Genomic DNA, 179,112 nt, shown 5'->3' on the forward strand with positions numbered 1-179,112 from the left:
ACAGGAATAAATTAGAAATCAAATATCTTAAAACAGCAGAAAAACTTTTAAAATTTAATTAGATTCTGCTATTTTTAATACTCCAAAACTAAATCAACAGTTATGAAATTCGGACAAGTAGACGATCCCTCAAACATAGATTTTACATTACCTAAAGATCATCCGAGAACCCAGGAAATTCTCGCGGAACATAAACAAGGCATCGATACAATTTCTGTCGGATGCGCCAAATGGAACAAAACCGATCTGAAAGGATTTTACCCAAAAGGCACAAAAGACGAGCTCACGTATTACGCAACCCAGTTCAATTCGATTGAACTTAATGCCACATTTTACGGTATGCCAACGCCTGAACAGGTAGAAACCTGGAAAGAAAAAACACCTGAAGATTTTAAGTTTTTCCCGAAAATTACCAATACGGTTTCCCATTTCCGACGGCTTCTGAATATTGATGATGTCGTGACGCAGTTTGCCTCGGCCGTATTACATTTCGACAAAAAACTGGGAATGGTTTTCCTGCAGCTGCATGATAATTTCAAACCCAAAGATTACGAAAGGCTGGAGCAGTTCGTCAATAAATGGCCAAAAGAAGTTCCGCTTGCGATCGAACTGCGCAATACCGAATGGTTTACCGATGACGAAATTTTAGACAAAACCTGCGAACTTTTTGAGAAAAACAACATTACCAACATTATTGTAGATACGGCCGGCCGCCGAGACATGCTGCATATGCGGTTGACGACGACTTCTGCGTTTATCCGATACGTCGGAGCCAATCATGAAAGCGATTATGACCGCCTGAACGACTGGGTGGAAAGGCTTACAAAATGGAAAAAAGAGGGTCTGGAAAATCTCTACTTCTTTGTGCATCAGAATCTTGAAAAAGCATCGCCTCTGTTGTCTGCTCATTTTATTCAGGAATTAAATAAATCCTGGAAAACCGATCTGAAAATCCCACAAATGGCGCAGGATAAACCCGGAACGCTGTTTTAAGATCTAATCAACATTCCATTCTTTATAAAACTGGTCGAGGAAATTCAGCATAAACTGATGTCTTTCTTCGGCCATTTCTTTTGCTTCAAAAGTATGCATCATATCTTTTAAAAGCAGTAATTTCTCATAAAAATGATTGATCGTTGTGCCGTCAGATTTTTTATATTCTTCTTTTGACATCCCAATTTTCGGCGGCATTTCCGGGTGGTACATCAGATTGTTTTTGAATCCGCCAAAGTTGAAAGTCCGGGCAATTCCCATGGCACCAATCGCGTCCAAACGGTCGGCATCCTGCACAATTTTTAATTCTATTGGTGAATTTTGCGGTGCCTCTGCTCTGTTTTTAAATGAAATATGCTGAATGACAAACAGAACTTTTTCAACAGTTTCTTCAGGAACATGTATTTTATGCAGAAAATCGTAAGAAATTCTTAAAGCAAGCGTTTCGTCGCCGTTGTGAAATTTAGGATCGGCAATATCGTGAAGTAAAGCGGCCAGTTCTACCACTAATAAATCAGCGTTTTCTTTCCCGGCAATTTTTTTGGAAAGTTTCCACACTCTTTCTATGTGAAACCAATCGTGGCCGGCTTCGGCGCCGTGCAGTTTTTCTTTTACAAAATCAACCGTCTGCTGAATAAAATGATTCATCTGAAATTATTTAAAATCTGAAAGCTTTGGAAGTGCTGTCTGCGCACCTTTTCCTAAAGACACGCGCGAGGACACTTCATTTCCGAACTTCACACAGTCTTCGATCGTATTTTTGTGGCACAAAGCAATGGCAAAGCCTGCTGTAAAAGCGTCGCCCATTCCCATTTTATGGACCATGCTGGAATTTTCATTTCTGAAATATTTCATTTCCGTTCCGTCAAAATAAACGGTAGAATTGGTCTCGTCACGGATAAAAACTTTATTAAAATATTTTTTCAACACTTTCTCACGCTGGTCATCACCAAAAATGATTTCCAATTCGCCACTTTTAGCAACGATAAAATCGACCAAATCAATGATTTCCGCTTTCAAAGCCAAACCTGGAGAAGCATAGAGTCCGACAATCTTTCCATATGCCTTGGCCTTTTTTACCGTATATTCTACTACATCCAAAGGAATTTCAAGCTGTAAAAGTACAAGATCTGCGGCGTGAATGTATTTTGAAGCTGCTTCAATGTGTTCGATTTTTAAACTGCGGTTGGCAGCAGGAACGACAACAATTGCGGATTCGCCGCCGCTCATCGTCACATACGCAGTTCCTGTCGGTTCGCGGTCGCATTCGCCTACAAATCCAACATTTACATTTTCATTCACCAAATTCCGCATGATCTGCTGGCCCAGGGGATCCATCCCGACGCAACCAATAAAATGTACCGAGGCGCCCAGCCGCGAAGCTGCCACCGCCTGATTGGCACCTTTTCCGCCAAAATAACTTTCAGAATTTTTTGCCAAAACCGTTTCGTTAGGCGCAGGAATTTTGTCGGTATACATTATCAGATCGAGTGAGCAACTGCCTACGACGATGATTTTTGGTGATTCAGAAGTAATGTTGATTTGCATTCGAAAAATATTATTTAAACTTCTATAAATACCTCAATTAGCTTACCAAAATTTCGATAAACTCGGTAATCAGTTTCACAGGCTGTCCGTCTGCCGACAAACCGATGTAGCTGGCGTAAAATCCTTCCCCGTAGCCGGCTTCAAAAGCGAAAATAGTTCCCGGATTTTCTTCCGAAGGTTTCAAAAAAGCAAACTGATCGATCGCACCTTTTTCATCAAAAAAATGCTGATGAAAAAACTCTTCATAAATTCCTGTAAAATCTACGCCTTTGCTGTGATACAGTTTCTGTTCGAGCTCATTCAGGTCGGCCTGCGTACGCACATCCATCAGGCAGCCCATTCCGCTTTCGACAGGATAGCCAAAAACTTCACCTTCCGAAAGATCTTTCAGATTCTGATTTTCAGTCACGGCAAGTTCCCAGCCTACAATTTTTTTATCACTGAAAACGACCTCAACATACGCCACACAATTGCTTTCGCGCTCTTTGTGCACCGTTACAGGAAAATTTCCCTGCGGAAAAACCATTGTAAAAGGCAGCATATCGTTAGTAATCAACGGATCGCAGGCTACCAGATTTCCGGTCGCCAGGTAGATTTTTCCCACATCAAAACTTTCCAGCAACGGACTTTCTACAAAGTCTTTTGAGAAGAGTTTCTGTATATTTTCAAGGTGTGTCATTTTAGTTTTTTTTGAGTGTCAGGCTGAGCGGAGTCAAAGTCTTTATCTATCTTAATATTATCTGAGTGACTTTTATTTTGACAGACGGATAATTCTTTCAGTTTTCCCAGTTGTCGTTAATAATCGCTTCTTTCTTTTTCCTGCTCCAACCCTTTACTTGTTTTTCAAAGGCTATTGCCTGATTTACATCGTTAAACTCACAGCAAAAAACCATCTCAACAGGTCTTCTTTTATGCGTATAATTACTCGGATGGTTGCAAGACTGATGTTGTACGAGCCTTGTCTCAGGATCATTTGTAACTCCTGTGTAATAAGAGTCGTCTGAACATTTTAATATGTAAACAAAATAATTTTTCATATTAATAATAAGGCTTCGACTCCGCTCAGCCTGACAGATCTTACATTACCAGTTTACATTATTTATCTGTCACGCTGAGCGAAGTCGAAGCGTTATAAACTTTTCAGTTTCTCTTCTAAAAGTGCAATCTTATCAATAGCATCTTTCTGCTTTTTGCGCTCTACTTCTACCACTTCAGGTTTAGCGTTGGCAACAAATTTTTCATTGGAAAGCTTTTTGTCTACTGAAATCAGGAAGCCTTTTAAATATTTTAATTCTTCTTCGGTTTTCTCTTTTTCTTCTCCTAAATCTAAGTTTTCACTTAAAGGGATTGAGATTTCTATTGAACCAACCAGGAATGTAAAACTCGGTACCTCTGTTTTTGTTCCGAAATGAATTTCAGCAACATTAGCCAGTTTTTTGATGACAGGCTCATTCGCAAGTTCTGAAGCATTCGTGTAGACTTCCACAATCTCTTTCGGAGAAATTCCTTTGGTCTGGCGGTAATTTCTGATTCCGGAAATAATTTCAGATGCCGTTTCGAAGTTTTTAATGATTGCTTCGTCGAAACTTTCTGATTTCTTCTGCTGGGCAATCATCAAAGCATCTTCAATCTTTCTTTCTGAAATCGTCTGCCACAATTCTTCTGTAAGGAAAGGCATAAACGGATGTAGCAGCTTCATCAGTTCTTCAAATAACGCAATCGTCTTCGTGTAAACTTCTTTTGAAATTCCTTCTCCGAAATTGGGTTTGATAGCCTCAAGATACCAACCGCAGAAATCATCTTTAATTAATTTCTGAATTAAATTTAATGCATCAGAAATCCTGAATTTATCAAACTGATCATTGATATCTGCAGTTGATTTATTTAATTGATTTTCAAACCATTCTATAGTCTGAATTTCTGTGGAGTTGGCAGATTTATCTTCATGTTTCCACATATTGATCAGTCGGAATGCATTCCAGATTTTAGTTCCGAAATTTCTTCCCAAATCACAAAGTGGAGAGGTGTAAATTGAATCTTTTCCTTCTTCCATCCTCTGTTTTACCTGCTTTTCAGTCAAAACATTTCCTGCTTCATCAATCTGCTCAGAATCGAATTTCAAATCATTTCCGGCTGCAGAACTCATCATAATTCCTACTCTCACTGCATCAGCTCCGTAACGCTCGATCAAATCCAGGGGATCGGGAGAATTTCCAAGAGATTTAGACATTTTTCTGCCAATTTTATCTCTTACAATTCCTGTAAAATAAACATTTTTAAATGGAATTTCCTTTCTGTATTCTAATCCCGCCATGATCATTCTGGCAACCCAGAAAAAAATAATGTCCGGACCTGTAACAAGATCGGAAGTTGGATAATAATAGTTAATTTCCTGGTTTTCCGGATTATTGAGTCCGTCAAAAACCGACATGGGCCACAACCATGATGAGAACCATGTGTCGAGAGCGTCTTCATCCTGACGGAGATCTGAAATTTGAAGGTTTGAAACTTGAGATTTTTCCTTCGCAAGTTCTAATGCATCTTCAATATTTTCGGCAACTACGAAATCATTTTCACCGTCGCCATAATAGAATGCAGGAATCTGCTGTCCCCACCAAAGCTGGCGGGAAATATTCCAGTCGCGGATGTTTTCCATCCAGTGTCTGTAAGTGTTTTTGAATTTTTCGGGATAAAATTTCACCTCATCATCCATTACAACATCCAAAGCCGGCTTCCCTAATTCAGACATTTTAAGGAACCACTGAACAGAAACTTTAGGCTCAATGACGGCTCCTGTTCTTTCAGATGTTCCTACTTTATTGTTGTAATCTTCTGCTTTCAGCAAAAGATTATTTTCTTCAAGTTCTTTTGCGATCTGCTTCCTTACAACAAATCTGTTTTTTCCTGCATAATGCAAGCCATGCTCATTTAGATTGGCGTCGTCATCAAGAGAATCAATCATTTGAAGATTGTGTTTCTTACCGATTTCGTAATCGTTGATGTCGTGAGCAGGCGTGATTTTCAATGCTCCGGTTCCAAATTCAATATCAACATATTCATCTTCAATAATAGGAATAACTCTGTTGACGATAGGCACAATCACGTTTTTTCCTTTCAGATGGGCATATCTGTCATCATTTGGATTAATACAGACAGCTGTGTCTCCAAAAATGGTTTCCGGACGTGTGGTTGCTACCGAAAGAAACTCTTCTGTTCCTTCAATTTTGTATTTAAGGAAATATAATTTCCCGTTTTGTTCTTTAAAAATTACTTCCTCATCAGAAATATTTGTTTTTGCCTCGGGATCCCAGTTTACCATTCTGTAACCCCTGTAAATCAATCCTTTATTATACAAATCAACAAAAGCTTTGATTACCTGACCCGAAAGCTTTGGCTCCATCGTGAAACTCGTTCTGTCCCAGTCACAAGAGCAACCCAGTTTTTTCAGCTGTTCAAGGATGGTTCCGCCATATTTGTCTGTCCATTCCCATGCGTGTTTTAAAAATTCTTCACGCGTAAGATCAGATTTATTAATTCCTTCAGATTTCAGTTTGGCAACCACTTTCGCTTCTGTAGCAATTGAAGCGTGATCAGTACCAGGAACCCAGCAGGCATTGAAGCCCTGCATTCTTGCACGGCGAACCAGAATATCCTGAATGGTATTATTCAGCATATGCCCCATGTGGAGAATTCCGGTGACGTTTGGAGGTGGTATCACAATCGTGTACGGTGGCTTATCGTTTGGTTCTGAGTGGAAATATTTGTTTTCCAGCCAGTATTTGTACCATTTCTGTTCGGTTTCCTGTGGATTATATTTCTCTGAAATCTGCATAAATTCTAGTTTCTTTCGCTTATAATCTGCAAAAATAGTTTAAAGAAAAAAAATTATGATTATTAATTAAAATAATTTTTAACTTTGTTCTTTAATCTTATCTAATTACATATTAACAATCAAGAATATGAAAAATTTATTTGCAGGAATTGCACTTTTCGGAACTTTCGCTTTGGCATCTGCACAAACCATCACTTTTGATACAACCACGTACGATTACGGAACCATTAAGCCAAGCGCTGACGGAACAAGGTTTTTTACCGTAAAAAATACCGGTGACAAGCCATTGATTCTTTCAAATGTGAAGCCTGCCTGCGGATGTACCACTCCGGAATTCAGCCAGGATCCTATTATGCCTGGAAAAACTGCAAAAATCAAAGTTGGATACAATACTGCATTGCAGGGAGAATTCAACAAGATGATCGAGGTTTTTTCTAATGACCCTGTAAACAGCAGAAGCGTAATCTACATCAAAGGAAAAGTAGACCCGAATGCTCCAGAACCTAAACCATTAACTGCTGCAGAAATGAAAGCTAAAGAAAAAGCGGACAAAAAAGCTGCAAAAATGGCAAAGAGAGTTGCTAAAAAATAATTTTTACCTTTTGGTGAAATTGAAATCCGTCTTTTTACAGGGCGGATTTTTTTGTGAATTGTGGCATGCTTTAGGCTTTAGGCTTTAGGCTTTAGGCTTTAGGCTTTAGGCTTTAGGCTTTAGGCTTTAGGCAAAATTAATTCTTAACGAATATCTAAATTCCTACTATTCTAATTTTTTTAACCTTTAATTTTTTAAATAACAAACCATGACAGACTTCTCCGGAGAATTTAAAGTAAAAGATCATTTTTCAATTGAAAAGGCCGAAACCAGACACAGTGGAAATCTAAGCAAAGAAGAAGGCCTGCTGATGCTCGAAGCAGAAAAAAAGAAACTGCGGAAGCTTCAGGAAAAACTTTATGCCGACGGAAGTCAGTCTTTGCTTGTTGTGCTTCAGGCGATGGATGCTGCCGGAAAAGATTCGCTGATTGAGCATGTTTTTGGAGGCGTCAATCCGCAGGGCTGTCACGTGACTAGTTTTAAAACACCCTCCGAAAAAGAATACAGCCAGGATTTTCTTTGGCGGCATTACGTCGCGCTTCCGCAAAAAGGAATGATCGGAATTTTCAACCGGTCGCATTATGAAAGTGTTTTGGTGTGTAAAGTTCACCCTGAATATAATTTAAAAGAAAAAGTCTGGAAATCGGTAAAAGATTTTGATCAGGAATTTTGGGATAAACGGTACGAAAGCATCCGGAATTTCGAAAAACATCTTTGCCAAAACGGCACAACAATAATTAAGATTTTCTTACATATTTCTGAAAAAGAACAGAAAGAAAGACTGATTGACCGCATTGACGAAACCGACAAAAACTGGAAATTTTCTCTGAGTGATCTTCCTGAGCGTGCTCTTTTCCCGGAATATATGAAATGCTACGAGAAGGCAATTAACGAGACTTCAAAAAGCGAGGCGAGATGGCATGTGATTCCGGCAGATCAGAAATGGTTTGCACGGCTCTCGGCGATTCAAATTATTAATGAAACTTTAGAAAAAATGAATCTGCAGTTTCCGGAAGTTTCTGATGAAGAAAAACAAAAACTGCAGGAGGCAAAAAAGCAGCTTGAAAGCGAATAATATCTTAGAATTAGGGAGTTCGAAAATGGAAATACTAAAGTTATATTTTAAAATTCCTGTTTCGAACATCACACTTTAAAAACCACGAGAAAATCTGTAAGCCGGATTCTGTCTCCCGATACATCGGGACGTCTGTTATTTATCTGCGCTTTACATTGCTGCAAAACTTGAGCTGATTACCCCTCGGCTTTCAGAGCGAGCCGCTCCTGATTTTCATTTCTGAAAAAAACCGATATACTTATCATTGCACCGCAAAGAGTTTACCTGGTTTCACTACAGCCGTACTGTACCTGCTTTCTGTTGCACTTGTCCTACCCTCGCGGGCGACGGATGTTATCCGCTTTGCTGCTCTATGGTGTCCGGACTTTCCTACCCTTACCGAAATAAGAATCAACAGACCAATTTTCTCGTGGGCGCAAAGATAGTGATTTGAAAATTTGGCAATGTGATAATATGTAAAATTTTAATTCACCCGATGACTGTTATTGTTATTAGAAAAGAGACTTTACACGTTCATCTTCAAATTGCTAAATTTTCAGATTTTCAAATTAAACCATATCTTCGCCGCATTATTACTGTATTTTGATTTCCAAAGAGAAAGAATTTGCCAAGCTTGTGAAAGATAATCAGGGACTGATTATTAAGGTTTCGCGGCTATATACCAATTCTCCCGAAGATGAAGAAGATCTTTTTCAGGAGATTGTTCTGCAGCTCTGGCGCAGCTACGATTCTTTTAAAGGAAACTCTAAAATATCAACCTGGATGTACCGCGTGGCGCTGAATACAGCCATTACCCTTTTCAGAAAAAAAACAAAAAGCCTTCAGACGAATGAACTCGACATCAATCACCGCGATTTTGTGGAAGATGACGACGACAAACAGCAGCAGATTTCGCTTCTTTACACGGTGATCAAAACGCTTCCAAATGTAGAACGCGCGATTGTAATGATGTATCTGGATGATCTTCCGTATCGGGATATTGCCGAAAATCTCGGAATCACTGAAGTAAATGCGCGTGTGAAAATGAACAGACTGAAAAAAATCCTTAAAGAAAAGATGGAAAAACATGCCTGATTTCGATTTAGACAGCTTAAAAAAAACCTGGCAGCAGCAGCCTGTACAGCCGAAATATAATGACAGCGAGATTCTCAGAATGCTTAATAAAAGATCGCGCAACTATATGAAGTATATCTTCTGGATCAGCGCTGCAGAGTTTTTATTTTTCACGATTCTTGGGTTGTACTATATCGTTCAGAGCAAAGAATCTGATTCTTTCCTGAGCATTTTGAAACGCCTCGGTGTGGAAAAAGACCAGCGTCTGGAAGACACGCTCGATATGATTTATTTATGTATAAAAATCATCAGCCTTCTTGTAACCGGATATTTCGTGGTGAAATTTTACCAGAATTACAGGAAAATAAAAGTGCAGGAAGACCTCAAACTTTTCATCACGAGAATTATTCAGTTTAAAAAAACCGTCAATGCGTTTATCATTATTAATCTGGCGTTACTTGTTATTTTTTCGCTGGCGCTGACGGCTTTTGTCATCTACACTCTTCAGTATCAGAATATCGAACTCAGCAGCGAAACAACGCTTGGTTTTGTTTTAGGTTTAATGATCAGCACCGTACTTTGTATATTGCTTTTGTGGCTTTATTACAGACTCGTCTATGGAATCATTATGAAAAGGCTCGACAAAAATCTTTCTCAATTAAAAAGTATCGACGCCAATGAGGCATAAATAAAAAAGCATTTCAGGAAATTCTGAAATGCTTTTTTATTTATTTAAATTGATCTAAATTTTACAATTCTTTACGAAGCCTCGCTACAGGAATATTCAACTGTTCACGGTATTTAGCAATCGTTCTTCGGGCAATATTGTAACCCTGTTCTTTCAAAATCACTACCAAAGCGTCATCTGTTAAAGGTTTTCGCTTATTTTCTTTGCTGATGACTTCCATAAGATGCATTTTGATTTCTTTCGTCGAAACCTCTTCGCCATCGTCATTCGTCAGACTATCAGAGAACAGATCTTTCAGATATAAAATTCCGTTGGCGGTATCGGCGTATTTACTTTTTACCACCCTTGAAATCGTTGAAATATCAAAACCGGTAATATCTGCAATATCTTTCAGAATCATCGGACGAAGTGATTTTTCATCACCTGTAATAAAATACTGCTTCTGGAATTTTACAATCGCATTAATGGTTTGCAAAAGCGTATTCTGGCGCTGATTAATTGCGTCGATGTACCATTTGGCAGCATCGAGTTTCTGCTTAATGAAAAGTGCAGCCTGCTTATGCTCCACCGATTTTTTATCGTGAGAATAGGTCGAAAGAATATCTTTATACTCCTCAGAAACGCGCAAAGTCGGTGCATTCTTGCTGTTCAGCATCGGGATTACTTCGCCGTCTTTCACTGTGATAACAAAATCCGGAATGATTTCCTGATTGATCGTAATCGTCTGCGTATCGAAATTTCCGCCAACTTTTGGAGAAAGCTTTGAGATTTCTTCCAAAGCATCTTTCAGATCTTCCTCTTCAATATCGTATTTCTGAATAATTTTGTTGTAATGCTTATTTGTAAGCGCATCAAACTGATAACGCAGAATATTTGCAGCAAGTGAAACTGCTTTATCTGAACTTACCTTTTTTTCGATCTGAAGCAAAAGACATTCCTGCAAACCTCTTGCGCCAACGCCAGGCGGATCCAGCTTCTGAACATAATTTTCAAGAATATCCTCAATTTTTTCTTTTGTAGTGTATACTCCCAATGAGAATGCCAGATCATCCACAATAGATTTTACATCTCTCCGCAGATATCCATCCGTATCAAGATTACCGATGATGTATTCTGCGATTTTCAGATCTTCTTCGTTGATGCTGCTCAGGTTGATCTGTTCTCTCAGATAATCATAAAGCGACTGACCCTCTGTAAGAAGGCTTTCATTATCAAACTCTTCGTCGTCTGCACTGTAGTTGCTGGATGAAGTTTTATAGCTTGGCTCGTCGTCGTATAAGTAATCGTTTACATCAAAATCTGTATCAATGGTTTCGGTACCTTCAGCCTCATAGGTTTCCTCTAAAGCGGTAGTAGTGTATTCTTCTTCAGGCGTTTCCTCTTTGGCGATTTCCAGAGCCGGGTTTTCTTCTAATTCTCTTTCCAACTCTTCTTCAAATTCCAGCGTGTGCAGCTGTATCAGCTTCATCAACTGTATCTGCTGCGGCGCCAATTTTTGTCCGAGTCTGAGTTGTAAATTTTGTTTTAACATATAAAGTGCTGTGTTTGGCTAATGGTAAGGTACGAATTTAATACTTTTTTTTTACAATATCGATAAGTAGCACGATTTTTGATGAGATCGAGACAATAATGTTAGTTAGTTATTAAATATAAGGTCAGTCTGGAATTTTTTCAGGCTGATTTTTATTTCTAAGGTATGCAAATTCCTTCATACTTTAGTAAAAAATAAAAATGGTCAGACTTTGCATTATTTACCTTTTACCGTTCCTGATAATTTATGTATCATTTGCAAAACTCTCAGAAAGATTCGGGCAGACAAAATCTGCATTTTGGAAAATATTTTTCGCGATGCTCATTTTCTTTGGTACTCAGTTTTTGGTTTCCAACATGACGGTTTTTTTGGTTCTCAGCTCTGATGATATCAACATTAAAAACAGCTTAGTTTTACACATCTTTTCAGCGCAAATTATTTTCTCTTTAACTGCTGCTGCAGCTTGCCATGCTTATTATAAATTTTTAAAAGGAAAATTCATGAAAGAAGATCTTCTCAGGAAAGATTCTATCAACGAAATCGGGCAATAAAAAATGCGCTGAGAAAATTCAGCGCATTTGTATTTTATTTTTAAAACTCCGCATTTTTCGGCGTTCGTGGGAAAGGAATCACATCGCGGATGTTCGTCATTCCGGTTACAAAAAGTACCAGTCTTTCCAAACCAAGCCCGAAACCTGCATGCGGCACCGAACCGAATTTCCGTGTATCAAGATACCACCAGAGTTCGTGCGGATCTACACCGAAATCTTTCATTTTTTCCAAAAGCACATCGTGTCTTGCTTCTCTTTCCGAGCCGCCGATGATCTCGCCAATTCCCGGGAAAAGTACATCCATCGCCGCAACGGTTTTATTATCATCATTCAGCTTCATATAAAAAGCCTTGATTTCTTTAGGATAATCAAACAATACTACAGGACATTCAAAATGCTTTTCAACCAAAAATCTTTCGTGCTCAGATTGAAGATCTGCACCCCACTCTTCGATTGGATAAGCGAACTTTCCTTTTTTATTTTCTTTTGAATTTAATAAAATCTCAATTGCTTCTGTATAAGAAACTCTTTTGAAACGTTTAGCAATAACATTTTCAAGCTTTTCGATCAAACCTTCTTTGGCTCTTTCTTTTTCCGGTTTCGATTTCTGCTCTTCCGCAAAACGTTTATCTAAGAAATCCAAATCACCCTTGCAGTGATCTAAAACATACTGAATAACATATTTAAGGAAATCTTCTGCCAGATCAATATTGTCTTCCAGATTATTAAAAGCCACTTCCGGCTCGATCATCCAGAATTCTGCCAAATGTCGCGTCGTATTCGAATTTTCTGCTCTGAAAGTCGGTCCGAAAGTATAAATTCTTCCCAATCCCATCGCCGCAGTTTCGCCTTCCAGCTGACCGGAAACCGTCAGATTAGTCTTCTTTCCGAAGAAATCCTGGGCAAAATCGATCTCGCCCTGCTCATCTCTTGGGATATTGTTTAAGTCAAAATTAGTCACACCAAACATTTCGCCAGCGCCTTCAGCATCGGCTCCGGTGACGATCGGCGTGTTGATGTAGAAAAACTGATTCTGATTAAAAAATGAATGAATCGCAAAACTCACTGCGTGACGCACCCTGAAAACTGCTCCGAAAAGATTGGTTCTGAATCTCAGATGCGCCTGATCTCTTAAAACTTCCAGCGAGTGTTTTTTTGGTTGAAGAATCGTCTTGTCACGGTCTTCGGTAAAATTATCACCCAAAACGATGATTTTTTTCGCAACGATTTCCACAGTTTGCCCGGCACCCTGACTTTCCACGACTTCGCCGGTAATTTTCAATGAAGAAGCGGTACTGATCTTAGCGATGATTTCTTCATCAAAATTCTCAAAATCAACGACAACCTGCAGATTATTAATGGTAGATCCATCATTCAGGGCGATAAAACGGTTTGAGCGGAATGCGCGTACCCAGCCGTAAACCGTGATGTCGTGATGTAAGATTTTTTTATAATTCTGTAAAACGTCTTTTACCGTCTGCTTTTTCATGTGTTGATTGCTAATTTCTATGTGAAAATTAATGTCTGCAAAGTTACAAAAATCAGGGTAATAAAGATTTACTGAATTGCCGTAAATAATCTTGATTTATATAAAAGCGCATGAAATTTTAATTAATCAAAACTGATTTTTTGATTTTTTTGCCTTTTCTGATTTTTAAAGCATGATAAAAACTCGGAACATCATACTGCCATTTCGGAAGAATTAAAATGATCAGCATAACATCGAGGTGAGAAATTATACCTAAAACAATCGCGAGATCAAACGCCCAACCCACTTTCTGAAAACCAATCAAATACGTAAAGGCCAACAGCAAACTGATTCCCCACAATTTTGAAAGCCACGCATGTGTGCAGGTTTCTTTTTTAAATTTTATCCAGCTGATCAGGTAACAGAGTGCTTCGAGGAAAAAAACCAGTGCGATGCTGAACCATTCATTTTTTATTAAAACAGAATTTAGAAAATACGCTGCAAAACCAAGTGAAAGCCAGAAAGCCAAATCTACCTGACTGTCGAGTCTTCGTAGTTTTTCGGTTGAAACATTGAGTTTTCTAGCGATAATTCCGTCGAAAATATCGGTGAATAATCCGATGTACATTAATGTTAAAATGATAAAGCGTGATTCTGAACCTTTAAAATAAGCGAGAGACAGAATGACAGGCGCAAGCAGAAAACGGGTGGTTATTAAGATGTACGGTATTGTCTTCATGATTCTTGATTTTAGATTGATTAATCTGATATAATATTATTTTCCAATTATTCGGCTCTTCTAAATTCCGCACTTCTGCTTGTTGTTGACCATCCCATAGGAATAAAGAACAGACCACCAGAACGATGTTCGTAGATCAGAACATTTAAGTTTCCACTTTTATCTATATTTAACTTCAATTTGGTAATATCTAACGCTCCGGCAAGATATGGGACCAACAGAGCTTTAGTATTTTGATTTTTTAAAATCAGAATGTTTTTCTTCTGTTTGAATTTATAAGTTTTTTTATGCAAAATTTTATCGAACTCGTCTATTGTGGAAATGGCTACATGCCATCTATCGACCATCTCAAGTTTTATTTTGTATTTATCAATGGGCTTTCCCTGCAAAGTATCTCTGATAAGCTTTCTGTTTAGCAATGAAACTAAGTTGTATCTTAAACTACCATTTAAACATTTCGCTTCGAATATTCCATTAATATTCAAAACTTCATTCTTTGCTTTCCGGGGCATAGTGCATGAATAAAAGTTTAAGAGTAAGCTCAAACCGAACAAGAAACTTATGAACTTATTGCCTCTTTTTAAACCATCAAAATCAGTAGATTTTTCCTTTGCCGTAACCTCAAAATTTTCAGTTTTCATATCATTCATTTTTAAATTATACATCAAAGCTAATTTTGAAAGTCAACTTTCTGAATGCGAAAAAAAATTAAAATAAAATGATACATTTGTGAAAATCGCAAAAACGTGAATCAGGAAGTTCTTCTCAGACAAATCCGTAAAAAAATCGGCGACAAATCGCTGAATGACGAGATTGCCAATATTCTCAACATCAGCTACGACGCAGCTCACAGACGAACGTCGATGAAAGCTAAATTCAGTTTTGAGGAAGCAATTGAGCTTGCGAAATATTATCAAATTTCATTAGATCAGTTTTTGGGAACTGAAAATCAGCTGGTCGTGAAGCGCACAAAACCTGTAAAAACGAAGGAAGATTTACTGCATTTCTTTGAAAGCTCGCTGCAGATTCTTCATGTTTTTCAGAATGAAAAACAGTCGAAAGTATATTATTCGGCGAAAGATATTCCGTTTTTTTATACGATTTCTGACACCAAACTGTCGAGATTCAAGTTTTATGTTTGGATGAATCTTCTGAATGAAGATAAATATCTCTGCTCTTTCGAAGATTTTGATCTTCCGTATCATTCGCTGAGAAACGAAAAACTGAAAGATCTGTATGAAAGTCAGGATGTGACCGAAGTCTGGAACGACACGACGGTCATGAGCATTCTGATGCAGATTTCTTTTTATTCTGAAATGGGGCTTTTGAAATACTCTGATATTGTGGAAATTCTGGGTGAAGTACGAACAGTGATTCAGCATATCGAATACAAAATTCAGCACAACCCGGATTTTCATTTTTACGTCAACGATCTGGTGATTTTAAGCAATAATATTCTCTTTAAAAACGAGTATCAGTCGTCATTTTTCATTCCTTTTAATATGTTTGGATACATGATGACCAGTGACGAAAAAACATGCAGCGATACTTTGATTTATTTTGAACATGAAATAAAAAATTCGAAATCGCTCAATTCATCCGGAAACCGGGAGCGGAAAATGTTTTTCAATAAAATATACCGCCAGATTGATGATTTGCATGAAAAACTAAAACCTTAAAGTAATTGTATTTTAATCGGGAGAAATAAATTTTGCAGCGATGTTTTTTGTAGATTTGACTTGTTACAAAATACAGTATATGAATATCACTTTAAAACAGGCGCAGAAAGCCATTGAAGCTGCCATCGTAAAATCGAACGAGCTGGGCGTAAAAATGAATATTGCCGTTGTAGACAGCGGAACCAATCTTGTCGCTTTCGCGAAAATGGATGATGCGTGGCTTGGTTCGATCGACATTGCACAAAAGAAAGCAAGAACTGCACGCTTTTTCAATATGAATACAGGAGAAATTGGAAAACTGTCACAGCCCGGACAACCGTTATACAACATCGAGCATTCGAATAACGGCTTGATTTCTTTTCCCGGCGGTGTTTTAATTAAAGATCACGAAGGCAACATCATCGGTGCGATCGGTGTGAGCGGAAGTTCTGTGGAAGACGATCACGAAGTGGCGAGCGCAGGTTCTTTAGCCATTTTTTAGGGTAATATGCAAGCAAAATAAAAGTCGGCATTTTTACGTGCCGACTTTTTTATTTTTTATCTATTCATCTTTTTTAGACGTCACCAGAAAAACATCGATGAGCCCTTCTGGCAGCTGCATTTTGATGAATCGTTCTTCACGGTCAACTTCGAGAATCCAGTCTTTTATTAACGGAATCACTACTTCTTTTCCATCGAGATTTGTCACAAAATAATTCTGGGCAGTCTGGTCATTTACCGAGCGAATCACGCCACAGTTATTGTCATCCTGATCAAAAATCTCAAATCCGATGATCTCATGATAGTAAAACTGCTTCCCCGAAAGTTTAGGAAGTGATGATAAAGGCAGATAAACATTTTTGCCTAAAGACTGATCTACAAGTGCTTCAGACGAGTTTTTGAAAGCAATATTCAGCGCATCCTGTTTGCTGAACGCTGTTTTTTCAACAAAGAAAGGCACCAACAAACCATTGATTTCTACAAAAATAGAATCCAGATTTTTATATTGCGAAGGCTGATCGGTATCGAGTTTCAAAATCACGTTTCCAGCAAGGCCGTGTCTGCGGGTAATTTTCCCTAAAAAATAGCAGTCTTCTTTTTTCATATGGTCATGGGAGCGTTTATCGTAATATTATACAGTCTAAAATAGCAAAATAAAATTTTTGGCGCAACAAAAACTTTGGTTTTTAAAAACAGCAAAGACACGAAAAAATCGTGTCTTTACCAGATATTCTTGAGGAGAATTAAGCCTGAGTTTCTTCAGTACCTTCTTCTGTAGTCTCAGCAGCAGTTTCTTTAGCAACTGGTGCGTTAGCCGCATCTTCAGCAGCCTGAGCGTCAGCTTTCGCCTGAGCAGCAGCAGAGATTCTTGCTTCGTTTACTTTAGTTTCAGCATCGAATGCTGCTTTCTTAGCATCAGATTTAGCAGTTGCTAAGTTTTCTTTTTTGCCTTCAACTTTAGAATCTTTAGACTCTAACCAAGAAGCAAATCTTTTTTCAGCTTCAGCTTCATCAAAAGCTCCTTTAGCAACACCACCTTGCAAGTGTTTTTTGTAAAGAGCACCTTTATAAGAAAGGATAGCTCTGGCGGTATCAGTTGGCTGAGCACCGTTGTTTAGCCACTTTACAGCAGAATCTACATTTAAATCGATCGTTGCAGGATTAGTGATTGGGTTATACGTTCCCAATTTCTCGATAAATTTACCATCTCTTCTTGATCTTGAATCGGCAACTACGATGTGGAAAAAAGGTTTTCCTTTTGAACCGTGTCTCTGTAATCTGATTTTTACTGACATAATGTTTGAATGTTTAGGGAACTCGTCCCGGTTAAATATTTAAGTGTGCAAAGATAGGAAAAAAGTTTAAAGAAAAAACTTTCTGGTTAATAGTCGACATTAACTTTAAAATAATTTCTAAATCTCCTAATCAAAAAGTTGTAATCCTTAAATTTTCAATCTTTCAATCTTTCAATCTTTCAATCTAATTTTCCCATATAGAAAAGCCCCAGACACTGCTGGTTTTCTTCAATCGTAAGTGATTCCTTCAGGTTATTTACTATTTTAGGCGAACTCCAGTAGCAGCCGATTTCATTTGCCGTACAGGTGAGATACATATTCTGAACTGCCATCGAGACGGCGGCAATTTCTTCCCATTCCGGAACCATTCCACTGAAATTGACTACAATCGAAATGACAGCATCCGCTTTATTAATCTTAAAACCAATATCATTATATTTTTTCTCCAGAAACTGCTGTTCGGATTGCATAGACTTGTAAATCTCCTGCATCTCCGAAGCCAATTTTTCTTTTTCTGTGCCCTGAAACAGCTTAAATCGCCACGGTTTTGTTCTCTTATGGTTCGGAGCAAAAGTCCCCGAATTCAGAACCGATTCAATGATATCTTCCGGAATCTTTTCTCCTGTATAATCTTTCGGAAAAATACTTTTCCTTTTTTCTATAATGTCTTTTAAAATTTCTGCTTGGTTCATATTTTTGTTGATGATGAATTATAAATGATAGATAATATTTTAAAATCTTTAATCAAGACTAAAGCACTTCCACCACTTTCTGATAAATTTTATTGAGCGTAAAATCATCGCCGGGCGACATGCCCATCATTTTTTTTGCCATCGGACTTTCAGGGGAAATCGCATAAAAACGATCCCCTTCGAAGAAAAATTCTCCCAGAGAAACACTGATGTAAAAACGCGCCTTATTGGTGATAACCAGCGATCCCAGCTGCACTCTTTTTGTGGCTGCGGGGAGCACTTTCAGCATATTTCTTTTTAAGTCGTTAAGTGCTGCGAGCTGTTTCTGCATCTGATAAATTTCTTCCTGCATTTCCTCGCGCATGCTATCGTATTTCGGGGTCTTTTTTATATCTCTGCTTGCTTCCAGCGTGAATTCTATGAAGTTTTTAAGTTTTTCTATTTTGCCTGCGATCACGGTTTTTACGTAATTCCGGATGCGATCTTTCTCAAATACAATCTTCTCCATTGATCGGTTCTTTAGATAAAGATATGATTTTTTTCCAAAAAAAAGTTCTGCGTGTGGCAGAACTTGGGACTTTACTTCTCAGCGATATTTTTCAGATTCTGAAGACCTTTCTCAAACATTTTTTTCATATTCATATCCATAAAAGGCTTCATAGGCTTCATTAACGGTTCCATTTCAAAATCCATCGCCCAGGTCATTTTTGTTTTTCCGTTTTCCGGTGTGAGTGAGAATCTGCTTTTAGCGTTGCTTTCAAAAGGTTTAATGAAATGAAGATCGGTTTCCATTAGCTGATTCGGCACAAGTTTGCTCACCGTCTGTGTTCCCTCGCCAGATTCTTTTCCTGTCCAGTGATAAGAATCGCCGATTTCACCGCTGTTTCCGCTGTACTCTATTTTCATTTCTCTGTCTTCTTTCGAAAACGGATCCCAGGCATTATAAGCGCGCAGCGAGTTGCTGTGTTGCCATACTTTTTCGACGGGCGCGTCGATCACTACTGATTTTTCGTAGTGATACGCTTTATCGAAAGCGAGAATCGCGATGCCACAATACAGCAGAACGAGCAAGAGAATTACTCCCAGAAATTTCAGGATTTTTTTCATGGTTATTGGTTTAAAGTTTCTGATTTAAAGTTAAAAAAAATCAAGTGATCTTCATTCATAAAAATTACAATAGCGTTTTTTGGGAAAATTTAATGCTAAAACTTTTAATCCGTTTTACAATTCGCTAAATTTACCTTTACAAAAACATTTCAATGAATATTTTAACAGAAAAATTCAATACACCATATCACGCGGCACCTTTCGATAAAATCAAAAACGAAGATTTTTTGCCCGCTTTTACATCATTAATAGAGCAGTCTGAAAAGGAAATCGATGACATCACTCAAAATTCTGATGCAGCCACTTTTGAAAATACAATTGAAGCGCTGGCTTTTTCCGGTGAACAGCTAGACAGAGTTTCCAATATATTCTTTAATTTAAATTCAGCAGAAACCAGTGACGAACTGCAGCAGATCGCGCAGGAAGTTTCTCCGATCTTAACGGAATATTCATCTAAAATTTCGCAAAACGAAACCCTTTTTAAAAGAATCAAAAAGGTTTTTGAAGAAAAGAATGAATACAACCTCAACGAAGAACAACAAATGCTTTTAAATGAAACCTACAAAGGTTTTGTAAGAAGCGGCGCACTTTTGAATGATGCCGAAAAAGAAAAACTGAGAAATATCAATAAAGATTTAAGCTTAAAATCGCTGCAGTTTGGGCAAAATGTGCTGGCATCGACCAATAATTATTTTAAACATATCACCAATAAAGAAGATTTGTCAGGAATTCCGGACGCAATTCTGGAGCAATACGCAGAAGAAGCTAAGGAAAGAAATCTGGAAGGATGGGTCGTAACATTGCAGTATCCAAGCTATATTCCGTTTATGACTTACGCTGAAAACCGTGATTTGAGAAAAGAACTGGCGCTGGCAAACGGTAAAAAATCGTTCGGTGGCGGCGAGCACGACAATCAGAATCTGATCAAAGAAATCGTTGATCTGAAACAGAAGAAAGCAGAACTTTTAGGGTATAAAAATTATGCAGATTATGTTTTGGAAGAACGCATGGCAAAGTCTCCGGATAAAGTATTTGATTTCCTAAATGAACTACTCACGAAAGCAAAACCGTACGCCGAAAAAGAAATTGAAGAATTAAAATCTTTAGCAAAAGCTGACGGAACAGAGGATCTACAGTCGTACGATCATGCTTTTTATGCTGAAAAACTCCGCAAAGCGAAATATGATCTGAACGATGAAGAACTGAAACCTTATTTCCCTTTAGAGCAGGTTCAGAAAGCCGTTTTCGGATTGGCAAACCAACTTTTCGGACTTAGTTTTAAAGAAAATAATGAGCTGCCGAAATATCACGAAGAAGTAAAAGTATATGAAGTTTTTGAGAACGAAGTGCCGGGATCAGCGAATCAGGAGCCAACCACCGACAACATAAAGCCAACAAACGATTTTAAAGCTTTGCTCTACGTAGATTATTTTCCGCGAAAAGGCAAAAGAGCCGGCGCGTGGATGACGAGTTATAAAAATCAGTACAAAAAAGACGGTGAAAATTCTCGGCCGCACATCTCGATCGTCTGCAACTTCAGCAAGCCAACGAAAGATGCCCCGAGTTTGCTGACGTTTCAGGAAGTGACAACGCTTTTTCACGAGTTTGGTCATGCACTGCACGGAATGATGGCCGATACGCAATATCCAAATTTATCAGGAACGTCTGTGAAATGGGATTTTGTGGAACTGCCTTCGCAGTTTCTGGAAAATTTCTGCTACGAACCTGAATTCCTGAAGACTTTTGCCCGACATTACAAAACCGGTGAAGTTTTGCCCGACGAGAAAATCGAGAAAATTGCTCAGTCTAAAAACTTTATGGAAGGTTACCAGACGATGCGCCAGATCGGATTCGGACTTTTGGATATGAATTACCATTCGAAAACCGGCGATCTTCAGAATGTGAGCGTAAAAGAGTTTGAAGACACGTACACCAAAGAAACGCAGCTCTACCCTGCCAACCCGGAAATCGCAATGAGTCCGAGCTTTTCGCATATTTTCCAGGGCGGATATTCGGCGGGATATTATTCTTACAAATGGGCCGAAGTTTTGGATGCCGATGCTTTCCAGTACTTTAAAGAAACCGGAATCTTCAACCCGGAAACCGCGGCGAAATTCAAGGTTTTGCTTTCTTCCGGTGGCACCAAAGATCCGATGGAACTGTATAAAAACTTCCGGGGCAGCGAGCCAAAAGTGGAGAGTCTGCTGAAAAGAGCGTTTGGGTAATAGAATTAATTTAAAGTCCTCTAAACTCTCCTGTTTGGAGGACTTTAAATTTTTTTTGCTGTTTTTATTCTAAAAGAATAACATTAATCTGCAATTGAACAGTTCGTAGAATAATGAAAGATAAAAAATATGGGACTTAATATTCAATAGAAGCATTTGTCTGAAAAGCGAAATGCTTTTAACTGATGTAGTAGATTGCATGAGGTTACTTTATAAAAAGCACAGATCATAAATCCGTGCTTCCTATAATACCTTACTTAATAATCTCGCCCTTATAATATTTTTCCAGAAAGAATCCAAGATCAGCTCGGTAGCCGATGCCTGAAGCCTCAAATTTCCAGCTGCCGTTTTTCCTGTACAGCCTGCCGAATTCGATGCCGGTTTCGATGGAGAAATCTTCATCGAGTTCGTACTTGGCAATTTCCTGATTGGTATTCTGATCGACAATCCGGATATATGAATTTCTTACCTGCCCGAAATTCTGGCGGCGGCGCTCATAGTCTTCAATAGTCACCACGAACAGAATTTCTTCCACTCGCTGATCCACTTTCTCAAGATCGATCATAATGGCTTCGTCATCGTCACCATCGCTGTTTTTTCCGCTTGGGTCGTCGCCGGTATGCGTGAGGGCACCGTCAGGAGACTTGAGGTTGTTGTAGAAAACAAAGTATTCTTCACTCACGAGTTTGCGCTGCGCATCAATCATTATGGCAGACGCATCGAGATCAAAATCATAGCCTGTTCCCTCATTCGGATCCCAGCCGAGACCGATGGTGAGTTTGGTGAGTCCGATATCTATCCGCTGTCCTTTCTGTAAATTGATCGCCATAGGTTTTATACTTTCTGTCTAAGATAGCGCCGATTCTTCGGTTTTCCAAATATTTAAACCAAAAAAAATCCGGTCTTCGAAAAACAAACCGGATCTTAATGATGTATTTTAATTGGCTTAAACTTTCTCTGCTACACCATTTTACTTTTCGCTTTCGCCAAGACCGGAATGGAAATTAATCCCGTAACGAGTGTTAAGAAAAACTGCAGCGGAAGTGAAATGAAAGAATAAGTAAGTCCCATTTCGGCACCGAATTCGGCTGATTTTCCTGCGCCGATAAACAAGGCCATAAAACCATATTTCATCGCGAGATTAAAAGCCCCAAGTCCGCCACTTGCCGGGACAATCATCGCAAGCGTTCCAACCGTGATGATGAAAAATCCGTCTGCAAAAGTAAAATCAGACGTTTCAGGAAGTGCAAAGCAAACGAGATACGCGGCAAAAAAATAGGAAATCCAGATGCCCAGCGTGTAAAGGATGAACCTGACTTTCTGTTTTAATTTAAAAATGGAAGTCAAACCCTGAAAAATTCCGCGGGCAAAACTGATAAATTTTTCTTTTTTTAATCTGTAAAGAGCGACTAAACCTGCGATGATAAGAACGAAAATAAATATCTTAAGATAGAAATAGAAAGCATTTAGGTCTGAAATTCCGGTCTGAAGAATAAATTTTTCGAAAGAATTGGGCTTAGAAACGTGTGCGGTTTTCTTTGTCTCAGTCACGAAATGGTAAAAAGCCAAAATCGCTTCATATTTAAAGATCAAAGTAAGCAGAAGAAATCCCATCATACAGATCAGATCCACTACCCTTTCCAGAATAATCGTTCCGAAAGATTTGTCGACAGGCACTTTTTCTACGCCGTAAAGCGCCGTCGCGCGGGCTACTTCGCCGCTCCGTGGAATGGTGAGATTCATGAGATAACCGAAAGAAATCGTCCAGAATGCGTTGGCGTCAGAAATTTTGTGACCCATGGGTTCCAGGAGAAGATTCCACCGCACGGCACGAAGCCAGTACGCTAAAAGTCCGAAAACCCCGGCGAACGCTACCCAAAGATAATTGGCTTTTGCCAAAGATTTTTTCACGATAGAAAAATCGAAGCCACGGAGAGCAATCCACAGAAAAAAGCCCGCAAAAGCGAGCGACACGACGAGCGTGATGATTGATTTTAAATGGTTTTTAGACGTTCCCTCCATATATTAAGTCAGAAGATTGGTCTTTTCATCCGGAAAAACAATTTTTGGCTGAAAATCTTTAGCTTCCTCGGGCGTCATCTGCGCATACGCGATGACGATAATAATATCGTCGCGCTGTACTTTTCTTGCGGCAGGACCGTTCAGACACACTTCACCGGACTTTCTTTTTCCTTTTATAATATAGGTATCGAAACGCTCACCGTTATTCACGTTTACGATATAAACACGCTCGCCCACGACCAATCCGGCTGCATCAATAAGATCTTCATCAATAGTAATACTGCCGATATAATTAAGATCCGAGGCAGTAACCCGCACTCTGTGTATTTTAGATTTGAAAACTTCTATTAACATGCTGCAAATTTACTATTTAAATTTTAGAAACTTTAAAAAACACAGGTTTGAAGTATACCACAGCCACCTGACTTTAATCAGAAATATCCATTCATAATACACTGACCGATATTAAAAAAGCAAAAATTCTAAGGGAAAATAGCTGAAATGATTAAATTAAGAAATATGCAATTTGAAATTCGACATTTTCAAATTTTATAAATCGTTTGTTAGCCGAGCATTGGCATGATTTTAGATCGCAGGATGATAGATTTCAGGCAGGTTGAAAGATTATGAATTTTAAAACGTTTGTAACCTTTCATTAATATTATAATTACTTTTTCGTAAAAAATCTGCAAAAATCGAAAATAGTTTTATATTTGTTACTTAAATCAACTCAACTTAATACTAAAATTATGAACAAATCTGAATTAATTGAAGCTATGGCAAAAGATGCCGGCATTACAAAGGTAGCGGCAAAGTCTGCATTAGAATCTTTCATGATGCACGTTACAGAAACCCTTAAGAAGAAAGAAGGAAAAATTTCGTTAGTCGGTTTCGGTACATTTTCTGTATCTGAAAGAGCTGCAAGACAGGGAATCAATCCTGCAACGAAGGAGCCGATCAAAATTGCTGCTAAAACGGTAGCTAAATTCAAAGCGGGAGCAGAACTTGCTGATGCGGTAAACACGACTGCGAAGAAGAAGAAGAAATAATTTAAATATATTTTATATATAAAGCCATCTTTCTGAAAGGTGGCTTTTTTATTATCTCTCGATAACAGATGACGCATAATTTTTGATTTAAGTATTTATAAACTACATATTTGTTGTAAAAATTTTAGTGAAGTATTGTCTATATAAAAAATATTGCGTTATTTTGCAACCTCAAATATTATACAAATAAGAACATCGAGATATGTCAAGAATTTGCCAGATAACAGGAAAGCGTGCAATGGTTGGTAACAACGTTTCCCACGCTAATAACAAAACGAAGCGTCGTTTTGAAATTAACTTATTGGAAAAGAAATTTTACCTTCCAGAGCAAGATAAGCACGTTACTTTGAAAGTTTCTGCTCACGGATTGAGAGTAATTAACAAGATTGGAATCGAGGAAGCGATCGAAAGAGCGACCAGAAACGGATTGATTAAAAAGAACTAAATCATGGCAAAAAAAGGAAACAGAGTTCAAGTAATTCTTGAATGTACAGAGCACAAAGAAAGCGGTATGCCGGGAATGTCTAGATACATCACGACAAAAAATAAGAAGAACACTACAGAGAGATTGGAATTGAAAAAATACAATCCTGTTCTTAAGAGATCTACCCTTCACAAAGAAATCAAGTAATTTATAAATATAATTTACCATGGCAAAGAAAGTAGTAGCAACCCTACAAAGCGGACAGTCTAAAAAAATGACTAAAGTGGTGAAAATGGTGAAGTCATCAAAATCTGATGCTTACGTTTTCGAAGAAAAAGTAATGAACGCAGACGAAGTAGATTCTTATTTGAAAAAATAATTTTCTGCACCCGTACACAATAAAGGAACTACTCATTTTTGGGTAGTTTTTTTGTTATCTTTGTTTCTGTAAGTGGGAAATCTAAAGTTGAAAGCACGACATTTTTAAATCTAAATTAATGTCAGGATTTTAAATTTATATTGTCATTAAACAGATTCCTTCATTAATAAATTCTGTAATTCATAAGATGAGTTGGTTTAAAAAAATATTTAAAAAAGAAGAAAAAGAAACGCTGGATAAAGGTCTTGAGAAATCGAGCCAGGGATTCTTCGAGAAAATGACAAAAGCCGTTGTCGGGAAAAGCAAAGTCGACGATGAAGTTTTGGATAATCTGGAAGAAATTCTTATTGCATCTGACGTGGGCGCTTCTACCACCATCAAAATCATACAAAGAATTGAAGAACGTGTTGCCCAGGACAAATACGTAAGCGTAAGTGAACTCGACACCATTCTCCGCGAAGAAATTTCCGGACTTTTATTAGAAAATCCCCATGCGCAATCCGGGAATATTGACACTTCAAAAAAACCTTATGTGATCATGGTGGTTGGTGTAAACGGCGTTGGAAAGACAACAACAATTGGAAAACTGGCACATCAGTTTAAATCTGAAGGTAAAAAAGTAGTGCTTGGCGCTGCCGATACTTTCAGAGCTGCAGCCGTTGATCAGCTGGTGATCTGGAGCGAGCGTGTAGGAGTGCCGATCGTAAAACAGGAAATGGGATCAGATCCTGCGTCTGTTGCTTTCGATACGGTTCAAAGTGCCGTGGCACAGGATGCTGATGTTGCGATTATTGATACCGCGGGTAGGCTTCACAATAAAGTTAATCTGATGAACGAGCTTTCAAAGATTAAAAGAGTAATGCAGAAAGTTATTCCGGATGCGCCACATGAAATTTTATTGGTTTTGGATGGCTCGACCGGACAGAATGCTTTCGAGCAGGCTAAACAGTTCACCGCAGCTACGGAAGTGAATGCGCTGGCAGTCACAAAATTAGACGGAACCGCGAAAGGCGGCGTTGTCATTGGTATTTCAGATCAGTTTCAAATCCCCGTTAAATATATCGGCGTCGGCGAAAAGATGCAGGACCTGCAGTTGTTTAATGGTACAGAGTTTGTAGATTCGTTCTTCAAGAAGCGGTAAGTCGCTTCAGAATCATCAAATCATTAACTATTAATTTTAAAACTATGGGAATTTTAACTTGGATTTTATTCGGACTCATTGCAGGAGCTATTGCTAAAGCTATCCATCCTGGGAATGATCCAGGAGGCTGGATTGTAACAATCATTATCGGAATTTTGGGAGCAATGCTCGGAGGCTGGTTAGGATCAATGATCTTCGGTTTAGATGTTACAGGCTTCAACATTTCAAGCTTTTTAGTTGCCGTAGGTGGTGCAGTTTTATTACTGGCGATCTACAGGATGGTAACAAAAAAATAGGTTATCAATAAAAGAAAAAAAATCCGGATTTGAAATTTTCAAATCCGGATTTTCTGTTTTAAATGCAACCGGTTTTAATTGATATTGATCTGATAAGGCATTTCCATTTTCACTTCATTGCGTAGTTTCTTGCTTGTAATCTGCTCGAAAAGTTCGTAGTTGGCTTTTCCCAGCTTACTCTTAATAACTCTCGCAGAAATATCATCTTCATTTAAATCTTCAAAAATCTGCTCAAATGCGGTCTTCCTTTTTGGATAAGAACTCACGTGATATGTTTTTAAACCAGCTTTAGAAGCAGCATATTTTACGGCATCATTCAAAGAACCAAGTTCGTCTACCAACCCAATTTCTTTCGCACGGGTTCCGCTCCAGACTCTTCCACCGCCGATATTATCGATTTGCTCGAACGTTTTTTTACGGTTTTGAGTCACGAAATAAACGAATCTCTTGTACGTGCTTTCTACACTTTTCTGCATCATCATCTGGCCGTGCGGCGTAAGACCGTTTAAAGCAGAATAATACGCTGAGTTGGCATTCGTAGCAACAATATCTGAGCGGATTCCGTTTCGGTTGGCAAGATCTTTAAAATAAGGCATCACACCAAAAACACCGATAGAACCAGTAAGTGTATTAGGCTCAGAATAAATTTTATCGGCTGCCATCGCGATATAATAACCCCCAGAAGCTGCATAATCTCCGAAAGAAACGATGAGCGGTTTAGATTTTTTAAGCTGCTGAAGTTCAAACAAAATTTCGTCTGAAGCATTTGCACTTCCGCCCGGTGAGTTGATTCTCAAAACCACGGCTTTCACTTTTTTATCTTCCTGAAGATTTTTAATGTACTTAATATATCTTTCTGAATGAATATCGCCGTATTCATCGCCACCATTGATCGAACCTGAAGCGTATAAAACCGCTACTTTTCCGCCTGAAGTATCTTCTTTTTCGCTCGCTTCAACGTATTTATTTAAAGAGATCTTATTCAGTTTATCATCATTTTTCAGCTTAAGTTTTGCGCGGATGATCTGATCGTATTCAGATTTCTGCACCAAACGGTCAGCAAGACGATACTGTAAAGTTTGGTTTGGTATAATTCCGTAGAGACTGTCAACAATCGTTTTAAACTGCGAATTTTCCATTTTTCTGGAAGCGGCAATTCTTGATGAAGTGTTGCCCCAGATGTCGTTCAGCAAAGTGCTCAGCTGCTCACGGTTTTCCGGTGATATGTCGTTTCGCAGGAAAGGCTCTACCGCAGATTTGTATTTCCCGTGACGGATTACTTCGATGCCTACACCGTATTTTTCAGCAAAATCTTTGTAAAATGTAACTTCAGTCGCTAAACCTTTCAATTCAATTCCGCCGGCAGGATTCAAATAATACTGATCTGCCACCGAGCCTAAATAGTAGGAAGCCTGAGAAACAACGTTTCCGTAAGCGTAAACAAATTTCCCGCTTTTTTTAAAATCAATAATCGCTGCACGAAGGTCATCAATCTGCGTAATGCCGGCATTTAGAAAATCTGCCTCAATGCTGATACCTTTGATTTTTTTATCATCTTTCGCCTTTCTAATCGCTTCAACAGCGTCATAAATCAAAACATGGGTGTCATTTTTTTTCACCTCGAAAATGCTGCTTTGATCTTCTGTCGGGCTGTCTATGATATTGGTTTTAAGATTAATGGTAAGTACCGAATTGTCTTTCACAGATACATTTTTCTCTCCGCTCATCGCCCCAAACATCAACATAATAACGAAAAAGAAGAAAAATACGCCCAGCAGAAGTATGATAGCTACTATATTTGCCAGAACATTTTTAAAGAAACTCTTCATAAAAACTAAATTTCCTGATATGTCGCAACAAACTGCCGTTTTGTTACTGGGAACTAATCTTGGTGACCGAAAAAAAAATCTGGAAAATGCTGTGAACAAAATAGCTGAGGCAGGCAACGTTATATTAACAAAAAGTAATATAATCACATCAGAACCTGTCGAATTTGTAAGTTCCAATTATTTTTGTAATATTGCACTTATTATAGGTACACCGTTTTCACCTGTCGGCCTTTTAGATTTAGCTAAAAATATAGAAGCCGATCTTGGGAGAACCCACGATTCTACAAAGACTGGCGGATACACAGACCGCCTGATAGACATAGATATCGTAAAATACGGCAGTTTGAATTTTATATCAGAAAGACTATTACTCCCTCACAAGAAACATCTTTTTGAAAGAGCATTTTCCAAGCTTGTATTGGATAATTTATTTGAAATCAAAACATAAAACATATTGTATGAAATTAGGTCTATTATTATTGGCGATGTTGCCTGTTGCTGCTTACGCTCAAGACAGTATTTCTGTAAGTTCTTACAACCAGTATCCCAACACGTTCTCCTCTGGTTCTGCAGATGTACAGCAGTTTGACAATAAAGCCAGAAAATTCAATGACTGGTCGATCACTGTAGGCGGCGGTCCGGCATTCATGACTTTTGCCGATCTTAAATCTTTCTACGACGGAAAAACAAACTGGGGCTGGAATGCTTACGGTAGTTTAGATAAGCAAATCACACATACTTTCGGGATGAGCGCCCAGTTTACCATTGGTGAAACAAAGCAGCAAGCGCAGTTGCCGACAAATCCTGCAGCAGGAATTGCCAATGCATATACAAAGTTTCGCTCTGTAGCGCTTATGGGAGACATCAATTTCAGCAACCTCATGAGAAGAGTTGACAATAATTCTCCTTTCAGATGGGCGTTACACGGTTATCTTGGTGCCGGTTTTATGGGATTCAAAACGGAACTTATTGATAATGATGCTTCAAGATACAGCGTTTCTCCACCGAGAATTCCTATCAGAAATGATCAGAAACTTGACATCAACTCATTTTTCATGCAGGCCGGTATTGGTTTAAAATACAATGTTTCAAGATTACTGGATGTTGAAGCCCGTGTAATGTACATCAACTCATTTGATGAAGAATTTGACGGTGGTGGCGAAGGAAGATCTCTTGATACTCCACTTGGTGACAGAATTAATTATAATCTTATTGATGATTCTTATTCAGACGCCATGATGACTTTCAACATCGGACTTACTTTCAAATTAGGAAAACATCCTTCACATCTTTCTTGGCACGACCCGCTACAGGAAGCTTACGGAAGAATTTATACACTTGAAAACACCACACAGGAACTTGTGGTTTGTGAAAAAGGTGATTTAGATAATGACGGTGTTTGCGACGACTGGGACAGACAGCTTGATACACCTGCTGGTGCAAGAGTTGACGGTGCAGGTGTCGCATTGGACATCGATTTGGATGGTGTGATCGATCACATCGACAAATGTGTTACCGTTCCTGGCCCTGCGTCTAACGAAGGTTGCCCAGTTACCCAATAAAAAACTCAGGGCAGATATTTTCTTATCTGCCCATTTTTACATAAGACTAATAACTAAATAAATAACACTATGAAATTAAGTTTAGCAATTGCTGCACTGGCGTTGGCTGTACCTACAGCAATGTCTGCGCAAGACTCAACAGCTGTTTCTAATGCAGAACGTTCTTCAACTTTTTCCTCAGGTTCTTCGAACGTTGCTCCATTCACTCAAGAATCAAAAAGATTTAATGACTGGGCAATATCAGTAGGTGCAGGCGTACCGATGATACAGTCTGCAGATCTTACTTCCATCAAAAACGGTAACGGAAAAAACCTTTTCGGTTATTCTGTTTACGCAAGTATTGACAAAGCAATTACCCACGCTTTCGGTATTAATATTCAGTACGACAGAGGAGAAACCAGACAGGGATGGTTTAATGCAAAAGACTTAGCGCCAACAAACGCTCCTGCTTTTCAACAGGTTGCAGGAAGAACTCAATATGATGCAATATCTGTTTTAGGAGACTTGAATTTTTCAAATCTTTTGAGAAGAGTTGATAACAAATCTCCATTCAGATGGGCCCTTCACGGATATGCGGGTGTAGGAACTCTTGCTTATAGAGCTTATCAGAAAGACGCGTCCTCACCTTACCAAAGACTGATGACAGAAATCAAGCCTTTCAGACTGAATTCATTATTTGGTCAGGCTGGTGCAGGTTTAAAATACAAAATTAACAACAGATTAAATGTTGAAGGCCGTATCATGTATGTTGTAACCACAGACGATGAGTTTGACGGTGGCGGAAGACAGTACAGCGATATCAACAAGCGTGAAGATCAGATTTCTGATAACTTTATTAATGCTACGTTGGGTCTCTCTTTACAGCTTGGCAAACATGAATCTCACTTAATGTGGCATGATCCATTGCAGGAACTTTATTATAAATTAGATGTATTGGCTGAAAGAAATCAGGATATCGAAGTTTGTAAAAAAGGTGATGTAGACAACGACGGCGTTTGCGACGACTGGGACAGACAGCTTGATACACCTGCCGGTGCAAGAGTTGACGGTGCTGGTGTAGCTTTGGATGCTGATCTAGACGGTGTGATTGATCTTTACGACAAATGTGTTACCGTTCCTGGTCCTGCTGAGAACAACGGTTGTCCTATGACTCCGGCTCCAACACCTGGAGGAGTTGTAGATGAAGTGGTGACAAACCTTGAAGGGATTGAGTTTGATTTTAATTCAGATAGAATCTTATCTTCAAACACACCAATTTTGAATAATGCAGTTGGTTATATCAATAAATCTGACGGCTCTGTGTACACGGTTATCGGTGCAACAGATACAAAAGGTTCTGACGAATACAACCAGAAACTTTCTGAAAGAAGAGCAAACAGCGTGAAAAACTATTTGATTCAAAACGGTGTTAATGCTTCTAAACTTAACGCAGTAGGAAGAGGTGAAAAAGACCTTAAATATCCCGAGTGCGACCCGGCAGAGAAATGTGAAGAGTGGAAAAACAGAGCCAACAGAAGAGTTTACTTCGAGGTTAAGTAAAAAAACATTTTCAGATAAACTAAAGTCACGCATTGCGTGGCTTTTTTTATTGCCTTTTTCTTACATTTACTGTATGATTTCTCTTCAGGATTTTCAGAAACTAAAATACGATACCCTAAAACATTTTTGGGGCTACGATAGTTTCCGCGACGATCAGGAAGAAATTATCGACTCTACTTTATCTGCTAAAGATACACTTGTTCTTTTACCGACAGGTGCCGGAAAATCGCTCTGCTACCAGCTTCCGGCATTACTAAAAGAAGGAGTTTGCCTTGTAATTTCTCCGCTTTTAGCGTTAATGAAAGATCAGGTTTTTCAGCTCAAATCAAGAGGTATTGAAGCAGAATATCTAAGCAGCGAACTCGATGATTATGATGCTGAAGTTATTTATAACCGCTGCAAAGACGGTCTCACTAAACTTTTATATGTTTCACCCGAAAGACTTACAAACCGTTCTTTCATCGTTCAGATGGAAGAAATTCAGCTTTCTTTTATCGCGGTAGACGAAGCGCACTGTATTTCAGAATGGGGACAGGATTTTCGTCCGAGTTATCAGAATATAAAAGACTTCAGAAAAAATCATCCACAAATTGCCTGCCTCGCGCTAACGGCAACTGCGACTCCAAAAGTTTTAGAAGAAATAAAATCAAAACTTGATCTGAAAAATCCTGCAGTATTTCAGAAGAGTTTTAAGCGAAGCAACATTAAAATTTTTAGTGAAAAAGTCAGCGATAAATACCAGCGGATTTTTAATATTTTAAAATACACCAAAGATTCGGGGATCATCTACGTGAGATCACGGAAAGATGCTGAGCAGCTTACTGCATTTCTGCACAAAAATAATCTTTCGCACGTCGATTATTTCCACGCCGGACTTACCGTAAAAGAGAAAAACTTCCGTCAGAATACCTGGAAAAACAGCGACAGTCATGTTCTTATTTCGACAAACGCTTTTGGGATGGGCATTGACAAAGAAAATGTGCGTTTTGTGATTCACTTTTCGCCTTCGCCTTCGATTGAAAACTATTATCAGGAAATTGGCCGTGGCGGTCGTGATGGACTTCCCAGTTTTGCGTTTCTGCTCTGGAATGAACAGGAACTTTCTGATTTTGAACAGATTTTAAAAAATCAGATCCCGAATAAAAAAGAATATCAGAAAATCATCTCCTACATCTACTCTGCATTTCAGGTTGCCGATTTTGAACTTCCGGAAAAAACTTTTCAGATCAACCTCACCAGCGTTCAGAATTTTACAAAACTTTCTTTAGCGAAGATCAAAAATGTGATGAATTTTCTTCACACACAAGAAATTATTTATCTGAACAGCAACAAAAGTCTTTCGTCGGTTCAATTGATGATGCAGCCAGAAGAAATCGATCAACTTCCCGCAAAAGATGCGCATTTTCTTGAATTTCTGCTGCGTACGATTTCAGGATTGTCGACACATCGTGTCTCATTCAGTGAACAATATGTAAGCGGAAAAACCGGGATCAGCGCTCATCTGATCAAAGAAAAGATCAAAGAAATGCAGAAGAAAAACTATGTGGAATATATCGACGGCGCACTGACAAGCATTAAGTTTCTGAAACCGCGTGACGAAAGAACTTTGCATAATTTCTACTGGAATGTCTTCGAGCAGATTCAAAAAAATAAAATACAAAAGTGGGAAGAAATGAGATTCTACACCGAAGACACGCAGTACTGCAAAATGCGTTTGATTCTGGCGTATTTTGGTGAAAAGAAATCTAAGAACTGCGGAAAATGTACCGTCTGCGAAAAAAACAAACAGTCACTTTTCGGCAATAATGTAAGCGATGAGATTTTAAAAGTCTTATCTAAAAATGCGGCTACAATCGAAGAAATTTCTATTTTGCTGCATTTTCATTCCAAAGAAAACATTTTAGAAAACCTTATTTTCCTGCTCGATTCCGGTAAGGTAAAAATGCTGAATTTCCGTACGTACGCTTTGACGTAAATTGCTATAACCTTCTTTTAAAATTAAAAACTTAGCGGTAAAGGTTCATAAAAACAAAATCCTGTTTTTTATCTTTGCGGTATGAAATCTTTAAAAGTCGTTTTCTTCGGTACGCCGGAGTTTGCCAAAACTTCGCTGCAGGCCATTCATGAATCTTTACACAACGTCGTTGGTGTCGTTACGGTTGCTGATAAAGCAAGCGGTCGTGGTCAAAAAGTGAATCAGTCACCCGTAAAAATATACGCTGCTGAAAATAATCTTACTGTTTTTCAGCCCGAAAAACTGAGAAATCCTGAATTTTTAGAAGAAATAAAAAATCTCAAGGCAGATGTTTTTGTCGTTGTTGCATTTCGAATGATGCCAAAAATTTTATTTGAAATGCCAAAAATGGGAACTTTCAATCTTCATGCTTCACTTTTACCTGATTATCGCGGTGCGGCGCCGATCAATTTCGCAGTTATTAACGGAGAGAAAAAGACAGGCGCAACAACGTTTTTTATCAACGAAAAGATTGACGAAGGAAACATTTTGCTGCAGGAAGAAATCGAGATTTTACCTGACGAAAACGCGGGACATCTGCACGACAGACTCATGGAAATGGGCGCAGAACTCGTTGTAAAAACACTGGACGGATTATCGGAAAATTCAATTACAGAAAAACCTCAGCCGGAAGTTGCTGAGCCAAAAAATGCTTTTAAAATCTTTAAAGAAGATACAAAAATCGATTGGCAAAAATCAGGAAAAGCCGTTCATCAGTTTATTCTCGGCATGTCGCCTTATCCGGCTGCATTTACTGTTTTAAAAATCGGTGAAGACGAAAAAACGCTGAAAATCTTTAACGGAAAGTTTGAGGAATCTTCGCATCAAAAAACGTTAGGAAGTCTTGAGATTTCAAAAAACGGTTTTAAAATATTTACGAAAGACGGTTTTTACTCGCCAACCGAACTTCAGCTGGAAGGCAAAAAAAGAATGAATATCAAAGATTTCCTGAACGGTTTCAGAAATTTTGACGAAATAAAAATGGCCTGAGTAAATCAAGCCATTTTTTATTTTTTAAGTCAACTGTAAATTTTCTAAAAAGTCAATTCAAGACTTTATCAATTTAAAAAATTTAAAAATTCACTTTCAAGCAAAATTGATAATTTACAATTGATTTTTAAAGCTGAACCATTTCAACAACTTCTACATCGTAGCCGCCAACCTGCGGTTTCACATCCGGATTCTGCGTGATGACTTTAAATTTATTGATTCCTAAATTCTTTAAAATCTGCGTTCCAATTCCATAATCTCTGTAATTGAAAGATGCCGTCGGATGTTTTTGCTGTCCGTCCTGGAAATTCAGAAATTGCTGAAGTTTTCTTAAAGTATTTTCAGAATTCGAAACATTATTAATGAAGATAATCGCACCTTTTCCCGCTTCGTTGATCATGTTTGTCACTTTTTCAAGCTGTGGTTTTTCACCATTGCTCAGTCTCGTTAAAACATCAAAATAAGAATCTGAAGACTGTACACGAACCAAAACCGGTTCATCGGTCGTCCACGAACCTTTCGTCAAAGCAAAATGAACCTGATCATTTGAAGTTTCTCTAAAAGCCAGGAAATCGAATTCACCAAAAGCAGTTTTTACTTTTCTCTCTTCAATACGGTCGATCAGATTTCCTTTTTTCAGCTGGTAATGAATCAAATCTTCGATAGAAATAATTTTCATATCATGTTTCTGCGCAAGAATCATCAGTTCCGGCAAACGTGACATGCTGCCGTCTTCGTTCATGATTTCGCAGATTACACCGCCTTCTTTTAAACCTGCCAAACACGTCAGATCAATCGCAGCTTCTGTGTGGCCGGCTCTTTTCAAAACACCACCTTTCTTCGCACGAAGCGGAAAAATGTGTCCCGGACGCATAAAATCTGAAGGTTTTGAATTTTCATCCATCAAAGCTAAAATCGTTTTTGCTCGGTCGCTGGCAGAAATTCCGGTAGAAGTTCCGTTGCCCAAAAGGTCTACAGAAACCGTAAACGCAGTTTCTTTCGGATCGCTGCTTCGGCTTACCATAATTTCTAGGCCAAGCTCGTCACATCTCTTCTCGGGAAGCGGCAGACAGATCAAACCTCTGCCGTGATATGCCATAAAGTTGATCAGTTCCGGCGTTACAAGTTCTGCAGCACAAAGAAAGTCACCTTCATTCTCACGGTCTTCGTCATCAACTACGATGATCATTTTCCCGTTTTTCAGGTCTTCAATGGCTTCCGGAATGGTATTTAACTTTATATCTGACATATTAAATTTAATTTTCGCAAAGATAATTATAATAAAAGCATTCAGCAATTATCTCTATACTTTATTGCTTTCGAAAGCGCGCTGCGCCGCCTGTTTCATTATTTTGTAGGAATTTAATCTTTTCTGATGATCGTAAACGTGGGATGTTATCATCAATTCGTCAGCCTGATACAGCTCCTGAAAATCTGAAAGTTTCTCTGCGATCTCATTTTCGTCACCGATAAAACTGAATTTCAGCATTTTTAAAACCATGGCTTTTTCCATTGGATTCCAGATGTCATCCATATCTTCAACAGGTTTTGGGAAAGGCTTTCTATCGTTTCTGATGATGTTGATAAATGCCTGAAATAAAGTCGTAGCAAGAAAATGTGCTTCCTCAGAAGTTTCAGCAGCTATAGCATTGACACAGGCAATAATGTGCGGTTTTGTCAAATATTTTGAAGGCTCAAAATGCTGACGGTAAATCTGAAAAGCCATTTCCATCTGTTCGGGTGCAAAATGTCCTGCAAAAGCATACGGCAGGCCTAATTCAGCAGCAAGCCACGCGCTGTCGGTACTTGAACCTAAAATATATAATGGAATATCTAAACCTTCACCAGGAATCGCACGAACCGGCGCACTCGAATTTTCTTTAGAAAAATACTGCTGCAATTCTGAAATCTGTTTTGGAAACTGTGAATTAATGGACATAATATTTCTGCCAAGCGCTTTCGCCGTCAAACCGTCAGTTCCAGGCGCGCGGCCAATTCCCAAATCAATCCGTCCCGGAAAAAGCGACTCCAGTGTTCCAAACTGCTCGGCAATCGTCAGCGAACTGTGATTTGGAAGCATAATTCCCCCAGATCCCACTCTGATTTTTTTTGTTCCGTTGGCAATAAAACCAATCAAAACTGAAGTGGCAGAACTGGCGATGCTTTCCATATTATGATGCTCGGCGAGCCAGAATCTTTTATAATCTAAATTTTCTGCAAAATTCGCCAGCGAAAGACTGTCTTGAAATGTATCGTGAATGGTTTTTCCAGCCTTCACAGGCGCAAGATCAAGCACAGATAAATTAAAATTTTTCATACTGCAAATTTAAACCAACCAATTTAGAATAATTGTAAATTGCCATTGATCTGATGTATAGTCTGGCTTCGGCAAACTCTATCAAGCTAAATTCATTTAAAACATTAATACATTATGAAAAAAATTTATTCTCTTTTATTTTTATTACTTCTTTTAAATGCCTGCTCCTTTAATCAAAGCTTTGTAAACAGGGAAGCAGATAAAGACGAAGCAAAAAATGTCTCTGACAAATACTACTGGAAATGGTTTACGGAAGTAACAAAGACAATCTTCACAATCTTTTCAGTAAAAAGTTTTTTGAGTGACCGGCAAAGAAGAACTGGATATATTATTAACAAAGTACAGCAGGAAAAAGGTGTAATTAAAGGTTACGAGTTGGCTAGTTGGGAAACTCTGGTCGTGAAAGGTACAAATCCCAAAAACGAATATGTATTGAAATATGACGTTCAACGCGAACTTGGTGTTACCCATGAAACAGTTTCAATGACCAAAGAAAACGTAGAAATAAAAATTGTCGGCTATAACATTAATATACCAGAAAAATAAACGTCAATTTTCTTTCTCCTTCAAAAAAGTAAAATGATTCACCAAAATTCTTATTTCATTAAAATCAAAATCATTGGGAAGCACCGTTTTCCAGTCGGTTAATGTTTCTTTCGGATCTTTTTTAAACTGATTTTCAAAAGCTGAAATTTTCTCTCTCGTCACAATTCTCGAAATATCGACCATGCCACGCTCAGCAAATTTCGCCAGGTGACCAATCACCGTTTCCTTTACCAAACCACGGTCACGAGCGATTTCAGCAATGGTTTTTCCTTCCTCGAAAAGCTGATATGTAAGAACCTGCGACGGAACTTTCGCAATTTTCATGCTGATTTCCTGGTTGTTTTTTTCTTCCAGAAGTTTGGTTTCCAAAAGATGAATTTCCTTCATGCTGTTCAGATAATCTTCAATATCTTCCAGCAGCGACTTCAGATCTTCGTTGTACTGTTTCAGACCTTTCACAGCTTTTACTTCAGAATAAAAATCTTTCAGCGGACTGAAAATCTTATCTCTAATTTCGGTAAAAAAGAAATTCACAGCACCTTTAGATTTACTTTCAATCTCGTTCCAATTTTCCTTTTTTTCCACGAAAAGCTGGACTTTCTGAAAGATCACACGTTCCAGTTTCTCAAATATTTTACCGAGATTCAGCGCATCATGTTTCAGTTTTAAATATAGCGCTCCGGATTTTGAGTGATCGATATTTTTTGCAACAATCGACTGATTATTCCACTGCTCTATTTCCTTTAAAAGCCATTGGCAATCGATACTGCGCAACATTTTCCGGATGCTGTAATCGTATTTTTCGCCGTTTAAAATATTTTCAACCTGATCATTCGCCTGCGTATCACCCTGAAATTTCAAAATCCGTATATCTTTAAAAATAACTTCAGGCGTAATTTTCGATTTTAAAACAATTCCTTCCAGCGTGCGGCAACGCGAAAGCGCGACATAAACCTGTCCGGCAGTGAAACTTTTTCCGGCATCAATAATCACTTTATCAAACGTGAGTCCCTGACTTTTGTGAATTGTAACCGCCCACGCCAGCTTGATCGGAAACTGCTCAAAACTGCCTAAAACTTCCTCTTTTATGTTTTTTTCGTTGTCTAAAGAATATTTTTTCTGCTCCCAAACCTCACGTTTTACGGTAATTTCGCGACCGCTTCCTTCGAGAACGACTTTTATCTCTTTTTCGTCTAACGCAGAAATCTCGCCAAGTTTTCCGTTGAAATATTTTTTTTCGCCGGTAATGTCATTTCTTATAAACATTACCTGAGCACCGATTTTCAGTTCGAGAAACTGCTCATTCGGGAACTGATTTTCTTTGAAATCTCCAAACAGTTTTGCCTCAAAAACCGACGGAGAAACTTTAAGCTCTGCCAGTTTTTGCTGATTGATATCATCCGCAATTTTGTTGTGCGAACACAGATATACGTAAGAATCTTCTCCTGCGTTAAAATTCGGATCGTAGCGTTCATTAAGCTGATCAAAATCAATACTGGCAACATCACCGTCACGGATTGCATTTAAAATTTCAAGAAAATACTCGTCGTTTTGGCGGTAGACTTTGGTAAGTTCGATCGTTAATAAAGGAATATTTTTAATAGCCAAACTGTCGAAGAAAAAAGGCGAACCGTAAAACATTTTCAGAATATGCTCATCGCGAACGACCGGCGGAAGCTGATAAAGATCGCCGATGAAAAGCATCTGCACGCCACCGAACGGCTGATTATTTCTCCTGATAAACCGCAGCGAAAAATCCATCATATCCAAAACATCAGCACGCAGCATAGAAACCTCATCGATGATAATGACCTCCACTTCGCGAAGCAGTTTCAGTTTGTCTTTCCTGTATTTAAAATGAGACATCAGATCGGAAATATTATTTCCCAAACTGCTGTCGATACGGTCGGTCGTCGGCAAAAAAGTACGCAGAGGCAGGCCAAACATCGAGTGAATGGTAACGCCGCCTGCGTTGATCGCCGCAATTCCTGTCGGTGCCACTACGATATGTTTCTTCTTGGTTTTTTTTACAAAATCGTTAAGAAATGTAGTTTTACCGGTTCCTGCTTTTCCGGTGAGAAAAACGCTTCGGCTGGTGTGTTCTATTAAATCAAAAAAGTGATGGTTCATCCTTTGCAAAATTAAAGAAATGAAGGGAAGGAACGAAATTTGATGAAAGGTTTCAAAAAAGAAATTATGAAAAACGCACTGATAAAAATTCCCGTTGCTGCATTGGCATTAAGTATTTGGGCTGTTTCGTGCAAATCTTCAGCACCAGATCCGGCCACTTTGCCAAAAGATATTGCAGAACGACCTGTAGACGAAGCTTCCCAAAAATATGACGGCGCTCAGCTTGATAAAATGCGCGTGGCGATCGAAATGATGGCTTCAAAAGAAAAATGCAGCGATGCTTCCCAATGGACTTTTGCTCCGATTGGGATAAAAGCGTGTGGAGGCCCCGTTTCGTATCTTACTTTTCCAAAAAAATCGGAAAAAGAAATTCGCTCTAGAATTGAAGATTACAACAGACGAATGTCTGAGTTTAATAAAAAATACAGCATCGTATCTGACTGTATGCTTGCTGCAGAACCAACCGGCGTGAAGTGCCAAAATGAAAAAGCGGTTTTGATCTATTAATCAAAGCCGCTTTTTTTTATTAATTTTCTTCTTTGTACCACGAAGAATATTTCACGTAATTATCAGCAATTCTATTAACCTCGCCCTCCAGTAGAGCCGGCGAAATATCTTTGATTTTCCTAGCGGGAATTCCTCCCCAAACTTCACCTGATTTTATATGGGAACCCTGCGTAACGACCGAACCTGCGCCGACGATAGAATTTTCTTCAACCAGACAGTCATCCATCACAATTGAGCCCATTCCGATCAGCACATTGTCTTTTATCCTGCAGCCATGCACAATTGCATTATGTCCGATAGAAACATTATTGCCTATCTCAAGCGGAAATTTTTCGTAGGTACAGTGAAGCATCGCATTATCCTGCACATTCACTTTATCGCCCATTCTGATGAAATTTACATCACCACGAATCACTGCATTATACCAAATGCTACAGTCATTTCCCATCACCACATCGCCGATGATTGTTGCTGTTTCTGCGAGAAAAACATTTTCTCCGATCTGCGGAGTTTTGCCTAAAAGTTCTTTGATGAGCGCCATATCTATTTTAAAATTTGGTTTAAATAAAATTAAAGTGGAAAACTTACAGGTGCAAATAGCGCCGATAGCAAAAATCTAACTGCCTGAACGATTCTTCTGACTTGTAATCCGTATTTTTGTACTCTCAAATCTAATTAAAAAAATGCACAACATACTTATAGAACCCACAGAAAATCCGAAGGTGATGAAATTTGTCGCTGACTACAACCTCATTCCCGGATCTCTGGAACTCGACCGGAATTCTGACATCACAGAAATTCCGATGGCGCAGGAACTTTTCAATTATCCTTTCGTGGAAAGAGTTTTTATCACGGCAAACTTTGTGGCAGTAGCCAAACAGGATACCGTAGAGTGGGAATTTGTGGCGGAAAGTCTGAAAAATGTAATCGAAGACGAGCTTTTGGCCAATCCGAGAATTTATCTTCAGAAGAAAAAAGAAATGTATCAGATTTATGCTGAGATGACACCAAATCCGAATGTGATGAAGTTTGTTTCAAACATGCTTCTTCTCGATGGGTTTGTAGAAGTGAAATCCCGGGATGCTGCATCAGAAGTTCCTTTGGCACAAGCAATTTTCAATGAATTTGATTTTGCTAAAGAAGTATTTATCTCAGACAATTTTGTGGCGGTAACGAGAGATAATTCTGTAGAATGGCACCAGATTATGATGGCCGTTCGCGGTTATATTGCAGAATATCTTCAGAACGGCGGAAAAGTAAGCAACGCTACAGCACAAAAACATGAAAATCCGGTTGAAAATATTATCAAAAGAGATTATACCGACAACGAGCAGAAAATTTCTGATATTTTAAATGAATACGTCGCACCTGCTGTAGAAAATGACGGCGGAAAGATTTCTTTAATGGAATATGATGAAGCAAGCAAAACTGCGAAAATGCTTCTTCAGGGAGCTTGTTCGGGCTGCCCAAGTTCGACAGCAACTTTGAAAGGTGGAATCGAAAATATCCTGAAACAGTTCGTTCCGGATCTTGTAGAAAAAGTAGAAGCCGTAAACGGATAAAATATTAGTATTTGATGATGAGCAATGATTGCTTGTTACCAATTACACATTACCTATAAGTATGAAGGGAATATTACTGGTCAACCTCGGATCTCCGCGCTCGACTTCTGTGCCGGATGTGCGCGAGTATCTTGATGAATTTTTGATGGACGAAAAAGTGATCGATTACCGCTGGTTTTTCCGGTCGCTTCTCGTACAGGGAATTATTTTGAATACAAGACCTGCAAAATCTGCCGAAGCATACAAAACAGTTTGGACCGAAGACGGTTCGCCGTTGATTGTCATCACGCAGAAAATTAAAAACAAGCTTGAAAAACTCGTAGATGTTCCTGTAGAAATTGGAATGCGGTATGCTGAACCCAGCATAGAAAGAGGAATGCAGAAACTTGCCGACCTCGGCGTAGACGAGATTGTTCTTTTTCCACTCTATCCGCAATATGCAATGAGCACGACGGAAACGGTGATTGATAAAGCGGAGGAAGTGCGCAAAAAGAAATTTCCAGGCGTGAAAATCCAGTATATTCAGCCGTTCTATGACCGCGATATTTACATCAACTGTCTTTCCGAAAGCATCCGAGAAAAACTTCCGCAAAATTTTGATGCGCTGCAGTTTTCTTATCACGGCGTTCCTGAGCGGCACATTTACAAAACCGATCCTACAAAAACCTGCAATCTGAACGACTGCTGCACGCGCGAATCAAATCCGAGTCATCAGTTTTGCTACAGACATCAGTGTTTTAAAACGACCGAAAGCGTCATCGAAAAACTGAATTTACCGAAAGAGAAAGTAATCGTTTCCTTCCAGTCACGGCTTGGAAAAGACAAGTGGATGGAGCCTTACACCGACGAAACTTTGGAAACCATACCGAAAAAAGGCGTGAAAAATCTTGCGATTGTTTGTCCGGCTTTTGTGTCTGACTGCCTCGAAACTTTAGAGGAAATCTCAGTGGAAGGCAAGCATCAGTTTACTGAAAACGGCGGCGAGAGTTTTCATTATATTCCATGTCTTAATGATGAAGACCGATGGATTGAGGTGGTAAAAACACTTTGCGAAGAAAAACTGAACGAGTTTTATCTGGTTTAAAAATAAAAAATCTGCAGAATATGTCTCTGCAGATTTTTTTTGCTTAAATAACAAAAGAACTTACTGTACCGGCGTCCGGAACTCTCCGTAACCAATCAGTCCGTCGAAATTTCTGCCGAAAGGCTTGTAATATAAAAACGCCTGATATAAATTTTCAGTCTGCCAGAAATTTCCGTTGATTTCACCGTAATTAAGTTTTCCGCTGGCTTCTTTTGTGGCTAAAATATAATTGTAAAAACCCTGTTTCAGGAAAATTTTGGCAACATATTTCTTTGTCGCGGCATCATAAGTCATCTGTGAAAGTTTATCGGCTTTAAAATCATTAAAACCACCGAGAACATACATTTCTTTGTCAATCGGCTCCGAATCAATCGAAAAATGCACCCAGGAATAATCTGCTTCACGCTCTGCATTTCTTTCTAAACCAAGATCATTTCTGCGGTAATACCAAGCACCATTTACATCCGGCTGATACTGATAGTCGAGTGGATACGCCCATACAGAATGCAGAAAAGTATTCGGCACACCATCTACCAATCCGGCCTCGCGCACCATGTCGGCGGCCATATTTAAATTTTTGTTGTCAAAATAATAAAACTCATTGTTTCCGGGAAAAGCCAGATTCAGCTGCTGATATAAAATCTGATTTCCAAGCGTCGAACTCGGACGAAGATTTGAAATACTGAAAGCGCGGTTATTATTCTGCTGCACCGTAAGCGTCATCGAATTCACATTCGAGGCCAGATCGGCACCTTTTGTCACTGCTTTCACCTCAACTCTCTGGTTAATATCAGGTCGTTTGGCATCAGCGATACGCTCCATATTTACAAAAACAGTGACCATATCTTCTACCAGAGAAAATCTTCTTTTGAAAAGCGGTTTGTCAGCAGAATCTTTATACACGATAATTTCAAAATTACCCGAAATTTTAGGCTGAATTTTTTCATTCGGAAACTTCAGTATATAATGCGTGTACGGCTGTAGTGTGTTGAAAGAATACTGAAACTGATCGATCAGTCCGTTCATGCTGCCGTTGGCAATTTCGGTAAAAAAAAGATTGTCGTCTTCCCAGTTTCTGTCGTAATGTTTCAGCGTGTAGCGGTAAATCTGACTGCCGTTGGTAAGATCGTCAAAACTCAGCACAAACTGCTGATTCATTTTAAAAACCGGCGTTTCGTCGTTTGTATACGGATTGAAGAGCTGAACACTCTGGATGTTTTGGGAAAAAACCAGGCTGCTGAGCGCGAGAAAAAAAATCTGCAATGTTTTCATTACCACGAATATACTTAAAAATCTTTATTTTGAACCAGATTATCGTATTTTTGAGTATCAAAAAAATCTTCAGATAATGCTTCATATACAGTCTTTTACTTTAAACTTTGCTGCCGAAAATACCTATATTATTTACAGCGATAATAAATCTTCATGGCTCATCGATCCCGGAAACAGAAGCAGCGGAGAGACAGAATACATCAGCAATTTTATCAGAGAAAAAGATTTAAAAATCGAAAAAATTCTGCTCACACATGCGCATATCGATCATGTTTTGGGTTTGCAGTGGGCGTATGATACGTTTAAACTACCCGTTTTGATGCACAGAGAAGAACAGCCGATTTTGGATATGTTTCAGATGAGCGGAATGCGCTTTGGTCTCCAGCTGCCGTCAATTAATGTCGAAGTAAAATATATAAAGGAAGGCGACACGCTTACGTTGGATGGTGAAGAATTCAAAGTCTATCACGTTCCGGGGCATTCGCCGGGAAGTGTGGTGTATCATAATGAAAAATCAAAATTCATGATTTCCGGTGATGTACTTTTTGAAGGAAGTATCGGCCGCACCGATCTGTACAAAGGAAATTACGATCAGCTGATTGAAAATATTAAAACAAAACTTTTTATTTTAGATCCTGAAACCGGCGTTCATTCAGGGCACGGAAATTCTACAAAGATCGGCTTTGAAAAAGATCACAATCCTTTTTTTACCTAAACAAAAACTACCTTTTTCAAGGTAGTTTTTGTTTATTTCTAAATACTTATTTCCATTTGATATTGCAACCAATGCTTGGTCTCTGCAATTCTTCCTGAGGCGCGCCGATCAGGAGATTTTCAAAGGCAATGATCAGATCCTCGCCGGTCACTTCTTTATGATTTCCAGGTCGCGAATCATCCATTTGCCCGCGGTAGATCAAATCCATTTTTTCATCAAAAAAGAAAAAATCCGGTGTGCAGGCAGCGTTAAAAGCTTTTGCCACAGCCTGACTCTCGTCAAATAAATATGCGAAATCAAACTTTTTCTCCATCTGAAATTCAATCATTTTTTCCGGAGAATCGGCAGGATATTTTTCTGAATCGTTGGCATTAATAGCGATAAATTCGATTCCAGCTTCGTTGTAATCTTCGTAAAGCTCATTCAGTTTATCGATCACATGAAGCACAAACGGACAGTGATTGCACATAAAAATCACCAGCGTTCCCTTCTCTCCTTTCAGATCGTCGAGCGACTGCACTTCGCTGCTTTTTGACGGATTCGGAAGTTCAAAATAAGGAATTTTCGTTCCCAAAGGAAGCATATTGGAAGGTGTATTTGACATTATAAATAATTTTTGAACGTGAAAAATTTCGGTTTAAAGTAAATCTTTAAGCAAAGATAAAGATTCCGCGAAAGGATTTGCGTAGTTTACCCAAAGAATATTTTCCTCTTTCCGGTACCACGTTAGCTGTCTCTTTGCAAAACGGCGCGAGTTTTTTTTGATTTCAGACACTGCAAAATCAAGACTCCATTCGTCTTCAAAATATTTAAACAGTTCAGAATAGCCAACGGTATTGAGTGAAGCCAAATCGGGATGTTCTTTTTTAATTTTAAATAGATACTCAGCTTCGTTTAGAAGTCCGTTTTCCAGCATTTGATCAACACGAAGGTTGATTCTTTCATAAATTATCTCACGCGGCGCTTCAATCCCGATTCTTACGGTTCTGAAATTTCTAGCATCTTGTGGTGCAGAAATATTTTCGGTGTACGTTTTTCCCGTTTGCCAGATGATGTCGATTGCGCGTAAAAGCCTTCTGGGATTGTGAATATCAACATTCTGATAATATTCAGGATCGAGATTTCTTAATATTTCCTGAAGTTTTTCGATGCCATCCTTTTTAAAAATATCAGCGAGTTTCTGCTGATTTTCGATATGAGCTTCCGGTAGTTCATTCAAACCTTCAATTACCGCTTTTTCGTACATCATGCTACCACCCACCATGATTACAAAATCTTTTTCATTAAATAAATCCTGTAAGAGCTGAAGCGCATCATGCTCAAACTGTCCTATTGAATAATAGTCGGTAACCGAAAGATTGCCAACAAAATAATGTTTTGCCGCAGCGAGTTCTTCATCAGAAGGAGCTGCAGTTCCGATTTTCATTTCGCGGAAAAACTGACGCGAATCGCAGGAGATAATTTCGGTGGAAAAATGCCTGGCAAGATCAATGGCAAGTTTGGTTTTGCCGATTCCGGTTGTTCCCACGACGGAAATCAAAGTTTTCATGAATGTTGAAATTTAAGAAAATCATTACGTCTGAATTTCATAAAAAATAAGCAGTAATGCGCGTTTTACTTTGCTAATTTAAATGTTTATCTTTGTACAACAATAGAAAAGTATGATTTTATCAATGACCGGATTCGGGAGAGCCGAAGGTGTTTTTGAAGGGAAAAAAATTGCAATCGACATAAAATCGCTCAATTCCAAAAGTTTTGATTTGAATGTAAAGGTGCCGATGCGCTACAAAGAAAAAGAGTTTGAAATCCGTAAAATGCTCAACGACCGCATCATCCGCGGGAAGGTAGACTGCTACGTTTCGCTCGAAAATCTGCAGGAAAGCAACGATGTAAAGATCAACCGTACGCTGATCGATTCTTATATGAATGAGCTGCGTTCTGTGGCCGGCGACGGACCCGATTTTGAGTATCTGAAAATGGCGGTGCGACTTCCGGATGCGATCTCTACAAAACAGGACGAACTGAATGAAGGTGAATGGAAAACCATCATTGAAATTCTGCTTTCTGCGCTTGAAAAATTTGAAGAATTCAGAAAAACGGAAGGCAATATTCTGCATGAAGAACTGAAGCGAAACCTTTCCAATATTGAAAAATCTCTTGATGATGTGATTCCTTTTGAAGAAGTAAGGCTTTCTTCGGTAAAAGAGCGCTACGAAAAAACTTTGAAGGAATTTGAAAATGTTGATGAGACGCGTTTCTATCAGGAAATGGCTTATTATACCGAAAAACTGGATATTTCTGAAGAAAAAGTTCGCCTTGCCCAGCATCTGAAATATTATTCTGACGTGATGAACAATGAGAATTTCAACGGAAAAAAACTCGGATTTATAGCACAGGAAATTGGCCGCGAGATTAATACTTTAGGTTCAAAAGCCAATCACGCAGAGATTCAGAAAATCGTGGTGATGATGAAAGATGATCTTGAAAAAATAAAAGAACAGACCTTAAATGTTCTGTAAAAGCGAAAATTAGATTTTATCATTAAATGAATAAAGTTATCATTTTTTCGGCGCCTTCCGGAAGCGGAAAAACGACGTTGGTAAAGTATTGCCTTTCGGTTTTCCCCAAGCTAGAATTTTCAATTTCCTGTACAACACGAGCGCCGCGCGGAAGCGAACAGCATCAGATCGATTATCATTTTATTTCGCCGGAGGACTTTCGTGGAAAAATTGCGGAAGATGCTTTTGTGGAATTTGAAGAAGTGTATACCGATAAATATTACGGCACGCTGAAATCTGAAGTTGAAAAGATCTGGCAAACTGGAAAAACAGTGATTTTTGATGTGGATGTAAAAGGCGGTGTTTCGCTAAAAAATTATTTTGGTGAGCAGGCACTTTCGATTTTTATTGAACCGCCTTCCATTCAGGAACTGGAGCGCAGATTAATTTCAAGGGCAACAGACGATGCTGAAACTATTAAGACCCGCGTGCAAAAAGCAAAAGAAGAACTAGAATTTGCTGATCGGTTTGACGAAATCGTCATTAATGATGATCTTTCTAAAGCTAAAATTCAGCTTGAAAAATTAATTTCAGAATTTATTTCTTCTTAAAAAATAAAACACTTTTTATTAATTTTTGTGAAAATTAAATACACCAAAAAACATGAGTACAGAAACATTAGATAAAGCAAAATCTGCCATTCCGGTGAGAGGATTTTTAGACCTCTCCTATCTCGATATTCCGAAAGGTGAAGCGCTGAAACAGGCGATTTTAGATCTTAAGAAGGAAAAAAACGCTGTTATTCTTGCGCATTATTATCAAACGGGAGATATTCAGGATATTGCCGATTTTCTTGGCGACTCTCTTCAGCTCGCACGTCAGGCAAAGGATACCGATGCCGATATGATCGTATTTTGTGGCGTTCATTTTATGGCGGAAGCCGCAAAAATTTTAAATCCGACCAAAAAAGTGGTTCTGCCTGATACAAAAGCAGGCTGTTCGCTTGCTGACGGCTGTTCAGGTGAAGGTTTACGAAAAATGCGTGAGCAGTATCCCAACGCGCTCATCGCAACCTATATTAACTGCAACGCTGAGACGAAGGCCGAAAGTGATATTATTGTAACAAGTTCGAACGCAGAAACCATCATCGAAGCGCTGCCAGCCGACCGCCCGATTATTTTCGCGCCTGATAAAAACCTGGGGAGATATCTGTCTCAAAAAACAGGTCGGGACATGATTCTCTGGGACGGAAGCTGCATCGTACACGAAGCTTTCTCGATGGAAAGAATTGCAAAACAGCTTGCCGAAAACCCTGATGCCAAACTTATCGCTCACCCGGAAAGTGAAGAAGCCGTTTTGAAACTGGCACACTTCATCGGTTCGACGTCTGCACTTCTTAATTTTGTGGAACAGGATGACTGCCAGAAATTTATCATCGCAACAGAGGAAGGAATTCTTCACGAAATGAGAAAACGTGCACCACACAAGGAACTGATTCCTGCTTTGGTTTTTGACGAAAGCTGTAACTGCTCAGAATGTTTTTACATGAAGAGAAATACAATGGAAAAACTGTATCTGTGCATGAAATATGAACTTCCGGAGATTATTATTGATGAAGAACTTCGGCTGAAAGCTTTGAAACCGATTGAGGCAATGCTTGATCTTTCGAAAAGCATCAAATAAATTTTAAAGCGGGTTTCTACTCGCTTTTTTTTTAATTTTAAACTAAAAACTATGAGCAAAATATTTCTTGAAGATGTAAAAATCTACGCTTACCACGGCGTTCTTCCCGAAGAAAACATTATCGGTACATATTATATTTTAAATGTCGAACTTCATACTGATCTTTGGAAAGCGGCCGAAAGTGACGACGTAAATGATACGGTAAGCTATGCTGATATTAATGAGATCCTGCATACTGAAATGGCAATAAATTCTAAACTTCTGGAACATGTCGCAGCTCGGATTTTAAATAAAATTCATGAAAAATTTCAGCAGATTTCTTACATCAAGATAAAAATTACGAAGAAAAATCCACCGATGAAGGGCGAAATGATCGGTGCGAGTATAGAACTTGAGAAAAGTTTTATTTAACTTCGGTAAAAAACTACCATGATAGAAAATTTACGTATTGTAGAAAGAAACAAGGCATCAAAAGGTGCGCGATTTTTAAATTTTTTAATTGACCGAACTGTTATTATTCTCTTTTTTGTCGGACTAGGATTTTTAGCAGCTACTCTGTACCAATTCTTTGAGATAGAATTTCTGATTAAATTTGTCTATAAGCTTGAAGGTTTAACGCGCTTTGAAGACATTCTTTTGGGATGGATAACCTATTTTCTGTATGTTTTTATAACAGAATATTTCTGCAACGGGAAGACTTTAGGCAAACTGCTTACGGGTACGAGAGCTGTCAGTATAGACGGCAGTAAACCAAGCGGCAAAGAATTTTTTATACGAAATATCTCGAGATTGGTACCTTTTGATGCTTTCTCTTTTCTGGGAGATATTGGATGGCACGACTCGTGGAGCAATACGCGTGTGGTAGATGATAAAAAATTTCTTAATGAAATAAATAAAAACACAGAAATTGACGAAATTGGAAATAAAGGACTGCTCTAATATTTGCATCAAAAGAAAAAAAACCTATATTTGCACCACTGAAAACGGTACTTTGGCCGAGTGGCTAGGCAGTGGTCTGCAACACCACCCACAGCGGTTCGAATCCGCTAGGTACCTCTTAAATCTCTGATCTTAATCAGAGATTTTTTTGTTTTCTGCTCAAAAGAAGCTTTACTGCTTTCAGTTTGAGAAATTAAATACTTTCTATAATTCGAAAGATCACATTTATAATATCAAAAACCGAAGATAAATTCTGCTTTTTTTAACAAGATGATTTCTGAAAGCGGACTGCTAAACCATTAAATTTTAACAGTTCGTTACACTTAAGGTTTTGTATATAAAATTTGACAGTTATTATTTTAGTAATTGATAATCAAAATTTTAAAACATGAAAAAGGAATTATTTTTTAACTTCTGAATATTTTTAAACTCAAAGAATATGAAGGTTGGCTTCAAAATTGTTTTTAAGACAGAAAGTAAAATATAAATATTAAAAATTTGAGTTATGAAGAATTTATTAATTGCAGGTATGTTTGCGGCCTTTACCCTTACAGCCTGTAAAAATGACGACAAGATTGCAGAAAAGGCATTAGAGCAGCAAAAAATAGAATTTCAGGCGAAACAGTTAGAAATTGAAAGACAGCGTCTCGCTATAGAAAAAGAAAAAATTGCTTACGATACCAAACGCAGATCAGATTCTATTGTAGAGGCCGAAAAAGCAAAAGCGACAGCTGCTGCAAACAGAGCGTCACAAAGAACAGCAACACGTACGGTTTACAGAGACCGATACGTAAGTTCTGGTAACAGCAACAACGGAAGTTATGCAGGAAACAACAGCGGACAGACCACTACTCAGAAAAAAGGAATGAGTAAAGCCGCTAAAGGTACGATTATCGGTGCCGTTGGTGGCGCTGCAGCCGGAGCACTTATCAGTAAAAAGAACAGAGGTCTTGGTGCTGTAATAGGTGGCGTTGCAGGTGGTGCGACCGGTTATACAATCGGCAGATCGCAGGACAGAAAAGACGGACGAGTACAGCCGAGATAATTCTCGCATTCATATATAAAAGAAAAGATTGCTTATTTTTGAGCAATCTTTTTTTATGCTGTTTATCCTCCTTTCCGCAGTTCTTATATTTCCGGTTTTATACGGTTGGGGTTTGCTTGCGGAAAGACTTTTGCCGGAAATTTCATCTCATTTTTTATCAGGAACATTGCTGACAGGGATTTGCTTCGTCACTTGTATTGCTGCAATTCTCGCATTTTTCTTTCCTTTAAATATTTACATTGAAGCACTAGTAATTGCAGTAGGTTTTACCGGATTATTTTTAAACAGAGATAAAATCAATTTTCAAAATTTTGACCGAAAAAATTTAAAAATAGTATTTGCCGGAACGCTTGTCACTGCATTTCTTTCTTCATTTTATCCTTACATTTTAGATCATTTCGGATACTACGTTTCTACGGTAAATTGGCTTGATGAATTTGGCTTTGTAAAAGGCATTTCAAACCTCGATCTCACGCTCGGACAAACTTCTTTCTGGCATATACTTGAAAGTGTTTTTTCTCACATTCTGGATCCGTTTTTAAGACTCAACGCAATTTTTACCATATTATTTCTTGTTTATTCAATTGAGAAAAAATCCTGGCTACTACTGATATTTATTCCTTTTTTTCTGCTGTTTGTGCAGTCGCCTTCGCCGGATTTGGCGGTTATGATTATTTCGCTGATTGTTGTTAATGAAATATTTTTGAAAAGCACCAATATCACTTTTCTCTTTGCGCTTTCAGTCTTTGCATTCGCTATAAAACCTACTATTTTCTGGTTGCCAGTTTTTACATTTGTGTACGTTTTAATCATTTTAAAATCCTCTTTTAAAAATCTAATTCCGGGTACTTTTATTTTGATTTTAATGCTTATAAAAAATCTCTACGTCTTTGGATATCCCATTTTTCCGATAGCATTTTTTGATTTAAATCTTCTTTGGAAACCCCATCCGAAACTGATGGAAATTTCTTCGAAATTTGCCGTTGAAAAAACTTTCGACAACCAGTTTTCCACAGCTGAGATCAATAAATTCACGGTTTTAGAAAACATAAAAAACTGGCTTTTCATCCCCGGAATTAAGTCGGTAATCAACATTCTATTCATTTTTGCCCTTATCTTATTTTCCATTTTTACTTTTATAAAAAAAAACAAAGTAATCTCTCACCTTTGGATTTCTGTTATTATGAAAAGCATCATCATTTTAATAATTTCCGCGCAGTACCGCTTTTTTCTGGATGTTTTTTTAATAATTTTTCTGACCGTTTTTTACAGTACAATCTCAAAATCTTTAGCCTTAAAAATCTCTGCGGTCTCATCATTTTTAATACTGATTTTTTTCTGCTTTCCGAAAATGATCTCATCAGCCATTCCAAGTTACCGGATGTCAGAATTCATGGGTAAATTTGAAATCAAACAGCTCATAAAACCCTCAAAATACTCTTATAAAGCTTATCAGACTTTCAAAGTTGGCAATCTCACTTTTCATGTTTCCAAAAATTATCCTTTCAATTTCGATACGCCTTTACCGGCAATTTCTGAAGGCTATCTTTTTGATTATCAGAGAACAGAAATTTTTCCGCAAATGATTGATCCAAACGATATTTCCAGAGGTTTTGTTTCAAAGAAAATGACTTCTGCAGAAATAAGACAGCTTGATGAAGTTATCATAATATTAAAATCGACCGCACGACCGTAACGACAGTTTTTATTATCTGAAGAAAAAGGGTAAATTTGTGTTATGTTCAACCAATTAGGAAATTTTCTTTCTCTTTCTACGTTTGGCGAAAGCCACGGAATTGCTTACGGTGGCATTATCACCAATTTTCCTGCAGGAATTGAGATTGATTTTGAGACGATTCAGCTCGAGCTCGACCGCAGAAAACCCGGACAGTCAGCCATCGTAACGCAGAGAAAAGAAAGCGATACCGTACAGTTTCTTTCCGGAATTTTTGAAGGAAAAACGACAGGAACGCCGATTGGTTTTCAGATTATCAATGAAAATCAGAAATCAAAAGATTACGCACATATCGCCGATTCTTACCGGCCAAGCCACGCAGATTTTACCTACGACAAAAAATTCGGCATCCGTGATTACCGTGGTGGCGGAAAATCTTCTGCCCGCGAAACCGTAAACTGGGTTGTTGCCGGCGCATTGGCGAAACAGCTTATTCCAAAAATTGAGATCAATGCATATGTTTCTTCTGTGGGAGAAATTTTCTGTGAAAAACCCTATCAGGTGCTTGATTTTTCTCAGACAGAGAGCAATGCCGTCCGTTGTCCGGATGTAGAAACTGCTGAGAAAATGATTGCGAAAATTAAAGAAATTAAAAAAGCTGGTGACACAATCGGCGGAACGATTACATGTGTGATAAAAAATGTTCCGGTGGGTATTGGCGAACCCGTTTTTTCTAAACTTCAGGCCGAACTGGCAAAAGCAATGTTAAACATTAATGCCTGCAAAGGTTTTGAATACGGAAGCGGATTTTGTGGCGCAAAAATGAAAGGAAGCGAGCACAATGATGCTTTTAACTATGATTTTTCGACAAAATCTAATCTTTCAGGTGGAATTCAGGGAGGAATTTCAAATGGGATGGATATTTATTTCCGCGTTGCTTTCAAACCGGTTGCAACGATTTTACAGCCACAAAAAAGCATTGACAGCAAAGGCAATGAAGTAGTGATGGAAGGCAAAGGCAGACACGATCCCTGCGTCGTTCCCAGAGCGGTGCCTATTGTAGAAAATCTCGCTGCGTTTGTGCTTGCCGATCTTTTTCTCATCAGTAAAACCAGAAATTCGGTGAATTTTTAGCCATCATTTTTAATTAAATCTAAATAAATCATGAAAGAATATTGGGACAAGGCGATCTCGTTTGATGAATATATTGGAACGGCGAAAAACCGGCTCGAGAATCCTAAAACCTTACAAGACACTGAATACAAGGCGTATTATGATCTCGGAATTCAGCGAATGGAGCGCACTTTGAAAAAACTGAATTTTGATGAGGTGCTTTTTGAAGTGCTTGATGATAAAAATTTTACGGGGAAGATTTTAATTATTTCTGAAACCTGGTGTGGTGATGCAAGTGCGACGGTTCCTGCAGTAGTACGCTTTTTTGAAGGTAAAAATGAAGTGAAAATTTTTCTGCGCGATTCTGATGAAAGTCTGATCGATCAGTTTCAGACAAACGGGACGCGCTCAATTCCAAAGATTTTAATTTTAGATGAAAACTTTGAAATAAATAACACCTGGGGACCGCGACCAAAATATGGTCACGAACTACTTTTAAAACACAAAGGTGACCCGGAAAATTATACGAAAGATATGTTTTACAACGAACTTCAGATTTACTATTCGAGAAACCGAGGTAAAGATGCAGTGGCAGAAATTTTAGATTTAATATGAAAAAAATAGTAACGTATATCGTCATTTTTGCAATTTTAGGTGTAATCTTATTAGTTCCTGGCGTGAGAAATTATCTGAAAGATGCATTCTTCCCGGTGGCAACGATTGAAAGTGCGGTGCATATAGCGCCCGAAGATTACGATGTCGATTTAAAAGGAATAAATACAGCAGACACCAATTTGAAAGCTTTCCGGAAAAAGCCTGTTTTCCTGAATTTCTGGGGAACCTGGTGTCCGCCGTGCCGCAAAGAATGGCCGTCGATTCAGAAATTATATGAAGGCAGAAAAGAAAATGTTGATTTTGTACTGATCGCAATGAAGGATGACGAAGCTAAAATCCGTGAGTTTTTAAAAGAAAACAAGTATACCGCACCGGTTTACATTGCCGAAAGTCCAATCTCTGAAAAAATACTTCCGAAGGTTTTTCCGACAACATTTTTGCTTGACCAACATGGGAGAATCCTGATGAAAGAAGATGCCGCAACCGACTGGAACACTGAGTCTATTCATCAGTTTTTAGACAATATCATAAAATAGATTAACATATAATTCCCTTTTGTTGGTACAGATTTTGAGTCATTTAACAGATAAATTATCTGAAAACCAATCCAAATATGAAGTATTCAAAAATAGATTTAGCCAAGAAAGCCATTGCGCATAAGGGTTTTGTACAGAAAATTCCGGATATTTTCAGAATGGTGAGAATGTGGAAAAACGGCTCGTATCCGATGCGTTCTATCGATATGATATTACCGCTCTTGGGTCTTCTATATGTGATTTCACCAATCGATCTACTTCCTGAAGTGGCAATTCCGGTGCTTGGGGTGATGGATGATCTGGCGGTTTTGTCGCTAACGATTCCAAAACTTTTACGTGAAGTTGATAAATTCCTTCTTTGGGAAGCCGAAAAGAACGGTAGCAAAACCATTGAAGCAGAAATTCTTTAAAAAAAGATGCCATCTTGATATTCGAGATGGCTTTTTTCGTTTACAAATCCTCATCTAATCAAAATCTTCGATTTACAGCTTGCCGAAAATCCTTAAATTTGCAGTCATCTAATAATACATCATGGAAAGTAAAAAAGAATTCTTTTTGGAATGCTACAAGCTGGGAATCATCAAATTTGGAAGATTTACATTAAAAAGCGGTATCGAAAGTCCGTTTTATGTAGATTTAAGACCGTTGGCTTCTGACCCGAAAATCCTGAAAAATCTGGCCAATTATCTGTTGGAAATGCTTCCTTTAGATAATTTTGACCTGATTTGTGGAGTTCCTTACGCAGCACTTCCGATGGCGACCGCGATGTCTCTTGAAAGCTATATTCCGTTGATTATTAAAAGAAAGGAGGCCAAAGATTACGGTACCAAAAAGATGATTGAAGGCATATACCAGAAAGGGCAAAACTGCCTTTTGGTGGAAGATGTGATCACTTCGGGTAAATCGCTGATCGAAACTATTGCTGAAATAGAACAGGAAGATCTGAAAGTTGCCGACATCGTCGTTGTTTTAGACAGGGAACAGGGCGGGAAACAGCTTTTAGAAAGCAAAGGTTACCGTGTTCATACGCTTTTCAATATTTCTGAAGTTTGTTCGATTTTAAAAGAAAAAGGTGAACTTGCAGATGACGAAGTGATGAGAATTCAGGATTTTCTGAAAGGGAATCATATTCAGTTTGAAGAAAAGACCAGACTTTCTTACGGTCAGAAACTGGAGCAGGCGCAGCATTCGGTCTCAAAAAAATTATTGGAACTGGCTTTGGCCAAAGAATCAAATCTAATCGCATCCGCGGATGTGACGAGCACCGAGGAACTTTTAGATTTCGCCGAAAAAGTGGGTCCGCACATTATCGCTTTAAAAACGCACATCGATATTATTTCAGATTTTGAATACGAAAAAACCATTCTCCCTTTAAAGGAAATTGCCTCACGTCACCGTTTTTTATTAATGGAAGACCGTAAGTTTGCCGATATTGGAAATACACAGGAACTTCAGTTTAAAAGTGGCGTTTTCAGAATTACCGACTGGGCAGATTTTGTTACTTCACAGGTAATTGGTGGTTTCGAATCGCTCGACTGCTTCAGAAATGTGGGCGTTGTCGCAATCATTGGTATGTCGTCAAAAGGTACATTAACGACAAGCAGCTATCGTGAGGAAGCTTTAAAAGTTGCGCTTTCGCATCCAAATGTTATCGGCGGTGTTTCCCAAAATCCCTTGCCGGAAGAAATTTTACTATTCACTCCGGGCGTTAATCTTGCAGACTCCGGTGACGGAAAAGGTCAGCAGTATAACACGCCGGAACACGTTTTCAGTATGTTGCACAGCGATTTCATCATCGTTGGCCGCGGAATTTACAAGGCTGAAAATCCAACAGAAGCGGCTGCCACTTATAAAAATGCTGGTTGGGGCGCATATTTGAATTCTCTTGAAAAAAAATAAAAAATCCGATTCTGAAAAAGCCGTGCTTATTTGCCTGAAATTTGATACTTTAGTTTCCTGTTGAAAAATTTTATCAATTTTCTGTTTATTTGCTGTGGGATCACTTTGATTTCTGCACAGAAAGACAGTATTTACATTCAGGCAAAACTTAGCGAAGACAAAAAAACGCTTTCGGTAACGCAGCAGATTGTTTATCACAACCGATCGCAAACTGATCTTGACAGTCTGAAACTTCTGAACTGGGTTGCGGCGTACAGCAAACGGAGAACGGCGCTTGTCGAACGCAAACTTGAAGACCGGAACAACAGTCTTTATTTTGCGAAACCAGAAGAGACCGGCAAAATTCTGATTTTACAGTCAGATTCTGACCGTTTTTCTATTACTCAGGAAGATTTATCTAAAGAAAATATTTTCATAAAACTTCAGCAGCCTTTAAAATCTGGTGAAGTTTTACGGTTTAGTTTAAAATATACTTTGCAGCTTCCCGACAGGAAATTTACCGGTTACGGAACGGGTGAATCGCTGGTTAATCTTAAATATTTCTTCATAGTTCCTGATCATTTTGATCCTGAAAACCGAATTCCGAGAAGCTATAAAGACACGGAAGAATCAGTCAATTTCAATACGTTCTGGAATATTAAATTGGATATTCCGGCAACTTTTTTTGCGCACAGCAACCTTCAGAAAATTTCAGAGAAAGAATTTACCGGTTCATCGGATGTCGATCCCGAATTTGTAATTGCTCCCAACACCTTCCCTTCTATTGAAATTCTTGATCCTGAAATTGCCACGCAAATAAAATTTGGATATAAACTCACGCCGCAGGAAATTCAGAATCTTGAGTTTTTTCTTCCGCTTCAGCTTAAATTTTTAAAAGACAGAATCGGGAAAATTCCGCCGAGTATTTTTATCTCTGAGAAGTTTCGCGCGAAAGAAGATTTTTTTGGGAACAACGATATCAGCTTCTGGAAATTCCGTTTTAAATTATTTACAGATGCTGAAAAAACCGATCAGGATTATTTCGGAATTGTGGCAAAAAAGATTCTTGACAACATCATCATCGCTGATAAAGAAGAATATCACTGGTTTAAAAACGGTCTGAAATCGTATCTCGAAATTCAGTATTTAACCAAATTTTACAGCAACGCCAAACTCCTCGGAAATTTAAACGAAACAAAAATTCTGGGCATAAAACCCGTAAAACTGTTTCATGTTTCTGATGTAAAACTGCTCGACCGCTACGGTTTGGCGTATCAGTACATCATGTCTCAAAACCTCGATCAGAAAATTGGTGAACCGTTTTCAGCATTGAGTAATTTTAATGATATGGCAATCAGCAGCTTCGAAACCGGAAGTCTTTTCGCATTTTCTGCTGATAAAATGGGTGAGGATAATTTTGAAGCGATTTTAAAAAATTATATTTCAGAAAACAGTCAGCAGGCGACAAATCCCAATGATTTTCTGCAAAAACTTGCAGCAAAAGATACTTCTGTAAAATATCTGAACGGTTATTTTAATCAGAAAAACCGAACGAATTTTAAGCTTAAAAAATTTAAACCAAAAAATGATTCTTTAGAAATAAGAATCGCAAAAAACACAGACGAAAATATTCCTGTGAAGCTGGAAACGCAGACCAGAAGCGGAGAAAAGAAATCTGTCTGGATCGAAACCGAAGAAAATCAGCGTGTGACAACGGTGGATCTTCCGGCTGAAAATATTTACAAAATCGTCATCAATAATGATTTTATTTTTCCTGAAGCGAATTTCCGTGACAATTATCTGTACACGAAAGGTCTGTTTTCAAACTCGAAAAAAATCAAGTTTAAATTCATCAAAGACGTTCCGAATCCTGAGTTTAATGAGATTTATCTGAATCCGCGCGTGAGATTTACCAACACGTACGACAAGTTTCTGATTGGGATGAATTTCAAAAACCAGTCGCTTTTTGACCAGAAATTCCTCTACTCTATCACGCCGTCTTACAGTACCGGGACCGGAAAATTAACCGGATCTGGCGCCGTTGCGTATACATTTTTGCCGGCTGAAAGCATTATTCAGAGTCTGACGTTTGGTGTTTCCGGATCCTATTTCCACTACGATTTTGATCTTTCATACCGGAAAGCGTCTTTGTACAGCAGCATTGGTTTCAGAAAGGATCCGCGAAGTACGGTGAGCCGCGGCGCGAGCATTTCTTACAATTATTTTGAACGTGAACTCAGCCCTGAAATGGTTGCCAAACGCGATTACGGAAAATATAATCTCTGGACAATCGGTTACGGATATACCGACAACAAAATGATTCATGAGAAAAGCTTCAGCATCAGTACGCAGGGAATGGAAGATTATAATAAAATCACGTCTGAGGCCTTCTACCGCTGGGAATTTGCGCCAAGACAAAAGCTGAGTTTAAGACTTTTTGCAGGCTATTTTATCAGAAATGAGACACGGAACAACACTTTCGATTACGGAATTTCGCGTGTTTCCGATTACTCTTTTTCGTATAATCTATTAGGACAGAGTGCGACGGGCGGTATTCTTTCTCAGCAGTTTGTTTTAGCTGACGGCGGTTTCAAATCATTTATTCCGGGAAGTGTAAATAAATGGATTACGTCTTTCAATGTCGACAGCAGCGTCTGGAAAATTTTCCATGTGTATGCAGATGCGGGAGTATATCAGAATAAAAATACAGATGTGAAGTTCATCTGGGACAGCGGCGTGAAAGTACGTTTGATTCCTGATTTTCTTGAGATTTTTCTTCCGGTGCAGTCGTCTTTAGGCTTCGAACCTGGTTTTAAAGATTACGGAAAAAGAATCCGTTATACTCTGATTCTTAATCTGGGAACGATCATTAACGCTGCCAGACGAGGCTGGTACTAACAAATAAAAGCTGCCCGAAGACAGCTTTTATTTTTTGAAAGCATTCAATATTAATCTTTCATTATTTTCTGAGAAACTAAAGTATTGTTTACGGTTGCATTCACGATATAATTTCCTTTTGGAAGATCTGAAACATTGATATTCTGATTTTCTTTTACCGAGAAGGTCTTCACAATCTGTCCGTTCATATTAAAGATTTTCACTTTGTCAGCTGTTTGCCCAAACAAAATTTCTCCGTTTTTCACCAAAGTATTTTTCACGAAAATGCTTTTGGTTTTTTGAGCATCATTTACAGCAAGCACTGCATTGCCGGTTTTGATTTCAATATTATCGATAAATGCGCGAAGAGATGAAGCTGGCGTTTCGAAAGTCACCGTTGAACCCGCTGTTCCGCCTGTAAAAGTCACCGTTTTAGTTTCAGGCATTCCTGCCATTACCGCGCTGTAAGAAACCGTTTGATCTGCTTTTCCGGTTACTTTTACCAAAATTGTTCCTGCGTTACTCCAGCCTTTTACGTCGAAAGTGATGGTTACATTTCCACCGTTTGATGATAGGTCTAAAGTTTTGGATGTCATTGATCCGATTACAGAACCAGTTCCCAATTTTGCCATTCCTCCTGCACTGTACACCTTAGTTCCCTGCGGAAAATTTGCTGTTGGCGTAATAGAAGCACCTGTTGTATAAATATCGGTCACATCCGGCGCACCTACTCCTGAATTGGATGTGTTTCCTCCGGCTGTAAACGTCGAAAAATTTTCAGACAACACCACTGTTTGTTGCGCCTGAAAGGCTGCAGTAAAAGACACAAAACTTAAGACAGTAAAAAATTTCTTCATGATAATTTTAATATTGATAATTACAGGCCCAAAATTACCCGCATTTTTTAAGATTACACAATAATAAAGTTAATTTATTGTTAATAATACTAATCTCAAAAGCGTACTCATTTTTTAGCTACTTTTACCAATTATTTTCAACAACCATTGAGGAATTTCCGGCTTATTTTCTTGTTCCTTTTCATGAGCTTCTTTCTCGGTAAGGCTCAGATTTTCTCGTGGAAGAACCCGAATATCCCGAACGACAGCATTAGGAAAGACAGCATTTTAGCTTTAAAACTGGAACGAGATCTTTTTGCTAAAGACACAATGGATTTCATAAAAACCAGCAATAGAATCATTATTGATGAAGCAGTTTTGGCAAGAAATGACAAGAAGAGATTTCTGGGAGAACTTAATTCCAAAGGTTCTATTATCCGTGGAATTACTTTTGGAAATAATCAGGGACAGTCGGTTCAAAGCTCGATGGATCTGCAGATTTCCGGCCGGCTTTCAAACGATGTAACGTTGCTGGCGAGTATTTCAGATCACAATCTACCGATACAGGCCGACGGTTATACGCAGACTTTGGAAGAGTTTGACAAGATTTACATTCAGCTTAATATTAAAGATAAATCGATTCTGCGCGCCGGCCATCTCGATCTGGTCGATGACAAAAATTATTTTGCCAAATATCAGCGGCGAAGTATGGGAATTCAGTTTCAGACGCAGTTTGGGCAGGAGAATAAAACATTTGCAGATATTTCTATGGGCGTGGCGCGAAGCGAATTTCACAGAATCCGTTTTCAGGGTGTGGAAGGAAATCAAGGTCCGTATCGTCTTACCGGGAAAAACGGCGAACAGTTTATTACCCTTATTTCAGGTTCTGAGCAGGTTTTTATCGACGGAATTTTAATGAAACGTGGCGAAAACCAAGATTATATTATTAACTACAATACCGGCGAAGTGACTTTCACGAGTTTCCGGCCGATTTTTCAGCAGAATTTTATCACGATTTCTTTTAATTACACCAACAGAAATTATTCTCGGTATCTGTTTACAGGAAAGCTTCAGCACCAACGGGAAAAATTCAGAATAGCCTTAAACTGGTTTCTTGAAAATGACAATAAAAATGCTCCGCTTGCCTTAAATCTTTCCAAAGAAGATGAGCAGATTCTGGCTAATGCCGGAAACGACACAAACTTAATGTACGCGCCGTCCGCCGTCATTTCTGAGTATGATGTTAACAAAATTCTGTATCGTCTTGTACAGGATCCTAACGGAAATTATTACGAGCTTTCGAATGATGTTAATGTCACACTTTATCAGGTTTCGTTTACCTATTTTGGAGCCAACCTGGGCGACTACCGCTTAAAGCAAACCACAAATAACGGCCGCGTTTTCGAATATGTCGGTCAGAATGCCGGCGATTACCGCGCTGTACGAAAACTCCCGTCACCACAAAAAGCGCAGGTTTATACGGTAAATTCTGAATATCTTTTGAAAGACGGAAAAATCGGTGCCGATGTCTCGCTCAGCAATTACGATATCAATCTGTTTTCGTCAAAAGATGCCGCGCAGAATCTCGGTTATGCCGCAAGAATTTTTGGTAATAAAACTTTTGAAAAAAACAATTGGCGAGGAACACCAAGCTTTGAATATCAGTATATTGACCGCCAGTTTCATATTCTTGACCGTATTAATGATGTTGAATTTTCGAGGGATTTCAATCTTGCGCAGGAATTTAGCGGGAGAACTCAAAACCGTATAATATTCAGTTTTCTGAACCGATGGAAAAATAAATCTGCACTTAATTACCGTTTAAATTATTTGGAAGAGCAGGATTCTTACAAAGGAATAAAAAACGATCTCGATTTTGGCTGGATTGCAGGAAGATATTTCACGAAAGGAAGTCTGTCTTACCTCAGCACCAATTCGACGCTTCAAAACACCAAGTTCATCCGAGGCGGAGTTTCAAGCGAGTTTACCGGAAATAAGGGCAGCTGGGCCGTCGGCGGAAGTATGGAGCACAACGAGAAAAAATTCAACGAGACGCAACAGCTTGATGTGACGAGTTTCAGCTGGCGCGAAATTTTTGTTCAGAAAAAAATCGGCGACAGTACGCGCACGAAACTTTTAGCCAAAATGTATCTTCGCGACAACGATTCCGTGCGTGACAACCGTTTGCAAAATATGAACCGAATTTTAGGTTTTATGGCAGAAAGTCAGATCATTAAAACAGAAAAAACGACGTTGAATGCTTTACTTCATTACCGGAAATTTTATTATGCTGACGCAACGGTAGATCAAAGCCAAAACAGAGATTTTGTCGTTGGAAATTTACTCTACAATCAGCAGCTTTTCAAAAACGGGATGCGTCTGCAGGCGTTTTATGAGCTTGGAAACGGCCAGGAAGCACAGCGTGAATTTCAATATGTGAAAGTGACCGATGGCCAAGGCGTTTACAAATGGACAGATTATAACGGCGACGGCGTGCAGCAACTTGATGAATTTGAGATTGCAGAATACAGCGATTTGGCGAAATACATCCGGATTTACACAAATTCTGTGCGCTATATTCCTTCCAATAAAAACAAACTTCAGCTGGCACTTTTTGTGAATCCTTCGGTGATTTTAAATTCTGAAAATGAGTTTCTGAAACGCTGGAATTTTAATATCTCGTTGAATTCTCAGAATTCTTTTTACAAACGCGAAAGAGTTCTGGTTTTAAATCCTTTTGAAAAAGGCAGTGACCAAATCCTGAAAAACCAGAATATTCTTGCTGCAGTGCAGTTTAATCCGACTGAAAAAAGCGGCTGGAATGGCAATTACCGTTTTATCGCGAATGATAATTTGGTGAATGCCAATTTCAGTAATGAGATTCGTGAGCAGACGTCGCATTTTTTGAATCTTGGATATTGGTTTAATAAAGAATTTCGTGTCGACTGGGAAAATTCGGTGCATGATCTTCAGAATTCTTCGCAGCTTTTCTCAACGCGCGATTACCGTTTAAATAATTTTGAAACAAAACCAAAAGCAACGTACCGTTTCACAGACGCTATTCAGGCTGAATTTTCTTCTGCTTACCGTGAAAAGCAAAGACTCGATGGTGAAGAACTTCTGAAGGCTTTCGACATCACGGGAACTTTGCAGTGGGAACGCAAGAAAACTTCCATACGCGCCAATTTTTCTTTTATTAATAATGATTTTACCGGAAACAGTTTCAGCATCGTCGGAAACCAGATGCTCGACGGTTTGAAACCGGGAAAAAATCAGGTTTGGAGTGTTTTCATTCAGCAGGCTTTGAATTCCTTTCTTCAGCTCAATTTAAATTACGAAGGGAGAAATTCTGGCGACCGCACCATTCACATCGGAAGTATGCAGGTGAAAGCGAGTTTTTAATGCTTATTAATTTAATTCTTAATAATCGCAAGATTAATTTAAAGCTATTTTTGTAAAATCTACTTTGATATTTTTTCATTTTTCAGCGTTTAGCGATCCTGTAATTTATTATTAACTTTGCACCATGGTAAAAATTGGCAATATCGAACTGCCCGAGTTTCCGCTGCTGCTGGCACCGATGGAAGATGTGAGCGACCCACCGTACAGAAGGCTTTGCAAAATGCATGGCGCAGATATGATGTATTCTGAATTTATTTCGTCTGAAGGCTTGATTCGCGATGCGATGAAAAGCAGAAAAAAACTGGATATTTTCGATTACGAAAGACCCGTCGGAATTCAGATTTTTGGTGGTGACGAAGAGGCAATGGCGATGTCTGCAAGAATTGTGGAAACTGTAAATCCTGATTTGGTTGATATTAATTTTGGCTGTCCTGTAAAAAAAGTGGTCTGCAAAGGCGCTGGTGCAGGAGTTTTAAAGGATATTGATCTTATGGTACGTCTGACGAAAGCTGTTGTAAGTTCTACAAGCCTTCCAGTAACCGTAAAAACCCGTTTAGGTTGGGACAGTCATTCGATAAACATCGACGAAGTGGCAGAACGCCTGCAGGAAACTGGTATTAAAGCATTGACTATTCATGCAAGAACGCGCGCACAAATGTATAAAGGCGAAGCTGACTGGGAACATATTTCAAGAATCAAGCAAAACCCAAATATTGAGATTCCTATTTTTGGAAATGGTGATATTGATTCTCCTGAAAAAGCTTTACAATACAAAAACAAATACGCATGCGACGGTATTATGATTGGCCGTGCAGCGATAGGTTACCCATGGATTTTTAATGAAATCAAACATTTCTTTGCCACCGGAGAACATTTGGATTCGCCTACCATTTCAGACCGTCTCTTAGCAGTTCGTCAGCATGCAGAATGGAGCGCAGAATGGAAAGGTGAAAAATTGGGACTGATCGAAATGCGCCAGCATTACAGCAATTATTTTCGTGGAGTGCCGCATTTTAAAGATTTCAGACGGAAGTTTCTCGAAGTTTATTCGTTGGCTGAGATGGATGAAGTGATAAAAGAAACTCAGATTTTCTATGAGGAATATCAGACACCGGTTTAAATCATGATAAACTGGATATCTGCTTTTACACAGTTTTTAAAACACAACCCATCAGAATCTGATGGGTTTATTTATTCTGCTTTATGTAGAAAAGAAACTATTTTTTAATATCCGTTTTCACTTCTTGGTATGTTTTTTCTATAGCTTTCGCTCCCTTTTGAGCGGTTTTTTCTGTCCATTTCACTCCGTTTTTCACTCCCTTTTCAGTTGCTTTTGCTCCTTTTTTAGCGGTTTCACCTGTCCATTCCGCTCCTTTCTGCACACCTTTTTTTGTTGCAACCGCTCCTTTTTTAGCCACATTTCCTACGACTTTAGCATCCTGCTTCACCGCTTCTTTTACCGTTTGCTTCTCCTGAGCACCGACTGATATTGTGATCAGTACAACAGCAAACATTGTAATTATTTTTTTCATTGTCTTTAAAATTTAAACTAAATTACTTTTTATTTTATTTAAAATTCTTTTTCTAGCAATTCTTGTGATGTATCAGATTGTTCAAAAATTAATCATTGGTCTAATAAAGTAATCGAGAAATATAAATGGCAAACCCACCAAAGTTTGATGGGTTTTGTCATTTTAATATGTCGCAGAAGAATCTTTATCAGAGATTAAAGATAAGGCGGAGGAAGTTCCTATTCTCTTTACACCGAGATCAATCATTTTTTCGGCATCATCGGGAGTTCGTACTCCGCCTGCGGCTTTTACAGGTATCTTACCGGCGTTATCGAGCATTATTTTGATGCCTTCAAAAGTGGCTCCGTTTGGCTTTCCATTTTCTGTTTCATAAAAGCCGGTAGAGGATTTCACAAAAATATTTTCTTCCTTTCCTGCGAAAAACTGCGTTGCCCAACCGGAAATTTTAGAAGTAAGTTCGGCAATTTGAGTATTGTTCAAAGCTGCGATTTCGATAATCCACTTTGCAATTTTTTTATTTTGAAGGCAAAGTTCTGTGCATTGCTGAAACTCGTTTTCTATGTAGGAAATATTTCCTTTAAGATATTCATGATAGTTAATCACAAAATCAAGCTCGTCGGCACCAGCTTCAATGGCATTCTTTGCTTCGGCGAGTTTTTCCTCAACCGATCCATAACCTTCGTGAAAACCAATCACCGTTCCGATGACTACTTTTCTCCCTTTTTCATTTAAATATTTTTTAACATCTGAAACAAACTCAGGGCGAATCATCACGGCAAAGATCTTGTGCAAAACCGCTTCATCAATAAGATTCTTCACTTTTTGCCAGGTTTCTTCCTGCGAAAGCCCGGATTGAGCCGATGTTTTTAAATAAGTTGAATCTAAATACGCTGCAATATCCTTCATACTTACACTTTTAGCTGACGCAGGATTTTTTGGTCTAACGAAATAAATGTTTCCGTTTTTTCAATCGCTTTAATGTGCTGAATTTTCGTCAAAACATCCAGCAAATGCTCATTGTCCCGGCAGATCACTTTTATAAAAAGCGAATGATTTCCTGTAGTGTAATGGGCTTCAACTACTTCATTTACATCCTGCAAAAGCTCAATAACTTCATTATAATAGCTCGGCTGAACCAGAGAGACACTTACAAAAGCAACTACTTTGTAACCAATTTTTCGGGGATTTAAAATGGAAATAGTACTTTCAATAACTTCAGCATTCTCAAGTTTTTTGATTCGCTGATGAACGGCAGTCGTGGAAATGCCCACTTTTGTGGCGATATGCGCTAAAGACGTCTTAGAGTTATCGACCAGCATGTAAATAATCTCACGGTCGATCGCGTCTAGGTGATAGGCAGAATCTTGTAAATTTTTACCAGGCATAGTTTTTTAGTTTTATGGTTTATTAATAGTTCAGCGGTCTTTCGGAAGATTGTCAAGTAAGACAAAAACCGGAAAATGGTCGCTAAATCCTCCTAAGTATCGGGTTCCGGCGTAGGTGCGGAACGGGCGGCCAGAATAGGCTCCGGCAGTAATAGTCATCTGGTGAGGCTTGAAAATTCCTGCATCATGAAACTGCAGGCCCTCACGGTTATGGAAAAAGTTCTGTGATAAAATAATTTGATCAAATAGTAAACCATTTTTGTGATGATAGGCAGAAAATTGACTATCTGCATACATTTCAGCAAATGGATTTGTCATTAAATTTTGCTTATTTTCATTTGACAGAAAACTGCGAAGCTTCTCGTCATCAGGGTTTTCATTAAAATCACCACAGACCAAAACTTTCGCATTTTCGTTTTTAATCAAATCAGAAATCCTGTTTTTAATTTCATTTAAAATAAAAGCACGCTTCGGAAGATTGATATCTTTTTCTCTTTTTGAAGGTAAATGGAGAACGAAAACATGAATAATTTCTTCGTTTACAGAGAGTTTACAATACAAAACGTCGCGCGTCGTATCAAAAGGTTCTTTGGATTCATAATCTTTCTCAAAGAAAAAAGTAATGGGTTCAGAGTGTAGAAGTTCGACTTTCCGCTTGTCGTAAAGGAGCGCGACATCAATTTTTCTTTCGTCGAGAGAATCAAAATGGGCAATTCCAAATTCAGAATCAAACGGTGGAAGTTTGATTAAATCTTCCAGCGTCTGTCTTCCCGAAATCTCAGAAAGTCCGATGAATAAAGGCAGAATATTACTCTCTTCTTTCATCAGCCGGAATGCTCCGGAAATTTTATGAAGTTTGTTTTGATACCGACGCTCATCCCAGTTGTGAAGCCCGGAAACAGTTGGATCAAATTTATGAACCGGTTTCTTATCAGGGACAAAAAAATTTTCTACGTTGTAAAATACAGCCAACTCCATTATAATCTTTATAATTCCATCTTTAAGTTATGAAAGATCATCAAAAAACTCACCAATCAGCAGATTTTTCACAGCAGATCAGGACGCTTTTCTTCAGTAATTCTCACGGCTTCATCGTGTCGCCAGTCTTCAATTTTTTTAAAATTTCCACTCAGTAAAATCTTCGGAACTTCCAGACCTTTATAAATTTCAGGCCTCGTGTAAATTGGCGGTGACAGCAAGTCATCCTGAAAACTGTCGGTAAGTGCACTCTGCTCGTCATTCAAAACTCCGGGAAGCAGACGGATGACTGAGTCTGCCAATACACAAGCTGCAAGCTCGCCGCCAGTCAGAACAAAATCACCGATCGAAATTTCTTTGGTGATATGCAGATCGCGAACGCGCTGATCGATTCCTTTATAATGTCCGCAAAGAAAAAGAAGATTTTTTTTGATAGACAGTGTGTTGGCGATCTTCTGGTTCAAAGTTTCACCATCGGGTGTCAGATAGATAATTTCGTCGTAATCGCGCTGAGATTTTAATTCAGAAATGCATTTGTCAATAGGTTCAATCATCATTACCATTCCGGCACCGCCGCCATAAGGCTCGTCATCGATCTGCCTTTGCTTATTTACCGACCAGTTTCTCAGCTGATGAAAATGCACTTCTACGAGACCTTTGTCAGCAGCACGCTTCAGGATAGACGCCTGAAAAGGACTTTCCATGAGTTCCGGAAGCACACTTATTATATCAATTCTCATTGTTCCGTATTGTTTTTTACATTCGGCGAAATAATCAGTCGCAGTGACGAATCTTTATTGAAATAGCTCCACATCCAGTTGAAGAAGATGGCAAGCTTGTTTCGCACGCTCAAAATAAGCATTAAATGTAAAAACATCCAAAAATACCAGGCAAAAAGTCCCTGAAATTTTATAAAAGGAAGATCCACGACCGCTCTGTGCTTCCCGATTGTCGCCATAGAACCCTGATCCTTATACTCATACTCTTCCCACGGCTCGCTTTTTTTTCTCAAAAAATTTTTGCCTAAATTTTTTGCCTGATGAATGGCCACATTTGCCACCTGAGGATGACCTTGCGGATACTTGGGCGTTTCCATGTAGGCAATATCACCGATCGCAAAAATATTATCGTAACCTTTGATTTTATTATGGCGGTCGACGATGTATCGGTTTCGTACGAGTTTTTCAGAAGGAAAACCTTCAATTACATTTCCGGTAACACCGGCTGCCCAGATTACATTATTGGAAGGAATCGTTTTTCCGCTTTTCAGATGAACTTTATCGCCGTCATATTCTGTAACTACTTCGCCGCTCATAAATCGTACACCGAGATCTTTCAGGTATTGTTCAGATTTATCCTGAGACTCGTGGCTCATTACTGCCAAAGGCTTTTCAGTCGAACTTACCAGAATAATCTCCAGCTGACTGAAATTCATATACGGATAATCTCGTGGCAGAATTTCTTTTTTCATTTCAGAAAATGCGCCTGCCAACTCAACGCCTGTCGGTCCGCTTCCGACAATTACAATATTCCAGTTGCCGTCGTCGCTGCGTCTTTTCTCTAAGATCAATTTTTCAAAAGTGAGCAAAACATGATTTCTGATACTGATGGCTTCCTGTGTGTTTTTCATTCCGAAAGCCTGTTTTTCGAGATCTTTATTGCCGAAAAAGTTGGTTTTGCAACCTGTTGCGATAATCAGTTTATCATATGTAAATTCGGCATCATCAGCGATGACTTTGTTTTGTTCGGGAATGATTTTCTGAACTTCTGTAAGCCTGAACTGCGTGTTTCTGGAGGCCTGAAATATTTTTCTGAACGGAAAAGATATGTTGGAAGGCTCAATTCGTCCGCAGGCAACCTGATAAAAAAGCGGCTGAAACATATGGTGATTCACCTTATCGAGCACAAGCACTTTTTTGTTTTTGTTGTTTAATGATTTTGCAAGCTGCAGACCGGCAAAACCTCCGCCGATGATGATGATCTTTTCACGAGTTTCCATGAGGTAAATTTAGTGTTAAAATATAGCATCTGAAAGCTTAAAAACTTAGTTTTGTAAACCGAATGAGCCAGAAAAGATACACCAAAAAAACTGCCACAAAAATCCGTAAAAACCGGCAGAAAAATTATTTCAACCGCAGAAAAATCATTCTGCTGTTACTTTTGGTTTCACTTCTCGGCACCGGCCTTTATCTACGTCAGAATATCAGCTATTATTACGCAATGTATTTTGACCGTTTTACGCACAAAAAACTGCAAAACAGCGAAACGGAAACACAGCGCATCCAGAAAATCATCAGCAACAATCTGGATAAAACCTACGGTTTTGATATTTCGCATTATCAGAATAAAAAAGATATTCAGTGGGACAGTTTGAGTATTGGCAACCGTACCATTCCGCTTCAGTTTGTGATTATGCGCGCTACAATGGGAAACCGAAGCGCCGACCGTCACTTCTCAGATTTCTGGGAACTCGCAAAAAAGCATAATCTCGTTCGCGGCGCTTATCATTTTTACCGTGCAGATGAAGATCCCATTATTCAGGCAAATAATTTTCTGGCGAATGTAAAGCTTGAAAGCGGCGATCTGCCGCCGGTTTTAGATATTGAAAAAATTCCCAGAAAAAAATCGACGGCGAAGCTAGTAGAAGACCTGAAAGTATGGTGCAAAATCGTGGAAGAAACCTACGGGAAGAAGCCGATTATCTACACTTATTATCATTATTACAAAGATTTTTTGCAGGGTGAATTCGACGATTATCCTCTTTGGCTGGCAAATTACAATGATGTTCCCGCGCCTTCGCCGGATACTGACTGGGATCTCTGGCAGTTTTCGGAGAAAGGAATCGTATACGGAATCAATACAAAAGTTGATCTGAATGTGTATAACGGAAGTTTTTGGTCTCTGAAAAACATGACGATTGACTGATTTCTATTTGAAAGGCTTCCGCTGAATCCATTCCGGTTGCGGATTGATCGCCGTGAAAATCTTTTTCATAAACGGATTTATCATCTGATTCTGATGTTTGATCAAACCAAAAATTTCTGAAGGTTCGGCGCCAACCGTCGATTTTATTTCTAAAGCTGTGCGCCCGAAAATTATTCTCGTAAAACGGTGATCAATCGAAAATTCTGTCATATCAAGCAGCATATTCATATACAGCTGCTTTTCCTTCTGAATGCTTTTTTCATAGCCAAGAAAATACGTGTCGACATCTTCGCCGTTAAGAATCACCGTGCAGAAACCAATGAGTTTTTCGTCTAAAAAATATCCAAAGACGACAAATTTATCTTGTAGCGATTTTTTAAGCTCGATAAAATGATTTTCATTCAAAAAGAAAGTATTGAACGGTGCATTTTCAGCGACGTTTTGATACAGAAGATTCATTCCGTTTTTATAACTTTCCAGCTGTTCTAAGTTCAGTTCTGATTTTTGAATTTCTACACTTTTCTTACGCGCCGTTTTTGCACGAAGCCGGTACTTTTTTGAAAAGTCATTCACATAATCATCAAAATTTTTCCAGCCAGGTTTTAAATTTAAAATCATATTCGGCTGCACAGAAAACCTGAAATAAGATTTAAAATCATCAGTATCAAACTTTTTCACAAAATCGCGGCTGTAATCTTTAAAGATAATTAAAGACGTTTTCGCATGATTTTTCTGAAGAAAAGTGGCGGCAGACTGTAATAATTTTAAAATATCTTCTGCTGAAATCTTATCAGAATCAAAATAAAACCCATTTTGTCCGGTGAGCATATTATTGCCGACGATCATAATACTCCGGCTGAATTTCTTTGCGCCCCAGTTTCGCAGATTGCAGGTCGTTTCATTTTTCTGAAAAGTTTTATGTTCCGAAAAATTTAAAAACTGAAAAAGTGCGCCACCGACAAGTTCATCATTAAACAAAAATCCGGCGTAAACGCAGTTCATATTTTCGGGTGCAGAATGATCCAAAGCTTGAAAATATGCCTGCGAAAGCATCACGTTGTTTTTGCCAACGATGTGGTCCCAGTTTTTGGGAAGCGCAGAAGCCGTTTTAAAAATGGTAAAGGTGTACGACATAAAAGATGAAACTCTCGCAGTTTTAAATAAAAACTCCGGAAACCGCGAGCCAAAGCTACGTTTAATAACGCATAACCCAGATTAATACCTTTAAAGCTTTTATAATTTCGTACTTTTGCGCCACAAAATTTGAATATCAATGAATTACGTTGCGGCAGAGAATCTTACTAAATCTTACGGAGTAAAAACGCTTTTTAAAAACATTAATTTTAATGTAAACGAAGGCGACAAAATAGCGATCGTGGCCAAAAACGGCAGCGGAAAATCGACGCTTCTGAAGATTTTGATGGGAAAAGAAATTGCTGACAGCGGAAATGTAATCATTAATAAAGATATTTCGGTGGTTTTGTTTGATCAGGAAATCGATTTTGAATCTGATCTTACGATTGAAGAATTTATGATGACGCTTGATTCTGCGCCAATTCGTGCTCTGAAAAATTATCATAAATCGCTGCTCTCAGATGATGCCGATTTTATGGAAATGGCTTTGGCCGAAATGGAAATCCATAAAGCCTGGGATCTTGAAAATGAGATGACGCAGATTCTTTCTCAACTGAAAATCACTGATCTTACCGCGAAAATGGGAAATCTTTCCGGCGGACAGATCAAACGTGTGGCTTTGGCAAAACTTCTTACCGAAACACGCGCCGAACATCGCCATACTTTATTGATTATGGATGAGCCGACCAACCACCTTGATGTGGATATGGTGGAATGGCTTGAAAATTATTTAAACAAAGCGAAAATCACGCTTCTTCTCGTGACGCACGACCGTTATTTTCTGGATGCAGTTTGCGGAATTATCTGGGAAATGGAAGATCAGAATCTTTATACGCACCAAGGCGCTTACGCAACGTATCTTGAGAATAAAATGATCCGTGAAGACAACATGAATTCGACGATCGATAAGGCGCAAAACCTTTACAGGAAAGAACTTGAGTGGATGCGCAGACAGCCAAAAGCGCGTACAACAAAGTCAAAATCGCGGCAGGATGACTTCTACGAAACCGAAAAAGTTGCCAAAACTGATACCCGTAAAGATTCTCTTGAGCTTGATTTTGAGATGAAACGTCTCGGCAATAAAATTCTGGAACTTAAAAATATTTCTAAAAGTTACGGTAACAAAGTTTTACTGAAAGACTTCAGTTACCAGTTTCAGAGAGGCGAAAAAGTAGGAATTGTAGGAAAAAACGGTGCGGGAAAATCGACACTTTTAAATATCATCCAGGATTTTGAGCCGAGAGATTCGGGCGAAATAGAAACCGGTGAAACCATTAAATTCGGTTATTTTGCGCAGAAAGGGCTTCAGTATAAAGAAGACGAACGCGTGATTGATTTTATTAAAGAAATTTCTGAAAACTTTCCGCTGGCAAATGGCAGAACGATTTCTGCATCGCAGTTTTTAAGACTTTTCTTATTTGATGATCAGACACAATATTCGCCGATTGCGAAACTTAGCGGTGGCGAAAAACGAAGGCTGCATCTGATGCATGTTCTGTATCAAAACCCCAATTTCCTGATTTTTGATGAGCCTACAAACGATCTTGATCTTCCCACCTTAACGGTTTTGGAGAATTTCTTACTGAATTTTCAGGGAAGTTTAATCATCGTTTCTCACGACCGTTATTTTATGGATCGTGTTGTGGATCACGTTCTTGCGTTTGAAGGAGAAGGGAAAATCAGGAATTTTACCGGAAATTTTTCAGAATACAGAGAGCATAAAAAATCTGAAGACGGAAATCTTAAACAGGAAGATAAAAAAGCAAAAAATACAGTAGAGAAAGCAGTTGAAAAACCTGTGGAAAAGCCTGTTGCAAAACCGGAAACTCCAAAGAAAAAACTCTCTTTTAAAGAACAGCGCGAATTGGAAACGATTGAAAAAGAAATTCCCAAACTTGAAGAAACACGCACGAAAATTCTTGAACAACTCAATAACGAAAGCGATTACGATAAAATCTCAAAACTGTCGGCAGAATTGGAAAGTCTTTCTGAAAAGCTTGAAAACCACGAGATGCGTTGGCTGGAACTTCAGGATTAGAAATAGAATTTAATTTAAATTAAAAAAAGCTGTTCCAATGACGGAACAGCTTTATTTATCTAAATCATCTCTTTTTTATCATCGCAAAAATACTGTAAAACAGGAAAGCGATTCCTAAAAGCAGAAATCCGTAGCGAAGATACATATTGTCATCGACAAGTGAAACGCCGATGATTACGAATAAAACGCCTAGAACGGTGAAGCTGGATGATCTTTTTTTCATGGGTTTGCATTAAATTATTTAATCGAAATCACATTCTGCTGCTGTGAACTATCCCGTGCAGCATCGATGATTTTCATATTTTCGACCACTTCATTTGCTGGCGACGGCAACGTGTCACCAAATACAATATGCTCGTAAATCTGCTGGTAATAATTCATGTAATTTCCCGGCAGACTTTCAGTTTTTAATTCTTCTTCCTGATTTTCTGCATTCGAATAATGCAGCAAACCGTCGGCATTTTTCAATGGTTTTACCCAATCTTTTCCGTATTCCGGGATGCTTCCTGCGCCCAATTCGTTTTCCTGATCGTCACTTCTTTCCTGCAAAAAGCTTCCGCGGTCGCCATGAATTTTATAAGCAAAAAATTCTTTTTTAGTGAAAACTGAAGATTTTAAACGCACACGGAGCTGATTCGGATAAAAAAGCAAAACTTCAAAATAATCATTTGCAAAGGCATCACCTTTCATCGAAAAAACATCAGCAAAAACTTTTTGCGGAACACCAAAAAGCTGCACCGCCTGATCGATCAGGTGCGAACCGAGATCGTGAAGTGCACCGGAACCGTCTTCCTGCGGATTTTCTTTATGATCTTTCCCGCTCGGCTCGGTACGGAATCTGTCAAAACGGATTTCTGCTTCTTTAATATTTCCTAAAACTTTTTCACTGAGAATCTTTTTCACCTGAAGATAATCGCGGTCGAATCTTCGGTTTTGATAAACGCTTACAAAAAGATTTTTTTCCTCAGCAAGCTTCACGATTTCTTCGGCTTCCTGCGCATTTACGGTAAAAGGCTTTTCAACCACCACGTTTTTTCCGGCTAGCAGAGCTTTTTTTACATATTCAAAATGAGTTTGCACCGGCGTATTGACGATGATAAGATCGATATCGTCAGCGGCCATCATTTCATCCACTGAACGGTAAATTGTGGCATCCGGATACAGTTTTTGAGATTCATTCTTTGTCCTCTCGACGATTGCCGCGAGAAAAAATCCGGGATGCTGACTGAGAAATGGCGCATGAAAAATTTTTCCGCTCATGCCAAACGCACAAAGTCCTGCTTTTACCAGTTGCATAGAATTTATTTTAAAACAAAGATATTTTATTTAAATCGAAGAAAAAATCGAAGTGACAGTATTTGATCAATAAAAATTAAATGACAAAAATCAGGATTATTGTTTTTAATCATTCTAAATCATATTAAAGTTTTATTTACTTTTGCGGTCTATTTAAAACTAATCTAAATAAAAATAACCATGAGAAGACAGGTTGCCAGCTTAGGATTTTTGGTCGTAACCATTTCTGCAACGGCGCAGATGCGTAATAATGCGGTAAACGATACGGTGAGAATTCAGGAGATTGAGGACGTTTATCTTCATAAAACCGGAAATCCCAATCAGGCGCGTACAACGACTGCAAAATCGAATCTTACGGTAATGGAAAATCCGCAGCCGATCTCCATTGTTACGCACGAAATTATCGAACAGCAACAGGCAAAACAACTGGCAGAAGTAATTCAAAACGTGAACGGAATGTACGTAACCTCATCGCGTGGAAACTCTCAGGACAGTTTTGGTGGCCGTGGTTTTATTCTCGGAAATGACAATTTATTTAAAAACGGTGCGCGCGTAAACAGCGGCGTCTTTCCGGAAGTTACAGGGCTTGAGCGCGTGGAAGTTTTGAAAGGTGCGAATGCGATGCTTTACGGAAACACAGCTGCGGGCGCTGTTGTCAACATGATTACAAAAAAACCGCGATTTAATTTTGGCGGAAATATTGGTTTCAACGCTGGAAGCTGGAATTCTTACAAACCTTTCGTTGATTTTTACGGTCCGCTGAGTGATAAAATTGCCTTCCGTGTGAATGGAACGTACGAGTATGCTGAGAGTTTCAGAGACATTGTGAATTCGCAGAAGTATTATTTTAATCCTTCTTTCCTGTTTAATTTAGGTAGAAACTCGCAGCTGATTGTTGAGGCAGATTACCTTAAAAACGATTTTACACCAGATTTTGGTCTTGGTGCTATCGAAAACCGCGACAAAAGTTATACACTGGAAACCGGTATCAAGAAAAATATTTTTCTTGGAACTGATTGGCAGTATCAGAATGTTCAGCAGGCGACCACAAACGTGACTTTTAATCATCAGATCAGTAAAAACTGGACGCTGAATACTGTAGCTTCTTATCAAAACTATACGAGAGATTATTATTCTACGGAACGTACAAACTGGGCATATCTTACTCAGCAAGGCGTTGACAAAAACCGGCTTGCGTGGGTAAGACCTTTAAATAAAAGCTACAATGAGCAAAATTACGGATCATTTCAGGCAAACATCAACGGAGAATTCAACACCGGAAAAATCAATCATAAAGTTTTAATTGGAGCTGATGCAGATTACGGTCAGTCGGATGCGTACACTTTTAACAATCCCAAAACCCTTGGCATTTTATATCTGGATGATCCTTCAACGTGGGTGACAAATACGCCGATGCCTGCTGCCGATGTAAAACTTACGAAAACCCGCACAGCAACGCGCCGTGTAGGAGTTTATACACAGGATTTTATAAGCCTCACGAAAGAGTTTAAAGTTTTGGCAGGATTGAGATGGTCATATATTGAAAACAGACCGACACTGAATACAACTTTCGCCACGGCGCAGACGGCTTACAGTAAAGTGACTGCAAATAATTCCAGCACTTCAGATCAGGCGCTTTCACCAAAAGTGGGTTTGGTATATATGCCTAATGCGAATTTATCGGTTTTCGCGACGTACACCAATTCGTTTGCAGCAAATACCGGCGTTGACGCGCGCGATTTATCCAGTGCGCTAAAGCCTTCCATCATTGATCAGTTTGAAATTGGAGCCAAGAAAAACATCTGGAACAATGCCGTTGCATTTAATGTTTCACTTTATCAGATTGTCAATAATAACTTTTATCAGACTGCGCTTGATGCTAAAGGAAATCCTTCCACAGATCCCAGAAATCCGAAAGATTTTGCCGGAAAACTCAGAAGCCGCGGTGTAGAAGTCGATGTAACGGGCAATCCGACGAGAAATATTTCTTTGATTGCCGGTTTCTCATATAATAATTCAGTGTATCTCGATACGCCTGCAGATTTTGGCTATGTTGAAAAACAGCGGCTGGTAAGAACTCCCGCAACGACCGCTAACTTCTCGGCTTTTTACATCTTTGATAAATTTGCGAAAGGTTTGCGGCTTGGTGCCATGGCTTATTTCATCGGCGACCGACTTGCAGGTTGGAACGATACCAAAACCGGGAGCAACAGTCTTGCCCAGAGAAATGGCGTCAGCAGAAGTTTTGCTTTGAAAGATTACACAACCATAGCGCTTTCTGCGGGATATGAATGGAAGAAGTTTTTAGTTCAGGCCAAAGTAGGAAACCTTTTGAATGTTGAAAATTTTACAGTTCACGAAAATTATTCTGTGAATCCTATAGTACCACGCAATTTTTATTTTACGGTTACCTACCGTCTTTAATTTTTCTTGATAATTGATTACTTAAAAAAGCTGATTTCGATCAGCTTTTTGTTTTTGGCATTGTTGCACAAATATTCCGGCAACCTGCATCAGGTGGTATCTGCATGCCTTTTTTATTTCAAATTCAAGCTTAAAAAAATATTAAAATGAAAGTTGTAAAAGCTACAAACACTCTCATACCAGCGGCTGGCACATTATTTGAATCTGCTCATTCATCAAAATAATAAATTAATTATTAAAAATTATAAATTATGAAAAAGTTCTTATTAACTGGGATTTTGGCAGCTGCCGGACTTACCGCTACTGCAAACGCACAAATTCAACAAGGTAACTGGATGGTTGGTAGCAGCATCGTTGCAAGTGACTTCGGTTTGAATACAAACGGTGGATACCAAATTGCTATTACGCCAAGAGCAGCTTACTTCGTACAGGATAACTGGGCAGTGGGTGGTTATGTAAATTTAGGTACAAATAAAGTGACTAAAGACAGCCCTACAACATTTACCTATGCAGTGGGAGCATTAAGCAGATATTATTTGTCTCCAAACGAAGCTGGAGTTGATAATTTATTAAATCATGGCCGATTTTTCTTTGAAGGAAATCTTGGTATAGGCGGACAATCTACAAAAGGTGGTTTGTCAACAAACGGTTTAGACTTCGGTGTAGGTCCTGGTTACTCATACTTCATTACTCCAAACATTGGTGTTGAAGGATTGCTTAAATATAACGGTGTAGCTGGTTTCGGTAACGAAGGCCTACAGTCTAGATTAAGCTTCAACGTAGGTTTTGCTATTTATCTGCCAACTTCCAAAGGTAAGCAGGTGGCAAACGAAATCGAAAGAGAAGTAAAATAATTAAAGCATTTTAAACAAATCAATAAGACCCGGAAAGTATTTTCCGGGTCTTATCTTTTTGAAATTAAAACTAAACTATATATATAAAAAAAACTAAATCATGTTCCTCACAAACATTATTGTTACTTCTAATAAGTCTACAAATTTAATAGACTTTTTCCGTATGGCAAAATATTTGTTTAAAAAATTCTTTAAATAAATGATGAAAGAAAAAAGCTTAGGATATTTTGATATCGTTTACCGAGTGTTGGGCAACTGGTATCTTAAATTTGCCCAGATCACGCCAAAACTGATTGTTGGTATCATTGTATTCACCCTTTTTGTACTGACCAGCAAATATCTTAGCAAAGGTTTTGTAAAAATTTTTCATAGACTTTTCCCTAAAAGCAAGAAAGAAAGTTCGCTCGTTACGACAGTCAGCATTTTCCGGTTTGTCATTCTTATTATGGGCGCTTTTATATCCCTTGAAATCATGGGATTCAGCGGATTTTTGTGGAAATTTATCGGGAGTCTCGGTGTCGCGGGTGTAATTGCAGGGGTTGCTCTAAAAGATCTGGTTTCCAGTATATTCTCGGGAATGCTTATTGGCATTGATAAAGCATTTAAAGTCGGTGATTACATTACGATAGGAAACCACTCCGGAACAGTACAGGATATCGGTTTTTTAACCACAAAACTCATTACCGACGATGGGAAAAAAGCATACATTCCAAATCAGATTATTTTCAGTGCACCGTTTTACAATATTACCGCTTCACCTCAGCGTCGTATCATTTTAGATTTTGAAATTCCCGCTGACGAAGATATCAGACTGGCACGGCACGGCGTAATGGAAGAAATAAAAAATATGGAGCACATCGACCGTATAGAAACCGTAGAAGTGATGCTCACAACTTTGAAACAGGGAACCTTCAATCTTCAGGCAAAATTCTGGATAAAAATTGGCACCAATATGCAGCTTGAAAAAAGTAGAGCTCTGATGAAAATAAAAATGCGCCTCGACTCTGATCAGATCAGAATGGTAACGCCTACAAGCATCAGTATTACAAACGGCGATCCCGGAAATTCAAATTCCATTTCACCGGATTTATTAAACAAATAAAAAAATAACCACTTCGGAATGAAGTGGTTATTTACTTTTATAAAAATTCAGCTTATGCTAAAACTTCTTTTACTTTGTTTGCAGCCTCTTCCAAAGTAATCGCTGAGTGAATTGGTAAACCAGCCTCGTCGATTAATTTTTTAGCTTCTACTGCGTTTGTACCCTGTAGTCTTACGATCAAAGGAACCGGAAGGCTTCCCATCGCATGATAAGCATCAACAACACCTTGTGCTACTCTGTCACAACGTACAATTCCACCAAAGATATTAATCAGAATTGCTTTTACGTTTGGATCTCTCAGGATAATTCCGAAAGCAGTCTGTACCCTTGCTGCATCTGCCGTACCTCCAACGTCCAGGAAGTTCGCCGGGCTACCACCAGATAATTTAATAATATCCATAGTTGCCATTGCAAGACCGGCACCGTTTACCATACAGGCAACATTTCCGTCAAGTTTCACGAAGTTCAGACCTGCTTCACCCGCTTCAACATCCATAGCATCCTCTTCTCTTGTGTCTCTTAATGCAGCAAGATCTTTGTGACGGAACAGAGAGTTACCGTCCAAAGTTACTTTTGCATCTACAGCAATAATTTTGTTATCTGAAGTTTTTAAAACCGGATTGATTTCGAAAAGAGAAGCATCAATTCCTATATACGCATTATATAAAGAAGTGATAAATTTTGTAAATTCTTTAAAAGCATTTCCTTCAAGACCAAGATTGAAAGCGATTTTTCTTGCTTGGAAACCCTGAAGACCCAAAGTCGCATCGATCAGTTCGTTGTGGATCAAATGAGGCGTCACTTCAGCAACGTGCTCGATGTCCATCCCACCTTCTGTAGAATATACGATTGTGTTTTTCCCCTGAGCTCTGTCAAGAAGGATAGATACATAAAATTCTTTCGTCTCAGTTTCCCCAGGATAATATACATCTTCTGCTACCAAAACAGAATGCACTTTTTTACCTTCAGCAGAAGTTTGCGGCGTAATCAGCTGCATGCCGATGATATTTTGAGCGTTTTCTTTCAGTTTATCCATATTCGGAGAAAACTTTACACCGCCACCTTTACCACGGCCACCTGCGTGAATTTGCGCTTTCACTACCCAAGCATTAGCGCCGGTTTCTGCCGTAAGTTTTTCGGCAGCAGCAACAGCTTCTTCCACATTGTTTGCCACGAAACCACGTTGGATCGCAACTCCGTACTTTGATAAAATCTCTTTAGATTGATACTCGTGAAGATTCATATATTTTTGTTATTTTAATTTAATTACCGAAGGTGTACAAATTTACTAAAAATGAACATAGTGGAAAAGAATTTCTTAACCTTTTCCCATCAGCGCCGACTCCTAATGATTCTTGTCAGGTTTAATAAAAATTTAATACCTCTGAATTGCAAAATTTAAACGGGGTACGTAATTTGTTACGATCTAAAAAAAACAATAAAAACCTACTTTTCTTATTCAAAAATCATAAGGTGAGAATCCTTCTAAACTTTTTTGGAATTAAATATCACACAAGTCTGATTTTTGAACAAAATATAACGATGGAAATTACACCGAAACAGCACGGCTACAATCTTTTCAAATATATTACAAAAGAGAAAAAAGACGTTACCAATATTTATTTTTATGCGATCCTTAGCGGACTTGTAAATCTGAGTGTTCCGCTTGGTATACAGTCAATTGTAAGTTTTGTGATGGGCGCGACAATGGCAACTTCGATCTACATTCTGATTGGATTTGTCGTTTTGGGAACCTGGCTTGTCGGACTTTTCAGACTGAAAGTGATGCAGATCATCGAAAAGATTCAGCAGAAAATTTTTGTTGAATTTTCTGTCGCCTTTGCCGAAAAACTTCCGAAAATTGACCTCAGCAAAACCAGAAAATATTATCTACCCGAACTCGTAAACCGGTTTTTTGATACACAAAACCTGCAAAAAGGAATTTCAAAAATACTTCTGGAAATTCCTACGGCAATTATCCAGATTTTGTTTGGCATTTTACTTTTATCCTTCTACCATCCGTGGTTTTTGGTTTTCGGTGCGGTGGTGATTATTATCGTCATTATCATTTTCAGATTTACGATGGACAGCGGTATACAGTCGAGCATGGAAGAGAGCGAGAAAAAATATACGGTGGCTTCCTGGCTTGAAGATATTGCGGCGTCGGTAAAAACGTTTAAAATAAATTCAAAAACAGAGGCACACGTCGCGGGTGTTGATGAGCGTGTTCTCGATTATCTGGGTTTCAGAACGCAGCATTTCCGTGTCCTGGTGATTCAGTACAAGACGATTATTACGTTTAAGGTAGTCATCACTTTAATCATGCTGATGATCGGAACGTACCTTTTAGTTAATCAGAAATTAAATATCGGAGCTTTTATTGCGACTGAAATTGTTGTTTTAAGCATCATGGCAGCGGTGGAAAAACTGATTATCAGCCTTGAAAGTTATTATGACGTCATCGCAGCGTTGGCAAAACTGAATAAAGTAACCGATCTTCCGGAAGAAAGAACAGGCGAAATTATTTTGGAGGAGCATCAGGAAGGTCTTGAAATCGAGTTTAAAAATGTGAATTTTGCGTTCAACGAGCATCAGAAAATCCTGAATAACATCAATTTTAAAATTCCGGAAAATACAATTACGGTCATTTCCGGGAAGCTTGGCGCCGGAAAATCGCTTCTATTAAATATGATAGTCGGATTTTACGAACCCACAACCGGATCTGTGCTCTGCGATAAAATTCCTTTAAAAAATATTGACAAAAATGAACTCCGTACGCAGATCGGTCTGTATCTCGAAGACATGACGATTATTAAAGGTTCGGTACACGAAAATATCATTTTAGGCAACAAAAATATCAGCCCTGAAAGTGTGCTTGAACTGGCTGAAGAAATCGGAATTGATAATATTTCGAGCCAGTTCAGTATAGGTTTTGATACCCAGATCAGCGAATCTGACACCGAAGTATCTTTCAGTACGAGGAAGAAAATTCTTCTCCTCAGATCACTTCTTGGCAAAAAACGACTTCTCGTATTGGAAGATCCGCTCGACGGAATGAATGATGAATTTAATAACAAAATGCTTTTATATCTAAACAAGATTAAGAAAAATACGACCATCATCATAGTTTCTCAAACTGAAAAACTCACCCAGCTTGCCGATCAGCATCTGCATCTGCAGCACGGAAACTTAGAAAAAATCAGATAAAATTATTTAAACATGAAAGTGCAGTCGTTTGAAAAAATTTATCAGATTCATAAGAAATCGAACGTCAAAATGTGGTTTTTCATTATTTTGGCAAGCGCCGTTGTCGTTTTGTTTCTGCCTTGGACGCAGAATATTCACGTGCAGGGAAATGTCACCACGCTTTATCAGGAACAGCGTCCGCAGCAGCTCAACTCGCCTATTCCCGGAAGAATCATTAATTGGAATGTAAAAAATGGTGATTTTGTAAAAAAAGGTGATACACTTCTCGAACTTTCTGAAGTGAAAGAAGAATATCTTGATCCGCTTTTAGTTGAACGCACGCAGCAACAGGTCGAAGCTAAAAAAGGCGTCCGCGACTATTATGAAGCTAAAGTGGGAACAGTAAAAAGCCAGTATGAAGCATTAAACAACGGAAGAGATTTAAAACTGAATCAGGTTAAAATAAAAATCAGTCAGCTTAATAATAAACTGGCGGGCGAAGAAGCCGAACTTGCCGCTGCCACAAATGAACTGCAGCTGAGCGAAGATCAGTACAACCGACAGAAAAAAATGTACGACGAAGGTTTGGTCTCACTTACGCAGTTTCAGCAGCGAAGTATGGCGTATCAGAATGCCGTTGCCAAGAAAACTTCTGCAGAAAATAAAGTGTCGCAGACGCGACAGGAGATTGTGACAACCGGCATCGAACAAAACGCCGTAATTCAGGATTACAACGAGAAAATCGGCAAAATAGAAGGCGAACGTTTCCAGAATATGGGACAGATAGAAGGCAGCGAAGGCGAGATTGCCAAACTTCAGAATATGGTTGCCAACTACCGCACGAGACAGGGCTTTTATTTTATTATCGCTTCCCAAGACGGTCAGGTGGTGCAGATCAATAAAGCCGGAATTGGCGAAATCTTAAAGGACGGAGAAAATATTGCGACGATTGTTCCTGATAAAGTTGATTACGCTGTGGAAATTTACATCAAACCGGTCGATCTTCCTTTAGTAAAAACCGGACAGCGCGTGATGTGTATTTTTGACGGATTTCCGGCGATTGTTTTTTCGGGCTGGCCAAACTCCAGCTACGGAACTTTTGCCGGAAATGTAATTGCTGTAGAAAATAATATCAGCACCAACGGACTTTTCAAAGCGCTTGTTGTTCCGACAAAAAATGAAAAAAAATGGCCGCCAAAAATTAAAATCGGAACCGGAGTTTCCGGAATTGCGATCTTAAATGACGTGCCGGTTTGGTACGAACTGTGGCGAAATATCAATGGCTTCCCGCCTGATTATTACGAAGTGAAAAATGCAAAAACCACAGAAAATGCAAAGTAAATTTTTTGCAATTCTCATGTTTATGTTTTCCGGATTGGTTTTCGGACAGGATTCTCTCAAACTTTCACAGCCTGAATTTCTTTCGATTGTAAAAAAATATCATCCGCTCGCTTACAAATATAGACTTCAAAATAAAATTGCCGAGTCTGAAATTACTCGCGCAAGAGCAAATTTTGATCCGGTGCTTTCCGGAAAACTGGGTGAGAAAAATATCGATGGTGAAAGATATTACGAACAGAGAAATCTCGGTCTCGAAATCCCAACGTGGTACGGAATAGAACTGAACGGAAGTTACAATTATCTGGATGGCGAAAGGCTCAGCAACAGCGATACGCGCGGCGGTCTTGCGCAGTTTGGCATCACCATTCCTTTAGCCAAAAATCTTCTGTATGACAAACGTCGTGCACTGCTTGATCAGGCAAAATTTGCTTTAAAAATGACAGAAGCCGAGCAAACCGTTCTTACCAATGATCTTTTTCTCGACGCCGAAAATGCGTATTGGGATTGGGTAAAAAACTTTGAGATTTATAAAATTCAGAAGCGGTCTGTTGAGATTAATTTGAAGCGACTTCGTCTGACAAAAAGAACCTATGAACTGGGCGAAAGACCGGCGATCGATACCGTGGAAGCATCTTCGCAGTTGCTGAGTTTTCAGCTTCAGGAGCGCGATGCGTTTATTAATTTCGTGAAAAGCACGCAAAATCTTCAACTCTATCTGTGGCAGGACGGACAGGAATTTTTTCCTGTAGCAGAACTGATTTTTCCGGCAGATAATTTAGAAGAAAATCCCGGATATTCTGATTATGAATTTTTAGCTGAAAAGATTCGTACGAGAAATCTGGATTCAAATGCGTCGCTTCAGTACTATTTTCAAAAGGAAAATATTCTGGAAAGTGAGAAGAGACTGAAGTGGCAGAGTTTTTTACCTAAAATTGATTTCAGCTACAATTTCTTCAACAAAGAAAATTACAGAGCCGATTATCTGCCGCTTTTTGATAATAATTTTCAGTACGGTTTAAAGCTCGAAATTCCTGTTTTTCTGCGTCAGGCAAGAGCCGATTATCAGATTGCAAAATTTAAAATCGAGCAAAACCGCCAGGATTTCCGTTTGAAAGAACGCGAAATCAAAACAAAAGTGGAAACGTATGTGAATGAAATTTATAATTACAAAACGCAGATCGATTTCTCTACCGAGAATCTTATTAATTACAGCAGACTTCTCAATGCAGAGGAAATTCGCTACAACAACGGTGAAAGCTCACTTTTTCTGATTAATTCCAGAGAAAATAAACTTATTGAGGCGCAACAGAAAAACCTTGAACTGCGTGCAAAATTCCTGCAAAGCTATAACAAACTCAAATGGCTGAACGAGAATTTTATGATCCGGTAAATTTTTAAAATAAATTTTACTCCTCCGAAAGTTTCTCTGACTGAGAGCCTATAAATGGAATTTTCGGAGCAAGAAAATATCCGGTGAGACTGGCGAAAAGTATCGGAACAAAATAGGTAAAACCGGTCAGCGTTCCCAGAATAATCGTAGTACTCATCGGCGTTCGCGTCACACAGGCATTGATCGCCGCCATACAGCTTACGATTGCTAAAGTCGTGTCAACAGCCGGAAAAAGCTGATGAATGATTAATCCTAAAGTTGTTCCCACAAAAAACAGCGGAATGATAAAACCGCCGCGCCAGCCCGAAGTTACGGTAACAGCAATCGCAATGATTTTAAAAATAAGAATAACGATCAGGAAATTTAAATCAAATTTTCCGTTGATCAGTTCATTCACTTCGTGATGTCCGAAATATCTGGTGAGCGGAAAATAAAATGCGATAGTTCCTAAAATAATGCCGCCAACGAACGTTTTTACATAAATCGGGAAGTTTTTAAACTCAAAAATACGCTTGAAAAATTTGACAACAAAAATGAAAATCCAGCCGGAAAGAGTTCCCACAATTCCGAAAGCAGTGGCGTATGCAAAATCAAAAACTCCGGTATATTCGTAGGCTTTCAGATCCCATGTGGCGCCGATTCCGAGGTGAATAATCAAAGCAAACATCAGATAACTGAAACAGCTTGCCACCAGCGCAGGAATGATTGCTTTGTAATATTCGACCGCGTGACGGTGATGCAGAATTTCCAGCGAAAAAAGACTTCCGCCGAGCGGAGCGCCAAAAAGTGCTGTAAAACCAGAAGCCATTCCGGCAATGCTTAAAGAGCGTAACTCTTCACCTTTTAATCTGAATAATTTTCCTAAATAAGTTCCGGTAGAACCTGTAACCTGAACCAAAGGCGCCTCGGGTCCGAGACTTCCGCCGGACGCAACACAGAAAAGTGATGAGAGAATCATCGACGGATTGTTTTTAGGATCGAGTTTCCCTTTATTAAAACGGATATTATTTACAATCAAATGAATTTCGCCCGGATCACCGATAAAATGAATCACCAAGCCCGCGAGCAAGCCACAGACTGCCATTGTCGGAATCACCAGAAAACCCTGGAACTGATGAAGAAATTCGGTGAAATATTCCAAAACAATCCAGTACAGACCCGCAATCGTACCACCGACCAAACCTGTAATAGCCCACATAAAAAAAGTACGGCTGAAAACAAAAGGATTGAATTTTATCGGCTGATCGAGAAGATTAAACGTACGGATGAGGCGACGTCTGCGTTTGATTTTCATTTTGAAAAACTTTTAAATAAGAAGCATTTTTATAAGTTTTCGGTCAGAAAACGAATGCTAGTTGTGCTGAAATATTTTAGGATTAAAATCTATTCTTCACAAAGTAAAAAATCAGAAAAAGCCAGCTTAAAATCATCAGTAATCCACCAAGCGGCGTAATCGGACCAAGGAATTTCAGATTCATTCCAAAATAATCCTGCAGACTCAAACCGTAAATACTGAAAGAAAAAAGAATCGTTCCGAAGATCATCATCCACGAAATCCAGTTTTCAGTTTTGGTTTCAAATTTTAAAATATAGCCTACTATTAAAAGAAAAAATGCGGCGTACATCTGATATCTGACACCGGTTTCGAAGCTTTCCAGCCTTTCTACAGAAAGAATTTTCTTCAAAGCATGCGCGCCAAAAGCACCGAGAATCACTGAAAGCATTCCGTAGGCAGCACCAAAAACTAAGGTAATTGTTTTCATTTATAATTTACAGTTTTAAAAATTAGAGAAGCCAGACCGATTCCTATAAAAACCCAGGCAAACTTTTTATTTTGTGCCATTCCGGGATTTTTTGTGATTTTCAGAAAAATTCCGAAAGTCAGCATAAGGGCAGAAACAATAATTCCAAACATTATTCTGTTCTTAAACGGTTTAATTCCGCAATCACTTCATGATGACTCACAGTTTTATCTTTGAAATACGTCACAAAATGCTGCTTTTCATCTTCCGTTGCGCCCATTTGGTTAAGAATATTAAACAGATGCATTTTCATGTGACCTTTCTGAATTCCTGTTGTGACAAGCGATCGTAATGCTCCGAAATTTTGCGCCAGACCGGAAACCGCAAGAATACTCATCAGTTCCTGAGCGGAAGGTTTACCCAAAAGTGCCATCGAAAATTTCACCAGCGGATGAAGATTTGTCAGTCCGCCCACAACGCCCACGGAAATTGGTAGATCGATCCAGAATCGGAAAATTCCGTTATCAGTCGTGCAATGTGTCAATGAAGAATATTTTCCATCTTTTGAAGCATATGCGTGAGCGCAGGCTTCAGTCGCACGGAAATCGTTTCCGGTGGCGATGACAACCGCATCTACTCCATTCATTATGCCTTTATTATGCGTCGTGGCGCGGTACGGTTCGATTTCTGCGATGGTAACGGCCTGTTTAAATTTCCAGGCAAATTCTTCGTTTGAAATTCCGCTGTCGTCTTTCAGATCTACAATTTTACATGAAACCTCAGCGCGAACGATGCAGTCGGGCGTGAAATTTGACAAAATATTCATTACAATCTGCAGTGAATCTTTTTCTTCCTGAGAAAAATCGACATCGTTGGCTACTTCTTCTTTCAAAGTTTTACCAAACTGCTCAAGGCAGGAATTGATAAAATTTGCGCCCATCGAATCTACCGTGTTAAAACTTGCTTTCAGCTGGAAATAATTTTTCAGCTCGGCCGTTTTATCGATGAGCTTAATATCGAGAATTCCACCGCCACGGTTTCTCATATTCGCCGTGATGGCTTCTGTACTTTCAAGAAGTTTTTTCTTCAGTTTAAAATTGAAAAAATGCAGCAGTTTGTGCGGTTCCACATTTAAAATAAAATGTGTGTGACCCAGTTTTTCGGTATTGATAATGGTCGTTTTGAAACCACCTTTGTCAAGCCAGAATTTCGCGGCCTTTGAAGCCGCAGCAACCACCGAACTTTCTTCCACAGCCATTGGTAAAGCCAGTAATTTTCCGTCGATTAAAAAATTTGGAGCAATTCCGTACGGCATGTAGAAATTGGAGATCGTGTTTTCCGAAAATTCGTCATGAAGTTTCTGAAGATCTTTATCGTCGTTCCAGTATTGTGTCAGAATATTTTTAAATTCCTGATTTCCGGAGAGATAAGTATTTACAAGCCAGTCTACTTTGTCATTTTTGGTCTTTTTAGAAAAACCTTCTACGGGCTGATGATTCATCGGGTGTATATTTTTTAAAACTGCAGAATTGCGTATCTTTAAAACTAATTTTTTGCTTTCAAAATATAAAAATCACGGTAAATATACAGAATTTACAAGTTACAGCAGTTGACAGGTTCAATCGGTTTACCTTGATATTTGTCAAGTTTAAACGTATTTTTGGATGACCAAACGCACTAATATTTAATAATGAATTTCGACCGTATAAAGGAAAAACTGGAGATTTTGGCTGATGCCGCGAAATATGATGTTTCGTGTTCCTCAAGCGGCGGATCGAGAAAAAATAAAAAAGGCGGCCTCGGCGACAGTTCGGCGACCGGCATTTGCCACACCTACACAGAAGACGGCCGTTGCGTTTCTCTGCTGAAAGTTCTGCTGACCAATCACTGCATTTATGATTGCGCATATTGCGTTTCCCGAAGTTCGAATGATATAAAACGTGCTGCCTTTACGGTAGAAGAAGTCGTTGATGTAACCATTAATTTTTACCGCAGAAACTATATCGAAGGATTATTTCTAAGCTCCGGAATCTTCAAAAACGCAGACACGACGATGGAACGTTTGGTGCGTGTAGCGAAAAAACTTCGTCTTGAGGAAAATTTTAACGGCTATATTCACTTAAAATCAATTCCCGGTGCGAGTGATGAACTGATGCGTGAAGCGGCTTTATACGCCGACCGGCTTTCGATTAACATTGAAATTCCTACAGAAAGTGGTTTAAAACTTCTCGCCCCGGAAAAGAACCGTGAAGACATGCTGAACCCGATGAAGTTTGTACAGAACGGAATCGCGCAGTTTAAAGATGAAAAGAAAATCTTCAGAAAGGTACCGAAGTTTGCTCCGGCAGGCCAGTCGACGCAGATGATCGTGGGTGCGACCAATGAAAATGATCTTCAGATTATAAAAGTTGCCGATCATTTCTATAAAAACTACAGTTTAAAACGTGTCTATTATTCCGGTTATGTGCCGGTTCTGGAAGATAAAAGACTGCCTGCACTGACGACAGCGGTGCCGATGCTTCGTGAAAACCGACTGTACCAAAGTGACTGGCTGATGCGGTTTTACGGTTTTAAAGCCGATGAAATTCTCGATCCGCACATGCCGTTTCTTGATCTTGAAGTCGATCCAAAACTCAGCTGGGCGTTGCGTCATCTGGATCAGTTTCCGGTGAATCTGCAGACAGCCGATTACCAGATGATTCTCCGTATTCCTGGGATTGGTGTAAAGACCGCAAAGAAAATTGTGGCTGCACGGCGTTTTCAGGTGCTTACGATCGAGCATTTGCAGAAACTCGGCGCAGCAGTAAACCGCGCGCGTTACTTCATCGACTTTAATGCAGGCAATATTTTCCTGCGACATCTGACGGATTTAAACCTAAAAAAACTATTAATCGGCGGAAGTACTTCAAAATTTCAGGATCAGTTTTCGCAGCAGCTGACGTTGTTTTAAAGTAAGATTTATCCATATTTGCTATTTATAATCAAACTGTTTATATTTGATTAAACTTTGAATATGAATGTAAGTTTCACCAAAAAACAGGAAGATTATATCGCAGACCAAATACAGTCGGGTGATTTTCAGAATGCGACTGAGGTGGTGACAGATGCGCTTCGACTTCAAGAGACCTATCGACACCGCATCATTGGCGATTTAAAGGTAGAAATAGAAAAAGGTTGGGAGGGAAAATTGAGCAAGCGAAACGTAAAGGATATTATTGCTTCCAAGAAAACCGACCACCAGCCTTAATGTTCAGGCACTTTTACATTCTATCTGAAGCTGCCGATCACGATCTTGAAGACATATTTGATTTTACAGAAGAGAATTTCGGATTTGCACAGGCAGAGAAATATCTTCTGGAAATAGAGGAACGGATACAGCAGTTATGCATCCATCCGGAGCTGGGAAAACGCCGCGAAGAAATAAAAGAAAATCTATACAGTTTCCCAAAAGACAACCACGTCATTTTTTACAGAATATTTGCCGATCACCTTCGCATTGTGCGCATTTTACACGGGAGTAAGGATCTTCCCGTACATTTTTAAAACACGATTTGCATGACCACCCTACGCTACGACGGCAGTTTCGACGGACTTTTTACAGCTATCTTCGAGGTGTTTGAGTACAAATACCGCGAGGTGGAGATTGTTTCGCAACAGCGTTTTTTTCAGGAGAATATATTCGCTGAGATACATGAAGTGATTACCAGCGAAGAAAAATCTGAGCGTGTGCTGAAAAAGCTGGAGCAAAGCATCGGGAAAGTCGGTATACATGAGCTGCTGAAGGTTTTTCTTTCGGAGGAAGCAGACCTGGAAGCGCTGGTACTGTCGGCGGTACGGCAGTCGGTGCAGTTTCCGGGGGAGAATATTCTGCAGAATTATGCCGATGAAAGCATCCTGAGAATTGCCAAAATCAACAAATCGGTGAGCCGCGAACGCCACAGGATGACGGCTTTTATCCGGTTTGAAAAGATGCAGGATGACGTGTATTTCGCCAAAATCGATCCCGATTTTAATGTGCTTCCGCTCATCAAAACGCATTTTCAGAACCGGTATCAGGATCAGAAGTGGATGATTTATGATCTCAGACGACAGTACGGTTTGCTGTACGATCTGGAGCACTGCGACTTTTTTTACCCTGATGAGAAGATCGACCTCAGCAGGTATGACGAGAAATTTCACGATGAAGAAAAGAAATACCAGACGCTTTGGCAGCGGTACTTCTTTAAAACCAACATCGTGGAAAGGAAAAATATCAAACTTCATCTGCAGCACGTCCCGAAACGCTACTGGAAATACCTTACCGAGAAAAGATAGTTTCGAAAGGAAGATTCAAACCAAATTTTTATCTGTTTTAAAGTATTCTCCCGAAAGATGGCGATCTCTTACCCAAAAGATGGCGATCTTTTCCCCAACTCACAGTAATGACTTTGGCAACTCCTGGTAATGATATTTTCCGGGGTAAAAACGTCTTTCCGGAAGGTTTTAAAACCTTTATCAAAATCCTTCAGACGGCTTTCGAAAAAGCATGCATGGTTTTACCAAAAAGCATGCATGGATTTACCCAAAAGCATGCAAGGTTTTATCTGAAACCTCAGCAGGCTTTTCCCGGAAGCAAGCTTGATTATCTCTAAAAGCTAACGTGGATTTACCCAAAAGCAAGCTTGCTTTTAAAAAAAGCTTTAGACGAGTTGGTCAAAACGTAGTAACGACTTAGGCAAAAGCACGCCACCTTTCTGAAAAAGCTGGCGGGCTTTTCATAAAAAGCAGGCGGGCTTTTGGCATAGCCCTGTAAACAGTGTATAAAACCTTTAGCCTAAACTAAACCGCCACAAACTGCCGTTATCTGAACTTGTTTTTGTAAATTTGTTTGCGAAATTTAGACTACATGAAAGACAGCGCGGTGAAGAAGATCGCAGTTCTTACCTCGGGTGGCGATGCGCCCGGGATGAATGCGGCACTGAGAGCGGTTGTAAGAACGGCCAACTATTACGACATCCACTGCTACGGCGTGCGTGAAGGGTACAACGGACTTATACACAATGATTTTCTGAAAATGGGGCCCCGCTCGGTGAAAAACATCATCAACCAGGGCGGCACGATACTGAGATCTGCAAGATCGAAAGAATTTATGACCAAAGAAGGCCGCCAGACTGCCTACGAAAACTGTAAACAGCTCGGCATTGAAGCCATCGTCTGCATCGGCGGAGACGGTACTTTTACCGGAGCGAAGATATTTAATGAAGAATTCGGCATTAAGGTAATCGGCGTTCCCGGCACCATAGACAATGATATTTTCGGTACAGACAATACGATCGGCTATGACACTGCTTTGAATACTGCAATGGATGCCATCGATAAAATACGTGATACGGCAACCTCGCACAACAGGGTTTTCTTCATCGAAGTAATGGGCCGCGATGCAGGTTTTATTGCTTTAAACAGTGGCCTTGCGACAGGTGCTCTGGATATTCTCATTCCTGAAAAGAAAGACAGCGCAGATGATCTCTTTGCAAACTTTCTGAAAGCTGAAAAGACAGGGAAGTCTTCAAGCATCGTTGTAGTGGCAGAAGGCGAAAAGCTGAATAATGTGTACGAACTTGCCGAGAAAGCGAAAGAAAAATTCCCTGATTATGACATCCGTGTTGCGATACTGGGACACATACAGCGCGGCGGCTCACCAAGCTGTGCAGACCGCGTTTTGGCAAGCCGACTCGGATACGGCGCCGTAACCGGACTGATGGAAGGGCAAAACTGTGTGATGGCCGGCATGAGATCAAACGAACTGGTCTTCACACCCATTGAAGAAGCGATTAAAAAACATAATGAAATCAACCAGGATCTGCTGTTGATTTCGGAGATATTAGCAATCTAATTATTAAACATAAATTTATTAAATCAAAACAACTATGTCAACAATTAAAGTAGGTATTAACGGGTTTGGTAGAATCGGCCGTCTTGTTTTCAGAGCAATGGCTGAGAGAGAAAACATCGAGATCGTAGGTATCAATGACCTGATTAATGCAGAATATATGGCGTATATGCTGAAGTATGATTCTGTACACGGTATCTTCCCGGGAGAAGTTTCTGTGGAAGGAAATGATCTTGTGGTAAACGGTAAAAAAATCAGAGTAACGGCTGAGAAAGACCCAAGCAACCTGAAGTGGGACGCGATCGGTGCAGACTACATTGTAGAATCTACCGGTTTGTTTTTAGATAAAGACAGCGCAGCAAAACACATCGAAGCAGGTGCAAAAAAGGTCATTCTTTCTGCCCCTTCTAAAGACGATACACCGATGTTTGTAATGGGTGTAAACCACAACGAGCTTACAGACGATATCAAAATTCTTTCAAATGCTTCTTGTACTACAAACTGTCTGGCGCCTTTGGCAAAAGTAATTCACGATAACTTCGGTATCGAAGAAGGTTTAATGACAACTGTACACGCAACGACTGCGACACAGAAAACTGTTGACGGACCTTCGATGAAAGACTGGAGAGGCGGTAGAGCAGCTTTGAATAACATCATTCCATCTTCTACAGGTGCTGCAAAAGCAGTAGGAAAAGTGATTCCTGCGTTGAACGGAAAGCTTACAGGGATGTCTTTCAGAGTTCCTACAGTAGACGTTTCAGTGGTAGATTTAACGGTAAGATTAGAAAAAGCAACTTCTTATGAAGAGATCTGTGCAGCCATTAAAAAAGCTTCAGAAGGCGAACTGAAAGGTATTTTGGGTTACACAGAAGATGCTGTCGTTTCTCAGGACTTCATCGGAGATAAGAGAACTTCAATCTTCGACAAAGACGCGGGTATCATGCTTTCTCCACAGTTTGTAAAACTTGTTTCATGGTATGACAATGAGATGGGTTACTCAAACAAATTGGTAGATATGCTGATTCACGCAGCTTCTCTTACAAAATAAGAATCATATTTTCATATAGTAAAACCTTTCGGCAACGGAAGGTTTTTTTGTTGCTATGAAGTTTTCCTGGCTAGAAATGTGACAAATCTCAGCGGAGACTTTTAAACTGAATTCCGTACCTTTAGAATAGTATGAAAGAACCTGTTTTAAAACCCATATATAAAAATTCGCCGCACTTTATCAGCTTCTGGACGAAAGGCAATGGCAAAGCTTTGATCGACCTTTCCGGAGCTGAGGTAAACTTCGATACATTTGAAGAATACGCACCGTACTTTTATCAGTACGATGAGATTGGCGATGAGGTGGTGAAAGATATTTATTTTAAAAAAAGCTATCCGGAAGCTTCTGCAGAGATCGATCATTACATCCGAAACGGCGTTTCAGAAAATGATAGTGTACCGGACAGTGTAAAAAAACTTTTCCTGCAGACGCAGCAAATCCCGGATTGGCTCGATTATGACCTTTTGAAAAGCGGCGCCGAACTCTGTATGCGCTGTAATGTAGACAGCCTGATTTCGCTGCGCGATTACTGTCTTATCGGCGGCTACGACTACCGCTTCCTCAGCAAACCTCTGATCGCTACGGAAGCATTGAAAAAAGGCGCGGTAAAACGACTTTCTGAGACGTTGGATTTCTGGGTAAATGTCACGCGGTATGATGCGTTACAAATTCATAAAAAAGGATATGAATTTGCAATTAAAACAAGATTAATTCATTCCTACGCACGGCTCAACATCAAGAAAAACTATCCTGACTGGAACACTGCTGAGCAAGGCGAACCTATTAATAACTGGGACATGATGGCGACGTACATTGGTTTCAGCTTGGTTTTCATGCACGGACTTCTTAAACTGGGAAATACCATTTCAGAAAAAGAAGAGCGCGGTCATTTTCACCTCTGGAAATACGTTGGTTATCTTCTCGGCATTCCCGAAAAACTTTTACCCGAAAACCGCAGGCAGGCAACAGAGCTTTTTTATCACTGGACTGCCGTGCAGCCACCTTCAGACAGCGATTCAGTTTTGCTGGCACATTCCCTTCTAAATGAATCACTCGTCAACCCGATTCTGAAATATAATTTTCAACGGAAAAATCTGCGTTATCTTCATATTTGCTGTACGTGGTTTTTGCTTGACAAAGACGTTTGTGAACGACTGAAAATTCCTGAAGTTTCTTTTAAAAATGCTTTCCCAAAAACGAAGATCGTGCTGAACCACATTTTTGACCGTATCTGGAGTCGCGAGAAGCGAATCGCAATTGGCGACAGAGATCAGAGAAAAGTTTTAAAAGATTATCTGGGCACTACAAAAGCTTCAAATTTCCGGTAAATAATCAGCTTAAAAGCCACGATGAATTTATGATAAAAATTGGCTAATTTTAACGATGATAATCTGCTAATTTTACACGAAATTTTTAGCTTTTCACATTAAATTTCTGTATTTTTGATCAAATATTATACTAAGAATGAGTACTACAGACGATAAGAAAAAAGCACTGGCTTTGGTGCTTGATAAACTAGATAAAACCTACGGAAAAGGTACCGTGATGACGCTTGGCGACTCTGCCATCGATACAAACATTGAAGTGATTCCTTCCGGTTCGCTTGGTTTGGATATCGCTTTAGGAGTTGGCGGCTATCCAAGAGGAAGAATCATCGAGATTTACGGACCGGAATCTTCAGGTAAAACAACGTTGACTTTGCATGCAATCGCGGAGGCTCAGAAAGCCGGTGGTATCGCCGCTTTCATAGATGCTGAGCACGCTTTCGACAGAGGATATGCAGGAAAATTAGGAATTGATCTTGAAAACCTGATTATTTCGCAGCCGGATAATGGCGAACAGGCTTTGGAAATTGCCGATAACCTGATCCGTTCGGGAGCAATTGACATCGTGGTGATTGACTCTGTGGCAGCATTGACGCCAAAAGCGGAGATCGAAGGTGAAATGGGAGATTCTAAAATGGGTCTTCATGCAAGATTAATGTCTCAGGCTTTGAGAAAACTCACCGGAACTATTTCTAAAACAAAATGTACGGTAATTTTTATTAACCAGCTGAGAGAAAAAATCGGGGTGATGTTTGGAAATCCTGAAACAACAACTGGTGGTAATGCTTTGAAGTTTTACGCTTCTGTGAGAATTGATATCAGAAAAGCCAGCGCACCGATTAAAACAGGTGATGAGGCGGTTGGTAGCCGTGTGAAAGTGAAAATCGTGAAGAATAAAGTTGCTCCGCCATTTAAAATGGCAGAATTTGACATTATGTACGGTGAAGGTGTTTCTAAAACAGGAGAAATTCTCGACCAGGCAGTAGAAATGGCGATCGTGAAGAAAAGCGGATCTTGGTTTAGCTATGGCGAAACGAAACTTGGACAAGGCCGTGATGCAGTTCGTGATGTTTTGAAAGACAACCCGGAACTTGCAGATGAACTTGAAAACAAGATCAAGGAAGAGATTGCAAACAAGAAATAATTTGCTTTATAAATAATTGATGAAGACAGCTTTTAGGCTGTCTTTTTTTGTTTCTGATTTAAAATAATTGAAAGTCAATTTTTCACATGATTTTACTTTAATAATTTCCATAAAACTGTCATTATGTCACGCAATGCTGAACGGTATATTTTTGGAGAAACAGACCTCAAAATCAATAAAAGTACAGTTATGACAAAAGGAAATATCAACGTATCGGTGGAGAATATCTTTCCGCTGATCAAGAAATTCTTGTATAGCGATCACGAAATATTTTTGAGAGAGCTGATCTCAAATGCGACAGATGCGACTTTGAAACTTAAACATCTTTCAACAATCGGTGAAGCACAGGTAGAATACGGAAATCCTAAAATCGAAGTTAAGATTGATAAAGATGCAAAAACGTTAACGATTACCGACCAGGGAATTGGAATGACCGCCGAAGAGGTTGAAAAATACATCAACCAGGTGGCGTTTTCCGGAGCAGAAGAGTTTTTAGAAAAATATAAAGATTCTGCAAAAGATTCAGGGATTATCGGTCACTTTGGTTTAGGCTTCTACTCTGCATTTATGGTGGCAGAAAAAGTGGAAATCATTACCAAATCATACAAAGACACGCCAGCCGTTCGCTGGATTTGCGATGGAAGCCCAGAATTTACGCTTGAAGAAACGACTGATAAAACCGACAGAGGAACAGAGATTATTCTTCACATTGCAGAAGATTCTACAGAGTTTCTAGAGGAAAGCAGAATTCGTGAACTGTTATTGAAGTACAACAAATTCATGCCTGTTCCTATTAAATTTGGAACCAAAACAGAAACTTTACCTTTAGCAGAAGATGCTGCAGAAGATGCTGTTGCCGAAACACAGGAAGTTGACAACATCGTGAATAATCCGACTCCGGCGTGGACAAAAGCGCCAAGTGAGCTGACTTCTGAAGATTATTCAAAATTCTACCACGAACTTTATCCTTTGCAGTTTGAGGAGCCGCTTTTCCATATTCACCTGAATGTAGATTATCCGTTCAACCTTACCGGAATTTTGTATTTCCCAAAACTGGCAAACAATTTAAATATTGAAAAAGATAAAATTCAGTTGTACCAAAACCAGGTTTTTGTAACGGATGAAGTGAAAGGAATCGTTCCAGACTTCTTAATGCTGCTTCGTGGAGTGATCGATTCGCCGGATATTCCTTTGAATGTTTCGCGTTCTTACCTTCAGGCGGATGGCGCAGTGAAGAAAATCTCTTCTTACATCACGAAAAAAGTGGCCGACAAAATGGCTTCTCTGATCAACGAAAACCGCGGAGATTATGAAAAGAAGTGGAACGACATAAAAATCGTCATCGAGTACGGAATTATTTCTGAAGACAAATTTGCCGAAAAGTCTGATAAATTTACGCTTTACCCTTCCACTGACGGAAAATATTACCTGTGGAATGAGCTTGAGGAAAAAGTGAAACCAAATCAAACTGATAAAGACGGAAATTTTGTGATTCTATATGCGAGTAACGCCGATGAGCAGCACAGCTACATACAGTCTGCGAAAGATAAAGGCTACGAAGTTCTGCTTTTAGATTCTCCTATTGTTCCGCATTTGATTCAGAAACTGGAAGGTTCAAAAGAGAAGGTAACTTTTGCGAGAGTGGATGCTGATCACATTAATAATCTGATTAAGAAAGATGAACCAGCGATTTCAAAACTTAATGAAACGGAAAAAGAAACGCTGAAAAAGAATATTGAAGAAGCGATCTCTGATAAGAAATTTTCTGTACAGGTTGAAGATTTAGACAGCACTGATGCACCATTCGTGATTACGCAACCTGAATTTATGCGAAGAATGAAAGATATGCAGGCGACCGGCGGCGGCGGAATGTTTGGAATGGGCGGCTTCCCCGAAATGTATAATTTGGTGGTGAACTCAAACAGCGAATTTGCTTCAGAAATTATCGCTTCAGAAAATGCCGAATCTAAAAATTCTAAGATAAAATACGCTTTGGATTTGGCAAAACTTTCTCAAAACCTGTTGAAAGGAAAAGATCTGACGGATTTTATCTCAAGAAGTTATCAGAATCTGAATAAGTAATTTAAAATTTTTAAAATCTTAAAATAGAAATCCCGGCTCGTATTAATGAGCCGGGATTTTTTTATTTGCTGAAAGATACCGTGTTTGACAGATTTTCCTTCATTCTTATTTTATAATCTACAATTTATTCAAGTCTCCAGTCATCCAATACTAAAGTTATGATAGAATGCGGCCACATTTCAAAGTTTTCCTGATTAGGTTCTATTGGAATTATCGAGGTTCTTTTCCATTGCTGACTTATCGGAGTAAACATAAGTGCCTTGTAAGAAAGCTTTCTGTTAAACGGATTTTTTAACTCTTAAATCTGTACGGATTTCTTTTCTGTTTTCTGAATTTTGATCAAAATCAATAATAATAGTTTTTTGAGGATAGATCATATTTTTAACGACTTTCATATGACTTATTGAATCACCTTCAATTTCACATTCTACAAAAATTTTTTCGCCACAATATATTTGAAGAACTTCTGCTTTGACAAAATATGGGCTTTCCTTTACATCCATACCATATTGTTGAGTTTCATTAGCCGCGATTTCCAATGTATACGGATTTCTTAGTGGTTTGTCATTTTGAGAATATAATGAAAAGCTCAAAATAGAAAATGCAATAATGATAAATCTTTTCATTTTGTAAATTTTTTCCTTTTTTGCCCTTCAAATATATATAAGTTTGCTGCGTTAGAATAAAATTTCATTTTTGTTCATCTTGCGTTTCGGGGCGCGGCCTACGGCCGCGCCCCAAACACAAACATTTCTCACAACTCCTCCATCGGATTCCAAAAAAGTTCTTTAAAATTTTCAATCTTACCGTAGCGAAAAGAAATTCCTTCTGCTTTTAGCTTGACTTCAAATTCGGGAACGGATAATTTTCCGCCAGCCGCAACTACCCGGTGCGCCGGAACATCTTTCGGACAGCCCGACATCGCTTTTCCCACATGCCGCGAATGATTCGGGAAACCTACCGCTTTGGCAATCGCGCCATACGTAGAAACTCTGCCCTTTGGAATAAGTTTTGTAATCTCCCAAACCTGTGTGACGAAAATCTGATTCTTCATGCTACCTTTTAAGATTTGTAAATTTATAAAACACAACAGCGATGAAAAAATCGTTTTTCAAATTTCTTCACAAAATAAACAAGGCTGTTTTACCGAAACTGAGCAATAAAGATCCGCTCAAACTTACCAAATGGCAGAAAGCCATCCTCGCCTATCGGTATTATGTTTTGATTAATTCGATGGACTGATACTATCAAAAAAAAGCGTTCCGAGGAACGCTTTCATTATTTTTAAAACTGATTTTAATTTTCCAGAATGTAAGAAAACATCAAGGGTGCACAGATGGTTGCGTCGCTTTCCACAATAAATTTCGGAGTGGTGATATCCAACTTTCCCCAGGTAATTTTCTCATTCGGGACTGCTCCGGAATATGAACCGTAAGAAGTCGTTGAATCTGAAATCTGACAGAAATAAGACCAGAACGGAATGTCGTGCATTTCCATATCCTGATACAGCATCGGAACCACACAGATTGGGAAATCTCCTGCGATACCTCCACCAATCTGGAAGAATCCAACGCCTTTTCCTGCTGAATTTTTTGTGTACCAATCTGCCAGATACGTCATGTATTCAATGCCGGATTTCATGGTTGTCGCAGTCAGTTCACCTTTGATACAGTAGGATGCAAAAATATTACCCATGGTAGAATCTTCCCATCCCGGAACCACGATTGGCAAATTTTTCTCAGCCGCAGCGATCATCCACGAATTTTCTCTAGGAATTTCATAATACTGCTCCAAAACTCCAGAAAGAATCATTTTGTACATAAATTCATGCGGAAAATATCTTTCACCTTTAGCTTCAGCATCTTTCCAGATTTCTACGATGTGTTTCTGCAATCTTCTGAAAGCTTCTTCTTCAGGAATACACGTGTCTGTTACTCTGTTTAAGCCTCTTTCCAGCAAATCCCACTCGTCCTGAGCCGTCAAATCTCTGTAATGCGGAACTCTTTCGTAATGAGAATGCGCCACCAAATTCATCAAATCTTCCTCAAGGTTTGCTCCTGTACAAGAGATAAAATCAACTTTATCCTGACGGATCATTTCAGCTAAAATTTTTCCTAATTCGGCAGTAGACATTGCTCCAGCCAAAGTAATCATCATTTTTCCGCCTTCTTTAAGGTGGGCAACATATCCTTTAGATGCGTCTACCAAAGCTGCTGCATTGAAATGCAAATAATATTTTTCGATAAATTCTGTAATCGGTTTGCTCATTTTTAGATTTTTTACAAAGGTAAAAATTTAAAAACGGAAAGTAGCTGCTGCACTCAGAGAAAGTCGGGTAAGACCTTCACCCTGATCTTCGGGAAAATCATATACAACGCCGTTATATTTCATCTTCGTAATCGTTCCTCCAATCAGACCGAGTTTCGGACCGATAAAAATATTATCTGTCACAGCATATTGATAGGCAAAATTAATATCCGCACCCAAACTTGAGCCTACACCTTTTACATTCCCGGTTTTTGTCGTATACGTAATGACACCCAAAGCAATATCGTACAGAAGTTTGTGTTTGGTATCTGATTTAAAATTTGAAAACATGTAAGACGCTCCAATGAAAGAGATATTATCATCTGTATTCACCGCCAAGCTCGTACTCGTTCCGCTTCCTGTCTGAACCGTAATTCTTCCCGTGCTTGATGCTGAAAAAAGAGAACCTTTAATACCGACAGCGCCATTGCCGTTTAATAAATAAAAAGCTCCAATGCCAACATCCAGACCGCCACGCAATCCGTTGATGTATTTTCTGGTTTCCGGATTTGAATCTGAAGGTGCTTTCGCTAAACGGTATCCGTAACCCACGTGAGGAATTACAGCCACTCTCGGCTCGGAAGATTTCATCGTTTCCTGTTGCGCATTGAAGATGAAAGGGCACAGAAAAGCCCCGGCAAAAATGAATTTTTTGATCATGGTAATAATTTTTCTAAAAATACATTTTTTCCGCTAACTGAGAATTAAAACCTGAATTTTCTGTTTTCTTTCTTCTCAGAATTCTGTTTTTTTTGCTGAATGCGTTTTTCGATGCTTGAGCGGCTGGGTTTTGTTTTTGCCCTGTGCTTAGGTCGTATGAGAGATTTTTCTACCAGCGACAGTATTTTTTCAATCGCGGCATTTTTGTTTTTGAGCTGTGTGCGGCTTTCGGAAACAGTGAGAAAAAGCTGACCTTCAGTGTTTATTCTGTTTTTAAGTTTTGAAAAGATTAAATCCTTCTCTCCATCACGGAAAAATTCAGATGCAGCAACATCCCAGTTTACCGTCACGGAAGTTTCCACTTTATTCACGTTTTGCCCGCCTGCGCCGCTGCTTCGCGAGGTTTTAAACTGCAGTTCCTTGGTAAAGTCTTTCATTATTCTGAGAAATTTTCCGGAAATAATCGTGTTTTTCTCCGTATAAAACTTATATCTCCCTGTGCAAATTTTAGATTTCCTTTAAAATTTCCGTTTGATTTTGTCTTAAAAAAAACAATACTTCTATTTGAATTAACGATTATAGAATCTCCATTATCAATTTGACCTTCACAAACATTCACATAGATTTCTGCATTCCCTTTTTTTATGGCATAGGGAAAATACTTTTTATTTTTTTTCGGATTAAAATATTTAAAATTTGACCTAAATTTTTGCAGATAAATCACGGCAAAGCAATGGTTATCTGAAACCTGCAGAGAATCAACAACACCATTTAAAACAATGTTGTTTTGTAGTAACAGAAGATCTGCATTATTTGACGCTTTAGACCGTTTATTTATTTGATAAACCATTAAGATAAAAAGTAGCAGTATGATCGGGAATTTATATCGATCTTTCATACTGAAAATAATCTTTTTAACTCCATCCTATCTATTTTTCCGTTGGGCGTGCGCGGAATTTGATCTAAAAAAATCACTTCTTTCGGCTTGTGAAAAGATTTTTCAAATCTGAGATCTGAAATTTGAGATTTGAGCAATTCATTTTCTGAGCCTTCCACGACCAAAATCAATCTCTGACCCAAACTTTCATCGTTTATTCCTAAAAAAACCACTTCACGGTCAATATTTTTCTTCACCAGCGCTTCAAGCTGCTCCGGGAAAATTTTGGCTCCACCAGAATTGATCACGTTATCTGCCCGTGCGAGAAATTTAAACTGATTTCCGTTTTTTATTTCCACGATATCATTGGTTTGCAGCCAGCCTTCAGCCAAATCCGGCGCCGAAATTTTCAGGCAGCCTTCTTCGTTTTGGACTATTTCAATATTTTTTAATACCGAAAAAAAATCTTCCTGCACGGGAAATATCCGTTTCAAAGCAATATGAGAAAGCGTTTCAGACATTCCGTAGGTTTCGAAAATCTCGGTATTTGTATTCTTTTGATTTAAAACAGATGCGATTTTCTCTTTTAAATTTTCCGAAACTGCCGCACCGCCAATGATCAGCTTTTTGATCAAATGAATCTTGTCCAAAGAATTTTCAACCTGCAATGGCGTCATCGCACAGAAATCCACTTTTTCCTCTAAATCTCTCAAAGGCTGCAAAACCGGATCTTTTACAATCAGTTTTAGCTCAGCAAAAACAGCACGTACAACCATCATTTTCCCCGAAATATATTCTACCGGCAAACAAAGCAAGGCGAGATCACCTTTTTTCAAATCTAAAAATCCACAAGTCATTGCGGCCGAATTAAGCATTTTAGATTTTTTTACCTTGAATAGTTTTGGTGTTCCTGTCGAACCTGAAGACTGTACTTCGACAGATTCGCTGGCAGATAAAAACTCTTCAATAAAAAAAACTGCTTTTTTTTCAAAATCAGTTTTGGGTTTTAACGTGTTTATTTGCAGTTTATTAAAATCAATAATCACCTTGTAATGTCGTTTTGAGGATTTAATCAGACATAAATTTACAAAAAAGAATTTGGAGAATACGAAAAAAGYTTTAMATTTGCATCACCAAAAAAACAGACCCATAGTGTAACGGTAGCACTCCGGTTTTTGGTACCGTCAGTTGGGGTTCGAATCCCTGTGGGTCTACAAACCATCTTCYCTGAAGATGGTTTTTTTATGGTAAGTTCTCTGCAGTTTTTCAGATTTCTACGCTTCAATAAAATTGTACCATAGTTTTTCGATTAACTGCCCTATTCATGAGCATTGGCAAACATATTGCTCCCACTTTGGCAAAAAAATTAATCTGTCATTTTTCTGCCATAAAAAAACTGTATGAAACATCCTCTATATCCTTATCATTCTGCGATTTAGAACCGTCATATTAAAAATTTTCCGGTCAGAATTTTTTGATGAATAGTTAATTATAATTAAGTCTAAATCACATCCACTTGAAAAGTAAAGTAAATATACGCAAGATATTAAAAGGCTTTGCCATCACTTTGGGCTCGCTCCTTTTACTCATTATTCTGTTAATTTTCAGTCTCCGCATTCCTGCCGTTCAAAATTTCGCCAAAAATAAACTTGTCGTTTATCTGGAGAAGAAAATAAAAACAGAAGTTCGTCTGGAACGTGTTTACATCGCGTTTCCAAACAGTTTGGTAATGGAAAATCTTTATCTGCGCGGTCAAAAAATTGACACCCTTTTAGCTGTGAAAAAATTCGATGTCGGTCTGGATATGTGGCAGCTACTCAAATCTAAAGCTGATATTACGTCGATCGATCTTGAAGGTGTCCGAGCCAATGTGGTAAGAAATCCTGACGGAAAATTTAATTTCGATTATATAATCAACGCTTTCGCCACTTCCGAAAAAAAGGAAAGCACGTCTAAACCTTTCATCATTTCTTTAGATAAAATAAAACTGAAAGATATCGGGATCAGATTTGATGACCGACAGGCGAAAAATGACATCAATGCTTATTTTAAATCTTTTGATACGCGTGTCAAAACTTTTGATCTTCAGAATAATTCTTACGCAATCAACGATATCAATCTAGACGGACTGAAACTTACTTTAAAACAGGATTTGATCGAAGAAATTGCAAATAATGTTGAGCAAAAAGTAGATTCTTTAAACCAGAAAAAGCCGATGGAACTAGGCTTAAGCGGCATTAATCTGACCAATTTCAACATCAATTACGGCGACGACAATACCAAAACTTTTGCTAAAGTGATCTTCAAAGAGCTGAGCACGAAAGTGAATGATCTTGATCTTGAGAATAACAGCTACAATGTTGGAAATGTTTTATTAAAAGGTGCTGACATAAACGCAAATCTGTTTTTAGCCTCAGACGACAACGCTAAAAATGATGACCCAAGTCAGGAAAATCAGAAAGCAGGAAAACCGATGAAAATACTTCTTGGCAAACTGATTTTTGATGATGTGAAAGCGGTTTACAACAATACTGCGGTTGCACCGACAAGAGCCGGAATGGATTTTAATCATCTTAATTTTGGAAAACTGAATCTTGATATAAGAAATTTCAAAATGGAAAACAGTCAGTTCGCAGGAAGTGTAAAACTGGCTGAAATTCAGGAAGCGCGCGGACTGAATGTACAGAAATTCAACACCGACTTTGTGTATGAAGAAAAGCAGGCATACCTGAAAAATCTTTATCTGCAAACGCCAAAAACCGTTCTTCGGGATGAAGTTGTTTTGAATTACAGCTCGATTGATCAGCTTTCTAAAAACCTTGGTGCAGTGCAGATTTCAGCAAACATCAGAAATTCTAAAATCGGGTTTTCTGATATCTTAAATTTGGTTCCGACCCTGCGAAAAACGGCACCATTCAACAAATATCCGAACGGAAGTCTGAATCTTGAGGCGGTTTTAAACGGAAATATCAATGATTTAAACATCCGAACTCTGAAAGTTTCCGGGCTCGACCGTCTGAAAGTGATCGCCAGTGGGAAAATAAAAAATGCCACAAAACCCGAGCAGCTTTATTACGATCTGAACATTGGTGAAATTTCTTCATCTGCCAAAACAATTTTCAATCTGGTTCCGAAAAATACGATTCCGAAAAATATCTCTCTGCCATCATTTTTTACGGTAAGAGGTACGGCCAAAGGCACAACGAAAGTGGTAAACACCAATCTTAAACTTACTTCTACGCTTGGAAATGCCGGTATCATTGCAAAACTGGATATGCGACGTAAAAACCGCGAACTTTATGATGTAAAAGCTGATCTCCGGAATCTTCAGATCGGCAAAATTATTCAGAACAAAAAAGTCGGTGCAGTTACGGCTCAGATTGCTGCGAAAGGAGAAAGTTTTGACTTTAAAAATGCGAATGCTGATCTGAAAGGTGTTGTACAGTCAGCTGAATTTAATGGTTACCGTTATCAGAATATGAATCTTGCCGGAAAAATAAACCGCGGCGTTTATAATATTGTTTTAAACTCAAAAGATCCGAATGCCAATCTACAGTTAACGGCATCCGGGAAATATGACGATAAAAATCCTACAGTAAAAGTTAACGGAAATATCAACAAGCTTGACCTGAATAAACTTGGTTTCTACAAATCGCCAATGATTATCGCAGGCGCGCTAGATGGTGACTTTACCAGCCTTGATCCTGATAATTTAAACGGATATCTCAATTTAAAAGATTTTGCAATCTCAGATACGAAAGAAGTTTATCCGATTCAGGAGGTGAATCTCACCGCACTTTCTACGGCAGATTCTACGAAAATTAATTTCAAATCTCAAATTGCAGACATCGATCTTGAGGGTAAATACAGACTTACACAGATTTTTGGTGCGCTTCAGCAAACGGTGAATCAGTATTATCAGTTTCAAAAACCGGGAACTGTGCAGAAAATTGAAGGCGGGCAGTTTTTCACTTTTAATGCAAAAATTAAAAATGATGATTTAATTCGGAAGTTTGTACCGGAACTGAAGAGTTTTGAAACGATTAATATAAACGGGAATTACAATGCCGATTCGCAGAAAATCGAATTGGATGCGCAGATTCCGCAGGTTTTGTATGGTGCAAATACGCTTGAAACTACTTCCCTTAAAATCACAAATGAAAATAATGCGCTGCAATATCAATTGGGTGTAGCTTCATTTAAAAATGAAAGTTTAGCCATTAATAAAGTTGCGATCGTAGGCGATGTTGCCAATAACGTGGTCAATTATAATATTACAACAAAAGATGACAAAGATGTAACGCAGTTTCTGATTGCTGGAAATGCAAAATCGCTGAATGACATCACCGAAATTTCATTAAATCCGAACGGTTTAAAACTGAATTATACCGATTGGACGGTTGCAGAAAACAATAAAATTCAGATCGGGAAACAGGGCATTTTTGCGGATAATTTCAGGCTTTCAAATGCAGGAAGTGAAATCGCTTTACAGTCTGAAAACAGTTCGCCTGGAAGTCCGCTGAATGTTTCGCTGAAAGATTTTAAAATAGAAACGATCACCGAAATCATAAAAAAAGATTCACTTCTGGCAAAAGGAACGATCAACGGAACGGCGCAGCTGCGTGATCTGACAAAGAAAATGACGTTTGTGTCAGACATTAAAGTCACTGATCTATTTGTGTACGGAAGTCCGGTCGGGAATCTCGATCTTAAGGTAGATAATACGACTGCGAATCTTTTGAATGCTGATATTGCACTTTCCGGAAACAGTAATGATGTAAAAATCAACGGAAATTATAATACGGCGGCCAGCAGTTTTGATCTGGATGTGGCGATGAATCAGCTTCAGATGAAAACGCTGCAAGGTTTTACGAAAAATGCGATTGTGAATACGGAAGGTTTTATTTCCGGAAATCTCAAAGTGCAGGGAACGACGAAAGCGCCGAGCATTTTGGGGACTCTGAAAATGAATAATGTTGGAATGCAGATCGCAAAAACCGGCAGCGATTTCAGAAAAATTGATGATGAAATTGATTTTACACGTCGCGGAATCGAGTTTGATGATTTTAAAATAAATGATAAAGACGGAAATTCGCTAAACATCGATGGGCAGATTCTAACGCAGACGTATAAAGATTTCGCCTTCAATCTTGACCTGAATGCGAAAAACTTTAAAGTTGTGAATTCTGAGAAATCAAATGACGCAATGCTGTATGGAATTCTGGCTATTGATGCCGCACTTAAAGTACGTGGCAATCTCGATCTACCGAAAGTTGACGGCCGGTTGGCTGTTGCAGACAACACAGATTTCACATTTGTTTTGCCACAGTCGAGCCCGACGTTGCAGGAACGTGAAGGCATTGTCGAATTTATCGATCAGGATCAGGTAGCTTTAAATAAAACCATAAAAGCCGATTCTATCGACACGCAAAGTCCGATAAAAGGTCTTGACGTCAACGTAAATATTGAACTGAGTAAAGAAGCAAAAATGTCGATCGTCATCGATAAAGCCAACGGAGATTTTGTGAAACTTCAGGGTGAAGCTGATCTTACGGGTGGAATTGATCCTTCAGGAAAAACCACTCTGGTCGGAGTTTATCAAGTAGAAAAAGGAAGTTACGAAATGTCGGTGAGTGTGCTGAAGCGGAAATTTGATATCCAGAAAGGAAGTACAATTACATGGACCGGTGAACCAACAACAGCAAATCTCGATATCACGGCAATCTATCAGACGCAAACAGCACCAATTGATCTCGTGGAACAACAGGTTGGCGATGCGGAACTGAATCAATATAAACAGCGAATTCCATTCAATACTTTGCTGATCTTAAAAGGTGAACTTTTAAAACCACAGATTTCGTTTGATATTACCACAGATGAGAAAAACAATGCCGTTTCTTCTGCTGTTACTGAAACGATCGACGGAAAACTGGCGCAGCTAAGACAGGATCCAAACGAGATGAATAAGCAGGTTTTTGCGTTGCTTCTGCTTAACAGATTTATTGGTGAAAACCCTTTCCAAAGCAACTCTGGAGTTTCCGCAGAAACGATGGCGAGACAGAGTGTGAGTAAAATTCTTTCACAGCAGCTGAATAATCTGGCTTCAGATTTAATAAAAGGCGTTGATCTGAATTTTGATCTGGAATCGACTGAGGATTATTCTACAGGAACGCAAAATACGCGTACAGATCTGAATATCGGTTTAAGCAAAAAACTCCTGAATGACCGACTGAAAGTTTCTGTAGGAAGCAATTTTGGACTTGAAGGAGAAGCGAGACAGAATGAAAATACTACGAATATCGCTGGCGATGTTACGGTAGACTACAGCCTTTCCAGAGACGGCAGATATATGCTTCGTGCCTATAGAAAGAATGATTACCAGGTTGCGTTGCAGGGTCAGATAGTAGAAACCGGTGTCGGATTTATCATTACGCTCGATTACAATCAGTTTAAAGATATTTTCAGAAAAAACCGCAACAACCGAAAGCAAAATAAAGAATCGAGAAGACAGAATAATGAAGCGGTTGAATTTAAGTAACGGAAAATTTAGGCTAAACCGTCGAAAGCAGTTACTTAAAAAACAAATCTAAACCTATGAAAAACAAGTTTAATATATATTGCAGATATTTTTTGGCATCCGGAATTACCGCTGCGGCAGTTTCCTGCAGCAACACAAAATTTCTGAAAGACGGACAGCTGCTGTATACAGGAGCGGAAGTAAAGATCGAAAATGATTCTCTCTCCAAAAAAGAGAAAAAATCATTGCAGTCCGCACTGGAAAGTAATTTGACTCCGAAACCAAATTCGTCATTTTTGGGTTTAAGGCCAAAACTGTATGCGTATAATGTGACCAAAGAACCAAAAAAAGAGAAAGGTCTCCGGTATTGGCTGAAATATAAATTCGGAGAAGAACCGGTTTTGCTGCAGGATGTCGACCGTGAATTTAACCGTGATATCATCGTAAATTATTCTGAAAACAAAGGGTATTTCAATGCAAGAGCGACGTATGATACGGTTTCAAAAAATAAAAAAGCTCAGGTTATTTACACATTAAAACCCGGGGCTAGATATCTGATCAGCAATGTGAAATTCAGCGAAGATTCTACATTGATCAACCGCGAAATTTTTGCTTTAAAAGATAAAACTCTGCTGAAACCCGGAAATCCTTTTGATCTTGATGTGATTAAAAAGGAACGCCAGAGAATCGATGACGGTTTGAAAGACAAAGGTTTTTATTATTTCAATCCTGATAATATCGTTGTACAGGCAGACAGCACGGTGACAAAAAATCACAAAGTTGAAATGATTGTGAAGCTGAAAGACAATACACCGAAACTTGCGACAGAGCAGTTCAGCATTGATAAAGTTGTGGTTTTCCCGAACTACAATCTGCGGGATGCACAGAACGGTAAGTACAGTATTCCGATGAATGCAGATTCGCTGGAGTCTTATAAATACAATGATATTTATGTCGTAGATCCTGAAAAAAAATTTAAACCAAAGATTTTTGACCGGGCTTTGTACTTCGACAAAGGTGATATTTACAATCGTAAAGATCATAATCTTTCGCTGAACCGTCTCATAAGTTTGGGCGTTTTTAAATTTGTAAAAAACGAATTTGTCGTTTCAGACTCTTTGAATCACAGATTTGATGCGTATTATATTCTGACGCCGCGAGAACTTCAGTCGTTACGTCTTGAAGCTTTGGGAAGAACTAATTCTGCAAATTATGCGGGTAGTGAATTAAATTTAAACTGGACGCAGCGAAATTTTTTCCGTGGCGCAGAGCAGTTTAAAGCGTCTGTCTACGGCGCGTTTGATGTTCAGATTGGCGGACCGGCAGATGCGGAAAATATTTTCAGAGCCGGAGCAAACGCACAGTTGTCGATTCCGAGAATTGTGGCGCCTTTTAATTTCAATTCTTCGAGTGCTTTTGTACCTCGTACAAATATTCAGATTGGCTATGAGTTTCAAAACCGTACAACATTATATACTTTAAACACATTTAATGCTTCGTTTGGTTATCAGTGGAAAGAAAATGTACGCAAAGAGCACGAGTTGAAACTGATTGATGTTTCATACATCGATCCTGCGAACGTGACTCCAAAATATGAGGCTAAATATGCTCAAAACCCATATTTGGAAAGAGTTGTTGAGCCACAGCTTATTTTTGGTCCGACGTATTCTTACACCTACTCCACCACAATGCTTCCGAAGAAAAATACATTCTACTACAAAGGAATGCTTGATCTTGCCGGAAACATTGCAGGTTTGATTTCCGGTGGAAATGCAAAGGAAAATAAGCAGAAAAATATCTTCGGAGTGCCGTTCAGTCAGTATGCGAAAATTGAAAACGACGTTAGATTCTATCACAAGTTTGGTGAAAAAACATCATTCGCATCGAGATTAATCGCAGGTGCAGCCGTTCCTTATGGCAATTCGAAATATATTCCTTTTTCCCGACAGTTTTTTGTAGGCGGAAGTAACAGCATCCGGGCTTTCCGTGCGAGAACGCTTGGACCTGGAAGTTATGACCCAAGAACTCAGCAGCAAAACGGAGGTTTTGTTTTTGATCAGGCAGGAGATATTAAACTCGAACTGAACGCAGAATACCGCGCGAATTTGTACAAATTTTTAAACGTCGCTGTATTTGCTGATGCCGGAAATATTTGGTTGATTAATGATGAAATAAACGATGACGGAACAATCGCAAGACCAGGCGGAAAGTTTTCGAAAGACTTTTTAAGCGAAGTTGCAGTAGGTGCCGGAGTTGGTTTAAGACTTGATTTTTCCATTTTAATTCTGCGTCTCGATTTGGCCATGCCGCTGCGGGTTCCGTACTATGAAAAAGATGAACGCTGGGCTTTTGACCGTATTAATTTCGGAGACAGCAACTGGAGAAAAGATAACTTGATTTTAAACATAGCCATCGGCTATCCTTTTTAGATATGAAGAAAGAACTGAAGATTTTTTGGGAGGTTTTAAAGGACACGTATAAAGAATGGAATGCTTCAAATGCGACCAACGACTCAGCGAGTCTTGCATATTACGCCATTTTTTCCATTCCGGGTTTGTTGATTATTATCATTTGGCTGGCAGGTCACTTTTTGGGTGAAGAAGCAATCCGGGGACAGATCAGTTCACAGATCAGCGGAATGATGGGCGCTGATGCGGCAAAAAGCGTGGAAGAAATGATCGCCGGTGCATTGATCGACAAGCAAAATATCTTTATGAAAGTGGTTGGCATCGGATCACTGATTTTCGGAGCCACGACTTTATTTTTTCAGCTTCAAAAATCTTTAAACAATCTCTGGGACGTCGAATCTTCGCCGGAAAAAGCGTTAAAAAAGTTCCTGATTGACCGTGCAAATTCATTAGGAATGATCGTGATTCTCGGTTTCCTGATGTTAATCACAATGGTTTTATCAACAGTAATAAGTCTTTTGAATAACTGGATCACCTCTTATTTCGGGATGGAAACCTATATTTTAGTGGAAATAATCAATTTCTCAATCGGTTTTGCAATTACCGTTTCATTGTTCGCACTTCTATTTAAGGTCTTGCCGGACGTAGAAATCAAGTGGAAATTCGTCTGGAAAGGTGCACTTCTTACAGCAGGTTTATTCACTTTAGGCAAATTTATTTTGAGTCTTTACTTCAGCGAACTGAAACCGACATCCGCATTTGGAGCTGCAGGAACAATTATTTTAGTTATGCTATGGATTAATTATTCGTGTATGCTCATTTTTTTCGGAGCGGAATTTACCAAAGTGTACAGCATGAGAAAAGGCTACCGCATTATTCCTTCCAAGCATGCGAAATGGAGCAACGCGAAACTGTACGCCGACGAACAGGCACAAAAATCTTCATCATAAAAAAATCCCCTGAAATTATCAGGGGATTTTATTTTACATTCTGTCTACCGTATCAATTCCCAGGAGGGAAAGCGACCGTTTAATGACCTTCGCCGTAAGATCTGATAGCTGCAGTCGCATCTGTTTGATCGCTTGGTCTTCCTGTATCAGAATCGGATTGTTCTGATAAAAAGAATTGTATGTCTTCACAAGATCGTAGATGTAATTTGCCACCAAAGCCGGACTTAGATTTTCTGCAGCTTTCTGTATAGTCTGATTGTAATTGGCAAGCTGCACGATAAGTTCTTTCTCAAAAGCATTTATTTCAACATCTCCAGTTTCGGATTTTTTGTAATCAGCTTTGGCTAATAAAGACTGAATTCGAGCGTAAGTATACTGAATAAAGGGCCCGGTGTTTCCGTTAAAATCAATACTTTCTGCCGGGTTAAACATCATCTTTTTCTTCGGATCAATCTTCAGCATAAAATATTTTAAAGCGCCGATGCCTACCTTTTCGTAAGATTTCTCTTTATCTTCCGCTGAAATATGTTCTAATTTTCCGAGTTCTTCAGATTTTGATTTGGCAGTATCATACATTTCCTGCATCAGATCGTCAGCATCAACAACAGTTCCTTCACGAGATTTCATTTTACCTTCCGGAAGTTCCACCATGCCGTATGACAAATGATACAGCTGATCTGCCCACTCGTAGCCTAGTTTTTTTAAGATTTTAAATAAAACCTGAAAGTGATAATCCTGTTCGTTACCTACTGTATAAATCAACTTCTGAATATGATTATCTTTAAAACGCTCAACCGCAGTTCCCAAATCCTGGGTCATATACACAGAAGTTCCGTCTGATCTCAGCAAAAGTTTTTGATCCAAGCCTTCGTCCGTCAGATCACACCATACAGAACCATCTTCTTTTTGATACAGAATGCCCTTTTCAAGACCTTCGTTAATGAGATCTTTACCTAAAATATACGTATTGCTCTCATACTGCACCTGATCAAAGTCAACGCCGAGTCTTTTATAGGTTTGATTAAAACCTTCGTACACCCAGGAATTCATTTCTGACCACAGTTGGCGAACTTTCTCATCCCCGTTTTCCCAATCCAGAAGCATTTTTTGCGCTTCTTTTATTATTGGAGCTTCCTTTTCAGCCTGATCTTTGGTTCTGCCTTCTTCTACCAGATCATTGATTTGCTTTTTGTATTGCTTATCAAATGCTACGTAAAAATTTCCAACAAATTTATCTCCTTTAATATTTTGTAGCGCTGGTGTTTCGCCATTTCCAAATTTCTCCCAAGCTAACATTGATTTGCAGATATGAATTCCGCGGTCATTAATAATTTGGGTTTTGATTACTTGATGTCCCGCTTCCTCCAGAATTTTCGCAACGGAAAACCCAAGAAGATTATTTCTGATATGGCCAAGGTGGAGCGGCTTGTTGGTATTTGGAGAAGAATATTCAATCATCACCGTCGAATCATTTGACTCAATGGCAAAAAGCGAATTTTCAAGAGTTGCAAGCTGATCGGTAAAAAAGTGATTGTGAACTTTAATATTTAAAAAACCCTTTACCACATTAAAACTCGCAACAAGATCTGTCTGTGTTGTAAGACCTTCACCCAATTCCATGGCAATGGCTTCAGGTTTCTTTCGAACCTGCTTCACCAAAGGAAAAGTGACGATGGTAAAATCACCTTCGTACTCAGTTTTATTGTCCTGAACTTCCAGCTGCAAACCATCCAACTGATAAATATTCAAGATGACCTCTTTCAGTTTTTGTTCTAATATAGATTTAATATTCATGCTCAAAATTTGAACTGCAAATATACATAAATAAAAAAACCGCCCGAAGGCGGTTTTATATAAACATCTCAGTGATTAGATTAGTTTCTATTCCAGAAAGGAGTAAACTGATTTTTGACAAATACATCCGCTTGAGTAACATTTGGAGTATTAGCAGTATTCGTGTTATACTCTCTTGATGGATAAACAAGTCTCCATGGTTTGTTAGGCTGAGTAGCTGTTAAAGCCAATGGCGTAATAGGAAAACCTGTTTTAAGATAATTAATATACGTCTCTTGTGGCTTAATAAAGTGCAATGCAACCATTCTTTGATATTGAATTGCGGCAATGTGACCATCTGATCCGTTCCAACCATAAGGTTTTGTTGACAATGAAGTAGTATAAGTCGTAGCCTGTGCCGCAGTCAAACCAAAAAACCTAAATGATGCCTGTATACCAAGATTATAATGACTCAACGCATTCGTAAAGATTGCAGGATATAGTTCAGCAGCTTCTGCTTGTAAAAACTCAGATTCAGCAACCGATAACACCGTTCCGCTTTCATCCGAATTATCAACAAATGCTGTTTGGGTTGAATTAATTTCACGGAATTTCCATCCTAGTCTAGAGAAAGAAGCTTCTGCTGCTCCCGGCTGTTGACCTTCACCTTGTGTGATACCTCTAAGTGTACCACCAACAGCTCTATACATTGATCCACGACGTGTATCAGTAGTACCAGTCGTTTTCGTATTGGTTCCATTTAAAAGTCCTGCAAAATGGCTCGAAATATCGATAAGTCTATACCCTTGATTTTCAGTAGCGCCATCAAATTGTAGATACTGATAATTTCTGAATAAAGGATTTTGCTGCGCTGCATTACTGTTGTTATAACTTGGATTAATTTTTGCATCGCCATCACTTTCAGTGATAAATTGAGCTGTTTGTAAGCTTTGCAATTGCGTATTGACAAACGTTCTAATCGTAGTATCTGTAACTTTTGACTGTCTGAGCAAGATTCTTAATTTGATTGTGTTTGCAAACTTAATCCAATTTTGCATATTCCCAGCATAGATCTCATCTTCTGTTCCAACTGGAAATGCAGGATTAGGATTACTATTGATTGTTGCAACTGCTTCGTTTATAAGAATCACTAAGTTTCTGTAAATATCTTCTCCTTTATCATATTTCGGAGTAAGATTATTTTCTCTTTTAAATGCTTCAGAAAAAGGTGCGTCACCATAGAAATCTACGATATACTGCATGCTGTTCGCCATCATAATTTTTGCAATTGCTGCATGATGAGGATATTGATTTGCTAATGGACTTTGGTAAATTGCTGCGAATCTCCCCATTGCAATATAATTATTGTTCCAGAAGTTGTTACCGCGTGTTAGCGCTGACGTAACTTGCAATTGATATTCTGCGCTATATGGAGAAGCAAAGAAATAAATATTACCGGCCCAGTTATTCATCCAGACATTGGAAAGTTCAAAAACATCTCCAACTTCTACACTATAAGATGAAGTTTGAGCTGCACTAAGATAAAGGTTCGGATTAACATCTTCTACCGCAGGATCATTTTGCGAAATGTTATCATCCAGCTTACAAGAGGCTAATGCGAATGCCGCAAATGATAAATATATGAATTTTTTCATTTTTAAATAATTTTTAATATTAAAAAGTAACAGTTACATTACCTCCAAATGTTCTTAAGTTAGGATACTGGTTTGCATCTGCAAGTATAAATCCTGATAAGAATCCTCCTCCAGCACCAGTTTCCGGATCATCATAGTTTCGGTTTTCTTTGGCAAATCTAGTAAACGGATTTCTTGCCTGCACACCAATCGTTAATTCATTAATTTTTGAAGAACCCAATAGCTCTTTACTAAATGTGTATGATAAACCAATTTCACGTATTTTGAATGCTGTAGCATCTAAAACAAAATTTTCACCAACTGAATTGTATGATGCTCCACCATAATACTCCGATAAAGCAAATACAGGATTATAGTTAGTATTTGTAGGAACGTTGTTATTATATGTAGTTGCATAAATAGGAACGTTTGTATTGGCTACGTAGGCTCCATTCTGCAGGTATGATGAATTTGGTATAATATACGGTCTGGTTCTGTCAAATGTTGCAGATTCCTCAAGATTTCCAGAGAATGCCAAAGAGTTCTTCGTCCCTGAGAAAAATTTATGACCTGTACGATAATCGGCAGTAGCAGCTAAAGTAAATCCTTTTACTTTTAATGTTGTAGTAAATCCTAAGATATATTTAGGAGTCGTTCTACCGAGAACCTGCAGCTGAGAATTCACCTGAGGTAATCCTGTTGTAGCATTCACAACGATTCTGCCCTGATCATCTCTTACATAAGTTGTCCCCTTTATCACTGGAAATCGTTCTCCTTCAACAGCAAAGATTCCTCCGTAAGAATATGAGCTTAAAGAGAATTCTTTTGCACCATCTGCCAATTTTGTGATCATCGAGTACGCACTTGTAAAGTTTGCCCCAATATCCCATCTTATTGCAGAGCTTTTAACAGGTACAAAATTTATATTCAATTCGACACCTTTACCCTCCATATCACCAACATTCTTCCACTGACCATTAAGCGCTGAAGTATTAGATGTTTGCTGAAGTGTAATTAAATCATTGGTCTTGCTTTGAAATATAGCACCATCAAAAGTAATTCTATCCTTGAAGAAACCTAAGGAAAGTCCTATTTCAGCTTTAGTAGTAAATTCAGGATTTAAACGCTGATCAGTGTAATTCAATTGCGGATTGTAACTAAGATAGCCACTTCCAAGAAAAGGATATCCACCGGCCACATTTGCAATAGGATATAACTGATAACCACCGATTGCGGAAATCCCTCCTGTTCTTTCAACTGCTCCCGTAACCTTCATAAAATTCAGAACATTTCCACCGAAATCAAACGCTTTTGTAGGAACAAATGAAATCGATGCAGCAGGGAAGAAATATGAAAAATCATTATTTGTTATAAGAGATTTCAAGGATGAGTTCATTTCATACCGACCGGCAGCATTAAAGAACAAGTATTTCTTATAAGACAAATCTACGTTAGCAATAAATGCATGAATATTTGAATGGAATTTTCTGTTATTTAATGAACTGGGCTGAGCTACACTGGATAAGTTAGGAATTGTGTATAGACCCGGAATTAATAAACCTGTTCCACCAGCCTGACTATTGGTAGTTCTATAATCCTGATAATTATGACCAACAGTTACGTCTAAATTTAAATCTGTAGCAATATCATAATTAGCATTAAAGGTCAAATCACCATAATAATTCTGCTGATTAACATTAGACTGGAAATAACTTGACTGTATACTTGCACCACCTAATCCGCCATCAGTAGTGAAAACATCTGTATTTACATATCCATCGTTATAGCTTCTACCTTCAACGTTAGTGTAATTCATATTCCCACGATATGTAGCCGTAATATGATCATTAAAACGGTAACTCGCAGACCCAATTACATTGAAATAATTTCTGAGTGAACTGTCTCTTACATGTTTTTGCCTGTAATATGGACTTGTGTAGTAAATTGTCCATGCATACCCTCTATCTGCATTATCTCTAAACTGATTAATGGGAATATCTGCTGAACTCTGTAGTACATCATGATACAACGTTGGATCTGCGGTTGAAGTTTTAGTTCTTATAAAATTGACCTGACCATCAAAAGACCATTTATCAATTTTCACACCACCTTTAATTAACGCTGAATATCTGCTTAATTTATCTCCAGCTACTACGAATTCCTTTTCAAGGCTGCCCAAGGTCATACCAAAATATCCATTGCTGTTACCTGAAGATATTGATAAAGTATTCTGGAAAATAGCCCCATTTTGGAAAAACTCTCTAACGTTATCCCTTCCATAAGGTGCAAAAGTTGACTGAATTGCAGCACCTTCATCACCAGTCAAATTACTGTTATTTGCTTCAACTTCTATTATCCCATCACCGTTAAAATCATATAGAGGTATACCATATGGCTGTACAGTACCTCCTAACGGACCATTAAAAGCAGGTCCCCAAGATCCATTTTCAACATTGATCTTATTACCAAACCAACCTTGTCCATAAAGTCTTTGTCTCTTTGGTAAAAATGCTATACTTTCAATATCTACTGCAGAATTAAAGTTAATACGAATTCCTCCGCCTGCGGTACCTCTTCTTGTAGTCACTACAACTACCCCATTTAAACCCTGAGATCCATAAATTGCTGCCCCACCAGCACCTTTAATTATATTTACAGATTCAATCGCATCAGGTGGCAATTGCGCCAAAACACTTGCACTGGAAATAACATTATCAATTACAACCAATGCTTCTGGATTTCCAGAAATCGTGGTTGGATTTCTAATTATAATACTTTGCGAGGAGTTTACACTGTTATTGGTCTGATTAATTCTCACACCTGAAGCTTTACCTGCAATTGCACTAATAGCATTAGGGTTATTTGCAACCTTTAACTGCTCATTGCTGATAATCTGCTGGGCTGTTGTAACTTCGTCTTTTACCTTTAGCCTTCCTGTTACAGGCTGAACAAACACAACTTCTTCAATATCAGTTGTTCTTGGAATAGTATCGTTTCTTCTCTGCTGTGCATTTGCTACCGCTAGAGAGGAAGATACAACGATCAAAAGAACACTTGCTGTTAATTTCTTCATATTTTAAATTGATTATTTTTTTACTTGTTGCAAATATGTAAAACTTTCTTAAAAGAAACAAACGTTTTGTTAAAAATATTTAATATTGCAGTATAAAAAGTTGTCATAGGGTGTAACATTATGGAATTAGCAAAAAAATGGTCCGAATTTTATGTGGAAGCAGGGTGTGATGAGGTAGGTAGAGGCTGTTTATGCGGTCCGGTGGTAGCTGCTGCAGTGGTAATTGATGACAATTTTAACCTAAATTTAGTTAACGACTCAAAAAAGTTATCATTTAAAACCCGTTTAGCCCTTGATTCTCAGATTAAAACCTCTGCTGTAGATTTTGCTATCGTTGAATTGCCTCCTGCTTACATCGATCAGCACAATATTTTAAACGCCAGCATTCATGCAATGCATTTGGCGCTCGATCAGCTTAAAATAAAACCTGAATTAATTCTCGTAGACGGCAACCGTTTCCATCCCTATAATTTTATTCCGCATCAGTGTATTATAAAAGGTGACGGTAAACTGCTCTCCATCGCGGCGGCTTCGATTATAGCCAAAAATTACCGCGACAAACTCATGACCGATCTTCACAACGAATTTCCGGATTATGGCTGGGATACCAATTTTGGGTATGCCACCAAAAAACATCAGGAAGCTTTAATAAAGCACGGACCGACCATCCATCACAGAAAATCTTTCCGCCTGAAATACGATTAACGAAAAAAGAGAAGCTTTACGCTTCTCCTTCTTTATATTATATATCTATTTTTTCTTACTTTTCGGATCAACGGCTTTCTGCTGCTCCTGTGCTTTCTCCATCATCTCACGCATTCTTTTCTGGAATTTAGACTCCGTTTTCGGCTTTTCTTTATTGGCCTGAATCTGCGCGTGAATTTTCTTTTCATCTAATATGACGTATTTAATAACGAGAATGATTAAAATGTTAATCGCATTCGACACGAAATAATACCACGATAATCCTGACGCAGAAGTATTAAGAAAGAACAAAAACGTAATCGGGAAAATATACATCAGCACTTTCATATTTGGCATGCCTTCCTGCTGTGGCTGCTGAATGTTTCCTGAAGTCATCACGGTGTAAATCAGAATCACAATTGTACATGCAATCGCGAAAACACTTAAATGATCTCCTAAAAACGGAACTTTGAACGGAAGTTTAATCAAGTCATCGTATGCTGTCAAATCCTTTGCAAACCAGAATCCCTGTCCGCGAAGATCAATAAAGTTCGGAAAAAATCTGAAGAGTGCATAGAAAATCGGGATCTGCACCAGTGCCGGAAGACATCCTGCCATTTGGTTTACGCCGGCTTTCCTGTACACTTCCATTGTTGCCTGCTGCTTTTTCATCGCATCGGCGTCTTTAAGTTTTGCATTTACCTCGTCGATTTCCGGGCGAATTACTTTCATCATTGCACTAAGCTTATGCTGCTTGTACATAATTGGTGATAAAATTAATTTTACAATAATGGTCATCATGAAGATTACCCAGCCTGCAGAGATTCCCCAGCTTGCGATCACGCTGTATAGCCACATGAAGAAATACCGGTTCATCGCACCGATGAAAGACCAGCCTAATGGCAAGATTTCGTCAAAGTTTTTATCGTAAGATTTAAGCAAATCCAGATCAAGCGGCATAAAATACCAGGTAAAATCCTGATTCAGTTCGTTTCCTGTCATCTGCACATTTCCGTTAAAGTCCAGTTTCTTCAGATATTCGCCTTCTTCGATCGATTCCTGGTTACCCTTGCTTTGCGTAAAACCTGTTTTCGCTTCAATCACAGATGAGAAAAACTGCTGCTTCACGCCAATCCAGTTTAAGGTTTCATCCTTTTCTTCCATCGTGGTACGGCCGTCGTAATCGTAATCTTTATAATTATTAAAAGCATACGAAAACTCAGAATGCGTCTGCTCCTGCGAACGGCCTTTTTCAAGATTTCTCACACTGTAATCCCAGGCAAAATCCGCTTTTGTATCCGAAGTTATTGCTGCAAGACCTTGTGTTCTAACTTTAAAATCAAGTGTATATTTATCCAGTAAAGTATAGATGTACTGAATTTTTGCCCCGTTAAAATCCGCCGTAAGCGTCACCGCATTTCCGGCAACTGTTGGCGCGAAAACAAGATCTTTGGTATTGATCTGCTTTCCGGTTTTATCTTTAAATCTGAAACCGTAGCTCGAATTATTTTTGGTAATCAGATACAACGGAAGATCGGCTTTGTCGGTTTTCTGGTCGTAAGCTTTGTATTTCAAAAGTTCAACCTGAGAAACCTGCCCGCCAAGACTGCTGAACTGAATTTTCATTTCGCTGTTGGCCAACTCTGCAGTCTGTATAGCGCCCGGCGTCACATTTGGGTTGATGTTTGTGGCCGCAGTTGGGGTCACAGGCTTTTTTGCCTGCTCTGTTTTCTGCTTTTCGGCGATCTGTTTATCTTCCGTCTCCTGATTTCTCTGGAAATAAAACATGAATCCGAAAAGTACAAGACATAAAACCGCAAAACTGATGATCTGACTTTTATCAAGTCCGTTGTTCTGTTGCATTTATTTTAAATTAAAATTTTTTATAAATCTGATTCTGCGCAGCTTGCCACGCGTTTTTTAAGTCGACAAAAATACTGTTTTTTTATCAGAACTTTCTGTATTAATATCCTGCTAAATAACAGACTCAGACTGAGATCGGTCAGTCTGAGCTGTAGAATTGACGTTGAAAACGTATTTTTTACTTTAAAGTTTCACATGCTTTGATAAACGCATGGAAAAGTGGATGAGGCGATGCCACCGTACTTTTGTATTCCGGGTGATACTGCACGCCCACATAAAAAGGGTGACCGGCAAGCTCAAGTGCTTCTACCAAAGAGGTTTCAGGGTTTGTACCTGTTGCCACAAAACCTTTTTCATTAAATTCCTGCAGATAATCACTGTTGAATTCATACCGGTGACGGTGTCTTTCGGTAATATTTTTGCTGCCGTAGATTTCGTGTAATTTTGAACCGGATTTCAGTGCACATTTCCACGCACCAAGACGCATTGTGCCTCCTTTATCAATAACGTTTTTCTGCTCTTCCATGATCGAAATTACAGGATGCTCGGTCGCCGTATCAAACTCCATCGAGTTGGCTTTGGGATAACCCAAGACATTTCGGGCAAATTCAATTGTCATGATCTGCATTCCCAGACAAATTCCCAGCATCGGAATTTTATTTTCTCTGGCATACTGTGCCGTAAGAACTTTACCCTCGATTCCGCGGTCTCCAAAACCTGGCGCAATCAAAATACCGCAAACGCCGTCGAGTGATTCGCTGATATTTTCTTGTGTTAAATCACCGCTGTAAACCCAGCGGATTTTCACTTCGGTTTCCTGATCGGCGCCTGCATGTTTGAAAGCTTCCGCAATCGAGATGTAAGAATCTTGAAGCGAAATATATTTTCCAACCAAAGCGATTTCTACTGTTCTCTTCGGATTCTGAAATTTCTTCAGGAATGTTTTCCAGTTTACAAGATCGGCTTCTTTGTCACTTTTCAGATCCAAAGCTTTTAAAACAACATCGTCAAAATTCTGCTTCTGAAGATACATCGGCACTTCATAGATTGTTGCCAGATCTTTACATTCGATCACATTATCAAGAGAAACATTGCAGAACTGTGCAAGTTTTGCGCGCTGATCTTTAGGTATTTTATGCTCGGTACGGCACACCAAAACGTCTGCCATGATACCGCTTTCCATCAGCTGACGAACAGAGTGCTGCGAAGGTTTTGTTTTTAATTCTCCACTCGACGCAAGATAAGGAAGCAGAGTAAGGTGAATCACCATAGAATTATGCTCACCGAGTTCCCATTTCAGCTGGCGCACGGTTTCGATATAAGGAAGTGATTCGATATCACCAACGGTACCACCAATTTCGGTGATGATGATATCGTAGTTCTGTTTGGATAAAATTTTAATTCTCCGCTTGATTTCATTCGTAATGTGCGGAATCACCTGTACAGTTTTACCTAAAAAATCTCCTTTACGCTCTTTTTCGATTACGGTCTGGTAAATTTTTCCGGTGGTGACGTTATTGTTTTGCGAAGTCGGCGCATCGAGATAGCGCTCGTAGTGACCTAAATCCAAATCTGTTTCGGCGCCGTCTTCAGTCACGTAGCATTCGCCGTGCTCATAAGGATTGAGCGTACCCGGATCGATGTTGATATAAGGATCAAGTTTTTGAATAGTTACGTTGAAGCCGCGTGATTTTAGCAGAAGTCCCAGAGAGGCAGAGACAATTCCTTTTCCCAAAGATGAAGTTACACCTCCCGTCACAAAGATATACTTTGTATTCTTTTTACTCATTAGATTAGGTTTGTGCAAAGTTAGGGCAAAAAGAAAAGCAAAGCAACGGTTTGGGAATTTCAAATCTCCCGGAAACAAAAAAGGTTTCCCGAAAATAAATCCCGGGAAACCTCCACCTAAACCAAATTATATATATGAAAACTACTATGTCTGTTTGGCGTTTTACCGCTTTACATACATATAGATGGCTCTTTTTTTTGAAAGTTAAATCATCACAGAATCTTTTTTTCAGATTTTTAAAACATTAACCTTTAGTGAATTTTATTATTCCCACAATAGCTACTCAAAGACTTTCAATCAGCCATAATTTTTTTTAAATTTACCGTATGGCAAAACTCAGAACGGCATATTTCTGCCAAAATTGCGGCACGCAGTATTCGCAGTGGATGGGACAGTGCAAAAACTGCGGACAGTGGAACACGCTCGTAGAAGAAATCATTGAAAAAACGCCGCAGAAAAGCATTGCGTCAAAAAGCAAACAGAACGTCATCAACATCATCGAAGTGGAAGCCGTCGAAGAACCGCGCATAAAAACGCCTTCAGATGAGCTTAACCGTGTACTCGGCGGTGGAATTGTCTTAGGCTCAGTCACTTTAATCGGCGGCGAACCTGGAATCGGGAAATCAACTTTGCTTTTGCAGCTGGCTTTAAAAATGAAAAAGAAAGTTTTCTATGTTTCCGGGGAAGAAAGCGCCTCGCAGATCAAGATGAGAGCCGACCGTTTGGCCGAAATCAAAAACCCAAACTGTTTCCTCTACACCGAAACTTCTCTGGAAAAAATCCTTCATGAGGCCAAAAAACTCGAGCCAGAATTTGTCATTATTGATTCTATTCAGACGCTTCAATCGCAATTAATTGAAAGCTCGCCGGGAACTGTTTCCCAAATCAGGGAATGCTCCAACGAGATTATTAAATACGCTAAAGATTATAATGTGCCTGTATTTTTGGTGGGCCACATTACAAAAGACGGACAAATCGCCGGCCCGAAAGTTCTCGAACACATGGTTGATGTCGTCTTAAATTTTGACGGAGACCGCAATCATTTATTCAGATTATTGAGAGCCAACAAAAACCGTTTTGGTTCGACGGCAGAAATCGGGATTTACGAGATGGTTTCGCAAGGTTTAAAAGAAATTAAAAATCCATCAGAAATATTAATTACGAAGAAATCCGAAGAGCTGAGCGGAAACTCTGTCGCCGTAACCTTAGAAGGAAACCGCCCGATGCTTTTGGAAATTCAGGCTTTGGTGAGTACCGCCGTTTATGGAACTCCACAAAGAAGCTGTACCGGTTTTGATTCTAAAAGGCTCAATATGCTATTGGCTGTTCTCGAAAAAAGAGCCGGTTTTCAGTTGGGCGCAAAAGATGTTTTCTTAAACATTACCGGCGGAATTAAAACCGATGATCCGGCTTTAGATTTAGCAGTTGTCGCCTCCATTCTTTCTTCTAATGAAGATATTGCCATTTCTGAGCACTACTGTTTTGCAGGAGAAATTGGCCTGAGCGGAGAAATCCGTCCGATTGCGCAGGCTGAACAGCGCATTACAGAAGCTGAAAAACTGGGCTACGAGAAGATTTTTATTTCCAATCTGAATAAACTTCCAAAGAAGAAATTCGGGATCAAAATCGAAGAAGTGAGCAAAGTGGAAGATTTTCACGAGCGGCTTTTTTAGAACAAACCCATCAGATTCTTACACGCTTATTTGTGATAAAAAAACCATGCGCCGGTGCATACGCCTGTTTATATATGTAAAGTTTACAAGTTATATATATAAACCTCACAAGTCATATATATAAGTTTTACAACTCATGCGCATGAATTGAAGAAGTCATGCGCATGAATTGAAAAAGTCATGCGCATGAGTTTTTTAAGCCGGCATTAATATCTTTTTCCAAATAAACGTTTTATATGAAAAAATTACCATAAAGTGCTGATTTCGTACTATATTGCAGTATCTAAAATACCATAATGATGAAAAGATACGCTACCCTGCTGTTTTTGTGCTGCGCTTTTATTCTGAATGCCCAGCAGACGCTTTTTCAGACTAAAATTTCACCAGGCAATCTGACAGCAAGTCAAAAAATAAGCGCCGGGCTGTCGACGACGTATAATTTTACCGAATATTTTAAACAGTCACCCATTGATTTATCGTCAGATTTAAACATACATCTTTCCGGAAACCGTTTGGTAAAAGCGCATTTTGTACGGAAATTCTCTTACACAAACCGCAGCGAATCAGCCGTTTTTTCTGTTGAAAACCACCCGCTCGCCGAACTGGTTTTATCTCAATCTCAAAATACCGTCACCGGAATCCTTGATTTCGGAACCGGCGAGAAAATTATTTTCCACCAGACCGATGCCGATACTTTCGCAGTTTCCTCGGTGAATGAATCGAGTTTGATTCAAAAGGATTCTAAAGACGACTTTTTGCCTGCGCCGGGTTCCTTTAAAGTTAATTCAAATATCTGCCAGGCTGCAACGCCAGTTTGCGCAAATACGACCATTGATGTAATGGTGGTTTACACCTCTGCAGCGCGTGCAGCTTGGGGCGGCGTTTCTCAAAGCAATTCTTCGATAGCGACCGCGATTACCAATTTCAATACGGCGCTGATTAATTCCGGCGTAACGAATGTGCTGATCAATCTCGTCTACAGCGGCGAAACCTCATACACAGAATCCGGAAACATCAGCACCGATCTTTCGCGTCTGCGCACCAATAACGATACGTACATGGACGATCTGCTGATCTTGCGCACCACGTATGGAGCAGATCTTTGTGCTTTGATCACCTCAACACCTTCCGGAACCTGCGGACTTGGCTATTTAAATTCAAATCCTACAAATTATTCAGGTACGAATGCTTTTACAGTTTCTCTCTATAACTGCGTGGTTTCAAATTATACATTAGCGCATGAGATGGGCCACAATATGGGACTGAATCATGATTGGTACGTCTCTACAAGCACGGCGCCGTGCGGGCATCATCACGGCTACAGCAATCAGACCGCGATCTCACAAGGTACATCAAGCGCTACCAACCAGCGATGGAGAACGATTATGGCATATAATGATGAATGTGCCAATGCCGGTTTTACATGCACAAGGCTGAATCGCTGGGCAAATCCTGCATTAACGTACAACGGTCAGCCTACAGGCGTTCCCATTGGAAGTCCCAATCCGTCGGATGAAGCTTTTGGTTTTAAACGTTTTGCATGCGTCGTTTCGCAGTTTATGCCGACCGCAGTTTTGCGAACCAATGAAATTACATCTGAAAAAGTAAATGATTTCACGATCTTCCCAAATCCGGCAAAAGATGAAATTAATGTGATTTTGAAAAATGAAAAAGCTTCTTATTTTAAAATAATCAATATGCTCGGGCAAACAGTTTTGGAAACTGAGGCGCGCAAAATAAATATCCAAAGTCATCCCGCAGGCGAATATTTTCTGAATGTGTATGACAAAAACGATGAAATGATCGGGACGAAAAAGTTTATCCTCCGCTGACATTTCGCGTTTTAGATATTAAAATCCTTATCTTAGTACAAAAGATCAAGGATTTTTTTTAAAAACGTATGAATTACCTCGCCCACTCTTTTCTTACTTTCAGTGACGGACAAATCGTAGGGCAGTTTCTCGAAGATTACATCCGCAACAAAGACCGTTTTTCTTTCCCGAAAGATATTCAGGATGGTATTACGATGCACCGCGCGATCGATACATTTACCGATTCTCATCCCGCGATTCTGGAGGCGAAAAAAGTTTTTCAGCCTTTGGTAAGACTGTATGCAGGTGCATTTATTGATGTTTCGATGGATTATTTTCTGGCGCGCGATCTCAGTTTAAATTCGGTACAAGACTGGAAGAAACATTCATTAAAAGTGTATCGCGTACTGAATGAAAACATCAGTTATTTCCCGGAGAACTTCCGCAGAATGCTGGAAAAAATGGAAGATGATGACTGGCTTTTTAATTACCGTAAAGATCAGGGAATCAAATTCAGTATTCAGAATGTGTTGCACAAAGCCAAATATTTGGATAAAAATATTCCGGTTTTTCAGGCGTTTTTAGATCATAAAGAAGAACTGCAGAAATGCTACGATGCCTTCTTCCCGGATTTGCTGGCGCATGCTAAAGCAGAGAATGCACGACTGCAGCTGGAGAAATAAAATTAAAACTGCTGATAAAGATATCGGTTGGGATACGTCAGTTTCTCGCTTTTTCGGTTCCCGCTGACGATAATGTGTACGAGGTTGATCTGGTCATCAAAAAGATTGTAGAGAAAACTTACCGCCGCTTCTACTTTCTGCGGTTTTGAAACCTTTTCAGACTCAAAATAAATATCCACCGACTCATTATCTTCTTCGTAACCGATGTAATTTATTTTTAAAAACTGACCGTTTGTTTTCAGTTTAAAATAGTCTGCCACATAATTTTTCAGCGCTTCATTCAGCTCAGTTTTATATTTCGCATCATTAAAATGAAGAGGTTTGCCGTATTTTTTGGCCAAAGCATTTTCGAGATCATCGAGAAAAAATCTTCCGGTAATTTCGAAAGTAGTTGATTTTGAATTGTAATTAATTTCAACGGAACCGACGTGATAAGGATGTTTTACCTCTGTAAATGACAGAAGAAAAAAGAGAATGGAAAAAAGAATAACTGTTTTTTTCATTAAAGAAGATCAATAATTTTTTCAGGATTTTGGCGCATATCAAAGAAGAGAATGACGTTGATTTGGTTTTCATTTTCCTTTCTGAAAAACATTCGTACGTGTTTTTTGCCGATGAGCGCGGAGCGGGTTCCCGCCTGAGACTTTTGAAACATCCGATATTTCCCTTCCATTAGTTGAGTTACAATAGACTCCACATCATCAATAAAAACATTCATTTCTCTTTGAGTCCATACTTCAGACAAAAACTGTAAAATCTCTCCGTATGAAATTTCCGCTATTTTCGTGAATACAACTCGCATATTTTTTTTCTGGCGTTAGCAAAAAACTCTTCAGAAGAAATCAGATCTTCCTCCTTCACAGAATCGGCATATCGCTCGATGGCTTCATAGACGTGCGGCGGCACACCTTCTATTAAATCTGATGAGTTTTCCTGCACCGACACAGATTTCACACCTTTTATTTTTTCTAAAAGCTGTTTGATAAATGCAAAATCTTCAGCATTCTCCAGTTCGATATTCACAATCATAGCGTTGAATTTCATACAAAGTTAAAATAAATTTTGTATCATCGCATTTCAAAAAAAATCAGGAAAAATGCAGGATTTTCTTTTCTATTTAAAACTCGGCTGGGAACATATTATTTCGCTCGACGCACTCGACCATCAGCTTTTCGTGCTGGCTTTAATGGCGATTTATTCATACAGCGACTGGAAGAAAATTTTAATTTTGGTAACGGCTTTTACAATCGGTCATTCTATGACGTTGGCGCTCAGTATTGTAGACATCGTGCGCGTTCCTTCAGCGTGGGTAGAGTTTTTAATTCCGCTGACGATTGTTCTGACGGCGCTCGGAAACATTGTAATGAAAAACAAAAATGTTTCAAAAAACAAGACCAATTATTATCTTGCATTGTTTTTCGGCCTGATTCACGGTCTGGGATTTGCAAATACCGCCCGCGTTATGATTGCAAAAAGCCAGAGCATCGCATTGCCTCTTTTCGGTTTTAATATCGGTCTCGAACTGGGCCAGATCGTCATCGTTTTCGCCATTCTCATTCTACTTTTTATCTTATTAAATCTATTTAAAATCAACCGCAAAGACTGGATTCTATTTGTTTCGGCAGGCGTTTTTGCCTTGTCTTTACAGATGACTTTGGAGAGGCTTCCTTTTTAAAAAACCAAATGTACGCATCGGGTAACCAACTGTCAGCGTCAGGTAATCAACTGTACGCATAAGGCAATCAACTGTCAGCTTCGGAAAACCAACTGTCAACATCGGAAAACGATCTGTCAACATCGCAAAACCATCTGTCAGCCTCGGGAAACCAACTGTCAGCATTGCAAAACGATCTGTCTGTTTCTCAAAACCAACTGTCAGCATCGGGAAACCATCTGTCAGCATCGGGAAACCAACTGTCAGCATTGGGAAACCAACTGTCAGCATTGCAAAACGATCTGTCAGTATCTCAAAACCAACTGTCAGCATCGGGAAACCAACTGTCATCATCGCAAAACGATCTGGCTGCCTCGCAAAACGAACTAACCGTTTCGATAAACCGTTTTCCATCTTTCTGCAGAGTCACGGGCGTTTTTATTTAAAACAAACCTTGAAAATCTGTTTACTCCATTCAAAGAATCGCGCGGTCCTTACAATATTTTAGAAATTTTCAACGACTTATTATTATATTTGAATATTATTAAATCATCCGAAATGAAATTTAAAATTTCTGCACTTTCAGTCTTGTTTTTTACCGGCGCATTTGCCCAGAATATTCAGAACAATCCGGGGAGTAATCATGGGAACCGTTTTGAGCAGATGGGAACGATTTTCCCAACGCCGAATGTATACAGAACCGCTTCCGGAGCGCCCGGACAGGCTTATTGGCAAAACAGAGCCGATTACGACATCACCGCGTATCTGGATGAAGACAAAAGAAACCTGAAAGGTTCGGAAACCGTTACCTATCACAACAATTCTCCTGATGATCTTGATTATATCTGGCTGCAGTTGGATGAAAACCAGCAGTCGACAACGAAGAAAGCAGATTATCAGTCGTCGAGTTTTATTCCGCGGGCGACAAATGATCAGCAGCTGAAAGTCACTGAAATTCCTGTGAAAGACAATGGCTACGGCGTGAATCTGGAAAAAGTAACCGACGCAGCGGGAAATCCGCTGAAATATACCGTTAATAAAACCATGATGCGCATCGATTTGCCTAAAATGCTGAAAAAAGGCGAGAAGTTTATTTTTAAAATCGACTGGAATTACAACATTCCGAACCGTATAAAAATGGGCGGGCGCGGCGGTTACGAAAACTTCGCGGAAGACGGAAACGACCTCTATACAATCACGCAATGGTTCCCGAGAATGTGTGTGTACAGCGATTTTCAGGGTTGGCAAAATCATCAGTTTACGGGAAGAGGAGAATTTGCCTTGGTTTTCGGAAATTATAAAGTTTCGATGAACGTTCCCGCAGATCATATTATTGGCGGAACCGGCGAGTGCAAAAACTATGATCAGGTTTTAAGTTCGGAACAGCTTTCACGCTACAGAAAATCACAGACCTCTACCGAACCTGTGGAAATTGTGACTTTGGATGAAGCTAAAAAAGCAGAGAAAAGCCATTCGAAACAGAGAAAAACATGGGTTTTTGAAGCGAAAGATGTGCGTGATTTTGCATGGACGGCTTCAAGAAAATTTGTCTGGGATGCGATGGGCGTTACCATTCCTGAAAACAATAATAAAGTAATGGCGATGAGTTTCTATCCGAAAGAAGCTTATAATCTTTACCGAAAATATTCAACAAAAGCCATCGCGCATACCATAAAAACCTATTCAGAATTTACGATTCCGTATCCGTATCCTGTGGCGCAGTCGGTGGAAGCGGCCAATGGCATGGAATATCCGATGATCTGCTTTAATTATGGCCGTACCGAAAAAGACGGAACCTATTCTGAAGGCACCAAAAACGGAATGATCGGCGTGGTGATTCACGAGGTGGGACACAATTTCTTTCCAATGATCATTAATTCCGACGAAAGACAGTGGAGCTGGATGGATGAAGGTTTGAATACGTTTACAGAATATTTAACCGAAGAAAGATGGGACAATAAATTCCCTTCCAAACGTGGCCCGGCATGGACGATAGTGGATTACATGAAACTTCCGAAAGATCAGTTGGAGCCCATAATGAGCAACTCTGAAAACATCATTCAGTTTGGGCCAAATGCTTATTCTAAGCCTGCAACCGGTTTAAATATCCTTCGCGAAACCATCATGGGACGTGATCTTTTTGATAAAGCCTTTAAAACCTATTCTAAAAGATGGGCGTTTAAACATCCCGAGCCTGCAGATTTTTTCAGAACGATGGAAGATGCAAGCGGTGAAGATCTCGACTGGTTCTGGAGAGGTTGGTTTTACGGAACCGATCCTGTAGATATTGCGATTGATAAAGTAACGGTGGCAACACCAGATTTAACTGCGCTAAGAGAAGCCGGCGAAATGAAATATAAAGTCGACAGGCCGCTTCAGAATGAGTTTGAAGACATTTCAAAAATCAGAAACAGAGAAGATAAAAGCATCACTTTTGCCGTAGAAAAAGACAAATCGCTGCAGGATTTCTATTACCGCTACGACCGCGGAATGGAAACCGTAGACAACAGCAAAGAGATCGTTCTCAAAACAGAAGGTACCGAGCCTTTGGACAAAAAAGATCAGGAAAGACTGAAAAATTACAATGCGTATCAGATTGATTTTGTAAACAAAGGCGGTCTGGTGATGCCGATTATCATTGAATTTACCTTCGAAGACGGAAGCAAACTACGCGACCGTTCTGCTGCACAGATCTGGAGACAGAATGAGAAAAAAGTTTCTAAAACCTTCTTTTTCGAGAAAAAAATAAAGTCCATTCAGCTTGATCCGATGAGAGAAACGGCAGATATCGATACTTCCAATAATCTTTGGAGCAGCGACAGCTCTACCGTCGAAACTTCAAAATTCCAGGTGTTTAAACAGAGACAGGAAGGTGCAGTGCGTGGCGGCGCCAGCGGACGTGTAAACCCGATGCAGGCTGGAGGGAAGAAAAAATAGTGCGTTTATTTTATGAAAAAATGACTCACTTTTGAAGACCATCAACGCTAAAAATGAAATGATGAATCTTAACAAAACAGCGATTGTACCGTGTTTCTCCCGATCGTATATTTACAATGTGATCGATCCGTAAAATAAAATATGTTCAAAATAATTTAAAAAAAGCCTCTGAAATTTCAGAGGCTTTTTTTTTAAATCCTGCAGGACTGAATGTTTTTCACAATTGCAATATTAAAAATCGTAAAACTCAGGTTAGGTGATTTTTGAGAACGGCCTTAAAGGTCCTTCCTAAAGGCAGCTTTTGCCCACCTTCAAGATATACTGAACTTGTATCATAAGAATGAATATGCGATGCCAAAACGATATATGATTTGTGAATTCTGATAAAGCCGAACGCTTTAAATTTTTCTTCAAAATTCGTCATTCTGTCCAGGATCATATATTTTTTAAGCGGTGTTACCAGAAGAATGTACTCTCCGTAACCTTCTATCCAGAGGATATCTTTTAAAAATACCTTATTTATAATATAGTTAGATTTAAACATGATAAAATCTTCCTGCTCCTTCGCCTCTGAAGATTTCCTGAATCGTAGAAAATCATTTGCTTTAGAAACCGCCTTTTTGAAGGTTTCAAAATCGACAGGTTTTACAAGATAATGCACCACATCGAGCTCAAATGCTTTTACAGCATGTTGAGTTTCTAAAGTAAGAAAAATGCAAAGCGGTTTGTACGGAAGTTTTTCGAGCAGCTCGATGCCAGTCATAAACGGCATATTTATATCTAAAATTACCAGATCTACGGTATTCTCCAGTAAAAAATCGTACGCCTTCAGCGGATTTTGAAAAGATGCCAGCAGCTCTACACCTTCTGTCTTGCTGCAGTATTTCTGTACTAACTGTAATGCCGGATATTCGTCGTCTACATTTACTGCCTTAATATCAGCCATTTGCATTTATTTTTAAACTTGTTCTGTATATTTTACTGTCTGCAGCTTCTGAGGTAAAACTGTAATTTCCCGGAAAATATCTGTCGAGAATAGCGAGAATCGCCTTATTTCCCAAACCTTGATATCCTGTCACTGCCTGCTGATTTCTGTCTTTTGAAATAGAGTTTTCGATCTCAAAAATCAAAACATAATTTTCAATTTTAAAATCAACAGAGATGAAACTTTCCGGATCGATTCCTACCGCAGAGTGTTTTAAAGAATTTTCAAAAAGGGTAAGTAAAACCGAAGGAGGAATTTCTATTAAATCTAAATCTTCACTGTTCCCGATTCTGAAAAATATATTAAGCTGGTCATTAAACCTAAGCTGGTAGAGCGCTGCCAAAGATGTTATCGAAGAAAATTCCTGAGCCAGCGAGATCTTTTCTTTACCGCTGTCATAGATCGTATACTGCAAAAGTTTGCTGAGCTGAAGGACAGCATCTGAAGTTTTTTCTGAATCACTGAAACTGCTGACGTATATATTATTGAGTGTATTAAGCAGGAAATGCGGACTGAGTTTAGATTTCAGTAAATCGACATACAGTTGATTTTTTTCTTCCCCGAGCACCGCAACATCGCGCTCGATCAAAAATTTATCTTTTGTAATTCCCAGAAAGGAAGCGACTAAAATCACAATACCCTGTGTGATATACACATTGTAAATAAAACTGTTGTAATCTGTGCGTAAAAAACTGTTTGCAAAAAGAGCAGGTTCCAGCAAAATGCGCGACAGGCTGCTGATGAGAAAACATACCAAAGCATAGAGAACAAACTCTGGATATTTATTGGAAAGATAAAATTTCGGGACTAAGTAATAATAAATAAAATAATAGATACCCAAACTGAAAATAGAGTTGAAAATAATATTCAGGATCAGTTCCGGTGTTTGCAGAAAGTGTTTTTGGGTAAAATAGATCATCAGAACAAACACAGCTCCGAAGAAAATGTGCTGAAAGCCCAGCAGAAATTTCCAGCGGTAAGACATGATCTTATTCAAAATCTTCTGACTGAATAAAATTCTAAAAATCAATAAGATAACAACGATATTCAGTAATAAAAACATCCGCAGATATGTTTTTCAGATAGTCCAAATATACCATCTTTTTTTTCTCAAAGTGCAGTTCACTTATAAAAAACACCATTGGTTGAAAATTTTACAGACAAGCACTGCAATTGGATACATTTGAGAAAATGCAATGTTAACTAAATATTACATGAAGATTAAACAAAAAACAATCGCTCTCCTGATTATTCTTTCAACCATAATGATGAAAGCGCAAAGCATAGACAATTACAACATGTGGTTTCAGTATCTGATGTCCGCAAAACTGACTGACAAAAATACCCTGACTGCACTTGCGCAATACCGTTCTTTTGATCTCGCTTACGATACACGCCTTTTCCTTTTAAATGCGTATGTCGATCACGAGGTGGCACCAGGAATTAAACCCGCTGCAGGTTTTATGTTTCTGGTACTCGAATCTTACAATACAAACAACTCAAAAAGGATTCGCTATGAAAAAAGACCGTTCCAGCAGGTGACAATGGAAAATAACATCGGCCGCACCTCAGTCTCAAACAGGCTGCGCGTGGAAGAGCGTTTTATAAATAATCCTGATGAGTTTATCGTAAGGCTGCGCTATCTTATTTCTGTAAAAATTCCTTTCAGTAAAAAAGGTGAAAAAGAAAAGCTGTACGGCATTCTTAAAAACGAAATCCGAATGAATATCGTAAAAGATGAACCTTTTGACAGCAACCGTATCACAGCAGGAATCGGTATCAAAACAGGAAGAAACTCGGCACTGGAACTGGCTTTTATTAATCAGCTGGAAACCGGAAAAACCAGCAATTACGGCTACATTGGTTTCAGACACAATTTTGACTGGAGAAAGAGAGAAAAAAATAATCCGAACTAAAAAAACAAATTATGCTTACAATATTAGGTTTTCTGATGATCGCAATCTTTATGGTTTTCATCATGACAAAAAAACTGACGCCTCTTACTGCATTGATTCTGGTTCCTGTGATCATCGCCGCTTTGGCAGGTTTCGGATCTGAACTTGGCGAGATGGCAAAAGACGGCATTAAAGAAATTGCAATGACCGGCGTGATGCTCATTTTTGCCATTCTGTATTTCAGTCTGATGATTGACACAGGGCTGTTTGAGCCACTGGTACAGGTAATTCTGAAAGCTGTAGGCGACAATCCGGTAAAAACTACCATCGGCACCGCAATTCTTACAACTTTGGTCTCTTTGGATGGCGACGGTTCTTCTACCTACATTATTGTAGTGGCCGCAATGCTTCCGTTATACAAAAAACAGGGGATGAATCCTTTAGTTCTTACCTGTATTGTGATGCTCTCGGGCGGAATTATGAATATCCTTCCCTGGGGCGGCCCGACGGCGCGGGTAATGAGTTCTCTGAAACTGGGTCATGCTGAAATTTTTGTCCCGATGATACCTATTATGGCGATCGGAATTTTATGGGTTATTTTCGTATCCTATATTCTGGGAATTCAGGAAAAAAGAAAAATCGCCAAAAACGGCAAATTTACCAGATACAGCGACAATGATATCGAAGGCGGCGACGATCAGAAAATGCTGAGACCAAAATTAATATGGGTGAATTTTGCCCTTACGATACTGCTTTTGCTGGTCATGATTTTAGATCTCATTCCTTTGGGTATTGCATTCATGATCGCATTCTGTATTGCCGCACTCATCAATTATCCGAAACCGAAAGACCAGCAGAAAATCGTTACCAAACATGCGGGAAATGCACTTTCTGTTGCCGGGATGATTTTCGCAGCAGGAATTTTTACAGGAATTCTCAATGGCACCGGCATCATGCAGGCGATGGGAAACAGCATTATTGGCATTGTACCAGAAAGTTGGGGTGGTTTTTTAAATACAATTACTGCCGTTTTCAGTGTTCCGCTCACGTTTTTTCTAACGAATGATGCGTATTATTTCGGTATTTTACCCATCATTACAGCAACAGGTTCAGAGCTGGGAATTCCGCCTGATGTTTTAGGAAGAGCCAGTCTTGTCGGTCAGGCATCGCATTTATTAAGCCCGCTCGTACCTTCCACTTATTTGCTGGTTTCGCTTGCGGGAGTAGAATTTTCGGATCATTTGAAATTTACCTTAAAGTGGGCCATCGGCTCATCCATAATCATGCTGGTAAGCGCATTGATTCTGGGAGTGATTTAACAACCACTTCCAGGATTTTTTTGCGGAGTAAACGTCTGTATTAATTATTTTTTAATCTCAATAATAAGTCTAATTTTACATCAGTAAAAGCAGCTGATGTTTCCCAGTCTTCCAAAAAAAACGTTTACCAACACCTATCTCAGGAATCTGACGCTGTATGTTTTTATCGCGATCATTGCGGGTGTATTTGTGGGAATTTATTTGCCTGAGTTCAGCAGAAAACTGGAGCTCGTCAATCAATATTTCTTTACCGTTCTTGAGGCGATTATTCTGCCGGTGCTTTTTATCGCGATCGTTTACGGTATTTTAAATGTGTTTGAAACCAAGAATTCATTCCGGATTATTGCATATACTTTCATTTATTTCATTTCCGTCACCTCAGTCTGCATTATTCTGGGTTTCATCATGGGCTTTCTCATAAAACCGGGCATCAATACCGGTATCAATCTCGCCGAAATCCGTGCGGAAATTCCCAACACATATAGGTTTACAGGCAATCCTGATTTTTTTACCATCAACAACAGCAGGTATACCATTTTTCTTGTCATCTCGGTCATTGTCGGAGTTGTTGCCGGCAGCCTGAAAAGCAGGAAGCTTACGACAGTTCTCAATTTGGGGATGGAACTTTTTTACATCGGCATAAAATATCTTTATCTTGTTCTTCCGGTCATTATCTTCTGCAATATCGCTTACGGAATCTCTGTTTACGGCCTCAGCACACTGCTTCCGCTCAGTAAAATCGTGGCAACCGTTTATCTTGCGTGTATCATTTTTATTTTCGGTATTTTGGGAACGCTCTGCTATTTTTTTAAAATAAATTTTCGTGAATTTCTGGTGGATATAAAAGATGAAATCATTCTGGTGATGACCACTTCTTCCTCCAAAACAGCATTCCCGATGATCTTCGAAAAACTTGAAAATCAGGGTTACGAAAAGAAAATCATCCGTTTTCTTATTCCGCTGGGCTACAATTTCAACCTTGCGGGTGCCTGCATTTACATTTCCGCATGCTGTATTTTTTTGGTGCAGTTTTACAGTATTCCCATGGGGTGGAATGATTACTTTCTGCTGTTTTTAATCATCAGCATTACTTCCAAAACAGCTTCCGGTGTTCCCGGCTCCGGCTTTCTCGCGCTTATATTTACTCTGGATAAATTCGGTAAAATACCATTAACAGATATTGCGTTGCTGTACAGCGTAGACCGTTTTATGAATGAAGCAAGATCGGTAACCAATTTTATCGGAATTGCCGTTTCTTCGGCACTTATCGCAAAACTGAATCCGTCAAAGGAAGCTTTTTAGCAAAAATTGCCTGCTTTTTTTCTGCCAAAATTTCACCTTTCACTTTAAAACTCTGCCAAAATTTTATTTAAAACCTGTTGGCATACAATTAGGGAAAGACAGACCAGAAACATTAAAAAAAATATAATATTATGTCAGTAAACTTTAAGCCGTTAGCAGACCGCGTTTTGATCGAGCCGATCGCTGCTGAAACGAAGACCGCTTCAGGGATCATCATCCCGGATACCGCAAAAGAAAAACCTCAGGAAGGCACAGTAGTAGCTGTGGGACCTGGTAAAAAAGATGAGCCAACCACTGTACAGGTAGGTGACAAAGTTCTTTACGGAAAATATTCTGGTTCCGAATTAAAATTAGACGGAAAAGATTTTATCATTGCAAAAGAGTCTGATCTTTTAGGAGTAATAGGTTAAGCTGATAGCTATTGGCTAATGGCAGATGGCTTTCAGCGTTGAAAATAGAAAATGAGAGATTTTAAGAAATTTGAAGTTTGGCAATTAAGTCATCAGCTGACTTTGAAAATTTACAAAACAACCAAGGTTTTTCCGAAAGAGGAAATTTTTGGATTGACCTCTCAGATCAGAAGATCATTCGCTTCCATCGGATATAATATTTCGGAAGGAAGTGGCAGGAATTCAGATAAAGAATTTGCAAATTTTATTAACATCGCACTAGGATCATCCAACGAAGCCGAGAACCAATTAATACTTTCTAAAGATTTAGAATACCTTTCAGAAAAAGATTTCCAAAACCTTTCGGAAGAATTAACTATACTTAAAAAAAAGCTTGTCACCCTCTGGAACAGGCTTAACGGAAATTAAAATCAAATTATAAATTAATACAGCGAATCGCTAAAGCCAAAAGCCAAAAGCCAACAGCAATTCGCCAAAAGCAAAATAACATGGCAAAAGAAATAAAATTCGATATCGAGTCAAGAGATGCTCTAAAAAGAGGGGTTGATGCATTGGCTAATGCAGTAAAAGTAACTTTAGGACCAAAAGGTAGAAACGTAGTAATCGAAAAATCTTTCGGTGCACCTCACGTAACTAAAGATGGTGTTTCTGTAGCAAAAGAAATCGAACTTGAAGACAGAGTAGAAAACATGGGAGCGCAAATGGTAAAAGAAGTTGCTTCCAAAACCAATGATATCGCAGGAGACGGTACTACAACCGCTACTGTTTTAGCTCAGGCTATCGTGAGAGAAGGTCTTAAGAATGTAGCTGCCGGTGCAAACCCAATGGACTTGAAAAGAGGGATCGACAAAGCAGTAACTGCTGTTGTTGCTAACCTTAAAGAGCAGTCTAAAGAAGTAGGTGATTCTACTGAAATGGTGAAGCAGGTGGCTTCAGTTTCTGCTAACAACGACGAAACTATCGGATCTTTGATCGCTGAAGCTTTCGGAAAAGTAGGTAAAGAAGGGGTAATCACGGTAGAAGAAGCTAAAGGTATCGATACAACAGTAGACGTTGTAGAAGGGATGCAGTTTGACAGAGGTTACCAGTCGCCTTACTTCGTGACGAATCCTGAGAAAATGTTAACTGAATTGGAGAATCCATACATCCTTTTAGTTGAGAAGAAAATTTCTTCAATGAAAGAATTACTTCCGGTTCTTGAACCAATCGCACAAAGCGGAAAATCTTTACTGATTATTTCTGAAGAAGTGGATGGTGAAGCTTTGGCAACTTTGGTAGTGAATAAATTAAGAGGTTCTCTTAAAATTGCTGCTGTAAAAGCTCCGGGATTCGGTGACAGAAGGAAAGCAATGTTGGAAGATATCGCTATCTTAACTGGTGGTCAGGTAATTTCTGAAGAGCAAGGTTTCACAATGGAAAATGTATCTCTTGATATGTTGGGAACTGCTGAAAAAGTATCTATCGATAAAGACAACACGACAATCGTAAACGGTGGTGGTGAAGAAAGCAAGATCAAAGGAAGAGTAAACCAGATCAAAGCGCAGATGGAAACGACTACTTCTGACTACGATAGAGAAAAACTACAGGAGAGATTGGCTAAATTAGCCGGTGGTGTTGCTGTATTGTATGTAGGTGCAGCTTCTGAAGTTGAAATGAAAGAGAAAAAAGACAGAGTTGACGATGCCTTAAATGCTACGAGAGCAGCGGTTGAAGAAGGTATCGTTGCCGGTGGTGGTGTTGCTTTTGTACGAGCAATCTCTGCTTTAGCAAACCTTGAAGGAATCAATGCTGATGAAACTACAGGGATCAAAATCGTAAAAAGAGCGATCGAGGAGCCATTGAGACAAATCGTTGCTAACGCAGGAGGTGAAGGTTCTGTAATCGTAGCGAAAGTTGCTGAAGGCAGCGGAGACTTCGGATACAATGCTAAAACTGACGAGTATGTAAACATGCTTGAAGCAGGAATCATCGACCCTACGAAAGTAACAAGAGTTGCCCTTGAAAACGCAGCTTCAGTTTCTGGAATGCTATTAACAACTGAGTGTGTAATCACTGAAATTAAGAGCGCAGAACCTGCTATGCCAATGGGAGGTGGAATGCCGGGAATGATGTAGTAGCGTGTCGCTGAGACAATATAAATTTTAAAACCGTTCTGGAAACAGAGCGGTTTTTTTACTAAAATAACTAAATATGAAAAATATAGATCACTTTGATGATTTCATATCTCTTCTCGAAAATACTATGAAAGAGTATAGGGATATTAAAACTTTAATAGAAAAAAATAATCTATCAGAAAGATTTGAGGATTTACAGAAGACAAATGAGCTAGCTATGTTATTTACAGTTGCAAATTCTGACCTTACAATTTCTTTAAAGAATTTACATATCGTAAATAAAGATTCTGAAAGATTATTCTTTGTCAAAAATATTTTTTTAACAATACATGAAACAATTGTTGCATATCAGGGAAATGGGAAGTTTATTAATAATCTATGTCAGACTTATGATGAAACAAAAGATGCGTACAAGACTGTAACTGATAATTTAAGAAAATTCAAAAAAGATCATGATTACGAGCGTTATATAATACCTATGCGCAATAGTATTTCCGCACATATTGATATTGATTCTTTTTATGATGAAACCATCCAAATTGATATTGATAAAATATTAGAAATGACATTGCATTTTGGACAGGAATTTTTATCTACTGCGATATCTTTGATAAAAATTCTGTTGAAATATCTAGTTAATAATTTCTTAAGTCAATCTCGCTAAAAACAATATAAAGTTAAAACCTTTCAGATTTTTCTGAGCGGTTTTGTTTTACAACAATTAATTAACAAATCTGTATTTATAAAACCTGTAAAACAACTTATTAAAATAAATATCTATATTTAAGCTAACAAATTAAAAACTAAAAAAATGTGGACTTTTATTGTAATTATAATTGCTGCAATTATAATTTGGGCTATCGTTAGTAATAATACTGACAACGAAAAAATTAGAGAACACAATAACAGACAAGGCGGACTTAAAAGCCAATTTTTAAGTTTTTCAAACATATTAGAAAATAAATTTAATATGAACTTGAAATATGATGATGGTAGAATGATTCGCTACAAAAAAGAAGTTTCAATTGGCGAATTGAATATTGGAGTTCATCTTGATTATGCCAACTTTAAAATAATTTATTCTGAAATTATAAAAAAAGATGGAACAATCATTAAAGGTCAAAATGTTACATATCCTATTGTAGATGATGTAAAACTGATGGAAGATAGTATAAATTTCAGTATAAAGAATCTAATGTCTGAAATTTCAAAATTGGATTTAAAAAATCAACAAATTTACATTCCAGCTAAAAAACATACTAAGCACTGGTTTAAAATTATTAATAATACAAATACCGAAGATGAAATAAATTTTTATGCGAAAAAACTATTTTTGAATGATGACATCAATCCCGATGTTGTAAGAGCAAATTTATTTTATTACAAATTTGGGGAGGCTCATCCTGAAAGATACGAATCCCCATCAATTAGACATATAGCTTCTGTGCCACTAATTTTTAGTGATTTATTTATTTCAGCATATCCAGATGTGTATTTATGGATTAAAAAAAAGGAATTAGATATTAGCAGATTTGATACTTTACATGAACAAAATAATAACAGACAGGATTTGAGCAGTCTGATGGATTTTTACAGATTATTTATTGATCAATATTTAGTTGAAAAAACTAAGCTCGAATGCCAAAATCCAGGATTTAGGTTTGCTCCTAATTAATCATGTTAATATGTTGGCGAGTGTCTCTCTCGTACCCACAACATAACAACATTCAGTTTTCAAATAAAACAAACCGCTTCGCTAAGTCTCCTGACCTTACGGCAGTGTTACAAAAAAGTTTTCATCCCAGATGTCGCGGATTTCCAATCCGTGAGTTTTTCACTATATTTAAAACATATTTTTCTACACAGAAAATCAATTAAAACAAACCTCACCACCTTTGAAAACAAAATTATTACTCCTTTCACTTTTCGGTTTTTGTTTAAGCAATGCACAAACCTTAAATTTTAAACATCTTTCGGATATGTCTGTGAGAAGAGGAGCGATAAGCAGTGCTATTGCAGATGACAATATCTATGTGAGCAATGGGTATAAAGATTCGGATGGTAATGCTGTTTTTATTGAGAAATACAGCATTAAAGATAACCGTTGGAGTGTAATCAATTCTACTTTGGTTCCTAAAAGATTCGCCAATTCGGAGACTTACGGTAATAAAATTTATATTTTTAACGGGTGGGGAAACAGCCATCTTGAAATTATAGACCTTGAAACGCATAAAAAAACGAAAGGAGCTGTTAACCGTGCCTACACAGGAAATGCCGGTTCTGCCATCCATAACGGAAAAATATATACCTTCGGCGGCAGTGGACTCAACAATGCCGCCACCACAGTATTTTCTGATAGATTCCAGTATTATGACATTGCTTCAGACACATGGCATGCGTTATCGAATATGCCAACCGCCAGAGAAGCAAGGGGCAAAATTGTTAATGATAAGCTTTATGTAATCGGTGGTTTTAACGGTACCTCATCCCGTCTGGTCAATGTGTATGATTTCAACAAGAATCTCTGGACTGAGCAATATACGATGCCGACTGCGATATCAGGTCACGCATTAGCAGTTTACGGTACTAAGATTTTTATTGCTGGCGGTTACAACAATCAGTCGTTTTTGGCCTATTTTGATACAGAAACCAATACGGTACATCAGTTATCATCCAACATGACTCCCAGACGCCACGCTGCTGCGGAAATACACAGCAATAAATTATACATCATCGGTGGAAGTACAGCCTCCTCAACCAAATCAGCTGTTAAGAGCGTTCAGGTTGCAGATATCAGCGAAGAAGTGCTTTCCGCTAAATAAAAGGAGATATATTTAAATAAAAAGCTGATCCGTGACAGCGCAGCTTTAACGGATCGCCAAGAGAATATTTTAAGACCGTTCAGATTTCCCTGGGCGGTTTTTTAACGAATCAAACTCAGTTGTACAATTTATACATACATTATATTTTCACTTGTAAATAAAACCAATTATAAAATTGTACAGAATTTCAAAACCTCACTTTGATTAGTTAATTTGCATCTAATATTTATTATCATTGCGAAGTATTCATTATTTTAACACCCCAAAACTTTTTATAAAACTGGCTAAAAACACAGTAAATTTACTCCATTTTAATCTACTGTGATAGGCAAAACGCAGCGCTGACGCATTCTAAAGTAGTTTATCCAGTGTAAGAGTATAGATACTGTATGGATAAAGCATGGATACTCCATAGATAGAGTATCAATGTGGTACTTTTTAAACGTCGAAATTTTTCATTTGATTGTTTAAGATATAAATATGGATTTTTAAACAAAGCAATACTTATTTTATGAAATTCATAAAGTAATTTTTAAGGAATATTTGTCTGATATCTATCCATTGGCTAAAGAAAATAGATGACGAAAACTCTTCGCGTCTGAAGAGCAATTATCTTCTGGATAAACCTACAGATTTTTTCAGGACAAAAAAAAAATTCTTGCCCCATTCCGCTGTTGTGTGTATTATTGTAAAAAACAAATCATGCAAATTCAGGTTTCTCACGACTTTCGCAGGAAGGCGTCTTCAGCCGTTTCTTCCATCGTTATTTTTATTTTTGTCTACTTTCTGATCTTTATTTTTGCACTCGCACTCGCTGGCGGTTCGGTTGTGGTCGGTATTTGGCTGATTGCTGCAAAACCGATGTTTTTTACTTTGATGGCAGGCGCAGGTCTGGCAGGTTGCGGGCTTTTGGTGTTTTATTTCGTCATTAAATTCCTGTTCAAAAAACATGTGAATGACCTCAGCCATTTAACGGAAATCAAAAGAAAGGATGAACCCGAACTCTTCAAAATGATCGATGAAATCGTGAAAGAAGCTGGTACAGACGCACCGAAGCGGGTGTATCTTTCAAACGAGGTCAATGCGAGCGTTTTCTATGATTCCAGTTTCTGGAGTATGTTTTTTCCCATAAAGAAAAATCTCACCATCGGTGTAGGTTTGGTAAATGTTTCGACGAAGCAGGAGCTGAAAGCTATTTTAGCGCACGAGTTCGGTCACTTTTCGCAGCGGTCGATGAAGGTCGGAAGTTACGTGTACAATGTGAATCAGATTATTTTTAATCTCGTTAATGACGACGAATCGTACCAGAATTCTGTGCAGAAATGGGCAAGTGTAAGCGGTTACTTTTCCATTTTTGCGGTGGTGGCTTTCTTCATCACCAACAAAATTAAATGGGTGCTTACCAAAATGTACAACTTTGTAAATGTACGCTATATGGCACTTTCCCGCGAGATGGAATTTCATGCCGATGAGGTGGCCGCGCATATTTCGGGCTCGCTTCCGCTGGAAGAATCGCTGATGCGTATGGAAATTGCCGACGATGCGTATGGCCGTGTGATCTCTTTTTACACGAAGAAAATTGCTAAAAATCAGTCCAGCAAAAATCTCTATCAGGAGCAGCGCTTTGTCCTTAATTTTTTAGCAGAACAGAATAAACTGGAGATCAAACACGGACTTCCGGTGGTGAAACAGGACGATTCCGGTTGGTATAATAAGTCGAAACTCAACATAGAAAATCAGTGGGCGTCGCATCCTACTGTTGCCGACCGCGTGGTGAGACTCCAGGCTTTAAACATCCAAAAAGAAGCAGATCACAGCCCGGCAAACACGCTGTTCAGCGATTATCACCGAACCGAAGAACGCCTTACCACGAAGCTTTTCCTGAATGTAAAGTACGATCATACACGCAGAGATGTAGAGTTTGATCAGTTTACCACTGAGTTTACCGAAGAGTTCCGCAGAAACAGTTTTCATAAGATTTTCAATTCCTATTATGATCACAAAAATCCGGGAACTGCTGTGAAAGATGATGTTACGAATCTTGCAGAAAATGCAGAAGATCTTTTTAGCTATGAGAATGTCGAAAAAGTATATACGCTTATCGCTCTTGAAAATGACAAAAATACCTTGGAAGCTATTCTCAGAAAGGAAATCCCGGTTAAAACATTCGATTACGACGGCGTAAAATACAAAATGGCAGATGCGAAAAAACTGATTCCGCAACTCGAAAACGAGATCACCCAATTATCGGCGGAAATCGAAAGCAATGATCAGAATATCTACAGTTACTTCCTGAAAACGGCCACTGAAGCCGGCAAAAAGGAAGAATTCATTTCAACCTACCGAAGATTTTCAGCATTCGACGAAGCATACACGGTAAAATATAAACTCTACACCGATTTGATAGAAGCGACCGCTTTTCTCAATGTAACGACGCCGTTTGAAGTCATCCGAAAAAATTTCGCAAAGCTGAAACCGTTAGAAGATCAGCTTAAAAAAGAACTCTCCGTCATCCTCGAAATTCCGGAAATGACCGACGATCTGTCTGTTCAGGAACTCGCCGATCTCAAGCATTTTGTAGAATTTTCTCAGTCGTATTTCGGCAAAGATCAGTATCATACGGTAGCTTTGCAGCGGCTTGTACAGGCGATCAACCTCTTCCCGTATTTCCTGAATCTGCAGTATTTTAAACAGAAGAAAGAAGTTCTGGATCTGATGAATCAGTTGGAAGAGTGGAAGTTGGAAGATGTGAGTGATGCTATGCTTTCTGGTAAGTAGATTAATGCCGAAATATTTAAATCAAAAAATATTAATAAACCGTAGATTGCTCTTAAAAAAGCTATAGACGATAAACAGATTTTCATTAATTTTTTATCATAAAACCCGTATTGAATGTCACGAGATAATTTGATTTACAGTCTTAGCAATGGATACAGTCCGTATATCCGTAAAGACGAAAATGGTTTAAAATACTGTTTTCCTGTTTCGTCTGGTCACGTAGATAAAGATTTTGAATTTTTTATTACAGATGAAGATTTGGATATTTTAAGGTCCAGTGATTACAGATTTAAATTGTTCTATCTTGTACTTTTCTTCGAAGCTCAATCTACCTTTGGAACCGGTAATAGAAATCCGCGAACATATAAAATCGAAGAGTTTGAGAAAGCAAAGGCTATCGTTTTATATCAGTCAGAATCTGAACTGCACAAATACCTCTTAAAATTTTGTAAAAAATATAATTTGGGAGATCATTATTTTCAATCGTTTTCAAAAAGTGTGTTCGAAAAATAATTATTTTTTTGCTCACAACAATTTTAAAAAAATCATCGGTTTTCTATTAAAAACATTTAAAAACAGCGTAGCAATTTTATGTGGAAAAAAATCAATCTTTCAGTTTTAACTACAGAAATACTGCTAACTCTACCCGCTACTTTTTCCGGGAAAATCGCATTTGGTTATGGATTGGGAGATTTGTTTTTCTACTGTTTAATGTATTTTATTTTAATAACTCATCTCATCTTAACACTACGTTGGAATAAACAACCTGACAAGCAAAGAATCATGGCAACAGTATTTTTTTTGCTGACAATTTAAATATCCTTAAAAGCAACAATTTACCGTGGCAGTGAGTACCCGTGGAATGGAAATGTTTTTTACGAAAATTAAAGTTATGATAGTGAAAAAGATTTTGTTTATTTTTTGTTTATACTTACTTCACTCATGTAAAAATGAACTGAAGATTGAAAAACATGAAAGACCAATGGAAGTATTTTTAATACCTCAGCATTTAGATAATTTCGCCGTAGTTTATGAAGCCAAAGAAACTATTGATTTTAAAAAGAAGATTATTTACAATATTCCTGCAAATGGATTACTTATAGTGAAATTCCAAAGAAATAGCAGCATGTTCAATCATAAATACATTTTAGTTGATAAAAAAAATGTAAGAACAGACCTTCAGGATTTTGCAAAGGAAAGCTATTGGAAAAGAGTAAAGAATGATAAAAGGTACATGCTTGAAAGTTTGGATGGCTCATATGTTGACGGCATATTTTCAGAAGGCAGTGCAAATCAGATAAAAATTTCGAGCGATAATCCTCATGCAGTAAAATGGTTTGGAATTATAATTGGCAGCGAACGTGACAATCAAAATATTTTACGTAAAAAACTATTTTATAAAATTGACAGTATTTCGAAATATATTCATTCACCGCAATAATAAAGACTTATATAATTATTCGTTTTTCAGAAATAATGTAATTATAAACTCACTGTATGCAAATCAAAAATCTACTCAGAATCATTTTCAGAATTTTCGGTCTGTACACGGTCATCAGTTTGGCTTTCACTTTTTTGCCCCAACAAATCGTTTACCTGATAAATGCCCAACTGATCTTTCCTTTCGATTCTCAAAACGGAGTGCTGCAGGACATCATTTATCTGATCATCATTCTGTTTTTCATCGTGCTCTCTGCGTATCTGTTGATCATCAATCCGGATGTCATTATTAACAAATTAAAACCGTTAACATTTCTTGACGAGAGAATTGATTTTCAAAAATTAAATGCCGAAAGTCTTCTGCAGATCGCCATTCTTTCAGTCGGGATTTTAATTCTTTTTGATTCGGTACCCGAGCTGATTAATAAATCATTCCTTCTTCTGAAGCTGAAAAAGATGGGTGCAGATATCGGAGACGAACTTTCAACCGTCGGATTAAATTATGAGATCATCACCGCATCATTTAAAACCCTGTTAGGATTAATGTTTATCGTCTTTCAGAACAAAATAGGAAAGATGCTTTTCAAATAAATCTCAAAGCTGTTTTTTGCTCCTGCAAACAGTGTTCTTGCTCCTGCGGGTAGTGATTGAGCTCCTGCGAACAGTGATTTTGCTCCTGCGAACAGTAATCTCGGTCCTGCAAGTAGTGATCTTGCTCCTGCGGGTAGTGTTTTAGCTCCGGCAGAAAGTATTCTCTCAACAGCAAAAAGACTTCCCGCACCTGCAGAAAGTCTTTCACTATTTTAAATCTTTATTAAAGTAAATCTTATGGCGCCAGCCTCGCGATTTTCCAGTCAAAATCTTTGGTCAGCGTGTACAGAATCCGGTCGTGAAGGCGGTTTGGTCTTCCCTGCCAGAATTCAATTTCGTATGGTTTCGCAATATATCCGCCCCAGTTTTCAGGTCGCGGAACTTCAGTTTCTGCATACTTTTCCTCAAGCTGATACAGCTTTTCCTCAAGATACTCACGGTTCGGGATTTCTGCACTTTGTGGCGATACTACCGCTCCAAGCTGGCTTCCTTTCGGTCTGCTGTGGAAATAACCGTCGCTCAGATTCTCCGCAATCTTTTCCAGATCTGCTTTAATGATGATCTGTCGCTCCAGTGCCGGCCAGAAAAAATGCAGACACGCTTTATGTGTTTTCTCAATCGATTTTCCCTTCCGGCTGTCGTAGTTGGTATAAAAAATAAAACCTTCATGCGTGTACGATTTTAGCAGAACCATTCTTGTACGCGGGCACCCGTCTTCTTCTACTGTAGAAATTGCCATCGCGTTCGCCTCTCCCACCGCCGGATTTTCACTCGCCTCCTGAAACCAGTCTCTGAACTGCTCTACCGGATTTTGTTTAATCTCACTTTCAAGCAATTGAGATTTTTCATAAACTTTTCTCTTGTCGTGCAGGTTTTCCATCCGTTATTTTTTATTAAATTTGAGTATGAGTTACTCGTACAAAGGTAAAATTTTAATTTCCACGCCTGATATCATGGGAGACATTTTTTCCCGCGCCGTCGTTCTCATTATAGAGCATAATGATGAAGGCGCCTTCGGTCTTATTCTCAACAAAAAAAGCGAGGCGCTGAGCGAGAATGTGAGTGAGTTTTTAGAGTATGACACCGAAATCTATGAAGGCGGACCGGTAGAAAAAGAGCGTTATTTTTTTATCGTGAAAAATCATGAGGATATTTCTCCCAAAGCAACACGCATCAATGATGAATTTTTCTTCACCGAAGATATGCAGGCGGTGATTTCTGCACTTACACAGGAAAAAATTCATCTCGATGAGATCAAAGCATTCAGCGGATATTCCGGCTGGTCGGCACTACAGCTAGATAAAGAAGTCGATAATAAATTGTGGACGGTAGTTGATGTTTACAATCTCGATTATACATTCCCAAACGATCATACGCTTTGGAAATCAATCATGCAGAATCTGGGTGGTGAATATCTTCTCTGGGCAAATTCACCTTCCAATATTTATCTGAACTAAAAGATTTAAGTCATAAACTTTTAACAAAACTTTAGGATAGATTTGTACAATAATCAACGGCAAAGCAGCGTTTCATAAAAACATTCTCGCAGGAGAATTTTTGAGGCTGTTTCAGCGGACGAAAATCTAAACCATAAAATTCTGTAAACTCCAGAATAAAAACCCGATAAAGGACGGCACCACCGTTGTTTACCGGGTTTGTCAATTTTAGAAACTCTGTGCCCAGCTTTTTACCATCTCGGTAAATCTTTCGCTGCCAAAAGTTTTGTTCCTGATTTTCTTTACCGTGAAAATTCCTTTTTCTTCAGAGATCACCAGAATTTCTTCGCTTTTCTGAGATTCGAAAGCAATGATTTCCTGCTCCTGAATATCAGCAAGATTATTTTTATGAATAAAGGTGACGAAGTTTTCCAGCAGCGGCGAAATGTAAGAACCTTCACTTTGCTTCACGACTTTGATGACCTCACCTTCAAGAAAGAGTAGATTTCCGAAAGAAGTTCTTGCAATTCGTTTTTCAGGATTAAGAAGAATCACATCATCCAGGTCATTTTCCTGTGCATAGATCGAAGCATAAATATTCTCCGGACAATGTACCCGGATGTTGCTCAGAAGATTGCTGTTGACATTGATTTCCTTAATATGATCAAGTTCCAAAGCATTCGGCTGCATTGCCAAAACATCTTCAGAAGTTTTGACTTCAAAATAATAAGAAACGCTGCATTGCGACAGATGCTGATGATCAGCATTCCGGAAAACCATAAAACTGATAATTCCGTTGCTGATGTTTTGTCCTTCAATAATTTTCTCCTGAAAAAGCTTCTGAAAAAACTCAAGCGTGTAGCTTAACGGAATATTCATACGCATTTTGCGCATCGATGCCATCAGGAAAAAATAACATTCCTCATCCATGATCAGCATTCCATTCCGCACAAAAAAAGAAACCTTTACGGCATCGCCCAGAAGAAACGCACGGTTGGCAGTTTCAATTTCTGGTGAACTAAAAAATTTGTTTTCCAAAATAAGAGGTTTTATAAAAAAAATAATGAACGAAAATTCGTCCATCAGTTTTATCGTTTTTGAAAATCGCTTACGCGGCGCCGAGTTTTATTCTCAGATTCTCGATCAGATTTTCCCAGTAGAGCGCGTTTTCTTCTTCGTCGCCTTCCTCGCAAAAATCGGTAATATTCAGAGCCAGATCTTCTGTAATGTCGTCGATCGTGATGGTCATTTCAAAATAATTCTTTGTGCCCTCATCTTCTTCCCAACGGAATCTTACAAAGCTTTCCGGCTTGTATCTAATGAGAGTGGCTTTCTCCTCAGAGCCGCCTCCCCAGGTGAAATAGAAATCGTCTCCCTTCTCCACCACATCATCTGCAAACCACTCAGAAAGACCTTCTGCGCTCGCCAGATATTCATATAAAATCTCTGAAAGACAGTGCATTGGGAATTCGTAATGGACTTTATGTTTCGCCATATTGCTTACTTTTTAACGTGACGCAATATATAAAATATTATTTTCTTTACGCCAAATTGTAAGTTTTTTTTTGTAAAGCTTCTATGATATTTGTCAGCGGCGACTGCCGGATTCTACGCGAAATCTTTAAGCTTAAAATTTAATTAAATTTAAAAATATTCAACCTCATCCAATGCCTCCAAGATGATTTTGCAACCTTCTTCGATTTCGGCCTTACTGAGCGTGAGTGGCGGTGATATCCGCATATATTCATTTCGGTAAAGCTGCCAGAAAACGATCAGACCTTTTTCCATACAGCGTTTTGCAACTTCAAGTGTATATTCCGGGCTGCCAAGATTTACCGCAAGCATTAAACCTTTACCGTTGATATTTTTAATTTTCGGATGAATAAGTAGCGACCGGAACAGCGCTTCTTTTTCCGCTACTTTTTCCATTAAATTACTTTCTAAAACTTCCTGCAGCGTCGCCAGAGAAGCTGCGGCGATCAGCGGATTTCCCCCGAAAGTGGTGATATGACCAAGCTTCGGCGAATGCGTAAGACTTTTCATAATCTCTTCCGAAGCCATAAAAGCGCCCACCGGAACGCCGCCGCCCATGCCTTTTCCCATCACCAGAATATCAGGTACGATGCCGAAATGTTCAAACGCAAAGAGCTTCCCTGTCCTGCCAAATCCGGGCTGAATTTCATCTAAAATAAGCAGCGCACCGGTTTCTTCGCAGCGTCTTTTCAGCTTCTGCATATATTCTTTATCCGGAACGAGAAATCCCGCCGCACCCTGAATAGTTTCCAAAAGCACGCACGCCGTTCTTTCTGTAATTTTTTCTAAATCTTTTTCTTCATTAAAACCGATAAAAGAAACCATCGGGAGAAGCGGACGGTATTCCCGCTTGTGATATTCGTTCCCAGAAACGCTCAGTGCGCCATGGGTGTTGCCGTGATAAGAATTTTTAAAAGAAATAATCTCTTCGCGGCCCGTATATCTTTTGGCCAGTTTCAGACTGCCGTCAATCGCCTCGGCACCGCTGTTCACAAGATACGTCACCGAAAGCGGATCGGGCGTCGCTTCCGCAAGCAGACGGCACAGCTCGACAGGTTTTTCCTGTGCATATTCGCCATAAACCATTACATGCAGATATTTTTCAGCCTGCTCTTTTATCGCATTTACAATTTTTGGATGCGAATGCCCGAGTGTGTTAGCAGAAACTCCCGCCACGAAATCAAGATATCTTCTCCCATCTTTGCCGTAAATATAACTTCCCACCGCTTTTTCTACCTCAAAACCTGCCGCATAAGGTGTGGTCTGAGCCTGAAATTTAAAAAAATCTGTCTGCATTTTGTGTAATGAAATATTGGCAAAGCTAAAGAAGATTCTTCAGAAGCCGAAATGCTGCGCTGTAAACTTGCAGCATTAAGGCGAGAACATATCTGAAATCATTTGGCATTAAATACAAAACTTTTTAAAAATATATTTAATTCAACCACAAAACTAAAATTCCAGCCTATTTGCCTCAACAACCACCCTTTTTGCCTGAATATCCAGCCAAAGTGCCTCGATAACAAGCCTTTTTGCTTCAACTGCCACCCAATTTGCCTGGATTTCCACCCTATTTACCTCAGCAATGAGCCTTTTTGCCTGGAATTCCACCTTTCAGGCTGAACATCCACCCTTTTTGCCTCGTTTTTAGTATTTTAGGTAACGACTTCGAAAAATTAATACAAAAAAATACCGGCGTAGTGACCGGTATTATTATTTTATCTTCGAACTCTTTTTGGTTTCTTCGCTTCTTCTTTGGCTTTCTCCCGCGCCGCCGCCGCCTGAATCTGATCATACAGCGCATCGTTTGGCGTGTATTTAATCTCTTCATAGTTGGGCGAATCGACGAGAATATCCCGCCACTTCCGGATGCGGTCTTTGGTATTCCAGTTAAATTCCGGGAACTTCTTGTCTTCCGGAGCAATCAGACTCATCGGATACGTGTTTGCATCGGCACCTATCGAACACGAGATAATCTGCAGCTGCTGAGCTTCGAAGTAAGCACCGATAATTCCGCAGGTAGAAATTGTGATTCCGAGGCGTTCGGTTTCCTTCGTCTTTTCATTGACATCATCATCATATGTGATTGCCTGTGCGTTGCCGATCACTTTTATTTCTTTGATGTCTTTGCCCTCGTAGTAGACATTCATCGTTTTTCCTTTCACCTGATTGAATTCATCAACGAGGTTGGTAGAATCTACTTTGCTGATGGCGAGACCATTTCCGATAACTTTCAACGAGTCGATGTTTTCAGTTTCGGTATTAAAATACGCCTCGATTTTGTCGCCGGTTACCTGTCTTTCACCACTCCATAAAATTGGTTTTGTGTACATGTGCATTACACCGTCGGTTTCATTAAAGGCAATAGAATCGGCTCTTCCCTGTGCGTTTGACTTATAAATTCTCGCTTTTTTGTAGGCGCGCAGATAACTCTTTTTGATATTGGCAGAATCTGGTTTTTGGTAAGAAAGAATTTTTTCTGCCGCAAAGTAGATCGAATCTTTCTCCAGAATCTTAACCGCATACGGATTTTTGGTAATCATCGCAGAATCTTTCTTTTCGTAAATTTCTCCGTAACCGCCTTTGATGTATCTTTTTTCGACAGGATCATCCAAAGTTACATTTCCCGTTCCCTTTCCAAAACCGGTGATCTGGTTAAAATAAAGCTCGTCTCCTGTAAGAATTTTATCATTGTAAAAAATCCTCGAGTTTTTGGTAAGAAAAGCTTCCTTTGTGTTGAGATTATACGTGCCTTTGTCGGTGATAATCTTTTTTTTCGGATTTTTCTTATTTGTAATCACCGTGTAGCCGGAAATATCTACAATGTTGGTATTCTGATTCTGCACCAGATTCGGACCTTCAAGTGTATAATCCCGGTCTTCAATTTTTACATTTTGATTCAGATTAATGGTACGCGTTGTAAGATCATACGTTCCGGATTTGGAGTATGTCACGCTTTTACCATCACTGATCGTTCCGCCGGTATTGTAATACGCTTCGTTTGAGATACGGTCGTAGTACATCGTCTGCGTTTTGATCACCGTGCCTTTAGGATCATTCAAAACCACATTTTTACGGGCAACACCACGCTGGGTATTTCCGTCGTACTCCATTTCTTCGGCGGTAATCACAGAGCCGTCGGAGTTTAGCAGTTTTACATTCCCAATTGCTTTCAGGAAGTTTTCTTCTTCATAAAGAATCACAAGATCCGCCGATAGAACCGATCCCTGATGTTCAAAAACAACATTGCCTTTGAAATACCGGTTGCCGTCGTAATTGGTATCTTTCTTTATCTCATCGGCATGCCTTATGCGCACTTTGTTTTGAGGCGTAGAAGAAGGTGGCTGATTTCCTGCAGGTGTCTGTAAAAAAGGATCCCGCTGAACAGGTTTCTGGCCATCCTGACCGAAAAGCATCAGCGAGAAAAAAGTAAGAATAAGCAGCGCTGACTTCATGAATTAATCATTCTTGGTACCGTAGAAATACAGCGAATGCGAATCGATTTTTACATTAAAAGCAGCTTCGATAGATTCTTTAATCCCCTGAATACGCGGATCGCAGAACTCAATAATCTCAGATATTTCTTTGTCTGAATCTTTCTTGTAAATCACCAGATGATCGTGCTGCTTGTCGAAATAAGACTTTTCGTATGATGAAGAAGTCAAAGTTTTTTCGCCAAACTGATGCTTGCGGATTAAGCCCGCGTCGAGGAAAATCTCGATTGTATTGTAGATCGTGGCTTTGGAAACATGATACTTTTTCTGCATCATAAGAAGATACAGATCATCCACATTAAAGTGATGATCCATATTATAAATCTCTTCTAAAATCGTGTAGCGCTCGGGTGTATTCCGGAATCCCTTCTCCAAAAGATAGTTTCTGAGAACATCTTTGATGAGGACTATATTGTTGTCTTTATGTATCGTATCCATCAGTAAAATTATACTACAAATTTATCCTTTTTTATTTAAATAAAAAGGCGATAATCTTGCTGTACAGATATTAGATTAAAAATTGTGTCTGATGAAAACCGACTGCTCAATCTTTCTGCTGGAAACGGCTTCATCCGTAAGCGGCGCAGATTCTACGACTACATTGTGTGATGAAACGCCCCATGCTTTGAAGTCGTCGCTGCCGATATACTTCACAAAATTGTAGATGTTGAGCGTGATTTTCTGCTTTACATTAAGAAGAATATCATTGATGTACGTGTTGTCGATGATCACATATTTCAAATCCGGCGGAACGCTGTGCGCGCGAAGCGAAGGATGACTGCTGACTTTCGGGATCGTACCGTCGGCCATCAGATCTTTCAAAACCATGTTGAAATAATCATTTATTCTGCGGTCTACTTTAAAACCTAAAAGGAAATTCACTTTATAAATCGTTCCCGGAAGAATTTCGTCGATAGAATATTTGAATGTGTAAGGATCTTCTTGATTGATGATACTCAAAATAAAATAATGATCGGCCCGTTTTGGCTGCTTTTTGATAATTGAATAAATAATCTTAGACTCAACCTCATCATTTCTTTTGGCACGGCTCAGGTACGCAAGATTCGTACAGTATTTCGGGATTGTTTCATCAAGTTTCATGTCTTTAATGATAGAAACATAACGCTCGATTTTAACGAAATTTATAAAGCTTGCTTTAATTAATCTTCCGTTATACCATGCATACATGCAGACCGCAATGAAACCGCCGAGCACCATCGTAAGCCAGCCGCCGTCCATAAATTTCAGAACATTTGCATAGAAAAACCCAGATTCCAGTAAAATATAAGTGATTCCGAAACCGATAATAAATATTTTGTTCACACGGCTTCTTCCCAACCAATAAAGGAGTAAAACCGTCGTCATGAGCATCGTAATCGTGATCGTCAAACCATATGCGGCTTCCATTCTTTCAGATTCCTGAAAAAACAGTACAACCACAAAACACAGAACCATTAGTCCCCAGTTTACTTTCGGGATGTACATCTGACCTTTATTACCGGAAGGATATTCGATATGCTGATTTGGCCAGAATGAAATTGACATCGCTTCTGAAAACATTGTAAATGAACCGGTAATCACCGCCTGACTTGCAATGATCGCCGCTAAAGTTGCCAAAATTACGCCTGGTAAAACCGCCCATTCCGGGAGAATCCCAAAGAAAGGATTAACGCCTGTAAAAACTTTTTGATAATTATCCAAAAGCCACGCTCCCTGACCGAGATAATTCAAGATAAGCATTGATTTAACGAAAATCCAGCTTACTCTGATATTTTTTGCACCGCAGTGTCCAAGATCTGAATATAAGGCTTCGGCTCCCGTTGTACACAGAAAAACCGCACCCATGATCACGATTGCACTCGGGGAATGCGTAATCAGATTATATGCATATACCGGATTAAATGCACGGAAAATTTCAATATGATCAATAATATGAATCGATCCAAAAGCTCCAAGAGCCAAAAACCACGTGACCATAATCGGCCCAAATAATTTCCCGATAGATGATGTGCCGAACTGCTGCACGAGAAAAACGATGAATAAGATAAACAGTGTGATATACACGACTGGAGTATCTGGATTGTAGATTTTCAAACCTTCAATCGCTGACATTACGGTAAGCGAGGGTGTGATAACACTGTCAGCAACCAAAGTTGAGGCACCGATAATTGCCACCACATAGAGCCATTTTTTCTTCAGCTTTTTTACCAGAGAATACAGAGAAAGAATTCCGCCTTCACCTTTGTTGTCGGCACGGAGTGCTATGATTACGTATTTGATTGTGGTTTGCAGCGTAAGCGTCCAGATAATACAGGAAAGTGCGCCTTCGATATATTCGTCGAAAGGCATGCTGGAACCGTCTTTTCTGGCATTCACGATCGCTTTCATTACGTAAAGCGGCGAGGTACCGATGTCTCCGAACACAATCCCGAGAGAAACAAGAACGCCTACATAAGTAAGTTTCTTCAGGTCGATATGATGACCCACGCCTGTAATGTCTGCCATGTCAGCTTTTTAATTTTTGAATGCGCAAATGTATACTAAATTTATCATGGTATGTGCAATAACCGATACATTGTATAAATGAAAAAACCTCCTTTCGGAAGTTTTTCTCTATTATTTCACATACATTGCTTTCTTGATTTCCTCTTTCACTTTTTCAAGTTTCGGGAACCATTCTGCAAATAGCGCAGCCGAATAAGGTGCCGGTGCATCTGGCGTAGTAATTCTTTTAATAGGAGCATCCAGATAATCAAATGCTTTTTGTTGTACGATATATGTAATCTCAGATGAAACTGAACCGAATGGCCATGCTTCTTCTAAAATAACCAGTCTGTTTGTTTTCTTTACGGATGCTAAAACTGTATCAAAATCTAAAGGTCTTACCGTACGGAGATCGATTACTTCTACAGAAATCCCTTCTTTCGCCATATCTTCAGCAGCCTGCAAAGCAAGTTTCATGATTTTACCGAAAGAAACCAACGTTACATCTGTTCCTTCTCTCTTAATATCTGCTTTCCCGATTGGGATGTAATATTCTTCTTCCGGAATTTCCATTTTGTCGCCATACATCTGCTCAGATTCCATGAAAATGATCGGGTCATTATCCTGAATTGCCGTTTTAAGCAAACCTTTCGCGTCATAAGGATTTGAAGGAACAACGACTTTCAATCCAGGAATGTTTGCATACCAGTTTTCAAAAGCCTGAGAATGCGTTGCTCCCAACTGGCCTGCAGAAGCAGTCGGCCCACGGAAAACGATTGGGCAATTCCACTGTCCACCGCTCATCTGACGGATTTTTGCAGCATTATTAATGATCTGATCGATCCCGACAAGCGCAAAATTAAAAGTCATATACTCTACAATCGGTCTGTTGCCATTCATCGCGGCACCCACAGCAATCCCGGAAAAACCAAGCTCAGCGATCGGTGTATCGATTACTCTTTTTGCCCCAAACTCATCCAGCATTCCCTTAGAAGCTTTATACGCTCCGTTGTAGTCTGCCACTTCTTCTCCCATTAGAAAGATCGATTCGTCCTTACGCATTTCTTCGCTCATTGCCTGCGCAATTACTTCACGAAAAGTATATTCTGCCATATGTATTCGAAAAATTTTAAAGTACAAAAGTAATGATTTTTACATTTATAGCCACAAAAAAAATGGCACCTCATTGCCGAGATGCCATTGATATTTTATCTGAATAAAATTTAGTCTACTTTCAGCCAGGTTTGCGTTTTCATGGCAATTCCCATTACGATGGCTTTCACTTTAAGCTTGTTACCTTCACGTACCAGTTCGGTTTTGTAGGTTTTACCGTCTTTTGGGTTTACGATAGTTCCTCCAGAAAATTCGTTCCCGTCTTTAGAAAGTCCGCGGATGATTTCAAGTCCTAAGATTGGTTTGTTTTTTCGGTCATCTTTACACTTCACGCAGGTTGGAGATTCCGGTTTAATGAGCAGCTGATTTACTTTTCCGTAATACTTGCCGTCAGATTTTTTGTAAATCTCTACAATCGACTTTGGCTTCCCGGTTTCGTCGTCAATGGTCTTCCATTTACCCTCGATTTGGGCGTAAGAAAACGTGCTTAGCAAGCAAAGGAAGAGAGTTGCAAATAATTTTTTCATATCGTTTATTTCTTTTAATTTTAAGTTTGATAAATTATCTTATCGATAGTTAAAAATAGAAAATATATTTAAACAGGCAAATAAATTTTATTATCCGCAGCATACAGAACAATACATATACCAAGTTTCGAAATTAAACAGAAAAAAGATCAATACAGCTTCCTGTTGATTACGCGATACATATAATCCTGATACCAGGCTTTCGACAAGATTTTCCCACGCTCTGTTTCCGGATTTTTAACGGTATTAATTAAATTTTTCTCAAAACCTAAATCATTTTTATCATAAATCTCGGTCACATTTTCTCCGTTGAAGCGGTAAATATAGTTTCCTATGATAAACTGCTCAGAGGCACTGTCAGAATTGATAATCATCGCAGGATAACGGTTTTCACTGATCAGACTTCGTCCCCAGCTTCTTATTTTTTTATTGTAACCGATTAAATCTGCCAAAGTCGGATAAATATCTATCTGCTGTGCAAATTCATTATCCACTCCTTTCAGTTTGTAGGCTGGGTTTGGCGAATAAAACAGCAGCGGAACGGCAAAACGGTTCATCGCCTTCTCATATTCCGGGTAAAAAATTTGGTTTGTATGATCTCCGGTGATCACAAAAATTGTGTTTTGAAACCAAGGCTGCTTTTTCGCGGTTTCAAAATATTTTTTAATGGCGTAATCAGTGTATTGCATCGGCTCGTGCATTTCTAGCGGGCCTTTTTTAAATTTCCCGTCGTACTTTTCAGGAATTTTAAACGGATGATGCGACGAAGCTGTAAAAACCGTCGTCATAAAAGGTTGCGCTTTGCCCGTATTTTTTGCGAAATACTGCAGAAAAGGTTCATCCCAAATTGCCCACATCCCGTCGAAATCTTTATCGTTGTGATATTCGTCTTTCCCGAAATAATGTTTAAAACCCAAAATATTTCCAAAACCCTGAAAACCCATTGAGCCGTTTGGCGCACCGTGATAAAAAGAAGTATCGTAGCCAAGATCGTTGCATACAGAAACGATCGACTGAATTTTCTGGTTAGAATATGGCGAACTCGTAAACGCATCTGCCAGTGTAGGAATTCCCGCCAGAATACTGCTCATGCCGTGAATCGACTGCCTGCCATTGGCAAAAGCATTAGGGAAAATCAGACTTTGCTCTGCGAGACTGTCTACGAAAGGTGTGTACGAAACATAATTTTTGATGTTCCTGTCTTTAGTAAAAGCTCCGGAATATTCGCGTCCGAAAGATTCCACAATAAAAATCACGATGTTTGGTTTTGGCGAAACTTCACGCGGATACAATTTATAGGTGTCGATATTTTCATCGATGAATTTCTGATCCACCAAATGCACTTCACGGAAATGATTCGTTCCTAAAGTCCGGAAAAATGAAAACGTGCTGTTCAGAACCAGATTTCCCTGAACCGGCGTTCTGGTAAATTTATTAGCATCTACAAGATTAATCGGTCGCGTGCTGTGTTTGAAATCTCCACGGATTCCACCAACAATTAAAACCGTCGAAAGGCAGATCACGACAGCCGACCAGGCAAAATATGGAACGAGCTTGTTCGGTTTTTTAAACTGAATTTTAAATCTTTTATAAAGGAAAATCCAGAAAATCATGAGCGTAACAAACCAAAAAATCACGAATGGATGTTCTGTAACAGATGTCGCGAAGACTTTAAAAATATTGGTTTCATGCTGCGCCACCTGAAAAGCCGCCGACGTAAGTTTCGTCTGCGAAAAACGGTAATAAATAAAATCGCCAAAATTCATCGCATAAGCAATACCGTTTGTCACGAAATAAATCCAGAATAAAATCTTTTGATAAATAGGCTTTGTATTAATTACCACAGGCAAAAGACTGAGCAAAATAAACAGCGAGTTAACATATAAAATCGCGGTAAGATCGAAGGCAATCCCGTGAAAAGCCAGGCCGAAATATTCTGAAACGCCATCTACTCTGATGAGATTTTTGTTGAAAAACCAAAAAAGCAAACGGGCAAACTGATAAAATACGAATGCCAGAAATATGCGGTAGCACAAGACAAAAACTTCCTGTTTGCGAAATTCTCTGAAAAATTTCATGTAAAAAGATATTTTAAATCAAACATTTAAGTACAAAAACTGCGTTTTTTAATCGTAACATTTTCTGACTGTTTTGGGGAACAAATTTACGCTAAATTCACAGCTGCTTTATTTTTAGTTCATATTAAATAAGGTTAAAATTTTTAAAAACAGTAATTTCGCAGGTATGAATTTCTTTAAAAACAATCTGGCCAACGCACTCACGCTGGGCAATCTTTTTTCCGGTTGTGTGGGCGCGGTTCATCTGCTGAACGGCGATTATGGCGTTACGGCGATTTGTATTATTTTGTCTTTGGTTTTAGATTTTTTCGACGGTTTTGTAGCGCGTGCACTGAAAGCCAATTCAAATCTTGGAACACAGCTCGATTCTTTGGCAGACATGGTGAGTTTTGGCGTTATTCCGGGACTGGCGATGTTTAAAATGCTGGAACCTTTTGGAAATAAATTATTAGGAATTGAGCTACCTTTTGAATTAAAATATTTCGGATTTCTGATTACGCTTTTTTCGTGTCTGCGTCTCGCGATATTTAATCTGGACGAAGACCAGAAATACTATTTTAAAGGTTTAAACACGCCGAGCAACACTATTTTGATTTTTGGAATTTACAACTTCATTCAAACTTTGAGCTTATCAAACTCTGAAAATCAATTTGGATCGCTTAATATAAATTTGAATTTGGGTGCTGAAGTTTGGCTTGTTTTAACAATTATTTCCTCATGGCTTTTGGTTTCACCAATCAAAATGATCGCAATGAAATTTAAGTCGATGAAATTGAAAGATAATTATCCGAAATTGGCTTTACTTGTCGGAGCAATCTTAATCTTATTAATATTCAAAACTGTTGGAATTCCTCTGGTTATTCTCTACTATATTTTTATTTCGTTGATTTTTCAAAAGCAATTGAAATAGCATCAAAATTCCATTTTCAAATTAATACATTCTCAAATCTTCAAATTAAAAAATGAACTTAAAATTATACAAACCTCTTTGCATTTTCGATCTTGAAACCACAGGAACCAACATCGGAAAAGACCGCATCGTGGAAATCTGCATCTTAAAAGTCAATCCTGATGCGTCGCGCGAAAGCAAAACGTGGAAGGTAAATCCGGAAGTTGCCATCCCGAAAGAATGCAGCGCTATTCACGGGATTTTTGATGAAGATGTAAAAGACGCACCGACTTTCAGACAGATTGCTCCAAAAATTATCGAAATGATTGCCGGAGCAGATCTTGGCGGATTTAATTCGAACCGTTTTGATGTGCCGCTTCTTGCAGAGGAATTGCTGCGTGCCGGCTTCGACTTCGACCTTAGTAAAATAAAACTTGTCGATGCACAGACCATCTTTTTTAAAAAAGAACCGCGAAATCTCGGCGCTGCCTACCAGTTTTACTGTAATAAAAATCTTGAAAATGCGCATTCTGCCGAAGCTGATGTGATGGCGACTTTTGAAGTTTTGGATGCGCAAATCGGGCGTTATGAAGATTTACCTAAAGAAATTTCGGCGCTCAGCGAATATTCTATGCAGAACCGATTTGCCGATCTTGCAGGAATGATTCATTACAATGACAAAAATGAGGAGGTTTTTGCATTCGGGAAGTATAAAGGACAAAGCGTGAAAGAGATTTTTAAGAAAGATCTCGGTTATTTTGCCTGGCTGCAGAACGCCGATTTCCCGCTTTACACGAAGAAAATCTTCACCAAAATACAGATCTCGAGTAAATTTTAAAACATGAGCAGTCTTACCAAATTTAGATTTTACGAAACCGCACTGGAAGCAAACCGCGACAAACAGATTCTGGCAGAAAATGGCATTAACAGTTTCATTGCCAATGAGCAGCTGATCCAGTCAGACTGGTTGCTGTCGCAGGCTGTGGGAGGAATTCAGTTGCAGGTTTTTGAAGAAGATTTGGTGAAAGCCGGCGAAATTCTGACAGATTATCAGGAAAACGAAAAATTTGCTCTGGAAGTAGAACACACCATCGAAAACCCAGAATTTGATTTTGTCTGTCCGGAATGTGGCTCAAATCATATCTACAAAGATGACCGGGCGACGAGTTTTTTCGGGATTTCTCTGATCTCAAGTGAAAAATATATCTGCTATTACTGCGAAAACGAATTCACGCACGAGTAAATTCTAGCCCCGATTGAAGCGGCATCCTTTTGCGGAGCGAAGCGGAGCAAAAGATACAGCGGAAAGCGGGAAATAGCTTCTAAAAAAATAAAAAAGACCGTTTAAAACGAGTATTTATTTCAAAAATAAAGTATGAAAATAATCTGCATAGGCCGAAATTACAGCGAGCACGCGAAGGAACTGGGAAATGCGATCCCGGAAAAACCGGTGATTTTTATGAAACCCGACACAGCAGTTTTGAAAGGAAATGATTTTTATATTCCTGAATTTTCTGACGATGTGCATTATGAGCTGGAAGTTGTGGTGAAAATCTCGAAAGGCGGAAAATACATTCAGAAAGACGCGGCGCATAAACATTATGACGAAATAGGTCTCGGAATTGATTTTACTGCCCGCGATCTGCAGAGCGAACTGAAATCTAAAGGTTTACCCTGGGAACTTGCGAAAGGTTTTGACGGCTCGGCCGTGATTGGAGATTTCTTTAAAAAAGAAGAATATGATCTGAGCAACCTTCAGTTTTCGCTGATGAAAAATAAGACGAAAGTACAACACGGAAATACTTCTGATATGATATTTTCTGTGGACAATATCATCGCTTTTGTGTCGCAGTATTTTACGCTGAGAACGGGAGACCTTATCTTTACGGGAACACCGGAAGGCGTAGGAAAAGTTTCTGAGAATGATGTTTTGGAAGCTTACCTGGAAGACAGGAAAGTTTTTGACATCAGAATCATGTAAAATTTTTTCTCTATCTTTAAGTACCATTTAAAATACTAAAATATGATAAATATTGTACTGCCGGTAGATTTCGGCGATAAATCTGATCAGCTTGTAGACGGTGCGATACAGTTTGCCAAGCAGATAAACGGAAAAATTTGCGTGATTCATGTGGCGCCGACCGACATCGGTTTCGCAATTGGTGATATGGGTTACCAGTATTTTCCGGAAGTGGAAGAAAATGAGATTCGCGAAGAGCTGGTAATGCTTAACCGCGTTAATCAGAAAATTCTCGCTCATCAGATCGAATGCGAACATATTCTGAAACAGGGAATTGCTAAAGATCTTATTTTAGAATATGCAGAAAGTAAAAACGCAGATTTTATCGTAATGGGATCGCATGGCCGCAGCGGAATTTACGATGTTTTCGTGGGAAGTCTTACGAAAGGAATTACAAAAAGTTCTAAAATCCCGGTGCTTGTTTTACCGATTCACGATTAGCAGATTATCTGAAATAAAAAATACCGTTCAATATTTTTGAACGGTATTTTTATTATATAACCAATTAATTAACCTTCTTTTTTGTAGATCTCAGGATCGTAATAAGGATTTTTTCCTTCAGTAGGAGAATAATATTCTTTGTCTTTGTCCCCACCAAGTTTTGCCACCAAAACGTAGCACCAATAGATGAAAAGTACACAACAAGTGAAGAACAGAAGCCAGTTCAGCACGTTTCCGAAAGTTTCGAAAAACCCGAAAGACCACTTGAAAACTTTGCTTAAGAAGAGAAAGAAAGACGTCATTATTTTCCTTTTTTAAATTAACTTTGTACAAATTTATAAAAAATGTTTAGATTACTTTCAAAAGAAAGCAATATTTTTTCGGTTCCGGTCTATATTGGTGTTCTTCTGTTTGTAGTTATCATTTTTAATATCCTGAATTTCAATACGTATGAAGCGATTGTTGCCATAATTACATTTCTCGGCATTGCACTGGGATATTTTTGCTTTCATGCGATCGCGCTTAATTATCAGACGCATCTTCCGCTTTTTCTCTACAGTTTTTTTATTTTCGGACTGTACAACGGGAAACTGGATATCGGCATTGCCGTCGCGCTTCTCACCAACTCTTTTCTCCTGCTTTTACTCACAAGTACCGATGAAGATATCCGGAAGAAATCGTATGTTTTGGTAGGTGCCATTTTAGCTTTAAATTTCGTTTTTCTGCCGACAACCTGGCCGATGATTTTCTTTGTATTGATTCATTTAATCGTCACTTCAGAACGCATTATGCTGAATATTTTCAGGCTGATTTTAGGCTTCACCTTAATTGCGCTGAGTTATTTTTCGGTCATGTATTTTTTCTCGTTTAATGACTGGAATGACGCGTATCTTCCTTTCGGAAAAATGTTTCTGATGACCGATTATACCAGATTATATCCATTAATTCCGATCGCTTTGATGCTGATTTATTCAATTTACGATCACTTCAGGCACTATAATCAGAAAAGTCCGGTGAGCCGTTACAAGTTTACTTTTTTGCTCGTTTTTCTCTTTGCACAGATCATCACGGTGGTTTTATATATGAATATGAATTACCAGTATCTTCTGCTGCTCGCTTTTCCGGCAACCATAATTCTGAGCAGAATGCTTCGTTTTATGCCAAAATACTGGATGCAGGAAGTCAGCCTTTGGGTAATGATCGGCGGACTGATCACCTTTAAAGCCGGCGCTTATTTCACTTTTTTAAACTTTTAATTATTATGATTCAGATAGACGATAAATTAATCTCTGAAGATATATTTTCTGAAGAATTTGTCTGCAACCTTACCAAATGCAAAGGCGCATGCTGCGTAGAAGGCGATGTAGGCGCACCTCTCGATAAAGACGAACTCATTATTCTCGATAATATTTTTGATAAAATAAAACCGTATCTCACACAAGACGGCATCAAAGCGCTGGAAGAACAGGGAACATGGACGACCGATCCTACCGACGGAATGTATGTGACGCCGATGATTGAAAATGCAGAATGCGCATACGTGACTTTCGACGAGCGCGGCATCACCAAATGCGGTATCGAGAAAGCCTATGAAGACGGCGCTATCGACTGGCAAAAGCCAATCTCATGTCATCTCTATCCAATTCGTGTAACCGAATATTCATCTTTTACCGCTTTAAACTATCACGAGTGGCCTATCTGCAGCGACGCCTGCACACTCGGAAAAGAGCTTCAGGTGCCGATTTACAAATTCTTAAAAACTCCGCTCATTAGAAAGTACGGTGAAGAGTTTTATGAAACGCTAAGTGGCGTAGCGGATGAATGGAAGAAGGAATACGGGAATTAAGGGTTAATGGTTAATTATAAATGATGAATTATGAGTGATGAGTTATATTTTAATGTTAAATCTTTAATCTTTAATCATCATAAAATAAAAACAGCCGCAGATATTCTCTGCGGCTGTTGCTTTATGTAACAAAAATTTATTTAAAATCTTCAGCAGTTACGCCGCTGTTCAAAGTTACTTTTGTAGTTTTGATCGTTACTTGCTGTCCGCCGCCTTCAGCTTCCATCACTTCAGGAAACTTCAAACCGTCTACCGTGATATAACTCTTTGTAACTGCATCACCTTGCGGAGTACTCACTTTATAAAGCAAACCTGTAGTGGCATCAAAGTAAAATTTACCTTTATCCGAAGTCAGAACATTGTAGTTTTTACCGTCGATCTGCTCTTCTGTTACCGTTTTGAAAGTAGCCGGTGTGTAAGCCAAAGCATCCATCGTCAAACCTTTTTTCATTTCTGCTGCCTGTGTTGCCGGAAATTCGGTTTTGGTACCCATCTGATTCATGTAGCCTTTTTCACCGTCGAAAACCTGAACCATTTCCTGACCCATTACCGATTGTGTCGACTTGAATTTGTTGCCCATTTTCTTCGTCACTGAGTTGATTTCCATGCCCTGCGCGCTGATTACGTTTTCGATGGTCACCGATTTTACAGCTTCCATTTTAGCTTTACCGCCAAGTGCATTAAAATATTTGTCGAGAACCTGCGACGGCGTCATAGAAGAAACTTTGCTTTCCGTTGCCGCTTTTACTGTGGCCGTCTGTGCTGCTACAGTTCCGGAAAGAACCGCTGCGAGAGCTATTGATGAGATGATTTTTTTCATGTTCAAAATTTATTTAACTGCGGTAAAGATAAGAATTAATGCCCAAACGCTTTTTCTTTACAAAAGAAAAAAGCTGTTTCTGTTTTGTATTAAAACTTCTTTCCCGGGAATAATATTTTAGCTTAAAATACGCGTGAAGATGTAGTTTAAAATCCATCAGTTATCCATACTTAAAACAACGGTTCCCGATTTTCCGTTTGATAACAAACAACCCTGTTTGGGATCAAACGGAATTCTTTTTTATCTCAAACAATCTGTTTGGGCTCTCCGGCATTTTTGTTTTATCGCAAACAACCCTGTTTGTAATCAAATGGAATTCTGTGTTATCTCAAACAAACTGTTTGAGATTTCCGATAACTTTTTTAGTACAAAGAATCATGCTTAAACTTTTTTATTTAAAAAAGAATAAGACTGATCGTGGTTAAAGTATTAATTTAGACCTTTATACTATTATTTAGGTTGTTTTAAAATAATTACACAATTATGAAAAATTTAAACACAAAAATTTATTTATATATAATACTTATTTTTTCTTTTTGTTGCAAAGCACAAGAAATTCAGCCACTAAACGCTGATTCTGATAAGTTTCCGAACAATACCTACTATAAAGACTTAGATGGCGAACTTAATCCGTATATCGGTAAATATAAATCAGTTTACAACGGACAGGAAACAACCTTATATATCACTAAAGAAGACAGAAAATTTCGAAAACTATTGAAAAAAAGTTTTTTTGAAGATGTGTTGGTTCTTAGATTTATTGTGAAAAGTTCTGCGGGAAAGGTTTTGCAGGATACACGTAGCCTTGATGTTGAAAATAACAATATACATAGTATTGGCACCAAACCTAAACTGGGACAAGTTATTTTGTATTATGAAGGTACTAACTGCGGTGTTGGCTGGGGGAAAATTATTTTGAAAAAAATCAATGCCAAACAGATTTCGTGGACTTATGGAGCAGACTGCACCATCCTTACAGAACATGATTGTCCCGGAAATCCAGATCTTACGGTTTATTTGCCACAAACCGAAAATTTAATTTTTACAAAACAATAACAAATAAACAAAACGAAAAAAACCCACTTCAAAAGTGGGTTTCAGTATATTCAAAAAGAAAAAGTTATTTTTTAATTTCTTCCAAAAACTCGTCGTGAGAGATTGAAGTTTCTTTTTTCGTCGCTTTTTCGAGGATGATGTCTTTCAGTTTTGCCATTGCAACTTCTGAAGAAATCTGTCGTACCTGCTCCTGATCTTTCAACATTTCTACTGCATATTTCTGAATCTCTTCGTCACCCAAATGGTGGATGCCGTAGATCGCCAACTGGTTTCTCACCAACTGCTCTGCCTGAGCAAGAATGTCTGCATAATCAAGCTTGATGTCGTTGTCGTTCATCAGTTTTCCTTCCATGATCTGGTATTTCAACTGTGCTTTTTCAGACTCAAGAATTTCTTTTGCCTGCTCTTCAGACTGTACATTCTGGTTTGAGAACAGTAACCATTTTACCAGAAATGCTTCCGGAAGTTTCACCTCTTCCTTCTCTGTCACCTGCTCAAGAATCTTGTTTACAAAATGTACATCGGCATTCTGCTGGAAATATTCGTCAAGCTCAGATTTTACTTTTGCTCTAAGTTCTTCTTCAGATTTTACGGTTCCTTCGCCATATACTTTTGTGAAAAGCTCGTCATTAAGCTCAGCAAGTTTCAGGCTGTAGAAATCTTTCACTTTCACTTCCACTTGCGCGTGGTGAAGGTGCTCAGCTTCTTCCTTAGAGAAACCTAATTCTTTCGCCAAAGTTTCGTCAGACGCCAACTGCTCCTTAGAAACTTTAAGAGATTCATCCATCTTAAGACCTTTTACAAGGTTGAATGCTTCTTTGTTTTCGGCAGAAACCGTTACGGTTTTCGGCTGATGATTATGCTCGCCTTCCGTGCCTTCTTCCACTACCTGAGAAATTTCTAAAACGATGTAAGAATCGTCGTTGATCTCATCCTGTGGCTGCTGCTCTGCGAAACGCTTCTGCATATTTTCGATGCTTTTGCTGATTTCTTTATCAGAAGCTTCCACTTTGTAGTGTGGCGCCTCATATTTAGCAAGATCGATAGAGAATTCCGGCTCGAAACCTACTTCGAAAGCCACCTCCAGCGATTCTGCGTTGTGATTGAAATCATTCACAGGCATCGGTACCGGCTGGCCTACCAGTCTCATTTTATTTTCGTTGATATAGTTGTTTAAAGCATCAGAAACCTGCTTATTGATCTCGTCGAATGCGATGCCGGCTTCGTATTGTTTTCTAACCATACTCAAAGGCACTTTTCCTTTTCTGAAACCAGGAACCTGTGCATTCTTAGCATAATTAATCAATTGCTTTTCTACTTTTTCTTTGTAGTCAGATTTCTCCAATGTTACTGTAAGCAATGCACTTACATCATCATGGTTTTTTGCGGTAACCTTCATTATCGATTAAAATTTTAGGTTGCAAAAATAGGTTTTTTTTATCAGAATCTCTCAACGATCGCGGCGATATTGCTTCAAAATAAAAAGACATCACCATGTGATGCCTTTATCCTGAAACTCTGTCTGTTTTAGTTTGTGAGATTGTACGTTCCTTCAGCATCGGTTTCGCCGCCGGTTACACTTCCCCAAGCTGTTCCTGCCTGTGAATCATTCACCGACTGTGGTGCGTGTATCAGTGTTAATTTCAAAAACGGTGCTGTGCCTGTTACCGCTTGGTTAACCTGCCATTTGGTTTTCAAACCAACTCTTTTTCCGTCGCTGCGAAGGTCATTTCCGTCGATTCTCGTTACTGTAATATTCGATTTCGGGAAATCAAAAATCAGGAAATGCTCGTTTTTAGCGTCAATAATTTCCTGTGTAGCGTCTTCACTTCCGTTTTTGAATTTTACATCTACCGTATACGTTTTTCCGTTCGTTAAAGGTATTGTAGGAATTCCGCCAGCGCCGATGCTGTAATCGTAGGTTTGCGTAAGACCGGTCGCGTCATCTTTTACCAATAATGTAATATTGGTCAATTCTTCCTGTGGCAAATCGTCTTCGTCTGCACTTCCGTCGCGCTGACATGAGATTACCGTAACTGTGATGAGTAAAACGGCTAATAAACTGATGATCTTTTTTGTGTTGATTAAATTTTTCATTGTATAAAATTTTAATTGTTGTTTAATTGAATTGTGTTAAAATCTGTATCTGATATTTAAAATAAAATTGCGGCCCGCTTCGTCTGCGAAATAGCGCAGCCTGTTGAGATATTCGCGGTACGACGTATCGAAAACGTTATTTACTGTAAGCCCGGCTGTGAAGTTTTTGGTAAGATTAATTCCTGCCTGAACGTTCCAGAGCGAATAGGTATTCGGCGGCGTGCTCAGGTCGATGGTTTTTTCTACGACTTCGCCGTTTTCAAACACTTCAAGCGGAAGATTTCTTATCGGGAAACGCGACTGTCTTATTGATGTGTGATTTTCCAAAGAGATATAAAACTGATTCCAGCTTTCATTTTTAAACTGAATGGCATTCGTAAAATTCGGTGGCATCATGAGAATCAAAGGCTCATCATGCGTAAGATCCTGCCCATACACATAACTTCCTCTACCGGAATAGGTAAAATTTTCATTGAGTTTAAGATTAATATCCACATCGGCACCGTACATTCTCGCATCAATCTGCTGATACGCCCATTCTGGAAATACGCCGCGAATTGTCCCTTTTATTCCCACCGGAACCTGATTGATGAAATTGTTGGTGATAAAGAAATAAGGATTTACTGAAATATTTAACCCCGACAAAACATCAAATTTTGAATCGATATTCAAATTAAACTGATGTCCCTGCTCGTTCTTCAAACTCAGATCTCCCGTTTCAATAATACCAGCGGAGTGATGCAATCCGTCAGAAAAAAGCTCCGCAACATTCGGTGCGCGGCCGACTTTTGCATAATTAAATTTTAGATCAAACATCGCACTCGGTTTATATTCCAAGCCAGCGTTGAATGACACATTATTATAATTGAGCTGCGGTCTTGTGAAAACGCGGTTTTGATCTGTTTTAACATAAAACTCGGGATACTTATCTGCGTATAGCTTGTCCCAGTCGTTGCTGTCATACCATTTGCTCACATCGTAGCGCGTAAAATCGTATCTCGCACCAGCCTCAAAATTGAATGTTGGCGAGATTTTATATTTAAAAACAGAATAAGCGCCTGCAGCATATTTATCATAATTCGGGATCAGACGTCGAGCTTTGGTTGCAGGATCTGAATAATTATTTTGAAAACCCGCATCGATTCCGGTTTCCAGCGACCATTTTTCTCTTTCCAGCAAATCATTTACATTCAGCTGATGCGTCATCAGTTCAAGATCAAGCGACGGCGTATCTTTCAGTTCGCCACGGCGGATGTCGTATTCCTGACGGTGATTGTATTGATAACTGTATGTTGCCGAAAGTTTTCCTATGTTTTCAAACCTTTTAAAAGCCGAAACTTTGGCAATATGATGCTCTACAACCTGTCGTGGGTTATCAATCTCATAACTGAAATTCCCCGAATACACCGGCGGATTTGCATTGATCGCTCTGAAATAATCATTGGAATTTGAGACATGAGAATCACGCAAAATCCCGATATTCTGATTGGTGAGATAATAGTCGAAAGAAATACCTTTCTCATAACTGTTATTCTGCAACGTAAAATTGAAAGACGAAAAATCGGCTCCTGTATTTTTCAGATTATAATCCGGAGCGCTTTGATCACCCAGTTTACGTATACTTCCACCCGATTTTACCGCCCAGCCATTTTTCCAGATTTTGGCGACATCGGCATCCAGCGCCATTCCACGGCCATTTGAAATTCCGCTCAAACCGACTGAGCCTTTTACAGTATCTTTTTTAGGAAAAATCTCAGGTTCCATCACGACCACGCCGCCAATCGCGTCGCTTCCGTATTTCAATGCCGAAGCTCCTTTAATGACATCGATATGCTGAAAATTATTAATATCAACATTCGGTGCATGCTCTACGCCCCATTCCTGCTCGGCAAGCCGCACTCCATTGTTTAAAATGGCAATTCGGCTTCCATACAATCCGTGAATAACAGGTTTTGAAATATTGTTTCCTGTTTTTAAAACTGTAACGCCGGAAATTTTAGACAAAAGATTGCCCAGATTTTCTGTCGAATTGCGTTCGATATCGCTTTTCTCCAAAGTTTTTATAACCAGCGAACCGTTCTTTTTATGACTTCCGTGCACGGTTACTGTTTCGATATCGCCGATGTGATGCTCCAGAGTAATCAGCAGATCGAGATTCTGATTTACCACTAAAGTTTCGGTGTAATCGCTGCATTCGGGATGTTTTGCAATCAGCTGATAGGTGCCGGCCTGGACTTCACCCAAAGAAAATCTCCCGTTTTTGTCAGTTTTTACGGAGAGATTTCCGAGCTGAACGGTGGCATTTTCAAGCATGGTTTTGTCGTGAAAATCCCGCACACTTCCTTTCACCAGAAAGGTTTTCTGTGCATTTGTAAACACCAATCCTGCGAGGATCAGCATCATACTGTACATCAATTTCATTGTAAAATAAGAATAAGAAACTTTAAAATCCGTGAAAGTTTTTCCTGCTGTTTCAACCGGAAAAGCAAGGAAAATCTAAGATTTTAAAAGTCTTTGTTAAAAAAATGGTTTGTTCCCGGAATAATACGCGTGTGCTGAATTCATTTCAGATGAATAAATCCAAAACAAATCAACCCGGTTTTCGGGGAAAATAGAATGCTAAGAATGTACGGGCGGACCGCGTAGCTGAAAATTAAATTTCGTCTGAGACCATATTTTATCCTGTACGGCAAAACTCTGCAGCGTTTCGGAAGTATGGTTTAGCGTGATAAAAGTAAAATCATCGGGAAGTAAAGTGTTTCCCGTTGCAAGAAAATGGCAGGCAAGACAGTCGCCGGATTTTTCGTTTAAATCGGATTTCTGAATGCTTTTTTCCTGCTTTTTAAAGTTTGAATCAGCAAAAATTCGTGGAGATTCGTGGCTGTGAAAGCTCGAAAAGAAAAGTGCAAAGAAGTAAATCCCAAACATCAGCCTGGAAATAAAACTTCTGAGATTTCTGCTTTCACGTAAAATCATGCATCAAAATTATAAAAATTATCTGAGCTATGTACAAAAACCTTTCGCAACATCTGTCGATAAGTTGCCGAAAAACCGAAAATGTTACAGCCTGAATTTATTTCAAACCAGCTGTGTGCCCAAATGTTCCCATTCCTGTAGCGCTAAATCGAGATCTTCTTTGGTTTTGTTATAAGTTTCCAAAGTTTTTTCAGAAGGATTTTCTGCCGTAAAAGAAGCTTCGTATTTCTCAATATCTGCTTCAAGTTCTGAGATTCTCTCTTCTACTTTTTTTATTTTATTCTGAATATTTTTCTGCTCTTTGCTGACAATAATTGACGGTTGATGATTGTCGGTTATCGGTTTTTCTTCCGCTTTTTTTATTTCAACTTTAGGCTCTTCGCTGTGAAGTTTAGCTTTCTCTGCAGAAATCTCGCGAATCGATTCTTTCTGTCTGTACTCAAGATACTCGTTGATATCGCCCAAAAATTCCTTCATGCTGCCATCACGGAATTCGTAGATTTTATCGCAAAGCCCCTGAAGAAATTCTCTGTCGTGCGAGATGACGATCAGCGTTCCTTCGAATTTCTGAAGCGCCAGTTTGATAATTTCTTTCGACTGAATATCAAGGTGATTCGTCGGCTCATCCATAATCAGTGTATTGAAAGGTCGCAAAAGAAGTTTACAAAGCGCCAGACGGTTTCTTTCACCTCCGGAAAGCACTTTTGTTTTCTTATTTACGGCTTCACCCTGAAAAAGGAAAGATCCCAAAAGATCCCGCACGCGAGGACGCGTTTCTTCGGTTGCTGAATCTTCGGCCTCCTCAAGAACGGTTTTATTTGGCGTTAAAACTTCTTCCTGATTCTGTGCAAAATATCCGATATTCACATTGTGACCAAGATTCCATGTTCCTGAATAATCCTGAATATCGCCCGCCAAAATTTTTGCAAGCGTCGTTTTCCCCTGTCCGTTCTGACCTAAAAGTGCAATGCGGTCGCCACGCTGTACAATGAAATCTACTTTATCAAAAATCTGCTTTTTACCGTATGCTTTACCTAAATTTTCTGCTTCAAAAATAACTTTTCCCGGAACCTGCGACTGCACGAAACGGATGTTGAATTTTGAAACATCTTCATTATCCACTTCAATACGCTCGATTTTATCTAATTTTTTGATCAGAGACTGCGCAAAAGAAGCTTTTGTAGCACTTGCACGGAATTTATTGATGTTATCTTCCATCTGCTTGATCTCCGAATCCTGATTCTTTTTTGCCTGAACCAGTTTCTCGCGGCGATCTTCGCGCATGATTAAGTATTTAGTATAATTTGCTTTATAATCGTCAACTTTACGGTTATTCACATCAAAAGTACGGTTGCAAACTGCCGTCATAAACTGCTTATCGTGACTTACCAGAAGAATTCCTCCAGGATAATCTTTCAAAAAGTTTTCAAGCCAGATAATCGATTCCATATCCAAGTGGTTAGTTGGCTCATCGAGAAGCATCAGATCATTTTTCTGAAGAAGCAGTTTTGCAAGTTCAATCCTCATTCTCCAACCTCCGGAAAATTCGTCGGTGATTTTTTGGAAATCATCTGCTTTAAAACCAAGACCAAACAAAACTTTTTCGATATCACCTTCCAGATTATACGCATCATGATGCATCAGAAGATCGTTCAGTTCCGTCATCCGGTTAATGAGATCGGTGTAAGAATCGCTTTCGTAGTCGGTGCGAACCGTCATCTGGTGATTCACTTCTTCCAGCTCATCTTTCCACGCATTAATCTGCTCAAAAGCCTGCATTGTTTCGGCCCAAACCGTTCTTCCTTTTACAAAATCAAGATCCTGCTTCAGAAAACCGATGGTAATATTTCCTTCCGGCACCACAATTCCTTCATAAAATGTGATTTCCCCGGAAAGCATTTTCAGCAAAGTCGATTTCCCGGCTCCGTTTTTACCGACAAGCCCGATTTTATCGTCTTTTTTTATGGTGAAATTAACGTTTTGAAACAGATAGTTTCCTGAATGATGTAAACCTAAACCTTGTACCGAAAGCATCTTGATGAATAATTAATGATGAATACTGCGTGCGGATATTTTCCGGGTGCAAAATTACGGAAAATTTGCAGATGTTGAAGGCTAATAATTACGCACCGTTATATGAAAGCAACTCTGATATTTTTCTTTGATAAAAAAAATTCTACCCGCATTCTGATAATAGATTAAAACCTTCTCCAAAGCCGCTTCCAGCTTAGCATTTCGCTGCAGTTTATTATTAAATCTCACATACGAAATATCGAAAGAATTGCCATAATTATGCGAACTGATGCCAAGCGACGCATTAGAATTTACTTTGCGTAGTCTGCACTGATCTTCGAGCGTACGCGTCACCGAAGAAACGGTAAAAGTATTTCCTCCGGTTTCTTTACTGAATCTTGCACCAATTTTTTCCAGAGAATTTTTTGCTTTTGTTACAAGAAAAGCGCGGCTGTAATCAAGATTCTGCACACGGTAACCTTTTCCTTTTTTTGGAATTCTGATGAATTTTCCGCTGTTCAAATATTTCTCGGCAGTTTTTGTGTCACTTAAAAGTTTTATACCAAAACTTTTTGATGCGATTAAATGCGGTTTGTAGAGTGCTGTCGGCTCTACTTTTAACACTTCACTCAAATCATAACAAGGCAAAACCTGCTTTTTTTTCTGCCCAGAAATTACTGAGCAAAAAAGAACGGAGAAAAAAATCAGCAGTTTTGTCATGGTGAAAATGATTTATTTGACTTTCTTCATTTCAAACGGATTTTTAAAAATCAGTTCTTCGTGCCGGCCTTTAAGTTCCATTTTTCGGTAAAGAAGTCCGAGCGCCATTTTGCGGATAAAAAGATCTTTGTCATTAAGCTTCCAGTAAGAATCTTCATGTACTTTTTTCGGCTCTCTAATGATAAAAAACTCGGTTTCCCATGTATCTGCATTGTGATAAAATTCGATAATTCCGCAATGCTCCGGGATCGCCGAATGCTCGATCATACCCATTGGCAATAGAAAACTGAAACTGTTGCAGACGTAATCGCCACAGCAGATTTTGTCGTGTTTCAGAAATTTTTCGCCTGTTCTCGAGTTATAATATGCTTTTTTGAAATCATTTTTAAAATCGCTTTTAGAAAATTTTATCTCGATTTCGTGGCTGTGACCGTCGTTATTAATGATTAAAATATCAGCTTCCCAGTCAGAATGAAAATGATTCGTGAGAATCACTTCTCTCTCAAAATTGCAGTGTGAATGAATGTACGCATGCATAAGTTCTTCAATTTTCAACTTCATAATTCTTCCATTTTTTTAACTGACCAAAAGACTGCAGCCGCGAATATCTGAGTGATCTATTCTTCCTAAAACCTGAAATTTATTTTCATTATCGGGTAAAATTTTTCCCAAATCCTGCGTTGCGATAAACGAGCACGTATGCCGGTTTGCCAAATCAATTATGTTTACTGCGCCTGTTCTTCCTGCTTTTTCATAGCTAAAAGGATCTTCAGCATTTCTCACCAAGACTTTCATCCACAGCGGACATTCGTAAATATTTTCACCTAAAGAATACGCCTGAGACAACAGTTCTGTCATAGAATATTCCGAATATATTTTTTCGCTGGAAAAGCCTTTTTTCAAAATTTTAAGCAATTCGTCTTTCGTCATTTCCTCTTTCCGGCCTTTCATGCCGCCAGTTTCGATGATGATCAGGTTTTCGCTTTTTTTTATTTCTAAATTATTTTCCTTACAGAAATCCAGAAAATCGAGCAACGCAAAAGAAACTCCGAAAAGAATTACTTTTTTATTGTTTATCGTTTGAAGCAAATCAAACAGTTCCTGATGATTATAAAGAAAATATCCGTTTTCTTCTTTCCCTGATTTTTGCATCAGAAAATCAACCATATAAATTAAAGACGAATGTTGTTTTTCTAAATAACTCGGAAGTAAACCTAAAAAAATGAAATCTTCCGGTTTTCCGATAAACTGAGAAAAACTTTTGTAAATGCTTTCACGATAAAGATTTTCGTCGGCGATATGATGTTTAGACAGATTCATCTGCGTTGTTCCTGAGCTTTGAAAATACAGATCTGAATTCGCCAAATCGTTTAAAATCTTGTGGTTTTTAAACATCTCAATCGGCAAAAAAGGGATTTTCTCAAAAGTCATTTCTGCAGGCGAAATCTTCAGATAATCAACGAATTTTTGGTAAACTTTCGTATGCCTGTACTGATAAAAAAAAGTTTCGAGAGCTGCTGCTTCAAAATCTTCTCGGGTTTGTATGTCAAAAATATTTTTCAACGGAGAAATATTCTGTATTTATTTTAAATTATATTATTCGAAGATTTTTAGATCAAATTCACCATCAAAAACGCCGTACGTGAAGTACGAAATCCAATCGCCTAGATTGATGTATTTTGCTTGGCCTTCAAGATCTAAAACCATTGGCAAATGGCGGTGACCGTAAATGAAATAATCAATTTTCTCGGTCTGTAACTTTTTTTTGGAATAAAGAATCAAAAATTCTTTGTCTTCACCTAAAAAAGATTTGTCTTCATCGCCGGAAATCATTTTGTTTTTCTGTGAAAGATAAAGTGCAAATTTCATTGCAATATCCGGGTGCAGCCATCGGAAAGCCCACTGCGCAATAGGATTTGTAAAAACTTTTTTCATCCTCTTGTAGCCTTTATCGCCTGGCCCTAGACCGTCGCCGTGAGCCAGCAAAAATTCTCTTCCGGCAATTTCAAAATACTGTTTTTTATAAAAAACCGTGCACCCGATCTCTTCTTCCAGATAATCTTTCATCCAAAGATCGTGATTTCCCACGAAGAAATATACTTGAATGCCGCTGTCTTTAAGTTCTGCAATTTTCCCTAAAACGCGTACATATCCTTTAGGAATCACATGCTTCCATTCATGCCAAAAATCAAAAAGATCGCCCATCAGAAAAAGGATCTGCGCATCGTTTTTAATTTCAGAAAGCCAGCGGATAAATTTCTCTTCCCGTACTTTGCTCTCCTTCGGGTTTGGCGCGCCGAAATGCTGATCTGATGCGAAATAAACTTTCTTACCGGATTGAAGATTGATTGTGGTTTTAAGCAAAATTCAGTTCGTTTTATGTTAATTATCTTCAGCAAACCATTCTCCGTACGAGTTTTCTGTTTCGTGAAGTTTTAGGTAAGCTAACGAAATATCTGAAGAAAGTTTAGATTTTATTTTTGCAGCAATCGCATATAACATATTTTCACATGTTGGCTGAAATGTGCAGTAAATCACTTTATGACCTTTATTCTCAAGATCTTCACCAAGCTCTTTATGTGGTGAAAGTCCGTTGATGAGCACTGAATGATCCCAAACATCTACAATTTCTTCTTTTACAATATCTTTTATATCACCAAAATCTAAGACCATTCCGTTTTTCGGATTTTCAAGATCATTCACCGGTTTCCCCTTCACCGTAACAAAAAGTTTGTACGAATGACCGTGCATATTTTTGCATTTCCCGTCGTAATTGTACAGAACGTGCGCAGTCTCGAAAGTAAATATTTTTGTTATCCTAATCATACCGCAAAGATAGGCAAATCTGATTTGAAGTTTGTATTTTGACGTCACGAAAGCAGCCCTAAGTTATATCTAAAGTAGATTGTACTGTAAAAATTAATTAACTTAGTCTAAAAGCAAAACGATGATTTTAGATTTGATTTTACCCAATCGGTGCCTTCACTGCAGCAGGATTATTAATGCGCGCGAAATTATATGCAACCTTTGTTTTGAGCATGTACATTTCACGCATTACGATTTTGACGAAGACCACTATTTTAAAGAGAAATGCCAATTACTTTTCCCAGTAAAAAATGCATTTGCTCTGATGCAGTTTGAAAAGGAAAATTTAAGCAGAAAAATAATTCATACTTTAAAGTACAAAAACCGGGAAATCGTCGGGAAGATTTTAGCTGAATGGACGGCAGAAAGAATTTGTTTTAATAATGAAAATAAACCTGACCTCATTGTAACAGTCCCGCTTCATCCTAAAAAATTAAGAGAACGCGGTTATAATCAGTTACATTTGTTTGCAGATACTTTATCTAAGGTTTTTAATATACCCTGCGATCACGATTATCTTAAACGAAATACGCATTCGAAAGCCCAAGCCTTAAAAGACAAACAGCACCGTTTAGATTCTGAAAACAGCTTTTCCGTTCAGAGAAGTTTAAACAATAAACACATTTTACTGATTGATGATGTATTTACAACAGGAAATACTGTATCATCAATTGCATGGGAAATTATAAAAAAGGGTGAAAATACAGTAAGTATTTTGGTTATCGCTATGGATGAGTAGGATTAACTATTCATATCTAAACGGATTAAAATACGCAGATTCGGATTAAATTAATGTCAAAATATATCTTTAGAAAATATATGCATTTTCTTAACTACATGTCACAAAAAAACTCCTTCATTTTTTGATGAAGGAGTTATTGGAATAAAAAAAGACTGGCGGCGACCTACTCTCCCGCTTTCGCAGTACCATTGGCGCTGG

Annotated in this window: 171 protein-coding genes, 2 tRNA genes and 1 other RNA gene (1 of these 174 cut by a window edge); 94 read left to right on the forward strand and 80 right to left on the reverse strand. The window is 38.8% G+C overall.

Going from position 1 to position 179,112, the window contains the following annotated elements:
- On the forward strand, positions 1-62 hold the 3' end of the coding sequence (locus tag ASG01_RS13195; RefSeq protein ID WP_055864470.1) for a hypothetical protein. Its footprint begins 508 nt before the window's first position; 62 of the gene's 570 nt are visible here — the last part of the coding sequence; its start codon lies beyond the left edge, outside the window; its stop codon occupies positions 60-62.
- 40 nt (positions 63-102) lie between these two features.
- Positions 103-993, forward strand: coding sequence for a DUF72 domain-containing protein (locus tag ASG01_RS13200; RefSeq protein WP_055864473.1), 891 nt, complete (start codon positions 103-105; stop codon positions 991-993).
- A gap of 3 nt (positions 994-996) precedes the next feature.
- On the opposite strand, the gene ASG01_RS13205 is transcribed toward ASG01_RS13200, so the two are convergent.
- The 5 genes from ASG01_RS13205 to ASG01_RS13225 form a co-directional block, all read right to left on the reverse strand.
- On the reverse strand, positions 997-1,641 hold the full coding sequence (locus ASG01_RS13205; RefSeq protein ID WP_055864476.1) for an HD domain-containing protein: 645 nt from the start codon (positions 1,639-1,641) through the stop codon (positions 997-999).
- Between the two features lie 6 nt (positions 1,642-1,647).
- Positions 1,648-2,535 carry a ribokinase gene (locus ASG01_RS13210; RefSeq protein WP_082498385.1) on the reverse strand — a complete coding sequence of 296 codons (888 nt, stop codon included), beginning with the start codon at positions 2,533-2,535 and terminating at the stop codon, positions 1,648-1,650.
- Positions 2,536-2,578: 43 nt separating this feature from the next.
- The gene (locus ASG01_RS13215) at positions 2,579-3,220 is read right to left on the reverse strand and encodes a DUF4241 domain-containing protein (RefSeq protein WP_055864482.1); all 642 of its coding nucleotides are present in this window, start codon (positions 3,218-3,220) and stop codon (positions 2,579-2,581) included.
- 97 nt (positions 3,221-3,317) lie between these two features.
- Positions 3,318-3,578 (reverse strand): GIY-YIG nuclease family protein, encoded by a 261-nt coding sequence (locus ASG01_RS13220; protein WP_055864490.1) that lies wholly within the window; start codon positions 3,576-3,578, stop codon positions 3,318-3,320.
- Positions 3,579-3,670: 92 nt separating this feature from the next.
- Positions 3,671-6,373, reverse strand: a complete 2,703-nt coding sequence (locus tag ASG01_RS13225) for a valine--tRNA ligase (RefSeq protein ID WP_055864494.1) — start codon at positions 6,371-6,373, stop codon at positions 3,671-3,673.
- A 127-nt stretch (positions 6,374-6,500) separates the two neighbouring features.
- Between ASG01_RS13225 and ASG01_RS13230 the strand changes: the two genes are divergently transcribed.
- Together ASG01_RS13230 and ASG01_RS13235 are read left to right on the forward strand one after the other, a co-directional pair.
- Positions 6,501-6,965 carry a DUF1573 domain-containing protein gene (locus ASG01_RS13230; RefSeq protein ID WP_055864496.1) on the forward strand — a complete coding sequence of 155 codons (465 nt, stop codon included), beginning with the start codon at positions 6,501-6,503 and terminating at the stop codon, positions 6,963-6,965.
- 208 nt (positions 6,966-7,173) lie between these two features.
- Positions 7,174-8,040: a PPK2 family polyphosphate kinase gene (locus ASG01_RS13235; RefSeq protein ID WP_055864499.1), complete on the forward strand. Its 867-nt coding sequence runs from the start codon at positions 7,174-7,176 to the stop codon at positions 8,038-8,040.
- Between the two features lie 81 nt (positions 8,041-8,121).
- On the opposite strand, the gene rnpB is transcribed toward ASG01_RS13235, so the two are convergent.
- Positions 8,122-8,450, reverse strand: an RNA gene (gene rnpB, locus ASG01_RS14050) — RNase P RNA component class A.
- A 172-nt stretch (positions 8,451-8,622) separates the two neighbouring features.
- Between rnpB and ASG01_RS13240 the strand changes: the two genes are divergently transcribed.
- Entirely contained in the window at positions 8,623-9,114 is a 492-nt protein-coding gene (locus ASG01_RS13240) for an RNA polymerase sigma factor (protein WP_055864502.1), read from the forward strand.
- The gene (locus ASG01_RS13245; protein WP_055864505.1) at positions 9,107-9,781 is read left to right on the forward strand and encodes a hypothetical protein; all 675 of its coding nucleotides are present in this window, start codon (positions 9,107-9,109) and stop codon (positions 9,779-9,781) included. Before ASG01_RS13240 ends, ASG01_RS13245 begins: the two co-directional genes overlap by 8 nt.
- A 61-nt stretch (positions 9,782-9,842) precedes the next feature.
- On the opposite strand, the gene rpoN is transcribed toward ASG01_RS13245, so the two are convergent.
- On the reverse strand, positions 9,843-11,312 hold the full coding sequence (gene rpoN, locus ASG01_RS13250; protein WP_055864508.1) for an RNA polymerase factor sigma-54: 1,470 nt from the start codon (positions 11,310-11,312) through the stop codon (positions 9,843-9,845).
- Between the two features lie 200 nt (positions 11,313-11,512).
- On the opposite strand from rpoN, the gene ASG01_RS13255 reads away from it, so the two are divergent.
- Positions 11,513-11,863 carry a hypothetical protein gene (locus ASG01_RS13255; protein ID WP_055864511.1) on the forward strand — a complete coding sequence of 117 codons (351 nt, stop codon included), beginning with the start codon at positions 11,513-11,515 and terminating at the stop codon, positions 11,861-11,863.
- Positions 11,864-11,903: 40 nt separating this feature from the next.
- On the opposite strand, the gene asnS is transcribed toward ASG01_RS13255, so the two are convergent.
- The 3 genes from asnS to ASG01_RS13270 form a co-directional block, all read right to left on the reverse strand.
- Positions 11,904-13,352, reverse strand: coding sequence for an asparagine--tRNA ligase (gene asnS / locus ASG01_RS13260; protein WP_055864524.1), 1,449 nt, complete (start codon positions 13,350-13,352; stop codon positions 11,904-11,906).
- A 118-nt stretch (positions 13,353-13,470) separates the two neighbouring features.
- Positions 13,471-14,070, reverse strand: coding sequence for a CDP-alcohol phosphatidyltransferase family protein (locus ASG01_RS13265; protein WP_055864525.1), 600 nt, complete (start codon positions 14,068-14,070; stop codon positions 13,471-13,473).
- Positions 14,071-14,117: 47 nt separating this feature from the next.
- Positions 14,118-14,711 (reverse strand): hypothetical protein, encoded by a 594-nt coding sequence (locus ASG01_RS13270; protein WP_131725376.1) that lies wholly within the window; start codon positions 14,709-14,711, stop codon positions 14,118-14,120.
- A 105-nt stretch (positions 14,712-14,816) separates the two neighbouring features.
- Here ASG01_RS13270 and ASG01_RS13275 point away from each other — a divergent pair, with 105 nt between their 5' ends.
- A complete protein-coding gene (locus ASG01_RS13275; RefSeq protein WP_055864531.1) occupies positions 14,817-15,749 on the forward strand; it encodes a helix-turn-helix domain-containing protein in 933 nt (310 codons plus the stop codon).
- A gap of 79 nt (positions 15,750-15,828) precedes the next feature.
- Complete coding sequence (locus tag ASG01_RS13280; RefSeq protein ID WP_055864949.1) at positions 15,829-16,230, forward strand: GlcG/HbpS family heme-binding protein; 402 nt, start codon at positions 15,829-15,831, stop codon at positions 16,228-16,230.
- 60 nt (positions 16,231-16,290) lie between these two features.
- Here ASG01_RS13280 and rimM read toward each other — a convergent pair whose 3' ends face one another.
- The 5 genes from rimM to ASG01_RS13305 form a co-directional block, all read right to left on the reverse strand.
- Complete coding sequence (rimM, locus tag ASG01_RS13285) at positions 16,291-16,833, reverse strand: ribosome maturation factor RimM (RefSeq protein ID WP_055864534.1); 543 nt, start codon at positions 16,831-16,833, stop codon at positions 16,291-16,293.
- A 139-nt stretch (positions 16,834-16,972) separates the two neighbouring features.
- Entirely contained in the window at positions 16,973-17,524 is a 552-nt protein-coding gene (locus tag ASG01_RS13290) for a 30S ribosomal protein S16 (protein WP_055864536.1), read from the reverse strand.
- Positions 17,525-17,703: 179 nt separating this feature from the next.
- Positions 17,704-18,216: a nitroreductase gene (locus ASG01_RS13295; protein WP_055864539.1), complete on the reverse strand. Its 513-nt coding sequence runs from the start codon at positions 18,214-18,216 to the stop codon at positions 17,704-17,706.
- Between the two features lie 58 nt (positions 18,217-18,274).
- Positions 18,275-18,724, reverse strand: a complete 450-nt coding sequence (locus tag ASG01_RS13300) for a hypothetical protein (RefSeq protein WP_055864542.1) — start codon at positions 18,722-18,724, stop codon at positions 18,275-18,277.
- A gap of 71 nt (positions 18,725-18,795) precedes the next feature.
- Entirely contained in the window at positions 18,796-19,323 is a 528-nt protein-coding gene (locus tag ASG01_RS13305) for an SRPBCC family protein (RefSeq protein WP_055864545.1), read from the reverse strand.
- A 152-nt stretch (positions 19,324-19,475) separates the two neighbouring features.
- On the opposite strand from ASG01_RS13305, the gene ASG01_RS13310 reads away from it, so the two are divergent.
- Positions 19,476-21,548, forward strand: a complete 2,073-nt coding sequence (locus ASG01_RS13310) for a M3 family metallopeptidase (RefSeq protein WP_055864548.1) — start codon at positions 19,476-19,478, stop codon at positions 21,546-21,548.
- A gap of 253 nt (positions 21,549-21,801) precedes the next feature.
- Here the strand turns inward: ASG01_RS13310 and ASG01_RS13315 are convergent, their stop codons facing one another.
- The 3 genes from ASG01_RS13315 to panD all read right to left on the reverse strand — a co-directional run bounded on the left by ASG01_RS13315 (position 21,802) and on the right by panD (position 23,924).
- Positions 21,802-22,377 carry a TerD family protein gene (locus ASG01_RS13315; RefSeq protein WP_055864551.1) on the reverse strand — a complete coding sequence of 192 codons (576 nt, stop codon included), beginning with the start codon at positions 22,375-22,377 and terminating at the stop codon, positions 21,802-21,804.
- Positions 22,378-22,508: 131 nt separating this feature from the next.
- Positions 22,509-23,570, reverse strand: a complete 1,062-nt coding sequence (locus ASG01_RS13320) for a lysylphosphatidylglycerol synthase transmembrane domain-containing protein (protein WP_055864554.1) — start codon at positions 23,568-23,570, stop codon at positions 22,509-22,511.
- Positions 23,571-23,573: 3 nt separating this feature from the next.
- Positions 23,574-23,924, reverse strand: coding sequence for an aspartate 1-decarboxylase (gene panD, locus ASG01_RS13325; RefSeq protein WP_055864556.1), 351 nt, complete (start codon positions 23,922-23,924; stop codon positions 23,574-23,576).
- A gap of 395 nt (positions 23,925-24,319) precedes the next feature.
- Between panD and ASG01_RS13330 the strand changes: the two genes are divergently transcribed.
- The 6 genes from ASG01_RS13330 to ASG01_RS13350 all read left to right on the forward strand — a co-directional run bounded on the left by ASG01_RS13330 (position 24,320) and on the right by ASG01_RS13350 (position 26,859).
- The gene (locus tag ASG01_RS13330; protein ID WP_055864558.1) at positions 24,320-24,619 is read left to right on the forward strand and encodes an HU family DNA-binding protein; all 300 of its coding nucleotides are present in this window, start codon (positions 24,320-24,322) and stop codon (positions 24,617-24,619) included.
- A 202-nt stretch (positions 24,620-24,821) separates the two neighbouring features.
- Positions 24,822-25,064: a 50S ribosomal protein L28 gene (gene rpmB / locus ASG01_RS13335; protein WP_002976757.1), complete on the forward strand. Its 243-nt coding sequence runs from the start codon at positions 24,822-24,824 to the stop codon at positions 25,062-25,064.
- 3 nt (positions 25,065-25,067) lie between these two features.
- Positions 25,068-25,250 (forward strand): 50S ribosomal protein L33, encoded by a 183-nt coding sequence (rpmG, locus tag ASG01_RS13340; RefSeq protein WP_055864561.1) that lies wholly within the window; start codon positions 25,068-25,070, stop codon positions 25,248-25,250.
- 19 nt (positions 25,251-25,269) lie between these two features.
- Positions 25,270-25,422: a DUF4295 family protein gene (locus tag ASG01_RS15780; RefSeq protein WP_082498379.1), complete on the forward strand. Its 153-nt coding sequence runs from the start codon at positions 25,270-25,272 to the stop codon at positions 25,420-25,422.
- Positions 25,423-25,609: 187 nt separating this feature from the next.
- Entirely contained in the window at positions 25,610-26,563 is a 954-nt protein-coding gene (ftsY, locus tag ASG01_RS13345) for a signal recognition particle-docking protein FtsY (RefSeq protein WP_055864564.1), read from the forward strand.
- A 44-nt stretch (positions 26,564-26,607) separates the two neighbouring features.
- Positions 26,608-26,859 (forward strand): GlsB/YeaQ/YmgE family stress response membrane protein, encoded by a 252-nt coding sequence (locus ASG01_RS13350; protein WP_055864567.1) that lies wholly within the window; start codon positions 26,608-26,610, stop codon positions 26,857-26,859.
- Positions 26,860-26,933: 74 nt separating this feature from the next.
- Here ASG01_RS13350 and sppA read toward each other — a convergent pair whose 3' ends face one another.
- Positions 26,934-28,688: a signal peptide peptidase SppA gene (sppA, locus tag ASG01_RS13355; protein ID WP_055864570.1), complete on the reverse strand. Its 1,755-nt coding sequence runs from the start codon at positions 28,686-28,688 to the stop codon at positions 26,934-26,936.
- A gap of 19 nt (positions 28,689-28,707) precedes the next feature.
- On the opposite strand from sppA, the gene folK reads away from it, so the two are divergent.
- The 5 genes from folK to fmt all read left to right on the forward strand — a co-directional run bounded on the left by folK (position 28,708) and on the right by fmt (position 34,793).
- On the forward strand, positions 28,708-29,136 hold the full coding sequence (gene folK, locus ASG01_RS13360) for a 2-amino-4-hydroxy-6-hydroxymethyldihydropteridine diphosphokinase (protein WP_055864573.1): 429 nt from the start codon (positions 28,708-28,710) through the stop codon (positions 29,134-29,136).
- A gap of 10 nt (positions 29,137-29,146) precedes the next feature.
- Positions 29,147-30,250 carry a hypothetical protein gene (locus ASG01_RS13365; RefSeq protein ID WP_055864576.1) on the forward strand — a complete coding sequence of 368 codons (1,104 nt, stop codon included), beginning with the start codon at positions 29,147-29,149 and terminating at the stop codon, positions 30,248-30,250.
- A gap of 69 nt (positions 30,251-30,319) precedes the next feature.
- Positions 30,320-31,789 carry an OmpA family protein gene (locus tag ASG01_RS13370; protein WP_055864577.1) on the forward strand — a complete coding sequence of 490 codons (1,470 nt, stop codon included), beginning with the start codon at positions 30,320-30,322 and terminating at the stop codon, positions 31,787-31,789.
- A 73-nt stretch (positions 31,790-31,862) separates the two neighbouring features.
- On the forward strand, positions 31,863-33,764 hold the full coding sequence (locus ASG01_RS13375) for an ATP-dependent DNA helicase RecQ (RefSeq protein WP_055864579.1): 1,902 nt from the start codon (positions 31,863-31,865) through the stop codon (positions 33,762-33,764).
- 81 nt (positions 33,765-33,845) lie between these two features.
- Complete coding sequence (fmt, locus tag ASG01_RS13380) at positions 33,846-34,793, forward strand: methionyl-tRNA formyltransferase (RefSeq protein ID WP_055864580.1); 948 nt, start codon at positions 33,846-33,848, stop codon at positions 34,791-34,793.
- 127 nt (positions 34,794-34,920) lie between these two features.
- Here fmt and ribB read toward each other — a convergent pair whose 3' ends face one another.
- Positions 34,921-36,042 (reverse strand): 3,4-dihydroxy-2-butanone-4-phosphate synthase, encoded by a 1,122-nt coding sequence (gene ribB, locus ASG01_RS13385; RefSeq protein WP_055864583.1) that lies wholly within the window; start codon positions 36,040-36,042, stop codon positions 34,921-34,923.
- A 54-nt stretch (positions 36,043-36,096) separates the two neighbouring features.
- Positions 36,097-37,110 carry an LLM class flavin-dependent oxidoreductase gene (locus tag ASG01_RS13390; protein WP_055864586.1) on the reverse strand — a complete coding sequence of 338 codons (1,014 nt, stop codon included), beginning with the start codon at positions 37,108-37,110 and terminating at the stop codon, positions 36,097-36,099.
- A gap of 114 nt (positions 37,111-37,224) precedes the next feature.
- Between ASG01_RS13390 and ASG01_RS13395 the strand changes: the two genes are divergently transcribed.
- On the forward strand, positions 37,225-37,656 hold the full coding sequence (locus ASG01_RS13395) for a hypothetical protein (protein ID WP_055864589.1): 432 nt from the start codon (positions 37,225-37,227) through the stop codon (positions 37,654-37,656).
- Positions 37,657-37,659: 3 nt separating this feature from the next.
- Here the strand turns inward: ASG01_RS13395 and ASG01_RS13400 are convergent, their stop codons facing one another.
- Positions 37,660-39,786: a helix-turn-helix domain-containing protein gene (locus ASG01_RS13400; RefSeq protein ID WP_055864593.1), complete on the reverse strand. Its 2,127-nt coding sequence runs from the start codon at positions 39,784-39,786 to the stop codon at positions 37,660-37,662.
- 66 nt (positions 39,787-39,852) lie between these two features.
- On the opposite strand from ASG01_RS13400, the gene ASG01_RS13405 reads away from it, so the two are divergent.
- A complete protein-coding gene (locus tag ASG01_RS13405; RefSeq protein WP_131725377.1) occupies positions 39,853-40,293 on the forward strand; it encodes a hypothetical protein in 441 nt (146 codons plus the stop codon).
- Positions 40,294-40,312: 19 nt separating this feature from the next.
- Here ASG01_RS13405 and ASG01_RS13410 read toward each other — a convergent pair whose 3' ends face one another.
- Positions 40,313-40,834: a gamma carbonic anhydrase family protein gene (locus ASG01_RS13410; RefSeq protein ID WP_055864597.1), complete on the reverse strand. Its 522-nt coding sequence runs from the start codon at positions 40,832-40,834 to the stop codon at positions 40,313-40,315.
- A 142-nt stretch (positions 40,835-40,976) separates the two neighbouring features.
- Here ASG01_RS13410 and ASG01_RS13415 point away from each other — a divergent pair, with 142 nt between their 5' ends.
- Together ASG01_RS13415 and hemH are read left to right on the forward strand one after the other, a co-directional pair.
- Positions 40,977-41,855, forward strand: a complete 879-nt coding sequence (locus ASG01_RS13415; RefSeq protein ID WP_055864600.1) for a NifU family protein — start codon at positions 40,977-40,979, stop codon at positions 41,853-41,855.
- Between the two features lie 55 nt (positions 41,856-41,910).
- On the forward strand, positions 41,911-42,939 hold the full coding sequence (hemH, locus tag ASG01_RS13420; RefSeq protein WP_055864952.1) for a ferrochelatase: 1,029 nt from the start codon (positions 41,911-41,913) through the stop codon (positions 42,937-42,939).
- A gap of 60 nt (positions 42,940-42,999) precedes the next feature.
- Here the strand turns inward: hemH and ASG01_RS13425 are convergent, their stop codons facing one another.
- Positions 43,000-44,211 (reverse strand): type IX secretion system plug protein domain-containing protein, encoded by a 1,212-nt coding sequence (locus ASG01_RS13425; RefSeq protein ID WP_055864603.1) that lies wholly within the window; start codon positions 44,209-44,211, stop codon positions 43,000-43,002.
- Between the two features lie 76 nt (positions 44,212-44,287).
- Here ASG01_RS13425 and ASG01_RS13430 point away from each other — a divergent pair, with 76 nt between their 5' ends.
- Complete coding sequence (locus ASG01_RS13430; protein WP_055864605.1) at positions 44,288-44,926, forward strand: MBL fold metallo-hydrolase; 639 nt, start codon at positions 44,288-44,290, stop codon at positions 44,924-44,926.
- A 46-nt stretch (positions 44,927-44,972) separates the two neighbouring features.
- Here ASG01_RS13430 and ASG01_RS13435 read toward each other — a convergent pair whose 3' ends face one another.
- Together ASG01_RS13435 and miaA are read right to left on the reverse strand one after the other, a co-directional pair.
- Complete coding sequence (locus tag ASG01_RS13435; RefSeq protein WP_055864608.1) at positions 44,973-45,530, reverse strand: thioredoxin family protein; 558 nt, start codon at positions 45,528-45,530, stop codon at positions 44,973-44,975.
- A gap of 33 nt (positions 45,531-45,563) precedes the next feature.
- Positions 45,564-46,475, reverse strand: coding sequence for a tRNA (adenosine(37)-N6)-dimethylallyltransferase MiaA (gene miaA, locus ASG01_RS13440; RefSeq protein ID WP_055864612.1), 912 nt, complete (start codon positions 46,473-46,475; stop codon positions 45,564-45,566).
- Positions 46,476-46,599: 124 nt separating this feature from the next.
- Here miaA and ASG01_RS13445 point away from each other — a divergent pair, with 124 nt between their 5' ends.
- The 14 genes from ASG01_RS13445 to ASG01_RS13510 all read left to right on the forward strand — a co-directional run bounded on the left by ASG01_RS13445 (position 46,600) and on the right by ASG01_RS13510 (position 59,806).
- Positions 46,600-47,445, forward strand: a complete 846-nt coding sequence (locus ASG01_RS13445) for a YicC family protein (protein ID WP_238584555.1) — start codon at positions 46,600-46,602, stop codon at positions 47,443-47,445.
- A gap of 26 nt (positions 47,446-47,471) precedes the next feature.
- Positions 47,472-48,035 carry a guanylate kinase gene (gmk, locus tag ASG01_RS13450; RefSeq protein ID WP_055864619.1) on the forward strand — a complete coding sequence of 188 codons (564 nt, stop codon included), beginning with the start codon at positions 47,472-47,474 and terminating at the stop codon, positions 48,033-48,035.
- Positions 48,036-48,087: 52 nt separating this feature from the next.
- Positions 48,088-49,107, forward strand: coding sequence for a quinolinate synthase NadA (gene nadA / locus ASG01_RS13455; protein ID WP_055864622.1), 1,020 nt, complete (start codon positions 48,088-48,090; stop codon positions 49,105-49,107).
- A 51-nt stretch (positions 49,108-49,158) separates the two neighbouring features.
- On the forward strand, positions 49,159-49,518 hold the full coding sequence (folB, locus tag ASG01_RS13460; protein ID WP_055864625.1) for a dihydroneopterin aldolase: 360 nt from the start codon (positions 49,159-49,161) through the stop codon (positions 49,516-49,518).
- 18 nt (positions 49,519-49,536) lie between these two features.
- Positions 49,537-50,046: an RDD family protein gene (locus ASG01_RS13465; RefSeq protein WP_055864628.1), complete on the forward strand. Its 510-nt coding sequence runs from the start codon at positions 49,537-49,539 to the stop codon at positions 50,044-50,046.
- A gap of 46 nt (positions 50,047-50,092) precedes the next feature.
- A tRNA-Cys gene (locus tag ASG01_RS13470) sits at positions 50,093-50,163 on the forward strand.
- A gap of 388 nt (positions 50,164-50,551) precedes the next feature.
- Entirely contained in the window at positions 50,552-51,091 is a 540-nt protein-coding gene (locus ASG01_RS13475) for a YMGG-like glycine zipper-containing protein (protein WP_055864630.1), read from the forward strand.
- Between the two features lie 55 nt (positions 51,092-51,146).
- Positions 51,147-52,787, forward strand: coding sequence for an LIC_10190 family membrane protein (locus ASG01_RS13480; protein ID WP_055864633.1), 1,641 nt, complete (start codon positions 51,147-51,149; stop codon positions 52,785-52,787).
- Positions 52,788-52,829: 42 nt separating this feature from the next.
- Entirely contained in the window at positions 52,830-53,900 is a 1,071-nt protein-coding gene (gene aroC / locus ASG01_RS13485; RefSeq protein WP_055864635.1) for a chorismate synthase, read from the forward strand.
- Between the two features lie 30 nt (positions 53,901-53,930).
- Positions 53,931-54,494 (forward strand): thioredoxin family protein, encoded by a 564-nt coding sequence (locus tag ASG01_RS13490; protein ID WP_055864638.1) that lies wholly within the window; start codon positions 53,931-53,933, stop codon positions 54,492-54,494.
- Positions 54,491-55,030, forward strand: coding sequence for a TlpA family protein disulfide reductase (locus ASG01_RS13495; protein ID WP_055864641.1), 540 nt, complete (start codon positions 54,491-54,493; stop codon positions 55,028-55,030). The genes ASG01_RS13490 and ASG01_RS13495 overlap by 4 nt, the downstream gene beginning before the upstream one ends.
- Before the next feature lie 77 nt (positions 55,031-55,107).
- Positions 55,108-55,440, forward strand: coding sequence for a YkvA family protein (locus ASG01_RS13500; protein ID WP_055864643.1), 333 nt, complete (start codon positions 55,108-55,110; stop codon positions 55,438-55,440).
- A 121-nt stretch (positions 55,441-55,561) separates the two neighbouring features.
- A complete protein-coding gene (gene pyrF / locus ASG01_RS13505; protein ID WP_055864646.1) occupies positions 55,562-56,929 on the forward strand; it encodes an orotidine-5'-phosphate decarboxylase in 1,368 nt (455 codons plus the stop codon).
- Between the two features lie 60 nt (positions 56,930-56,989).
- Entirely contained in the window at positions 56,990-59,806 is a 2,817-nt protein-coding gene (locus ASG01_RS13510; RefSeq protein ID WP_238584556.1) for an aminopeptidase, read from the forward strand.
- A 50-nt stretch (positions 59,807-59,856) separates the two neighbouring features.
- Here ASG01_RS13510 and ASG01_RS13515 read toward each other — a convergent pair whose 3' ends face one another.
- Entirely contained in the window at positions 59,857-60,642 is a 786-nt protein-coding gene (locus ASG01_RS13515; protein WP_055864649.1) for a T9SS type A sorting domain-containing protein, read from the reverse strand.
- A gap of 183 nt (positions 60,643-60,825) precedes the next feature.
- Here ASG01_RS13515 and ASG01_RS13520 point away from each other — a divergent pair, with 183 nt between their 5' ends.
- Both ASG01_RS13520 and dusB read left to right on the forward strand, forming a co-directional pair.
- The gene (locus tag ASG01_RS13520) at positions 60,826-64,023 is read left to right on the forward strand and encodes a hypothetical protein (protein ID WP_055864652.1); all 3,198 of its coding nucleotides are present in this window, start codon (positions 60,826-60,828) and stop codon (positions 64,021-64,023) included.
- 124 nt (positions 64,024-64,147) lie between these two features.
- Positions 64,148-65,143: a tRNA dihydrouridine synthase DusB gene (gene dusB, locus ASG01_RS13525; RefSeq protein WP_055864656.1), complete on the forward strand. Its 996-nt coding sequence runs from the start codon at positions 64,148-64,150 to the stop codon at positions 65,141-65,143.
- Between the two features lie 97 nt (positions 65,144-65,240).
- On the opposite strand, the gene ASG01_RS13530 is transcribed toward dusB, so the two are convergent.
- From ASG01_RS13530 to ASG01_RS13555, 6 genes are all read right to left on the reverse strand, one after another.
- Positions 65,241-65,555, reverse strand: coding sequence for a hypothetical protein (locus ASG01_RS13530; protein ID WP_055864659.1), 315 nt, complete (start codon positions 65,553-65,555; stop codon positions 65,241-65,243).
- Positions 65,556-65,717: 162 nt separating this feature from the next.
- On the reverse strand, positions 65,718-66,461 hold the full coding sequence (gene deoC, locus ASG01_RS13535; RefSeq protein ID WP_055864663.1) for a deoxyribose-phosphate aldolase: 744 nt from the start codon (positions 66,459-66,461) through the stop codon (positions 65,718-65,720).
- Positions 66,462-66,463: 2 nt separating this feature from the next.
- Positions 66,464-66,940 (reverse strand): Lrp/AsnC family transcriptional regulator, encoded by a 477-nt coding sequence (locus tag ASG01_RS13540; RefSeq protein WP_055864666.1) that lies wholly within the window; start codon positions 66,938-66,940, stop codon positions 66,464-66,466.
- A 30-nt stretch (positions 66,941-66,970) separates the two neighbouring features.
- Positions 66,971-67,918: an endonuclease gene (locus ASG01_RS13545; RefSeq protein WP_055864670.1), complete on the reverse strand. Its 948-nt coding sequence runs from the start codon at positions 67,916-67,918 to the stop codon at positions 66,971-66,973.
- A gap of 68 nt (positions 67,919-67,986) precedes the next feature.
- A complete protein-coding gene (gene trmD / locus ASG01_RS13550; RefSeq protein WP_055864673.1) occupies positions 67,987-68,658 on the reverse strand; it encodes a tRNA (guanosine(37)-N1)-methyltransferase TrmD in 672 nt (223 codons plus the stop codon).
- Positions 68,655-69,917 carry an NAD(P)/FAD-dependent oxidoreductase gene (locus tag ASG01_RS13555; RefSeq protein WP_055864676.1) on the reverse strand — a complete coding sequence of 421 codons (1,263 nt, stop codon included), beginning with the start codon at positions 69,915-69,917 and terminating at the stop codon, positions 68,655-68,657. Before ASG01_RS13555 ends, trmD begins: the two co-directional genes overlap by 4 nt.
- A gap of 62 nt (positions 69,918-69,979) precedes the next feature.
- On the opposite strand from ASG01_RS13555, the gene ASG01_RS13560 reads away from it, so the two are divergent.
- Positions 69,980-70,843, forward strand: coding sequence for a glycoside hydrolase family 25 protein (locus ASG01_RS13560; protein ID WP_082498380.1), 864 nt, complete (start codon positions 69,980-69,982; stop codon positions 70,841-70,843).
- A 3-nt stretch (positions 70,844-70,846) separates the two neighbouring features.
- Here ASG01_RS13560 and ASG01_RS13565 read toward each other — a convergent pair whose 3' ends face one another.
- Positions 70,847-71,977, reverse strand: a complete 1,131-nt coding sequence (locus ASG01_RS13565) for a peptidogalycan biosysnthesis protein (protein ID WP_055864678.1) — start codon at positions 71,975-71,977, stop codon at positions 70,847-70,849.
- A gap of 139 nt (positions 71,978-72,116) precedes the next feature.
- Here ASG01_RS13565 and ASG01_RS13570 point away from each other — a divergent pair, with 139 nt between their 5' ends.
- Entirely contained in the window at positions 72,117-74,015 is a 1,899-nt protein-coding gene (locus tag ASG01_RS13570) for an ABC-F family ATP-binding cassette domain-containing protein (RefSeq protein ID WP_055864680.1), read from the forward strand.
- A gap of 64 nt (positions 74,016-74,079) precedes the next feature.
- Here the strand turns inward: ASG01_RS13570 and ASG01_RS16025 are convergent, their stop codons facing one another.
- Positions 74,080-74,238: a hypothetical protein gene (locus ASG01_RS16025; protein ID WP_157844201.1), complete on the reverse strand. Its 159-nt coding sequence runs from the start codon at positions 74,236-74,238 to the stop codon at positions 74,080-74,082.
- Between the two features lie 14 nt (positions 74,239-74,252).
- Positions 74,253-75,311, reverse strand: coding sequence for a Gfo/Idh/MocA family oxidoreductase (locus ASG01_RS13575; RefSeq protein ID WP_055864682.1), 1,059 nt, complete (start codon positions 75,309-75,311; stop codon positions 74,253-74,255).
- A gap of 180 nt (positions 75,312-75,491) precedes the next feature.
- On the opposite strand from ASG01_RS13575, the gene ASG01_RS13580 reads away from it, so the two are divergent.
- From ASG01_RS13580 to ASG01_RS13590, 3 genes are all read left to right on the forward strand, one after another.
- Positions 75,492-77,735, forward strand: coding sequence for a TonB-dependent siderophore receptor (locus ASG01_RS13580; RefSeq protein ID WP_055864686.1), 2,244 nt, complete (start codon positions 75,492-75,494; stop codon positions 77,733-77,735).
- A gap of 278 nt (positions 77,736-78,013) precedes the next feature.
- Positions 78,014-78,589: a hypothetical protein gene (locus tag ASG01_RS13585; RefSeq protein ID WP_238584557.1), complete on the forward strand. Its 576-nt coding sequence runs from the start codon at positions 78,014-78,016 to the stop codon at positions 78,587-78,589.
- A 199-nt stretch (positions 78,590-78,788) separates the two neighbouring features.
- Positions 78,789-79,691 carry a mechanosensitive ion channel family protein gene (locus ASG01_RS13590; protein ID WP_238584558.1) on the forward strand — a complete coding sequence of 301 codons (903 nt, stop codon included), beginning with the start codon at positions 78,789-78,791 and terminating at the stop codon, positions 79,689-79,691.
- Between the two features lie 52 nt (positions 79,692-79,743).
- Here the strand turns inward: ASG01_RS13590 and sucC are convergent, their stop codons facing one another.
- Positions 79,744-80,934, reverse strand: coding sequence for an ADP-forming succinate--CoA ligase subunit beta (sucC, locus tag ASG01_RS13595; RefSeq protein WP_055864691.1), 1,191 nt, complete (start codon positions 80,932-80,934; stop codon positions 79,744-79,746).
- Positions 80,935-81,164: 230 nt separating this feature from the next.
- Between sucC and ASG01_RS13600 the strand changes: the two genes are divergently transcribed.
- From ASG01_RS13600 to ASG01_RS13610, 3 genes are read left to right on the forward strand one after another with little or no spacing between them, the layout of a single operon-like run.
- A complete protein-coding gene (locus ASG01_RS13600) occupies positions 81,165-82,898 on the forward strand; it encodes a peptidase domain-containing ABC transporter (RefSeq protein ID WP_238584559.1) in 1,734 nt (577 codons plus the stop codon).
- A 12-nt stretch (positions 82,899-82,910) separates the two neighbouring features.
- Positions 82,911-84,218 carry an HlyD family secretion protein gene (locus ASG01_RS13605; RefSeq protein WP_055864696.1) on the forward strand — a complete coding sequence of 436 codons (1,308 nt, stop codon included), beginning with the start codon at positions 82,911-82,913 and terminating at the stop codon, positions 84,216-84,218.
- Positions 84,208-85,608: a TolC family protein gene (locus ASG01_RS13610; protein WP_185097243.1), complete on the forward strand. Its 1,401-nt coding sequence runs from the start codon at positions 84,208-84,210 to the stop codon at positions 85,606-85,608. The genes ASG01_RS13605 and ASG01_RS13610 overlap by 11 nt, the downstream gene beginning before the upstream one ends.
- A 16-nt stretch (positions 85,609-85,624) precedes the next feature.
- On the opposite strand, the gene ASG01_RS13615 is transcribed toward ASG01_RS13610, so the two are convergent.
- The 4 genes from ASG01_RS13615 to ASG01_RS13625 all read right to left on the reverse strand — a co-directional run bounded on the left by ASG01_RS13615 (position 85,625) and on the right by ASG01_RS13625 (position 88,851).
- A complete protein-coding gene (locus tag ASG01_RS13615; RefSeq protein ID WP_055864700.1) occupies positions 85,625-86,902 on the reverse strand; it encodes a chloride channel protein in 1,278 nt (425 codons plus the stop codon).
- Positions 86,903-86,984: 82 nt separating this feature from the next.
- Entirely contained in the window at positions 86,985-87,371 is a 387-nt protein-coding gene (locus ASG01_RS13620; protein ID WP_055864702.1) for a DUF423 domain-containing protein, read from the reverse strand.
- On the reverse strand, positions 87,368-87,523 hold the full coding sequence (locus ASG01_RS16030) for a hypothetical protein (RefSeq protein ID WP_157844202.1): 156 nt from the start codon (positions 87,521-87,523) through the stop codon (positions 87,368-87,370). Before ASG01_RS16030 ends, ASG01_RS13620 begins: the two co-directional genes overlap by 4 nt.
- Positions 87,523-88,851 carry a hydroxymethylglutaryl-CoA reductase, degradative gene (locus ASG01_RS13625; RefSeq protein ID WP_055864703.1) on the reverse strand — a complete coding sequence of 443 codons (1,329 nt, stop codon included), beginning with the start codon at positions 88,849-88,851 and terminating at the stop codon, positions 87,523-87,525. Before ASG01_RS13625 ends, ASG01_RS16030 begins: the two co-directional genes overlap by 1 nt.
- 189 nt (positions 88,852-89,040) lie before the next feature.
- Between ASG01_RS13625 and ASG01_RS13630 the strand changes: the two genes are divergently transcribed.
- The 10 genes from ASG01_RS13630 (at position 89,041) to htpG (ending at position 98,818) form a co-directional block, all read left to right on the forward strand.
- On the forward strand, positions 89,041-90,300 hold the full coding sequence (locus tag ASG01_RS13630; protein WP_055864706.1) for a putative DNA modification/repair radical SAM protein: 1,260 nt from the start codon (positions 89,041-89,043) through the stop codon (positions 90,298-90,300).
- Between the two features lie 63 nt (positions 90,301-90,363).
- Positions 90,364-90,597, forward strand: coding sequence for a type II toxin-antitoxin system ParD family antitoxin (locus ASG01_RS13635; protein ID WP_055864709.1), 234 nt, complete (start codon positions 90,364-90,366; stop codon positions 90,595-90,597).
- A complete protein-coding gene (locus ASG01_RS13640) occupies positions 90,597-90,893 on the forward strand; it encodes a type II toxin-antitoxin system RelE/ParE family toxin (protein ID WP_055864711.1) in 297 nt (98 codons plus the stop codon). The genes ASG01_RS13635 and ASG01_RS13640 overlap by 1 nt, the downstream gene beginning before the upstream one ends.
- Positions 90,894-90,905: 12 nt before the next feature.
- Positions 90,906-91,664, forward strand: coding sequence for a TIGR03915 family putative DNA repair protein (locus ASG01_RS13645; RefSeq protein ID WP_055864714.1), 759 nt, complete (start codon positions 90,906-90,908; stop codon positions 91,662-91,664).
- A 107-nt stretch (positions 91,665-91,771) separates the two neighbouring features.
- Entirely contained in the window at positions 91,772-91,981 is a 210-nt protein-coding gene (locus ASG01_RS13650) for a hypothetical protein (RefSeq protein ID WP_055864717.1), read from the forward strand.
- A 254-nt stretch (positions 91,982-92,235) separates the two neighbouring features.
- Entirely contained in the window at positions 92,236-93,222 is a 987-nt protein-coding gene (pfkA, locus tag ASG01_RS13655; protein ID WP_055864720.1) for a 6-phosphofructokinase, read from the forward strand.
- Positions 93,223-93,256: 34 nt separating this feature from the next.
- Entirely contained in the window at positions 93,257-94,267 is a 1,011-nt protein-coding gene (gene gap / locus ASG01_RS13660; RefSeq protein WP_055864722.1) for a type I glyceraldehyde-3-phosphate dehydrogenase, read from the forward strand.
- Between the two features lie 131 nt (positions 94,268-94,398).
- Positions 94,399-95,595 (forward strand): oxygenase MpaB family protein, encoded by a 1,197-nt coding sequence (locus tag ASG01_RS13665; RefSeq protein WP_055864725.1) that lies wholly within the window; start codon positions 94,399-94,401, stop codon positions 95,593-95,595.
- 136 nt (positions 95,596-95,731) lie between these two features.
- Positions 95,732-96,736: a recombinase RecA gene (gene recA, locus ASG01_RS13670; RefSeq protein WP_055864727.1), complete on the forward strand. Its 1,005-nt coding sequence runs from the start codon at positions 95,732-95,734 to the stop codon at positions 96,734-96,736.
- A gap of 189 nt (positions 96,737-96,925) precedes the next feature.
- Positions 96,926-98,818, forward strand: a complete 1,893-nt coding sequence (gene htpG / locus ASG01_RS13675; RefSeq protein ID WP_055864963.1) for a molecular chaperone HtpG — start codon at positions 96,926-96,928, stop codon at positions 98,816-98,818.
- Between the two features lie 278 nt (positions 98,819-99,096).
- Here the strand turns inward: htpG and ASG01_RS13680 are convergent, their stop codons facing one another.
- Together ASG01_RS13680 and ASG01_RS13685 are read right to left on the reverse strand one after the other, a co-directional pair.
- Positions 99,097-99,444, reverse strand: a complete 348-nt coding sequence (locus tag ASG01_RS13680) for a hypothetical protein (RefSeq protein ID WP_055864731.1) — start codon at positions 99,442-99,444, stop codon at positions 99,097-99,099.
- Between the two features lie 128 nt (positions 99,445-99,572).
- Positions 99,573-99,872, reverse strand: coding sequence for an MGMT family protein (locus ASG01_RS13685; RefSeq protein WP_055864734.1), 300 nt, complete (start codon positions 99,870-99,872; stop codon positions 99,573-99,575).
- Positions 99,873-99,913: 41 nt separating this feature from the next.
- Between ASG01_RS13685 and ASG01_RS16095 the strand changes: the two genes are divergently transcribed.
- On the forward strand, positions 99,914-100,060 hold the full coding sequence (locus tag ASG01_RS16095; protein WP_185097244.1) for a hypothetical protein: 147 nt from the start codon (positions 99,914-99,916) through the stop codon (positions 100,058-100,060).
- Positions 100,061-100,114: 54 nt separating this feature from the next.
- On the opposite strand, the gene ASG01_RS13690 is transcribed toward ASG01_RS16095, so the two are convergent.
- The 4 genes from ASG01_RS13690 to ASG01_RS13710 form a co-directional block, all read right to left on the reverse strand.
- Positions 100,115-101,086 carry a deoxyhypusine synthase family protein gene (locus ASG01_RS13690; protein WP_047444737.1) on the reverse strand — a complete coding sequence of 324 codons (972 nt, stop codon included), beginning with the start codon at positions 101,084-101,086 and terminating at the stop codon, positions 100,115-100,117.
- 27 nt (positions 101,087-101,113) lie between these two features.
- Positions 101,114-101,785, reverse strand: coding sequence for a hypothetical protein (locus tag ASG01_RS13695; protein ID WP_055864737.1), 672 nt, complete (start codon positions 101,783-101,785; stop codon positions 101,114-101,116).
- Between the two features lie 44 nt (positions 101,786-101,829).
- Complete coding sequence (gene arfB, locus ASG01_RS13700) at positions 101,830-102,222, reverse strand: alternative ribosome rescue aminoacyl-tRNA hydrolase ArfB (protein ID WP_055864740.1); 393 nt, start codon at positions 102,220-102,222, stop codon at positions 101,830-101,832.
- A 457-nt stretch (positions 102,223-102,679) separates the two neighbouring features.
- Positions 102,680-103,708, reverse strand: coding sequence for an AMP-binding protein (locus ASG01_RS13710; protein WP_055864746.1), 1,029 nt, complete (start codon positions 103,706-103,708; stop codon positions 102,680-102,682).
- 97 nt (positions 103,709-103,805) lie between these two features.
- On the opposite strand from ASG01_RS13710, the gene ASG01_RS13715 reads away from it, so the two are divergent.
- The 4 genes from ASG01_RS13715 to ASG01_RS13730 all read left to right on the forward strand — a co-directional run bounded on the left by ASG01_RS13715 (position 103,806) and on the right by ASG01_RS13730 (position 112,537).
- Positions 103,806-103,876 (forward strand) — tRNA-Gln (locus tag ASG01_RS13715).
- 302 nt (positions 103,877-104,178) lie between these two features.
- Positions 104,179-109,200, forward strand: coding sequence for a translocation/assembly module TamB domain-containing protein (locus ASG01_RS13720; protein ID WP_055864748.1), 5,022 nt, complete (start codon positions 104,179-104,181; stop codon positions 109,198-109,200).
- Between the two features lie 56 nt (positions 109,201-109,256).
- Complete coding sequence (locus ASG01_RS13725; RefSeq protein WP_055864751.1) at positions 109,257-111,608, forward strand: BamA/TamA family outer membrane protein; 2,352 nt, start codon at positions 109,257-109,259, stop codon at positions 111,606-111,608.
- A gap of 2 nt (positions 111,609-111,610) precedes the next feature.
- Positions 111,611-112,537: a YihY/virulence factor BrkB family protein gene (locus ASG01_RS13730; RefSeq protein WP_055864754.1), complete on the forward strand. Its 927-nt coding sequence runs from the start codon at positions 111,611-111,613 to the stop codon at positions 112,535-112,537.
- Positions 112,538-112,570: 33 nt separating this feature from the next.
- Here the strand turns inward: ASG01_RS13730 and argS are convergent, their stop codons facing one another.
- From argS to ASG01_RS13745, 3 genes are all read right to left on the reverse strand, one after another.
- On the reverse strand, positions 112,571-114,331 hold the full coding sequence (gene argS, locus ASG01_RS13735; protein ID WP_055864757.1) for an arginine--tRNA ligase: 1,761 nt from the start codon (positions 114,329-114,331) through the stop codon (positions 112,571-112,573).
- A gap of 80 nt (positions 114,332-114,411) precedes the next feature.
- The gene (locus ASG01_RS13740; RefSeq protein WP_055864761.1) at positions 114,412-115,965 is read right to left on the reverse strand and encodes a SusD/RagB family nutrient-binding outer membrane lipoprotein; all 1,554 of its coding nucleotides are present in this window, start codon (positions 115,963-115,965) and stop codon (positions 114,412-114,414) included.
- Positions 115,966-115,984: 19 nt separating this feature from the next.
- A complete protein-coding gene (locus ASG01_RS13745; RefSeq protein WP_055864764.1) occupies positions 115,985-119,017 on the reverse strand; it encodes a SusC/RagA family TonB-linked outer membrane protein in 3,033 nt (1,010 codons plus the stop codon).
- 120 nt (positions 119,018-119,137) lie between these two features.
- Between ASG01_RS13745 and ASG01_RS13750 the strand changes: the two genes are divergently transcribed.
- Positions 119,138-119,722 carry a ribonuclease HII gene (locus ASG01_RS13750; protein WP_055864767.1) on the forward strand — a complete coding sequence of 195 codons (585 nt, stop codon included), beginning with the start codon at positions 119,138-119,140 and terminating at the stop codon, positions 119,720-119,722.
- A 45-nt stretch (positions 119,723-119,767) separates the two neighbouring features.
- On the opposite strand, the gene yidC is transcribed toward ASG01_RS13750, so the two are convergent.
- Positions 119,768-121,564: a membrane protein insertase YidC gene (gene yidC / locus ASG01_RS13755; protein WP_055864770.1), complete on the reverse strand. Its 1,797-nt coding sequence runs from the start codon at positions 121,562-121,564 to the stop codon at positions 119,768-119,770.
- A 178-nt stretch (positions 121,565-121,742) separates the two neighbouring features.
- A complete protein-coding gene (locus ASG01_RS13760) occupies positions 121,743-123,353 on the reverse strand; it encodes a CTP synthase (RefSeq protein ID WP_055864773.1) in 1,611 nt (536 codons plus the stop codon).
- Positions 123,354-123,679: 326 nt separating this feature from the next.
- Between ASG01_RS13760 and radA the strand changes: the two genes are divergently transcribed.
- From radA to ASG01_RS13775, 3 genes are all read left to right on the forward strand, one after another.
- Positions 123,680-125,026 (forward strand): DNA repair protein RadA, encoded by a 1,347-nt coding sequence (radA, locus tag ASG01_RS13765; protein ID WP_055864776.1) that lies wholly within the window; start codon positions 123,680-123,682, stop codon positions 125,024-125,026.
- Positions 125,027-125,322: 296 nt separating this feature from the next.
- Positions 125,323-126,858, forward strand: coding sequence for a M12 family metallo-peptidase (locus ASG01_RS13770; protein WP_055864779.1), 1,536 nt, complete (start codon positions 125,323-125,325; stop codon positions 126,856-126,858).
- A gap of 68 nt (positions 126,859-126,926) precedes the next feature.
- Positions 126,927-127,520, forward strand: coding sequence for an ACP phosphodiesterase (locus ASG01_RS13775; protein WP_055864782.1), 594 nt, complete (start codon positions 126,927-126,929; stop codon positions 127,518-127,520).
- A 2-nt stretch (positions 127,521-127,522) separates the two neighbouring features.
- Here ASG01_RS13775 and ASG01_RS13780 read toward each other — a convergent pair whose 3' ends face one another.
- Genes ASG01_RS13780 through ASG01_RS13790 form a run of 3 tightly spaced genes read right to left on the reverse strand, consistent with a single transcriptional unit; the run spans position 127,523 to position 128,564 of the window.
- Entirely contained in the window at positions 127,523-128,023 is a 501-nt protein-coding gene (locus ASG01_RS13780) for a DUF6702 family protein (protein WP_055864786.1), read from the reverse strand.
- Positions 128,023-128,322 carry a hypothetical protein gene (locus ASG01_RS13785; RefSeq protein ID WP_055864789.1) on the reverse strand — a complete coding sequence of 100 codons (300 nt, stop codon included), beginning with the start codon at positions 128,320-128,322 and terminating at the stop codon, positions 128,023-128,025. The genes ASG01_RS13780 and ASG01_RS13785 overlap by 1 nt, the downstream gene beginning before the upstream one ends.
- Entirely contained in the window at positions 128,298-128,564 is a 267-nt protein-coding gene (locus ASG01_RS13790; protein ID WP_055864793.1) for a hypothetical protein, read from the reverse strand. Before ASG01_RS13790 ends, ASG01_RS13785 begins: the two co-directional genes overlap by 25 nt.
- 52 nt (positions 128,565-128,616) lie before the next feature.
- Here ASG01_RS13790 and ASG01_RS13795 point away from each other — a divergent pair, with 52 nt between their 5' ends.
- The gene (locus tag ASG01_RS13795; protein WP_055864796.1) at positions 128,617-129,195 is read left to right on the forward strand and encodes a HupE/UreJ family protein; all 579 of its coding nucleotides are present in this window, start codon (positions 128,617-128,619) and stop codon (positions 129,193-129,195) included.
- On the opposite strand, the gene ASG01_RS13800 is transcribed toward ASG01_RS13795, so the two are convergent.
- Positions 129,163-129,528, reverse strand: a complete 366-nt coding sequence (locus ASG01_RS13800) for a hypothetical protein (RefSeq protein WP_131725378.1) — start codon at positions 129,526-129,528, stop codon at positions 129,163-129,165. The genes ASG01_RS13795 and ASG01_RS13800 overlap by 33 nt on opposite strands.
- Positions 129,529-129,732: 204 nt before the next feature.
- On the opposite strand from ASG01_RS13800, the gene ASG01_RS13805 reads away from it, so the two are divergent.
- A complete protein-coding gene (locus tag ASG01_RS13805; RefSeq protein WP_117613457.1) occupies positions 129,733-132,111 on the forward strand; it encodes a M1 family metallopeptidase in 2,379 nt (792 codons plus the stop codon).
- 247 nt (positions 132,112-132,358) lie between these two features.
- Here ASG01_RS13805 and ASG01_RS13810 read toward each other — a convergent pair whose 3' ends face one another.
- Together ASG01_RS13810 and ASG01_RS13815 are read right to left on the reverse strand one after the other, a co-directional pair.
- Entirely contained in the window at positions 132,359-133,057 is a 699-nt protein-coding gene (locus ASG01_RS13810) for a LytR/AlgR family response regulator transcription factor (RefSeq protein ID WP_055864802.1), read from the reverse strand.
- The gene (locus ASG01_RS13815; protein WP_238584560.1) at positions 133,050-134,159 is read right to left on the reverse strand and encodes a sensor histidine kinase; all 1,110 of its coding nucleotides are present in this window, start codon (positions 134,157-134,159) and stop codon (positions 133,050-133,052) included. Before ASG01_RS13815 ends, ASG01_RS13810 begins: the two co-directional genes overlap by 8 nt.
- A gap of 151 nt (positions 134,160-134,310) precedes the next feature.
- On the opposite strand from ASG01_RS13815, the gene ASG01_RS13820 reads away from it, so the two are divergent.
- The 13 genes from ASG01_RS13820 (at position 134,311) to ASG01_RS13880 (ending at position 147,767) form a co-directional block, all read left to right on the forward strand.
- On the forward strand, positions 134,311-135,012 hold the full coding sequence (locus ASG01_RS13820; RefSeq protein WP_055864807.1) for a DUF2490 domain-containing protein: 702 nt from the start codon (positions 134,311-134,313) through the stop codon (positions 135,010-135,012).
- Between the two features lie 11 nt (positions 135,013-135,023).
- Complete coding sequence (locus ASG01_RS13825; RefSeq protein ID WP_055864810.1) at positions 135,024-136,310, forward strand: CitMHS family transporter; 1,287 nt, start codon at positions 135,024-135,026, stop codon at positions 136,308-136,310.
- 96 nt (positions 136,311-136,406) lie between these two features.
- Positions 136,407-137,612: a dicarboxylate/amino acid:cation symporter gene (locus ASG01_RS13830; protein ID WP_055864814.1), complete on the forward strand. Its 1,206-nt coding sequence runs from the start codon at positions 136,407-136,409 to the stop codon at positions 137,610-137,612.
- Positions 137,613-137,743: 131 nt separating this feature from the next.
- Entirely contained in the window at positions 137,744-138,022 is a 279-nt protein-coding gene (gene groES / locus ASG01_RS13835) for a co-chaperone GroES (RefSeq protein ID WP_055864816.1), read from the forward strand.
- A gap of 51 nt (positions 138,023-138,073) precedes the next feature.
- Entirely contained in the window at positions 138,074-138,430 is a 357-nt protein-coding gene (locus tag ASG01_RS13840) for a four helix bundle protein (protein WP_055864819.1), read from the forward strand.
- Positions 138,431-138,510: 80 nt separating this feature from the next.
- A complete protein-coding gene (groL, locus tag ASG01_RS13845; protein WP_055864822.1) occupies positions 138,511-140,136 on the forward strand; it encodes a chaperonin GroEL in 1,626 nt (541 codons plus the stop codon).
- Between the two features lie 76 nt (positions 140,137-140,212).
- Positions 140,213-140,800, forward strand: a complete 588-nt coding sequence (locus tag ASG01_RS13850) for a hypothetical protein (RefSeq protein WP_055864825.1) — start codon at positions 140,213-140,215, stop codon at positions 140,798-140,800.
- A 147-nt stretch (positions 140,801-140,947) separates the two neighbouring features.
- The gene (locus ASG01_RS13855) at positions 140,948-141,811 is read left to right on the forward strand and encodes a hypothetical protein (RefSeq protein WP_055864828.1); all 864 of its coding nucleotides are present in this window, start codon (positions 140,948-140,950) and stop codon (positions 141,809-141,811) included.
- A 220-nt stretch (positions 141,812-142,031) separates the two neighbouring features.
- Positions 142,032-142,958: a Kelch repeat-containing protein gene (locus ASG01_RS13860; RefSeq protein WP_131725379.1), complete on the forward strand. Its 927-nt coding sequence runs from the start codon at positions 142,032-142,034 to the stop codon at positions 142,956-142,958.
- A 702-nt stretch (positions 142,959-143,660) separates the two neighbouring features.
- Positions 143,661-145,736 (forward strand): M48 family metalloprotease, encoded by a 2,076-nt coding sequence (locus tag ASG01_RS13865; protein WP_055864834.1) that lies wholly within the window; start codon positions 143,661-143,663, stop codon positions 145,734-145,736.
- Between the two features lie 114 nt (positions 145,737-145,850).
- On the forward strand, positions 145,851-146,249 hold the full coding sequence (locus ASG01_RS13870) for a hypothetical protein (RefSeq protein WP_055864837.1): 399 nt from the start codon (positions 145,851-145,853) through the stop codon (positions 146,247-146,249).
- A 469-nt stretch (positions 146,250-146,718) separates the two neighbouring features.
- Positions 146,719-147,177: a hypothetical protein gene (locus ASG01_RS13875; protein ID WP_131725380.1), complete on the forward strand. Its 459-nt coding sequence runs from the start codon at positions 146,719-146,721 to the stop codon at positions 147,175-147,177.
- A 56-nt stretch (positions 147,178-147,233) separates the two neighbouring features.
- The gene (locus tag ASG01_RS13880) at positions 147,234-147,767 is read left to right on the forward strand and encodes a hypothetical protein (protein ID WP_055864843.1); all 534 of its coding nucleotides are present in this window, start codon (positions 147,234-147,236) and stop codon (positions 147,765-147,767) included.
- Between the two features lie 235 nt (positions 147,768-148,002).
- Here ASG01_RS13880 and pdxH read toward each other — a convergent pair whose 3' ends face one another.
- Positions 148,003-148,647 carry a pyridoxamine 5'-phosphate oxidase gene (gene pdxH, locus ASG01_RS13890; protein WP_055864850.1) on the reverse strand — a complete coding sequence of 215 codons (645 nt, stop codon included), beginning with the start codon at positions 148,645-148,647 and terminating at the stop codon, positions 148,003-148,005.
- A gap of 25 nt (positions 148,648-148,672) precedes the next feature.
- Between pdxH and ASG01_RS13895 the strand changes: the two genes are divergently transcribed.
- Positions 148,673-149,224 (forward strand): YqgE/AlgH family protein, encoded by a 552-nt coding sequence (locus ASG01_RS13895; protein ID WP_055864853.1) that lies wholly within the window; start codon positions 148,673-148,675, stop codon positions 149,222-149,224.
- 207 nt (positions 149,225-149,431) lie between these two features.
- Here the strand turns inward: ASG01_RS13895 and ASG01_RS13900 are convergent, their stop codons facing one another.
- The 9 genes from ASG01_RS13900 to ASG01_RS13940 all read right to left on the reverse strand — a co-directional run bounded on the left by ASG01_RS13900 (position 149,432) and on the right by ASG01_RS13940 (position 160,429).
- The gene (locus ASG01_RS13900; protein WP_055864975.1) at positions 149,432-150,241 is read right to left on the reverse strand and encodes an aminotransferase class IV; all 810 of its coding nucleotides are present in this window, start codon (positions 150,239-150,241) and stop codon (positions 149,432-149,434) included.
- Positions 150,242-150,311: 70 nt separating this feature from the next.
- A complete protein-coding gene (locus ASG01_RS13905) occupies positions 150,312-150,698 on the reverse strand; it encodes an START-like domain-containing protein (RefSeq protein WP_055864856.1) in 387 nt (128 codons plus the stop codon).
- 149 nt (positions 150,699-150,847) lie between these two features.
- Positions 150,848-152,032: an aspartate aminotransferase family protein gene (locus tag ASG01_RS13910; protein ID WP_055864859.1), complete on the reverse strand. Its 1,185-nt coding sequence runs from the start codon at positions 152,030-152,032 to the stop codon at positions 150,848-150,850.
- A 419-nt stretch (positions 152,033-152,451) separates the two neighbouring features.
- Entirely contained in the window at positions 152,452-154,188 is a 1,737-nt protein-coding gene (locus tag ASG01_RS13915; protein ID WP_055864862.1) for an OstA-like protein, read from the reverse strand.
- 3 nt (positions 154,189-154,191) lie between these two features.
- Positions 154,192-154,665, reverse strand: a complete 474-nt coding sequence (locus ASG01_RS13920; RefSeq protein ID WP_055864865.1) for a Fur family transcriptional regulator — start codon at positions 154,663-154,665, stop codon at positions 154,192-154,194.
- Between the two features lie 75 nt (positions 154,666-154,740).
- Positions 154,741-156,732: a KUP/HAK/KT family potassium transporter gene (locus ASG01_RS13925; protein ID WP_055864868.1), complete on the reverse strand. Its 1,992-nt coding sequence runs from the start codon at positions 156,730-156,732 to the stop codon at positions 154,741-154,743.
- A gap of 111 nt (positions 156,733-156,843) precedes the next feature.
- Positions 156,844-157,824 (reverse strand): pyruvate dehydrogenase complex E1 component subunit beta, encoded by a 981-nt coding sequence (locus ASG01_RS13930; protein ID WP_055864871.1) that lies wholly within the window; start codon positions 157,822-157,824, stop codon positions 156,844-156,846.
- Positions 157,825-157,934: 110 nt separating this feature from the next.
- Positions 157,935-158,351 carry a DUF2147 domain-containing protein gene (locus ASG01_RS13935; RefSeq protein ID WP_055864874.1) on the reverse strand — a complete coding sequence of 139 codons (417 nt, stop codon included), beginning with the start codon at positions 158,349-158,351 and terminating at the stop codon, positions 157,935-157,937.
- A 149-nt stretch (positions 158,352-158,500) separates the two neighbouring features.
- Positions 158,501-160,429: an LTA synthase family protein gene (locus ASG01_RS13940; RefSeq protein ID WP_055864877.1), complete on the reverse strand. Its 1,929-nt coding sequence runs from the start codon at positions 160,427-160,429 to the stop codon at positions 158,501-158,503.
- A 166-nt stretch (positions 160,430-160,595) separates the two neighbouring features.
- On the opposite strand from ASG01_RS13940, the gene ASG01_RS13945 reads away from it, so the two are divergent.
- From ASG01_RS13945 to ASG01_RS13965, 5 genes are all read left to right on the forward strand, one after another.
- A complete protein-coding gene (locus ASG01_RS13945) occupies positions 160,596-161,339 on the forward strand; it encodes a CDP-alcohol phosphatidyltransferase family protein (RefSeq protein ID WP_055864880.1) in 744 nt (247 codons plus the stop codon).
- Positions 161,340-161,391: 52 nt separating this feature from the next.
- Entirely contained in the window at positions 161,392-162,156 is a 765-nt protein-coding gene (locus ASG01_RS13950; RefSeq protein ID WP_055864883.1) for a 3'-5' exonuclease, read from the forward strand.
- Between the two features lie 3 nt (positions 162,157-162,159).
- Positions 162,160-162,561: a putative signal transducing protein gene (locus tag ASG01_RS13955; RefSeq protein WP_055864886.1), complete on the forward strand. Its 402-nt coding sequence runs from the start codon at positions 162,160-162,162 to the stop codon at positions 162,559-162,561.
- A 132-nt stretch (positions 162,562-162,693) separates the two neighbouring features.
- A complete protein-coding gene (locus ASG01_RS13960) occupies positions 162,694-163,299 on the forward strand; it encodes a fumarylacetoacetate hydrolase family protein (protein WP_055864888.1) in 606 nt (201 codons plus the stop codon).
- Between the two features lie 42 nt (positions 163,300-163,341).
- Positions 163,342-163,779: a universal stress protein gene (locus tag ASG01_RS13965; protein ID WP_055864892.1), complete on the forward strand. Its 438-nt coding sequence runs from the start codon at positions 163,342-163,344 to the stop codon at positions 163,777-163,779.
- A 68-nt stretch (positions 163,780-163,847) separates the two neighbouring features.
- Here ASG01_RS13965 and ASG01_RS13970 read toward each other — a convergent pair whose 3' ends face one another.
- A complete protein-coding gene (locus ASG01_RS13970; protein WP_055864894.1) occupies positions 163,848-164,081 on the reverse strand; it encodes a hypothetical protein in 234 nt (77 codons plus the stop codon).
- A 42-nt stretch (positions 164,082-164,123) separates the two neighbouring features.
- Between ASG01_RS13970 and ASG01_RS13975 the strand changes: the two genes are divergently transcribed.
- Both ASG01_RS13975 and ASG01_RS13980 read left to right on the forward strand, forming a co-directional pair.
- Complete coding sequence (locus ASG01_RS13975) at positions 164,124-165,035, forward strand: DUF6427 family protein (protein ID WP_055864898.1); 912 nt, start codon at positions 164,124-164,126, stop codon at positions 165,033-165,035.
- Positions 165,036-165,040: 5 nt separating this feature from the next.
- Complete coding sequence (locus tag ASG01_RS13980; protein ID WP_055864901.1) at positions 165,041-165,625, forward strand: DUF3109 family protein; 585 nt, start codon at positions 165,041-165,043, stop codon at positions 165,623-165,625.
- Between the two features lie 136 nt (positions 165,626-165,761).
- Here the strand turns inward: ASG01_RS13980 and ASG01_RS13985 are convergent, their stop codons facing one another.
- Complete coding sequence (locus ASG01_RS13985) at positions 165,762-166,445, reverse strand: hypothetical protein (protein WP_055864905.1); 684 nt, start codon at positions 166,443-166,445, stop codon at positions 165,762-165,764.
- Positions 166,446-166,928: 483 nt separating this feature from the next.
- On the opposite strand from ASG01_RS13985, the gene ASG01_RS13990 reads away from it, so the two are divergent.
- Positions 166,929-167,501, forward strand: coding sequence for a DUF6705 family protein (locus tag ASG01_RS13990; RefSeq protein WP_055864908.1), 573 nt, complete (start codon positions 166,929-166,931; stop codon positions 167,499-167,501).
- A gap of 64 nt (positions 167,502-167,565) precedes the next feature.
- Here ASG01_RS13990 and ASG01_RS13995 read toward each other — a convergent pair whose 3' ends face one another.
- From ASG01_RS13995 to ASG01_RS14040, 10 genes are all read right to left on the reverse strand, one after another.
- On the reverse strand, positions 167,566-168,900 hold the full coding sequence (locus tag ASG01_RS13995) for a trigger factor (RefSeq protein WP_055864911.1): 1,335 nt from the start codon (positions 168,898-168,900) through the stop codon (positions 167,566-167,568).
- Between the two features lie 128 nt (positions 168,901-169,028).
- Complete coding sequence (locus tag ASG01_RS14000) at positions 169,029-169,598, reverse strand: hypothetical protein (protein WP_055864914.1); 570 nt, start codon at positions 169,596-169,598, stop codon at positions 169,029-169,031.
- Positions 169,599-169,634: 36 nt separating this feature from the next.
- Positions 169,635-172,001: a TonB-dependent receptor gene (locus ASG01_RS14005; RefSeq protein WP_082498383.1), complete on the reverse strand. Its 2,367-nt coding sequence runs from the start codon at positions 171,999-172,001 to the stop codon at positions 169,635-169,637.
- 216 nt (positions 172,002-172,217) lie between these two features.
- Complete coding sequence (locus ASG01_RS14010; protein WP_055864920.1) at positions 172,218-172,574, reverse strand: hypothetical protein; 357 nt, start codon at positions 172,572-172,574, stop codon at positions 172,218-172,220.
- 102 nt (positions 172,575-172,676) lie between these two features.
- On the reverse strand, positions 172,677-174,608 hold the full coding sequence (locus ASG01_RS14015) for an ABC-F family ATP-binding cassette domain-containing protein (RefSeq protein WP_055864924.1): 1,932 nt from the start codon (positions 174,606-174,608) through the stop codon (positions 172,677-172,679).
- Between the two features lie 81 nt (positions 174,609-174,689).
- Positions 174,690-175,307 (reverse strand): DUF5715 family protein, encoded by a 618-nt coding sequence (locus ASG01_RS14020; protein WP_055864927.1) that lies wholly within the window; start codon positions 175,305-175,307, stop codon positions 174,690-174,692.
- Between the two features lie 12 nt (positions 175,308-175,319).
- Positions 175,320-175,868 (reverse strand): hypothetical protein, encoded by a 549-nt coding sequence (locus tag ASG01_RS14025; RefSeq protein ID WP_055864930.1) that lies wholly within the window; start codon positions 175,866-175,868, stop codon positions 175,320-175,322.
- Positions 175,869-175,883: 15 nt separating this feature from the next.
- Positions 175,884-176,870, reverse strand: a complete 987-nt coding sequence (locus ASG01_RS14030; protein WP_055864933.1) for an acyltransferase — start codon at positions 176,868-176,870, stop codon at positions 175,884-175,886.
- A 33-nt stretch (positions 176,871-176,903) separates the two neighbouring features.
- Complete coding sequence (locus tag ASG01_RS14035; protein ID WP_055864936.1) at positions 176,904-177,671, reverse strand: UDP-2,3-diacylglucosamine diphosphatase; 768 nt, start codon at positions 177,669-177,671, stop codon at positions 176,904-176,906.
- Positions 177,672-177,689: 18 nt separating this feature from the next.
- Positions 177,690-178,133, reverse strand: a complete 444-nt coding sequence (locus tag ASG01_RS14040; protein WP_055864939.1) for a 6-pyruvoyl trahydropterin synthase family protein — start codon at positions 178,131-178,133, stop codon at positions 177,690-177,692.
- A 121-nt stretch (positions 178,134-178,254) separates the two neighbouring features.
- On the opposite strand from ASG01_RS14040, the gene ASG01_RS14045 reads away from it, so the two are divergent.
- Positions 178,255-178,911, forward strand: coding sequence for a ComF family protein (locus tag ASG01_RS14045; RefSeq protein ID WP_055864942.1), 657 nt, complete (start codon positions 178,255-178,257; stop codon positions 178,909-178,911).
- Positions 178,912-179,112: the final 201 nt, after the last annotated feature.

Origin of the sequence: Chryseobacterium sp. Leaf180 (assembly GCF_001424585.1) — a bacterium.
Classification (GTDB): Bacteria; Bacteroidota; Bacteroidia; order Flavobacteriales; family Weeksellaceae; genus Chryseobacterium.

Bases quoted from the DNA above. Each gene is read 5' to 3' on its own strand.
- ASG01_RS13200 (WP_055864473.1), top strand. From the start codon at position 103: ATGAAATTCGGACAAGTAGACGATCCCTCAAACATAGATTTTACATTA.
- ASG01_RS13205 (WP_055864476.1), bottom strand. From the start codon at position 1,641: ATGAATCATTTTATTCAGCAGACGGTTGATTTTGTAAAAGAAAAACTG.
- ASG01_RS13215 (WP_055864482.1), bottom strand. From the start codon at position 3,220: ATGACACACCTTGAAAATATACAGAAACTCTTCTCAAAAGACTTTGTA.
- ASG01_RS13220 (WP_055864490.1), bottom strand. From the start codon at position 3,578: ATGAAAAATTATTTTGTTTACATATTAAAATGTTCAGACGACTCTTAT.
- ASG01_RS13225 (WP_055864494.1), bottom strand. From the start codon at position 6,373: ATGCAGATTTCAGAGAAATATAATCCACAGGAAACCGAACAGAAATGG.
- ASG01_RS13230 (WP_055864496.1), top strand. From the start codon at position 6,501: ATGAAAAATTTATTTGCAGGAATTGCACTTTTCGGAACTTTCGCTTTG.
- ASG01_RS13235 (WP_055864499.1), top strand. From the start codon at position 7,174: ATGACAGACTTCTCCGGAGAATTTAAAGTAAAAGATCATTTTTCAATT.
- ASG01_RS13245 (WP_055864505.1), top strand. From the start codon at position 9,107: ATGCCTGATTTCGATTTAGACAGCTTAAAAAAAACCTGGCAGCAGCAG.
- rpoN (WP_055864508.1), bottom strand. From the start codon at position 11,312: ATGTTAAAACAAAATTTACAACTCAGACTCGGACAAAAATTGGCGCCG.
- ASG01_RS13255 (WP_055864511.1), top strand. From the start codon at position 11,513: ATGGTCAGACTTTGCATTATTTACCTTTTACCGTTCCTGATAATTTAT.
- asnS (WP_055864524.1), bottom strand. From the start codon at position 13,352: ATGAAAAAGCAGACGGTAAAAGACGTTTTACAGAATTATAAAAAAATC.
- ASG01_RS13265 (WP_055864525.1), bottom strand. From the start codon at position 14,070: ATGAAGACAATACCGTACATCTTAATAACCACCCGTTTTCTGCTTGCG.
- ASG01_RS13270 (WP_131725376.1), bottom strand. From the start codon at position 14,711: ATGAAAACTGAAAATTTTGAGGTTACGGCAAAGGAAAAATCTACTGAT.
- ASG01_RS13280 (WP_055864949.1), top strand. From the start codon at position 15,829: ATGAATATCACTTTAAAACAGGCGCAGAAAGCCATTGAAGCTGCCATC.
- rimM (WP_055864534.1), bottom strand. From the start codon at position 16,833: ATGAAAAAAGAAGACTGCTATTTTTTAGGGAAAATTACCCGCAGACAC.
- ASG01_RS13290 (WP_055864536.1), bottom strand. From the start codon at position 17,524: ATGTCAGTAAAAATCAGATTACAGAGACACGGTTCAAAAGGAAAACCT.
- ASG01_RS13295 (WP_055864539.1), bottom strand. From the start codon at position 18,216: ATGAACCAAGCAGAAATTTTAAAAGACATTATAGAAAAAAGGAAAAGT.
- ASG01_RS13300 (WP_055864542.1), bottom strand. From the start codon at position 18,724: ATGGAGAAGATTGTATTTGAGAAAGATCGCATCCGGAATTACGTAAAA.
- ASG01_RS13305 (WP_055864545.1), bottom strand. From the start codon at position 19,323: ATGAAAAAAATCCTGAAATTTCTGGGAGTAATTCTCTTGCTCGTTCTG.
- ASG01_RS13310 (WP_055864548.1), top strand. From the start codon at position 19,476: ATGAATATTTTAACAGAAAAATTCAATACACCATATCACGCGGCACCT.
- ASG01_RS13315 (WP_055864551.1), bottom strand. From the start codon at position 22,377: ATGGCGATCAATTTACAGAAAGGACAGCGGATAGATATCGGACTCACC.
- ASG01_RS13320 (WP_055864554.1), bottom strand. From the start codon at position 23,570: ATGGAGGGAACGTCTAAAAACCATTTAAAATCAATCATCACGCTCGTC.
- panD (WP_055864556.1), bottom strand. From the start codon at position 23,924: ATGTTAATAGAAGTTTTCAAATCTAAAATACACAGAGTGCGGGTTACT.
- ASG01_RS13330 (WP_055864558.1), top strand. From the start codon at position 24,320: ATGAACAAATCTGAATTAATTGAAGCTATGGCAAAAGATGCCGGCATT.
- rpmB (WP_002976757.1), top strand. From the start codon at position 24,822: ATGTCAAGAATTTGCCAGATAACAGGAAAGCGTGCAATGGTTGGTAAC.
- rpmG (WP_055864561.1), top strand. From the start codon at position 25,068: ATGGCAAAAAAAGGAAACAGAGTTCAAGTAATTCTTGAATGTACAGAG.
- ASG01_RS15780 (WP_082498379.1), top strand. From the start codon at position 25,270: ATGGCAAAGAAAGTAGTAGCAACCCTACAAAGCGGACAGTCTAAAAAA.
- ftsY (WP_055864564.1), top strand. From the start codon at position 25,610: ATGAGTTGGTTTAAAAAAATATTTAAAAAAGAAGAAAAAGAAACGCTG.
- ASG01_RS13350 (WP_055864567.1), top strand. From the start codon at position 26,608: ATGGGAATTTTAACTTGGATTTTATTCGGACTCATTGCAGGAGCTATT.
- sppA (WP_055864570.1), bottom strand. From the start codon at position 28,688: ATGAAGAGTTTCTTTAAAAATGTTCTGGCAAATATAGTAGCTATCATA.
- folK (WP_055864573.1), top strand. From the start codon at position 28,708: ATGTCGCAACAAACTGCCGTTTTGTTACTGGGAACTAATCTTGGTGAC.
- ASG01_RS13365 (WP_055864576.1), top strand. From the start codon at position 29,147: ATGAAATTAGGTCTATTATTATTGGCGATGTTGCCTGTTGCTGCTTAC.
- ASG01_RS13370 (WP_055864577.1), top strand. From the start codon at position 30,320: ATGAAATTAAGTTTAGCAATTGCTGCACTGGCGTTGGCTGTACCTACA.
- ASG01_RS13375 (WP_055864579.1), top strand. From the start codon at position 31,863: ATGATTTCTCTTCAGGATTTTCAGAAACTAAAATACGATACCCTAAAA.
- fmt (WP_055864580.1), top strand. From the start codon at position 33,846: ATGAAATCTTTAAAAGTCGTTTTCTTCGGTACGCCGGAGTTTGCCAAA.
- ribB (WP_055864583.1), bottom strand. From the start codon at position 36,042: ATGTCAGATATAAAGTTAAATACCATTCCGGAAGCCATTGAAGACCTG.
- ASG01_RS13390 (WP_055864586.1), bottom strand. From the start codon at position 37,110: ATGAAAAATTTTAATTTATCTGTGCTTGATCTTGCGCCTGTGAAGGCT.
- ASG01_RS13395 (WP_055864589.1), top strand. From the start codon at position 37,225: ATGAAAAAAATTTATTCTCTTTTATTTTTATTACTTCTTTTAAATGCC.
- ASG01_RS13400 (WP_055864593.1), bottom strand. From the start codon at position 39,786: ATGAACCATCACTTTTTTGATTTAATAGAACACACCAGCCGAAGCGTT.
- ASG01_RS13405 (WP_131725377.1), top strand. From the start codon at position 39,853: ATGAAAAACGCACTGATAAAAATTCCCGTTGCTGCATTGGCATTAAGT.
- ASG01_RS13410 (WP_055864597.1), bottom strand. From the start codon at position 40,834: ATGGCGCTCATCAAAGAACTTTTAGGCAAAACTCCGCAGATCGGAGAA.
- ASG01_RS13415 (WP_055864600.1), top strand. From the start codon at position 40,977: ATGCACAACATACTTATAGAACCCACAGAAAATCCGAAGGTGATGAAA.
- ASG01_RS13425 (WP_055864603.1), bottom strand. From the start codon at position 44,211: ATGAAAACATTGCAGATTTTTTTTCTCGCGCTCAGCAGCCTGGTTTTT.
- ASG01_RS13430 (WP_055864605.1), top strand. From the start codon at position 44,288: ATGCTTCATATACAGTCTTTTACTTTAAACTTTGCTGCCGAAAATACC.
- ASG01_RS13435 (WP_055864608.1), bottom strand. From the start codon at position 45,530: ATGTCAAATACACCTTCCAATATGCTTCCTTTGGGAACGAAAATTCCT.
- miaA (WP_055864612.1), bottom strand. From the start codon at position 46,475: ATGAAAACTTTGATTTCCGTCGTGGGAACAACCGGAATCGGCAAAACC.
- ASG01_RS13445 (WP_238584555.1), top strand. From the start codon at position 46,600: ATGACCGGATTCGGGAGAGCCGAAGGTGTTTTTGAAGGGAAAAAAATT.
- gmk (WP_055864619.1), top strand. From the start codon at position 47,472: ATGAATAAAGTTATCATTTTTTCGGCGCCTTCCGGAAGCGGAAAAACG.
- nadA (WP_055864622.1), top strand. From the start codon at position 48,088: ATGAGTACAGAAACATTAGATAAAGCAAAATCTGCCATTCCGGTGAGA.
- folB (WP_055864625.1), top strand. From the start codon at position 49,159: ATGAGCAAAATATTTCTTGAAGATGTAAAAATCTACGCTTACCACGGC.
- ASG01_RS13465 (WP_055864628.1), top strand. From the start codon at position 49,537: ATGATAGAAAATTTACGTATTGTAGAAAGAAACAAGGCATCAAAAGGT.
- ASG01_RS13475 (WP_055864630.1), top strand. From the start codon at position 50,552: ATGAAGAATTTATTAATTGCAGGTATGTTTGCGGCCTTTACCCTTACA.
- ASG01_RS13480 (WP_055864633.1), top strand. From the start codon at position 51,147: ATGCTGTTTATCCTCCTTTCCGCAGTTCTTATATTTCCGGTTTTATAC.
- aroC (WP_055864635.1), top strand. From the start codon at position 52,830: ATGTTCAACCAATTAGGAAATTTTCTTTCTCTTTCTACGTTTGGCGAA.
- ASG01_RS13490 (WP_055864638.1), top strand. From the start codon at position 53,931: ATGAAAGAATATTGGGACAAGGCGATCTCGTTTGATGAATATATTGGA.
- ASG01_RS13495 (WP_055864641.1), top strand. From the start codon at position 54,491: ATGAAAAAAATAGTAACGTATATCGTCATTTTTGCAATTTTAGGTGTA.
- ASG01_RS13500 (WP_055864643.1), top strand. From the start codon at position 55,108: ATGAAGTATTCAAAAATAGATTTAGCCAAGAAAGCCATTGCGCATAAG.
- pyrF (WP_055864646.1), top strand. From the start codon at position 55,562: ATGGAAAGTAAAAAAGAATTCTTTTTGGAATGCTACAAGCTGGGAATC.
- ASG01_RS13515 (WP_055864649.1), bottom strand. From the start codon at position 60,642: ATGAAGAAATTTTTTACTGTCTTAAGTTTTGTGTCTTTTACTGCAGCC.
- ASG01_RS13520 (WP_055864652.1), top strand. From the start codon at position 60,826: ATGAGCTTCTTTCTCGGTAAGGCTCAGATTTTCTCGTGGAAGAACCCG.
- dusB (WP_055864656.1), top strand. From the start codon at position 64,148: ATGGTAAAAATTGGCAATATCGAACTGCCCGAGTTTCCGCTGCTGCTG.
- ASG01_RS13530 (WP_055864659.1), bottom strand. From the start codon at position 65,555: ATGAAAAAAATAATTACAATGTTTGCTGTTGTACTGATCACAATATCA.
- deoC (WP_055864663.1), bottom strand. From the start codon at position 66,461: ATGAAGGATATTGCAGCGTATTTAGATTCAACTTATTTAAAAACATCG.
- ASG01_RS13540 (WP_055864666.1), bottom strand. From the start codon at position 66,940: ATGCCTGGTAAAAATTTACAAGATTCTGCCTATCACCTAGACGCGATC.
- ASG01_RS13545 (WP_055864670.1), bottom strand. From the start codon at position 67,918: ATGGAGTTGGCTGTATTTTACAACGTAGAAAATTTTTTTGTCCCTGAT.
- trmD (WP_055864673.1), bottom strand. From the start codon at position 68,658: ATGAGAATTGATATAATAAGTGTGCTTCCGGAACTCATGGAAAGTCCT.
- ASG01_RS13555 (WP_055864676.1), bottom strand. From the start codon at position 69,917: ATGGAAACTCGTGAAAAGATCATCATCATCGGCGGAGGTTTTGCCGGT.
- ASG01_RS13560 (WP_082498380.1), top strand. From the start codon at position 69,980: ATGAGCCAGAAAAGATACACCAAAAAAACTGCCACAAAAATCCGTAAA.
- ASG01_RS13565 (WP_055864678.1), bottom strand. From the start codon at position 71,977: ATGTCGTACACCTTTACCATTTTTAAAACGGCTTCTGCGCTTCCCAAA.
- ASG01_RS13570 (WP_055864680.1), top strand. From the start codon at position 72,117: ATGAATTACGTTGCGGCAGAGAATCTTACTAAATCTTACGGAGTAAAA.
- ASG01_RS16025 (WP_157844201.1), bottom strand. From the start codon at position 74,238: ATGAAAAAAAGATCATCCAGCTTCACCGTTCTAGGCGTTTTATTCGTA.
- ASG01_RS13575 (WP_055864682.1), bottom strand. From the start codon at position 75,311: ATGCAACTGGTAAAAGCAGGACTTTGTGCGTTTGGCATGAGCGGAAAA.
- ASG01_RS13580 (WP_055864686.1), top strand. From the start codon at position 75,492: ATGAGAAGACAGGTTGCCAGCTTAGGATTTTTGGTCGTAACCATTTCT.
- ASG01_RS13590 (WP_238584558.1), top strand. From the start codon at position 78,789: ATGATGAAAGAAAAAAGCTTAGGATATTTTGATATCGTTTACCGAGTG.
- sucC (WP_055864691.1), bottom strand. From the start codon at position 80,934: ATGAATCTTCACGAGTATCAATCTAAAGAGATTTTATCAAAGTACGGA.
- ASG01_RS13605 (WP_055864696.1), top strand. From the start codon at position 82,911: ATGAAAGTGCAGTCGTTTGAAAAAATTTATCAGATTCATAAGAAATCG.
- ASG01_RS13610 (WP_185097243.1), top strand. From the start codon at position 84,208: ATGCAAAGTAAATTTTTTGCAATTCTCATGTTTATGTTTTCCGGATTG.
- ASG01_RS13615 (WP_055864700.1), bottom strand. From the start codon at position 86,902: ATGAAAATCAAACGCAGACGTCGCCTCATCCGTACGTTTAATCTTCTC.
- ASG01_RS13620 (WP_055864702.1), bottom strand. From the start codon at position 87,371: ATGAAAACAATTACCTTAGTTTTTGGTGCTGCCTACGGAATGCTTTCA.
- ASG01_RS16030 (WP_157844202.1), bottom strand. From the start codon at position 87,523: ATGTTTGGAATTATTGTTTCTGCCCTTATGCTGACTTTCGGAATTTTT.
- ASG01_RS13625 (WP_055864703.1), bottom strand. From the start codon at position 88,851: ATGAATCATCAGCCCGTAGAAGGTTTTTCTAAAAAGACCAAAAATGAC.
- ASG01_RS13630 (WP_055864706.1), top strand. From the start codon at position 89,041: ATGAATTTCGACCGTATAAAGGAAAAACTGGAGATTTTGGCTGATGCC.
- ASG01_RS13635 (WP_055864709.1), top strand. From the start codon at position 90,364: ATGAATGTAAGTTTCACCAAAAAACAGGAAGATTATATCGCAGACCAA.
- ASG01_RS13640 (WP_055864711.1), top strand. From the start codon at position 90,597: ATGTTCAGGCACTTTTACATTCTATCTGAAGCTGCCGATCACGATCTT.
- ASG01_RS13645 (WP_055864714.1), top strand. From the start codon at position 90,906: ATGACCACCCTACGCTACGACGGCAGTTTCGACGGACTTTTTACAGCT.
- ASG01_RS13650 (WP_055864717.1), top strand. From the start codon at position 91,772: ATGACTTTGGCAACTCCTGGTAATGATATTTTCCGGGGTAAAAACGTC.
- pfkA (WP_055864720.1), top strand. From the start codon at position 92,236: ATGAAAGACAGCGCGGTGAAGAAGATCGCAGTTCTTACCTCGGGTGGC.
- gap (WP_055864722.1), top strand. From the start codon at position 93,257: ATGTCAACAATTAAAGTAGGTATTAACGGGTTTGGTAGAATCGGCCGT.
- ASG01_RS13665 (WP_055864725.1), top strand. From the start codon at position 94,399: ATGAAAGAACCTGTTTTAAAACCCATATATAAAAATTCGCCGCACTTT.
- recA (WP_055864727.1), top strand. From the start codon at position 95,732: ATGAGTACTACAGACGATAAGAAAAAAGCACTGGCTTTGGTGCTTGAT.
- htpG (WP_055864963.1), top strand. From the start codon at position 96,926: ATGACAAAAGGAAATATCAACGTATCGGTGGAGAATATCTTTCCGCTG.
- ASG01_RS13680 (WP_055864731.1), bottom strand. From the start codon at position 99,444: ATGAAAAGATTTATCATTATTGCATTTTCTATTTTGAGCTTTTCATTA.
- ASG01_RS13685 (WP_055864734.1), bottom strand. From the start codon at position 99,872: ATGAAGAATCAGATTTTCGTCACACAGGTTTGGGAGATTACAAAACTT.
- ASG01_RS16095 (WP_185097244.1), top strand. From the start codon at position 99,914: ATGAAAAAATCGTTTTTCAAATTTCTTCACAAAATAAACAAGGCTGTT.
- ASG01_RS13690 (WP_047444737.1), bottom strand. From the start codon at position 101,086: ATGAGCAAACCGATTACAGAATTTATCGAAAAATATTATTTGCATTTC.
- ASG01_RS13695 (WP_055864737.1), bottom strand. From the start codon at position 101,785: ATGATCAAAAAATTCATTTTTGCCGGGGCTTTTCTGTGCCCTTTCATC.
- arfB (WP_055864740.1), bottom strand. From the start codon at position 102,222: ATGAAAGACTTTACCAAGGAACTGCAGTTTAAAACCTCGCGAAGCAGC.
- ASG01_RS13725 (WP_055864751.1), top strand. From the start codon at position 109,257: ATGAAAAACAAGTTTAATATATATTGCAGATATTTTTTGGCATCCGGA.
- ASG01_RS13730 (WP_055864754.1), top strand. From the start codon at position 111,611: ATGAAGAAAGAACTGAAGATTTTTTGGGAGGTTTTAAAGGACACGTAT.
- argS (WP_055864757.1), bottom strand. From the start codon at position 114,331: ATGAATATTAAATCTATATTAGAACAAAAACTGAAAGAGGTCATCTTG.
- ASG01_RS13740 (WP_055864761.1), bottom strand. From the start codon at position 115,965: ATGAAAAAATTCATATATTTATCATTTGCGGCATTCGCATTAGCCTCT.
- ASG01_RS13745 (WP_055864764.1), bottom strand. From the start codon at position 119,017: ATGAAGAAATTAACAGCAAGTGTTCTTTTGATCGTTGTATCTTCCTCT.
- ASG01_RS13750 (WP_055864767.1), top strand. From the start codon at position 119,138: ATGGAATTAGCAAAAAAATGGTCCGAATTTTATGTGGAAGCAGGGTGT.
- yidC (WP_055864770.1), bottom strand. From the start codon at position 121,564: ATGCAACAGAACAACGGACTTGATAAAAGTCAGATCATCAGTTTTGCG.
- ASG01_RS13760 (WP_055864773.1), bottom strand. From the start codon at position 123,353: ATGAGTAAAAAGAATACAAAGTATATCTTTGTGACGGGAGGTGTAACT.
- radA (WP_055864776.1), top strand. From the start codon at position 123,680: ATGGCAAAACTCAGAACGGCATATTTCTGCCAAAATTGCGGCACGCAG.
- ASG01_RS13770 (WP_055864779.1), top strand. From the start codon at position 125,323: ATGATGAAAAGATACGCTACCCTGCTGTTTTTGTGCTGCGCTTTTATT.
- ASG01_RS13775 (WP_055864782.1), top strand. From the start codon at position 126,927: ATGAATTACCTCGCCCACTCTTTTCTTACTTTCAGTGACGGACAAATC.
- ASG01_RS13780 (WP_055864786.1), bottom strand. From the start codon at position 128,023: ATGAAAAAAACAGTTATTCTTTTTTCCATTCTCTTTTTTCTTCTGTCA.
- ASG01_RS13785 (WP_055864789.1), bottom strand. From the start codon at position 128,322: ATGCGAGTTGTATTCACGAAAATAGCGGAAATTTCATACGGAGAGATT.
- ASG01_RS13790 (WP_055864793.1), bottom strand. From the start codon at position 128,564: ATGAAATTCAACGCTATGATTGTGAATATCGAACTGGAGAATGCTGAA.
- ASG01_RS13795 (WP_055864796.1), top strand. From the start codon at position 128,617: ATGCAGGATTTTCTTTTCTATTTAAAACTCGGCTGGGAACATATTATT.
- ASG01_RS13800 (WP_131725378.1), bottom strand. From the start codon at position 129,528: ATGATGACAGTTGGTTTCCCGATGCTGACAGTTGGTTTTGAGATACTG.
- ASG01_RS13805 (WP_117613457.1), top strand. From the start codon at position 129,733: ATGAAATTTAAAATTTCTGCACTTTCAGTCTTGTTTTTTACCGGCGCA.
- ASG01_RS13810 (WP_055864802.1), bottom strand. From the start codon at position 133,057: ATGGCTGATATTAAGGCAGTAAATGTAGACGACGAATATCCGGCATTA.
- ASG01_RS13815 (WP_238584560.1), bottom strand. From the start codon at position 134,159: ATGTTTTTATTACTGAATATCGTTGTTATCTTATTGATTTTTAGAATT.
- ASG01_RS13820 (WP_055864807.1), top strand. From the start codon at position 134,311: ATGAAGATTAAACAAAAAACAATCGCTCTCCTGATTATTCTTTCAACC.
- ASG01_RS13825 (WP_055864810.1), top strand. From the start codon at position 135,024: ATGCTTACAATATTAGGTTTTCTGATGATCGCAATCTTTATGGTTTTC.
- ASG01_RS13830 (WP_055864814.1), top strand. From the start codon at position 136,407: ATGTTTCCCAGTCTTCCAAAAAAAACGTTTACCAACACCTATCTCAGG.
- groES (WP_055864816.1), top strand. From the start codon at position 137,744: ATGTCAGTAAACTTTAAGCCGTTAGCAGACCGCGTTTTGATCGAGCCG.
- ASG01_RS13840 (WP_055864819.1), top strand. From the start codon at position 138,074: ATGAGAGATTTTAAGAAATTTGAAGTTTGGCAATTAAGTCATCAGCTG.
- groL (WP_055864822.1), top strand. From the start codon at position 138,511: ATGGCAAAAGAAATAAAATTCGATATCGAGTCAAGAGATGCTCTAAAA.
- ASG01_RS13850 (WP_055864825.1), top strand. From the start codon at position 140,213: ATGAAAAATATAGATCACTTTGATGATTTCATATCTCTTCTCGAAAAT.
- ASG01_RS13855 (WP_055864828.1), top strand. From the start codon at position 140,948: ATGTGGACTTTTATTGTAATTATAATTGCTGCAATTATAATTTGGGCT.
- ASG01_RS13865 (WP_055864834.1), top strand. From the start codon at position 143,661: ATGCAAATTCAGGTTTCTCACGACTTTCGCAGGAAGGCGTCTTCAGCC.
- ASG01_RS13870 (WP_055864837.1), top strand. From the start codon at position 145,851: ATGTCACGAGATAATTTGATTTACAGTCTTAGCAATGGATACAGTCCG.
- ASG01_RS13875 (WP_131725380.1), top strand. From the start codon at position 146,719: ATGGAAGTATTTTTAATACCTCAGCATTTAGATAATTTCGCCGTAGTT.
- ASG01_RS13880 (WP_055864843.1), top strand. From the start codon at position 147,234: ATGCAAATCAAAAATCTACTCAGAATCATTTTCAGAATTTTCGGTCTG.
- pdxH (WP_055864850.1), bottom strand. From the start codon at position 148,647: ATGGAAAACCTGCACGACAAGAGAAAAGTTTATGAAAAATCTCAATTG.
- ASG01_RS13895 (WP_055864853.1), top strand. From the start codon at position 148,673: ATGAGTTACTCGTACAAAGGTAAAATTTTAATTTCCACGCCTGATATC.
- ASG01_RS13905 (WP_055864856.1), bottom strand. From the start codon at position 150,698: ATGGCGAAACATAAAGTCCATTACGAATTCCCAATGCACTGTCTTTCA.
- ASG01_RS13910 (WP_055864859.1), bottom strand. From the start codon at position 152,032: ATGCAGACAGATTTTTTTAAATTTCAGGCTCAGACCACACCTTATGCG.
- ASG01_RS13915 (WP_055864862.1), bottom strand. From the start codon at position 154,188: ATGAAGTCAGCGCTGCTTATTCTTACTTTTTTCTCGCTGATGCTTTTC.
- ASG01_RS13920 (WP_055864865.1), bottom strand. From the start codon at position 154,665: ATGGATACGATACATAAAGACAACAATATAGTCCTCATCAAAGATGTT.
- ASG01_RS13925 (WP_055864868.1), bottom strand. From the start codon at position 156,732: ATGGCAGACATTACAGGCGTGGGTCATCATATCGACCTGAAGAAACTT.
- ASG01_RS13930 (WP_055864871.1), bottom strand. From the start codon at position 157,824: ATGGCAGAATATACTTTTCGTGAAGTAATTGCGCAGGCAATGAGCGAA.
- ASG01_RS13935 (WP_055864874.1), bottom strand. From the start codon at position 158,351: ATGAAAAAATTATTTGCAACTCTCTTCCTTTGCTTGCTAAGCACGTTT.
- ASG01_RS13940 (WP_055864877.1), bottom strand. From the start codon at position 160,429: ATGAAATTTTTCAGAGAATTTCGCAAACAGGAAGTTTTTGTCTTGTGC.
- ASG01_RS13945 (WP_055864880.1), top strand. From the start codon at position 160,596: ATGAATTTCTTTAAAAACAATCTGGCCAACGCACTCACGCTGGGCAAT.
- ASG01_RS13950 (WP_055864883.1), top strand. From the start codon at position 161,392: ATGAACTTAAAATTATACAAACCTCTTTGCATTTTCGATCTTGAAACC.
- ASG01_RS13955 (WP_055864886.1), top strand. From the start codon at position 162,160: ATGAGCAGTCTTACCAAATTTAGATTTTACGAAACCGCACTGGAAGCA.
- ASG01_RS13960 (WP_055864888.1), top strand. From the start codon at position 162,694: ATGAAAATAATCTGCATAGGCCGAAATTACAGCGAGCACGCGAAGGAA.
- ASG01_RS13965 (WP_055864892.1), top strand. From the start codon at position 163,342: ATGATAAATATTGTACTGCCGGTAGATTTCGGCGATAAATCTGATCAG.
- ASG01_RS13970 (WP_055864894.1), bottom strand. From the start codon at position 164,081: ATGACGTCTTTCTTTCTCTTCTTAAGCAAAGTTTTCAAGTGGTCTTTC.
- ASG01_RS13975 (WP_055864898.1), top strand. From the start codon at position 164,124: ATGTTTAGATTACTTTCAAAAGAAAGCAATATTTTTTCGGTTCCGGTC.
- ASG01_RS13980 (WP_055864901.1), top strand. From the start codon at position 165,041: ATGATTCAGATAGACGATAAATTAATCTCTGAAGATATATTTTCTGAA.
- ASG01_RS13985 (WP_055864905.1), bottom strand. From the start codon at position 166,445: ATGAAAAAAATCATCTCATCAATAGCTCTCGCAGCGGTTCTTTCCGGA.
- ASG01_RS13990 (WP_055864908.1), top strand. From the start codon at position 166,929: ATGAAAAATTTAAACACAAAAATTTATTTATATATAATACTTATTTTT.
- ASG01_RS13995 (WP_055864911.1), bottom strand. From the start codon at position 168,900: ATGAAGGTTACCGCAAAAAACCATGATGATGTAAGTGCATTGCTTACA.
- ASG01_RS14000 (WP_055864914.1), bottom strand. From the start codon at position 169,598: ATGAAAAATTTAATCAACACAAAAAAGATCATCAGTTTATTAGCCGTT.
- ASG01_RS14005 (WP_082498383.1), bottom strand. From the start codon at position 172,001: ATGATGCTGATCCTCGCAGGATTGGTGTTTACAAATGCACAGAAAACC.
- ASG01_RS14010 (WP_055864920.1), bottom strand. From the start codon at position 172,574: ATGATTTTACGTGAAAGCAGAAATCTCAGAAGTTTTATTTCCAGGCTG.
- ASG01_RS14015 (WP_055864924.1), bottom strand. From the start codon at position 174,608: ATGCTTTCGGTACAAGGTTTAGGTTTACATCATTCAGGAAACTATCTG.
- ASG01_RS14020 (WP_055864927.1), bottom strand. From the start codon at position 175,307: ATGACAAAACTGCTGATTTTTTTCTCCGTTCTTTTTTGCTCAGTAATT.
- ASG01_RS14025 (WP_055864930.1), bottom strand. From the start codon at position 175,868: ATGAAGTTGAAAATTGAAGAACTTATGCATGCGTACATTCATTCACAC.
- ASG01_RS14040 (WP_055864939.1), bottom strand. From the start codon at position 178,133: ATGATTAGGATAACAAAAATATTTACTTTCGAGACTGCGCACGTTCTG.
- ASG01_RS14045 (WP_055864942.1), top strand. From the start codon at position 178,255: ATGATTTTAGATTTGATTTTACCCAATCGGTGCCTTCACTGCAGCAGG.